The sequence below is a fragment of the Ramlibacter lithotrophicus genome (assembly GCF_012184415.1).
Lineage (GTDB): Bacteria > Pseudomonadota > Gammaproteobacteria > Burkholderiales > Burkholderiaceae_C > Ramlibacter > Ramlibacter lithotrophicus.
The window spans coordinates 56,847-231,649 of the sequence record NZ_VTOX01000010.1 but is presented as its reverse complement, the minus strand read 5'-3'; the positions used below and the strand labels follow the sequence as shown (position 1 = coordinate 231,649).

The 174,803-nt window shown below is 70.0% G+C and carries 175 protein-coding genes, 1 tRNA gene and 4 pseudogenes (1 of these 180 only partly in view); 100 read left to right on the top strand and 80 right to left on the bottom strand.

Annotation, left to right across the window (positions count from 1 at the left end):
* Both RAMLITH_RS22185 and RAMLITH_RS22180 read left to right on the top strand, forming a co-directional pair.
* Positions 1-881 (top strand): hypothetical protein (locus RAMLITH_RS22185; RefSeq protein ID WP_238344322.1); only part of this gene is annotated, 881 nt, incomplete at its 5' end.
* Between the two features lie 43 nt (positions 882-924).
* Positions 925-1,104 carry a hypothetical protein gene (locus tag RAMLITH_RS22180; protein WP_168109620.1) on the top strand — a complete coding sequence of 60 codons (180 nt, stop codon included), beginning with the start codon at positions 925-927 and terminating at the stop codon, positions 1,102-1,104.
* Between the two features lie 94 nt (positions 1,105-1,198).
* On the opposite strand, the gene RAMLITH_RS22175 is transcribed toward RAMLITH_RS22180, so the two are convergent.
* Positions 1,199-2,227 (bottom strand): hypothetical protein, encoded by a 1,029-nt coding sequence (locus RAMLITH_RS22175; RefSeq protein WP_168109619.1) that lies wholly within the window; start codon positions 2,225-2,227, stop codon positions 1,199-1,201.
* Between the two features lie 228 nt (positions 2,228-2,455).
* Between RAMLITH_RS22175 and sugE the strand changes: the two genes are divergently transcribed.
* A complete protein-coding gene (gene sugE, locus RAMLITH_RS22170) occupies positions 2,456-2,770 on the top strand; it encodes a quaternary ammonium compound efflux SMR transporter SugE (RefSeq protein ID WP_168109618.1) in 315 nt (104 codons plus the stop codon).
* Positions 2,771-2,812: 42 nt separating this feature from the next.
* Here the strand turns inward: sugE and RAMLITH_RS22165 are convergent, their stop codons facing one another.
* Genes RAMLITH_RS22165 through RAMLITH_RS22155 form a run of 3 tightly spaced genes read right to left on the bottom strand, consistent with a single transcriptional unit; the run spans position 2,813 to position 4,435 of the window.
* Complete coding sequence (locus tag RAMLITH_RS22165) at positions 2,813-3,433, bottom strand: LysE family transporter (RefSeq protein ID WP_168109617.1); 621 nt, start codon at positions 3,431-3,433, stop codon at positions 2,813-2,815.
* A gap of 10 nt (positions 3,434-3,443) precedes the next feature.
* Positions 3,444-3,785, bottom strand: a complete 342-nt coding sequence (locus tag RAMLITH_RS22160; RefSeq protein ID WP_168109643.1) for an antibiotic biosynthesis monooxygenase family protein — start codon at positions 3,783-3,785, stop codon at positions 3,444-3,446.
* Between the two features lie 23 nt (positions 3,786-3,808).
* Entirely contained in the window at positions 3,809-4,435 is a 627-nt protein-coding gene (locus RAMLITH_RS22155) for an FMN-binding negative transcriptional regulator (RefSeq protein ID WP_168109616.1), read from the bottom strand.
* On the opposite strand from RAMLITH_RS22155, the gene pdxR reads away from it, so the two are divergent.
* A complete protein-coding gene (gene pdxR, locus RAMLITH_RS22150; protein ID WP_337786194.1) occupies positions 4,383-6,008 on the top strand; it encodes a MocR-like pyridoxine biosynthesis transcription factor PdxR in 1,626 nt (541 codons plus the stop codon). The two genes, RAMLITH_RS22155 and pdxR, sit on opposite strands and share 53 nt — an antisense overlap.
* 115 nt (positions 6,009-6,123) lie before the next feature.
* On the opposite strand, the gene RAMLITH_RS22145 is transcribed toward pdxR, so the two are convergent.
* Positions 6,124-7,002 carry a Bug family tripartite tricarboxylate transporter substrate binding protein gene (locus RAMLITH_RS22145; RefSeq protein WP_238344321.1) on the bottom strand — a complete coding sequence of 293 codons (879 nt, stop codon included), beginning with the start codon at positions 7,000-7,002 and terminating at the stop codon, positions 6,124-6,126.
* 145 nt (positions 7,003-7,147) lie between these two features.
* Positions 7,148-7,903, bottom strand: coding sequence for a maleate cis-trans isomerase family protein (locus RAMLITH_RS22140; RefSeq protein WP_168109614.1), 756 nt, complete (start codon positions 7,901-7,903; stop codon positions 7,148-7,150).
* Between the two features lie 705 nt (positions 7,904-8,608).
* Here RAMLITH_RS22140 and RAMLITH_RS22135 point away from each other — a divergent pair.
* Complete coding sequence (locus RAMLITH_RS22135) at positions 8,609-10,729, top strand: carbohydrate binding domain-containing protein (protein WP_168109613.1); 2,121 nt, start codon at positions 8,609-8,611, stop codon at positions 10,727-10,729.
* Between the two features lie 35 nt (positions 10,730-10,764).
* Here the strand turns inward: RAMLITH_RS22135 and RAMLITH_RS22130 are convergent, their stop codons facing one another.
* The gene (locus tag RAMLITH_RS22130; RefSeq protein ID WP_168109612.1) at positions 10,765-11,166 is read right to left on the bottom strand and encodes a GreA/GreB family elongation factor; all 402 of its coding nucleotides are present in this window, start codon (positions 11,164-11,166) and stop codon (positions 10,765-10,767) included.
* Positions 11,167-11,521: 355 nt separating this feature from the next.
* Here RAMLITH_RS22130 and RAMLITH_RS22125 point away from each other — a divergent pair, with 355 nt between their 5' ends.
* Positions 11,522-12,250, top strand: a complete 729-nt coding sequence (locus RAMLITH_RS22125; RefSeq protein ID WP_168109611.1) for a 2OG-Fe dioxygenase family protein — start codon at positions 11,522-11,524, stop codon at positions 12,248-12,250.
* A gap of 17 nt (positions 12,251-12,267) precedes the next feature.
* Here RAMLITH_RS22125 and RAMLITH_RS22120 read toward each other — a convergent pair whose 3' ends face one another.
* From RAMLITH_RS22120 to RAMLITH_RS22105, 4 genes are all read right to left on the bottom strand, one after another.
* Complete coding sequence (locus tag RAMLITH_RS22120; RefSeq protein ID WP_168109610.1) at positions 12,268-12,714, bottom strand: periplasmic heavy metal sensor; 447 nt, start codon at positions 12,712-12,714, stop codon at positions 12,268-12,270.
* A gap of 1 nt (position 12,715) precedes the next feature.
* Complete coding sequence (locus RAMLITH_RS22115) at positions 12,716-13,183, bottom strand: anti-sigma factor (protein WP_168109609.1); 468 nt, start codon at positions 13,181-13,183, stop codon at positions 12,716-12,718.
* On the bottom strand, positions 13,176-13,775 hold the full coding sequence (locus tag RAMLITH_RS22110) for an RNA polymerase sigma factor (RefSeq protein ID WP_181956462.1): 600 nt from the start codon (positions 13,773-13,775) through the stop codon (positions 13,176-13,178). The genes RAMLITH_RS22115 and RAMLITH_RS22110 overlap by 8 nt, the downstream gene beginning before the upstream one ends.
* A gap of 142 nt (positions 13,776-13,917) precedes the next feature.
* The gene (locus RAMLITH_RS22105; protein WP_168109608.1) at positions 13,918-14,202 is read right to left on the bottom strand and encodes a hypothetical protein; all 285 of its coding nucleotides are present in this window, start codon (positions 14,200-14,202) and stop codon (positions 13,918-13,920) included.
* 137 nt (positions 14,203-14,339) lie between these two features.
* Here RAMLITH_RS22105 and RAMLITH_RS22100 point away from each other — a divergent pair, with 137 nt between their 5' ends.
* Together RAMLITH_RS22100 and RAMLITH_RS22095 are read left to right on the top strand one after the other, a co-directional pair.
* Entirely contained in the window at positions 14,340-17,081 is a 2,742-nt protein-coding gene (locus tag RAMLITH_RS22100; RefSeq protein ID WP_168109607.1) for a response regulator, read from the top strand.
* Between the two features lie 233 nt (positions 17,082-17,314).
* On the top strand, positions 17,315-18,094 hold the full coding sequence (locus tag RAMLITH_RS22095) for an HpcH/HpaI aldolase family protein (RefSeq protein ID WP_168109606.1): 780 nt from the start codon (positions 17,315-17,317) through the stop codon (positions 18,092-18,094).
* An 18-nt stretch (positions 18,095-18,112) separates the two neighbouring features.
* Here the strand turns inward: RAMLITH_RS22095 and RAMLITH_RS22090 are convergent, their stop codons facing one another.
* Together RAMLITH_RS22090 and RAMLITH_RS22085 are read right to left on the bottom strand one after the other, a co-directional pair.
* The gene (locus tag RAMLITH_RS22090) at positions 18,113-19,087 is read right to left on the bottom strand and encodes a Bug family tripartite tricarboxylate transporter substrate binding protein (RefSeq protein WP_168109605.1); all 975 of its coding nucleotides are present in this window, start codon (positions 19,085-19,087) and stop codon (positions 18,113-18,115) included.
* A 25-nt stretch (positions 19,088-19,112) separates the two neighbouring features.
* Positions 19,113-19,970 carry a putative hydro-lyase gene (locus RAMLITH_RS22085; protein ID WP_238344320.1) on the bottom strand — a complete coding sequence of 286 codons (858 nt, stop codon included), beginning with the start codon at positions 19,968-19,970 and terminating at the stop codon, positions 19,113-19,115.
* Positions 19,971-20,234: 264 nt separating this feature from the next.
* Here RAMLITH_RS22085 and RAMLITH_RS22080 point away from each other — a divergent pair, with 264 nt between their 5' ends.
* The 7 genes from RAMLITH_RS22080 to RAMLITH_RS22050 are packed head-to-tail and all read left to right on the top strand — an operon-like array spanning position 20,235 to position 29,737.
* Complete coding sequence (locus tag RAMLITH_RS22080; protein ID WP_168109604.1) at positions 20,235-21,908, top strand: hydantoinase B/oxoprolinase family protein; 1,674 nt, start codon at positions 20,235-20,237, stop codon at positions 21,906-21,908.
* Entirely contained in the window at positions 21,905-24,037 is a 2,133-nt protein-coding gene (locus RAMLITH_RS22075; RefSeq protein ID WP_168109603.1) for a hydantoinase/oxoprolinase family protein, read from the top strand. Before RAMLITH_RS22080 ends, RAMLITH_RS22075 begins: the two co-directional genes overlap by 4 nt.
* 11 nt (positions 24,038-24,048) lie before the next feature.
* Complete coding sequence (locus RAMLITH_RS22070) at positions 24,049-25,527, top strand: aldehyde dehydrogenase (protein WP_168109602.1); 1,479 nt, start codon at positions 24,049-24,051, stop codon at positions 25,525-25,527.
* Between the two features lie 7 nt (positions 25,528-25,534).
* Positions 25,535-27,166, top strand: a complete 1,632-nt coding sequence (locus RAMLITH_RS22065) for a thiamine pyrophosphate-binding protein (RefSeq protein ID WP_168109601.1) — start codon at positions 25,535-25,537, stop codon at positions 27,164-27,166.
* A 4-nt stretch (positions 27,167-27,170) separates the two neighbouring features.
* Positions 27,171-27,836, top strand: a complete 666-nt coding sequence (locus tag RAMLITH_RS22060) for an RraA family protein (protein ID WP_168109600.1) — start codon at positions 27,171-27,173, stop codon at positions 27,834-27,836.
* 11 nt (positions 27,837-27,847) lie between these two features.
* A complete protein-coding gene (locus RAMLITH_RS22055) occupies positions 27,848-28,819 on the top strand; it encodes a tripartite tricarboxylate transporter substrate binding protein (RefSeq protein ID WP_168109599.1) in 972 nt (323 codons plus the stop codon).
* A gap of 6 nt (positions 28,820-28,825) precedes the next feature.
* On the top strand, positions 28,826-29,737 hold the full coding sequence (locus RAMLITH_RS22050) for a branched-chain amino acid transaminase (RefSeq protein ID WP_168109598.1): 912 nt from the start codon (positions 28,826-28,828) through the stop codon (positions 29,735-29,737).
* Positions 29,738-29,746: 9 nt separating this feature from the next.
* Here the strand turns inward: RAMLITH_RS22050 and RAMLITH_RS22045 are convergent, their stop codons facing one another.
* Together RAMLITH_RS22045 and RAMLITH_RS22040 are read right to left on the bottom strand one after the other, a co-directional pair.
* Complete coding sequence (locus RAMLITH_RS22045; RefSeq protein WP_168109597.1) at positions 29,747-30,667, bottom strand: LysR family transcriptional regulator; 921 nt, start codon at positions 30,665-30,667, stop codon at positions 29,747-29,749.
* 15 nt (positions 30,668-30,682) lie between these two features.
* Positions 30,683-31,573, bottom strand: a complete 891-nt coding sequence (locus RAMLITH_RS22040; RefSeq protein WP_168109596.1) for a LysR family transcriptional regulator — start codon at positions 31,571-31,573, stop codon at positions 30,683-30,685.
* A gap of 135 nt (positions 31,574-31,708) precedes the next feature.
* On the opposite strand from RAMLITH_RS22040, the gene RAMLITH_RS22035 reads away from it, so the two are divergent.
* The 6 genes from RAMLITH_RS22035 to RAMLITH_RS22010 all read left to right on the top strand — a co-directional run bounded on the left by RAMLITH_RS22035 (position 31,709) and on the right by RAMLITH_RS22010 (position 39,998).
* Positions 31,709-32,701: a Bug family tripartite tricarboxylate transporter substrate binding protein gene (locus tag RAMLITH_RS22035; protein ID WP_168109595.1), complete on the top strand. Its 993-nt coding sequence runs from the start codon at positions 31,709-31,711 to the stop codon at positions 32,699-32,701.
* A gap of 159 nt (positions 32,702-32,860) precedes the next feature.
* Positions 32,861-34,018, top strand: coding sequence for an acyl-CoA dehydrogenase family protein (locus tag RAMLITH_RS22030; RefSeq protein WP_168109594.1), 1,158 nt, complete (start codon positions 32,861-32,863; stop codon positions 34,016-34,018).
* Positions 34,018-36,120: an acetate--CoA ligase family protein gene (locus tag RAMLITH_RS22025; RefSeq protein ID WP_168109593.1), complete on the top strand. Its 2,103-nt coding sequence runs from the start codon at positions 34,018-34,020 to the stop codon at positions 36,118-36,120. Before RAMLITH_RS22030 ends, RAMLITH_RS22025 begins: the two co-directional genes overlap by 1 nt.
* Positions 36,117-37,796, top strand: coding sequence for an acyl-CoA dehydrogenase family protein (locus tag RAMLITH_RS22020; protein ID WP_168109592.1), 1,680 nt, complete (start codon positions 36,117-36,119; stop codon positions 37,794-37,796). The genes RAMLITH_RS22025 and RAMLITH_RS22020 overlap by 4 nt, the downstream gene beginning before the upstream one ends.
* Positions 37,793-38,719, top strand: a complete 927-nt coding sequence (locus RAMLITH_RS22015) for an SDR family NAD(P)-dependent oxidoreductase (protein ID WP_168109591.1) — start codon at positions 37,793-37,795, stop codon at positions 38,717-38,719. Before RAMLITH_RS22020 ends, RAMLITH_RS22015 begins: the two co-directional genes overlap by 4 nt.
* 40 nt (positions 38,720-38,759) lie before the next feature.
* Complete coding sequence (locus RAMLITH_RS22010) at positions 38,760-39,998, top strand: CoA transferase (RefSeq protein WP_168109590.1); 1,239 nt, start codon at positions 38,760-38,762, stop codon at positions 39,996-39,998.
* Positions 39,999-40,022: 24 nt separating this feature from the next.
* Here the strand turns inward: RAMLITH_RS22010 and RAMLITH_RS22005 are convergent, their stop codons facing one another.
* The 3 genes from RAMLITH_RS22005 to RAMLITH_RS21995 are packed head-to-tail and all read right to left on the bottom strand — an operon-like array spanning position 40,023 to position 42,213.
* Positions 40,023-40,316 (bottom strand): cupin domain-containing protein, encoded by a 294-nt coding sequence (locus RAMLITH_RS22005; RefSeq protein WP_168109589.1) that lies wholly within the window; start codon positions 40,314-40,316, stop codon positions 40,023-40,025.
* Positions 40,313-41,353, bottom strand: coding sequence for an amidohydrolase family protein (locus RAMLITH_RS22000; protein ID WP_168109588.1), 1,041 nt, complete (start codon positions 41,351-41,353; stop codon positions 40,313-40,315). The genes RAMLITH_RS22005 and RAMLITH_RS22000 overlap by 4 nt, the downstream gene beginning before the upstream one ends.
* A 2-nt stretch (positions 41,354-41,355) precedes the next feature.
* The gene (locus tag RAMLITH_RS21995) at positions 41,356-42,213 is read right to left on the bottom strand and encodes a polysaccharide deacetylase family protein (RefSeq protein WP_168109587.1); all 858 of its coding nucleotides are present in this window, start codon (positions 42,211-42,213) and stop codon (positions 41,356-41,358) included.
* A 159-nt stretch (positions 42,214-42,372) separates the two neighbouring features.
* Between RAMLITH_RS21995 and RAMLITH_RS21990 the strand changes: the two genes are divergently transcribed.
* The 10 genes from RAMLITH_RS21990 (at position 42,373) to RAMLITH_RS21945 (ending at position 52,772) form a co-directional block, all read left to right on the top strand.
* On the top strand, positions 42,373-43,071 hold the full coding sequence (locus RAMLITH_RS21990; protein WP_168109586.1) for an FCD domain-containing protein: 699 nt from the start codon (positions 42,373-42,375) through the stop codon (positions 43,069-43,071).
* 14 nt (positions 43,072-43,085) lie between these two features.
* On the top strand, positions 43,086-43,910 hold the full coding sequence (locus tag RAMLITH_RS21985; RefSeq protein WP_168109585.1) for an ABC transporter permease: 825 nt from the start codon (positions 43,086-43,088) through the stop codon (positions 43,908-43,910).
* A gap of 150 nt (positions 43,911-44,060) precedes the next feature.
* On the top strand, positions 44,061-45,101 hold the full coding sequence (locus RAMLITH_RS21980; protein WP_168109584.1) for an ABC transporter substrate-binding protein: 1,041 nt from the start codon (positions 44,061-44,063) through the stop codon (positions 45,099-45,101).
* A 17-nt stretch (positions 45,102-45,118) separates the two neighbouring features.
* Entirely contained in the window at positions 45,119-45,934 is an 816-nt protein-coding gene (locus RAMLITH_RS21975; RefSeq protein ID WP_168109583.1) for an ABC transporter ATP-binding protein, read from the top strand.
* On the top strand, positions 45,931-46,626 hold the full coding sequence (locus tag RAMLITH_RS21970; RefSeq protein ID WP_168109582.1) for a cysteine hydrolase family protein: 696 nt from the start codon (positions 45,931-45,933) through the stop codon (positions 46,624-46,626). Before RAMLITH_RS21975 ends, RAMLITH_RS21970 begins: the two co-directional genes overlap by 4 nt.
* The gene (locus tag RAMLITH_RS21965) at positions 46,623-47,744 is read left to right on the top strand and encodes a C45 family autoproteolytic acyltransferase/hydrolase (protein ID WP_168109581.1); all 1,122 of its coding nucleotides are present in this window, start codon (positions 46,623-46,625) and stop codon (positions 47,742-47,744) included. Before RAMLITH_RS21970 ends, RAMLITH_RS21965 begins: the two co-directional genes overlap by 4 nt.
* A 4-nt stretch (positions 47,745-47,748) precedes the next feature.
* Positions 47,749-48,894: a Gfo/Idh/MocA family protein gene (locus RAMLITH_RS21960; RefSeq protein ID WP_168109580.1), complete on the top strand. Its 1,146-nt coding sequence runs from the start codon at positions 47,749-47,751 to the stop codon at positions 48,892-48,894.
* Positions 48,895-48,960: 66 nt separating this feature from the next.
* Positions 48,961-50,709 carry a CocE/NonD family hydrolase gene (locus RAMLITH_RS21955; RefSeq protein WP_168109579.1) on the top strand — a complete coding sequence of 583 codons (1,749 nt, stop codon included), beginning with the start codon at positions 48,961-48,963 and terminating at the stop codon, positions 50,707-50,709.
* A 40-nt stretch (positions 50,710-50,749) separates the two neighbouring features.
* Entirely contained in the window at positions 50,750-51,787 is a 1,038-nt protein-coding gene (locus RAMLITH_RS21950; RefSeq protein ID WP_168109578.1) for an ABC transporter substrate-binding protein, read from the top strand.
* A 64-nt stretch (positions 51,788-51,851) separates the two neighbouring features.
* The gene (locus tag RAMLITH_RS21945) at positions 51,852-52,772 is read left to right on the top strand and encodes an alpha/beta fold hydrolase (protein ID WP_168109577.1); all 921 of its coding nucleotides are present in this window, start codon (positions 51,852-51,854) and stop codon (positions 52,770-52,772) included.
* Here RAMLITH_RS21945 and RAMLITH_RS21940 read toward each other — a convergent pair.
* The gene (locus tag RAMLITH_RS21940; RefSeq protein ID WP_168109576.1) at positions 52,759-53,595 is read right to left on the bottom strand and encodes an enoyl-CoA hydratase; all 837 of its coding nucleotides are present in this window, start codon (positions 53,593-53,595) and stop codon (positions 52,759-52,761) included. The genes RAMLITH_RS21945 and RAMLITH_RS21940 overlap by 14 nt on opposite strands.
* Before the next feature lie 15 nt (positions 53,596-53,610).
* Between RAMLITH_RS21940 and RAMLITH_RS26145 the strand changes: the two genes are divergently transcribed.
* Entirely contained in the window at positions 53,611-53,940 is a 330-nt protein-coding gene (locus tag RAMLITH_RS26145) for a 4-oxalocrotonate tautomerase (protein ID WP_337786193.1), read from the top strand.
* A 19-nt stretch (positions 53,941-53,959) separates the two neighbouring features.
* Here RAMLITH_RS26145 and RAMLITH_RS21930 read toward each other — a convergent pair whose 3' ends face one another.
* Positions 53,960-54,424: a hypothetical protein gene (locus RAMLITH_RS21930; RefSeq protein ID WP_168109574.1), complete on the bottom strand. Its 465-nt coding sequence runs from the start codon at positions 54,422-54,424 to the stop codon at positions 53,960-53,962.
* A 224-nt stretch (positions 54,425-54,648) separates the two neighbouring features.
* Between RAMLITH_RS21930 and RAMLITH_RS21925 the strand changes: the two genes are divergently transcribed.
* A complete protein-coding gene (locus tag RAMLITH_RS21925; RefSeq protein WP_168109573.1) occupies positions 54,649-55,047 on the top strand; it encodes a VOC family protein in 399 nt (132 codons plus the stop codon).
* An 18-nt stretch (positions 55,048-55,065) separates the two neighbouring features.
* On the opposite strand, the gene RAMLITH_RS21920 is transcribed toward RAMLITH_RS21925, so the two are convergent.
* Complete coding sequence (locus RAMLITH_RS21920) at positions 55,066-55,236, bottom strand: hypothetical protein (RefSeq protein ID WP_168109572.1); 171 nt, start codon at positions 55,234-55,236, stop codon at positions 55,066-55,068.
* Positions 55,237-55,319: 83 nt separating this feature from the next.
* Positions 55,320-55,802, bottom strand: coding sequence for a DUF456 domain-containing protein (locus RAMLITH_RS21915; protein WP_168109571.1), 483 nt, complete (start codon positions 55,800-55,802; stop codon positions 55,320-55,322).
* A gap of 177 nt (positions 55,803-55,979) precedes the next feature.
* Between RAMLITH_RS21915 and RAMLITH_RS21910 the strand changes: the two genes are divergently transcribed.
* Genes RAMLITH_RS21910 through RAMLITH_RS21895 form a run of 4 tightly spaced genes read left to right on the top strand, consistent with a single transcriptional unit; the run spans position 55,980 to position 60,092 of the window.
* Positions 55,980-57,116: a 2-oxoacid:acceptor oxidoreductase subunit alpha gene (locus RAMLITH_RS21910; protein WP_168109570.1), complete on the top strand. Its 1,137-nt coding sequence runs from the start codon at positions 55,980-55,982 to the stop codon at positions 57,114-57,116.
* On the top strand, positions 57,113-57,949 hold the full coding sequence (locus tag RAMLITH_RS21905; protein ID WP_168109569.1) for a thiamine pyrophosphate-dependent enzyme: 837 nt from the start codon (positions 57,113-57,115) through the stop codon (positions 57,947-57,949). The genes RAMLITH_RS21910 and RAMLITH_RS21905 overlap by 4 nt, the downstream gene beginning before the upstream one ends.
* Positions 57,946-58,497 (top strand): 2-oxoacid:acceptor oxidoreductase family protein, encoded by a 552-nt coding sequence (locus tag RAMLITH_RS21900; protein WP_168109568.1) that lies wholly within the window; start codon positions 57,946-57,948, stop codon positions 58,495-58,497. Before RAMLITH_RS21905 ends, RAMLITH_RS21900 begins: the two co-directional genes overlap by 4 nt.
* The gene (locus RAMLITH_RS21895) at positions 58,494-60,092 is read left to right on the top strand and encodes an FAD-dependent oxidoreductase (RefSeq protein ID WP_168109567.1); all 1,599 of its coding nucleotides are present in this window, start codon (positions 58,494-58,496) and stop codon (positions 60,090-60,092) included. Before RAMLITH_RS21900 ends, RAMLITH_RS21895 begins: the two co-directional genes overlap by 4 nt.
* A gap of 6 nt (positions 60,093-60,098) precedes the next feature.
* Here the strand turns inward: RAMLITH_RS21895 and RAMLITH_RS21890 are convergent, their stop codons facing one another.
* The 4 genes from RAMLITH_RS21890 to RAMLITH_RS21875 form a co-directional block, all read right to left on the bottom strand.
* Complete coding sequence (locus tag RAMLITH_RS21890) at positions 60,099-61,475, bottom strand: hypothetical protein (RefSeq protein ID WP_238344319.1); 1,377 nt, start codon at positions 61,473-61,475, stop codon at positions 60,099-60,101.
* A gap of 14 nt (positions 61,476-61,489) precedes the next feature.
* The gene (locus RAMLITH_RS21885; RefSeq protein WP_168109566.1) at positions 61,490-61,846 is read right to left on the bottom strand and encodes a nuclear transport factor 2 family protein; all 357 of its coding nucleotides are present in this window, start codon (positions 61,844-61,846) and stop codon (positions 61,490-61,492) included.
* 83 nt (positions 61,847-61,929) lie between these two features.
* Entirely contained in the window at positions 61,930-62,784 is an 855-nt protein-coding gene (locus RAMLITH_RS21880; protein ID WP_168109565.1) for an N-formylglutamate amidohydrolase, read from the bottom strand.
* A gap of 6 nt (positions 62,785-62,790) precedes the next feature.
* Complete coding sequence (locus tag RAMLITH_RS21875) at positions 62,791-63,771, bottom strand: tripartite tricarboxylate transporter substrate binding protein BugE (RefSeq protein WP_168109564.1); 981 nt, start codon at positions 63,769-63,771, stop codon at positions 62,791-62,793.
* Between the two features lie 97 nt (positions 63,772-63,868).
* On the opposite strand from RAMLITH_RS21875, the gene RAMLITH_RS21870 reads away from it, so the two are divergent.
* Together RAMLITH_RS21870 and RAMLITH_RS21865 are read left to right on the top strand one after the other, a co-directional pair.
* Entirely contained in the window at positions 63,869-64,798 is a 930-nt protein-coding gene (locus RAMLITH_RS21870; RefSeq protein ID WP_168109563.1) for a LysR substrate-binding domain-containing protein, read from the top strand.
* 123 nt (positions 64,799-64,921) lie between these two features.
* On the top strand, positions 64,922-65,176 hold the full coding sequence (locus RAMLITH_RS21865; protein WP_168109562.1) for a hypothetical protein: 255 nt from the start codon (positions 64,922-64,924) through the stop codon (positions 65,174-65,176).
* A gap of 26 nt (positions 65,177-65,202) precedes the next feature.
* Here the strand turns inward: RAMLITH_RS21865 and RAMLITH_RS21860 are convergent, their stop codons facing one another.
* The 5 genes and pseudogenes from RAMLITH_RS21860 to RAMLITH_RS21850 all read right to left on the bottom strand — a co-directional run bounded on the left by RAMLITH_RS21860 (position 65,203) and on the right by RAMLITH_RS21850 (position 70,015).
* Positions 65,203-65,409 (bottom strand): dodecin, encoded by a 207-nt coding sequence (locus tag RAMLITH_RS21860; RefSeq protein ID WP_168109561.1) that lies wholly within the window; start codon positions 65,407-65,409, stop codon positions 65,203-65,205.
* 117 nt (positions 65,410-65,526) lie between these two features.
* Positions 65,527-65,886, bottom strand: a pseudogene (locus RAMLITH_RS26285) (response regulator); the annotation flags it as partial.
* A 102-nt stretch (positions 65,887-65,988) separates the two neighbouring features.
* Positions 65,989-66,288 (bottom strand): annotated as a pseudogene (locus RAMLITH_RS26280) (sensor histidine kinase); the annotation flags it as partial.
* Positions 66,289-66,447: 159 nt separating this feature from the next.
* Positions 66,448-69,585 (bottom strand): annotated as a pseudogene (locus RAMLITH_RS21855) (PAS domain-containing protein); the annotation flags it as partial.
* Positions 69,586-69,769: 184 nt separating this feature from the next.
* Positions 69,770-70,015 (bottom strand): hypothetical protein, encoded by a 246-nt coding sequence (locus RAMLITH_RS21850; RefSeq protein ID WP_168109559.1) that lies wholly within the window; start codon positions 70,013-70,015, stop codon positions 69,770-69,772.
* A gap of 139 nt (positions 70,016-70,154) precedes the next feature.
* Here RAMLITH_RS21850 and RAMLITH_RS21845 point away from each other — a divergent pair, with 139 nt between their 5' ends.
* Positions 70,155-70,433 carry a KTSC domain-containing protein gene (locus RAMLITH_RS21845; protein WP_168109558.1) on the top strand — a complete coding sequence of 93 codons (279 nt, stop codon included), beginning with the start codon at positions 70,155-70,157 and terminating at the stop codon, positions 70,431-70,433.
* 100 nt (positions 70,434-70,533) lie between these two features.
* On the top strand, positions 70,534-70,746 hold the full coding sequence (locus RAMLITH_RS21840; RefSeq protein ID WP_168109557.1) for a hypothetical protein: 213 nt from the start codon (positions 70,534-70,536) through the stop codon (positions 70,744-70,746).
* Positions 70,747-70,780: 34 nt separating this feature from the next.
* On the opposite strand, the gene RAMLITH_RS21835 is transcribed toward RAMLITH_RS21840, so the two are convergent.
* A complete protein-coding gene (locus RAMLITH_RS21835; protein WP_168109556.1) occupies positions 70,781-71,035 on the bottom strand; it encodes an ATP-binding protein in 255 nt (84 codons plus the stop codon).
* Between the two features lie 165 nt (positions 71,036-71,200).
* On the opposite strand from RAMLITH_RS21835, the gene RAMLITH_RS21830 reads away from it, so the two are divergent.
* Positions 71,201-71,593 (top strand): nuclear transport factor 2 family protein, encoded by a 393-nt coding sequence (locus RAMLITH_RS21830; protein ID WP_168109555.1) that lies wholly within the window; start codon positions 71,201-71,203, stop codon positions 71,591-71,593.
* A 9-nt stretch (positions 71,594-71,602) separates the two neighbouring features.
* On the opposite strand, the gene RAMLITH_RS21825 is transcribed toward RAMLITH_RS21830, so the two are convergent.
* Positions 71,603-71,923, bottom strand: a complete 321-nt coding sequence (locus RAMLITH_RS21825) for a hypothetical protein (RefSeq protein ID WP_337786192.1) — start codon at positions 71,921-71,923, stop codon at positions 71,603-71,605.
* Positions 71,924-72,258: 335 nt separating this feature from the next.
* On the opposite strand from RAMLITH_RS21825, the gene RAMLITH_RS21820 reads away from it, so the two are divergent.
* The 9 genes from RAMLITH_RS21820 (at position 72,259) to RAMLITH_RS21780 (ending at position 80,491) form a co-directional block, all read left to right on the top strand.
* Positions 72,259-72,978 carry a DUF3348 family protein gene (locus RAMLITH_RS21820; RefSeq protein WP_168109554.1) on the top strand — a complete coding sequence of 240 codons (720 nt, stop codon included), beginning with the start codon at positions 72,259-72,261 and terminating at the stop codon, positions 72,976-72,978.
* Entirely contained in the window at positions 72,975-74,807 is a 1,833-nt protein-coding gene (locus RAMLITH_RS21815) for a DUF802 domain-containing protein (protein ID WP_168109553.1), read from the top strand. Before RAMLITH_RS21820 ends, RAMLITH_RS21815 begins: the two co-directional genes overlap by 4 nt.
* Positions 74,804-75,454: an OmpA family protein gene (locus tag RAMLITH_RS21810; protein WP_168109552.1), complete on the top strand. Its 651-nt coding sequence runs from the start codon at positions 74,804-74,806 to the stop codon at positions 75,452-75,454. Before RAMLITH_RS21815 ends, RAMLITH_RS21810 begins: the two co-directional genes overlap by 4 nt.
* Entirely contained in the window at positions 75,451-76,137 is a 687-nt protein-coding gene (locus tag RAMLITH_RS21805) for a DUF2894 domain-containing protein (RefSeq protein WP_168109551.1), read from the top strand. Before RAMLITH_RS21810 ends, RAMLITH_RS21805 begins: the two co-directional genes overlap by 4 nt.
* Before the next feature lie 66 nt (positions 76,138-76,203).
* Entirely contained in the window at positions 76,204-76,986 is a 783-nt protein-coding gene (locus tag RAMLITH_RS21800) for an SDR family oxidoreductase (protein ID WP_168109550.1), read from the top strand.
* A 138-nt stretch (positions 76,987-77,124) separates the two neighbouring features.
* Positions 77,125-78,102: an ABC transporter substrate-binding protein gene (locus RAMLITH_RS21795; RefSeq protein ID WP_168109549.1), complete on the top strand. Its 978-nt coding sequence runs from the start codon at positions 77,125-77,127 to the stop codon at positions 78,100-78,102.
* Positions 78,099-78,956 carry an ABC transporter ATP-binding protein gene (locus RAMLITH_RS21790; protein WP_337786191.1) on the top strand — a complete coding sequence of 286 codons (858 nt, stop codon included), beginning with the start codon at positions 78,099-78,101 and terminating at the stop codon, positions 78,954-78,956. The genes RAMLITH_RS21795 and RAMLITH_RS21790 overlap by 4 nt, the downstream gene beginning before the upstream one ends.
* A gap of 5 nt (positions 78,957-78,961) precedes the next feature.
* Positions 78,962-79,714, top strand: coding sequence for an ABC transporter permease (locus RAMLITH_RS21785; RefSeq protein WP_168109548.1), 753 nt, complete (start codon positions 78,962-78,964; stop codon positions 79,712-79,714).
* On the top strand, positions 79,715-80,491 hold the full coding sequence (locus RAMLITH_RS21780; RefSeq protein ID WP_168109547.1) for an ABC transporter permease: 777 nt from the start codon (positions 79,715-79,717) through the stop codon (positions 80,489-80,491).
* A gap of 27 nt (positions 80,492-80,518) precedes the next feature.
* On the opposite strand, the gene RAMLITH_RS21775 is transcribed toward RAMLITH_RS21780, so the two are convergent.
* Positions 80,519-83,692 (bottom strand): ATP-binding protein, encoded by a 3,174-nt coding sequence (locus RAMLITH_RS21775; RefSeq protein WP_168109546.1) that lies wholly within the window; start codon positions 83,690-83,692, stop codon positions 80,519-80,521.
* Positions 83,693-83,807: 115 nt separating this feature from the next.
* Here RAMLITH_RS21775 and RAMLITH_RS21770 point away from each other — a divergent pair, with 115 nt between their 5' ends.
* Together RAMLITH_RS21770 and RAMLITH_RS21765 are read left to right on the top strand one after the other, a co-directional pair.
* Positions 83,808-84,182 carry a group I truncated hemoglobin gene (locus RAMLITH_RS21770; RefSeq protein WP_168109545.1) on the top strand — a complete coding sequence of 125 codons (375 nt, stop codon included), beginning with the start codon at positions 83,808-83,810 and terminating at the stop codon, positions 84,180-84,182.
* 45 nt (positions 84,183-84,227) lie between these two features.
* On the top strand, positions 84,228-85,046 hold the full coding sequence (locus tag RAMLITH_RS21765; protein WP_168109544.1) for a class I SAM-dependent methyltransferase: 819 nt from the start codon (positions 84,228-84,230) through the stop codon (positions 85,044-85,046).
* A gap of 15 nt (positions 85,047-85,061) precedes the next feature.
* On the opposite strand, the gene RAMLITH_RS21760 is transcribed toward RAMLITH_RS21765, so the two are convergent.
* From RAMLITH_RS21760 to RAMLITH_RS21745, 4 genes are all read right to left on the bottom strand, one after another.
* The gene (locus RAMLITH_RS21760) at positions 85,062-86,378 is read right to left on the bottom strand and encodes a M16 family metallopeptidase (protein ID WP_168109543.1); all 1,317 of its coding nucleotides are present in this window, start codon (positions 86,376-86,378) and stop codon (positions 85,062-85,064) included.
* Between the two features lie 161 nt (positions 86,379-86,539).
* Complete coding sequence (locus tag RAMLITH_RS21755) at positions 86,540-86,950, bottom strand: PIN-like domain-containing protein (RefSeq protein WP_168109542.1); 411 nt, start codon at positions 86,948-86,950, stop codon at positions 86,540-86,542.
* Between the two features lie 14 nt (positions 86,951-86,964).
* Complete coding sequence (locus RAMLITH_RS21750; RefSeq protein ID WP_168109541.1) at positions 86,965-87,660, bottom strand: DUF433 domain-containing protein; 696 nt, start codon at positions 87,658-87,660, stop codon at positions 86,965-86,967.
* 591 nt (positions 87,661-88,251) lie between these two features.
* Entirely contained in the window at positions 88,252-88,767 is a 516-nt protein-coding gene (locus RAMLITH_RS21745; protein WP_168109540.1) for a GFA family protein, read from the bottom strand.
* Positions 88,768-88,923: 156 nt separating this feature from the next.
* Here RAMLITH_RS21745 and RAMLITH_RS21740 point away from each other — a divergent pair, with 156 nt between their 5' ends.
* Both RAMLITH_RS21740 and RAMLITH_RS21735 read left to right on the top strand, forming a co-directional pair.
* On the top strand, positions 88,924-89,712 hold the full coding sequence (locus RAMLITH_RS21740; protein WP_168109539.1) for an alpha/beta hydrolase: 789 nt from the start codon (positions 88,924-88,926) through the stop codon (positions 89,710-89,712).
* A 159-nt stretch (positions 89,713-89,871) separates the two neighbouring features.
* On the top strand, positions 89,872-90,363 hold the full coding sequence (locus RAMLITH_RS21735; RefSeq protein WP_168109538.1) for a glycine zipper domain-containing protein: 492 nt from the start codon (positions 89,872-89,874) through the stop codon (positions 90,361-90,363).
* Between the two features lie 55 nt (positions 90,364-90,418).
* Here the strand turns inward: RAMLITH_RS21735 and RAMLITH_RS21730 are convergent, their stop codons facing one another.
* From RAMLITH_RS21730 to senA, 8 genes are all read right to left on the bottom strand, one after another.
* Positions 90,419-90,928, bottom strand: a complete 510-nt coding sequence (locus RAMLITH_RS21730) for a hemerythrin domain-containing protein (RefSeq protein WP_168109537.1) — start codon at positions 90,926-90,928, stop codon at positions 90,419-90,421.
* A 105-nt stretch (positions 90,929-91,033) separates the two neighbouring features.
* Positions 91,034-91,504 (bottom strand): acyl-CoA thioesterase, encoded by a 471-nt coding sequence (locus RAMLITH_RS21725; RefSeq protein ID WP_168109536.1) that lies wholly within the window; start codon positions 91,502-91,504, stop codon positions 91,034-91,036.
* 60 nt (positions 91,505-91,564) lie between these two features.
* Positions 91,565-92,641 (bottom strand): flavodoxin family protein, encoded by a 1,077-nt coding sequence (locus RAMLITH_RS21720; RefSeq protein WP_168109535.1) that lies wholly within the window; start codon positions 92,639-92,641, stop codon positions 91,565-91,567.
* 77 nt (positions 92,642-92,718) lie between these two features.
* The gene (phnE, locus tag RAMLITH_RS21715; RefSeq protein WP_168109534.1) at positions 92,719-93,555 is read right to left on the bottom strand and encodes a phosphonate ABC transporter, permease protein PhnE; all 837 of its coding nucleotides are present in this window, start codon (positions 93,553-93,555) and stop codon (positions 92,719-92,721) included.
* A gap of 2 nt (positions 93,556-93,557) precedes the next feature.
* A complete protein-coding gene (locus RAMLITH_RS21710) occupies positions 93,558-94,394 on the bottom strand; it encodes a PhnE/PtxC family ABC transporter permease (protein ID WP_168109533.1) in 837 nt (278 codons plus the stop codon).
* A gap of 1 nt (position 94,395) precedes the next feature.
* Positions 94,396-95,217, bottom strand: coding sequence for a phosphonate ABC transporter ATP-binding protein (locus RAMLITH_RS21705; RefSeq protein ID WP_168109532.1), 822 nt, complete (start codon positions 95,215-95,217; stop codon positions 94,396-94,398).
* Positions 95,218-95,239: 22 nt separating this feature from the next.
* Complete coding sequence (locus tag RAMLITH_RS21700; RefSeq protein ID WP_168109531.1) at positions 95,240-96,094, bottom strand: putative selenate ABC transporter substrate-binding protein; 855 nt, start codon at positions 96,092-96,094, stop codon at positions 95,240-95,242.
* A gap of 51 nt (positions 96,095-96,145) precedes the next feature.
* Positions 96,146-97,396 (bottom strand): selenoneine synthase SenA, encoded by a 1,251-nt coding sequence (gene senA / locus RAMLITH_RS21695; protein ID WP_168109530.1) that lies wholly within the window; start codon positions 97,394-97,396, stop codon positions 96,146-96,148.
* On the opposite strand from senA, the gene senB reads away from it, so the two are divergent.
* Genes senB through RAMLITH_RS21680 form a run of 3 tightly spaced genes read left to right on the top strand, consistent with a single transcriptional unit; the run spans position 97,384 to position 100,373 of the window.
* Complete coding sequence (gene senB, locus RAMLITH_RS21690; RefSeq protein ID WP_168109529.1) at positions 97,384-98,373, top strand: selenoneine biosynthesis selenosugar synthase SenB; 990 nt, start codon at positions 97,384-97,386, stop codon at positions 98,371-98,373. The two genes, senA and senB, sit on opposite strands and share 13 nt — an antisense overlap.
* Positions 98,370-99,440, top strand: coding sequence for a selenide, water dikinase SelD (selD, locus tag RAMLITH_RS21685; RefSeq protein ID WP_168109528.1), 1,071 nt, complete (start codon positions 98,370-98,372; stop codon positions 99,438-99,440). Before senB ends, selD begins: the two co-directional genes overlap by 4 nt.
* 60 nt (positions 99,441-99,500) lie before the next feature.
* Positions 99,501-100,373, top strand: a complete 873-nt coding sequence (locus RAMLITH_RS21680; protein ID WP_168109527.1) for a DMT family transporter — start codon at positions 99,501-99,503, stop codon at positions 100,371-100,373.
* A 37-nt stretch (positions 100,374-100,410) separates the two neighbouring features.
* Here RAMLITH_RS21680 and RAMLITH_RS21675 read toward each other — a convergent pair whose 3' ends face one another.
* The 4 genes from RAMLITH_RS21675 to RAMLITH_RS21660 all read right to left on the bottom strand — a co-directional run bounded on the left by RAMLITH_RS21675 (position 100,411) and on the right by RAMLITH_RS21660 (position 104,496).
* Entirely contained in the window at positions 100,411-100,770 is a 360-nt protein-coding gene (locus RAMLITH_RS21675; RefSeq protein WP_168109526.1) for a GIY-YIG nuclease family protein, read from the bottom strand.
* Entirely contained in the window at positions 100,767-101,354 is a 588-nt protein-coding gene (locus RAMLITH_RS21670; protein WP_168109525.1) for a DUF2239 family protein, read from the bottom strand. The genes RAMLITH_RS21675 and RAMLITH_RS21670 overlap by 4 nt, the downstream gene beginning before the upstream one ends.
* A gap of 63 nt (positions 101,355-101,417) precedes the next feature.
* Entirely contained in the window at positions 101,418-102,773 is a 1,356-nt protein-coding gene (locus RAMLITH_RS21665; protein ID WP_168109524.1) for an alpha/beta hydrolase family protein, read from the bottom strand.
* A 205-nt stretch (positions 102,774-102,978) separates the two neighbouring features.
* Positions 102,979-104,496: a protein adenylyltransferase SelO gene (locus tag RAMLITH_RS21660; protein WP_168109523.1), complete on the bottom strand. Its 1,518-nt coding sequence runs from the start codon at positions 104,494-104,496 to the stop codon at positions 102,979-102,981.
* 120 nt (positions 104,497-104,616) lie between these two features.
* Between RAMLITH_RS21660 and RAMLITH_RS21655 the strand changes: the two genes are divergently transcribed.
* From RAMLITH_RS21655 to RAMLITH_RS21640, 4 genes and pseudogenes are all read left to right on the top strand, one after another.
* Complete coding sequence (locus tag RAMLITH_RS21655) at positions 104,617-105,318, top strand: lipoyl protein ligase domain-containing protein (RefSeq protein ID WP_168109522.1); 702 nt, start codon at positions 104,617-104,619, stop codon at positions 105,316-105,318.
* Positions 105,319-105,371: 53 nt separating this feature from the next.
* Entirely contained in the window at positions 105,372-106,409 is a 1,038-nt protein-coding gene (locus RAMLITH_RS21650) for a sensor histidine kinase (RefSeq protein ID WP_168109521.1), read from the top strand.
* Between the two features lie 155 nt (positions 106,410-106,564).
* Complete coding sequence (locus RAMLITH_RS21645) at positions 106,565-106,936, top strand: general secretion pathway protein GspK (RefSeq protein WP_168109520.1); 372 nt, start codon at positions 106,565-106,567, stop codon at positions 106,934-106,936.
* A gap of 34 nt (positions 106,937-106,970) precedes the next feature.
* Positions 106,971-108,062: pseudogene (locus RAMLITH_RS21640) on the top strand (M14 family metallopeptidase).
* 22 nt (positions 108,063-108,084) lie between these two features.
* Here RAMLITH_RS21640 and RAMLITH_RS21635 read toward each other — a convergent pair.
* On the bottom strand, positions 108,085-108,333 hold the full coding sequence (locus tag RAMLITH_RS21635; protein WP_168109519.1) for a hypothetical protein: 249 nt from the start codon (positions 108,331-108,333) through the stop codon (positions 108,085-108,087).
* Between the two features lie 21 nt (positions 108,334-108,354).
* Positions 108,355-108,798: a hemerythrin domain-containing protein gene (locus tag RAMLITH_RS21630; protein ID WP_168109518.1), complete on the bottom strand. Its 444-nt coding sequence runs from the start codon at positions 108,796-108,798 to the stop codon at positions 108,355-108,357.
* Between the two features lie 162 nt (positions 108,799-108,960).
* Between RAMLITH_RS21630 and RAMLITH_RS21625 the strand changes: the two genes are divergently transcribed.
* The gene (locus tag RAMLITH_RS21625; RefSeq protein ID WP_168109517.1) at positions 108,961-109,674 is read left to right on the top strand and encodes an aldolase; all 714 of its coding nucleotides are present in this window, start codon (positions 108,961-108,963) and stop codon (positions 109,672-109,674) included.
* Positions 109,675-109,735: 61 nt separating this feature from the next.
* Here RAMLITH_RS21625 and RAMLITH_RS21620 read toward each other — a convergent pair whose 3' ends face one another.
* A complete protein-coding gene (locus RAMLITH_RS21620; protein WP_168109516.1) occupies positions 109,736-109,960 on the bottom strand; it encodes a DUF3606 domain-containing protein in 225 nt (74 codons plus the stop codon).
* A gap of 214 nt (positions 109,961-110,174) precedes the next feature.
* On the opposite strand from RAMLITH_RS21620, the gene RAMLITH_RS21615 reads away from it, so the two are divergent.
* Positions 110,175-110,702 (top strand): adenine phosphoribosyltransferase, encoded by a 528-nt coding sequence (locus RAMLITH_RS21615; protein ID WP_168109515.1) that lies wholly within the window; start codon positions 110,175-110,177, stop codon positions 110,700-110,702.
* 10 nt (positions 110,703-110,712) lie between these two features.
* Positions 110,713-111,750, top strand: coding sequence for a Rossmann-fold NAD(P)-binding domain-containing protein (locus RAMLITH_RS21610; protein ID WP_168109514.1), 1,038 nt, complete (start codon positions 110,713-110,715; stop codon positions 111,748-111,750).
* Between the two features lie 62 nt (positions 111,751-111,812).
* Here RAMLITH_RS21610 and RAMLITH_RS21605 read toward each other — a convergent pair whose 3' ends face one another.
* Together RAMLITH_RS21605 and RAMLITH_RS21600 are read right to left on the bottom strand one after the other, a co-directional pair.
* Positions 111,813-112,976: a mandelate racemase/muconate lactonizing enzyme family protein gene (locus RAMLITH_RS21605; protein WP_168109513.1), complete on the bottom strand. Its 1,164-nt coding sequence runs from the start codon at positions 112,974-112,976 to the stop codon at positions 111,813-111,815.
* Between the two features lie 23 nt (positions 112,977-112,999).
* Positions 113,000-113,977, bottom strand: coding sequence for a Bug family tripartite tricarboxylate transporter substrate binding protein (locus tag RAMLITH_RS21600; protein ID WP_337786190.1), 978 nt, complete (start codon positions 113,975-113,977; stop codon positions 113,000-113,002).
* A gap of 112 nt (positions 113,978-114,089) precedes the next feature.
* On the opposite strand from RAMLITH_RS21600, the gene RAMLITH_RS21595 reads away from it, so the two are divergent.
* Positions 114,090-115,016 carry a LysR family transcriptional regulator gene (locus RAMLITH_RS21595; protein WP_168109511.1) on the top strand — a complete coding sequence of 309 codons (927 nt, stop codon included), beginning with the start codon at positions 114,090-114,092 and terminating at the stop codon, positions 115,014-115,016.
* A 7-nt stretch (positions 115,017-115,023) separates the two neighbouring features.
* Here RAMLITH_RS21595 and RAMLITH_RS21590 read toward each other — a convergent pair whose 3' ends face one another.
* Positions 115,024-115,443, bottom strand: coding sequence for an Lrp/AsnC family transcriptional regulator (locus tag RAMLITH_RS21590; RefSeq protein WP_202883316.1), 420 nt, complete (start codon positions 115,441-115,443; stop codon positions 115,024-115,026).
* A 177-nt stretch (positions 115,444-115,620) separates the two neighbouring features.
* Here RAMLITH_RS21590 and RAMLITH_RS21585 point away from each other — a divergent pair, with 177 nt between their 5' ends.
* Positions 115,621-117,075, top strand: coding sequence for an FAD-dependent oxidoreductase (locus RAMLITH_RS21585; protein WP_168109509.1), 1,455 nt, complete (start codon positions 115,621-115,623; stop codon positions 117,073-117,075).
* Positions 117,076-117,172: 97 nt separating this feature from the next.
* A complete protein-coding gene (locus tag RAMLITH_RS21580; protein WP_238344316.1) occupies positions 117,173-117,856 on the top strand; it encodes an SRPBCC family protein in 684 nt (227 codons plus the stop codon).
* A gap of 75 nt (positions 117,857-117,931) precedes the next feature.
* Here the strand turns inward: RAMLITH_RS21580 and RAMLITH_RS21575 are convergent, their stop codons facing one another.
* The 4 genes from RAMLITH_RS21575 to RAMLITH_RS21560 all read right to left on the bottom strand — a co-directional run bounded on the left by RAMLITH_RS21575 (position 117,932) and on the right by RAMLITH_RS21560 (position 124,632).
* Positions 117,932-120,022: a S8 family serine peptidase gene (locus RAMLITH_RS21575; RefSeq protein ID WP_168109508.1), complete on the bottom strand. Its 2,091-nt coding sequence runs from the start codon at positions 120,020-120,022 to the stop codon at positions 117,932-117,934.
* A 104-nt stretch (positions 120,023-120,126) separates the two neighbouring features.
* Positions 120,127-121,200: a 2-oxoacid:ferredoxin oxidoreductase subunit beta gene (locus RAMLITH_RS21570; RefSeq protein WP_168109507.1), complete on the bottom strand. Its 1,074-nt coding sequence runs from the start codon at positions 121,198-121,200 to the stop codon at positions 120,127-120,129.
* Positions 121,193-123,049, bottom strand: a complete 1,857-nt coding sequence (locus tag RAMLITH_RS21565; RefSeq protein ID WP_168109506.1) for a 2-oxoacid:acceptor oxidoreductase subunit alpha — start codon at positions 123,047-123,049, stop codon at positions 121,193-121,195. The genes RAMLITH_RS21570 and RAMLITH_RS21565 overlap by 8 nt, the downstream gene beginning before the upstream one ends.
* A 44-nt stretch (positions 123,050-123,093) precedes the next feature.
* Positions 123,094-124,632 carry a hypothetical protein gene (locus RAMLITH_RS21560; RefSeq protein ID WP_168109505.1) on the bottom strand — a complete coding sequence of 513 codons (1,539 nt, stop codon included), beginning with the start codon at positions 124,630-124,632 and terminating at the stop codon, positions 123,094-123,096.
* Positions 124,633-125,046: 414 nt separating this feature from the next.
* Between RAMLITH_RS21560 and RAMLITH_RS21555 the strand changes: the two genes are divergently transcribed.
* The 5 genes from RAMLITH_RS21555 (at position 125,047) to RAMLITH_RS21540 (ending at position 129,170) form a co-directional block, all read left to right on the top strand.
* Positions 125,047-126,450 carry an AAA family ATPase gene (locus tag RAMLITH_RS21555; protein ID WP_168109504.1) on the top strand — a complete coding sequence of 468 codons (1,404 nt, stop codon included), beginning with the start codon at positions 125,047-125,049 and terminating at the stop codon, positions 126,448-126,450.
* Positions 126,447-126,737: a hypothetical protein gene (locus RAMLITH_RS25565; RefSeq protein ID WP_202883315.1), complete on the top strand. Its 291-nt coding sequence runs from the start codon at positions 126,447-126,449 to the stop codon at positions 126,735-126,737. Before RAMLITH_RS21555 ends, RAMLITH_RS25565 begins: the two co-directional genes overlap by 4 nt.
* Positions 126,704-127,966, top strand: coding sequence for a VWA domain-containing protein (locus RAMLITH_RS21550; protein WP_202883314.1), 1,263 nt, complete (start codon positions 126,704-126,706; stop codon positions 127,964-127,966). The genes RAMLITH_RS25565 and RAMLITH_RS21550 overlap by 34 nt, the downstream gene beginning before the upstream one ends.
* Positions 127,967-127,980: 14 nt before the next feature.
* Positions 127,981-128,820, top strand: a complete 840-nt coding sequence (locus RAMLITH_RS21545; RefSeq protein WP_168109503.1) for a Rossmann-like domain-containing protein — start codon at positions 127,981-127,983, stop codon at positions 128,818-128,820.
* A 134-nt stretch (positions 128,821-128,954) separates the two neighbouring features.
* Positions 128,955-129,170: a hypothetical protein gene (locus tag RAMLITH_RS21540; RefSeq protein ID WP_168109502.1), complete on the top strand. Its 216-nt coding sequence runs from the start codon at positions 128,955-128,957 to the stop codon at positions 129,168-129,170.
* 141 nt (positions 129,171-129,311) lie between these two features.
* On the opposite strand, the gene RAMLITH_RS21535 is transcribed toward RAMLITH_RS21540, so the two are convergent.
* Positions 129,312-130,106 (bottom strand): class I SAM-dependent methyltransferase, encoded by a 795-nt coding sequence (locus RAMLITH_RS21535; protein ID WP_168109501.1) that lies wholly within the window; start codon positions 130,104-130,106, stop codon positions 129,312-129,314.
* Positions 130,107-130,299: 193 nt separating this feature from the next.
* The gene (locus RAMLITH_RS21530; protein WP_168109500.1) at positions 130,300-130,863 is read right to left on the bottom strand and encodes a GNAT family N-acetyltransferase; all 564 of its coding nucleotides are present in this window, start codon (positions 130,861-130,863) and stop codon (positions 130,300-130,302) included.
* Between the two features lie 61 nt (positions 130,864-130,924).
* Between RAMLITH_RS21530 and RAMLITH_RS21525 the strand changes: the two genes are divergently transcribed.
* The 8 genes from RAMLITH_RS21525 (at position 130,925) to RAMLITH_RS21490 (ending at position 138,627) form a co-directional block, all read left to right on the top strand.
* Positions 130,925-131,599 carry an aspartate/glutamate racemase family protein gene (locus tag RAMLITH_RS21525; protein WP_168109499.1) on the top strand — a complete coding sequence of 225 codons (675 nt, stop codon included), beginning with the start codon at positions 130,925-130,927 and terminating at the stop codon, positions 131,597-131,599.
* A 15-nt stretch (positions 131,600-131,614) separates the two neighbouring features.
* Positions 131,615-132,760, top strand: coding sequence for a mandelate racemase/muconate lactonizing enzyme family protein (locus RAMLITH_RS21520; RefSeq protein ID WP_168109498.1), 1,146 nt, complete (start codon positions 131,615-131,617; stop codon positions 132,758-132,760).
* A 519-nt stretch (positions 132,761-133,279) separates the two neighbouring features.
* A complete protein-coding gene (locus tag RAMLITH_RS21515; protein ID WP_168109497.1) occupies positions 133,280-134,014 on the top strand; it encodes an IclR family transcriptional regulator in 735 nt (244 codons plus the stop codon).
* Positions 134,015-134,052: 38 nt separating this feature from the next.
* Positions 134,053-134,796 (top strand): glutamine ABC transporter substrate-binding protein, encoded by a 744-nt coding sequence (locus tag RAMLITH_RS21510; protein ID WP_168109496.1) that lies wholly within the window; start codon positions 134,053-134,055, stop codon positions 134,794-134,796.
* 21 nt (positions 134,797-134,817) lie between these two features.
* Positions 134,818-135,486 carry an amino acid ABC transporter permease gene (locus tag RAMLITH_RS21505; protein WP_168109495.1) on the top strand — a complete coding sequence of 223 codons (669 nt, stop codon included), beginning with the start codon at positions 134,818-134,820 and terminating at the stop codon, positions 135,484-135,486.
* The gene (locus tag RAMLITH_RS21500) at positions 135,483-136,259 is read left to right on the top strand and encodes an amino acid ABC transporter ATP-binding protein (protein ID WP_168109494.1); all 777 of its coding nucleotides are present in this window, start codon (positions 135,483-135,485) and stop codon (positions 136,257-136,259) included. The genes RAMLITH_RS21505 and RAMLITH_RS21500 overlap by 4 nt, the downstream gene beginning before the upstream one ends.
* A gap of 15 nt (positions 136,260-136,274) precedes the next feature.
* Positions 136,275-137,666, top strand: coding sequence for a formimidoylglutamate deiminase (locus RAMLITH_RS21495; RefSeq protein WP_168109635.1), 1,392 nt, complete (start codon positions 136,275-136,277; stop codon positions 137,664-137,666).
* Between the two features lie 70 nt (positions 137,667-137,736).
* The gene (locus RAMLITH_RS21490) at positions 137,737-138,627 is read left to right on the top strand and encodes a patatin-like phospholipase family protein (protein ID WP_337786189.1); all 891 of its coding nucleotides are present in this window, start codon (positions 137,737-137,739) and stop codon (positions 138,625-138,627) included.
* A gap of 18 nt (positions 138,628-138,645) precedes the next feature.
* On the opposite strand, the gene RAMLITH_RS21485 is transcribed toward RAMLITH_RS21490, so the two are convergent.
* Together RAMLITH_RS21485 and ftsH are read right to left on the bottom strand one after the other, a co-directional pair.
* Entirely contained in the window at positions 138,646-138,867 is a 222-nt protein-coding gene (locus RAMLITH_RS21485; RefSeq protein WP_168109492.1) for a hypothetical protein, read from the bottom strand.
* 54 nt (positions 138,868-138,921) lie between these two features.
* Positions 138,922-140,919, bottom strand: coding sequence for an ATP-dependent zinc metalloprotease FtsH (ftsH, locus tag RAMLITH_RS21480; protein WP_168109491.1), 1,998 nt, complete (start codon positions 140,917-140,919; stop codon positions 138,922-138,924).
* A 107-nt stretch (positions 140,920-141,026) separates the two neighbouring features.
* Here ftsH and RAMLITH_RS21475 point away from each other — a divergent pair, with 107 nt between their 5' ends.
* Entirely contained in the window at positions 141,027-142,271 is a 1,245-nt protein-coding gene (locus RAMLITH_RS21475; RefSeq protein ID WP_168109490.1) for a metal-dependent hydrolase, read from the top strand.
* A gap of 6 nt (positions 142,272-142,277) precedes the next feature.
* On the opposite strand, the gene RAMLITH_RS21470 is transcribed toward RAMLITH_RS21475, so the two are convergent.
* Entirely contained in the window at positions 142,278-143,114 is an 837-nt protein-coding gene (locus tag RAMLITH_RS21470) for an alpha/beta fold hydrolase (protein ID WP_181017809.1), read from the bottom strand.
* A gap of 78 nt (positions 143,115-143,192) precedes the next feature.
* Here RAMLITH_RS21470 and RAMLITH_RS21465 point away from each other — a divergent pair, with 78 nt between their 5' ends.
* Complete coding sequence (locus tag RAMLITH_RS21465) at positions 143,193-143,543, top strand: HU family DNA-binding protein (protein ID WP_168109489.1); 351 nt, start codon at positions 143,193-143,195, stop codon at positions 143,541-143,543.
* A 46-nt stretch (positions 143,544-143,589) separates the two neighbouring features.
* Here the strand turns inward: RAMLITH_RS21465 and RAMLITH_RS21460 are convergent, their stop codons facing one another.
* Positions 143,590-143,946, bottom strand: a complete 357-nt coding sequence (locus RAMLITH_RS21460) for a YXWGXW repeat-containing protein (protein ID WP_168109488.1) — start codon at positions 143,944-143,946, stop codon at positions 143,590-143,592.
* A gap of 202 nt (positions 143,947-144,148) precedes the next feature.
* On the opposite strand from RAMLITH_RS21460, the gene RAMLITH_RS21455 reads away from it, so the two are divergent.
* Entirely contained in the window at positions 144,149-144,385 is a 237-nt protein-coding gene (locus RAMLITH_RS21455; protein ID WP_168109487.1) for a hypothetical protein, read from the top strand.
* A gap of 209 nt (positions 144,386-144,594) precedes the next feature.
* On the top strand, positions 144,595-144,945 hold the full coding sequence (locus tag RAMLITH_RS21450) for a hypothetical protein (protein ID WP_168109486.1): 351 nt from the start codon (positions 144,595-144,597) through the stop codon (positions 144,943-144,945).
* A gap of 1 nt (position 144,946) precedes the next feature.
* Here the strand turns inward: RAMLITH_RS21450 and RAMLITH_RS21445 are convergent, their stop codons facing one another.
* Positions 144,947-145,423, bottom strand: coding sequence for an Lrp/AsnC ligand binding domain-containing protein (locus RAMLITH_RS21445; RefSeq protein ID WP_337786188.1), 477 nt, complete (start codon positions 145,421-145,423; stop codon positions 144,947-144,949).
* Between the two features lie 90 nt (positions 145,424-145,513).
* Between RAMLITH_RS21445 and putA the strand changes: the two genes are divergently transcribed.
* Positions 145,514-149,269 carry a trifunctional transcriptional regulator/proline dehydrogenase/L-glutamate gamma-semialdehyde dehydrogenase gene (gene putA, locus RAMLITH_RS21440; RefSeq protein WP_168109485.1) on the top strand — a complete coding sequence of 1,252 codons (3,756 nt, stop codon included), beginning with the start codon at positions 145,514-145,516 and terminating at the stop codon, positions 149,267-149,269.
* A 9-nt stretch (positions 149,270-149,278) separates the two neighbouring features.
* On the opposite strand, the gene RAMLITH_RS21435 is transcribed toward putA, so the two are convergent.
* Positions 149,279-150,442, bottom strand: coding sequence for an acyl-CoA dehydrogenase family protein (locus RAMLITH_RS21435; RefSeq protein ID WP_168109484.1), 1,164 nt, complete (start codon positions 150,440-150,442; stop codon positions 149,279-149,281).
* Positions 150,439-151,701 (bottom strand): CaiB/BaiF CoA transferase family protein, encoded by a 1,263-nt coding sequence (locus tag RAMLITH_RS21430; protein ID WP_168109483.1) that lies wholly within the window; start codon positions 151,699-151,701, stop codon positions 150,439-150,441. Before RAMLITH_RS21430 ends, RAMLITH_RS21435 begins: the two co-directional genes overlap by 4 nt.
* A gap of 138 nt (positions 151,702-151,839) precedes the next feature.
* Between RAMLITH_RS21430 and RAMLITH_RS21425 the strand changes: the two genes are divergently transcribed.
* From RAMLITH_RS21425 to RAMLITH_RS21380, 10 genes are read left to right on the top strand one after another with little or no spacing between them, the layout of a single operon-like run.
* A complete protein-coding gene (locus RAMLITH_RS21425) occupies positions 151,840-152,313 on the top strand; it encodes a Na+/H+ antiporter subunit E (protein ID WP_168109482.1) in 474 nt (157 codons plus the stop codon).
* Entirely contained in the window at positions 152,310-152,588 is a 279-nt protein-coding gene (locus RAMLITH_RS21420) for an MrpF/PhaF family protein (protein WP_202883313.1), read from the top strand. Before RAMLITH_RS21425 ends, RAMLITH_RS21420 begins: the two co-directional genes overlap by 4 nt.
* Positions 152,585-152,908, top strand: a complete 324-nt coding sequence (gene mnhG / locus RAMLITH_RS21415) for a monovalent cation/H(+) antiporter subunit G (RefSeq protein ID WP_168109481.1) — start codon at positions 152,585-152,587, stop codon at positions 152,906-152,908. Before RAMLITH_RS21420 ends, mnhG begins: the two co-directional genes overlap by 4 nt.
* The gene (locus RAMLITH_RS21410; protein WP_168109631.1) at positions 152,893-153,447 is read left to right on the top strand and encodes a DUF4040 domain-containing protein; all 555 of its coding nucleotides are present in this window, start codon (positions 152,893-152,895) and stop codon (positions 153,445-153,447) included. Before mnhG ends, RAMLITH_RS21410 begins: the two co-directional genes overlap by 16 nt.
* Positions 153,444-153,875 carry a Na(+)/H(+) antiporter subunit B gene (locus tag RAMLITH_RS21405; RefSeq protein WP_168109480.1) on the top strand — a complete coding sequence of 144 codons (432 nt, stop codon included), beginning with the start codon at positions 153,444-153,446 and terminating at the stop codon, positions 153,873-153,875. The genes RAMLITH_RS21410 and RAMLITH_RS21405 overlap by 4 nt, the downstream gene beginning before the upstream one ends.
* Positions 153,872-154,240 carry a cation:proton antiporter subunit C gene (locus RAMLITH_RS21400; protein ID WP_202883311.1) on the top strand — a complete coding sequence of 123 codons (369 nt, stop codon included), beginning with the start codon at positions 153,872-153,874 and terminating at the stop codon, positions 154,238-154,240. The genes RAMLITH_RS21405 and RAMLITH_RS21400 overlap by 4 nt, the downstream gene beginning before the upstream one ends.
* Positions 154,237-155,724, top strand: a complete 1,488-nt coding sequence (locus RAMLITH_RS21395) for a proton-conducting transporter transmembrane domain-containing protein (protein ID WP_168109479.1) — start codon at positions 154,237-154,239, stop codon at positions 155,722-155,724. Before RAMLITH_RS21400 ends, RAMLITH_RS21395 begins: the two co-directional genes overlap by 4 nt.
* A complete protein-coding gene (locus tag RAMLITH_RS21390) occupies positions 155,721-157,181 on the top strand; it encodes a monovalent cation/H+ antiporter subunit D family protein (RefSeq protein WP_168109478.1) in 1,461 nt (486 codons plus the stop codon). The genes RAMLITH_RS21395 and RAMLITH_RS21390 overlap by 4 nt, the downstream gene beginning before the upstream one ends.
* Positions 157,182-157,185: 4 nt before the next feature.
* Positions 157,186-157,440 (top strand): hypothetical protein, encoded by a 255-nt coding sequence (locus tag RAMLITH_RS21385; protein ID WP_168109477.1) that lies wholly within the window; start codon positions 157,186-157,188, stop codon positions 157,438-157,440.
* A complete protein-coding gene (locus tag RAMLITH_RS21380; protein WP_168109476.1) occupies positions 157,427-159,124 on the top strand; it encodes a Na(+)/H(+) antiporter subunit D in 1,698 nt (565 codons plus the stop codon). The genes RAMLITH_RS21385 and RAMLITH_RS21380 overlap by 14 nt, the downstream gene beginning before the upstream one ends.
* Here the strand turns inward: RAMLITH_RS21380 and RAMLITH_RS21375 are convergent.
* Both RAMLITH_RS21375 and RAMLITH_RS21370 read right to left on the bottom strand, forming a co-directional pair.
* Complete coding sequence (locus tag RAMLITH_RS21375) at positions 159,121-161,811, bottom strand: cation-translocating P-type ATPase (protein ID WP_168109475.1); 2,691 nt, start codon at positions 161,809-161,811, stop codon at positions 159,121-159,123. The two genes, RAMLITH_RS21380 and RAMLITH_RS21375, sit on opposite strands and share 4 nt — an antisense overlap.
* 67 nt (positions 161,812-161,878) lie before the next feature.
* Positions 161,879-162,808: a dihydrodipicolinate synthase family protein gene (locus RAMLITH_RS21370; RefSeq protein ID WP_168109474.1), complete on the bottom strand. Its 930-nt coding sequence runs from the start codon at positions 162,806-162,808 to the stop codon at positions 161,879-161,881.
* 158 nt (positions 162,809-162,966) lie between these two features.
* Here RAMLITH_RS21370 and RAMLITH_RS21365 point away from each other — a divergent pair.
* Positions 162,967-163,043, top strand: a tRNA-Arg gene (locus tag RAMLITH_RS21365).
* A gap of 87 nt (positions 163,044-163,130) precedes the next feature.
* Here the strand turns inward: RAMLITH_RS21365 and RAMLITH_RS21360 are convergent.
* The 5 genes from RAMLITH_RS21360 to RAMLITH_RS21340 all read right to left on the bottom strand — a co-directional run bounded on the left by RAMLITH_RS21360 (position 163,131) and on the right by RAMLITH_RS21340 (position 167,530).
* The gene (locus RAMLITH_RS21360; RefSeq protein WP_202883310.1) at positions 163,131-163,376 is read right to left on the bottom strand and encodes a MoaD/ThiS family protein; all 246 of its coding nucleotides are present in this window, start codon (positions 163,374-163,376) and stop codon (positions 163,131-163,133) included.
* Between the two features lie 3 nt (positions 163,377-163,379).
* Positions 163,380-165,680: a xanthine dehydrogenase family protein molybdopterin-binding subunit gene (locus RAMLITH_RS21355; RefSeq protein WP_168109473.1), complete on the bottom strand. Its 2,301-nt coding sequence runs from the start codon at positions 165,678-165,680 to the stop codon at positions 163,380-163,382.
* Positions 165,677-166,156 (bottom strand): (2Fe-2S)-binding protein, encoded by a 480-nt coding sequence (locus RAMLITH_RS21350; protein WP_168109472.1) that lies wholly within the window; start codon positions 166,154-166,156, stop codon positions 165,677-165,679. The genes RAMLITH_RS21355 and RAMLITH_RS21350 overlap by 4 nt, the downstream gene beginning before the upstream one ends.
* A complete protein-coding gene (locus RAMLITH_RS21345; protein ID WP_168109471.1) occupies positions 166,153-167,019 on the bottom strand; it encodes an FAD binding domain-containing protein in 867 nt (288 codons plus the stop codon). The genes RAMLITH_RS21350 and RAMLITH_RS21345 overlap by 4 nt, the downstream gene beginning before the upstream one ends.
* Before the next feature lie 190 nt (positions 167,020-167,209).
* On the bottom strand, positions 167,210-167,530 hold the full coding sequence (locus tag RAMLITH_RS21340; RefSeq protein WP_168109470.1) for a hypothetical protein: 321 nt from the start codon (positions 167,528-167,530) through the stop codon (positions 167,210-167,212).
* A 389-nt stretch (positions 167,531-167,919) separates the two neighbouring features.
* On the opposite strand from RAMLITH_RS21340, the gene RAMLITH_RS21335 reads away from it, so the two are divergent.
* The gene (locus RAMLITH_RS21335) at positions 167,920-168,264 is read left to right on the top strand and encodes a hypothetical protein (RefSeq protein WP_168109469.1); all 345 of its coding nucleotides are present in this window, start codon (positions 167,920-167,922) and stop codon (positions 168,262-168,264) included.
* A gap of 21 nt (positions 168,265-168,285) precedes the next feature.
* Here RAMLITH_RS21335 and RAMLITH_RS21330 read toward each other — a convergent pair whose 3' ends face one another.
* Positions 168,286-168,744: a hypothetical protein gene (locus RAMLITH_RS21330; RefSeq protein WP_168109468.1), complete on the bottom strand. Its 459-nt coding sequence runs from the start codon at positions 168,742-168,744 to the stop codon at positions 168,286-168,288.
* Positions 168,745-168,912: 168 nt separating this feature from the next.
* On the bottom strand, positions 168,913-169,314 hold the full coding sequence (locus RAMLITH_RS21325; RefSeq protein ID WP_168109467.1) for a response regulator: 402 nt from the start codon (positions 169,312-169,314) through the stop codon (positions 168,913-168,915).
* A gap of 159 nt (positions 169,315-169,473) precedes the next feature.
* Between RAMLITH_RS21325 and RAMLITH_RS21320 the strand changes: the two genes are divergently transcribed.
* A complete protein-coding gene (locus RAMLITH_RS21320) occupies positions 169,474-171,933 on the top strand; it encodes a sensor domain-containing protein (RefSeq protein ID WP_168109466.1) in 2,460 nt (819 codons plus the stop codon).
* A 13-nt stretch (positions 171,934-171,946) separates the two neighbouring features.
* On the opposite strand, the gene RAMLITH_RS21315 is transcribed toward RAMLITH_RS21320, so the two are convergent.
* Positions 171,947-172,672: a hypothetical protein gene (locus tag RAMLITH_RS21315; protein WP_168109465.1), complete on the bottom strand. Its 726-nt coding sequence runs from the start codon at positions 172,670-172,672 to the stop codon at positions 171,947-171,949.
* A 221-nt stretch (positions 172,673-172,893) separates the two neighbouring features.
* On the opposite strand from RAMLITH_RS21315, the gene greB reads away from it, so the two are divergent.
* Positions 172,894-173,457 (top strand): transcription elongation factor GreB, encoded by a 564-nt coding sequence (greB, locus tag RAMLITH_RS21310; protein ID WP_168109464.1) that lies wholly within the window; start codon positions 172,894-172,896, stop codon positions 173,455-173,457.
* Here the strand turns inward: greB and RAMLITH_RS21305 are convergent.
* Positions 173,454-174,803, bottom strand: the 3' portion of a protein-coding gene (locus RAMLITH_RS21305) for a RelA/SpoT family protein (protein ID WP_168109463.1). Its footprint extends 918 nt past the window's final position; 1,350 of the gene's 2,268 nt are visible here — the last part of the coding sequence; its start codon lies beyond the right edge, outside the window; the stop codon is at positions 173,454-173,456. The two genes, greB and RAMLITH_RS21305, sit on opposite strands and share 4 nt — an antisense overlap.

Genomic DNA, 174,803 nt, shown 5'->3' with positions numbered 1-174,803 from the left:
GAAGAAAGGAGGGAAGACGACAACCCAGGATCAGGAGATATCCACAGGCGAGGCCACCATCAGGTAGCCTTGAGGGCGGGTCAAAATTGAACGATCGCGCTGGGTCAGTTCTCGACGATCTTCAACACAAGGGTGAAAAGCCGGAGGACGTTCGCGCACATGTCAATCAGAAGCGCGACGAGCTCGATGACGGTTCCGACGGGCTGGTGGACTGCAAGCAGGAGGATGCACACGAGGCCTTTTTCCCGCAGATGGTCGCGCTGCTAAAGACGGTGGAAATTCTCGGTCAGATTCTGAAAAATCAAATCGCGACTGTTAGTCGAGCAAAGCGGGTGGAGCTCCTCCAGATGCTGCTCAAAGCTCCCTTGCGCCTGGTCCGCGCCTACTTCGCGCAGTTCCTTGCGGACAAAGATGAGGCGCAGACTGAATTGGTCGAGATGCTTCGCACGATGAACAAGGAGGACAGCGACGAGAAGCGGAAAAAGCTGGCAGAGAAGCTGCTGGCCCAAATCATGCAGATTTCGTCGTTTGCGTTCATTGCCAAGGCCATCACCTCCATCAGCTCTGACGAACTGCAGGAGGACATTGATTCCGCGGCGAAGAAAGTGGGAACGCCGGCCGCCAAGCTCATCGCCGCTGGCGTTCAGCTCGACTCGCCGCGCGACCTGCCCAGGACGGACCTGAAAGGCCTGCTTGCCGACATCAAAGACGACTTCATCGCAATGCGCGTGCTGCAGATGCTCACGCTTCGTCGCCTCTACATGTTTCGGACGACCGAGCAGGACAAACAGTGGCTGGCCAGCCAAAGCGTGTTGGGGCTGAAGTTCCAGCACGCGGTGGACATGCGCTCGCGCACCCAGAAAAAACTCGGCCAGAGATAAGACCCCTCGCTACACAGGCCTTCACACTCAACACGAAACGCCGATGTCTGCCCTCCGTCGCCTGCTGTCCATCGCCGCCGTTGCCACTGGCACGCGGGAACCGTCGCTCAGGGAGGTGGCCGGCGAAGCCGCGCATGAAAACGCGCTGACCCTCACGCCGCCGGAACTCACCACGCCTGAGGCAAGCGACACGGACAACGAGAACGCGCCGGACCCGACCTGACTCCCTCGCGCCGCTACTTGTTCAGCGGTGATGAGCGCGCCGATAGCGAAGCGGCGCGCGTGAGGGAAGGGGCCCAGGAGGGCCCTTTTTTTGCTCAGCCAAAGAAGCCCCGCTTGGGCGGGTTGTCGCGCATCTCCTGCAGCTGCGCGGACAGCGCAGCGACCTGCTTCTGCAGCTCCAACACGACTTCGAGCGTGACGCGCTCCGACAGGGGCGACGCCAGGCGGCGTTCCCGCTGGATTTCTTCAGGGTCGTAGCGGCCGAAGTCCGACGCCCGCTCCAGTGCCTCTATGACCTTGGGTGGGACGTGGCTCGGCTCGTCGCGCATCATGCGATGCAGGTCCGCGACCTCCTTGCGTTCCAAGCTGTCGTGCACCAGCAGCTCCAGCACACGTTCTGGCATCGTCGCCAGCTCCTTGGCCTCGATGGTGGCCAGGCCGAGCGAAGTTGGCAGGTTGGAGACTAGGACATTTGCCAGCACAGGGCCAGCCTTGCGCACCACCTGCCAACCCTTCTTCATGCCGTCGCCGGCGTAGTAGGCCGACTCGCCGTCGGCGTAGTCGAGGCGCCCACGCTGCAGCTCGCGTTTCGCGTCGGGACGGAGGAAGTACTCGTGCGCCACTGCAGCCAGTTCGCGGTCGTCCATCTTGTCGACTGCCTCCTCAAGGAACTCCACCAGCGAGCCAAGGCTGAACATGCCCTCGTTGCGTACCGCCACGAGCCGCTCCAGCTGCGAGAAGCGCCGTAGGTACTCCTTGGAGCCAATGGACGAGAAGTCTGCGACCGCGGCCCGGACCAGGGGGTGTTCGACGGCGTGAGCTCTGGCGTGCCGCGCCACGTCTTCGTCCGAGACCACGAAGAACGACCTGACGCTTTCCGCGATGTCGGTGCGCTTGGTCCGCAGGTAGGCGTGACGCAGGGCGAAGTACTGGACCACCGGCGACTTGTCTTCGAGGGCCAGGTCGACGAGCCAGTCGGGTGTGGACGGGGAAAGGTCCGCTTGGAGCGCCGCGAGCAGCTGCAGCTTAGATTCCACCAAGAGGTCTGGCCACAGCGCCTTGCACAGCTCCTCCGATAAAGCGCTGCGTCGCACCAATTCATCAAGAACGCGTTCCGAAAGCATCGGTACCCTCCTGTTTTCGAGTCAGTGTACTGATGAGTCGTTTCAAGACGCGACGTCGCAGAGAGATGTTGCCTAGCAACCACCCACCGCAGGGCCGGGTACTCTGAGGCTCTCGGCGGGCTAAACGGCATCGACCTAATCTACACATCTCACAAGCAACGGGGACGACCCCGTCAGCTCATATCATCCACGGGACGACCCGAAGCGCACACGCGCAAGGAGTTCGTCATGCCCTGGTTTCTGCTCGTCATCGCCGGTCTATTCGAAGTCGGCTGGGCCGTTGGTCTGAAGTACACGCAGGGGTTCACGCGCCTGTGGCCCACGGTAGGCACGGTCGGTGCCATGGCAGTCAGCATCGGCCTCCTTGGATGGGCGATTCGCACTCTTCCTGTCGGAACCGCCTACGCCGTATGGACCGGCATCGGTGCAGTCGGCACGGTGCTTCTTGGGATTGTTCTCTTTGGAGAGCCTGCCACTGCGGCGAGGCTGGCTTGCGCCGCCCTCATCCTTGCCGGCATCGTTGGCTTGAAACTCACGGCCTGAATCAGTGGGCAGTTCGACCGCGGCGCCGGTTGGCGCCTAGCGCTATGCGTTGCGCCGCGCGAGCGCCAGAACCGCGCCCAACGAAATCATCGTGACACCGGAAACACGCGTCAGGAGGCGAGCACGGGTAGCCCGCGCGGTGCTGGATTTCAGCAGGCGCTGTGCCGCAAACACCGCAACCACGTCGACCAGCGTGTTCAGGGCAACGCAGACGCTACCGAGCAACACCAGCTGCGGAATCAAAGGCTCGGCGGGTGCTACGAACTGCGGAAGGAAGGCAAGGAAGAAGAGCGCAGTCTTCACGTTCAGCACTTCGACCAGGATGCCGTCCAAGAAGGCTCTACGCGCTCCACTAGGCGACACCGCAGGCGTCGTCGGGCCGTCAGGGTCCTTCCGCAGCAGCAGACGAATTCCGAGGTACACAAGGTAGGCGGCTCCAACGTACTTAAGCAAGCTGAAAGCCAGAGCAGATTCTGCGACCAGGACCGAGAGGCCGAGCGCGGCCGCGAGGACGTGAAGCATCCCGCCCAGGCCTGTTCCAAAGCAGGACGCCAGCCCTTCTCTGGGCCCGCCAGCGACCGTACGGGCGACCACATAGGCGATGCCGGGGCCCGGCGTGACAGCCAATACGACGGCGGCGAAGAGGAAAGTCAGGAACAGCACAGAGAACGAGTTAGAAGGTTGGGCGAATGGCAGGGAGCGACCGCAACGGGTGCGGGATGCCGCCGTCGCCGTAAGAGCCGACCACCTGTGCGATGACGATGTGATACCCGGCCAGCCACTCGGCCTGCCGCGCCTTGGCCTGCTGGTGGACCGGATGCTTCATGAGAGCTTCCAAGGCTTCCATGGAGTCCCAGTAGTAGACATTCGAGATGAGCCCAGTTGACGGGTTCTCCCAGGCCTCTTCCCCCAAGTACCCGGGAATAGCTTTCGCAGCCTCTGCAATGGCCGCGTCCAGCGCGTGGAACTCGTCGTCGTACTGGCGTTTCGCGAAGGTGAACGTCGACGTGTACAGGTTCGAGCCAGTCGAGCGAATCATCAGTTCTTTGCCTGGTTCATCGCTGCTGCCAGCTCGGTGGAGCCCCGTTCTTTCAGGGCGTGAATCGCGCCGTCCAGGTCACGCATCTCGCGGTTTTGTCCAAGCTTGCGCTTTCCTTCCCAGCGTGTCACTTCCACTTCAAGTCCCACAATCATCTTCAGCATCTGGTCCAGGTAGTCGGTCGGAGCATCTCCCATTTTCCAGGGGCGCGGCTCCCCTGCCTCGTGACGGCGCGTCAGCCGAGCGACCACGCCGCGTACGAACTTTTCGTCGTCGATGAAGCGCAGACGGCCATGGGCGTGCACGACCTCATAGTTCCAGGTGGGAACATGGCGGTGTGTCTCGTGCTTGCTCGGGTACCAGCTCGGGGAGATGTACCCGTGCGGGCCGCGGAAGATGACGAGGACCTCGGCCTGGTCCTGGGCTTGCTGCCAGAGAGTGTTGGCTCGCGCAATGTGTGCCTGCAGGACGCCGTGTGGGCCACGACCGACGTCGAATTCGAATGGGATGTGATTTGCATCCAGGCCGCTGGCGGTATGGGTCACCAGCGTACCCAGGGGGTGGTCCGCAAGGATGCGGTGCAGTTCTTCGGGGCGGGTCTCAGCAAAGTGCTCGGGCAGGTACATGGTTGTCTCCAAACGCGTACCCGAACTGTCGCCCGGTTGTGGCATGATGAAAATGGCCAGTTTTGAGGTATTTCACTGGACCAGTTTGCATTGGAAAGGGTTGCTGGTGACTAAGGCTGGCCCAGGGCGAGCACTCTACGAGGAGATAAAAGCACGGGTTCTTGACGGAACCTACGCTGCCGGCACGGCGCTCCCGTCCACGAGAGCTTGCGCTGCAGAGCGGGGGCTCTCACGCTCCACTGTGTCCGTGGTCTACGACCAGCTCGCATCTGAAGGGCTCATCGAGACGCAGCCTGGCGGTGCAAGTCGAGTGGCAGTCGGGGCTATGAGAGTGCTGGGCCCGCGTGCTGCAGCGCTCCCGGGTCTCGACCGCACCACACGTCTGTCGGCGTATGGGGCCCGCGCTGTAACGCTCGTGCCCGGCTACCCCCGGCCGCTAGAACCAGGGCTCATCGACTTCGTCTACGGTCCCTTGGCTGGGCGAGACTTTCCCACGCAAACTTGGATGAAGGCCCTTAGGAGGGTGGAAGGGGAAAGGCCAGCTCGGCTTGCCTACCTTGACCCTCGTGGAGACCACGCGCTGCGGCTGGCGCTCAAGGCGTACCTCGCCCGAGCCCGCGGACTTGCATGCGACGTCGACCAGCTGCTGGTCGTCAACGGGTCTCAGCAGGCGCTCGACCTGTCTGCACGCGTGCTCCTGGACCCTGGCGACACTGTCGTCGTCGAGAACCCGGGCTATCGGATGGCCCATCACGTCTTCGAAGCGACCGGCGCCAGGCTGCGGGGCGTTCCCGTAGACCACCAGGGGCTGTGCACGGACGAACTGAATCGTGTACGCAAGGCAAAGCTCGCCTATGTGACCCCGACTCATCAATTTCCGTTGGGCTCCTTCCTGACCATGGCGCGTCGCCAGGCTCTCTTGCAATGGGCGGGCGACCGAGGTGCATGGGTCATTGAGGACGACTATGACAGCGAGTATCGCTACGGGGTGAGGCCTGAGGCCGCCCTGCAGTCGCTGGATGACCGCGCCTGCGTCATTTACGTGGGCACTTTTTCCAAGACCCTGTCGCCCCAGTTGAGGCTCGGGTACATGGTCCTGCCCCCAGATTTGGTCGATGCGTTCGTCGCGGCCAAGCAGCTCACTGACCGCCATGCACCGTCAAGTCCCCAGCGGGTCCTGGCATCCCTTTTGGAGGATGGCAGTTACGACCGCCATGTGCGCCGGATTCGCCGGCTTCAGCAGGCGCGTCGCACCGCGTTGCTTGCGGCCCTGGACAAGCATCTCCCCGGCCAAACCATCGTCGAGGGTTCGGCGACCGGGCTTCACTGCGTCGCGTGGCTTCCGGCGGTCTCGGGTGAGCGGGAAGCGGAGCTCGTCGCGCTGGCCCGCAGCAAGAAGGTTGTGGTCTACCCGGTCACCCAGTTCTTTTTGCCAGCAACGGTTCCCGATAGGCATCGTCGCTCAACAGGCCTGGTCCTCGGCTACGCACTACTCGAGCCGGACGGTATCGACACAGGTGTTAGGCGCTTGGCGGAGGCGGTACGGGGCATGACGCAGCCGCACCACCTCTAATTCTCGGATTTGGCAGTCCTGCTAACAAGCGGATAATCTTGTAAGTCCTTGTCGCGTAACGACTTTTTAGACTTTTGGGCCATCTGCTGATTAACACCCGCGAGCACCGCGAAGGTCAGTCCGCCTTGGCTCCGGAGATCTTGATCGCGGTCGCGAACTTCGCCGTATCGGCGGCGATGACCTGCGCGAACTTCTCGGGTGTGGTTCCCTGTGGCGTCGCGCCGAGGCCCTCGAACCGCTTCCTCACGGCCGGATCTTTCAAGGCGGCGTTGATCGCTTCGCTCAGCGTATTCACGACCTCCGTGCTGGTTCCACTCGGCACCAGCACGCCGTACCACGGGTCCACCTGCAGGCGCGGATAGCCGGCCTCTGCCACCGTCGGCACGTCCGGCAATTCCTGGGAGCGCTGCGCGGACGTGACGGCCAGCGGGCGGACTGTCCCTGCCTTGGCCTGGTTCACGGCGGCAGGCATGTTGGCGAACAGGTAGTCGACGTTGCCACCGATCAGATCGACCACGGCTGGCCCGTCGCCCTTGTACGCGATGTGCTGGGCGTCGAGCTTGCCCTCGATCTTGAGCATTTCGCCGGCGAGGTGGCCGGAGGACCCGACCCCAGCGGAGCCGAAGTTCAAGGGCTTGCCGCCAGCGCCCCGCTCCATGAGCGCCTTGACGGTCTTTACTTCCGACTTCGCAGGCACCACCAGCAGCAGCGGCACCGAAGCGATCAGGCTCACCGGTTTGAAATCCTTCACTGCGTCGTAAGGGAGCTTGGTGTACAGCGTCGGATTGATGGCATGCGTGCCGTTCGTGGCCATGACCATCGTGTATCCATCGGCCGGCGAGCGGGCCACCGCCGCGGTTCCGACCGAGCCGCCGGCTCCCGGCTGGTTCACGACGACCACCGGCTGGCCGAATCGCTTCGAGAGGTTCTCGGCGATGGTGCGCGCCAGGATATCGGTAGACCCTCCGGGAGCGTACGGAACCACGATCTTCATCGGCGCACTGGGAAAGGTCTGTGCAAGCGCGTGGCCTGCTGGACACGCGAGGGCCACGGCGCCTGCAGCGATGGCCGCCAGAGCCTGTCTGCGAACGAACATCTTTGTCTCCTGGATGAATTGATGTGGGGACGGCGCGCTGCGCCTACTGCCTGGGACGCGAGATCTCGACGGGCGAGGAACAGCTAAACAGGTGACCCGCCGCGATACCGGTGGTAGCCACGCCCATGTGCTGCAGGACGGCCCAGAGCGATGCCTGGTTCGAACTCATCACCGGCTTGTCGAGTTCGCGTTCGAGGCGTGTGATCTGGTCGATGGCCAGCAGGTTGGTGCAACTGATGAAGACCGCGTCGCACGCCTTGATGTCGTCGCGGTGCTGCAGCACGAGATCAGCCACCTGTTCGGACGATACTTCCCGGATGGCCTCGCTCGTCTGGCATCGGAACGCATCCCACTTGCTCACAGCGATTCCGTAGTGGTCGAGGAAGGCGATCTCATGGAGGTTGATGTCGTCCGGATACGGTGTCGCCAGGAAGATCCTGCGCGCCTTGAGGGCGCCCAGGGCAGCGATCACGGCAGTGGAGGTGGTGAGGGACGGGATCTTCGTGAGATCGGCGATCCGCTGCGCCACTTCCGCTTCGCGGCCTATGCCGGCGAGGAAGCTGCCACTGGTGCAGCCATAAAGAATGACTTCCGGATACGCCTGTGCCAGATCGTGGGCGGCGCGTTCGATCGACTCTGCCATGCGCAACAGCGAGTCGGATGTGATGGACGCCCCCGGACGTGACAGGCGGTTGTGGTTGCTGACCACGCCTGCGGGCAAGAGCGGCGGCAGTTCCCGTTCGAGCGCCGTGTTTCCCGGCGGCGCGAGAACGCCGAAGCGCCGGACTTGATTGTTCATGCCTTGTCTCCTGTGGTTTATGCGACCGCCGCAGCCAAAGCCGAGCGCCAGTCGGCCACCACTATAGGAACGCAGATTCCGCGAGACAATCGAAAAATGGCGATGGATTATTAGGTTTCTTCGATTTCGTGCCGCTCTCAGCGCGGAAGACGCTTTCGGACGCAAGCCGGTGAAAAGACCTTCGATCCTCGACGGCCCGCATGGAACTATTCACGCTCATCCGGTAAGCAAGTGAACACCGGAGCACCGCCCGTAAGAGTTGCGGCTGAGCTTCACACCGCAGCGCAGCGCACCACTTCGTCTGCATGGCTTCGCACCCCGGGTTCACCCGCGGTCGCACTCATCGGCGTTTTCGCTTGCTGACTTCGATGTTTACGCAGCAAGCCTGCGGGCCGCAATGACGCATCGCGAGGTACCAATCGGCAGTCATCGGCGCCGCATTGCCCCCACGGGGATGTAAGACGGTCGGTCCTGTTGCTTACTCTTTGTCGGCGCGCGCCTGTTCGCGCGTAGGCCCTGTCTGACTAAGATCGCGCCCGTCGCAGAGATTGCATGGACGCACACGGCGCGAAGGAACGTGACCAGTGTCGTACCGAACCTCTGCAGCATGCCGGCGCTGCTGCCACAGCCGTGCCGCGCAGAACGAGAAGCTGGTGCCTGCCGTTTCCGGCCGCCACCTCCTTACAACCCGATCTTGGAAGAAACATGCGATCACGTGAAATTTCCACGCTCACCTGGCGGGTGACCGGGGGTGCGGCCCTCGCCTTGGCGCTCGTCTCCTGCGGCGGGGGCGGGGGCGGGAGCGCGACAGGCCCCGGTACTGCTGCGGGCGTGGCCGGCGGGGCCGATGGCCAGGCCGTCGCCATGAGCCAGGTCACGGCGCAGATCGAGAAATCGCTGGCGGCGGCGGGGTCCGAGGCGGCCGCGGCAGCCGTGCTGCCGGCCGCGCCGGAATTCCCCACCGCCTCCGCCAAGCCGCTGCGCTCGACGAACGGCAACCTGCTGGCCAACGGCACGTTCGAATCGGGCCTGGCCGGCTGGATGGACTGGGGCAATGCACAGGCGATCGATGGCACCGGCGCCTCGGGGTCCTGGCGCGCGTTGCGCGTGGGCACCGCCGCCGGCGGCGCCGGGCTCGACGTGATCGGCGGCATCGTGCCCGGGGCGCGTTATCGCCTCACCGGCCAGGTGAAGGTCAGCAATCCGGCCGACGCCGTCTACCTCGGCATCAACATCCTGGACCAGTGGGGCAACACGATCGCGCAGCAGGCCGTTCCGATCAGCACGACCTCCTGGTCGCTCGCCACCGTGGAAGGCGAGACGCCGGCCAACGCCGCCAAGGCCGTCGTGTTCGTGTGGAAGAACGCCGGCAGCGGCCATGGCTACGTCGACGACCTCGTGCTCACGCCGGTGAACGCCACCTCCGCACCGGTGGCCGGCGGCGGCAACCTGGTGTCGAACAACGGCTTCGAAAGCGCTCTGGCGAACTGGACCAACTGGGGCAACGCGAGCGCCGTGACCGGCCAGTCGAGTTCCGGCTCGTACTCGGTGCGCGTGGGCAGCGGCGCCGGTGGACTCGGCCACGATATCGCCACCATCGTCGGCGGCAAGACCTACAGCCTGACGGGGCGGGTCAAGGTGACCGACGCCTCGGAAGTCGGATACCTCGGCGTGAGCTTCTTCGACGCCCAGGGCAACAAGGTGCTGGAGCAGAACGTGCCGTTCAGCTCGACGAGCTATTCCGCCGCCAGGCTGGATCTCGCCGCGCCGTGGAGCGCCTCCAGGGCCATGGTCTATGTCTGGAAGAACGCCGGCGGCGGATTCGCCTATGTCGACGACGTGGGACTCGCGCCGGTCGACGGCGCGGCGGCTCCCGCACCGGCACCGGCACCCGCACCGGCTCCGGCACCCGCTGCTCCCGCGCCCGACATCGGCCTGATCCCGGTGAAGAGCTGGCCCGGCACGCTGCTGCAGGTCGGCCGCGACAACGATGCCTACTGGGTCGAGGACGGCGTGTGGGGCCCCTGGGGCCTGACTCGTGGCACCTTCACCGGCATCGGCGGAACCACGTACGAGCAGTACACCGGCGTCAGTCCGCAGATCGGCGCCAACGGTGAAGTCGCCTTCCGGCTGGCGTGGAAATGGCCGTCCTGCTGCAGCGAGATCAAGAGCTTCCCGAGCATCATCAGCGGCGCCAAGCCGGGCTACTACAACACCTGGACCAAGCCGGGCGGACACGACGTGCGCCTTCTGGACGGCAGCTATTCGCAGAAGTACCCGTCGGGCGCCACGCCGGGCACGTTCTTCCCGCTGCAGTTGCCGATCGCCTCGCTCAAGACGACGGCCAACTACCGGCACGTGAGCGCGCCCACCGGCCGCGGCCACCTCGCGTACGACATCTTCCTGCAGAACACGCCGACGCAGGTCAACGGGTTCGGCATCGGCGTCACGCACGAGATCATCATTCCGCTGGATTACTGGGGCGGCTACGGCGAGCACGGTACGCGCAATCCGGGCTGGTACGACCACGACGTCACCATCGACGGCCGCCTGTTCCACGTCTATGCGGGCAAGGACTGGGACGGCGCGCTGCGTGCCACCTGGGGCGGCGGCTGGAAGTTCATCGTCTTCGAACCCTCGAAGCCGATTCCGCCCGGCACCCAGCTCGACCTGGCGAAGTTCATCAACTACATCTCGACTCGCAGGGACGTCTACGGCACGCCCTGGGCCAACGGCAACGAGTACGCGGTGGGCGTCGAACTCGGGGTCGAGCCCCAGGAGGGCGTGGGCGACATCCAGGTGACCAACTACCGGGTCTGGAGATAAGCCTTTCCCGGCTGCAGGCTGCAGGCTGCGGGCGGCTACGTGACGTAGTCGCCCGAGGCTTCGGGCTGGAACAGGATCGCGGCCACCCTGGCCGCGCTTTCAATTCCGCCCGGGGCCTGCCAGCGTGCCACCGCTCCCACCGGCAGCCCCAGCAGCGCCAGCCCCACCGGCGACAGCACGGAGATGAAGCCTCTGGCGGGCTCGGCATCGGCGGGGTAGCAGACCACCAGCGTCCGGCGGCTGCGGGAGCCGATGTCCTCGACCTCCACCTGCGCGTACATCGTCACGATGTCCGGCGCCACCTCGCGCGAGTCGATGACCTCGGCTTCGTCCAGCAGTTCGTCCAGTTCCGGCTGCGAGCCGGAGCCGGCCATCTTTCTCAAGCGGGCGGAATCCAGCGCCGTGAGCTGGCGCAGGGCGGCAATCGTCTTTTCCATGAAAGCTCTCCATTCGAACGCGCGCCGGCCGCGTCTTTGCACGGGGCGCGCAGCTGCGCCGGTCGGGGCCCGGCGGTCGATGGATGGCGCTTGAAGGGGGAAGGGAAGCGGACCGCCGGGCTCAGGAAAGTGCGGGGGTTCGCTGGTGCCGCGAAGCCGCCGGTGCGAACGCGCGCGCACGAGTTCCCGCTGCTGCGAAGAGCAGTGGGCGCGGTGCGAGCAGGCTGCTGGCGATCGGGCTGTCCATGGCGCCGCCAGTATAGGACGCCGGCCGTTGCGGCGCATTCCGGCAAGGACAGAAGGGCCATTGGCCGCGGCCGGGTGCCGACCGGGCCGCGGCTATGCTCGGGCCATCATGCTGGTCGCTCCCGGGTACACCGAAGTTGCGCAACTCGCCGCCGTCCTGGGCGCGCGCGGCTACGCCATCGTCAGCCCCGCCGGCGTGCGGGAGCTGACCGGATGCGGGCCCGGCGAGCTCGACGCGCTGCTGCCCGCGTGGGATCACCTCGCGCTCGACACGTACCTGCGCGACGGCGGCAAGTACCGGCGGCGCCGGCACTCGTGCTTCGTCGTGCAGGACGGCGGCGTGGTCCAGGCGCCGCACCGCGCGCATTGGCAACCGGTGGAATACAACGCGCTGCATGGCGGCCTGCGCCGGTGGTTCGAGCCGATGCTCGTCACCGGCGGCGAGCGGCCCGCCTGGACGCGCATCTTCGGCGGCCTGGGCCGCCTGTTCTCGCAGCTGCGCGGCGTGCAGCCGTGGTACGTGGAGGCCCACCAGTTCCGCATCGAGACGACCGGCGGCATCGGCCGGCCCACGCCAGAAGGCGCGCATCGCGACGGCGTTGATTTCGTCGGCGTGTTTCTGCTGGCCCGCCACGACATCAAGGGCGGCGAGACCCGTGTCTTCGATGCGCACGGGCCGGCGGGCGAGCGCTTCACGCTGAGCGAGCCGTGGAGCCTGCTGTTGCTCGACGACGCGCGCGTGATCCACGAAACGACGCCCATCCAGCCGACGGGGCCGGCGGGACATCGCGACACCCTGGTGCTGACGTACCGCGCGGGCGGGTTCCAGGGGGACTGAAGCCGGCCGCAGGCGGCTCATGACCCGTGCAGTTCCCGCTCCCGCTGCGCCGGCTGGCGCTCGCGCAGCAGCAACTGCACCAGCTTCTCCCTCTGCTGCGCGGTGAGGATTTCGCGCTCCCGCAGGAATTGCGCCAGGACGCGCTTCTGCTGCAGCGCCTGCAGTTGCGCGATCTTCGCGCGTTCGGCCTCGATGCGCGCGGCGTCGGGCGAGTCACCGAACATCTCGCGGATCAGGCGTTCGCGGTGGCTGGCCACCTCGCGCCAGCCGGCGTCCAGTTCGGCGACGAACGGGCGTTCCAGTCGCTCCCAGCGGCGCTGCTGGTCGGCGTCGAGCTGGAGGTAGGCGGCCACGTCCACGGCCTGTGCGCCGCCGCTGCGCCAGTGGAAAACTGCCGCGCCCAGCACGCCGAGGTTGACGAGGACCGAAAGGGTCAGCAGGTAGATCAGGCGCGAGCGTTGCATGTCATCTTCCCCTTGCCGAACACGATGGCAGCCCGGCGCACAAGGCGCCCGCGGGTTCGGCGTCGAACACCGTCATGCCGGCCGGACGCAGCGCGGCCCCGCTGCCGGCCAGCAGCGCCAGTCCGAGATAAACCCCGGCGCCCAGGGCGGCGGCGCCGCCCAGCGCCCGCGGGCCGAGCTGCCACAGGGATGCCAACGCGGGGAGGCGGCGCGCGCGACGGCGGCGAGGCAAGGGCGCCGCGGGACGCAATTGCGGCATCACGAGCGCGGCGATGTCCACGTCCGCCCGGCGCGCGCGCAGCGGCTGCAAGTGCTCGTGCAGCTGCCGCAACTCCTGCAAGGCAGCGCCGCACAGCGCGCAGGCCTGCGCGTGGCGAGCCAGGTCGCCGGCGGCCGGCTGTGCCAGCGCGCCGTCGATGAACGCGGAAATGTCCTCGATGCGCGGACAGCCGCAGGAGCGGTCATTCATGGTGTGTCCTCCGGTAGGCCTGCGCCAGCGCGGCGCGTCCCCGCGCCAGCCTCGACTTGACGGTGCCTTCGTCGATGCCCAGCGTGGCGGCGAGCTCGTCGTAGCTGAGCCCTTCCACTTCCCGCAGCAGCACGATCTCGCGCTGGTCGGGCGGCAGCCGCGCCAGGGCGGCATCGAGCGCGGCCATGCCTTGCCTGGCCTGCAGGCGTGCCTCCGGGCCCGCTTCGTCGGCCGGCGCGTCCCAGTCTTCCGCCAGCGGCTCGTAGGAGACGATGCGGCGCCGCCGCAGCAGGTCGTAGGCCAGGTTGGAGGCGATCCGGTACAGCCAGGTATGGAGCTGCGCCTCCGGTCGCCAGCCGGGCAATGCCTCCCAGGCTTTCAAGAACACCTCCTGCGACAACTCGAGCGCCTCCTCGCGCGAACCGGTCAGGTTCAGCAGGTGGCGGAAGATCCGGTTCTGGTGCCGCCGCACCAGCTCTGCGTAGGCGCGCTGGTCGCCCTGCTGTGCCCTGGCGGCCAGCTCCGCGTCGGCGCGATCGCCGTCGGCGATGCCCGGCGCGTGCTTGCCGTCAAGAAACGAAGGAGACGCCAAAATGTTCCTCCCTGGCGGCGGCCGGAGCGGGCGGGCGCCCCAGCGGCCGTCAGGAACAGTAGGGGCTTGCACCTGTGCTGCCTTGACCTGCCTCAACGCTGGCGGCTGCGGTTCTTCACGTGGCTGGCGCAGTGCGCGCGGTTCACAGCAGTTCGTGGATGACGCGCTGCCGCGCCGCCTGCCGCGCTTCGCGCCGGACGTCGTCGCGCGCCTGTCCACCGTCCGGTGCTGCTGGCGCCCGCAGCGACGCGGTTTCGTCGGTGGGCACGAGCGTACCTGCCGCGCGGGCGCGCAGGTACCCGGACTGGACCTCGGCGCGCGTGGCGACGCCGGCGAAGGCCTCGCGGTTCGCGCGGTCGTCGGCCGCCTCGTTGGCGAAGGCGGACGCGGATGCGAGGATGGCAAGGGAGATCAGGACGGTTTTCATCGGGAGTTCCTTTGGTGAGTCGAGCGCCGCACGACGCGGCCTCGCTCATGGAACGGGCGTTGCCGCTCGTTGTGCCCAGCCCACGCGCCGTTCTTGGGAAAAATCAAGGCGCAGGGTGCAGCCCCTACACTCCGCGCATGAGCTCCGGTCGGCCGGTTCCCGGCCCGCTTGCCTTGCTGATGCTGCTGCTGCTGCTGCTGCTGCTGGCGGCTGGCGGCGCCGCGGCCGCCAGGCAGCCGGCGGCGGTGGAGGGCCGGCTGGACCTGCCGCCCGGCCTGCAGCGAGCCGTTCCGCTGCAAGGCGAATGGGCGTTCGCCTGGCAGCAGTTTCTCGATCCCCGCTGGGACCGGCTGCCCGCCGGCGCCTTCGTGGCGGTGCCGGCGAGCTGGAACGACCTCGACGCCGGCGGCAAGGCGCCGGGCCCCAACGGCTGGGGCTCGTATGCGCTGCTGGTGAACTGTCCCGCGGGACAGTCCCTCGCCGTCGAGGCCGTCGGCCAGCGGACGGCCTCGCGGCTGTTCGTCAACGGCACGCTGGTTGCCGCGCACGGCGAGCCGGGTCCCTCGCCGGCGGCGAGCTGGGCCGCGGTCCACAACCGGGTCCCGATCAGCCGCGAGTTCCCCTGTCCCTTGCGGATCACGGTGCACCTGTCCAACTTCGACCACCGCGCCGGCGGCTTCGTGCGGCCCATGATGGCGGGGCCGGCCGAGGCGCTCGAGCGGCGGCGCGAGGCGCACGTGGCCTACCACGCGGCGCTGCAGTCGGCGTACCTGCTCACCGGGCTGCTGTCCCTCATCTTCTTCGCCGTGCGCCGGCGCGAACGCGTGCCGCTCGCCTTCGGCCTGTTCTGCATCGCGATGGCGGTCTACACGGACATGATCGGCGAGCGGCTGCTGCTGCGGCCGCTGCCGCCACAGGTGGGCTGGCTCGAGTACATGCGCGTGGAGTACCTGTCGTGGATCGCGGGCATGGCGTTGTTCACCCTCACCATCCGCGGGCTGTTTCCGCTGGACATCCACCGCCGCGTCGTGCAGGTGGTCGTGGGCACCCTGGCCGTTGCCGCGGCCGCCGTCGTCGTGCTGCCGCCGGGGGTCTATTCCCACGTGGCGTTGCCGGGCCAGGCGGTCGCGGTCGTCGTCGCCGCCTACGTGGCGTTCGCGATGATGCGGGCCCAGCGCCACTCGCGCATCGACGCGCGGGTGCTGCTGGCCGGCATGCTCGCCGTGCTGGTGACGCTGTCGATCGATCTGCTGCTGATCGACGTGCCGGGGCCGGACCGCAAGTTCGGGCCGCTCGGGTTCGCGCTGTTCCTGCTGTCGCCGGCGGTGGTGATCGCGCGCCGGCTGAGCCGCGCGCTGAATGCCGAGGAGCGCGCCCGCACGCTGGAGGAGAACGCCCGGCTGCGCGAGGACGTGGAACGCATGTCGCGCCACGACCTCAAGACGCCGCTGAACAGCATTCTCGGCGTGACCCGGCTGCTGCGCGACGACACGACCCTGGGCCAGGACCAGCGCGACCTGGTGAGCGTGCTGCAGCGCGCGGGCCTGCGGATGCTCGAGATGGTGAACCTCTCGCAGGACCTGTTCAAGATGGAGAAGGGGACCTACGAGTTCCGCACCCAGGCGGTCGACCTGCAGGAGGTCGTGATGCGGGTCCTGGTGGACCTGCATTCGTACGCGCAGTCCAGCGGCGTGACGCTGCACCTGCGCGGTTCGGACCGCGGGCCGGTCCGGGTGCGCGGCGAGGAGCTGCTTTGCTACTCGATCGTCGCCAACCTGGTGAAGAACGCCGTCGAGGCTGCCGGCCCCGGCAACGAGGTGACGCTGGCGCTGCAGCGCGGCGAGACCGTCGTCCTCTCGGTGCACAACCCGGGCGAGGTGCCGCCGGAGATCGCCGCGCGCTTCTTCGAAAAATACGTCTCCGGCGGCAAGAGCGGCGGCATCGGCGTGGGCACCTATTCGGCGCGGCTGATGGCCCGCGTGCAGCAGGGCGAGCTGACGCTGCGCACCGGCGCCGGTCGGGGCACCACGCTGACGCTGACGCTGCGTCCGCTGCGGGGCGAGGCGCCGGCGCCGGCGCCTGCCCCCGCGTCGCGTCAGGACCCGGCGGAGTGGGTCGCCGGCATGCCGCCGCGCTCCGTGCTGCTGGTGGACGACGACGAATACACCAGGCTTTTCATGAGCCGCTTCCTGCCCAGTCCGCCGTTCCACGTCGAGACGGCGGAGAACGGCCAGGAAGCCGTCGAAGCGATGACCGCACGCTGGCCGGACTACCTGCTGGTGGACCTGGAGATGCCCGTGCGCAACGGCGTCGAGACCGTGCGCTGGGCGCGCAACCACGAAGCCGCGCAAGGACGTCCGCGCTGCCGCGTGGTCATGCTGTCGGCGAACGACGACGAGGCGTCCGCGGCCCGCGGGCTGGCGGCGGGCGCGGACCGCTACCTGCGCAAGCCGGTGAGCCGCGAAGCCTTGCTCGCCGCGCTGCGGGAACTCGAGGACCAGCCGATCGAGCCGGCGGCCGTGTCCGGGGCTCCCGCCGTCGACCTGCCGCTGGAACTGGAGCCGGACGGCGCCGACGCCCTGCCCGAGGACGTGCTGCGGCTGCCCGCGGCGTGGATCGAGGCGTTCCCCGGCTACCTTCAGGCGCAGCACAAGACCCTGGACGCCATCGCGCAGGCCCTCACCGAGGGCGACCGCGACACCGTGCGGCTGCACGCGCACCGGGCCTGCGGCGCGCTGTCGCTGGTGGGGCTGCACTGGGCGGCGCGCCAGTGCCGCACCCTGGAGCAGGGCGCCGCCCACGACAGCGCCCGCGAACTGGAGCAACTGCTGGCCGGGTTGCGCGACCACCTGGGGAAAGTGCGGGCCGAGCCGGCGTGAGCCGCGCCTATCATGCGCCCTCGCTGGAACAGCGCTTCGCCACGTGTCCCTGGGCCCTGTACCACATCGACGTGCAGGCCTGAGGCTCGGGCGCGGCCGGGCCGCAGCAGGCCCGTGGAACGGTCGATTTGCCATTTCCAAATTGCAGCCGCGGCCTGGCCCGCGCAGACTTCGGCCCTGGCGGCGGCCCGGCGCATTGCCGGACCGCCCGGCCCAACCAGACCAGGAACAACATGCGCGTCCCCTCCTTTCGCGAACGCCTCGCACGCGGCGAGATCCTCGTCGGCTGCAACATCCGCCACTCCCGCACCGCCGAAATCGGCGCGATCCTGGCCGATTGCGGATTTGCATGGATCATGCTCGACAGCGAACACAGTCCGGTGCCGACCGGCGCCGCGTACGACATGGCGCTGGGAGCGCTGCGCGCCGGCGTCATGCCTTTCGCGCGCGTGCGCCGCAACGAACCGGCCGAAATCGCCAGCTGCCTGACGAATGGCGCGCTCGGCGTCCTGGTCCCGCACGTGAACCGGCCCGAGGAAGCCGCATGCGCGGCGCGCGCGACACGGTTTCCGCCCCAGGGCGAGCTGTCGGTTCCGGGGAGCATTCCCCAGTTCGGCTACCGGCACAGTCTGGTAGAGGCGACGGCGCTGTTCAACGCGCACGCCGTGACGGCGGTGATGATCGAAAGCCGTGTCGCGCTGGCCAACGTGGAGGCGATCGCCGCCACACCGGGCGTCGACGTCCTCTTCATCGGTGCCAGCGACCTCATCTACGACCTGGGCCTGCCGGGCGGCTACGAATCCGCGCAGATGGCGGATGCCGTGCGCCGCACGGTCGCCGCGGCCACGGCCTGCGGCAAGCACGTCGGCATGGGCGGGATTCGCGACGACGGGCTGTGGCAGCGCTTCATCGATGACGGCGTCCGCATGGTGCTGACGGAGAACGACCTGACGATGCTGGTGCGCCGCGCCACCGAGCGCGCGGCCTTCTTCCAGGGCCTGCAGGCCCGCTGAAGTCGGCCGGCCGCGGAGTCAGTCGACCCGGATGTTGGCCTCGCGGATGATCCTGCCGTAGCGCTGCAGGTCGCTCTTCATGCGCGAAGCCAGCTCGTCGGGCGTGCTCGCGACGATGTCCAGGCCGAGTCCCTTGAAGCGCGCCACCACGTTGGGCAGCCGCAGGATGCGTCCGACCTCGGCACTGAGCTTGTGGACGACGGCGCGCGGCGTTCCCGCCGGCGCGTAGATCGCGTACCAGGTGTCTATGATCACGTCGTCAATGCCGGCCTCCTGCATCGTCGGCAGGTCCGGCGCGGCGCCGGTGCGCGTGGTGCTGGTGACCGCCAGCGCACGCAACTGCCCTTGCTGCGCGGCCGGCAGGGAGGAGGCGATGTTGTCGAACATGAAGGGCACGTGCCCGGCGATGAGATCGTTGCGCGCCGGACCGCTGCCCTTGTATGGAACGTGGACCAGCTGGAGCTTCTGCGCCCGCGCGAACATCTCCCCGGCGAGGTGGCCGCCGCCGCCGGTGCTCGCCGACGCGTAGCTCAGGCCCTGCGGCTGCTTCCTGATGTACGCGACCAGTTCCCGGGCGGTGTTCACCGGCAGCTTCGGATTGACGACCAGCAGGAGCGGCGCCGCGGCGACCATCGTCACCGGCTCGAAATCCTTCGCCGGGTCATATCCGATGTCCTTGAACAGCAGCGAGTTGGTGCCGTGCGTGCTCTGCGTGCCGAACACCAGCGTGTAGCCATCGGCCGGCGCCCGCGCCACCAGCGCGCTGCCGATGCTCCCGGAGGCGCCAGGCTTGGAGTCAATCACCACGGGCTGGCCCCAGGCTTTCGTGAGTTCCTCGCCGATGGCCCGGGCCATCACTTCCACGGTGCCCCCTGGCGGGTACGGCACGACCAGCCGGATCGGCTTGGCGGGATAGGCGGCGTCGGCCAGCGTCCACGCGGGCACCGTGGCGACGAGGCAGGCGACGAGCCAATGACGCATGGCTTTGAACATGGACTTCTCCAGCAGCGTTGGTAAATCAGCAAAGCACCTTGGCCGACCCGAGGGTCAGGTCGGTGAGGAACATGTGTCCGGTGGCGTGAGTGATCATTTCAGGGATGCCGGAAGCCATGGCCACCGACTGCGGCGTCACGCCGCAGCCCCAGAAGACCGGAATCTCGTCGTCGCGGACCGGGACCGGTGGGTTCGAGTAGGTGTGGCCCAGGTCGGCGATGCCGATGTCGGCCGGGTCGCCGACGTGCACCGGCGAGCCGTGCGCGATCGGGTGCCTGCCGGTGGTCTCGATCGTCGCGACCAGCAGGCGGCGCGGAATCGGCCGCATGCTGACCATCATGTTGCCCCGCAGCATGCCGGCGGGTGTGCAGGCGATCGAGGAATGGTAAACGGGGATCCGCCCGGTATCGGCGTCGAGGTGACGCAGGGGAATGCCGGCATCGAGCATCGCCTGGTCGAAAGACAGGCTGCATCCCATGAGGAACGCCACGTGGTCGTCCCGCCAGAGGCCCAGCAGATCCGGCACCTCTTCCACGAGTTCGCCGTTGCGGAACACGCGGTACCTGGAAAGGTCAGTGCGCAGGTCGGCATCGGCGGCGCAGGAGCGCGGCCGCGGATCGCCGGCGTCGAGCACTTCGATCAGCGGACAGGGTTTCGGATTGAGCAGGCAGAAGCGCAGGAAGTCGAAGGCATGGCGCTGCGGCAGGATCGCGAGGTTGGCCTGGATGTGTCCGCGCGCCATGCCGACGGTGGCACCGGTCCAGCGCCGGCTGCGCACCGCCTGCCGCACCTGCGCCGGCGTTGCCATCGCCAGATCGCTGCGCGCCAATGGCGCCCCCGGAAGCGGTTGCGCCGCCGCCGGCTGAAATGCACGTTCGCCCATGGTCTCCTCGCACGCACCCGTTCGGTGGGAGCCGCGGCGGCTGTCGGCTGCGCGGCATGCGCTGGCCATCTTAGGAACGCGACGGTCAAAAGGATATTTGCATCTGTCGAAGGCGCGATTTGCCGCCGGCTAAGGCGACGGCGCGCCTCGCCGGGGTGGTTGCCGTGCACTTTGCCCCCTGCGAAGCGTGGGTTTGCAAGTGCCAAATTGCCGCGCCGCGCCCGGCACCGCACACTGGCCGCTTCCGATCGACAGGGACAACACATGAGCATCAGTGCCTTGCAGCTGGGCATCGTCTGGCAGCGCTTGACAGGCCTCATGGACGAGGTGGCGCAGACCTTCGTCCGCACCTCGTTCTCCGTCGTGGTCAGGGAGAACTGGGATCTGGCCTGTTCGCTGATGGATCCGGACGGACGGGTGTTCGCGCAGTCGTCGCGCTCGATTCCGTCGTTCCTCGGCACCATGCCGCGGACGCTGGCGGCGATCCTGCAGCGCCACCCGAAGCACACGCTGGAGCCCGGCGACGTCCTGATCTCCAACGACCCGTGGCTCGGCACCGGCCACCTGAACGACATCACGATGGTGCGGCCGGTCTTCCGCGGCGACGAGCTCGTCGCCTTCGTCGGATCGACGTTCCACACCGTCGACATCGGCGGCGCGCCCTCGCCGTTCGCCAAGGACTCGTTCGAGGAGGGGCTGTGCATTCCGGCGGTGAAGATCGTGCGCCGGGGCGAGGAGAACCCCGACGTGATCGCCTTCCTCACCGAGAACCTGCGCGAGCCGCAGGAAACGCTCGGCGACATCCGCGCGCAGTTCGCCGCCTACGAGCTGGCCCAGGGCAAGCTGCTGCGGATGCTGCAGGAGGAAGGCATCGCCGACCTGCGGCTGGTGACCGACCAGATCCTGGCGCGGTCGGAGAACAGCATGCGGCGCCAGCTCGAGGCGGTGCCCGACGGCGAATTCCACAACGAGGTCACGGCCGACGGCTTCGAGCATCCGCTCACCATCCGCTGTGCGATCCGCAAGCAGGGCTCCGAAATCGTCGTCGATTACGCCGGCACCGACGCGCAGGTCGACAAGCCGGTGAATTCGGTGATGAACTTCACCTTCGCGTACAGCGCATACGCGATCAAGTGCGCGTTCGACCCCACCGCCCCCAACAACGACGGAGGGCTGCGGGCGCTCACCATCCTCGCGCCCGAGGGCTGCCTCGTGAACCCGCGGCGGCCGGCGCCGGTGTGGGGGCGACACCTTTCGGGCCACTACCTGCCGTTCGCGATCTTCGGCGCGCTGTCGCAGGTGATCCCGGAGCGCATCGCGGCCGACAGCGGCTCGCCGATCTGGAACGTCTACTTCAAGGGCACCGACCGGCAGCAGCGCAAGTTCGTCAAGATGTTCTTCATGAGCGGCGGCTACGGCGCGCGCGGCAACAGCGACGGTCCGTCGTGCCTGAGCTTCCCGACCAACGTGGCCAACAGCCCGATCGAGCAGTTCGAGAACCAGGCACCGATGCTGGTGACGGAAAAGCGGCTGCTGGTGGACAGCGGGGGCGCCGGGAAGTACCGCGGCGGGCTGGGCCAGCGCCTGTCCTTCCGCTCCCTCTCGCCCGATCCGCTCACCTTCATGATCCGCCACGAGCGGGTCAAGCACGCACCGCGCGGCTTCCTCGGCGGCCTGGACGGCGCCGCCGGTGCCGACCTGGTCGACGACGAGCGCATTCCCGCCAAGACCGTGATGACGCTGCAGGCCGGACAGGTGGTGACCTTCGAGACCCCGGGCGGCGGCGGAATGTACGACCCCGCGCAGCGTGACCGCGCGGCCCTGGCACGCGACCTGCGCGACGGCGTCGTTTCGGCGGCGGCAGCGCAGCGCGATTACGGATTGACGGCGGCCGAAGTGTCGGCGGCGCTGGCGCAGACCGGGGGCGCAGGCAAATGAAGGCAGGCAACGGCAAGGCGAACTGGCGCATCGGCGTCGACATCGGCGGCACCTTCACCGACCTGGTGATGACGGATGCGGCCACCGGACGGCTCTTCAACGAGAAGGTGCTCACGACGCCGGACGACCCCTCGCGCGGGGTGCTCGGCGGGATCGAGCTGATCCTCGGAAACAACAAGGTCGCCGCCGCCGACGTCGAGCACGTCATCCACGGCACAACGCTGGTCGCCAATGCGCTGATCGAGCGCAAGGGCGTGCGCACGGCGCTGGTCACCACCGCGGGTTTCCGCGACGTGCTCGAGATCGCCCGCGAGTGGCGCTACGACATCTACGACCTGTTCCTCACGCCGGTCGCCTCGCTGGTGCCGCGCTCGCTGCGGTTCGAGGTGAAGGAGCGCGTCGCCTACGACGGCAGCATCGTCGAGCCGCTCGACACGACGGCGCTGGAGCAGGTCGCGCAGCAGATCGCCGCGTCGGGCGTCGAGGCCGTCGCCGTGTGCTTCCTGCATTCGTTCAAACGCGCCGACCACGAGATGCAGGCCAAGCGGATCCTGGAGCAGCGCCTGCCGCAGGTCACCGTGTGTGTCTCGAGCGAGGTCATGCCGGAGATCGGCGAATACGAGCGCACGGCCACCGCGGTGTGCAATGCGTACGTGCAGCCGCTGTTTCGCAAGTACATCTCGGGGCTGATCGAAGGCCTGAAGCGCATGGGGATCCATCGCGACCTGTACCTGATGCAGTCGGACGGCGGCACCGTGCATTCGGACACCGCCATCGAATATCCGATCCGACTCGTCCAGTCCGGCCCGGCAGGCGGCGTGCAGGCGACGTCGCTGATCGGCCGGCTGGCGGGCTCGCCTGAGATCCTCTGCTTCGACATGGGCGGCACCACCGCCAAGGCCTGCCTGATCGACGGCGGCCAGCCGACGGTGACGACCGACTTCGAGGTCGCCCGGCTGCAGCGGTTCCGCAAGGGCAGCGGCATCCCGCTCAAGGTCCCGGCGGTGGACATGATCGAGATCGGCTCGGGCGGCGGCAGCATCTCGCGCATCAACCAGCTGGGATTGATCCAGGTCGGCCCGGACAGCTCCAGCGCCGTGCCGGGGCCGGCCTGCTACGGCCAGGGCGGCGCCGATCCCACCGTGACCGACGCCGACCTGCTGCTCGGCTACCTGGACGCCAATGCGTTCCTGGGCGGCGACATGAAGCTCGATCGCGCCGCCGCCGAGCGCGCGCTGCAGGACCGCATCGCCACGCCGCTGGGCATCACGCTCACGGAGGCGGCGTTCGGCATCCACGAGACGGTGAACGAAACGATGGCGCAGGCGGCCGGCATCCATGCGCTGGAGAAGGGCAAGAAGGCCTCGGACTACGTCATGGTGCCGATCGGCGGCGCCGGGCCGGTCCACGCCTGCCACGTGGCGCAGAAGCTGGGCATGAAACGGGCGATCATCCCCATTGGCGCGGGCGTCGCCTCGGCGTTCGGCTTCCTCGCCTCGCCGATGTCGTTCCAGTTCGTGCAGGCGTCGGTGTCGAGCCTGGCGCAGCTCGACCTGCCCGCGCTTCGCGAGATGATCGCCGGCCTCGAGCGCAAGGGCCGGGCGCTGCTGCTCAATTCGGGGGTGGCCGAGGCCGATTGCCAGGTGCGCGTGAGCGCGGCCATGCGCTATGTCGGCCAGGGCTACGAGGTGGAGGTGCCGGTTCCGGGTCTGGAGGACGGCGCCAGCGTGCGCGAGCAGCTCGCGCGGGAGTTCGACCGCTGCTATGAAGATCTGTACGGGCGCGTCGAGAAGGACACGCCGGCCGAGATCGTGTCGTGGCGGGTCGTGGTGCAAGGGCCCACGCCGGAACTGACGGCCAGGACCCAGGCGCCCAGCGTGAGCGACGCGACCGCGCGCGACCGCGCCGACAGCGCCCGCAAGGGCGAGCGCCAGGCATTCAGCGTCACCCGCGGCGCCTTCGCCGCCACGCCGGTCTACGACCGTTATCGGCTGGTGCCGGGTGCGCGCCTGCAGGGGCCGGCCATCATCGAGGAGCGCGAGTCCACGGTCGTCGTGCCCGACGCGGCCGTCGTGACCGTCGACGGCTATCGCAACCTGGTCGTCGACCTGCCGGTCAAGGCCGGGTGAGAGGAGACTCCATGCAGCAGTATCAGCTGTTGATCGGCGGCGAATGGACCGACCCGGAATCAGGCCAGTGGTTCGAGACCCTCAATCCCTACACCGGCCAGCCGTGGGCGCGAATTCCGCGCGGTGGCCCCGGCGACGTGGAGCGCGCGGTGCAGGCCGCCGAGCGTGCGATGCGCACCGGCGACTGGGCCAGGATGACGGCCACCCAGCGCGGCCACGCGCTGCGCCGCCTCGGCGACGTGGTCGCCCGGCACGCCGAGCGGCTCGCCACGATCGAGGTCCGCGACAACGGCAAGCTGTTCGCCGAGATGGGCAACCAGTGCCGCTACCTCACCGAGTGGTTCCACTACTACGGCGGTCTCGCCGACAAGGTGCAGGGGACGGTGCCGCCGATCGACAAGCCCGGGGTGCTGAATTTCACGCGCCAGGAGCCGATCGGGGTCACGGCGTGCATCACGCCGTGGAACTCGCCGCTGCTGCTGATGGCGTGGAAGGTCGCGCCGGCGCTGGCCGCGGGCAACGCGGTGGTGATCAAGCCCTCCGAGTTCACGTCCGCGTCGACGCTGGAGTTCGCGGCGCTCGCAGCCGAGGCCGGGCTGCCGCCCGGTGTCATCAACGTGGTCACCGGCTACGGCAGCGAAGTCGGCGAACCGCTGGTCGCGCATCCGCTCGTGCGCAAGGTGGCCTTCACTGGCGGCGAAAGCGGCGGCCGTCACGTCAACGTCGCCGCCGCCGCCGATTTCAAGCACGTGACGCTGGAGCTGGGCGGCAAGTCGGCCAACATCGTGTTCGAGGACGCGCGACTGGATGACGCGCTGTCGGGGGCGATCTCCGGCATCTTCGCCGCCAGCGGGCAGACCTGCATCGCGGGCTCGCGCCTGCTGGTGCAGGATTCGATCCACGACGAGTTCCTGGACCGGCTGGTCAAGCTCGCCGCCACGGCACGCTTGGGCGACCCGATGTCGCCCGACACCCAGATCGGGCCCATCACGACGGAGCCGCAGTACTGCAAGGTGGTCGACTACATCGAGATCGCGAAGAAGGAAGGTGCGCGCTGTGTCATGGGCGGCGGGGCGGCCGAGCCGCCGCCGGGTGCGGGCGGGCGCTTCGTCAAGCCCACGATCTTCGCCGACGTGACGCCCGACATGCGCATCGCCCGGGAAGAGGTGTTCGGCCCGGTCCTGTGCGTCATGCGCTTCAAGGACGACGAGGAAGCGATCCGCATCGCCAACGGCACCAACTACGGGCTGGCGGCCGGGGTCTGGACCGAGAGCCTGCGCCGCGCCGTGGAGATGTCCAACCGGCTGGTGGCGGGCACGGTCTGGGTGAATACCTACCGCTCCACCAGTTACACGACGCCGTTCGGCGGCTACAAGGCGTCGGGCCTGGGGCGCGAGAACGGCATCGACGCGATCCGCGAATACCTGCAGACCAAGAGCGTCTGGTTCTACACCGGCGGCCCCGTCGCCAATCCCTACATCCGGCGCTAGAGCTTCCATGACACAAGAGATCACTGTCGCCCAGGCATTTGCGCGGGCCCTGGCCGAGTCCGGCGTGCGCCGCATCTTCGGCGTGCCCGGTGGCGGTTCGTCGCTGGACGTGATGGAGGCCGCCGCCGCGGTCGGCATCGAGTTCGTGCTCACGCGGACCGAGAACGGCGCGGTGATGATGGCCGGGGCGGTCGCGGAGACCAGCGGGGTGCCGGGCGTGGCCCTGGTGACCAAGGGGCCCGGCGTCGCCAATGGCGCCAACGGCGTGGCCTGCGCGTCGCTGGACCGGGCGCCGGTGCTGGTCGTCACCGACGGCTTCACGCCGGCGCAGACGGCCTACATCACGCACCAGGTGTTCGACCAGGCGGCGATGCTGGCGCCGGTGGTGAAAGCCCACGGCCGCCTGGACGGGGCCGACCCGGTGCAGGAGATCGATCAGCTGCTGCGGCTGGCCTGCACGCCGCCGTTCGGCCCGGTCCACGTCGAGCTCACGGGGCCGGCGGCCCGCCGGCTGGTGCCGGCCGCGCGCAAGGCGGCCGCCGCGCGGGCGAAGGAGGCCGCACCGCTGGACCCGGCGGCGGTGGAGCAGGTGCGCGAGCGCGTCGCGCGCGCACGCCGGCCAGTCGTGCTGGTCGGGCTGGAAGCGCGCCGCCATCCGGCCGAGACCCGGCGGCTGGTGGCGACACTGGGCTGCCCGGTGCTGGCCACGTACAAGGGCAAGGGCGTGCTGCCGGACGACGATCCGCAGGTGGTGGGGATCTTCACCGGCGGCACCCAGGAAGCGGAATGCCTGGGCCGGTCGGACCTGCTGGTGATGGTGGGCCTGGACCCGGTCGAGATGATCCTGCAGCCATGGCCGTACGGAAAGCCGGCGGTGGAGATCGCCGCTGCGCCCCACCCCGTGCACTACATCGAACCGGACGCGCGCGCCATCGGGCCGCTGGGTCTCGTGCTGGCGGCGCTCGAGGAGGGACTGCGGCACCAGCAGTGCGGCTGGCGTGCCGAGGAGCTGGCGCAATTGCGCAGCACGATGCGCGAGCGCCTGGCCTACGGGCCCGTCGCCAGCGGCGTGGCGCCGGATCGCATCGCTTCCCTCGCGGCCGAAGTCTGTGCCCGGCGCGGCCTGTCCGCGCGGTTGTCGGTCGATGCCGGCGCCCACATGTTCTCGGCGACCACCTTCTTCCCGTGCCAGCAGCCCGGCGACATCCTGATCTCCAACGGCCTGGCGACGATGGCCTTCGCGCTGCCGGCGGCCATCGCGGCCGCGCTGGACGATCCGTCGCGGCCGGTGCTGTGCTTCACCGGCGACGGCGGCCTGCTGATGTGCCTGGGCGAGCTGTCGACGGCGGTGCGCACCGGCGCGCCGTTGATCGTCGTCGTCTTCAACGACGGCGCGCTGTCGCAGATCGACATCAAGCAGCAAAGCCGCGACCTGCCGACCCGCGGCGTGCGCTGGGAACGGCGGGAGGACTTCGCGCAGGTCATGAACGGCCTGGGCGGCACCGGCTGGCAGGCGCGCGACGAGGCGCAGTACACGGCGGCGCTCGAGGCCGCGCTCGCGGCCGGCAAGCCGTGCGTGATCGACGTCCTGGTCGACCCGGTGGGTTACCGCCAGCAACTCAAGGCGATGCGAGGCTGAAACGATGCTCACCTTCGGTCCCGACTTCCCACGCCCGCCGGCAGCGCTGCTGGCCTTGTATCGCGAACTGCCGGTGGCGACCGTGAGCGACGTGCTGGGGCCCGGCCACGTGCTGCACGCGCGCGTCAAGCCGCTGGCGCCGGGCATGCGGGTGCTCGGCCCGGCCTACACCTTGCGGCTGCCCGTGAGCGACAACCTCGGCATGCACGTGGCCGTCAAGGACGCGCAGCCCGGCGACGTCGTCGTCGCCGACCAGCAAGGCGGGCAACTGGCGGCGCCCGTCGGCGAGATCATGGCCGCCGCGGCGCACCACAAGGGGCTGGCGGGCATCGTGCTCGACGGGGTCGTGCGCGATGCCGCACGGCTGCGCGCGGCGGGATGGCCGGTGTTCGCCACCGGCGTGCACGCGCAGCAGTGCCGCAAGGACGGCCCGGCATGGCTGCGCGAGCCGATGACCTGCGCCGGCGTCGAGGTGCGGTCCGGGGACATCGTTCTCGGCGACGACGACGGCGTGGTGGTGATTCCCCTCGAGCGGGCCGAGGCCGTGGCGCGCGAGGTCGTGCAGAAGATCGAAAAAGAGTCGCAGCGGATAGCGGCCATCAGCGAAGGTGTGGTATCGCCCGCGTGGCTCGTGGAAACCATGGAGCGCGTGGGCATCGTCAACCGATAAAGGAGACAGTCATGGTCAAGTTCTGGTTCAGGTTGCTTGCGGTGCTGTTTGCATCGCTGGTCGCCGCCGCCGCCGCGCTCGCGCAGCCGGCCGAGAAGTTCCCTTCGCGCCAGGTCACCATCGTCGTTGGCTTCGCGCCCGGCGGCGGTGGCGACATGTCGGCGCGGTGGATCGCCGACTTCCTGCGCGAACGCTGGAAGGTGCCGGTGATCGTCGAGAACAAGCCGGGCGCGGGCGCCACCATCGCCGCGGCGCACACGGCGCGTTCCAAGCCGGACGGCTACACCGTGGTGCTCGCGACCAGCAGCCCGTTCACGGTGGCGCCGCACTTCCAGGCCGTCAATTACGACCCGGCCAAGGACTTCACCTACCTGTTCCAGTTCCTGGTGAGCGCGCAGCCGCTGTTCGTCAAGTCGGACTCGCAGTTCAAGACGATGCCCGAGCTCATGACCTGGGCCAAGGCCAATCCGGGCAAGCTGTTCTGGTCGACCGCCGCGACCAACGGCGCCACCCATGTCTCGACGCAGGCGGCGTTCAAGGCGGCCGGCATCCAGGCGACGTACGTCCCCTACAAGGGCGGCGCCGACGCGATGAGGGCGCTGCTGGGCGGCGACATCCAGGCGCTGGTCGCCGCGGAGTTCCCGCCGTACGCGGCCGCGGGCACCATTCGTCTGCTCGCCGAGAGCGGCCCGGACAAGATCCCGGAGTATCCTCAGGTGCCGACCTACAAGGACCTCGGTTTCCCGGTGTCGGTGCCGATCTTCTACGGCATCGCCGGTCCGGCCGGCATGCCGCCCGAGGTCGTGCGTGAATGGAACGCCGCGTCCGCCGACATGGTGCGGTCGGCCGGCTTCAAGGAACTGGTCGGCAAGCTCAAGGGCACGGCTTCCTACAAGAACCAGGAGGAGTTCCAATCCACCACCGTGAGCGTGTTCAAGGACATGGCTCGCCTGGTGCCCGAGCTCGGAATGAAGAAGGATTGACAAGGCATGTGGCAACCACGCGTGATCATGCAGAACGGCGAGCTGCTGCCTTACGCCGAAGCCCGGGTGCACCCGATGTCGCTGGCGATGACGTACGCCACGGCCGTGTTCGAGGGCTTGCGGGCCTACCGCAACCCGGAAACCGGTGCCTTCAAGATCTTCCGGCTGGCCGAGCACGTCAGGCGCCTGCAGGCGGGCATGAAGGTGATGCGGATGGACCGCCGGTTCGAGGTCGACGAAGTTGCCGCGCTGCTCACGCGCCTGATCCGCGCGAACGAGCCGGACGACGACGTCTACGTGCGCCTGCTGGTCTACGTCGAAGCACTCGGGCTGATGGCGCAGACCGGGCCGGTCGGCTTCACGGCCGCCGCCTCGCCGCGCGAGCGGCCCAAGTACGCCGAGACCGGCATGAGCCTCGGGGTGAGCTCGTGGACGCGGCTGTCGGACAACGCGAGTCCGCCGCGCATCAAGGCAACCGCCAACTACCACAGCGCCCGGCTGACGCAGCTTCAGGCGAAGGCCGACGGCTACGACGGCGCGCTGATGCTGACGCCGGCTGGCAAGGTCTCGGAAGCGCCGATCGCCTGCTTCTTCATGGTGCGCGACGGCAAGCTGATCACGCCCGGCCTTGGCAGCAACATCCTCGAGAGCGTCACCCGCGACACCATCATCACCCTGCACGAGGAACTGACCGGCCAGCCGGTGGCGCAGCGCGACGTCGACCGCAGCGAGCTGTACTTCGCCGAGGAAGCCTTCGTGTGCGGCACCGGCCAGGAGATCATCCCGGTGGTCGCCATCGACCGTCTTCCCGTGGGCGACGGCCAGCCAGGCCCGATCACGCGGCGCCTGCAGAAGACCTACTTCGACACCGTGCGCGGGCTCGTACCCGACCGCCACGAGTGGCTGACGCCGGTCTGAGGCCGTTGCTCAACGCGCGGGTGACTTGCCGCGCTGCTGCGCGGCCGCGTCGACCAGGTGCTGGATCAGCGCCTCGCTGAACGTCGGCAGCAGCCGCTGGTGCTGGCGCACCAGGCTGATCTCGCGCCGGGCCCAGCTGTCCTGCAACGGCAGGAAACGCAGGTTGTCGTGGCCGGCATAGCCTGGCGCGAACGCGCGCGGCACGACGGCGACGCCGGCCCCCGCCTCCACCATGCGGCAGACCGCGTCGTAACTGCCGACCTGGATGCGCAGGTTCACGCGTTTGCCCAGGCCGTGCGCGATGCGGTCGAGGAACACCTGAATCGAATTGAACTGGTTCAGCCCGACGAAGCGGCAGGTGTCCAGCATGTCGGCCAGGCGCAGGGAGGTGTGGCGGGTGATCGGGTCGTGCGGATGCGAGATGACGACCAGTTCGTCGGCGTAGAGCGGCAGCACGTCCAGTTCGTCCGCGGCCACGGTGCCGGCGACGATGCCCAGATCGGCGATTCCCTTGGCGACCGCGGAGATGATTTCGCGCGAGGGCTGCTCCTCGAGCTCGATGTCGATGTCGGGGTTGTCGTTGAGGAAGGCGGACAGGGCATCGGCCAGGAACGTGTTGGTTGCGGTGCTGTTGGCCTGGAGCCGGATCCGCCCCTTGATGCCTTTCGCATAAGGCCGCAGGTCCGCATGCAGCACCTCGAGCTGCCGCAGCACGACGCGCGCATGGCGCAGCAGGGTTTCGCCGGCCTGCGTGAGCTGGAGGCCTTTGGCATGGCGGATCAGCAGTGGCGCCTGCAGGCTCTCTTCCAGCTGCTTGATGCGCAGGCTCGCCGACGGCACGGACAGGAAGCTCTTTTCCGCCGCGCGCGTGAGGTTCAGGAGTTCCCCGACGTGAACGAACAGGCGCAGGTCGGTGAGGTCGTAATGCATGCGGAGTCCTCCGTTTCAGTGGCCAGCCGCCCCGAGCAGCTCCGCCGGGACCGAGGCGAGCGCATCGCGCAGCACCTCGAGTTTGCGGCTTGCCGCGTCGGCGGGCCGGGACACCAGCGATACCTGCACCGCCGGCGCGCCGCGCCCGAGGCGCAGCACGCGCACGGGATGGGCCAGCGTCATCAGCGCATCCGGCTGCTGCACGATCGACACGCCCAGGCCGGCGCTGACCATCGCGACCACGGCCTGCACCGACTGCAGTTCCATCGTCGGCCGCGCCCCGGGCGCGTGCTTGCGCACCCAGCGCGCCGCCATGCGCCCGGCGCTGGTGTCGGGGTCGAAGCGGATCCACTCGTAATTCTTGAACAGGACGGCCGGCCGCTCCTGCGTCGCCTGGGGCGGCGCCAGCAGCACCAGTTCCTTGCGCAGGACCGGATGCCAGGCGAGCCGCTGCGAGCCGCCGGTCGAGGGCTGCACCACGATCGCGGCGTCCAGCCTGCCGGCCTTCACGGCATCCAGCAGTTCGACGGTGCGGCCGCGCACCGGCCGGACCTGCAGCGCCGGATGATGCGAGCGCAGGTAGGCGACGGCGGCGGGCAGCAGCGTTGCCTGCATGGTCTCTATGACGCCCAGGCGCATCGACCCTTCCACCTGCGTGGTCGTGCGGCGCCGCAGCGCCTCCACCCGCTTCATCGGCTCGCGCATCACGTCGGCGATCTGCCGGGCCAGCGGCGTCGGACGCACGGTGAGGCCGGCACGGTCGAACAGCGGCTGCCCGAAGTGCGCCTCCATCTGCTTCATCTGCATGCTGACGGCGCTGGGCGTGACGTGCATCTCGCGCGCGGCGCCGGCCAGGCTGCCGGTGCGCAGCACTGCATCGAGCGTGTCGAAGAAGGACAGCTTCATCAGTTTTTCTTCACTTGAAGTTGAAGAAATATAGCGCCCGCCGGCGGGCGGCGCGCCAATAGAATTTTTTTCCCCGCGCGCCGCACGCGGCCCCGCCTGCGCGCGCCCGTCCCACCAGATCCAGGAGACGCAACGATGCAGCACAGCCGAAGAGCGCTGACGGTGGCCATGGCCACGCTATCCACCGGCCTCGCCGGCCTGCGGCCGGCAGCCGCGGCGGAAGACGCGGCAAGCTATCCGTCGCGCCCGGTCACGATCGTCGTCGGCTTTGCGCCCGGCGGCCCCACGGACATCATCGCGCGTCTGGTGGCCAACCACCTCGCCAAGGCGCTGGGCAAACCGGTGATCGTGGAGAACAAGCCCGGCGGCGGCTCCAACATCGCCACCGAGCAGGTGGTGCGCGCGGCGCCCGACGGCTACACGCTGCTGGTCGAGACGATCGCCAACGCCACCAACATGTCGGTGTACAAGAAGCTGAACTACGACACCCAGAAAGACCTCGCCCCGATCGTGCAGTTCATGGCGTCGCCCAGTGTCCTGGTGGTCAATCCGCAGGTTCCGGCGAAGACCCTTCAGGAACTGCTGGCCCTGGCGAAGTCCCAGCCGGGCAAGCTGAATTACGCCTCCACCGGCGTCGGCGGCTCGCCGCACCTGGCCGGCGAGATGCTCAAGTACCGCGCCGGCATCGACGCCGTGCACATCCCGTACAAGGGCGCCGGGCCGGCGCTGAACGACCTGCTGGCGGGCAACGTGACGATGGGCTTCATGACGTCGCTGGGCCTGGTGCCGCACGTGCAGGCGGGCAAGCTGCGAGCCCTCGCGGCCGCCAGCCCCAGGCGCATCCCCGAACTGCCCGACGTGCCGACGATGGCCGAGGCGGGGCTGCCCGACTTCCACGTGCTCTCGTGGAACGGCCTGGCGGCGCCGGCCGGCACGCCCAAGCCCATCATCGACAAGCTCAATCGGGAGGTGAACAGGATCCTGGGCATGCCGGAGGTCAGGAAGCAGTTGCAGTCGCTGGGCGGCGACCCGATCGGCGGGACGCCGGAGGAGTTCGCGAGGTTCGTCGACAAGGAGATCAGGCAATGGGGCGCGGTCGTCAAGAGCGCCAACTTCTCGCTGGATTGACGCGGCGGCGGGGCGCGGGCAGCCCGCCACCTGATCAGGTTTTCTTCACTTCGGTTGAACGAAATATCGCTTTTTCGTGAGGAGTCGGGGCGCTACGATGGCGTCTGGTCTCACCTTCCGCACGCGGCCGCTGCCGCGCCGCCATCCCAAGGACTGCACATGGACTTTGAACTGAGCGAAGAGCAACAGGCCTTCGCCGACTCGGTCGCGCGCTTCGCGCGCGAACAACTCGCCGCAGGCGCCCTCAAACGCGCGCATTCCACCGAATGGCCCTGGGAGGCCGCCGAACTGATCGCGAAACAGGGCCTGATGGGGATCGCGTTTCCCGAGGAGGACGGCGGCCAGGGCGGCACGCTGATGCACGCCGTGCTGGCGATCCAGCAGGTGGCCCTGGTCTGCCCGCGCAGCGCCGACATCGTGCAGGTCGGCAACTTCGGGCCGCTGCGCACCTTCGTCGAATACGCCACCCCGGAGCAGAAGGCGCGTTTCCTGCCCGACCTGCTGGGCGGCCGGAAACTGATCTCGCTGGGCATGAGCGAGCCCGAGGCCGGGTCGGCCGTCACCGAGCTCAAGACCACGGCGCGGCTCGAAGGCGACGAGTACGTGATCAACGGCAGCAAGGTGTTCTCCTCGCACAGCCTGGAGGCGGACCTTTTCCTGGTGTACGTGCGCTTCGGCCCGGGCGTGCAAGGCATCGGGTCGGTGCTGGTCGAGCGCGGGATGCCCGGCTTCCAGGTCGGCCAGCGCACCAATTTCATGAACGGTGAGGCCTGGGGCCAGCTGTATTTCGAGAACGTGCGCATCCCCAAGGCGAACCTGCTGCTGGGCGAAGGCGGCTTCAAGAAGCAGATCTCCGGCTTCAACGTGGAACGCCTGGGCAACGCGTCGCGCGCGCTGGCCTGCGGCCGCTACTGCTTCAACCTGGCCCGGGAGCACGCGCTGCAGCGCAAGCAGTTCGGCCGGGCGCTGTGCGAGTTCCAGGGCATCCAGTGGAAGTTCGCCGAGATGGCGATGAAGCTGGAGCAGGCGCAGCTGATGCTGTACCGCGCCGCGATCGAAGGCGAGCACGGCCTGCCCTCGGCGCAGAGCACGGCCATGGCCAAGCTTGCGTGCAACCTGGCGGGCTGGGAAGTGGCCAACGAGGCGATGCAGGTGATGGGCGGCATCGGCTTCACCGAGGACCTGCTGGTCGAGTACTGCCTGCGCCGCACGCGCGGCTGGATGATCGCCGGCGGCTCGATCGAGATCCTGAAGAACCGGATCGCCGAAGGCGTGTTCGACCGTACCTTCCCGCAGCGTCCGGAGAAGGCCCGCTGATGGCCGCGTCCACTGTGCTCACCGGCGCCGCGCTCGCGCAGGCCCTGCTGCGTCCGCGCAGCGTCGCGCTGGTCGGCGTCTCCGACGATCTCGCCAAGCCTGCGGCCCGGCCGCTGCAGTTCCTGCGCCGCAGCGGGTTCGCCGGCGCCGTCTACCCGATCAATCCGAAGCGCGACGCGGTGCAAGGCGAGCAGGCCTGGCCCGACCTGGCCGCGCTGCCCGAAGTGCCGGAGCACGCGTTCGTCATGACGGCGACGGAACATGTCGTCGGCACGGTGCGCGAATGCGCCCGGCTCGGCGTGAAAGTGGTGACGGTGCTGGCCGGCGGTTTTTCCGAGGCCGGACCCGAGGGCCAGGCCCGCGAGGAGGAATTGCGCCGATTGAGCCGCGAGACCGGCGTGCGCGTGCTCGGGCCGAGCAGCCTGGGCGTCGTGCATCCCTCGACCGGACTGATCCTCACGGCGAACGCCGCCTTCGCCGAACCTGACCTGCCGCGCGGCAAGGTGTTCGTGGCCTCCCACAGCGGCAGCATGATCGGCGCGCTGCTGTCGCGCGGCAAGGCGCGCGGCGTCGGCTTCGCCGGTCTCGTTTCGGTCGGGGGCGAAGCGGACCTGAGCCTGGGCGAGATCGGCCTCGCCACGCTGGACGATCCGGAGATCGACAGCTACGTCCTGTTCCTCGAAAGCCTGCGCCACGGCGCACAGCTGCAGCAGTTCGCGCGCGAGGCGGCGCGCCGCGGAAAGCCGGTGATCGCGTACAAATTGGGCCGCTCGGAAGCCGCGGCCGAAATGGCGGTGACGCACACCGGCGCGCTGGCCGGCGAGGACGACGTTGCGGACGCCTTCTTCCGCGGCCTGGGCATCGCCCGCGTCGACAACCTGGAGGCGCTGCTGGAAGCGCCGGCGCTGGCACGGCGCATTCCGCTGGACGTGTCGCACGGCCATCGTGCGCCGCGCGTGGGCGTGGTCACGACGACCGGCGGCGGCGCCGCGATGGTGGTGGACCAGCTCGGCGTGCGCGACGTGATGGTGCAGCCGCCCAGTGAAGAGACGCTGGCGCGGCTGGCCCGCGACGGCCTGCCGTGCACCCCGGGACGCGTGCTCGACGTCACGCTGGCCGGGGCCAACTACGAAACCATGAAGAAGGTGCTGGCGATCCTGTTGCAGGCGCCCGAGTTCGACCTGGTGCTGGCGGTGGTCGGTTCCTCGGCGCGCTTCCAGCCGCAGCTGGCCGTCAAGCCGATTCTCGAGAGCGCGGACAGCCGGCCCGGCGCCAGGCCGCTGGCCGCGATGCTGGTGCCCGATGCACCGCAGGCACTGGCCGAGTTGACGGCTGCCGGCGTGCCGTGCTTCCGCAGCCCGGAGCCCTGCGCGGACGCGATCGCCGCCGTGTTGCGGCGGCGCCAGCCGGGTCCGGCCGCGACGGCCCAGGCGCAGCGCGCCGGGGCTGGCGCCTTCGTCAGCGAAGCGCAGGCGTACGAGCTGCTGCAACGCCTGGAGATCGCGCATGCGCCGGCCGTGACGATGCCGCTGGCGCAGGCGCCACGCGAACTGCCGTTCGACTTCCCGGTGGTGGCCAAGGTCTGCAGCGCGCAGATCCCGCACAAGACCGAAGTCGGCGGCGTCGTGCTGGGCATCGCCGATTCGTCGCAGCTGGGCGAGGCATTCGCCACCTTGCGCCGCAACCTCGCCGAGCGTGCGCCGGGCGTCGCCTGCGACGAGGTCCTGGTGCAACCCATGCGCAAAGGCCTCATGGAGGCTCTGGTCGGCTATCGCGTCGACGCGGAAGCCGGACCGGTCGTGATGCTGGCGGCCGGCGGCATCTGGGCCGAAGTCGCCCAGGACCGCGCGCTTCGGCTCGCCCCCGTGACCATGGAGACGGCGCGCGAGATGGTGTCCGAGGTCAAGGCGTTCCGCTCGCTGGCCGGACTGCGCGGCCGGCCGCGCGGCGACCTGGAGGCGCTGGCGCAGGCGGTCTGCTCGCTCTCGCAACTGGCCGTGCGACCGCAACTGGGAATCGCCGAGGCCGAGGTCAATCCACTGATGGTGCTGCCGCAAGGGCAGGGGGTGCTGGCCGTGGACGCACTGGTGCTGCGGTCATGACGCTGTCCACCCTGGCGCCACCGGTGCTCGCTCCATTGCGCGCATTGTTCGATGCCGCCGTCGCCGCGCTGGCTGCCGATTGCGCCCGCGGCGGCAAGCTCGATGCGCAAAGGCTCGACGAGCAGCAACTCGCCAGCTACGAAATCGCCTGGGCCGGCGCCGACCTGCTGGCCGCGGAAACGCTGGCAGCCGCCGACGGCGAGATGGGCGAGCTCGACGAGCGCCTGGCGCTCCTGTTCATCGCCGAGGCGGCCGGCGCCGTTCTGCGCCGGCTCGAGCCGCTGTTCCTGGAACTGGACCTCGATCCGCAGTCGCTGCACGCGCTGGCGGCGAGCGCGGAACTCGCGCGCCTGCGGCGCGAGGCGGCAAGCGCGAAGGTCCAGGCGCAGGTGGGACACGCGGTCGCCGGCGGCCGATCCGAGATCGGCGACGTGCGCCTGGACGACCAGTTGACCATGGCGCGCGACGGCTTCCGCCGCTTCGCCGCCGACGTGGTGGCGCCGATGGCCGAGAAGATCCATCGCCACGACCTCACGGTGCCCGAGTCGCTCTTGCAGCCGATGCGCGAGATGGGCGTGTTCGGCCTGTCCATCCCGGAAGCCTACGGCGGCACGGCGCCGGCCGATGGCCACGACACGCAAATGATGGTGGTGGTCACCGAGGCGTTGTCCGAAGCGTCGCTCGCCGCGGCCGGCAGCCTCATCACGCGGCCGGAGATCCTGGCGCGCGCGCTGCTGGCGGGCGGCACGCAGGCGCAGAAGCAGCGCTGGCTGCCGGGCCTGGCCGCCGGCGACCCGCTGTGCGCGATCGCGATCACCGAGCCGGACTTCGGCTCGGACGTTGCCAGCCTGGCGCTCAAGGCCACGCGCACCGAAGGTGGCTGGCTGCTCAATGGCGCCAAGACCTGGTGCACTTTCGCCGGCAAGGCGGGCGTGCTGATGGTGGTGGCGCGCACCGACCCCGATCGATCGGCCGGCCACCGCGGGCTGAGCCTGCTGCTGGTGGAAAAGCCATCCACCGAGGACCATGAGTTCACGGTGACGCAGGAGCGCGGCGGGCGCCTGCAGGGCCGCGCGATCCCGACCATCGGCTACCGCGGCATGCATTCCTTCGACCTGGCGTTCGAGGACTACTTCGTTCCGGCGGCGAACCTGATCGGCGAGGAAAGCGGGCTGGGCAAGGGCTTCTACTTCACCATGACCGGGATGACCGGCGGGCGCATGCAGACCGCGGCGCGGGCGCTGGGGGTGATGAAGGCCGCGCTTCAGGCGGCGATCCGCTACGCGGGCGACCGCAAGGTGTTCGGCGCGCCGCTCGCCGGCTTCCAGCTGACGCAGGTGAAGATCGCGGCCATGGCGGCGCGCTTCGCGGCCTGCCGGCGCCTCGCCTACCGCGTGGCGTGCATGCTGGACGAGGGCCAGGGCCGCATGGAAGCGAGCCTGGTCAAGCTGCTGGCCTGCCGCTCGGCCGAACTGGTGACGCGCGAGGCGCTGCAGATCCACGGCGGCATGGGGTATGCCGAGGAAACGGCGGTAAGCCGCTATTTCGTCGACGCCCGGGTGCTGTCGATCTTCGAGGGCGCGGAGGAAACGCTGGCGCTCAAGGTGGTCGCGCGCAGCCTGCTGGAGGACGCGCTGGCCCGGGACAAGACCGCTTCGACAGGAGCAAGGACATGACGCACGCAAACGGCAAGGCATTGGACGGCAAGGTGGTGCTGGTGACCGGCGCGGGCGGCGGCATCGGCCGCGCGCTCGCCATCGCGATGGCGGCGAGCGGCGCCAGGGTGGTCGTCAACGACATCGGCGCCTCGCTCACCGGCGACGCGACCGGCCTGAACCCGGGACAGCAGGTGGTCGAGGAAATTCGCGCCGCTGGCGGCGAGGCGGTGCATAACGGCGACAGCGTGGCCGATGCCGCCGGCGCGCAGCGCATGGTCGACCTGGCCGTCGAAACCTTCGGGCGCATCGACTGCGTGGTGAACAACGCCGGCATCCTGCGCGACCGCATCTTCCACAAGATGAGCCTGGACGACTTCGACTCCGTGCTCAAGGTGCACCTGTACGGCGCGTTCCACACCAGCAAGGCGGCGGCGCTGCATTTCAAGGAGCAGGGCGGCGGCAGCTTCGTGCACATGACCTCCACGTCCGGCCTGATCGGCAACTTCGGCCAGGCGAACTACGCGGCCGCCAAGCTGGGCGTCATGGCGCTCTCGAAGTCCATCGCGCTGGACATGCAGAAGTTCAACGTGCGCTCCAACTGCATCGCGCCGTTCGCCTGGAGCCGCATGACCAGCTCGATCCCGACAGAAACGCCCGAGGAGCGGGCACGGGTGGAGCGGCTGAAGCAGATGACGCCCGACAAGATCGCGCCGCTGGCGATCCACCTCGCGAGCGATGCCGCCGCCGGCGTGAGCGGCCAGGTCTTCGCCGTGCGCAACAACGAGATCTTCCTCATGAGCCAGTCGCGACCGCTGCGCTCCGTGCACCGCTCCGAGGGCTGGACCGTGGAGAGCGTGGCATCGCACGCCATCCCGTCACTGCGCGCCTCGTTCTTCCCGCTTGACCGGTCCGGCGACGTGTTCTGCTGGGATCCGGTCTGATCCACTCTTCGTCCGACGCTTCCATCGCGAGGATTTCCGCGTGACCTATCCCTTCCTCGGTGGCCTGCGCGTCATCGAAAGCTCCGCCTTCGTCGCCGCGCCGCTGGCCGGCCTCACCCTGGCCCAGTACGGCGCCGACGTGATCCGCGTGGACATGATCGGCGGCGGGATCGACTACGGCCGCATGCCGCGCCTGCCCGGCGGGCGCAGCTTCTACTGGACGGCCCTCAACAAGGGAAAGCGTTCCGTCGCCGTCGACCTGCGCAAGCCCGAGGGCCGCGAGCTGGTGCAGGCGCTCGCCACGGCACCCGGCCCCGACGGCGGCGTCCTGCTGACCAACATCGGCACGCCGTGGCTGGCGCATGGCGTTCTGGCCGCAAAGCGCCCCGACGTGATCACCTGCACCATCGAAGGCAACGGCGACGGCTCCACGGCGCTCGACTACACCGTCAACTGCGCCACCGGCTATCCGGCCATCACCGGCGGCGGCTCGGTGCAGCGACCGGTGAACCATGTGCTGCCGGCCTGGGACATGGCCTGCGCCTACCAGGCCGCATTCGCCATCGTGGCCGCCGCCCAGCAGCGCCAGCGCACCGGGGCCGGCGCCGAACTGCGGCTGGCCCTGTCGGACGTGGCGTTCACCATGTTGTCCCACCTGGGCGTGCTGGCGGAGGCGGAACTGCTGCAGCAGAACCGGCCGTCGCTGGGCAACGACCTGTACGGTGCGTTCGGACGCGATTTCGGCACCGCCGACGGCGGCCGCATCATGGTGGCGGCGATCTCGGCCAACCAGTGGAAGGCCCTGGTGCAGGCCTGTGGCATCGCCGATGGCATCGCGGCGCTGGAGCAGCGCCTGGGCCTGGACTTCGGCGACGAGGCGCAGCGCTACGAGGCACGCGACGAGATCGCCGCCCTGGTCGAGCCGTGGTTCGCCGCCCGCACGCGCGCGCAGGCGGAGGCCGAACTGGCGGAACACAAGGTCTGCTGGGGCCGCTACAACACCGTGACGGAGCTGGTGGCGGCCGACGCGCGCGTCAGCCAAGCCAATCCGGTGTTCGAACGGATCGCCACGCCCGGTATCGGCACGCACCTGGCGGCGGGAGCGACCGTGCGCGCGGCGAATCTGCCGCGGCAGCCGACGCCGCCGGCGCCGCTGCTCGGCACCCACACCGACGAAGTGCTGCACGAGGTGCTGGGGCTAGCCTCCGGCGCGGTAGGGCGCCTGCACGATGCAGGCGTGGTGGCCGGCCCCGAGCGCGATCCGTCGGTGCGCGGCTGAGGCGGCCCGGGCCGGCCGCGGCCGTCACTTGATCTCGATCTCGACGAACGAGAACGCCACCGCGCCGTCGTTGATCACGTTGTGCTCGACCCCGGCGGAGCGGAAGTAGCTCTGGTGCGCCTTCAGCTCGCTGACCGAACTGGTGCCGTCGCGGACTTCGATGCTGAGCCGGCCGTCGGCCTCGGGCACCACGACGTAATCCAGCCCGTGCCGATGCCAGCCGGTCTCGGCGCCGGGCGCGAAGTTCCATTCGGTGACGGTGACCCGCCCGTTGTCGACCTGGACCTTGGGGACTGCCTGCGGACGCGGTGCATTCATCGAGGAACCTCCGGCGTGGTGGTGGCGGGTCGCGGCTCGCGGTACTGCGAGCGCAAGGCGTGCGCGTTGTCCCGGAAGATCCTGCGGCGCAGGCCCGGCGGCAGCGAGTCGAGCTGCTGCCGGGGTTCCAGGACGCCCATGGGAAACGGCCAGTCGGAGCCGAACAGGATGCGCTCCTCGCCGAACGTCGCGGCCGCGAACGCGAGGGCCGTGTTGTCGTGCGTGATGCAGTCCGCATGGAAGCGCGCCAGCAGCGCCTGCGGCGCCGCGCGGCTGGTGTCTATGCCGGCCCGCCCAGTCGAATAGCCGTGCTGCAGCCGCCCCGCCAGCATCGGCGTCGCGCCGCCGCCGTGGGCGAGGCAGAACCGCAGGTTGGGGAAGCGCTCGCACACGCCACCGAAGATCAGGTGCGCGGCCGCCACCGAGGTCTCGTACGGATTGCCGACCAGGTTGTCCAGGTAGAACGCCTTCAGCCGCCCGTCGCAGCAGGCGCCCGGATGGATGAAGAGAAAGGCGTTCGCGTCGTCCAGCACCGTCCACAGCGGCTCCAGCCGCGGGTCGGAATAGACCGGGGTGGCGCCGCCGCCGGCGGCGATGGAAAAGCCTCTTGCTCGGCGCGTGATGCGCTCCGCGGCGATCCTGGCGGCCAGTTCGGGATGCTCCACCGGCAGGTGGAACAGCGGCGCGAGGCGGTCGCCACGGCCGGCGCAGATCTCCTGCAGCCCGTCGTTGAGGTAATCGATCCACTGTCGCGCGGCCTGCGGCGCGAGCTGCTGCCGGTAGAACGGCGGCGGGATCGAGATCCAGGCGTTGGCCACCTGGTGACTGTCCATCCAGGCGACCAGTGCGTCGGGGTCGTAGAGCGCGGGCACGCCGACGGTGTGGCCGTCGACGCCGAGCACGCGCCGCTGCGCGTCCCAGGTGACGCCGTCCAGCGCCGCCAGCTGCTCGTGCCGCACCGGGACGAGATGCGCGTGGACGTCGAGGGCGATCGGCTCGGCGGCCGCACCGGCTGCCGTCTGTTGCGGGGACGCCATCGTCAGAAGGCCGCCGCGTCGTTGGTCCGCTTGACGATGTGCGGCAGGGACTCCCTGGCGGCCTCCTCCATCGTCATGAATACCGCGCCTTCGTGCACCAGCCGGTCCACCAATTGCTCGAAGTGCAGCATGCGGTAGCCGCGCCCGATCACGTAAGGGTGCATGGTGTAGGTGAGCACGCCCCAGTCGACGCTCTGCTTCATGTACAGGAACTCGTCGCGCCAGCCTTCCAGCACCGTGCGCGGCGACTGCAGGCCGGGCATCACCGAGTTGGGCAGGCGCATGAACTCGAAGTGCGGGTGGTCGTCCATCGTCCAGCTGATCGGCATCTCCACCAGCGACGTCTCCTCGCCGAAGCCAAGAGGCTTGCCCAGTTCCACGACGTCGCCGCGGCGCGCGCGGTATGGCCGGTAATCCGCGCCCATCAGGCTGCTGTCGTACTCGAACCCCTGGGCCAGCAGCAGGTCGATGGTGTTGGCGCTGAGGTCCCAGGCCGGCGACCGGTAGCCGCGCGCCTTGCTCCCGGTGAGCCGCCGGATCGCCTCGTTGGCGCGGACCATGTCCTCTTCTTCCTGCTCCCGGGTCTGCAACGCCGGCGCCGTGTGGGTCCAGCTGTGGTGGCCGATCTCGTGGCCGGCCTTGACCAGCGCTTCGCACACGGCGGGGTAGGTCTCGATGGTGAAGCCCGGCACGAACCAGGTGCTGCGGATGCCGTGAGCCTTGAGCAGGTCCAGGATGCGCGCGGCCCCGACGATGCCGAACTCGCCCCGCGACAGCGGCGTCGGGGTCGTCAGCCCGCGCGAGATGAAGCCGGATTGCGCGTCGAAATCGAACGTGAGGCAGACGATGTGGCGTGGCATGCGGTGGTCCCTTTCCATCGAAAAGCGCGAACCCGGCAGGGCGGCGCCGGGCGTGGGGCCTTCGATTCTTGCCGCGCGCCCAGGCGCTGGCGATCGGGGAAGACGGCATTGACGGAGTCAAGATATATCATATATTGTCCGGACAAACATGGAGTTCACGTGTCCTTGGAAGTGATTCGTCCGGACTACCGGACCCGGGCCCAGGTGATCCTGGAGGAGATGCGGGACCGCATTTCCACGGGCGTCCTTGCTCCCGGCACCCGGCTGCTGCTCAAGCCGATCTCCGAGGAGTTCGGCTGCAGCGAAATCCCCGTGCGCGAGGCGCTGCGGGCGCTCCAGGCCGAGGGGCTGATCACCGTGATTCCCCACACCGGCGCATTCGTCTCCGCACCCAACATCGACGAACTGGTGGAGCTGACCGAGGTCCGCAGCATCCTCGAGCCCGAGGCGACGGTGGCGGCGGCACCTTACATCGACGCCGTGATGATCGCGAAGCTGCGCGACATGCTGGCAGAAATGCGGACGCTCGGCGAGCAGAACGCGGCGCAGGAATACGGCCGGCTCAACCGGCGTTTCCACACTTTCATCCTGGACAAGACGCCCAACCAGAAGATGGCGGCGCTGGTCAAGGACCTCTGGGGCCAGGCCGATCGCGGCCGGCTGGTCTACAAGAAAGGCCCGGGGTTCCTGGGCGAATCGATGCGCCAGCACACCGAAATCGTGGATGCCATCGAGAGCAAGGACCTGGCCCGGCTGCGCGAGATCGTGGCCGCCCACAGCCAGTACGGGTTGAACGCGGTGCGCAGCCTGGCCGCCGAGGCCGCGCTCGACAGCAGCGCCACGGCAGTATCGAAATAGCAGGAGACAAGAAGATGAAGGCTCTCGAAAAGGCGCAGCCGCTGCCCCTGGCGGGCGGCGGCCAGTCGATGGGACGATTCCTCGAACGCTGGAGTTCGCTCCTGCTGATCGTGGTCCTCGTCATCGTGTGGGAAGCCGCCGTGCGCTTTTTCGACGTGCCGCGGTTCCTGCTGCCGACGCCGAGCGAGATCGTGCGGCTCGCCATCGACGAATGGGCGCTGATCCAGATGCATTCGATCGCCACCATCTGGGCGATCCTGACCGGCTACGCCGCGGCCGTGGCTTTTGCGCTGGCGATCTCGGCGGTGATGATCCGATTCCCGCTGGTCGAACGGCTGATCATGCCGATCTTCGTCGGCCTGCAGAGCGTGCCGAAGATCGCGATCGCGCCGCTGATCCTGGTGTGGGTCGGCGCGGGGATCGGCTCCAAGATCCTGGTGGTGATGTCGATCGCGTTCTTCCCGATCGTGATCAACACGATGGCCGGCTTCAAGGAGGTCGACCGCGGCCTGGCCGACGTCTTCCGTTCCGTCGACGCCACCGAACGCCAGATGCTGCTGAAGCTGCGCCTGCCCTACGCCGTGCCGTACATCTTCGCCGGCCTGCGCATCGGCACCACCCTGGCCGTGCTCGGCGCCATCGTCGCCGAATGGCTGGCGGCCTCGAACGGGCTGGGCTACCTGGTGCTGTCCGGCAGCTTCAACTTCAATACGGCGCGCTCGTTCGCCGCGATCATCGCGCTGGCGATCATCGGCACGACGTTCTTCAACGTGATGTCGTGGCTCGAACGCAGGATTTCCTGGCGCACGGGGATCAACGACTCCACGTCGCAGATATGACGGCGGCGCGGCCACGGGCCGCGCGACCACAGATGCATGAGCGGCGGCACGCACCGGACGCCGCTCTACGGAGACAAGGCGGCACGCCCCACTTCGCCCCCGAGGCAGCGTGACCGCACCAATGCACGGATTCCCAACCCAGGAGCGACCATGACCAGAACCGGCCAATCATCACTGCGGCACCTGCTGCACGCCGCCACCGCCTTGTGCCTCTCGTTCGCGGCCGTGAGCACGGCCAGTGCCGCGGACAAGGTGATCATGCGCATCAATTTCACGCCATGGGGGATGCACGCGCAGTACTTCGGCGGCAGGGCGCAGGGCTTCTATGCGCAGGAGGGAATCGAGCTGGAGATCCGCCCGCCGTCGAGCGGCCAGCAGAACGAGGTGTTCATCGGCAGCGGCCGCGAGCAGTTCGGCGTCACCAATGCCGACGCCTTCGTCAAGGCGCGCGGCTCCGGGATCCCGATCGTTGCCGTGATGGCCGACCAGCCGGACAACCCGTTCGCGGTGATCTCCCTGAAGAAGACCGGCATCACAGGGCCGGACAAGCTCAAGGGCGCCAGGATCGCATGGTTTCCCGCCAACGTGGTCGGGATGCTGGACCCGGTGCTCGCCAAGGGCGGCCTGACCCGCAAGGACGTGGAGCTGGTGAACGTCGCGCGCGGCTCCGAAGTCCAGATGCTCGCCGCGGGACAGGTCGACGGCCTCTTCGGCTATTCGTTCGGCCAGGCGCTGACGCTGGAGATGCGCGGCTTCCCGGTCAACGTGATGCCGGTGCGCGATTACGGCGTCAAGTTCTACGGCACCGTCATCTACACCAACGATGCGCTGCTCAAGTCGAACCCCGACCTGGTCAAGCGCTTCGTGCGGGCCACCATGAAGAGCCTGATCTGGGCCCACGACAACGTTGAGACGGCGATGCAGGAGATCGTGAAGGTCTCGCCCGACCGCGACCTGAAGCTCGAGTCGCGCAAGCTGCGGATGATCTACGACCTCTACAACGTGCCGGACTACAGCGAGCGCTTCGGCAGGATGACCGACGCCAAGTGGCAGTCCTCCATCGACATCCTCGCAGCGTCGGGTGACCTGCCGAAGCCGCCGAGCCCGAAGGAGATGTACACCAACGCCATCATCGACAGCCTCGACGAGGCGAAGACGCTGGCGGCCAAGATCAAGACACCGGCGAAGTAAGGGACGCGATGAGCACCATGACTGCAGAAGCGGCGCCGGCCCGCGCGGCGCCGCTGCCGGGCACCGGCATTTCCATCGGCGGGGTCGAGGTGACCTACGGCGTGGGCTCCGGCGAGCCGGTCCATGCGCTGGCGCCGGTGAGCCTGGAGATTCCGCAAGGCTCGTTCGTGTCGCTGGTGGGCCCGTCGGGGTGCGGCAAGAGCACGCTGCTGAAAGTGCTGGCCGACCTGATGCCGCCCACCCGCGGCCACGTGCGCATCGGCGACACGGGACCGGACGTGCTGCGCCGCGCCGGCCGCATCGGCCTGGTGTTCCAGCAGGCCAACCTCATGCCGTGGCTCGACATCGAGAGCAACGTGCGCCTGCTGGAGGACCTGGTCGCGGCCAAGGGCGGCGGCGCGAAGCGGCAGGACGTGGGCGCCCTGCTGGAAGTGGTGGGCCTCAAGGGCTTCGAGAGGAAGCTGCCGCACCAGCTGTCCGGCGGCATGCAGCAGCGCGCCGCGCTCGCCCGCGCGCTGGTGCTCGACCCGGCGATCCTGCTGATGGACGAGCCGTTCGCCGCGCTGGACGAGATCACGCGCGACCGCATGGCGTTCGAGCTGATGCGGATCTGGCAGCACTATCGCAAGACCGTGGTCTTCGTGACCCACTCGCTGTCCGAGGCCGTGCTCCTGTCCGACCGGGTGGTGCTGATGACGGCCCGCCCGGGACGCATCCACAAGGTCTACGACGTGGACCTGCCGCGTCCCCGCACCCATGAAACCAGGCTGTCGGACGGTTTCATCCGGCTGGTGGGGGAAATCAACCGCGATCTGTACAAGGTGATGGCATGAGCGACGCTGCGCAGGACTTCGACGCGTCGTGGCTGCCACGCAGCGCACTGCTGCTGGTCGACATGAACCGTTCGCACCTGGACCACTCGATCGGCCACATGCTGGTCGAGGAGTCCGCGGCGAAGGCGATCATCGAGCGCGCGGTCGGCGTGCGCGAGGCGTTCGCCGCCGCCGGGCTGCCGGTCATCTACGTGCGCACCCACCACCGGCAGGACCCGCGCACCGGCGAGATCGTCGACAACAAGAGCCCGTTCTGGATGGCGCAGCACCGCAAGGCGGTGCCGGGGCTGGGCAAGCAGCGCAAGTCGCTCGCGGTCGAGGGCGCGCCCGTGACCGAGGTGGTCGCGCCGCTCGCGCCGCGGCCGGGCGACTTCACCGTGTTCAAGCACCGCTACAGCCCGTTCGACAACACCGACCTGGAGCTGCTGCTGCGCAACCTGCGCGTCGACACGCTCGTCATCGGCGGCGTCAACACCAACAACTGCGTCCTGTGCAGCTGCTTCGACGCCTTCAACCGCGACCTGCGCGTGGTGCTGATGAAGGACGTCTGCGCCAGCATGAACGGCCCGGAGTACCACGAGGCGGCCCTGAAGGTGATCGAGGCGGCGCTCGGCTGGATCGTGGAATCGCGCGACGTCATCGGCGCGCTGCACGGGACGGCCGCGGCGGCGCGGGAGGTGGAGACCGCATGACGACCAGGAACCGCATGCCCAGCCTGACGGTGGGCGAAGACGCGTTCGAGCGCGGGTTGTTGCACGGCAAGGTTTATGCCGCCGACGTGCAGGCCAACCTCGAGACCTACCTGTCGCGCTTCGAGGCCTCGGGCCTGGCGCGCGGCGCCGCCCTGGACGAGGCGCGCAACTGGCTGCGCGCCATGGAGCGGCAGAACGCCGAGTACGTCGAGGAGATGCGCGGCATCGCCGCCGGCAGCGGCCAGGGCGAAGACGCGATCGCGCTGCTGAACGCGCGCTACGAGATCGCCTTCCTGCTGTACGGCAAGGACGCCCGTTCGAAGGACCAGGCCGCGGGCGAGGCCAGCGGCTGCACCACATTCGGCATCCTGTCGGAGCGCTCGGCCAACGGCCACCACTGGCTGGGACAGAACTGGGACTGGCTGGAGGGCGTGCACCGCCGCACCCTCGTGCTGCGCATCCGGCGCAAGTCCAGGCCCAGCCTGGTGTGCCTCACCGAGGCCGGGATCGTCGGCGGCAAGATGGGCGTCAACGAATGCGGCATCGGCCTCGTGGAAAACGGCCTCGCGTCAAGCCACGACAGCCGCAACCCGTACCAGAAGCCGTTCCACATGCGCTGCCGCGAAGTGCTGGACGCGGACCGCTACGACGACGCGCTGCGGCCGGTGGTGGAGACCCGCCGCACCTGCTCCGGCAACTTCGTCGTCGGGGCGGCGGGAGGCGAGATCATCGACCTGGAGACCAGCCCCGACCACGTCACGTACCTGTATCCCACGGACGGCATCGTCACGCATTCCAACCACTTCATCGGCGCCGGCCACGGCGAGTCGCAGATGGAGAAGGTCGGGCCGCACACCTTGTTCCGCGCCGCCCGCATGCGGCGCCTGCTGGAGCGCGGCGGCAACGCCATCGACATGGCGGTGATGACCGCCGCGATGAGCGACCATTTCGGCCATCCCAACGCGCTGTGCCGCCATCCGGACCCGCGCCAGGCGGCCGCGCGGCGCACCATGACCGCCGGCGCCGTGCTCATCGACCTCGAGGAGCGGCTGATGCACGTAGCCGACGGTCCGCCCTGCGAGCACGCCTTCGTCGCCTACCCGCTGAACGGGGACTGACGCCATGGCCACCGAAACGATCAACATCGTCATCGAGGGCGCCACCGGCCGGCTGGGCGGCAACCAGCACCTGCGTGCGCTGCTGGACATCCGCCGGGAAGGGGGCCTGCCGCTTCGCAACGGCACCCGGCTGGTGCCCGAGCCGCTGCTGCTGGGCCGCAATGCCGACAAGCTCTCGGCGCTGGCCACGGCCCATGGCCTGGCCTGGAGCACGGACCGCAACGCCTGCCTCGCCGACGCGGCCAACAGCATCTACTTCGACGTCAGCGCGACCGCCGGCCGTCCCGAGCGCGCCCGGGCCGCGATCGCGGCCGGCAAGCACGTCTATCTGGAAAAGCCGATCGCCGGAACGCTGGAGGACGCGCTGGCGCTGGTGCGCGCCGCCGAACGCGCCGGCGTGCGGCACGGCGTGGTGCAGGACAAGCTGTTCCTGCCGGGGCTGGTCAAGCTGGGCCGGGTGCGCGACTCCGGCTTTCTCGGCAAGATCCTGTCGGCCCGGCTCGATTTCGGCTGGTGGATCTTCGACGGCGAGCTCACGTCGGCGCAGCGTTCGAGCTGGAATTACCGCAAGGCGGACGGCGGCGGCCTGGTGCTGGACATGTTCCCGCACTGGCGCTACATCGTCGACCACCTGATCGGCCCGATTGCCTCCGTGTCCTGCCGCGTCACCACCGACGTGCCGCAGCGCCGCGACGAGCGCGGAGAGCGCTACCGGGTCGACGTCGAGGACAACGTCGCCGCCACGTTCGAGCTGGCAGGTGGCACGCTGGTGCAGGTCACGTCGTCGTGGGCCACCCGCGTGCGGCGCGACGACATGCTCACGATCCAGGTCGATGGAACGCTGGGCTCCGCCGTGTGCGGGCTGCATCGTTGCTGGGTGCAGTCGCTGGCGACCACGCCGAAGCCGCAGTGGAACATCGAGGCCGAGCGCCGGGAAGACTTCGACGACCAATGGCAGGAAGTGCCCGACGTCGATGCGTACCGCAACTCGTACCGCGCCGGCTGGGAGCTCTTCCTGCGCCACGTTGCGGAGGGCTCGCCCTTTCCATCCCCGCTGCTCGAGGGCGCCAAGGGCATCCAGCTGGTCGACGCCTGCTACCGCAGCCATGCCGAGCGGCGCTGGGTCGACTTGTCGCCGCTGGCCGTTTGATCACCCGCGCCGCCGGGGCCGCGGTCGCGTCACGTGCATTTTCCAAACCAGATTGAGAGACATCCGATGAACCAAGGTCACAAGGTCGAACTGCGGGACGGTATGAGGATCGAGTGGAATGCGCCGATCGAGATGGACGACGGTGTGGTCCTGCGCGCGGACATCATGGCGCCGGTCCAGGAAGGGAAGTACCCGGTCATCATGACCTACGGTCCCTACGGCAAGGGACTCGCCTTCCAGGAAGGCTACAAGACCGCCTGGACCCGGATGATCGAAGCCTGGCCCGAGGTGGCCGAGGGCAGCTCCAACAAGTACCAGAGCTGGGAACTGGTGGATCCCGAGAAATGGGTGCCGGACGGCTACGTCTGCCTGCGCATCGACTCGCGCGGCACCGGGCACTCGCCCGGCTACGTCGACATCTACTCGCCCCGCGAAACCAGGGACATGTACCAGTGCATCGAGTGGGCGGCCGCCCAGCCCTGGTGCAACGGCAAGGTGGGCCTGAACGGGATCTCCTACTACGCGATGAACGCCTGGCTGGCCGCCGCGCTGAACCCGCCGCACCTGGCGGCGTTCTGCGCCTGGGAAGGCGCTTCCGACGTGTATCGCGAGATGGCGCGTCACGGCGGCATCCTCAGTGAATTCGTCGACGGCTGGTACCTGCGCCAGGTGCAGAGCGTGCAGTACGGCGTGGGCGAACGCGGTGCCCGCAGCCAGGTGACGGGCGATCCCATCGCCGGTTTCGAGACGCTGCCGGAGGAGGAGCTGGCGAAGAACCGGGCCGATACGCCGAAGGAGCTGCGCGAGCGCCACCTGATCGACGACTGGTACCGGGCGCGCACGCCGGTGCTCGAGGACATCAAGGTGCCGTTCCTGTCGGCGGCGAACTGGGGCGGCGTGGGCCTGCACCCGAGGGGAAACTTCGAGGGCTACCTGCGCGGCGGCAGCCGGGACAAGTGGCTGGAGGTGCACGGCGACACGCACTTCTCGCATTTCTATTCCAACTACGGGATGGCGCTGCAGAAGCGATTCTTCGGCCATTTCCTCAAGGGCGAGGACACGGGGTGGGAGCGGCAGCCGCCGGTGCAGCTGAACGTGCGGCATCCCGGCGAGAAGTTCGTCCTGCGCGACGAGTCGGAATGGCCGCTCGCGCGCACGCAGTGGACCAGGTTCTACCTCGACCCCGCCAACGGATCGCTGGGCACCAGGGTACCGCAGCAGGAGATCGGCCTGAGCTACGACGCGATGAGCGACGGGCTGACGTTCACGTCGGCGCCGCTGAAGGAGGAGCTCGAGATCACGGGTCCGATCGCCGCCAGGCTGTTCCTGTCGTCCGAGACCAACGACGCGGACGTCTTCCTCGCGCTGCGCGTGTACGACCCGCAGGGCAAGGAGGTGTCGTTCATCGGATCGAACGATCCGCGCACGCCGGTGGCCCTGGGCTGGCTGCGGGCGTCGCACCGCAAGCTCGATCCGGCCAGGAGCCTGCCATACCGGCCCTGGCATACGCACGACGAATTGCAGCCGCTCAAGCCGAACCAGCCGGTGGAACTCGACGTGGAGATCTGGCCCACGTCGATCGTCATTCCCGCCGGTTACCGTTTCGCGCTGAACGTGCGCGGCAAGGACTACGAGTACGACGGGACGTACGTGACGCTGCCGTTCGCGCCGACGCGCAGGTTCTACGGCGTGGGCCCGTTCACCCATACCGATCCCACCGACCGGCCGCCCGCGGTCTTCGGCGGCCGCTACACCCTGCATTTTTCCGCGGAGAGCCGGCCGTACGTGCTGCTGCCGGTGGTGCCGGCGAAATGATGCCGCGCCGAAGCCTCGCACATCGACAAGGAGACAAATCATGACCACGGTTCCCACATCGGCCGCACGCCGGCGCGTCCTGGCGGCGGGGTCCCTGCTGCTGACCGGCAGCCTCTTCGGCGCGGGTCCCGCCAGCGCCGCGGACAACGTCATCATGCGCATCAACTTCACGCCATGGGGCATGCACGCCCAGTATTTCGGCGGCAAGGCGCAAGGCATCTACGCCAAGGAAGGCATCGAGCTGGAGATCCGTCCGCCCTCCGGCGGACAGCAGAACGAGGTGTTCATCGCCAGCGGCCGCGAGCACTTCGGCGTCGCCAACATCGACAGCTTCGTGAAGGCGAAGGCCTCGGGCGTGCCGATCGTGGCGATCATGATCGACCAGCCCGACACGCCGGTGGCCGTGATCACGCTGAAGAAGAGCGGCATTGCCGAACCGAAACAGCTGAAGGGCAAGAAGCTCAGCTGGTTCCAGGCCAACGTCCGGGCGCAGCTCGATCCCTTGCTGAAATCCGGGGGCCTGACCCGCAAGGACATCGAGTACGTGAACGTCGCCCGCGGCTCCGAGGTCCAGATGCTCGCCGCCGGGCAGATCGACGCGATCTACGGATTCAGCTACGGCCAGGCGCTGACGCTGGAGGACAAGGGTTTCCCGGTCAACGTCATGCCGCTGAAGAACTTCGGCTTGAACAACTACGGCACCGTGATCTATACCAGCGAGCAGCTGCTCAAGTCCAACCCGGACCTGGTCAAGCGCTTCCTGCGCGCCACGCTCAAGAGCCTGATCTGGACCAAGGACCACATGCAGGAGGCGGTCGCCGAAGTGATCAAGGTCTCGCCCGACCGCGACCTCAAGCTGGAGACCCGCAAGCTCGGGATCATCTACGACATCTACAGGTCGCCGGAATACGGCGAGCGCTTCGGCTGGATGACCGACGCCAGGTGGAAGGACACCATCGAGGTGTTCAGCGAGGAGATCCCGAAGAAGCCGGCGCCCCAGGAGATGTACACCAACAAGATCCTGGAAAGCCTCGACGAGGCAAAGCAGCTGGCGCGGATCCTGCAGCAGGGCAGGTAGGCGGCCTGGCGCGGCAACCCGCGCACAATGGACGCCGTCAGCAACGCGGAAAGGCGACAGATCCATGGCCACGCTCACGACCGACGACGGCGTCAAGCTGTACTACGAGGACACGGGCGCCGGAACGCCGATCGTCTTCGTTCACGAATTCGCCGGCGACCACCGCAGCTGGGAACCGCAGGTGAGGCATTTCTCGCGGCGCTACCGCTGCATCACCTACTGCGCCCGGGGCTACCTGCCGTCGGAAGTTCCGGAAGGCATCGAGCGCTACTCGCAGGAGCGTTGGCGCGAGGACCTGCGGTCGGTGCTGGACGCGCTGGACCTGCCGGCGGCGCACGTCGTGGGGCTGTCGATGGGCGCGTTCGCCACCTTGCACTTCGGGATGCGCTACTGCGCCAGGGGCGCCCCGCCGCGCGCGCTGTCGCTGACCGTGGCCGGATGCGGCACCGGCGCGCATCCGGCGGCCTATGCCCAGGCGCAGGCCGACAGCCGTGCGCTGGCGGCCAGCATCCGCGGCAAAGGGATGGCGCACCTCGCCGCGACCTATGGCCACGGCCCGGCGCGGGTGCAGTTCCGCAACAAGGATCCGCGCGGCTTCGCCGAGGCGATCGCGCAACTCGCGGAGCACTCCGCGGAAGGTTCGGCCAACACGCTGCTGGGATACCAGGCGCGCCGTCCGAGCCTGTACGACCTGACCGACGCGATCGCGGCGATCGACGTGCCGGTGCTGGTCGCGACGGGCGACGAGGACGAGGCCTGCCTGGAGCCCTCACTGCTGCTGAAGCGCACGATTCCAAAGGCCGCCCTGGCGGTGTTTCCCCGCAGCGGCCACGCGATCAACCTCGAGGAGCCGGTGATGTTCAACCGGTTGCTCGACGACTTCTTCCATCAGGTCGAACGCGGGCCTTGGCCGGCCCGCGATCCGGCGGCCGCCTGTCCGTCGATCTACGGGCCGGGGGGCAGGCCCCCGTTCACCGCCCCTTGAACACCGGCTCGCGCTTTTCCACGAAGGCGCGGGCCGCCTCCCGGTGGTCTTCGGTCTGGCCGCAGTGGATGTGATGCGTCGCCTCCAGGTCGAGGCAGTCGTCCACGTCGCCCGCCAGCGCGCGGTTCAGGTTTTCCTTCATGTACCGGTAGGCCACCGTCGGACCGGTCGCCAGCCGCAGCGCGATCTCGCGGGTCCGGGCGGCCAGTTCTTCGGCCGGGCAGACCCAGTTGACGAGGCCCAGGCGCAGCGCCTCGTCGGCGGCGATCCGGCCGGACAGGAAGTACAGCTCGCGCGCCTTGGCCGAGCCCACCAGCTGCGTGAGGAAGTAGGTGCCGCCGTAGTCGCCGGAGAAGCCCACGCGCGCGAAGGCCGTCGTGAGGAACGCCGTGCCGGCCATCAGGCGCAGGTCGCATGCCAGCGCCAGCGACAGCCCGGCGCCGGCGGCCGGGCCGGGCAGCGCGGCGATGGTCGGCTTGGGCATCTTGAACAGGCGGCCGGCGGTGCCGCGCTGGTTCAGGCGCTGGCGGTGGATCGCCTGGTCGATCGTCATCGCACCGACCGTGCCGTCGCCCGCCGCGGCCATGCCCTTCACGTCGCCGCCGGCGCAGAAGGCGTTGCCGGCGCCGGTCAGCACGATGCATCTCACCTCGGGATCGAGCTCGGCCTGCGCGAGCTGCTGGGCCAGCGACTCGTTCATCGCACGCGACATCGCGTTGCGTGCCTGCGGCCGGTTCAGCGTGAGGGTGAGGATGCCGTCCTGCAACGTCGCCAGCAGGTCGGCGGTGCCGGTGTCGCGGGACGCGGCTTTGGTTTCGCTCATGGTGCACTCCAGGCGGTGTATTCGGACGCGGCGAAGCTTCGCACGACCGTGCGGCGGCGGCAGTCCCCCGCGTTACTGCCGGCGCTGTCGCACAATGCGCACCTTCCCCGGAACGCATCCGGTTTCGTTCACAAGTCTCAAGGAGATCCCATGCCCACGATCCGCGTCGACCTCATGGAAGGGCGCACCGTCGACCAGAAGCGAGCGCTCGTGAAAGCGATCACCCAGGCGGTGGTCGATACGCTCGGAGCCAGGCCGGAGTCGGTCGACGTCCTGCTGTTCGACGTCAAGCGCCATGACTGGGCCACCGGCGGGGAGCTGTGGTCGGACAAGCGGCCCGGATAGCCGCGTCCCGTTGCGGCGACTAGCGCGCGTGCTCGCCGGCTTCACGCCGGTGGCGACGCGCCGGGGCCGCCTTGGCCGGACGGCGCCCGCGGGTGGCCGTTTCCCCGTCGGGCTTTTCCGCCAGCAGCGCCGACGTGCGGATCAGGCGATCGGCAGCGTCCGGCACCATGGCGAATGCGTGCAGGATCGAGTCCACGTCTTCCTGCATCCGCAGCGCGTAATCCTTGCCGGAGAGGCGATCGGCCGTGCGCGACGGCGGGGGCGCGTGGCGCGGCCGGGGTGGTGCCGCCAGGGTGGGTGCGGGTGCCGCGCGGTCTTGCCGGCGCGCCGCAGCGTCTCGCGGGACCGACGCGGCGGCGCCGAGACTGAGCTCGACGAACCTTTGCGCGCTGTCGGCCATCAGCGTCATCGCGCCCTTCATCATGGCCAGCTGCAGTTCCAGCAGCTGGCGGCCGGCTTGCAGGTGGTCCGGACGTTGGCTCATGTTTGCTCCTCGGCGAGCGGCCTGCACTACTGGCGGGACCGGGACCGGAAATCTACCGTGGACAGGCACGGCCGGATTGCCGTCCGCCAATTGCATCGGCCGGTTGCGCTTGCGTCCTACGGGTCGGTGGGCAACCGTCCTACAGGCCGTGGGTTTGCCGGCCTGGCGTGCGCCGTCCACGGCGTTTGCGCACAATGCGGCCATCGCTGCAGGCAGGATGCGCCATGACGACACGCGGGCTCGACCACATCAACCTTCGGGCCGACCGGGCCACGCTCGACGCGCTGAAGGACTTCTATTGCGACCTCGTCGGGCTGGAGGTCGGGCCGCGGCCGCCCTTTCCGCACTTCGGCTACTGGCTCTATGCCGGCGGCCGCCCGGTCGTCCACCTGTACCAGGCGGGGGCGGATGAAACCAGGCTGACCCATGGCGCCACCACGTTCGACCACGTCGCCTTCCAGTGCGAGGACAGTGCCGGCGTCGAGGCGCTGCTGCGCGGGCGCGGCATCGCGTTCAGGAAGGCGGTGGTGCCGGCCAGCGGGCAGCTGCAGTTCTTTCTGTCAGACCCCGCCGGCAACAAGGTGGAGCTGAACTTCGGCCGGGAGCGCGCGGCCGCGCCCTGACGCGGTGCGGCGGCGCGCTCAGGCCGGTCCGCTGCCCCCGCTTCGCAGCGGCGTGGACGGCATCGTCTTTTCGATCACCTGCTCGTCGGGGACGTCATGCGGTCCGTCTTCGTCGGGTACCGGCGTCACATGCTCCTCGGGCTGCTCGTCGGAGCCGTCGGCGCTTTCCGGGCGTTCCTTGGGGGCCATGGCGTTCTCCTGTGCGAAGCAAAGGCACAGCATCCCTGCTGCCGCCGGGCACCCGCGTAGGACAGTTTCCCGTTCTGGCTTGCCTAAAACAGCAGAGCCACGATGTAGATGCCGATCATCATGAAGGCCAGCACGAACTTCGCCAGCATGCCGGCCAGCAGGCCCAGCCAGGTCGCGATGCCGACCCGCACCGCGCCGCTGTGGCTGCGGCGCGCCATGAATTCGCCGGCCGCGGCGCCGACCAGCGGCATGAAGAGCACCCCGATCAGGCCCATGAAGATGCCGGCGACGGTACCGAGGGCCGCGCCGATGATGGCCTGCCGGCTGGCGCCCGCGCGTTTCGCGCCGAGCATGGCCGCGACGTAGTCCATGGCCCAGGCCAGCACCGCCAGCACGGCCACGGCCGCCAGGGCGATCCAGCCGACGCGGGTGAAGTCGTCGATCCAGGCGCCGAGCACGATGCCGGCGAGCACGAGGAAGGTGCCCGGCAGGGCCGGCAGCACGATGCCCGCCAGGCCCAGCAGGATCAGGATGGCGCTGAGCGCCCACAGGAGGGTGTCGGTCATGGCAGTCGTGGCGGAGTGGGTCGGCTGGGACTCGTTTGCGAAGAGGCAAGCGGCGTGCCGCACCTGACGTGGGTCAAATACCGGCGCGATTGTGGGCGACGGGCCGGGCGCATCCCGCGATGATCTGGACTTCGGCAGCCTGGACGGACGCAGCTGGTGGGCACACACAGGAAGTTGATGCAGGGCAACGAGGCCATCGCGGAAGGCGCACTGTACGCCGGCGCGAGGTTTTATGCCGGCTATCCGATCACCCCTTCGTCCGAGATCGCCGAACTGTGCGCGCTGCGCCTGCCCGCGCTCGGCGGCGTGTTCATCCAGATGGAGGACGAACTCGGCTCGATCGCCGCCGTGATCGGCGCCTCGCTGGCTGGCGCCAAGGCCTTCACCGCCACCAGCGGTCCGGGCTTCTCGCTCATGCAGGAGAACCTCGGGCTGGCGATCATGGGCGAGGTCCCGTGCGTGGTGGTCGACGTGCAGCGCGCCGGGCCCAGCACGGGCCTGGCCACCAAGCCGGCGCAGGCGGACATCATGCAGGTGCGCTGGGGCCGCCACGGCGACCAGTCGCTGATCGCGCTGTGCCCGGCCACGGTGCGCGAGTGCTTCACGCTGGCGGTGCAGGCCTTCAACTTCGCCGAGCGCTTCCGCGTGCCGGTGGTCCTGATGCCGGACGAAGTGGTGGCGCACACGCGCGAGAACATCGTGCTGCCGGCGGCGGGCGAGTTGCCGTTGCTCCAACGCAGCGCGCCGCAGGTGGCGCCGGCCGACTATCTGCCGTTCGCCGCCGAAATCGGCAGCGTGGCACCGCTGGCCGCCTACGGCAGCGAATACGTGACGCACGTCACCAGTTCCATGCACGGGCGCGACGGCTACAGCAACAACGATCCGGCGAACGCCACCTGGCGCGTGGCCCAGCTGCACGACAAGATCGCCCGCCATCGCGACGAGATCGTGCTGACGAGGACCTTCGACACCGACGACATGGACGTGCTGCTGGTGACGCACGGCGCCACCACGCGCGCCGGCCGCGCGGCGGCGCTGGAGGCGCGCGCGCGCGGCGTGAAGGCCGGCGTGCTGCAGCTGCAGACGATCTGGCCCTTCCCCGATCGCGAAGTCGCCGCGCTGGCGGCCCGGGCGCGCACCGTCGTCGTGCCGGAGATGAACTACAGCGGCCAGCTCGCCGGCGAGGTGCGCAAGGTGGTCGGCGACGGCGTCGACCTGCGCGGCGTCACCCGCTGGAACGGCACCATCATCGCCCCGCAGGACATCCTCGACGCGATGCTGCGCCCCGCGGGCGCCGTGGAGGCAACGGCATGACGTACCCGACCGGCAACGGTTACCTGAAACCGGGCGTGCTGCCGCACATGTGGTGCGCCGGTTGCGGCATAGGCACCATGCTCGGCGCCATGCTGCGTTCGTTCGAGGAGCTGGGCTGGAGCAAGACCGACACCGTGGTGGTCACCGGCATCGGCTGCACCGGCAAGCTCGACGACTACCTGGTGACCAACGCGCTGCACACCACGCACGGGCGGGCCCTAGCGTACGCGACCGGCATCAAGGCCTTCAATCCGCGGCTGCACGTCGTCGTGGTGATGGGCGACGGCGACGGCGTGACGATCGGCGGCAACCATTTCATCCACGCGGCGCGACGCAACATCGACCTGACGGCGCTGGTCCTCAACAACCTCAACTACGGCATGACCGGTGGCCAGGCCTCGGCGACGTCGCCGGCCACCAGCATCACCAGTACCACCGCGTATGGCAACCCGGAGCGCGAATTCGACATCTGCGCGCTGGCCGAAACGGCTGGCGCCAACTTCGTCGCGCGGGCCAACACCTGGCATGGCTGGGAGCTGCAGCAGAGCATCACGCAGGCACTGACCCGCAAGGGCTTCTCGCTGGTGGAAGTGATGAGTCCCTGTCCCACGCAGTTCGGCCGCCGCAACGACATGAGGCAGACCCAGGCGATGCTGCACTCGCTGCGCGACCGCTCCATGCCGGTGGACCGGTTCCGGGCGCTGCCGCCGTCGGAGCGCGCGGACCGCTTTCCGGTGGGCACGCTGGTCGATCGCGACGAGCCCGGCTTCGTCGAACGCTATGCGCAGGTGCAGCAGCGTGCCGCCGCCAGGCTCGAGGCGAGGCCGGCATGAGCCGCGCCCGCAGCCACCGCGAAGTGATCCTCGCCGGCTCGGGCGGCCAGGGGCTGGTGCTGTCGGCCATCCTGCTGGCCGAGGCCGCGATGCTCGACGGCATGAACGTCGTGCAGACGCAGTCGTACGGCATCGCCAGCCGCGGCGGCCTGTCCACGGCCGAAGTGATCGTCGACCGCGACGAGATCATCTTCCAGCAGGTGCGCTCACCCGACGTCGTGCTGGCGCTGACCGAGGAGTCCGCGCGCAAATTCGAGGCCTGGGCAGCCAGGGGCGTGCCGCTGCTGTACGACAGCACGCTGGCCGCCGAACGAGGCGGGGCGCAGTGCCACGGCGCCGCCTTCACGCGGCTGGCCAACGAACTGGGCCAGCCCGCCAGCGTCAACATCCTCGCGCTGGGCGCGCTGGTCGCGCTCGTGCCGGTCGTGAGCGCCGGCAGCCTGCAGGAGGCGGTGCGGCGGCACTTCGGCGCCCCGGCGGCCCAGGTCAATCTCCAGGCGCTGGCGGCCGGAGCGGCGCTGATGGCGCAGGCGGGGGTCGCAGCGTGAACGCACTCGCAGCAAAGATGGCCCCTTGCCAGGAGGCATGCCCGGCGGGCGTCGACGTGCCGCGCTACGTGCGGCACCTGCGCGACGGCCGTTTCACCGAAGCGCTGGCCGTGGTGCGCGAGCGCATCCCGTTCCCGCTGGTCTGCGGCCATGCCTGCTTCCATCCGTGCGAGGCGAAGTGCGGGCGGCGGCAGCTCGACGATGCGGTCGCGATCAGGATGCTCAAGCGGACCGCCGCCGAACAAGGCGAGTCGCTGGCGCTGGCCGAGGCTCGGCCCGCCAGCGGCAGGACGGCGGCCGTCATCGGCTCGGGGCCGGCCGGCCTGACGGCGGCCTGGTACCTGGCGCTGCAGGGCCACGCCGTCACGGTGTTCGAGGCGCTGGAACGAGCCGGCGGCATGTTGCGCTTCGGCATTCCGGCATTCCGCCTGCCCGACGAAGCGGTGGATGCCGAGATCGTCCGCATCGTCCAGGCCGGCGTGAAGCTGCGCACCGGCGTTCGCATCGCGTCCGCGCAGGCCTTGCTGCAGCAGGGATTCGATGCCGTGCTGATCGCGACCGGCGCATGGCGTTCGGCACGGATGGGCATCCAGGGCGAGGACTCACCGCACGTGCTGGACGGACTCTCGTTCCTGCGCCGCGTGAAAGCCGGCGCCGCACCGCGCCTCGGGCAGCGGGTGGTGGTCGTCGGCGGCGGCAACACGGCGCTCGACGCGGCGCGGGTCAGCCGGCGGCTGGGCGCGCAGGTGACGCAGCTCTATCGGCGCGGCGCGGCCCAGATGCCGGCCTCCGCGGAGGAGGTCGCCGCCGCGCTCGAGGAAGGCGTGGCGATCGACTACCTGTGCGCACCCGTCCGCATCGCGGCGGGCCAGGTGATCTGCGTGCGGATGGCGCTGGGGGCCGCGGACGCGAGCGGGCGCGCGCAACCCGTGCCGCTGGCCGGCAGCGAATACGCGATCGCCGCCGACACGGTCATCGTCGCGGTAGGACAGTCCGTGGAACTGCCGGTGCCCGGTGCGTCGGCGGGCGCGGCGCAAGTGGACCCGGCCACGCTGGCCACGGACATCGGCGGCGTCTTCGCGGCGGGCGACTCGGTGCTCGGCCCGGCATCGATCATCGAGGCCATCGCGCAGGGACGACGGGCGGCCGCGGCCATGGACAGCTTCCTCGGCGGTGACGGCGCGATCGACCGGCCGGCGGCCGCGGATCCCGCGGCGGCGCCCATCGCGTCGGCGCGCGGGACGCCGCGGCAGCAATGGCGGATCATCGGGTCCGAGCTGCGGCTGCGCGGCTTCGACCTGGTGGAGCAGGCCTACGACCCCGCTGCGACCGCCGCCGAAGCCACGCGTTGCCTGTCGTGCGACCTGCGCGACTACGCAGTGGAAGTGAATCCCGCCGTCTGCAAGGACTGCGGCTATTGCGCCGAGGTCTGCGAACTGGGCGTGTTCTCGCGGTCGGACCAGTTCAACGCGGCGGGCTACCAGCCCGCCGTCGCCGACCGCAGCGAGCGCTGCATCGGCTGCCTCAACTGCATCTACATCTGCCCGGACTTCGCGATCACGGTGACGCAGCGGGCGCTGCAGCCCACGGCCTGATACGCCTTACGCCGAGGGCCCCTCGACCTGCGCGGCCACGGCCGCGAGCAGGTCGGCTGGATGCAGCATCGCTTCGCGCACGGCGCGCGAGGTTTCGTCCTGGTGCAGCGCGGAGCGCAGGCGCGGCGCCGTCGTCAGGGCGTCCCACACCGGCGCCAGCACGGCGTCCGGCGGCGAGCCGCGGCGCGCCAGCTGGCCGGCGAACGCCAGGCTGGCCGGTTCCGCCAGCAGCACCGCCTTGCTCGCGGCGCCCAGCAACGGCGGCTGCACTTCAGGCGGTGCCGAACAGCAATAGATGACGTGTGCGGGCAGGGCGCGGCCCTCGGGCTGCAGCCGGCGCAGCGACCCGCCGGAGACATGCACCTCGCCGTCGGCCGAGGGGAACACGTAGCTGCGCTCGCCGCTCGCGTGCGCCAGCCGCTGCAGGCCGCGGTGCAGGCGCGAGAAGTCGGGCGTGGCGGCCGCAGGCGATGCCTTGACCTCGGCCAGCAGCAGGATGTCGGCTGCGCCGCCGCCGTCGCTGCGAACGATGGCGGCGTCCCACTCTTCCTTCGCCTTGTCCGCCGCACCCGGGAACCCGCGCGGCGTGCGAAGGCCGCGCACGACGTGCATGCCGCCCGGATCGCCCCCGCTGTGCTCCAGCAACTGCGCAATGCCGCGGAATGCCTGCACCGTCGCCTGCTCGCCCGCCTCGCCCGTGCGTGCCGACGCGCGCCCTTGCGCGGAGGCGGCATCGCTGCCGGCGGCCGGACCGTGCTGGCCGCACAAGTCGAGGTAGCGCCGCACGGCTTCGCGTTGCAGCAATTCGTCGAGCCGATGCAGCCGCGCGAGCGCGGGGCTGGCGAGCAGCACGCCAGATGCGGCCTGCAGCTGATCGCCCTCGCGGGGATCCATCGCCAGTTGCCGCAGCTCGCCGGCAAGGACCGCCCATTCGCCGGCCGCCGCGAGTTCGTGCACGCGCCCCAGCGCATCGCGCAGCGGTCCCGCTGCCATCGCGCGCAGCTTGCCCGGATGCGCGAACGCATCGGTTGCCGCCCGCACGGCGCGCCGGTCGACCGGCGCCTGCCGGGCGAGCCGCACGTATTCGCCGACATCGGCATCGCGGGTGCGCAGCGCCAGCGCCTGGAACGACGGGTCCCCGCCGTCTGCCGCGAGGGACGCGCGGATCAGCGTGGCCAGGCTGCGGGTGAAGAGATCCCGCAGGCCGGCCGGCGGCGGTGCACGATGGTGCCTGGCCTTCCGCGCGCCTTCAACGGCAAAGGCAAGGGCGGCTTCAGGGGCGGATGCCGACGCCGCTTCGATGCCATCGGGCAAGGGCGGGAGCCGATAGCGGCGCGGGGCGTCGCGCAACGCGGCCAGCAGGAGCGCGTCTGGCTGTCGCAATCCCTGCAGGCGGTCTACAGCGGCGTGCCGTCCTCGTAGGCCGGGCCGAAATAGACGTTGACGCTGGCGATGCGCTCGCCGCGGAAGGTGATGAACTCCGCGTTGCGGAAGGACTTCCCTTCCGCCGTTTCGCAGGTGTAGGTGACGCAGGCGCGATCGCCGTCGACGATGATGCTCTCGACCTGCTGCTGGTGGCGGCTGTCGCCGTTGGGCCAGCAGCGCTCGAAATAGGTCGCCTTGTCGATGCCGTGGTCGTTGGGGCTCGTGAACGTGAAATCGTCGGCCAGGAGCGCCTCGGCGAGGGCCCGGTCCTCGGCCACGTAAGCGCCGCAGTAAGCCTTGACGACGTCGGCCAGTTTTGTGTCTTGCATGGGCAACTCTAACCGACCTTCGGGTTTTCCCGCTCCGGCCGGTGCGAATCCCCCCGCGGCCGAGTGCGTGAAGACCGCGCGCCTCAACGGGCCCCGGTGCGGTCCTTCACGTAGGCCGCCAGCGTGTGCAGCACGGCCGTGAGATCGCCTTGCACCCGGGCAAACCCGTCGTTGCGTTCGCGCGTGGCTTCGTCCATGTACAGCGGACGGCGGATCTCGATCTGCAGGCTGTGGCGCCGGCGCTGGGGCTGGCCGATGCGCGCGATCAGCTGCACGCCCTTGTAAGGGTCGTTGCGCGCCACCGTGTAGCCGCGCGCGCGCAGTTCGCGCTCGACCAGGTCGACGAACTCCGGCTCGCAGGTGGTGCCGTCGCGATCGCCCAGCACGAAGTCGGCGAGCGGATGCGGACTGCGGATCTGCAGCCGCTCGTAGGCGTCGTTGGGCATGGAATGCAGGTTCAGGTGCCAGACGGCTCCGAAACGCTGTGCCGTCTGCTCGATGCTGGCCGCCAGCGCCGCGTGGTAAGGCAGGTAGTACGCGTCGATGCGGTGGCGCACTTGCGCGATCGTGAGCGGCCGGTCGTAGATCGGCGTGCCGGCGCGGATGTTGCGCCACACCAGGCCAAAGCCGAGGCGGCTCTTCTCGCTGGGCGCCAGCGGTTCGGGCCAGGCCGCGTCCAGCAAGTCCTGGTCGAGGTCGTCGACGTTGCGGTTGGCGTCGATGTAGGTGCGCGGGAAATGCGCGTGCAGCAGCGTACCGCCGACGTCCGGCACGGCCTGCCACAACGCTTCGACGTGGGTGTCCTCGCCGCGCCGCAGCAGTTCGCGCGGCACGGCGTGGCCGTAGTCGTCGGGGTAGGTCGTGCCGCTGTGGGGCGAGTCGCACACCAGCGGCACGGCCGCCGCTGCCGGCGGCAGCAGCGTGAAGGGTTGCGCCATGGACCGTCAGTCCAGGGCGATCCTGGCCATCTGCGACACGCGCTGGTAGCGCTCCATCGCCTGCTGGATCTGCTTGCCGAACTCGGCGGGCGTGCCGGGAATCAGCTTCGCGCCCGACTCGTCCATCTTCTTCGCGAACTCGGGGTTCTTCATCGCCTTGTGGAAGGCGGCATTGAGCTTGGCCACGACCTCGGGGGGCGTCCCTGCCGGCGCCACGACGCCGAACCAGCCGCCGCCGCCCATCTGCGGGAAGCCCAGTTCGCCGTAGGTCGGCACGTCGGGCAGCGCGGGCGAGCGGGTCTCGGACAGCACGGCCAGGGCGCGCAGGCGGCCGGCCTTGATGTTGGGCAGGGCCGAAGGCAGGTTGTCGGTGATCGCGTCGACCTGGCCGGCCAGCGCGTCGTTCATCGCCTGCCCCGCGCCCTTGTACGGCACGTGCAGCAGGTCGATCTTCGCCAGCGCGGCGAAGTGCGCGATGTTGGCGTGCCCGAGCGAGCCGGTGCCGGGGCTGCCGAAGCTGTACTTGCCGGGGTTGGCCTTGGCCAGCGCGACGAACTCCTTCATCGTCTTGGCCGGGTTCTTCGGGTGCACCGCGAAGACGCTGGGCGTGGTCGCCACGTTGGTGATCGGGGCGAAGTCCTTGACCGGGTCGTACTTCAGCTTGCTGCCGTACACGGCCGGGTTGGCGCCGTGGGTGCTGACGGTGGCCATGCCCAGCGTGTAGCCGTCGGCCTTGGACCTGGCGACGAATTCCATGCCCAGGGAGCCGCCGGCGCCGGCCTTGTTCTCCACGACCACCGGCTGGCCCAGCTCGCGGCTGCCGTATTCGGCGATCAGGCGGGCCGCCAGGTCGGTGGAGCCACCCGGCGCGAACGGCACGACCAGCTTGATCGGGCGGTCGGGAAAGGATGGCTGGGCGGAGGCGCCGCCGGCGGCGGCGAGGGCGGCGGCGCAAGCCACGGCCTGGAGGAAATGACGGGTGTTCATGGTTGGGCTGGTTGGTACTGGCGGCGAGGGTAAGGTTCCGGTTCGCGCCGGTCCAACGACTTTTTCGGCGCGGGTGATGACATGATGTAATCGCCCCATGCCGATCCGGAGCCCGTCGCTGGTCGAGCTGCATGCCTTTCTGGCGGTGGCCCGCACCGGCAGTTTCCGCAAGGCGGCCGACCAGCTCCATGTCACCCAGGCTGCCGTCAGCCGCGCCGTCCTGCGGCTGGAGGAGGAACTGGGCGTCGACGTGCTCGCCCGCTCCGGCGCGGGGGTGCGCCTGACCGCGGCCGGTGAAGAGCTGCGCCGTCGCGTGGAGGCGCCCGTCGCCGCGCTCGAGGAGGCCGCGCAGCAGCTGCGACGCCGCTCGGACCGCATGCGGTTGCGGCTGGCGGTGGTGACCAGCCTGGGCAACCTCTGGCTGATGCCGCGGCTGGAGGACTTCCGCGCCCGCCATCCGGAGATCGAGCTGGAGTTCCGCCAGTACCACCGCGACGACGACTTCCAGCGCGAGGACGTCGACCTGTGGATCGCGCTCAAGCAGCAGTCGCGCCAGCAGTGGCCGAGGCAGATCTCGGCCCGGTACCTGGTCGGACGCGAAGTCGTCGCGGTCTGCACGCCGCGGCTGGCGCGCAAGGCGGGCACGGTGCAGGCACTGCTCGCCCGGCCCTTGCTGTACCACTCGATCTACCCCGAGAACTGGGAACTGTGGGCCGGCGCGGTGGGCGCGGCGCTGCCGGCCGGCTGGCGCGGCACCGGCTTCGACCTCGTGATCAACCTGATCGAGGCCGCGCGAGCGGGGATGGGCGTGGCCGTGGTGCAGCAGTGCATGGTCGAGGCCGATCTCGCGTCGGGCCGGCTGGTGATCCCGGTGCCTGGCGCCGCTTCGACCGGGCGCGGCTATTACCTGTGCCGGCGGCGCGCGCTGGGCGCCCACCCGGCGGTGGAGGCGTTTTCCCACTGGCTGAAGTTACAGGCGGCGGCCAGCGAGCCCGGCGTCGGGACGGCACGCCCGACCCCTGGCTGAGCGGTTCATCCCCGCGTCCTGCAGTTCATCGCGTGCCTGTGCAGTTCGTCGCACGGTGCTGGAAGGGCACGGACCAGGCGCCTAGAGTCCACTCATCGAAGCCGATCCCGCCAGGAGAAGACCATGAACGCCAGCATTGCCATCCGCGCCAACGCACCGCAATCCCTGCTCTCCGCGCCGCTGCGGATCGGCGCCGCGGTCGCGATCGCGTTCTTGCTGGTGCTGGCGGTGGTGACCGCCCGGCACGAGAGCCAGCAGGCGGTGCAGAACGCGACCGGCGTGCTCTCGCGCGACACGGCGCGCGTCACCCTGCCATCGGTCGAGGTGGTGGGACGCCGCGAACGTGCCAGCGCCGTCCGCGGCGGCGGCGCCGGCTGAGCGGCTGCGATACGGGCGGCCGGCCGCTACTCGAGGGTGAATCCGATCTTGATCGTCACCTGCCAGTGAACCACCTTGCCGTCCTGGATGTGGCCGCGGGTCTCCACCACCTCGAACCACTGCATGTTGCGCACCGTCTCGTGCGCCTTGGCGATCGCAGTGTTCACCGCATCCTCGATGCCTGTGGTGGACGATCCGGTGAGTTCGAGGGTCTTGTAGACGTGGTTCGACATGGGGACTCCTTCAGGTTGCGGCCGTCGATCGGGCAGGTCGCTGATCGCCTCTGGCTTGGCAGGACACCCATTTGAGCCGCAGAAGAGGGGGCCTGTCCAGCGCCGGGCGGCCCGCGGTCACGCTCGTGCCGCCGCCGCGCCACTGAGTTCGGCGAGCAGCGCCTGGATCGCGGCGATGTCGGCCGGCTTGACCAGGTGATGGTCGAATCCCGCCTCGCGCCCACGCTGGCGATCGGCCTCCTGGCCCCAGCCCGTGAGCGCCACCATGCGGGCCCGGTGACCGGCGTGGCGTCCGCGCAGCGCGCGCGCGACCTCGTAGCCATCCATGCCGGGCATCCCGATGTCCAGCAGGACCAGATCGGGGTCGAACGGCATGAAAGCCTCCAGCGCCTGCGGCCCGTCACGCGCCACCCGCACCTGGGCCCCCAGCACCCGCAGCAGCATCTCCATCGTGTCGGCGGCGTCGTGGTTGTCGTCCACCACCAGGACCTTTACCGGCCCGATCGCGGCAGCCGCACCAGCTTCCGGTTCGGGGGCGGCCGCGGCCGGCTCGAGCGCCGCCTGCGCCGCCAGCGGCAGCCGCACGATGAACTCCGCGCCCCGGCCCAGGCCCTCGCTGCGCGCCTCGATGCTGCCGCCGTGCATCTGCACCAGTTTCCTGGCCAGGGCCAGGCCGATTCCAAGCCCCGTGGAACGATCCCCGCGCGTGAACATCCCGAACAGCCAGGCCCCCTCGGCGGGATCGAAGCCGATGCCGCTGTCGGCGACCGAGAGCACGGCTTCCGCGCCGTGGCGCCGGCCGCGCAAGGTGATCCTGCCGCCGCGGTCGGTGTACCGCGCCGCGTTGTTCAACAGGTTGGCCAGCACCTGCGCCAGCCGGACGGCGTCCCCCGCCAGCGGCAGCGGCTCGTCGGGCAGGTCCACGTCGAGGCGATGTCCGCACTCGCGGATCAGCGGTTCGCTGGTCTCGATCGCGTGCCGTGCGACGGCTGCGGCGTCCACCGCTTCCTGGCGCAGCTCGAAGTCGCCGCGGTTGATGCGCGACATCTCCAGCAGGTCGTCGACCAGGCGCACCAGGTGATTCGTCTGGCGTTCCATGACCGCATGCAGGCGGTCGGCGGCGGCGGGCTCGACCCGGCGCGCGCGCAGCAGGTGCAGGGCGTTGCGCAGCGGCGCCAGCGGGTTGCGCAGTTCGTGCGCCAGGATGGAGATGAACTCGTCCTTGCGCCGATCCGCCTCGCGCAGCAGGTCCTCGGCCTCGCGCTGCAGCGTGATGTCGCGGGTCAGCGACAGCTGCGCGTTGCGCCCGTCGGGCATCCGCAGCGGGACCGCATGGGTGGCCATGCGCCGGCGTTCGCCGCGCAGCCCCACGATGTCGAACTCCAGGCGGCCGCGCTCGCCGCGGCACACCCACTCGTTGAGGCGGCGGAACGCGTCCCGGTGTTCGGGCGCGATCAGGGCGTAGACGCTGTGGCCGACCACGGCCTCCGCCGACGGCGCGCCCACCATCTCCAGGCCGGACGGATTCATCTGCAGCAGCGTGCCGTCGGCGGCCACGAGCTTGATGCACTCCGGCGTGGTGTCGACGATGGCGCGCAGCCGCTCCTCGCGCAGGCGCAGTTCCTCCTCGGCCGCCCGCCGTTCCGTGACGTCGTTCAGCACCGCGACGAAACCTTGCACCGGACCGTCCGGCGCCACGTCGGGGACATACACGCCATGCATCCAGCGCGGGCCCATCCGCTGGTACGGCACCAGCACCTCGAATTCGACGCGCTCGCCGGCCAGCGCGCGCTCCACCAGCGGCTGGAAGACCTCGTAGCTGGACTGGCCGATCACCTCGCTCGGGTGGCGGCCCACCAGGGCCTCGGCCGGGATGCCGATGCGCCGGGCAAACGCGGCATTGACGAAGCGGTAGCGCTGCTGCGCGTCGATCTGGAGGATCAGCAGCGGCACCTGGTCGGTGATGAAGCGCAGCTGCTGCTCGCGCTGCCGCAGCACCGCGTCGGCCTCGCTGCGCAGCCTGGCGATCTCCAGGCGGGCCGCCACGCGGGCCAGCAGTTCGCGCGCGCCGAAGGGCTTTTCCAGGTAGTCGTCGGCGCCGGCCAGCAGGCCTTCGATGCGCGAGTCCTCGCCGGCGCGCGCGGAGAGCAGGACGAACGGGATGGCCGCGGTGGCCGGATCGGCGCGCAGCGCCTGCAGCAGCTCCAGGCCGCTGCGGCGCGGCATCATGATGTCGGAGAGCACGAGGTCCGGGCGCCGCCGCCGCACGGCGGCCAGGGCCTCCTCGCCGTCGGCGACCGCCTCCACGTCATGGGCCGGCGCCAGCAGCCGGGCGACATAGGCGCGCATGTCGGCGTTGTCGTCGGCCAGCACGACGCGGGCGCGCCGCGCCGTGCGCGCGGCCGCCTCGTCAGGGGACTGCGCCACTTCGTCGAACGCGGCAGGCGGGTCGGGCAGCCAGCGCAACGCTTCCTCGACGAAGGACGCGGCCCAGCCGCCGCCACGCGGCTCCGCCTCCTGGGTCACGGCGTCGATGGGCAGGTGCGATCGCCCCGCCGGGATGCGCACCGTGAAAGTGCTTCCCTGGTCCGGCACGCTCTCGACGGCCACGCTGCCGCCATGCAGCCGGGCGAGCTCCTTCACCAGCGCCAGTCCGATGCCCGTGCCTTCGTGGGTGCGGCTGCGCGCGCCTTCGACGCGGCGGAAGCGCTCGAAGACGTACGGCCGGTCCGCCGGCGCGATCCCGATCCCGGTGTCGCGCACCTGAAGCTCCACGTCGGCGTCCACGGCGCGCAGGCGCACCGCGATCTCGCCGTGGAAGGTGAACTTGAGGGCGTTGGACAGCAGGTTGAGCACCAGCTGCTCCCACATGTCGCGATCCACGAAGACCGGCTGCGGCAGCGGGGGGCAGTCGATGGCCAGGCGCAGGCCGGCCTTCTCGATGGCGGAGCGGAACGCGCTGGCGAGCTCGGCCGTGCATGACGCGAGGTCGGTCGGCGCATAGCGCGCGCGGGCGCGTCCGGCCTCGACGCGCGTGAAGCCCAGCAGGCTGTTCACGAGCTTCTGCAGCCGCAGCGCACTGCGGCGCGCGAGCTCGATCCGCTCGCGCTGCGCGGCCGGAAGCGCCTGCTCGCGGTCGGCCAGCGCGTCCTCCATCGGGCCCAGCATGAGCGTGAGGGGCGTGCGGAACTCGTGGCTCACGTTGCTGAAGAACGTCGTCTTGGCACGATCCAGTTCGGCCAGCATCCGTGCGCGCTGGCGCTCGTCTTCGGTGTGGCGCACGCTGGCGACCGCGGCCGCGATGTTGGCGCCGGCCAGCCGCAGGAAATCGCGGTGGTCCTCGTCGCTGCGGCGGCGCGGGCTGACCCCTGCCACCAGCCAGCCCAGCGGCGGCTGGTCCGGCAATGCGAAGGGCACCACGGCCACCTGGCAGACCGGCTCCGGCCACGGCCCGCCGTGCAAGGGGCCGAGCGCGGCGACTTCGTTGCCGTCGAGCACCTGCAGTCCCGCTGCCAGCGGCCAGGCGCCGCCGTCGAGCGGCAGCACGGCTGGTGCCGCGGCCGAGGCGGCCTCCAGGCCGTGCCGGCCCAGCAAGCTGGCCGATTTCCCGTCCGGCGCCAGCCCGTAGACCAGCGCGAACGGAATGTCCTGGCTGTTGGCGCCCAGCACCTGCGCCGCGCCGGCGTGCACCTCGGCCACGCTCTGGGCGCGCTGGGCGATGTGCCCGAGGTCGCGCAAGGTGCGCAGGCGGCGCTCGCCGACGACCCGGCCGGTCGTTTCGCTCACGATGCAGAACACGCCGCCCACGGCGCCCGACTCGTCGCGGACGGGGTCGTAGGAAACGTCGAAGTAGGTCTCTTCCAGGTAGCCGTGCCGCTCCATGAAGAAGAGGCGGTCGCGCGCCCAGAAGGCCTCTCCGGTCGTGCGGACGTCGTCGAACAACTCCTTGAGCCCGGCGCGCCACAGCTCGTCCCAGGCCTCGCGGATAGGCTTTCCGAGGGCGCCGGGATGCTTGCGGCCGAATACCGGGCGGTAGGCGTCGTTGTAGAGGGTGACGAGGTCGTCGCCCCAGAACAGCGCGATCTGTGCCTTGGAGGGCAGCAGGATGCTCAGGGCGCTGCGCAGGCTCTGGGGCCATTGCCGCGGCGCGCCCAGCGGCGTGCGGCTCCAGTCCATGGCGCGGATGCGCGCTCCCATCTCGCCGCCCCCGGCGAGGAACTGCAGTTCGGTGTTCATCAAGCGCGCCGCTCCGGTAGCCTGCGGGCCGCGGACTGCGAGAGACCGCCGCGGCCTGGACCGGCCGCCCCGAGAACGGCCATCGTATAGCAGGTCGCCCCGCCGGACGCGCGTTCCGGGCCCCTCAGATCCCGAGGATCTTCTTGGCCTCGCCCAGCGCCTTCTCGGAATCGGCGTGCTTGCCCGCCTTGTGCAGGGCCTCGCCGTCGGCGCGCAGCTTCTTCACCTTCTGAGCGTCGGCGGCGCCGAGCGCCGGCTTGGACGCGAGCTTGTCGTCGATCGCCTTCATCTGCATGGGGCAACTGCTGGCCAGGGCGACGCCGGAAGCGCCTGACAGCAGGGCCGCAAGAACGAGAAACGCAGGACGCATGTCGCTCTCCTGAAGTGGGAGCGGCAGTGTATGGAAACGCCGTCGCCTCGTGCAGCCCGACCGTGGCAAGACCATGCCGGCAGTGCTGGGTCGGGGGTGCGGCGATAGGTAGACTGGCAGCGGCGAACAGGAGGCGAAGATGCCCACCAAGACATTCACGAGCGGCCGGATCAGGCGGGCCGACTACGACCCGGCGTCCGGACAGCTGGAGCTGCACTGGGACAACCGGTCCGTGCTGGCGTACAAGCAGGTGCCGCAGGAGGTGTACCGGCGCTTGTGCAGCGCGCCGAATCCGGCCACTTACTGGGAAGACCGGATCGCCGACGAGTACCCGAAGACCGTGCCGACGAAGTCGGGCGCGGCAAGCCAGGGCGCGAAGGACCTGCGCGACCTGCTCGGCGGCGCCGAAGGCGACTGAAGCGCGCAGGGCACGCACTTCGACCAAGCGTGAAATCCGCCCTGGGCCGGACACCCGGACGGCGTGCCGTCCGACAACGCTGCTCACTACGATCGGCGGCATGGACGTTGCCCAGGCGCAGACAGACCAGTTCGAGGACATCGTGGCCGAATGCCAGAAGCACCACCTGCAACTTCAGGTGCGGGTCATGCAGTGCGACCCGATCGGCACGCACATCGTCGTGAAGAGCGCGTTGTTCGCCGCCGTCTACCAGCTGGGACGCAGCTGGCCGGCCTTGTTCGTGCACGACCTCCAGGCAGGCGCCTTCGGCTGAGCTCCTCGGGTTGTGCCGGCGCTGGCAAGCGGCTTCAGGGGCCGCCGGCCGGGACCTGCGCCGACCGCTTCACCAGCCTGATCGCTCGGAAGTTGCACACCGGGAGGCATTTGCCGCACCCTGGACACAGCTCGGGCCGTGGCAACTCGGCCGCCTTCCTGCGCTGCCCGTCCACCTCCAGCACGAGCAGGTGGTCCGGGCAGGCGGCCACGCACCAGCCGCAACCGGTGCACAGGTTGCGGGCGATGACCGGCAACACGGCCGTGCGCTTGCTGAGGTGGTCTGGCATGGGAACATTCCAGGGCCCGTTCACGCAGATACTACTTGCGTGGACAGGCCTCCGTGGCCAGCCGCGACCCATGCTTGCCGCGCGCCGGGGCCAGCCGGCGCGGGTTTCCTTGCGTGCCACGACGGCGCGCCTGGCGCAGGCTTCCCGTGATCATGGGAGACGACGATGACGATGACCGTAGAGACATTGCAGGCATTCGCGGACGCGTGGAACCGCCACGACCTGGCCGCGCTCATGACGTTCATGACCGACGACTGCGTCTTCGAGGCGTCGGCAGGACCGCACGCGTGCGGGACCGCCTTGATGGGCCGGGACGCGGTGAGCGCCGGATTCCAGGAGGTCTGGACGACGTATCCGGACGCCCTGTGGGATTCGCCGCGGCATTTCGTGGCCGGCGACCGGGGCGTGTCCGAATGGACCTTCCGCGGGACGCGCCAGGACGGCAGCCGGGTCGAAGTGAACGGATGCGACCTGTTCACGTTCCGCGGCGACAAGATCGCCGTGAAGAATTCGTACCGCAAGAACCGGCCGCCGCTGCCCCCCGGTCAGCCGGGGTAGGCGCCCGCTTCAGTCCGCCGGCGGCGCCTCCCAGGCGAGCAGTTCGGCCAGCCGCCTCACCACCCAGGCCGCTTCCGCGGGCTCGACGACGGACTCGGGACCAGTCAACGCCAGTTGCATCTGCTGCAGCACCTCGCGCTCGGTGCGGCCCGACTTGAACATCACGCTCGACGCCTGTTCGGTCAGCATCTGCGCCAGGTCCTCGCACAGCTCGTAGCGCTCGCGCACCACCGGCATCGGTTGCAGCAGGCGGTGCCCCGAAGGGGAGGCGAAGAGGGCGGTGAAGGAAGGCGGGACTTCGATCTGGTTGGGGTCTTCCATGGGGTCCATGCGTCGGCCGGGCAGGATACCCGCAACGGCGCTCGCCCCGGCCGTGCCGCCGCGAAATAAGTCCGGACCCGGTGCGCCGGCGCAACTGCCTTGCGCCTTCGCTGCGCCGGAGGGCTGGATGGACGCCGCGGAGCGCCGCGCAGCGGTGCCGGAAGCGGCGGGAGCCGCCGCCGATCGTTTCTAATACGGTTGCAGTGCCACTGCCTCCCCGCCCGCGAGGAGGCGCCGGCGACCGCCCTCGCGGATCACCCCGCAGGTGCGCCCGAGCGGCCGGCTGCGCCGCCCTTCCACGAAGAAGCTACGAATGGCGCCGCCTGGGCGCAGAGGATTGTTTTTTGCAGAGCACGTTCAGCAGTTCGAGGCTCGTTCGCCTGCTCGGCGAGTGGCGCCCCCTGGCCGCCGAGGCGCCCGGCATGGACTTCGCGGAGCGGCTGAGCCTGTGGCTGAACGCGTTCGACGCCATCGGATTGCAGGCCGCGCACCAGTCGATCAGGGCCGTGACCGCGCCGGCGCCCGCGTCGCGTGAAGCGACGGCCGCGCCGCGCGGCCAGTCGTCCTTGCTGGAGGCGGACCTGCAGCGCGCGCGGGCGGCGCTGGCCAACGCGATCGCGCAGGACCCGCTGCCGGACCCCGACGCCGGCTACGCGCCATATCGCCAGCGCCACGCGGAGTTGCAGCGGCACATGGAGCAGATGATCGGGCCCCTGCGCGAGCACGTGCGCCAGACCATCTGCCGCCGGTCGGCGCGGCTGCGGCAACTCGCGGCGCTGGATGCGGCGCTCGAGCAATGGCTCGCCCCGCGCGAGCAGGGCGTACTGCCCACCGTCGCCGCGATCGCCGAACGGCGCTTCGACCGGTTGCGCCGCGAGCACCGGCAGGCGATCGACGCGTCCGGCGCGCCGGACGATCCGGCGCGCTGGCGCGAGCCGGGCGGCTGGCTGCACGCCTTCGAGCGGGATTGGCGGCTCGCCCTCGGCGCGGAACTGGACCTGCGCCTGGAACCCGTGGCGGGCCTGGTCGAGGCCTGCAACAACGAAGCGGAACATCATCAATGAGCAAGCGTTTTTTCGCGGCGGCCTTTGCCATCGGCCTGCTGCTCGTCGGCTGGGTGGGCCTGGGCTTTGCCGGCTCGAACTGGCTGGCCTTCTTCATGACCGCCGCGATCGCAGGCGTGTACCTGCTTGGCGCGTTCGAGCTGCGGCAGTTCCGCGCTGCGAACGCCGGATTGTCGGCGGCGCTCGCCGACATTCCCGAGCCCCTGGCCGAACCGCGGCACTGGCTGGAACGCGTGCCGGCGTCGCTGCGCCAGGCGGTGCGGCTGCGCATCGAGGAAGAGCGCGGCGCGCTCCCCGGACCGGCGCTCACGCCGTACCTGGTGGGCCTGCTGGTGATGCTGGGAATGCTCGGCACCTTCGTCGGCATGATCGTGACGTTCCAGGGCGCGGTGTTCGCGCTGGAAGGCTCGGCCGACCTGCAGGCCATGCGCGCCGCGCTGGCCGAGCCGATCAAGGGGCTGGGGCTGTCGTTCGGCACGTCCGTCGCCGGAGTGGCGGCTTCGGCGATGCTGGGCCTGATGTCCGCGATCAGCCGGCGCGAGCGGCTGGAGGTGGCGCGGCAGCTGGACCAGCGCATCGCCACCGTGCTGCGGCCGCTGTCGCTGTCGCACCAGCGGCGCGAAACCTTCCGCGCACTGCAGGCGCAGGCCGGCGCGCTGCCGCGCGTGGCCGACCAGCTCGAAGCCCTGATGGAGCGCATCGAAGCGCGCGGGCGTCAGCTCGACGAACAACTGGTGGCGCGGCAAGGCGAGTTCCATCGCGAGGCGACGCTGGCCTACCAGGAACTGGCGCGCGCCGTCGGTGCGTCGTTGCAGGACAGCCTGGCCGCCGGCGCCGCCGCGGCGGGCGCGAGCATCACGCCGGTCGTCGAAGCCGCCATGGCGCGGATCGTGCAGGACTCGCAGCAACTGCATGCCAGGCTGGGCGATGCGGCGCAGGCGCAGGTCGACGCGCTGTCGGAGCGCTTCGGCGCCACCGGCCGCGAGCTGTCGGAACACTGGCGCGCCGCCCTGCAGCAGCAGGCGCGAGCCGGCGAAGCCGTCGCCGGCTCGCTGGAGCGGGCATTGGCGTCGTTCACGCAGGGCTTCGAGCAGCGCAGCGGCTCGTTGCTGGCCGCGGTCCAGGACAGCCTGGCGCTGGCGCAGGCGCAGCAGGCCGACTCGGAGCAGCGCAGGCTGCAGGCGTGGACGCAGCTGCTGGCCGGCTCCGAGGAGCTGGTGCGCTCGCGCATGGCGACCGAAGCGCGTTGGCTGGAGCAGCACGGCGAGCGGATGGAGCAGGTGGCGCAGGCGGCGGCCGGCGTGATCGACCGATTGCGCGACGAAACGAGCGGGCTGGTCGAGCGCGACAACATGGCGCTGCGCGAGCGCACGGCGCTGCTCGAACAACTGGGCTCGCTGCTGGAGGCGGTGAACCACGCGGCGGGCGAGCAGCGGGCCGCGATCGAGACGCTGGTGGCATCCGCGTCGGGTGTGCTGGACCAAGCGGCGGAGCGCTTCGACCAGGTGCTGCAGGCCCATGCGGGCCGCGCGGCCGACGCGGCGGCGCATGTCGCGGCCAGCTCGATCGAACTGGCCAGCGTCGGCGAAGCCTTCGGCCAGGGGATGCAGCTGTTCCAGGCGGCCAACGACAAGGTGATCGCCGCGCTGCAGCGCATCGAAGCATCGCTGTTGCGCTCCACCGCACGCAGCGACGAACAACTGGCCTATTACGTGGCCCAGGCGCGCGAGGTCATCGACCTGAGCATCGCGTCGCAGCAGGGCCTGGTGGAGCACCTGCGGCAGGCGCAGGCCACGCCGCTCGCGCTGGTCAACGGGGCCCGCCGATGATGGAGCTGGACGACAGCGACGCCGGCGCGCAGCAGGCGGCGCCGGTCTGGGCCGTGTTCGGCGACCTGATGTCGGGACTGGTGGGCGCATTCGTGCTGGTGCTGGTCGGCGTGCTGGTGGTGCAGATGGACCTGGTGGCGAGCCTGCAGGCCGAGGTCGCCAAGCGCCGCGTCGAGGAGCAGCGCCGCATCGCGCTGGAAAAGGCGCTGGCGATTCCGCTGGCGTCCGGTCGCGTCACGCTCAACGACGGCCGCATCGGCATCAGCGGCAGCGTGCTGTTTCCGGTGAACTCGGACCAGCTGCGGCCGGAGGGCCAGCAGTTGCTCAGGAGCCTGGTGCACCCGCTGCGGGTCTACCTGGGCGAGCGCGGCGAGATGCTGATGGTCAGCGGCTTCACCGACGACCGCCGCATCCAGGAAGGCAACCAGCGCTTCGCCGACAACCTGGAGCTGTCGGCGCAGCGTGCCCTCACCGTCACGCGGGCGCTGATCGAGGAAGGCATGCCCTCGTCCCAGGTGTTCGCCGCGGCCTTCGGCGCCGAGCAGCCGGTCGCCTCCAACGCCAGCGAACACGGACGCGCGCTGAACCGTCGGGTGGAGATGGCCCCCGTGCCGCGGTCCTCGGGCGGGGCCGGCGAGCGGCGATGAGCGACGCGCAGCCCCCGCAGGAGGCCTCCCTTGCGCTGCAGGCGGCGCTCACGGCAATGCGCCGCGAAGGCGCGTGGCGTATCGATCCCGCCCGTTTCCATTGGCTCGAAGCCTTGTCGCGGCGGCTGCCCGCGCAGCCGGAGGCGGTTCGCCGCATCCTGCAGCCTCGGCTCGAGGCCGCCGTCGCGGACTATGCGGCGCGCCTCGCCGCGGCGCCGCCAGCGGCGGTCAATGTGCGTGGCCTGCATCCGGTCGCCGCGCCGGTCCCGGTCGGCGCGGGCAGCGAAGCGCTGGCCCAGTTGAACCGCTCCATCCGCGGCGCCAGGCCGGCGGACGCCGCGGCGCTCGCGGGCGAATCGCAGCAACCCGACGAACTGGCCAGCGTGCGCCGCTTCCGGCGCGCCTGGTCGGCCAGCCGCAGCCAGCAACAGGTGGCGCAGGCCGCGCTGCGCAAGCCGGCCAACGCCGGGCCGCTCAACTCGCACGCGCTGGTGCTTGATTCGCTGGAATTGATGCGCCAGCTCTCGCCGGACTACCTGCGTCGCTTCCTGCTGCACGTGGAGTCGCTGCAATGGCTGGAGCAGGCGCGCGAGCAGGCCGCGCCGCAGCGGGCGGCGCCGGCGGGCAAGGCGAGGGCGGCGAAGCCCGCCGCGCCGGCGCGCCGCGGACGCGGCAGGAAGTGAAGCGCGATTGACCGGCCTGGCGGGCCTGACTACGATCGCGCGTCGACAGCAACAGGCGGGACCATCATGACCCAGGGAACATCGCTAGCCGCCAAGGTGGCGTGGATCACGGGCGGCGGCAGCGGCATCGGGCTGGCCGGCGCGATCGAGCTGGCACGCGCCGGCTGCCGCGTCGTCATCTCGGGCCGCGACGAGGCGAAGCTGCAGGCCGCCATCGAGTCGGCCGTCGCGCAGGGCGCGCCGCGGGGAGCCATACGCCCCGCCGTGCTCGACGTCGCCGACAAGGACGCCGTGGCCGCGACGGCGCAGGCTATCACGCGGGAATTCGGCGGCGTCGACATCCTGGTGAACAGCGCCGGCGTCAACTATCCCAAGCGGTACTGGAAAGAGACCGACGCGGCGACCTTCGAGCGGGTCGTGGCGATCAACCTCAACGGTGCCGCGTATTGCACCCTGGCGGTGGTGGCGGGCATGCGCGCGCGCGGTCAGGGCACCGTCATCAACGTGGCGTCGTTCGCCGGCTGGCACCTGAGTTTCCTGACCGGGCCGGCGTACACGGCCAGCAAGGCCGGCATGATCGCGCTGACCCACTCGTTCAACATCGAGGAAGGCGTCAACGGCCTGCGCGCGACGGCGCTGTGTCCGGGCGAGGCCGCCACGCCGATCCTCAAGCTGCGGCCGGTCGAGCCGAGCGACGCCGACAAGGCCCGCATGCTGCAGGAGCCCGACCTGGGCCGCACCATCCGCTTCATCGCCGAGATGCCGCCGCACGTGTGCATCAACGAGCTGGTGATCGCGCCGGTGTTCAACCGCATCTACGCCGGCGGCGCGGAGTTCGTCCGGCGTTGAACCTTCGTGCACGGGGGTAATCCCCGTGGTGGCCGCGCGCCACCCGTGACTACAGTTTTCCTTCGCGCCGGCGCCGGCCCGCGCCGGCCCGCGCCGGCCGAGCCATTCCGATTCACGGCACAAAAACTGGAGACAACCATGTCCGGATTCCTTCGTGCGGCGGCGTTCGCCGCTGGCGTTCTCGGTGCAGCGTCGGCGCTGGCGGTGGACCTCACCGTCACCCACTTCGGCACCGGCATGTACGGCGTGCCGTTCGCCGTCGCGCGGGAGAAGGGCTGGTTCAAGTCGGACGCGGGGCTCGACGTCACCGGCTTCATCACTTCGGCCGGCGGCGGCACCACGATCCGCAACGCGCTCGCTTCCGAGATTCCGTACGGCGAAGTGGCGCTGCCGGCAGCGATCGCGGCCATCCAGCAAGGCGTCAAGCTCACCATCGTGCACGGCGGCGTGCTGTCGGTGGCCGACCAGGTGTGGATCACCCGCAAGGACGACGAAAGCCTCAGGAAGTTCGGCGACCTGAAGGGCAAGAAGCTCGGCTATTCGAGCCCGAAGTCGGTGACCGACATCATCACGTCGGTCATGCTCCAGAACAACGGCCTCGCCAGCAGCGTGGAGCGCAAGTCGGTCGGCGGCATCGGCTCGGGCCTCACGGCGTTGCGCGAAGGCGGCGTCGACATGACCTACGTGACCGAGCCGGTGTGGAGCAAGGAGAAGGGCAACTTCCGCGTGGCCTGGTGGTCCACCGACATCGCGCCGCGCGTGACGCAGACCGTCGGCATCGTGCGCACCGACTACCTGCAGAAGAATCCGGACGTCATCAAGGGCATCATCGCGGCGCGGCGCAAGGGCGTGGAGTTCATCAAGTCCAATCCGGCCGAGGCGGCGCCCATCATGGGCCGCGAATACAAGATCCCGCCCGAGCAGGCGAAGACCGCCATCGAGAGCGTGCTGGGCGCCAAGGGCGTCTACTGGAGCCGCGGCGAGTTCGACTACGAGGGCATGGAGTTCATGCTCAAGGGCCTGCAGATGGTCAAGGCGATTCCGGAAGGCCCCTTCGACTGGAAGACCGTCATCGACGAGAGCTACCTGCCGGCCGACCTGCGCAGCAAGAAGTGAACCGCGACCTGACCGGTGCGGCGGACCTGGACGCCGCCGCCGGGGGCCAGCCCCACGCGCGGCTGCGCGGGGTGACGCGGGTCTATCCCGCCGGCCCCGGTGGGCAGGCGGTGCACGCGCTGGGCCCGCTGGACCTCGACCTGCGGCGCGGCGAATTCTTCTCCGTGGTCGGACCTTCCGGCTGCGGCAAGTCGACGCTGCTCGACGTGCTAGGGGGGCTGGCCGTACCCACCGCCGGCACCGTGGAGTTCGAAGGGCAGCCGGTGGCGGGCAAGGTGCCCGACGGCGTGGGCATCGTGTTCCAGGAGGATGCCAGCTTCCCCTGGCTCAGCGTGTACGACAACGCTGCCTTCGGCCTGCGCCGCGCCGGGCTGCCGGAGACGGAGATCCGCGAGCGCGTCGAGCATGCGCTGTCCTTCATGGGCCTGCGCGGTTTCGTCAAGGCCTATCCGGCGCAGCTCTCGGGCGGGATGCGCCAGCGCCTGTGCATCGCTCGCACCCTGGTCACGCGGCCGCGGCTGCTGCTGCTCGACGAGCCGTTCGGCGCCCTCGACCAGCAGACGCGGCTCCTCATGGGCGACGAGCTGCTCAAGTTGTGGCGCGACACCGGCGCCACCATCCTGCTGATCACGCATGCGCTCGACGAGGCCGCCATGTTGTCCGACCGGGTCGGCGTCATGTCGGCGCGGCCCGGCGTGTTCCTCGACCTGGTCGACACCGGTTGGCCACGCGAGCGCGACAGCACGATCGTCGCGCAGGAAAGCTTCGGCCGCGTGACCGGCCGCCTGTGGTCCACGTTGCGTGCGGAGTCGCTGAAGTCGCTGGCGTCGGGCCAAGCGGCTGCCGTGCCATGAGCGCGATGAGCCGCGCCGGACGCATCCGGCTCGTCGCGGTGGCGATCCTGGTCCTGGCGCTGGAGGTGGCCTGCCGCGCGGGCTGGGTCGATCCGGTGGCCGTGATCGCGCCGTCGCTGATGGTGCAAGGCGCGTGGCGGCTGCTCGCCTCGGGCAAGTACACCGGTGACATGTTGCTCACGCTGTCCAACGTGGCGATCGCGTGCTCGCTGGCGGTGGTGAGCGGCTTCGCCGGCGGCTGGCTGCTCTATGCCTTGCCGCGGCTGCGGCGTGCCGCCGATCCGCTGCTGGCGAGCTACTACGCGGTGCCCACCTTCATCTTCTATCCGCTGTTCATCGTGCTGTTCGGCCTCAACCGCTGGCCGCTGGTGGCGATCGGCTTCATCTTCGCCGTCGTCGCGATGGCGCTCAATACCTTGCAGGGCTTCGAGCGGGTGCCGCGGGTGCTGCGGCGCACGGCGCGGGCCATGCGCCTGTCCACGCGCCAGGAGATGCTGCAGGTGGTGTTCCCGTCCTGCGCGCCCTACCTGTTCACCGGCCTCAAGCTCGCGATCGTCTATTCGTTCATAGGCGTCATCGCCGGTGAGTTCGTGCTGAGCGGTGACGGCTTCGGCTTCGAGATCGCGTTCGCCTACAACAGCTTCGACAACGCCACCATGTACGGCCTGATGATCCTGCTGCTCGGCTTCGTCGGCGGGCTCAACTCGATCCTGTACTCGTGGGAGCGGCGCCTGTACCTGCGCCGCGGGGGGCGCTGAATGGCGGCGCACGCATTGCCTCGGGCACCGGCCGCGTCGACGGCGCTGCAGGACAAGCTGCTGCTGCTCGTGGCGCTGGTCGTCGGCTGGCAGTTCCTGTCGCTGGCCACCGGTCCCGAGGTGCTCACGGCGCCGCTGGCGACCGTGCAGCGGCTCGCCCGCCTGATGGCCGCGCCGGACTTCGCGGGGCACGCCGCGGAGACCGGCAGCGCCTTCGCCGTCGCCCTGGTGATCTCGCTGGTCGGCGGACTGCTGCTCGGCGCGCTGCTCGGAGCGCACCGCCTCTCGGGTGAAGTGACCGAGCCGCTGCTGGTGGGCCTCTATTCGATCCCGAAGATCACGCTGTATCCGGTCGTGCTGCTGCTGTTCGGCCTCGGCATGTCGGCCAAGATCGCCTTCGGCGCGCTGCACGGGATCATTCCGGTGATCCTCTTCACGATGAACGCCGTGCGCAACATTCCGCACGTGTACATCCGCGCCGGGCGCTCCATGCGCCTGTCGCCCGGCCAGATGTTCCTGCGCGTGCTGGTGCCGGCCAGCCTGCCGGAGATCGTCACGGGCTTCCGGCTCGGCTTCTCGCTGACCCTGCTCGGCACGCTGATCGGCGAGATGTTCGCGTCGCAGCGCGGAATCGGCTACCTGCTGATCAAGTCCATGGAGAACAACAACCCGGACGTGATCGTGGCGCTGGCGCTGCTCCTGGTCGTGCTCGCGACCGCCGCCAGCTGGCTGCTGCTGGCGCTGGAGCGGCGCGTGCACGGCCGCTTCACCGGCTGAGCCCGGCTCGCGGCGCCGACCGGCGTTTCACTCCCCCGCCGCCGCGACGCGGCAGCGGGCTTCGTCCAGGGTTTGACCGCAGCCGCGGAACCCCTGGGCCGCGGCGGTAAAGCGCTGGCTCGCGGCCGCGCGGTCGCCGCCGGCCAGCGCCAGGTGCGCCCGCGCCTCGTGCAAGGCGGCGTACCAGGCCGGCAGCTTCATCACGACGTTGGCCAGGTAGTCGGATGCCCGCTCGTGCTCGGCGGCGAGGTCCAGCTCGTGCGCCCGTGCCGCCGCGATGGTGGCCGGGATGGCGAACGTGATGCGGCATCCGGGGCAGGTCTCGAGGGGGCCGCGCACCGCCGCCGCGGCTTCCTCCACCACGCACAGCGCGGCATCGGGGTCGCGGGCGAGGGCGATGCGGGTGCCGTAGATGCGGTCCAGCAGATGAAAGCCGACGCCCGACTGGCGCGCCACGTCCAGCGCTTCGTCCAGCAATCCGCGCGCGACGTCGGGCTGGCCGCGGAACATGGCGAGTTCGGACCGGCGCTGCAGCGACAGCGCTTCGCCGGTCGCCCCGCCGATCGCGCGGTGCAGGCGGCCGCCGGCGACCAGGTCCTGCTCGGCCGCGTCGAGCTGGCCGCTGAGCAGCTTGGCCTCGCCGCGCAGCGTCACGGCAAAGGCGTGGCCGCGCGCCGCGCCCAGCCGCTGCGCCTCGACGGCGAGCGCATCGGCGAAGGCGATGACGTCCGCGTACGGCCGCGCGCCGTACAGGAAGCGCTGCGTGATGCACAGGTGGCCGTCGAACACGCGCACGGCGAGGTGCGGCAAATGGCTGGTCTCCTGCAGGTCGGCCCACACGCTGCCATGCAGGTCGCCACGGGCGTGCGCGGCCGCTGCCTGGGCCCAGGACGCGATCACCAGCGTTCCTTCGTCGCCGGTTTCCAGCGCGAGCCGGCGCACTTCGGCCGACCGGCGCGAGCCTTCGGCCGGGTCGCCGAACCCGAGCGCCGCGGCCCCGCTGTAGGCCAGCGCTTCGGCCAGCCGGCCGGCGACGGTGGTCGGGTGCACGTCCCGCAGATACTTCAGGGCGCCGGGTGGGTCGCTCATCTTCACTTGCGCGAGCGCGCGCTTGGCACGCAGTTCGTGGGCCTGAACTTCGGCGGCGACATCGGCTGCCGCGTCGTACGCCGCCAGCGTGCCGGGACGGCCCAGCGCGTCCATGGCTTCGGCGCGCAGTGCCAACGCCTCCGGGTGCGCCGGCCGATGCGCCAGCAGCGGCTCGACGTGGCGCAGCACGTCCTCGCAGGCGCCGAGCCGGAACGCCTCGCGCGCCGCGGCGAGCGACCACGGCAGCGCCTGGTCCGGATCGCCCGCGGCCAGCCAGTGCAGGCCGACGAGTCCCGGCGTCGCCCCGGTGCGCTGCAGGCGCATGGCGACATCGCGATGCAGCGCCACCAGCCGGTGCGGGGGAATGCCGTCGACGAGCGCCTGCCTCAGCAGCGCATGGCGGAAGCGATAGCGGCCGTCCGGCACCACCAGCACGCCGGCCCCGAGGGCCTGGTCCAGCCGCGCGAGCGGGTCCTGTCCTTCGTCCTCGGCCAGCGCCACCGCGGTGGCGACGTCGAACACTTCGGCCGACAGCGCGAGCCGGCGCAGCGCCTCCAGCGCAGGCGGGTCCGCGTCGCACAGGCGCCCGGCGATCGCCGCCGACACGGTGCGCGGCAGGCTCGCATGGCCCGGCCGGCTGCCGGCGAGCGGCGCTCTGGCGAGCTCGATCACCGCGAAGGGAATCCCTTCGGACAAGCGCGCGACGCCGGCCGCGGCCTCCGCCGGCAAGGCCGCGGGTGCCGCGCGCGAGGCCAGCAAGGCCGCTTCGTCCTCGGCGAGCGGCCCCAGCGCGATGGCTTCCAGCTGCCCGGCGCGCACCAGGCGCGAGCTGTGCCGCTCCAGCAGTTCCGGCAGCGCGGGCCGGCAGGCGAGCAGCACGAAGACTGGCGGGCCGCTGGCCGCCAGCTGCATCAGCATCTCGATGCTGGCATCGTCGGCCGCGTGCGCGTCGTCGACGACCAGAAGCACCGGCCTGCCGTCGGCGGTGGCCAGCAGCAGCCGCCGCACGGCGCCCACCATCTGGTGCCGCCCGAGCGGCAGCGCCAGCGGCGGCGCGCTGCCGGCGGCCGGCGTCATCGCGGCCAGCACCGCCTGTGCATGCGCACCGATCGCCTGCGCCGCGTCAGGGTGCTCGCGCAGCAGCGGCTCGACCAGGTCGCTGGTGATCCCGTACGGGCGGGTCCAGTCGCTCGCCTGCAGCGCGCGGACCTGCCAGCCGAGCCCGCGCGCTTCTTCGGCGACGCGGCGGCAGAACGCTGTCTTGCCCATGCCGGCCGGCGCGCGCAGCAGGACACCGCCCGGCTTCCCGGCCAGGCTCGCGCGCAGCCATCCCAGCACGCGCACCAGCTCCAGTGCCCGGCCGACGAAGCGCGGCGCAGCGCCTTCCATGCCGGCGATGCATTCGCGGTACAGCGCCTCGACCTGCGGGCCGGGCCGCAGTCCCATGCCCTGCAGCAGGTGGTCGCGCAGGTGGCCGTACCAGCGCAGCGCCGACGACCGCCGGCCCGCGGCGAGTTCCTCGCGCATCAGCTGCAGGTGGGCGGCTTCGTCGGTCGGCTCTTCGCGTACCAGCCGCTCCAGGTCCCCGGCGCGCCGCAGCAGTTGCAGGTACTTCTCGCGCAGGCGCCGGCGCGGCGCCTCGGTCCAGGGTTCGTAACGGGACTGCGGCAAGAGTTCGCCCCCGTAGAGCCCGGCCGCCGCCTTGCATGCGACCGCGTCGCCGGCGGCCAGCGCCTCGTCGGCCGCCTGCTCGAAGCGCGCCGCATCGCATTCGACGCTGCGGTTGGGCAGCAGGAACACGCGGCCGCCGCGCAACACCAGCGCGTCGCGCTCGCCGACGAACTGCCGCGCATGGTGTGCGGCCTTGCGCAGGTTGGCGCTGCCGGCCCCTGGATCGAGGTGGGGCCACAGCGCCTCCAGCACCTGCTCGTGCATGAGGCTGCGTTGCGGCTGCAGGCTCAGCAGCTGGAGCAGCTCGGCGGCGCGGCGGCCGAGCGGCGATGGCGGCGTGCCGCTGGCAGCGGCCGGCGCGACCGACCCGGCGCCGAGGCTGAACTGCCCGAGCAGCCTGATGGAGACGGGTGCCGATTCTCGAGCGGGTTGCACAGCCATCGCACTCCCCTTGCAGCCGGCGCGGGCCGGGAACGTTTCAGGAACACCCGGTGGAGAACATGGCATCACAGGCGCCGACGGTGCCTGCTTCCACCCTTGCAAAGGAGTATGCCCAATGAACCGTACCGAAACCGTATCCCTTTATGACCGCCTCGGCCGCTTCGACGGCATCACCCGGATCGTGCACGACGTGATGGAGAACCACCTGGCGAACCCGGCGATCCGCACCCGCTTCGCGGCGGCCAGGGACCTCGACCATGCCAAGAAGATGGCGGTGGAGTTCTTCTGCGCCGGCTGCGGTGGCCCCGAGGCCTATACCGGCCGGGACCTGGTGCTGACGCACACGGGAATGAACATCAGCGAGCAGGAGTACATGGCCGCCATGGACGACATCCTGGCGGCCCTGGAGAAGAACGACATCGACCCGGCGACGCGCGGCGAGGTGACGGCCGTCCTGTATTCGCTGAAGGGGCAGGTGATCCGCGTCTGAGGCGCCGGCCATCACAACCGTTACAGCAACCAGGAGCATCCCATCATGAACCCCAACAAGGCCCTCTGGGAAAAAGGCGACTTCACGCGCATCGCGGCCAGCATGCGCGAAAGCGGCGAGGACGTGGTGCGGCACGCCGGCATCTCGCCCGGCATGAAGGTGCTGGACCTCGGATGCGGCGACGGCACGACGGCGCTTCCGGCCGCGAAGCTCGGCGCCGACGTGCTGGGCGTCGACATCGCGAGCAACCTCGTGGCCGCAGGCAATCGCCGCGCCGCGCAGCTCGGCTTGGCGGCCACCTGCCGCTTTCTCGAGGGCGACGCCTGCGAGCTGCGCGGGATCGAGAACCGGAGCTTCGACCGCGTCATCAGCATGTTCGGCGCGATGTTCGCGCCGCGGCCGGTCGACGTCGCCCGGGAAATGGTGCGCGTGACCAGGCCCGGCGGGCGCATCCTCATGGGCAACTGGATCCCGGGCGACCCGACCCTGGTGGCGCAGCTGCTGAAGATCAGCACCAGTTACTCGCCGCCGCCGCCCGAGGGGTTCGTGAGCCCGATGGCGTGGGGCGTCCCGGGCAACGTGATCGAGCGCTTCGGCGAGGCCGGCATCGCGTGGGAAGGCATCACCTGCGAGCGCGACACCTACGTCTTCGCCTTCCAGGGCACGCCGGCGGAGTTCGTCGACACCTTCCGCCAGTACTACGGGCCGACGATGAACGCGTTCGAGGCGGCCGCCAGGGACGGACGCGAGCAGGCGCTGCGGGACGAGCTGGCAGGACTCTTCGAAACCCAGAACCGCAGCCGCGATCCGGGCACGACGCTGATTCCCGCGACCTTCCTGCGGGTGACGGTGGAAGTGGGTTGACGGGACGCAGCGAAGTCAGGGGACCGCGGCCAGCGCCGCCACGAGCTGCTTCGCGGCCTTGGTCGTGGCCCCCTTGCCGGTGATCGCCAGCGCCGGACGGTGCTGCAGCATCGCCTCGAAGACGGCCCGCACATCGTCGGCCGTGATGGCCTCGATCAGGGACAGCGTGTCCGCGACCGGCGTGACGGTGCCGCGCACGAAGAGCTCTTCAACCGCGCGTTCCATCGTGGCGTGAGTCCGCTCGGAAGAGCGCACCCGCGACACGGCCAGCTGGTTTTTGGCCCGCTCCAGGTGCACCGGCGCGATTCGTCCGGCCTGTTCGCGCAGCAGGGCGCCGGTGACGGTCATCAACTGATCCAGCTTGTCCGGCGTCGTGATCGCATGGACCACGAAGTTGAACCAGACGTCGCCGTGTTCGGCGCTGGACTGCGCCGTATAGGCCAGCCCCAGCCGTTCGCGAACGGTGTCGGTGAACGGGGCCGACATGCCGCCGCCGAACAGGATCGCGGCCGCCGAGGCGGCGAGCCGCCAGCGCGGGTCCTGCATGGTTTCGGGCCGCGCCGGCAGCAGCGGCCAGGCCAGGTTCAGGAACACCTGCGACACCTGCGAGAAGCGCCGGCCGATGGCATGGCCCGCGTAGGGAGGCGGCACGGCGGTGGCACCCGTCGCCGACGGCATGCCGGCGAAGAGCCGCTCGCCAAGCGAGAGGAAGGCGTCGACGTCGAAGTTTCCGGCCGCCGCCACCACCGTGTTGCCGGCGACGTAATGCGACTTCACGTGCGCCACCAGGTCGGCGCGGGTGAAGCGGACGATGTTCTCCACCGTGCCGATCACCGGCATGCCCATCGCATGCTCGCCCCAGATGGCGCGGTCCAGCAGGTCGCTGGAACTCTCCTGCGGATCTTCCTGGTACTCGATGGCTTCCTGCCGGATCACCTCCAGCTCCCGCCCCAGTTCGGCTTCGGGGAAGGTGCTGTTCAGGACGATGTCGGCCGTCATCTCCAGGAACCGTCCGGCATGCCGTCCCAGCCCGGTCATGTAGTAGGCCGTCGTGTCCTTGCTGGTGTAGGCATTGACGTCGGCGCCCAGCCGCTCGGCGTCCAGGTTGATGGCCTGCACCGACCGCGTGGCCGTGCCCTTGAATGCCATGTGCTCCAGGACATGGCCGATGCCGTTGGTCTCGGGTGTCTCGTCGCGCGAACCCGCCCGCAGGAACACGCCGACGCTGGCGCTGCGCACGTGCGGCAGGTGGATGGCCAGGAGCCGCACGCCGTTGGCGAGCTTGGTGACGACCGGCGAGCCGGGCGGCTGGGGGGCGGGGCGGAGGGGCAAGGGTCGCTGGTTCCAGACGCTCCGCACTGGCTCGACCGCGGAGGGAACGTCGGCGCTGCGAAGCGGAGATGCGATTCTAGGGCGGCGTCTCGGCAATCAGGTCTGTACTGGTGAGCTTGGTCGTTTCTCCAGCGAGATGGGGACCGGGCGACCTCGCACAACTAGCACGCTTCTAGTCGTGATTGATTGGTGAACCGCCAGGGCACTCGGTACACGCCACCGGACGATAGTGATGCGTGCTTGGTGAGCGTGGGCCACCACAGGACGAGCCGAGCGGCCTTACTCCAGTACGGCTGCCCTGACCACTGCGAGTCCAGAACGTAGACGGTCAGGCCCGCCCTCCGAATCGCCTCGCGCTCAGCACGATGGTCCTTCTTGAACTTGTCGATCGATAGCACGTACCAGGGACCGAACTCTTTAACCAGCTCAGGAATCCAAACCGGATCCTTCGTATCGCCTGGAAATCGATCTCGGAGGTGGATGACAGCCGCGATGTCAGGGTCTCTGTCGCACAAGGCCGCAAGCGCGTGCGCGAACGCCGGAGGCAGGTTGTTGTCGAAGAAGAACTTCAACGGAATAGGAGAGCCTATGCGCGAATGCGCTGCTCAAAGTTTACTGCGGCGCTCACCATCTTCGGCGTCAAGCCATAGGCTCGCGCCACGCGAACTTGGTCCCGGCTCTCCGCTTTCCATGCGTCGTAAATGGCATCGGTCGGGACCCCCGCATCGGCAATGATTGGTGTCCCAAATTGCACTTCCGGATCCAACAGAATCATTCGACTGCGATGGACCGGGAACCAGCGCCTAGCCCCCGAGCGGTCATATTCAATACCTGCGTACAGAGAGGGGCGGATGACCTCGCTGAAAACGAATTGACGACCCAAGACATCGATGAGCCTTTCAGCGCCGGTTGTTTCTTCCACCGCCTCCAGGAAGATTCGCCTCCCGTCAGTCAAGAATCGCCGGTTTGTCAGCGGGTAGTCACTGCGGAAGTGACTGCGCGCCGCGTCTATCGTGGCTCGGATCACTTTTAGGTGAACGCCGTACCTCGCGAATTGTGCGACCATCCTCAGCTCAAGCAGATCGCGAAATCCGATCGCGAGGCCTCCGGGCAATTCTTCATCCTCATAGCGGGTGTGCCATAGCGGCCCAGAAGAGGATCGGCCATCACGGTACTTCCATGAATAGCCCTTGAGCCAACGACGCACATTGCGCGCGGGCTCGCCTACCAAGCGCGCAGCTTGGGATAGTGGGTAAATGCCAGCGCCGAGGAGGGCCTCCATAGGCGCGAAGTGTATCGGAGTGCCTTCGTCCCGGGAATGAAATCGAAACGCAGGGGCGCGCGGCCCTTGTCGACCATGGACACGGCAAGTGGTGGCGCCCATCGAAGGGGGTAGCATGCTTCATGGCGGTCAATGGCGAGCGATGGCTCTTGCGAATGTGACTATCAACCCTGATCACCGGCTGACTCAACGACCTGCACCACGGCCGGCGCCGCCGACACGACGCCACCTTGGCTCTGAAGAGCGCCCGGTGGTCAGTCAGCGGGTTGGCCGCCAGGATGTCCGTGTAGAGCGCAGGGAGACCGTTCGGCACGTAGACGTCTAATCCTGCGGGCGCCGGGCGGATCGTCACCGGGGTCTCGCGCTCCAGAAACTGGTCTTTGCCTTCGCGGGAGCTTTGCACGAGGGGTATGGATAGCCGAAGTGCTCTTCGTACCAGAGATGCACTCGGGCCCGGTTCTTAACCTCGATGGTGGCGCCGAGATCCGGTAGGGCCGAGGCAAGGCACCGATCGGCGGGCTCCGCACCAGGTAGCAGACTGGTCGCCGTCCATTTCGTCGGGCCGGAGACTCGTGCCCCGGTGCGACCGTCTCAGCTCGCCGCGGACCCGTCGCCGGGCGCAGAACGCAGGCCCCTGGCTTCGTGCCACTGCGCGAGCGACAGGTCGGGGTACCCGTCGAAGCGCGGGTCATCCGCGCCGCCTTCCACCTTCACCCATGGCGCCTTCGAGCCGAGCATGATGTGCACGTTCTCCGGCGCGTCCGGCAGCGGCGTGTCGATCGCGCCGGCGTGCGGATGCACGAGGTCGGGCCACCTCGGGTCCCACACCCACAGCGCGCTGCCGCACCGCAGGCAGAAGTAGCGCCGCGCCTGGCTCTCCCGCGTCTTCGTCGTCCCGTCCTGCTGCAGGCGGGCGCGATAGATGCCCAGGTAGCGCTTGCCGGTCACCTTCATGCCCTGCGTCGCCGCGCCCAGGTTGATCGCGTAGCCGCCGGAGCCAGCCGTCTTGCGGCAGATCGAGCAGTAGCAGCGCATGAAGGGAACCGGCTCCGCCGCCTCCACGGTGAACCTCACCTTGCGGCAGTGGCACGAGCCTTCGAGGTGCATGGCGGTCTCCTTGGGGTATCGGGATGTGCGCAGTGCTGCCGATGATGCCGGAGTTGGTTGCCGGCCGGCGCGCAGCGGGCATCTGCGAAGATGCCCCGCATGCGCTTGGCCGCGGACGCCATCGCAGGCGGCAAGGACAGACATGGAGCTCATTGCATGAAGGACTGGTTGCTCGCCGCCGCGATCGGGTTGGCATCGTCGCTCGCCGTCGCCCAGCCGGCCCAGGTGGTGGAGCTGTCGACGCGGCCCGCCGTGAAGCTGCGGCTGCTGGTGCAGGCTCCCGCCGGTGGGCCGAGGGCGGCGACGCTCGTCCTGCTGATGGGCGGTAACGGCCAGCTGGGCATCTATCCCAATGGCAGCCTGCAGCGTGACGGCCATTTCCTGGCCCGGGTGCGCGGCGAGCTCACGGCCCGCGGCCACGTTGCCGTGCTCGTCGATGCGCCCAGCGACCGGCGCGACCTCGGCGGCGATTTCCGCGAGAGCGCGGAGCACGCCGCCGACCTGGGCGCCGTGATCGCCCACACCCGGAAGGCGTTCGGGCAGCCGGTGTGGCTGGTCGGGCACAGCCGCGGCACCCATTCCGCCGTGACGGCCGCCGCCCGGCTGGCCGGCGAGGCGGCGCCGGACGGCATCGTGCTGGCGGCGGCGATCCTGGAGAGCAGCCGCTTCGGCTCCGCGACGGCGCGGCCGTTGCAGGAGTCGGGCGTCGAAGCGTTGCGCGTCCCCGTGCTCGTCCTGCACCACGCCCAGGATGCCTGTGCCGTCTCGCCCCCTGCGAAGCTGCCGGAGCTGCAGGCCAGACTGCCGTCGCCGAGCCGGATCATCCCGTACGACGGCGGCAATGCCCGCGGCGCCTTCTGCGAGGTCCAGGCGTTCCACAGCTTCAACGGCATCGAGCAACGGGTGGTGGAAGACCTCTCGGACTACGTCACGCGACCCAGGTGAGCGCGCGGCCGCGAGCCAGGCCTGCGTCACCGCTGTGTCTGCTTGCGCCGACAACGATGCCGGTCGGATCTGACGTCGTTCTTGGCTTCGGGTCCTAGGCCGAGTTCGCCGCGAAATGCCTAGAGTGCAAGGCTCTATCAGCAACCGCAGGAGATCGAGATGAAAGACGAAACAGGCAAGAAGGCCGCGGGTACCGGCGTCGGCGCCGTGGGCGGTGCAGCCGCCGGTGGCGTGGTCGGTGGTGCCACGGCCGGCGCGCTGGCGGGCGGCATGACGGGCCCGGTCGGTGCGGCGGTTGGCGCGGCCGTGGGCGCCGTGGCCGGTGCCGTGATGGGCAAGAAGGCGGCGGATCCGGCCGTCGAGGACAAGTACTGGCGCGAGAACCACGGGACCCGCCCGTACGCCCGCAAGGACCTGGGCTACGACCACTACCAGCCCGCCTACCGCGCCGGCGTGGAGTCGTACAACCGCAACCCGGACCGCAGGTTCGAGGACGTCGAGCCCGAAATCGAGCGTGACTGGGGCCGTGCGCGCGGCAATTCGTCGCTGGAATGGGAACATGCCCGTCCGGCCGCGCGCGATGCGTGGGACCGCGTGAGCAACGCCACGGAGCGCATGATTCCCGGCGACTCGGACAAGGACGGGCGGTAAGCCCTGCAGTAACGCCTCGGTCGAGGCGCGCGCCGTCGCGACGCTGATCGAAAGGTCAGGCCGCGGCGGCGCGCCGCTCGTGCAGCTTGCGGCCGAGCGACGCCATCACCTCGCCATGACGTCCCAGGACTTTCTGGGCAATCGGCAGGAAATGCTCTTCCTCGAAGTGAGCATGGGCGAAGAAGTGCTGCACCAGGTCTTCGATCGCCGCCGCATCGAGCACGGGTACCTGGCCGCGTGTTACGGCCTCGATGGCCGGCTGCAGTGCGGACCAGCGTGCCTCCATGTCCCGGTGCTCGCGTACGAGTTGCGCCACCATCTCCCGCACTTCGTCCAGTTCGGGGCCGGGCTGCGCCGCGCCCAGGACCGCCGGAAACAGCTCGCGCTCTTCCTCGGCGTGGTGCTGGGCCAGGCCTTCGCGGAACATGGCCAGCAGGTCGTCGGCCATCCTGCGCGCCTTGGCCGCAGCCGTGACCAGTTCGGGCAGGTAGAGCGCGGAATGCAGCTGCGCCACGAAGTCGTGATGGCACTCGGAAAACCCGGCCAGCGGAGCGTCGATGTGCACGGGTGTGGATGTGTCGGTATACGGCAAGGCAGCGTCCTTCAACAAAGGGGTCTTCTGCGGGTGGATGGGGTTGCGTCGGCGCCGGCCCGGCGCTGCGCCATGGGGCTATTCGTGCAGCAGTTCGCTGGGGCGCGGGACGTCCAGCTGCCCCTGGCGAAACGCCTCCAGGCGGGCCCGGAGGTCGTCCGGAATCGGCACCGCGCGGCCGGTCTCCAGCGAGTTGACGCACACGGTGAGGTGCGCTGACGAGCGCACCTCGTCCTTGTACAGCGCGCTGACGTTCAGCTTGAGCGAGCTGTTGCCGATCCGCTCGATCTTCAGGGTCAGGGTGATGATCTCGCCGATCTTGGACGGCTTGATGAAGTCGCACACCAGGTTGACCATCGGCAGGCCCATGCGCCGGTCGGTGATGAAGTGGGCGTAGTCGATCTCGAGGGCATGGTTGAACCAGTCTTCGATCAGCCCGTTGAACATGACGAAGTAGTGCGGGTAGAAGATGATCCCCGCCGGATCGCAGTGCGAAAACCGCACCAGCATGTCGCTGTAGAAGACGTCCTTCCTCGTGACCGGTGTCATGTGCCTCGTTCCTTTCCGGATTCGCCGCCCGATGCCGGCACGCGATCATCGCATCTCCCGTCACTTGGGCCGCGGCCGCGCCAGGTTGCGGCCCGGCGCGCCGAGCCGGCCGGCGCGCAGTTCGCCCACCGCCTGCGCCAGCGCGCGCGCGGCGTTGCGCGCTTCCTCCTGCACCGCCTCGTCGCGATCCAGCGCGGCATGGCTGGTGGCGTAGGGCTCGTAGTAGCCGATGTAGCGGTCGAGCCGGCTGGTCGGCCCGGCGTCGATCAGGCCCATCCAGTCCAGCCAGTCGCACAGGGCGCGGCGGTTCCCCTCGACGCCGGCCACGTCGCCGTGGACGATCACGCCGTAGGCCCGTCCCGCCAGGTGCTGCGGATACGGCCAGCCATCCAGTTCCAGCGCCTTCGCCTTGGCCGGGTCCTTGCCGCCGGTGCTCGTCGGGTCGGGGTTGCCGCCGTCGGCGCAGACCAGCCGGTCGATCATCAGCTTGAGCGGGCTGCTGGGGCCGTACCAGTGGGTCGGCGTCACCAGCAGCACGCCGTGCGCCGACACCCAGCGCTCGTAGATCTCCGCCATCCAGTCGTTGACCTGGCTCAGCTCGTGGTTCGGATAGCAGCTGCAGGGCCAATGGCACAAGGGCATGGCCGTCGACACGCAGCCCTTGCAGGGATGGATGTGGTGGTCGTAATCGGAGGCCAGCCGGCTCAGGTCCAGCAGGTCGACCTGCATCCCGCAGGCGGTCAGGGTCTCGCGTGCGATCTGCGACAGGCGAAAGCTCTTGGACATCTCGCCGGGACAGGTGCCGTCGTTGCGCGTCGCGCCGTTGATCACCAGGACCCGCGAGGGGGTCGCCGCGTCGCCCCAGCGCTGCTGGGCCGCGATCAGCTTGTGGCGGGTGTCCAGCCACTCGACCGACAGCTCGGACTCCGGATCGGCGAACCCGGGGCCGGCCCTGCGCGTCACCGGCGACTTGCGCGCGCCGCAATAGCCTTGCCACGCGATCTCCTCGAGGCGGGCGATCGCCTCGTCCTCGCCGCGGAACGCCGGATCGAAGAAGCGCGCCCGGAAGCGCTCCCGGAACTCCTCGCGCGTGTGCGCCGGCGGCGCCTGGCCTTTGCGGACTTCGATGTCGGGCATGCGGACTCCTTCAGCAATCCGGCAGCGTAGCCCGGAACGGGGCCCGGCTGGGCCGGCTGTAACAGAGCCCGCGAGGATCAGCGCGCCATCGCGCGCCGCGCCGCGTAGCTCGCGCCATCGACCATGCCCACCAGCACGATCATGGCGGCCAGCACCGAGCCGGTCTCTGCCATCTGGAACAGCCCGAGGTGGAAAGCCAGCATCTGGCCCAGCCCGCCGGCGCCGACGACGCCCAGGATGGCCGCGGCCCGGATGTTGTTTTCCCAGCGGTAGAGCGTGTAACTCACCAGTTGCGGCAGCACCTGCGGCAAGGTCGCGTGGAGAAACACCCGCCCCTCGGGCACGCCGCGCACGCGCAATGCAAAGGCCGGTCCCTGGGGGGCGTTCTCGATCGCTTCGGCGAAGAGGCGGCCCAGCACGCCGGCGGTGTGCGCCGCCAGGGCCAGCGTGCCGGCCAATGGCCCGAGCCCCGCCGCAATCAGCAGCAGGGCGGCCCACATCAGTTCCGGCACGCTGCGCAGCGCATTGAGCACGAGCCGCGTCGGTGCCCGCCAGCGGGCCGGATCGCCCGCGTGCAACTTGCTGGCCGGCAGCGCCAGCAGCAGCGCGGCCGCCACCGCCAGCAAGGTGCCGACCACCGACATCGCCATCGTCTCCAGCACGGCCGGCAGCAGCTGGCGCAGGAAGGCCGGCTCCAGCGCGGGCGTCGCCAGTTCGGCCGCGAACCGGCCCATGCGCCGGAGCGACTCCAGCGACAGGAAGCGCGCCCACTGCAGGTCCAGCGACCAGAAGCTGGCGACCACCAGCGCGATGATCCCGGCCACCACCCAGCAGGCACGGCAGCGCGCGTCGAACAAGGGCGGCGGCAGCCGGTACACCTCGTTGGCGGCGGGACTGGGCGTGATCCTTGCCATGATCAGGCCAGCGCGCGCCGCAGCCAGGCGCTCAGACGGTCGGTGGCGGCCACCAGCAGCACGAATACCAGCAGCATGGTGCTCACTTCGGCGCCATTGAACATCTTCAGCGAGGTGTCCATCTGCTGCCCGAGTCCGCCGGCGCCGACGAAGCCGAGGACGGCCGAAGACCGGATCGCGCATTCCCAGCGGTACACGGTGTAGCTGGTGAGTTCGGCGGCGTTCTGCGGCAGCAAGCCGTAGAAGAACGCCTGGATCCGGCCGGCGCCGTTGCGCAGGAGCGTTTCGGTCGGATGGGCCTCGCCGCTCTCGAGGATCTCGGCGTAGACCTTGCCCAGCATCCCCGCATAGGTGAGGGCGATCGCCAGCACGCCGGCGGTGACGCCCAGGCCGACCACGCGCACGAACACCAGGGCCCAGATCAGCTCGGGCACGCTGCGCAGGACGACCAGCAGTGCCCGCACCGCGAAGCGCAGCGCCGCCGGCACTGGTGCCATGCGGCCGGCCAGCCCGGAGATCGACAGCGAGCGCACCGACAGCAGGGTGAGCGGCAGCGCCAGCACCAGGGCCAGCGCCAGTCCGGCGGTGGCGATGGCGACCGTGCGCCATGTCTCGCGCGCCACCAGGTGCAGGAATTCCGCATCCAGCCGGGGCGGCACGAAGCCGGCGAGGAAGCGCAGCGTCGGCTCCAGGCTGTCCGGCGCCAGCAGCACCCAGGGCTTGAATTCGGCCAGCACCAGCATCGGCCACAGCAGCACGCCGGCCGCCGCGAGCCAGAAGAGGCGGGGCGCCCACGCCGGGTCGCGCCGCGCCGGTTCACGCGCCAGGACGCCGTCCATGTCAGCGGCAGTGCATCACGACGGCGCGCGGCGGCGCCGGGACTTCGTCCAGGGGCGCCACCGCCGGCGCCGGCTCGTGCGCGTACAGCTCGCCAAGCAAGGCCGGCGTCACCTGCCCGGGTGGGAGGTCGAACACCAGCCGGCCTTCGCGCAGGCCGACGATCCGCGGGAAATGCTGCAGCGCCAGCGGCACGTCGTGCAAGGTCGCCACCAGCGTCGCCCCGCTGTCCCGCGCCCACTGCGTCAAGGTGGCCAGCGCCTGGTGCGCGCGCGCCGGGTCCAGCGCCGACAAGGGCTCGTCGACGAGCACCAGCCGCGCCTGCGAGAGCAGGGCGCGGGCCAGCCCCACGCGCTGGCGCTCGCCGCCGGACAGCCGGTCCACCCGCGCGAACAGCTTGTCGGCCAGGTCGAACCGCGCCAGTGCCGCGTCGGCCTGCGCGATGCCGGTGGGATAGAACAGGCTGCGCAAGGCGTGCCACAGGCCGATGCGGGGCAGCCGGCCGGCCAGCACCGCCGTCACGACGCGCTGGCGCGGTGGCAGTGGCGGTACCTGCGGCGCGAGGAACAGCTCGCCCCGCAGGCGCTGGCGGTCGCGGCTTGACAGGCGCCAGGGATCGCGGGCGTCGAGCGTGAGGCCGCCGCCCGAAGGTTGCAGCGCGCAGGCCAGCAGGTGCAGCAACGTGGTCTTGCCCGCGCCGGAAGGGCCGATCACCGCGATCTGTTCGCCGGCCGCCAGCCGCAGGTCCAGCCCCTGCAGCGCCGCGGGCGCGGAGCTGGCGGCGGCCGGGTGCCGTCCGGACAATGACTTCAGCTCGATGTTCATGGACGAAGCCGCGACCCGGCCGTCACTTGAGCAGGCCGGCGCTGCGGGCGGCCGCTTCGATGCCACGGTAGTTCTCGGCGCGCGTCGCGATGAAGCGCGTTGCGCGCTGCAGGGCCAGGATCTCCCGGCCTTCTGGCGTCTCGGGGCTCAGCTCGGTGAAGGCTCGAACCAGCTGGTCGCGCCGCGCGGCCGGCATGTCGGCATGCACGCTCCAGTTGTAGTCGTAGTAGGTCGGCGTGGTGTGGAAGACGCGCACCTTCGCCGCGTCGACCTTCTTGTCAGCGATCAGCTTTTCCCAGACCGAGATGTTCAGGGCGCCGGCATCGACCTTGCCGGACGCGACGGCGGCCACGGTCGCATCGTGCGCTCCGGAGTAGGCCACGCGCTTGAGGTCGCGGTCGGGGGCGATGCCGGCCGCCAGCAGGAAGCTGCGCGGCATCAGGTGGCCGGAGGTGCTGGACGGCGAGCCGAAGCTCAGCGTGCGCCACTTGAGGTCCGCCAGCGAGCGGATCGCGGCGTTGGTGGTGATGAAGACCGAGCGGAACTGCTCGTCCTCCACGCGTTGCACCAGCGGGAGCACCTTGCCGCCGGAGCGCTGGTTGGCCTGCACGAAGGTGAAGCCGCCGAGCCAGGCGAGGTCAACCTGCCTGCTGGCCAGCGCCTCGACGGCGGCCGCGTAGTCGGTGACGGGGGTGAATTCCACCTTCACGCCCAGCCTGCTTCCGAGATAGGCGGCCAGCGGCGCCGTCTTGCGCGCCAGTTCGGTCGGCGATTCGTCCGGGATCGCGGTGATGCGAAACAGCTGCTGCGCCTGGACGGACACGGCGGCGGCCAGCAGAACGAACGCCAGCAACAGGCGTGGGAGGAGGGTGATCATGGGCAGGGGCTGCCCGGAATCGAGGGCAGCCGCCGATTAGACCGCAGGGCACTATGCCCCGCCGCCAGCGCGGCTACTGCGAAAACCGGCGAAAACGTCGCTGCGGTGCGGCTCGAAGAAATTGCGGTAACGGGCGTGGGCCAGCGCCGGGGCGGTGGCGTGGCTGGCGCCCCGCAGCACCCGGCGGCTGCCGAACCATGGCGCCGAATAGTCGCGATAGGGGTGCGGCGCGAAGCCGGGATACGGCTCGAAGGAACTGGCGGTCCATTCCCAGACTTCGCCCCAGCGGAACCCGGGCAGCGTGACCGCCGCGCATTCCCATTCGGCCTCCGTCGGCAGCCGCCGCCCGGCCCAGCGGCACCACGCGTCGGCTTCGTGCGCCGTGAGGTGCACCGCCGCCTGCGGCGGGGCGATGGGCAGCCAGCGGCCGCCGCGCCGCTGCTCCCAGTCACTTCCGGCACGCCGCAGCCGCGCCGGGTGGCGTGCCGGCTGGCCGCCGAGCCATTCCCAGCCGGCATCCGACCAGCACTCGCGCCGCTCGTAGCCGCCGGCCTCGACGAACGGCAGGAACCGCGCCCAGGTCACGGGCCGGGCGTCGATGCGGAATGCCTGCAGCGTCACTTCGTGGCTCTGCAGTTCGTTGTCGAAGGCGAAGCCCGCGCCGCCCGATCCCAGGCGAAATCGCTGGGCCGGCACTTCGAGTTCCGCCGCGGCCGCCGGGACGTCGCCGGGCGCAGGGGCCCTCACGGCGATGCCGAGGTTCTCAGCCATGTAGATCGCGGCTTCCGCATGCATCTCCTCGTGCACCGCGGCCAGCCGGAAGAAGTACAAGGCATCGTCGCCGGCGTCGGCGGGCAGGGCGTCCAGCAATTCCAGCGTCTGCGCCAGCGTGCGGGCGAGATAGTCCCGCGTTTCCTGCTCGCCGGGCAGCGGCAATTGCCAGCGGGTAGGGTGCGCGACGCGGCTGGAGTCGTACCAGGCGTCGGCCTGCGGCAAGAGCGAAGGCGGCCGGTCGTGCGCCGGATCGCAGGCCACGCCCAGCCCCAGTTCGCGATTGCGGGCGATCCACCACTCCTGGAACCAGGCGACGTGACCCAGCTCCCACAGCGGCGGATTGAGCTCGGGGGCATACGGAATTGCCGGGTACTCGGCGCCCAGGCCGGCGCGCACGTCGTCGGCCAGCGACAGCGTGCGCTGGCGCGCCGCCAGCAGCGCCGCGCGCACGGCCCGGGGCGCGCCCATGCGCAGCGCCAGCGCCTCGGGTGGAGCTGGCAAGCTATAAACGCGCGATGCCTCGTTCATCGGTCGTCATCGTAAGCCCCGCACTGGCTGCCGCCAACAACGGCAACTGGCGCACCGCTCGCCGCTGGCAGCTGCTGCTGGCACGGGAGCACCGGGTGCGCGTGGTGCAGCAGTGGCCGGATGCGGACGCGGCACGCGACACGCTCATGCTGGCGCTGCATGCGCGGCGGTCCGCCGATTCGATCGCAGCCTGGTCGCAGGCTCATCCGCGGCGCGGACTGGCGGTCGTGCTGACCGGCACCGACCTGTACCAGGACATCGCCACCGATCCGGCGGCGCAACGCTCGCTGGAACTGGCACAGCGCCTGGTGGTACTGCAGGAACTGGGCGCCCAGGCGCTCCCCGAATCCTGCCGGGACAAGGCGCGCGTGATCTTCCAGTCGACGCCGCAGCGCGCGACCGTCGCCAAGTCCGCCCGGCTGCTGCGGGCGGTGATGGCCGGCCACCTGCGTGCCGTGAAGTCCCCGCAGACGCTGTTCGAGGCGGCGCGGCTGCTGCGCGAGGACGACGACATCCGCATCGACCACATCGGCGACGCCGGCGATGCGGACCTGGGCGAACAGGCGCGCGCCACGGCGGCCGACTGTCCCAACTACCGCTGGCTCGGCCCGGTGCCGCATGCCCTCGCCCGGCAGCGCATCCAGCGGGCGCACGTGCTGGTGCACACCAGCGCCATGGAAGGCGGCGCCCACGTGATCATGGAGGCGGTGCGCAGCGGCACCCCGGTGCTCGCCTCCCGCGTCCCGGGCAACGTCGGCATGCTGGGCACGGACTACGGCGGCTACTTTCCCCACGGAGATGCGCCGGCGCTGGCGCGGCTGCTCGCCGACTGCCGCGCCGGCCAGACGGCGAAAGACCCCGCCCGCGGCCTGCTGGCGCGGCTGGCCGGACAATGCGCGATCCGCGCCCCGTTGTTCGACTCATCCGCCGAACGCGCCGCGCTGCTCCAACTCCTGCACGAACTCGACCGACCATGAACGCTGCCGTCCCGCCATCCGCCGCCGAACCCCGCCTCACCTCGCTGTCGCACGGCGGCGGCTGCGGCTGCAAGATCGCCCCCGGCGTGCTGTCGGAGATCCTCAAGGACACGGCCCGCCTGCCGGTGCCGCCGGAGCTGCTGGTGGGCATCGAGACGGCCGACGACGCGGCCGTGTACCAGCTCAACGACGAGCAGGCGCTGATCGCCACCACCGATTTCTTCATGCCGATCGTGGACGATCCGTTCGATTTCGGCCGCATTGCCGCCACCAACGCGATTTCGGACGTCTACGCGATGGGCGGCAAGCCGATCATGGCGCTGGCCCTGGTCGGCATGCCGATCAACGTGCTCGGCACGGCCACCATAGCCCGCATCCTGCAGGGCGGGGAGTCGGTGTGCCGCGCCGCGGGCATTCCCATCGCCGGCGGCCACACCATCGATTCGGTGGAACCGATCTACGGACTGGTGGCGCTGGGGCTGGTCCATCCCAGGCGCGTCAAGCGCAATGCCGCGGCCCGCGCCGGCGATGTCCTGGTCCTGGGCAAGCCGCTGGGCGTGGGCGTGCTGTCGGCGGCGCTCAAGAAGGAAAAGCTGGACGCGGCGGGGTACGAGCGGATGATCGCCACCACCACGCGCCTGAACACGCCCGGCCCCGAGCTGGCGGCGCTCGAGGGCGTGCACGCGCTGACCGACGTCACCGGTTTCGGCCTGGCCGGGCATGCGCTGGAACTGGCGCGCGGCGCCAGCCTGTCGCTGGAGATCGACTGGCGGCAGGTGCCGGTGCTGGAAGGCGTGCGCGACCTGGTGCAGGCCGGGCACGTCACCGGCGCCTCGGGCCGCAACTGGGCCGGCTACGGCGCCGACGTGGCGCTGCCGGAAGGCTTCGCCGCGGAAGAACGCGCGCTGCTCACCGACCCGCAGACCAGCGGCGGACTGCTCGTCTCGTGCTCGCCGCAGGCCGTGGACGAAGTGCTGGCCGTGTTCCAGCGGCATGGTTTCGGCACGGCCGCCGTGATCGGCAGCGTGCAGCCGCGAGGCGAATCGCGGGCGCTGGTCGTGCGCTGACCCGGCGGCGGCGCACCGGCGCGGGTCCCGCGCCGCGCCGCGGGTAAGATCGCGCCTCGCATGACCCCACACGCAGCCGCCGCGCTGCATGCCGCCAATCGCCGCGGCGTGCTCGCCATCTCCGCCGGCATGGCCAGTTTCGTCGTCAACGACACGCTCGTGAAGTACGTGAGCGAGACCTTGCCGGCGTCCCAGTTGATCTTCCTGCGCGGGCTGATGGCCTCCGCGCTGCTGCTGGTCGTCGCCCACTTCATGGGCGCGACGCGTCGGCTGGCGGACCTGGCCGACCGGCGCGTCCTGGGGCGGGCAGGACTCGACACCCTGGGGACGGTCGCGTACCTGCTCTCCCTGTTCCACATTCCGCTGGCCAACGCGCTGGCCATCAACATGGCCACGCCATTGGTGATCACGCTGCTGGCGGTGCTCGTGTTCCGCGAGCAGGTGAATGCCGGCCGCTGGCTGGCGCTGGCCGTCGGCTTCACCGGCGTGCTGCTGGTGGTGCAGCCGCGCGGCAGCGAGTTCAGCGGCTACGCGCTGCTGTGCCTGGCGGGCACGCTGTTCCATGCGAGCCGCGATTTCGCGACGCGGTTCATCGACCACACGATCCCGTCGCTGCTGATCACGCTGAGCACCGCCGTCGCCGTGACGCTGTTCACCGGCGCGTGGAGCCTGTTCGACCAGTGGGCGCCGGTCACGCCCGCGCAACTGGGACTGCTGGCCGCCGCGAGCGTGTTCCTCAGCGGCGGGTATTTCTTCCTCACCGTCGCCATGCGCGCCGGGGAAATGAGCCTGATCGCACCGTTCCGCTACAGCGGCCTGCTGTTCGGGATCGTCCTCGGCTACGTCGTGTGGGGGCACATCCCCAACGCACCGGCGTGGGCCGGCATCGCCCTGCTGCTGGGTGCGGGGCTGTGGGTGATGCGGGCGCGCTGATGTTCACCTTCGAGGCGGGCGTGCAGGGCCGCCAGGCTCATCGCGCCGCTCCTGCGCACAGCTCGTCGCGGTACAGCTGCTCCAGCACGCGCAGTTCGCCCGCATGGTCGAACGCCGGATCGGTTCGTTGCTTCACGAGCTCCAGCACTTCGAACGAGAAGCGCGCGGCGTCCTGCCGCCACGCAGCCTGCAGTTCTCTGTCCGGGTGGGTGCCGAGGCGCAGTTCGAACTGGATCCGGCCCAGCCGCGCGTGGACGTCACGGGCGCAGCCCACGCGGACGAGGCCGCTGGCGCGGTCGCGTACGGCGTAGACGCCCATCGGCGGGAAGGCGTCGCGCGCCTGGCGCGAGAGCGTGCGGCGCCGGGTCGCGTCCGGCTGGTGGATGGCTGCGGTCATTGGGCAGTCCCCGCGGTCGCTTCGTGGTCCGGGTCGGCGAGCCGAAGCAGGTGCTCGCGAATGTCGGCCGGCCACCGTCCGGTGTGCCCGCGGAATGCCTCGAGGTCGGCGGCGAACAAGGCACGCGCCGCTTCCTCGAAACCGGCCCGGTCGCCGGCGATCGCGACCATCACCTTGTAGCTGCGCTCCTGTGCGCGGCGCAGGCGCTCGCGCGCCGAGCCGGCCCGGCGCGCCTCCTGCACCAGCCGGCGCAGCACGACGGAGGCTCCGCCCGGCTGAGATGCGAGCCAGTCCCACTGGTCGGGCAGCAGCGTGACCTCGCGCGCCACCACGCCCAGGCGGGGACGTCCGCGGCCGCGCGGGGCCGCCGGCTGCGGCTCGGCCCGGTAGCGGGCGCGCACTTGTGCTTCGTCGCCGCGCAGGTCCAGGTCCACCTGGCTGCCGGTCGCGTCGCTGAAGGCGAGCAGGGGCCCGGAGCGATCGCCCGCCCGCACGGCGGCCACCGCGACGTCCTCCAGCGGTCCCGAAGCAAGGCGGCGCGCGCCCGAGAACACCGTGTAGCTGTGGGCGGGGTCGTATTCCATGCCTGGAATATTACCCGGATTAAATTGTCGGCGTCAATATCACCCGGGTAAAAATAGGCCCGCTCACTCCAGCGAACACTGGTTGGCCAGGTCGCTGCCGGCGCGGGCAACGCTCTTGCTGCCGGGCGGTTGCCGCTTGCCTGTGCTCTCCACCCAGCGCTCCAGCGCCAGGAAGGCTTCGCGGTAGCACGGCGCGATCGGGCGCAGGCGGTCGGGAAACAGGTCGTAGAGCTGGTCCACGTGATTGCCGCCCTCCACGACGTAGTAGCGGTGCAGGTGGCCGCGCCCGGCCTTGCCGACCAGCGCTGCGTAGTTGTCCGAGTTGGTGGCGATCGGCAGCAGCGCATCGAGCGTGCCGTGCAGCGTCAGCATCGGCTTGCCGATGCGGCCGGTGAGGGAGATCCTCGACACCGCGTCGCGGACCGCCTGCGGGCGATCGGCGTACCGGTAGTCGGCATCGCAGTACGGCGTGCCCGGCTGGCAGAAGGCGACGCCGCCGTTCAGCGTGCCGTCGTAGGTCGGGTCCATTTCCTCGCGGTAGGTGCGCTGCGTCAGGTCCCAGTAGACCGAGTAGTGGTGCTCCCACAGGAACTCCGAGCCGCGCGCATAGCCGGCGGCGATCATCTGCTCGTACGCGTTGGCGTCGCCCGTCGCCCGCCACGCGGGATACCAGCGCAGTGCCGGCGGCAGCGAGGTGAAGATGTTGGGCCCTTCGGGGCGCCAGGAGACGCCTTCCCAGTCGACGCCGCCGTCGTAGAGGTCTGGCCGGTTTTCCAGGGCGTGGCGGGTCAGGTAGCCGCCGTTGGACAGGCCCGTCATGTACGTGTAGGTCGGTCCGGCGCCGTAGCGTTGCCGCACCACTTCCTTGGCGGCGACCGTGAGTTCGCTGACGCGCTGGTGCCACTCGGCGATCGCGTCGCCGGGCGCGACCCCGTCGTTCTGGAAGCTGGTGCCGTTGTTGCCCTTGTCGGTCGACGCATAGGCATAGCCGCGGGCGACGAACCAGTCGGACAGCAGATAGTCGTTTGCATATTGCCGGCGCACGCCGGGTGCGCCGGTGATCACCAGCTTGCCGTTCCAGTTGTCGGGAAGGCGGATGACGAACTGCGAATCGTGGAACCAGCCGAAGTAGCCGTTGCTCGTCGACGTGTCCGGGAAGTAGCCGTCGATCTGGATGCCGGGAACGGCGCCGGGCGGGTTGCGCGTGGCCTGCGAATGCAGGGCGCCCCAGTCGCTCGCGTCCGTGCGGTTCACGGCGACCAGGTACTTCGTCGTAAGGTCCGCCAGGCAGATCTTGTCCTGCTTCTCGGCGCCGGGTACCTGGAGGGCGCCGATGTTCGCGCACGTCGGCGACGGGACCTGTGCGTGCGCGGCGCCGGCGGCCAGTGCGAGGATCGTGGCTGCGATTCGCAGGTTCATGCGGTTCTCCTGTATCGCGGCCTTTATAGGAGAGCGAAGGGCATCGCCGGCACGGCGCGCCGGGAATCCGTCACGGTGGCGCGACCGGAGGCGCAGGATGCGCGCGCGGCCTACGCCGCCGATCAACGGCGGCCTACAGCGGCGGCCTACAGCGGCGGCCCGCGATGGTGCGCGGCTGCGCGGTCGGCCCGGGCGCCGGTGCCGCTCAGGTTCCGCAGAAAGTCCGGTAGCACGCCGTGACGGCGGCCGGGGCCGGCTCGGCATAGGCGGCGTCCTCGGGCCGCTCCTCGAACGGACGGCGCAGCGCGGCCAGCAGGCGTTCGAACGGGCCGAGGTCGCCACGTTCGGAGGCCGCCTCCAGCGCTTCCTCCACGCGGTGGTTGCGCGGAATGATCCAGGGGTTGGCGCGGCGCATGACGGCGGCGCGCATCGCGGGCGGCAGCGCATCCTCGGCCGTCCACCTCGCGCGCCAGCGGGCCAGCCATTCCTGCAGCGGCTCGTCCTGCGCGAACAGCGCCAGCAGGGGCGCATCGTTGCCTTCGGCCGCGTCGGCCAGCCGCCGCCACCCGAGCGTGAAGTCGACGCCTTGCGCCTGCAGCAGCGCGAGCCACTCGTTGGCCAGCGCACTGTCGGCCGCTTCCCTCGCCCCCTCGCCGTCCCCCAGGCCCAGCTTGACGCGCTGGCCGCGCAGCAGGGCGGCCTGGTAGTGGCCGGGGAAGGCCTCGAGCACCGCCGTGGCCTGGGTCACCGCCTCGGCGGTCGCGCGCGCGTCGTCGCCGCTCGCCATCAGCGGCAACAAGGCCTCGGCCAGCCGGGCCAGGTTCCACTGGGCGATCGCCGGCTGGTTGGCATAGGCGTAGCGGCCGTTCTGGTCGATCGAGCTGAACACGGCCTGCGGGTCATAGCTTTCCATGAACGCGCAGGGGCCGTAGTCGATGGTCTCGCCCGAGATCGTCATGTTGTCGGTGTTCATCACGCCGTGGATGAAACCGGCGTTCATCCACTGCGCCACCAGCATCGCCTGGCGTTGGCTGACGCGCTCCAGCAGCGCGAGGTAGCGCCCGGTCGCGCCGTCAAGGTCCGGATCGTGGCGGCGGATCGCGTAGTCGGCGAGCTGGCGCAGCTTGTCGACCTCGCCGCGCGCCGCGAAGAACTGGAAGGTGCCCACCCGCAGGTGGCTGGCCGCCACCCGTGCCAGCACGGCACCCGGCAGTTCCCTGTCGCGCCAGACCGGCTCGCCGGTGGCGGCTACGGCCAGGGCGCGCGTGGTCGGAATGCCCAGCGCGTGCATCCCTTCGCCGACCAGGACCTCGCGCAACATCGGGCCCACGGCGGCCTTGCCATCGCCGCCGCGCGAAAAAGGCGTGCGGCCGGACCCCTTGAAGGCGATGTCGCGGCGCCGGCCCTGGCGGTCCAGGACCTCGCCCAGCAGCAGGGCGCGCCCGTCGCCGAGCTGCGGCGAGAAACCGCCGAACTGGTGGCCGGCATACGCCTGGGCGAGCGGATCGGCGCCTTCGGGAACCGCGTTGCCGGCGAAGATCGCCGCACCGGCGTCGCTCAGCAGGGCGGCACGGTCCAGGCCCAGTTCGTCGGCCAGCGGCTCGTTGAGGAACAACAGCTTCGCCGCCGGCGCCGGTGCCGGTTTCCAGGGCAGGTACAGACCGGGAAGCTCGCGGGCATAGGTGTTGTCGAAGCGGAACAAGGGCTTGCCGGCGGTGTGCATGGCCGCAGTCTGCCAAAGTGCGGGCGGCGGCGCTGTCGGCCGGCGCCATGACCTCGTTCGCCGCGCGACGGTGGGCGCTGCCCAGGCCAGGCGGCGAGCGCAGCAGCGATGATCGGGGCCATGAACCGGATCGAACCGGAGTTCCTCGTGTCGGCGCAAGCCGAGCAGGAGTGGATCGCCCGCTGCCTCGCAGCCGGCCTCGAGCAGCCGCGCCTGGCCCTGGTGCATTACGAAGCGCCTGCCGTCATCTACGGGCGCAGCAGCACGCCCGCCGCCCCGGCCCTCGAGCGCGCGCGCGAGGCGGGCTGCAGCGTCCTGCAGCGGCCGAGCGGTGGCGGGGCGGTCCTCGCCGGCCCGTGGATGCTGGGCGCCGCGCTGCTGGTGCCGGCGGCCTCGCCGCTCGCCGCCGCCGGGATCGTGGGAGCCTTTCGTCAGTTCGGCGCCGCATGGGCCCGGGCGCTCGAATCCCTGGGCTTCGCCTGCAGTGAGGCCGGGCCGGCCGAGGCGGCCGTGCAGAACCGGCTGGCGGTGGAACTCGGCGTCAACTGGGTCTGTTTCTCCGGCCTCTCGCACGGCGAGCTCGTGGACGACGGCGGGCGCAAGGTGCTGGGCCTGGCTCAGTGGCGCGGGAAGTGGGGCGTGCTCCTGAGCGCGGGGCTGCTGCTGCGGCCGGTGCCCTGGGACCTGCTCGGGTGGGTTCACCTGGGGTCCGCGTCGTGGAGCCTGGGATACCCGACCTCTGGCGGGATCGACGTGGATCCCGGCGCGCTCGGACCTGAGCTGGCACGTGCGCTGTGGGCGGCCTCGGGCGCGCCCGGGTAAGAAAGTGTGACGAGGCCGGCTTGCTCCACAATGGCTGGTCCGTTCCGCATCCCATGCACACTGCCGCCTTCCGACGACTGGCCTTCGGCAGCAAACGACTGGTTCGCCTGTTTCCGGCGCTTGGCGCCGGCACCTATCTCGCGCTCGGCACGCTGTGGATCTGGCTCTCGGACCGCGTCGGGGAACGGGTGTTTGCCACCGTCGGAAGCCTCACCGCGTACCAGACGTGGAAGGGCGTGGGTTTCGTGGTCGTGTCGGCGGCCGTCGTCTACCTGCTCCTGTACCTGGCGAACCGGGCCCTGGCGCGGGATCTCGCCGCCCGGACGGCCGCACGGCGCCAGCTCGAAGCGGCGAACCAGGAGCTCGATGCACGGGTGCAGGAGCGCACGCGGGCGCTGGAATCCGCCAATCGCGCGCTGCAGATGTTCACCCATGCGGTGGCACACGACCTCTCGTCGCCGGCCGGCCGGCTGCAGGGGTTCGCCCAGGCGCTTGGCCATGCCGTGAGCGCGGGCGACTACGACAAGGTGACGCACTATGCCGCGCGGATCGACGCCAATGCGCGGCTGATGCAGCAGATCATCGACGGCCTCCTGCAGTTGTCGCGCGCCGAGCGGATGGGACTGGAGCGGGTCCCCGTCGACTGCGACGCCCTGGTGCGCGAGCTGCTCCAGGAGTTGCAGGTGGCGCCCGCCGTGCGGATCGAACTGGCGCCGCTGGGGATCGTCCAGGCCGACAGCGCCGGATTGCGCCAGGTGTGGACCAACCTGCTATCCAACGCGCTCAAGTATTCGGCGCATGCGCCCGCACCGGTCGTTCGCATTGCCGCCGCCGACCTGGCGGGCGAGCGCGTCTTCAGCGTCGCCGACAACGGCATCGGCTTCGGCCCGGAAGAGGGCCAGCGCCTGTTCGACCTGTTCACGCGCCTGCCTTCGGCCCGGGCGTTCCCCGGTTCCGGGGTCGGGCTCATGATCGTCAAGCGGACCATCGAGCGCCAGGGCGGGCGCGTCTGGGCCGAAGGCGCGCCCGGACGTGGCGCGACCTTTTGGTTCTCGCTGCCCGCCGCCCGGCCCGCCTGCCTGGATGAATGAACAGGGCCGCCGCAGCGCGCTGTTGACCTGCATCGAAAAATTGTCACGGGCCGGCGACGGGCGCCGCGGCTCCTGCTCTAATGTGCTTGCCGGCCCGCGCACAAGGCGGGCCGCGCGACCTGCGTAGCAACCATCGAAACTCAGGAGCATCTCCAATGAAGATCGAGGTCATCGGGCACGTGCAGAACAGCTCCATCCCGGCGGGCTTTCCCGTCTGCACGGAGCTCACCCCCTCCAACGTCGGCAACATGAGCGCGCGCATCCTGGCCGTGATGAGCGCCACGCCGCAAGCTTCCAGCAGCGATATCCGCAGCCTGATCGCGGCACGCTTCGAGAAGCGCTACGAAAACCTGGAAGACTTCGCCGGCAAGCTGCAGTTCCTGGTCGGTACCGGCCACCTGCAGGAAGAGGAAGGGATGTTCGCCGTCACCGAGAAAGGCGCTTCCCTGGTGACCTGGATCAACTCGGCCCGGCCGCAGATGCTCGAACGCTCGACGTCCGCCAACGCCGGCGACGTGCCGCACTGAGCGCCGCCGCGCGCGGGCGGCCCGGGGCGCCGCCGTGACGTCGCGCATCGATTGCTTTTCGCGCAGCTACGGCGAGGCGCGCTCCAGGTTCCTGGAGGCGGCGACCCGCCGCGGGCTGCAGGTGGGCTCGCACGTACTGCCGCGGCCAGGCGCCGACGGCGAGACGCTGGCGATGGATCTCGCCGTGCTGGGGCCCGCCGCCGCGCAAGCGCTGCTGATCGTGTCCAGCGGCTGCCATGGCATCGAAGGCTACGCTGGCTCGGGAGCGCAGGTCGCGCTGCTGCTCGACAATGAACTCGAAGCGGCTGCCCGCGAGCGCGGCGTCGCGGTGCTGTTCATCCACGCGCTCAATCCGCACGGATTCTCCTGGGGCAGCCGCGTGACCGAGGACAACGTCGACCTCAATCGCAACTTCATCGACTTTTCGCGGACGCGGCCGGTCAATCCGGACTACGAGCGGATCGCGCCGCTGCTCGTCCCCCGCCAGTGGCCTCCTCCCGCGATGAACACCTTGCGCCTCGCCGCTTTCGTCGCCCGCTATGGAATGCGCGCGCTGCAGGCCGCGGTGTCGGGCGGGCAGTACGTGGATCCGGACGGCCTTTTCTTCGGCGGCCACGCGCCGACATGGAGCAACCTGGCGCTGCGCCGCGCGCTGCGCGAGTTCGGCGCGGGGCGCGCGCGCATCGCCTGGATCGACGTGCACACCGGACTCGGCCGCCGCGGCGGCAGCGAGCGCATCCTCGCGGCACGGCACGACGCAGCGACCGTGGCGCGAGCCCGGGCGTGGTGGGGCAGCGCGGTCACCTCGACGCAGGACGACACTTCGTTGTCGCCCGCACTGCACGGGCAGATGTGATCCGCCGTCTACGACGAATGCCCGCAGGCGCAGTACACCGGCGTCGCGGTGGAACTCGGGACCGCGCCGCGGCTGCAGGTGTTGCAGGCGCTGCGCGCGGACCTGTGGCTCGCCCGGCACCCGGACGCGCCGTCGTCGCTGCGGCGCTCGATCAAGCAGCGGATGCGGCGCGCGTTCCACGTCGAAACCGACGGCTGGAAGCGCCATGCCGTCGGCGAAACGAGCAGTGCCGTGCGGGCGGCGCTGGACGGGCTGGCCGGCGCGCCGTGAGCAGGGACGCCCGGGCCTTCCCCTATTTCGGGCGCGAGCCCATCTTCCCCTGCAGCACCGCAACCAGGTGCTGCTTGGCCTCCTCGAGCTGCGCCTTGTCGGCGTCGTGCACCTTGCGGAAGAACGCCGCGCACTCGGGCGAGCTGGCCGCCTCGGCGTCCTTGATGTACTGGTCGTAGGCGAGCAACGCCTGCGCCTTGTTCTGCATGAGGGTGATCCAGTCGTAAGCGAGATCGCTCAGCGGGTGCGGATCGGAAGCTCTTTCCTGCATGGCGGTATTCCTTCGACTTCGTTACGCCGGCTGGCCGGCCATCAGCTCGCTCTTGCGGGCTTCGAGCTGCCGCGCCAGGCCCATGAGGTCCAGCCCCTGGGTCTTGCGCGCCTTCGGGAACATCTTTTCCCGTTCGTCGTTGACGTGGTGCAGGATCGCGTCTTCGAGTTCCAGCATCAGCTTGGCGTTGGCCGGCTCGGCGTCCAGCTTCGCGATGAGCTCGCGCGCCTCCCGGTGTTCGCGCTCGCCCTCCTGCAACAGCTTGTCGTCGCCGGTCGCCCGGCCGAACGCCGGATAGAAGATCTCTTCCTCGACCTGCATGTGCACGAGCAGTTCCTGGCTGATCTGCCGCGCCAGCAGCTTCTGCCGCGAGGCGTCGTGGGCGGCCTTGTACTGCTCGAAGAGCCGCATCACCTCGTTGTGGTCCTCGTCGAGCAAGGTGCATGCGTCGTCGTATTGCGCCATCGTGTTCTCCTGGAGTGATTGATTGCGCCAACGGTACGCCGGGCCGGCGTGCGGCAGGGCTCCGCCCGGTCGGCGCCGTGTGTAGTCGGCGGCCTACGGAAGGGCACCGTCGCGCTTGGCGGCGGTCGAGCGGGGCGGGTCCCGCCGGTATATCGTCCGCCAATGCAAGAGTTCGACTCATCCGATGTGGCCCGGCTGCGTACCGGACTGGCGGTCGCCCTGCGCGCCGCCGCGCACCATGGCCTGGCCGAGGGCGTCTGCAACCACTTCAGCATCGAGCTGCCCGACGCATCCGGGCGCTTCCTGCTCAATCCGCGCGGCTTGCTGTGGAGCGAGGTGCAGGCCGACGACGTCGTGATGGTCGACGCGCAGGGGCGGCAACTCGCGGGCCGCCATCCGGTGGAGCCGACGGCGATGTTCATCCACGCGGCCGTCCACCGCCTGTGCCGCCAGGCCTGCGTCCTGCACACGCACATGCCGTATGCCACCGCGCTGGCGCTGACCGGTCAAGGCGCGCTCGACACGACGCTGTCGCAGAACGCGATGCGGTTCCACGAACGCGTGGCGGTCGATCGCACCTACAACGGTCTCGCGCTCGACTCCGGCGAGGGCGAGCGCATAGCGAGGGCGATGCAGGGCCGGGACGTGGCGTTCCTCGGCAACCACGGCGTGATCGTGTGCGGCGCCCGCATCGACCACGCGTACGACGACCTGTACTACCTGGAGCGCGCCTGCACCCACGAAGTGCTGGCCCGATCCACCGGCCTGCCGCTGCGCCAGGCCGATCCGGCGCTCGCGCGCCGTGTCTGCGAGCAGACCATGGGCGAGCGCCTGCAGTCCGAGCTGTTCTTCGAGGCGCTGGCGCGCACCGTCTGAGCCGCGAGGCGCGGGGCGCCGGAAGCCATGCCTGGCCCGCGGCCGGCGCGGCCGCGCGCCTTCAGGAAGGCCGCTCCTGACGCGGCGCCTTTTCCACCTTCTCGTCGTTGGTCGTGGCGCGGGAGCCCTTGAGGTGCATTTCCACGTCGCTGGCGTTGTCGCCCACGGCCCCCACGGCCTCGCGCAGCTGCTCGTGGGTGATGTTCAGCTTGCGGACCCACTGCTCGCACCTGGCCTTGTCGTTCAGGTCGATCCGGTCGGGCTTGTCGCGGCTGGCTTCGTTCATGAGGCTCTCCTTGTCAAAAGCGTCCAGCGAGCATAGGGAGGCGGCGCGACCGGGGGTGTAGGCCGAGCCCTCATTCGCGCCGGGCGAGGGCAGCCCGAGTGCGCAAGTGGCTGGGGGCCGCACTCGGCTATCCGGAGGCGGCGGCGCGAGTGAGCTTATGCTGGGAGGCTGCTCGAGAAGCGCCGCCGGCGGCGGCCAGACCTTTGCCCCAGTCATGACCATCAAGTCGCGCATTCGCACCATCCCGCACTATCCCAGGCAGGGAGTGATGTTCCGGGACATCACCACGCTCCTCAAGGACCCGGTCGGGTTCCGGGTCACCATCAACGAGTTCGTGCATCGTTACACGGGCGTGAGGATCGACAGGATCGCCGCGATCGAGTCGCGCGGCTTCATCATCGGCGCGGCGCTCGCGTACCAGCTCGGTCTGGGTTTCGTGCCGATCCGCAAGAAGGGCAAGCTGCCAGGCCCCACGAAAGGCCACGACTACGAGCTCGAATACGGGACCGACCGCATCGAGATCCACCTCGACGCCATCGACAAGGGGGACCGGGTCCTGCTGGTGGACGACCTGATCGCCACGGGCGGAACCGCCGAAGCCGCAGTGGCGCTGATCGAGTCCATGGGCGGCTCCATCGTCGAATGCTGCTTCGTGATCGATCTGCCGGAGCTCGGCGGCCGGCAGCGGCTCGAGGCGCGCGGCCAGAAGGTGTTCGCCTTGTGCGATTTCGAAGGCGCCTGAGACTCGGGTGATGCGAATCCTCATACTCGGCGGCGCCGGCCTCACCGGCCCGCACCAGGTCCGGTACGCGCTGGCGCGGGGCCATTCGGTCACCCTGTTCAACCGCGGCCGCACGCCCCTGCCGCCGGACCTGGCCGGCGTCGAGCAACTGCAGGGAGACCGGGCGGCGGGCGACCTGTCGGCGCTGGAGGGACGCACCTGGGACGTCTGCATCGACAACCCGACGACGCTGCCCGCCTGGGCGCGCGACGCGACGCAGCGGCTCGCCGGCAAGGTCGGGCGCTACATCTTCGTGTCGACGATCTCGGTCTATGCCGACCTGGGCCGGCCAGTCGCCGAGGACGACCCGCTGTCGCCGTATGCCGGATCCGATCCGTACGCCGAAACCATGGACTCGCTGCGCGCCTCCGGCTTCGAGCTGTACGGCCCGCTCAAGGCCGCGTCGGAGCGCGAGGTGCAGCGGCGCTTTCCCGCCGCGGCGGCGATCGTGCGTCCCGGCCTGATCGTCGGTCCCGGCGATGCGAGCGACCGCTTCACGTACTGGCCCGTGCGCGTGCGCCGCGGCGGCGAAGTGCTGGCGCCGGGCTCGCCCCACGACCCGGTGCAGGTGATCGACGCGCGCGACCTGGGCGAGTGGATCGTCCGCCTGGCGGAGCAGGGCGCGGCCGGCGTGTTCAACGCCACCGGGCCGCACCCGGGGCTCTCGTTCGGCGCGCTACTGGAGACCTGCCGCGACGCGATCGGCGCGGACGCGACGTTCACCTGGGTGCCGGCGGAATTCCTGGCGGCCCAGCAGGTCGCCGAATGGACCGACCTGCCGGCCTGGGTGCCGGCGGACGGCGCCATGGCGGGCATGATGCGCGCCGACATCGGCCGCGCGCTGGGCGCCGGACTCACGTTCCGGCCGCTGGCTCAGACCGTGCGCGACACACTGGCCTGGTTCGACGGGCTTCCGGCGGAGCGCCGCGCCGCATTGCGCGCCGGCCTCGCCCCGCAGCGCGAGCAGGCCGTGCTGGCCGCGTGGAAGGCGGCGCAGGCGGCGCGCTAAGCCTGCGAGGGGGAATTTCTCCCTCCCCCTCTGGGGGAGGGCAGGGCGGGGGCTCTCGCCGCTTACTGGTCGACCACGAACCCGTCGAAGTGCGGCCGCATGGAGATCGGCTTGACCAGCGGCGGCCGGATCTTCTGCGCGTCGGGCAGCACGTTCATGCCCAGGCCGGGGCCCGAGGGAATGTCCACGAAGCCGTTGTCGGGCAGCGGCACCTTGTCGACCACGTTGCTGCCCAGGTGTTCGGGCCGCGACTCGAAGATGCCGGCCTCGAAGCCGGTGGCGTATTCCTGGATCGCGAAGTTGGGGATCGCGGCGGCCAGCTGCAGGCAGGCGGCCAGGCCGATCGGAGAGAGCGGGTTGTGCGGCACCACCTGGACGTGGTGCGCCTCGGCAATGGCGGCCACCTTCTTCGCGCCGGTGATGCCGCCGCACAGGCACAGGTCGACCCGCGCGAACTCGACGCCGCCGCGCGCCATCAGGGTCTGGAACTCGTAGATGTTGGCGAAGCGCTCGCCGGTGGCGATCGGAATGCCGATCTTCTCGGCCACCCGCGCCATTCCGTCCGGGCCTTCAGGGCGGATCGGGTCCTCGATGAACATCGGATGCGTGTCCTCGATGCCGCGCGCGAACGTGATCGCCTCGGCCGGCGTGAGCCGGCGGTGGATCTCGATCAGCAGGTCCACCCGGTCGCCCACCACCTCGCGCATGCGGCGGGTGTTGTCGATCGCGTCGCGCATCTTCTTGATGTGCGTCTTGAAATAGACCTTGTCGTTGCCTTCGTCCAGGAATGGGTTGAGGTGGCCAAAGGCGTTGAAGCCGGCCTCCATCTTGGCCTGGCATTCGACCAGCATCTTCTCGATGCTGTGCTCGTAGATGTGGCCGTAGATGCGCGCCCTGGTCCGCGCCGCGCCGCCGAGCAGCTCGTAGATCGGCACGTTCAGGGCCTTGCCCTTGATGTCCCACAGCGCGATGTCGATCGCCGAGATCGCGGCGTTCTCCGCCAGCCCGGTGAAGTAGCTGAAGCGGTGCATCACGTTCCAGTGATGCTCGATCGCGAAGGCTTCCTTGCCTTCGAGGTACTCGGCGAAGCGCCGGATGCAGGCCCCGGCCGCCTCGATGTGGCCCCAGGTTCCGGCCTCGCCGTAGCCGACGATGCCCTCGTCGGTGGTCACCCGGGCGTACATGAACTGCCCCACGTGCAGGGGCTCGATTTTCGTGATCTTCATCTTCTCTTTCGCGAACGGTGGTGTCAGTCCACCTTGATCTGCGCCTTCTGGATCAGGGCGCCCCAGCGCTGCGCTTCGGTCTCGAGGTGGCGCGTCGCTTCGGCCGGCGTCATGGACACCGGCTCGGCGCCCGCGGCCAGCAGCTTCTCGCGCACGTCGGGCCGCTTGATCATCTTCTGCACCTCGGCATGCAGGTAGCCGACGACCTCGGGCGACGTGCCTTTCGGCGCCGCCAGGCCGAACCAGTTGGCGATGCGGAACTCGGGGAAGCCCGCTTCGGCAGCCGTGGGCACGTTGGGCAGCGACGACAGGCGCTTCGTGTGCGCGACGGCCAGCGGACGCATGCGGCCCGAAGCCATCTGCGCCGCGACCGTCGGCGCGGCGGTGATCAGCACTTCCACCTGCCCGCCCAGCAGGTCCTGCACCGCGGGGCCGGAGCCCTTGTAGGCCACGTGGGTCATCTCGATGCCGGCCACGCTCTTGAGCAGTTCACCGGCGATGTGCGGGCCGCTGCCGGCGCCGCCGGAGGCGAAGTTCAATTTGCCGGGCTGCGCCTTGGCCAGGGCCACCAGTTCGCGCAGGTTCTTCGCCGGGACGTTGGAATTGACGACCAGCACGTACGGCGCCTCGGCAAAGACGGTGACCGGCGCCAGGTCCCTGATCGGGTCGAACGGCAGCTTGGGAAAGAGCGACGGCACGATCGTCTGCGTCATCTCGTTGGCCAGCAGCGTGTAGCCGTCCGGCGCCGCCTTGGCGACGTGGCCGGTCGCGATGGTGGTGCTGCCGCCGCCCTTGTTCTCGACGATGAAGGTCTTGCCGGTGGCGGTGCTCAGCGACTGCGCCGCCATGCGGGCGACGATGTCCGTGGTGCCGCCGGGGGCGTACCCGACCACCAGGGTGACCGGTTTGGACGGATAGGCCTGGGCGTGAGCCAGGAGCGGCAGCGCGGCCAGCGCGAGCATGAGGCCGCGGCGCGACAGGAATTTGGGCGAACGGTTCACTGGTGTCTCCTCGTGGGCAGGCTGCAGCCCGCAGCCCGTCGGAAAACTGTACGTCTCCATCCGGCTGAATAATTGCGTCCGCCCTGACATCATTCTTCAACTGGATTTCACAATGACAGCGATCGCCAACGCCTCCGCGGAGATGGCCTTCTTCCATGTCCTGATCCGCTGCGGCAGCCTGTCGGCCGCCGCCCGTGAACTGGGGCTCACGACGCCGGCGGTGAGCCGGCGCCTGGCACTCCTCGAATCGCGCCTGGGCGTGCAATTGCTCAATCGCACGACCCGGCGCATCGGGCTGACGCCGGAAGGGGAGGAGTACCTCACCGAGGCCAAGCGCATCCTGGCCGACATCGACGACCTGGAGCAGCACCTGAGCCGCTCGACGGGGCAGCCGCGTGGCCTGCTGCGGGTGAACGCGACGCTGGGCTTCGGGCGCAGCCATGTGGCGCCGGTGATCTCGAAATTCTGCAAGGCGTATCCGCAGGTGCAGGTGCAGTTCCACCTGTCGGTGACGCCGCCGCCGCTGTCCGAGGACGAGTTCGACGTCTGCGTGCGCTTCGGCGAACCGCCCGACGCGCGCATCATCGCGCGCAAGGTGGCCGCCAACCGGAGGCTGCTCTGCGCCGCGCCGGCCTACCTCGCGCGGCACGGCACCCCGCGCACCCCGGCCGACCTCGGGCGCCACAACTGCATCAGCATCCACCACGGCGACGAGGCGTACGGGTTGTGGCGGCTGACCTCGGGGCGCCGCAGCGAGGCGGTCAAGGTCACCGGCTCGCTCAGCACCAACGACGGCGACATCGCGGTGGCGTGGGCGCTGGACGGCCACGGCATCCTGATGCGCGCGGAGTGGGACATCGCCAAGTACCTGCGCAGCGGGCGGCTGCGCCCGGTGCTGGAGAACTACGCAACGCCGCCGGCGGACATCTATGCGGTCTATCCGCAGCGGCACCAGAAGTCGCGCCGCGTCACCGCGTTCGTGGACATGTTGTGCGCGGCACTGGATTCGGCGGCGCGCCGGAACGCGGCGCCATCCTGACCCCGCGTCAGTGCCGGTCGAACTTCGTCGACAGCACGATCGCGCTCTGCGTGCCCTCGACGCCGTCGATCGAGCCGATCGCGTCGAGCACGACATCGATTTCGCCGGTGGTCTCCGCCTCGATCAGCGCCATGTAGTCGAAGATGCCGCTGATGGCGAACACGGCACGCACCTGGGAGATGGCGTGCAGCGCCTGCACCACGGCTTCGCCGCGCTTCGGGTCCGCCCGGAGCAGCGCGTGGACCTTCATGCGACCGCGCAGCGCGTCTTCGCTGAGGCGCACGGTGTAGCCGGCCACGATGCCGGCCTTCTCCAGGCGCTTGAGCCGCTCCACCACCGTCATGCGGGCGACCTGGAGCGCCCGGGCGAGGGCGGCCGTGGGCGTGCGGGCGTCCTCGCGCAGCAGGGCGAGGAGCCTGCGGTCCATGTCGTCAAGCTGGAAAACGCGCTGCATGGGTTGCCTCTGACGTACGTCAAACAAACGAATCGGTCTGGGAGGAATTCGATCGAATCGACGGCTCCTTACGTCGATTCGCAAGAATTTTCCCGGCGGATCGTCATTTTGCAGCTTTACTCTGGCAGGCAAGCTTTCTAGAGTGCGGCAATGCGCGCGGCCGGAGTTCGCGGCACCGCCAGCGGCCCGCCGCGCGGAATCAGGCATGAACCAACCCATCGACTGCAGCTGCTGCCGCAGAAACGCAACAGGAGACATTTCGTGAAGGTCATCGTCATCGGCGGGGGCTGGTCCGGCTGCGCGGCGGCCGTCTCGGCCGCGCGGCAAGGCGCCCAGGTCACGCTGCTCGAACGCACCGACGCGCTGCTGGGCACCGGCCTGGTCGGCGGCATCTTCCGCAACAACGGCCGCTTCACGGCCACCGAGGAGATGATCGCCATGGGCGGCGGCGAGATGTTCCACGCCATGGACGCCTGCGCCTTGCACCGCGACATCGAGTTTCCGGGGCACAGGCACGCGTCGCTATACAACATCTCCACCATCGAGCCGCAGGTGCAGCGCGCGCTGGCCGCCGCCGGCGTCGACGTGCGCTACCAGGTCCGCATCACCGACGTGGAACTGGACGGCCGCCGCATCGTGGCCGTGAGGACGAAGAAGAACGAAGGCGACCTGCGCTTCGAGGCGGACGCGTTCGTCGAGACCACCGGCACGGCCGGCGTCCCCAACATCTGCACCAGGCACGGCAACGGCTGCGCCATGTGCATCCTGCGCTGCCACACTTTCGGCATCCGGGTTGGCGTCGCCGCGCGCTGCGGCGTCAAGGAGATCGACGGCCACAAGCTGGACCAGTTCGGCGCCATGAGCGGCTCGTGCAAGTTGCACAAGGAGTCGCTGGCGCCGGAGATCGCCGAGCAGCTCAATCGCACGGGCGTGGTCGTCGTGCCGATCCCGAGGACGGGCGACGCCGGCAGCGAGAAGCTCGAGATCAAGGCCTGCCAGCAGTACGCGCTGCCCGAGTACCAGGAGAACATCGTCCTGCTCAACACCGGCCATGCCAAGCTGATGACGCCTTACTTCCCGCAGGGCGAACTGCGCAAGGTGCCAGGCTTCGAGAACGCGCGTTTCGAGGATCCGTATGCGGGGGGCGTCGGCAATTCGATCCGCTTTCTCGGCATGGCGCCGCGCGACGATGCGCTCAAGGTGGACGGCGTCGACAACCTGTTCTGCGCCGGCGAGAAGGCCGGCCTGCTGGTGGGCCACACCGAAGCCGTGGTCACCGGCGTGCTCGCCGGCCACAACGCCGCCCGCCGGGCCGCAGGCGAGCCGCCGCTGGTCCTGCCTGGAACGCTGGCGATCGGCGACGCGATCTCGCACGTGCGCGAGCAGATGCAGACCGAGAAAGGCCTGGGCCTGAAGTTCACTTTCTCCGGCTCGGTGTACTTCGAGCGGATGAAGGAGCGCGGCTCGTACAGCATCGATGTCGCCGCCATCCGCCAACGGGTCGAAGCCGCCGGCCTCACTGGGGTGTTTGCCCGGGGGCGGCAGCCACGTCGCGCCACGCGCCGCGGGCCGCGGAAGCGGTGGCCTGACCAGCCGCAGGGCTGAGCTTCACGTTTCACTCTGTTGCCCCGCATGGGCCGGCCGCTGGTGATGATCGGTGGTCCACGGCAGTCCGCCGTTCATGTCCAGACAAGGGGAACTCATGCAAAGACAGGAAACAGGAACCATCGCCGCCGCGGCCGCGCTTGCCGCCGGCGGAACGCTGCTGCTGGCCAGGCAGTTGCACGCGCGGCAGCCGGCGCAGCCCGTGCTGCTGATGGAGCATGCGGTCGACCACGCGCGCCGGCCGGGTGCGCTCGCGACCGTTGCCGCGCTGGCGATCGGCGGCATGTTGCTGACGGCGAAGATCCGCAAGGCCAATGGCCACGCCGGGTCGACCACCCACGATTCGATCGAGGTCGAGGTGCCCGTCAGCACGGCCTACAACCAGTGGACGCAGTTCGAGGAATTCCCGCGCTTCATGGCCAGCGTGCAGGAGGTGCGGCAGGTCGACGACACGCACCTGCACTGGCGCGCCGTCGTGGCCGGCAAGGAAAAGGAATGGGACGCCGAGATCACCGAGCAGGTGCCTGACCAGCGCATCGCGTGGCGCAGCACCGGCGGCGTGCGCAACTCGGGGGCGGTCACCTTCGAGCCGATCGGCGCGAACCGCACGCGCGTGCGGCTGCAGGTGGACTACGACCCGGAAACCGCCGGGGAGAAGGTCGGCGCGGCGCTGGGCGGGGTGAAGCTCACCACCCGCGGCAACCTGCAGCGGTTCAAGGAACTGATCGAGCGCCGCGGCGTCGAGACCGGCGCCTGGCGCGGGACGGTGACGCAGCACTGACGTGCCAGCCGATGGCAGTCGCACGTGCGGCTGCCGCGTCGTCGGCGCGCCGGAGCACGTCCGGGGTCGCGCCGGTCACTGCGGCTTGGTGACGGTCACGGTCGCGGGGTTTGGGTGGTTCCTCGCCGCGTCGTAGCTCAGCGTGCCCGTGATGTTCGTGACGGTGAACGTGGCCGACGTCTTGCGTTTGGGGATGGTTCCGCTGGTCACCTCGCACTGGCTCTGGCCGGAGAAGGCCACGCAGGAGGAGTTGCCGGCGTAGCCGCCGCTCCAGGTGCCGCTGACGGTGGCCCCGGCCGTGAAGGGCAGGTCGCCGGCAGCTTGCAGCGTGTGCAGGGTCACCATGACCTTGGCATTCCACCCCGTCTTGTTGCCCGTGCTGCTGGGGGCGAGTCCGCCGACATGCACCGGCGCAGCGGTGCCGGGGCTGGTGCTGGCGCCGACCGGGCCGGTCGACAGGTCGAGCTGGAAGCTGCCGCCCTTGCCCTGGTTGCCGCTGTCGCCGGCCGGGTACACCTGGATCGTGTACGTGCCGGCCACGGTCGGCATCGCATGGACCGTTTCCTGGCGTCCCATGGCGCCGCACTCGTTGCCGGCCAGGCAGGTGCTTTCCGCGAGCACGACGCCGTTGGGGTCGACCAGCCTGGCCTCGAGGTCGGGATCCCATTGGGCCGAGAAGCAGATCCCGAACAGGAGCATGGAGCACTTGACCTGGCCGTCGATCGTGATGGTGGCGCCGATCGGGGTGGCGAGGTCCGCCGGGCCCAGGGTGAAGGCATTGCTCCACAGCCCGTAGTTGCCGACGGTGCCGACCACCCGCCGGTACGCGGGGAAGGCGGTCGGTGTGTATCCCGTGACGCCGCTGGCGGCCGCAACGAAGGCGTACGCGTCCAGCAGCCCGGCGCCCCAGTCGTTGTCCTTGCCGGCCGGGCCGCGCTCCTGGGCCGTGGACTCGATCAGCTGCTTCACCTGCGACGGCGTCATCGAGCGTGCCTGCAAGGCCAGCGCGATGGTGCCGGCCACGAACGGCGTCGCCATCGAGGTGCCGCTGTACGTCGCGTAGAGGTTGCCGGTGCCGGCCTTGGCGGCCGTGATGCTGTGGCCCGGGGCACACACGTCCGGCTTGACGGCGCCGCCGAGCGTCGGCCCGCGGCTGGAAAACGGCGTCAGGTAGATGCCCTCGGAGTGGTTCGGTGCCGTCGCGGGCGCCGAGCGGTCGGCGCAGGCGCCCACGGTGATCGCCTGCGCGGCCGCGCCCGGCGCGCCTATCGTCCCCGGCTGGTCGCCCGAGTTGCCGGCGGCGACCACCACGATCCGGCCGTAGCCGGTCACGGCGGCATCCGCAGCCAGGCTCAACGCGTCGCTGCCGTCCGAAGGCGCCGTGGTGCCGAGGCTCATGGAAATGATGTGCGCCCCTTGCTCCACGCACCACTCGATGCCGGCAATCACCTGGGACTCGGTGCCGCCGCCGGACGCGTCGAGCACCTTGGCCGCGAGGATCGTGACGCCGGGCGCCACGCCGCGGTAGCGTTCCGCGCCGGTGCTTCCCGTGCCGTCGCCGAAGGCCGTCGACGCCACGTGTGTGCCGTGGCCCTGGTCGTCGTACGCCGTGCCGCCGGCGACGCCGGTGATCGCGTCGAAGAACGGGATGGCCGCGCGGTTCAACTGGTCGTGGTTCGGGTCCACGCCGGTATCGACGATGCACCCCCTGATGCCCGCCCCGGTGAGGCCGAAGCTCGCTTGCGCGGCGTCCACCCCGAAGTCGGGTCGCGCCGCGTCCATCTGCGTGCGGACCTCCGCGTCCTCCTCGACCCGGAACACGCCGACCTGCTGCGCCAGGGCCCGGATCTGCGCCGCCGTCATGGTCCCGGCGAAGCCATGGATGAGCCTGAACTCCCGGTGCAAGGCGAACGGGCCGACCGCCTGCCGGGCCGCAGCGGCACTGCCGGGCACGCGCGCGGTGACCACGACGCGGAACAGGTCGCCGGGCCGAGCGGCGCCAATCGCCTCCTGCAGGCCGTCGGAAATCCCGTTGCCATCGCGATCGGCCAGGCGGGCCGCACCCCGGCCTGGCGGCAGCGGTGACGGGTCGGGCAGCGAGGCCGCGGAAGCGGGCGGCGCCGCCAGCACCAGCGACAGGGAGCCGATCACGGCGAGACGACGCATTTCGGCACCTCCGGCTGGCAGACGAGAGGGCGGACGGTAGCTCTTCGGCCTCGCCGCTTCAATACACCATCCGGTGTATCACGCGCCGGCGCCGGCAGTGCCGGTTACTGCTGTGGCTGGATGTTCCAGGTATCGCCGCCGTGCAGCAGCGCGGCCAGCTCGCCGCGGCCCTTGGCCCGGCGTGCGGCGGCCACCTGGTCGGCGTTGCGCTGCTGGTAGGTCGCTGCCTGGATCGAGCGGAACACGCCCAGCGCCAGCGGCGAATCCTCGCCGCCGAGGTGCGCGAGCAGGCAGGCCAGTGCGCCGTCCCCGGTCGACTCGTCGTGCACCAGCAGGCCGGCTTCGTCGGCGCCGGCTGCGCCGAGCGGCACCGTCTGGGCCTGCAGCCCCTCGAGCCGGAGGCCGCGATCGCGGGCCGTGCCGTACACCAGCGGCTGGCCGTGTTCCAGCAGCACGCGCACGTTGTCGCGCGTCGCCTTGTCGGCCAGCGACTCGTAGGCCCCGTCGTTGAAGACGACGCAGTTCTGCAGCACTTCCACGAAGGCGGATCCCTGGTGCCGGGCCGCGCGGGCCAGCACCGCCTGCAGGTGCGGCAGGTCGCTGTCGGTGGTGCGGGCGACGAAGGTGGCGCCGGCGCCCAGCGCCAGCGCGACCGGGTTGAAGGGGCGGTCGATGCTGCCCAGCGGCGTGCTCTTGGTCTTCTTGCCCTCTTCCGAGGTCGGCGAGTACTGGCCCTTGGTCAGCCCGTAGATCCGGTTGTTGAGCATGATGATCTTCAGGTCCATGTTGCGCCGCATGGCATGGATGAAGTGGTTGCCGCCGATCGCCAGCGCGTCGCCGTCGCCGGTGACGACCCACACCGACAGCTCGGGCCGGGCCAGCTTCAGGCCGCTGGCGATCGCCGGCGCCCGGCCGTGGATGCTGTGCATCCCGTAGGTCTGCATGTAATACGGAAACCGGCTGGAGCAGCCGATCCCGGAGACGAACGCGAAGTTCTCGCGCGGAATGCCCAGCGTCGGCAGCAGCTTCTGCACCTGCGCCAGCACGACGTAGTCGCCGCAGCCCGGGCACCAGCGCACGTCCTGGTCGGATTCGAAGTCCTTCTTGGTCAGCGGGCATCTCGCGGGCGCGCTTTCGGCCGCCGGTGCGGCCAGGCCGCCGTTTTCTTCCCTAAACATTCACTTCCCCCTTCGACAGTTCGACGATCCGGTCGAGAATCTCGGACACCTTGAACGGCTTGCCTTGCACCTTCGACAGCGACTTCACGTCGATCAGGTAGCGCTCGCGCAGCAGCTTCGACAGCTGGCCCAGGTTCAGCTCCGGCGCCAGCACGTTCCGGTAGCGGCGCAGCACTGCCTCCAGGTCCGCCGGCAGCGGATTGACGTGGCGCAGGTGCAGGTGCGCGACCGGGATGCCTTGCGCCCGCGCCTGCTCGCAGGCCTGCGCGATGGCGCCGTAGGTGCTGCCCCAGCCGACCAGCAGCAGGTCGCCGGTGACCGGCCCTTCCGCCTGCAGCGGCGGCAGGCCGGCGGCGATGCCCTCGACCTTGGCGGCACGCACCTCCACCATCTTCTGGTGGTTGAGCGGGTCGTGCGAGATGTCGCCGGTGAGGAAGTGCTTCTCCAGCCCGCCGATGCGGTGCTCCATGCCCGGCGTGCCGGGCACGACCCAGGGCCGGGCGAGGTGCGCGTCGCGCGCGTACGGCTGGAAGCCGGCGGCGTCGGTGCGGTACCTGACGTCGATCGGCGGCAGGTCGGCCACATCGGGGATCAGCCACGGCTCGGCGGCGTTGCCGATGCCGCCATCGGACAGCAGGATCACCGGCGTCATGTACTTCACGGCGATGCGGAATGCCTCGATCGCGCAATCGAAGCAGTCCGCCGGCGAGCGCGCCGCGATCACCGGCACCGGGCACTCGCCGTTGCGCCCGTACACCGCCTGCAGCAGGTCGGACTGCTCGATCTTGGTCGGCAGGCCGGTGGACGGCCCGCCGCGCTGCACGTTCACCACCACCAGCGGCAGTTCCAGCATCACGGCCAGGCCCAGCGCCTCGGTCTTGAGCGCCATGCCGGGTCCGGACGTGGTGGTCAGCCCCAGCGAGCCGCCGTAGGCCGCGCCGATCGCCGAACAGATGCCGGCGATCTCGTCCTCAGCCTGGAAGGTGGTGACGTCGAAGTGCTTGAGCGCCGACAGCTCGTGCAGGATGTCGGTGGCCGGTGTGATCGGGTAGGAGCCGAGGAACAGCGGCGTCGAGGCCAGTTCCGAAGCGGCGACGAAGCCGAGCGCCGCCGCCTGGTTGCCGCTGATGCTGCGGTAGGTGCCGGGGATCGCGGCGGACTCGCGCACCTGGTAGCTCACGGCGAACATCTCGGTCGATTCGGCGTAGGCGAAGCCGGCCTTGAGCGCCAGAATGTTGGCTTCGGCGAGTTCGGGCTTCTTCTCGAACTTCTCGCGGATCTCCCTGACTTCCTCTTCCATCGGCCGGCTGTACAGGCACAGCATGAGGCCCAGCGCGAAATAGTTCTTGCAGCGCCCCACGTCCTTCTTCGACAGACCGGAATTCGCCAGCGCGGCGGCGGTGAGGCCGGAGATGTCGATCCTGTACAGCCGGTACCCGTCGCAACTGCCGTTGTCGAGCGGGTTCGCTTCGTAGCCCGCCTTCTTCAGGTTTGGCCCGGTGAACGCGCCGGTGTTGGCAATGACGGTGCCGCCGCGCTTGAGGTCCGGCAGGTTCGTCCTGAGGGCCGCCGGGTTCATCGCGACCAGCACGTCCGGCGCGTCGCCCGAGGTGAACACCTGGCCCGACGCGTACTGGATCTGGTAGCCCGAGACACCGAACAGCGTGCCGGTCGGCGCGCGGATCTCCGAAGGATAGTCAGGGTGGGTGGTGAAACCGTGCCCCGCCTTGGCGACGGCCATGGAAAAACCGGTGCCGGTCAGCTGCATGCCGTCGCCGGAATCGCCGACGAAGCGGATGACGACGCTGTCGAGTTCTTCGACGGCTCGCGTCCGCGATCCGTGACTCATGAGTTTTCTCCCTGTAATTGATAAAGCTGCGCCTGCTCCTGGCTTCAGAACAGGACCACGGCAAGAAACGTCGATATCGCCAGGCCCGCCAGCACCGGAAGCGTCAACGCGCGCACGGCGTCCTGCACCGGCACGCGGGCGAATCCGGCGACGGCGATCAGCGACGACCAGGCGATCAGCGTGCCGCCGCCGGTCCACACCGCGCCCATCTGGCCGATGGCGGCCAGCGTCGCCGCGTCCACGCCGGAAGCGGGGGCCAGCGCGCCGGAGAGGGCGCCGGTGAGCGGCAGGCCGGAGAAGCCGGAGCCGTCGATGCCGGTGATCATGCCGACCAGCAGGATGCCGTAGGCGACGAAGAACTTGCTGGCCGGAATCCAGTCCTGCGCGTTCCTGACCAGCTCGAACAGGAGCGAAGGCGTCTTGTCGACGGGCAAGCCCAGGATCGCCGCGGCCGTCTCGCTGGAGCCAAGGAAGAAAAAGCCGGCGATCGGCAGCACCGAGCCCATCGCCCGGAACGCGAACACGAAGCCTTCGGTGACGTGGTCGGCGCTGGCTTCGAGCATCCGGCGCGAGCCGTGCATCGCCATGGTCGCGAAGATCATCAGCACGCCGGCCATCCCGCCGATGAGCGATGCGGCATCGCCGCCCTTGATCGTCGGCAGGCCGCTCACGAATTTCGGCAGCACCATCAGCAGCACGACGGCGATGAAGGCTACCGGCGTCAACACCGCAAACAGCTTCGACCAGCGCACCATCGACGGGTCGATGGCGGCAATCTCGCGGCGCACGTCGCCGTTGGTCAGGAGCGGCTCGTCCCGGCTCGTGCCGCGGGCCAGCTCCTCCTTGTGGGCCGTTCCCTGGTGGGGCGTGCCGGGGTCGAGCGCGGGCTGGCGCGATGCCTGCGCCTGCCAGTCGTCCAGCAGGTGCTGGCTGGCCGGCACGAAGCTGCCGCGCAGCGCTGCATAGGCCCAGGCCAGGGCGACCCCGCCGGTGATCAGGGACAGCACCAGCCCGCGGTCGGCGACGACGGAAGCCACTGCGCCGGCGGCCTTGGCGCTGATGCCGGGGGCGACGCCGATGACGTAGTCCGAGGACAAGGCCATGCCCTGGCCGGCCAGCGCGATCACGACGGCGCCGGCCAGCGGCGGCAGGCCCGAGGCGATCGCGGCCGGCAGCAGCACGGCCGCCACCAGCGGCACCGCGGGCGTCGGCCAGAAGAAGATGGACACCGCGTAGGTGACCAGCGCGATCACCAGGTACGAGACGTGCCCGTTCTTCATGACCCCGCGAAACGGCTGCACCATGCGCACGTCGGATCGCAGTTCCTTGAGCGAGTTGAGCAGCGCCGTCATCAGCGCGATCACCAGGAAGATGCTGAACAGCTCCTTGGCCGCGATGAAGCTGGCATTGAAGATGCCGCCCAGGGCCGCGACCGGACTGCCGGTCATGGCGAGAATCACCACGAAGGTCCCCGCGATCGAAGGGACGACGACATTGGCGCGCAAGACCATCGTCAGAACGATGACCCCCACCCCGGCCAGATACATCCAGTGCGCCGGGCTCAGCCCGGTACTCGTTTCCATCATCAATCTCCTGCGCCTCGCGGCAACTCGGGCGATGGCGCCGTCCCCGCGAACGGCGCCGCTGTTCGCAGCTGTCCCGCTGCTGTCATCCCTGGCTCCTGGACACCGGTTGCCGGCAGGCGCGGTATCGTGGTACCGAAATACCTGATCTGGCGACGGCAGAGTGCACCGGCCGGATTCTCCGGACCGGCACGCGCTGCGTCAGCGCCAGAAGCGCCGTGCGTTGACGTACGTCAACCTGCGCCGCGCGTGGCCCCGCGATCGACCCTGCTGACGCAAGGGACTACGGTTCCAGCATGGAACGTGTCCCGCCGGTCGCCATCGCGCTGCGCGGCGCGCGGCGCGCGGCGCGCGGCTCGTGATCTCCCCGCTGCCGGACCCGGCCCGGCCGGCAGGCGTGGCTATGATTTCGCCATGAATGCCCCACCGCCAGCGAACTTGCAGCGCGAGCTGCGCCAGCGCCTGGCGGCATTGCCCGGGCATCTGGAGGCGGGCCTGGTCGAACGGGGACGCGTCGTCCGGCTGGCATTGCTGGCGGCGCTGGCCGGCGAGCACACCTTGCTGGTCGGGCCGCCTGGCACCGCCAAGAGCGAACTGGCGCGGCGGCTCCACCTGGCGTTCGCCGGCGCCAGCTATTTCGAGCGCCTGCTGACCCGCTTCACCGTGCCCGAAGAGCTGTTCGGCCCGCTGTCGATCTCGGCTCTGGAGCAGGACCGCTACGAGCGGATCACCACGGGCTTCCTGCCGCAGGCGACGATCGCCTTCATCGACGAGGTGTTCAAGGCCAACAGCGCGATCCTCAACGCGCTGCTCACGCTGCTGAACGAACGCGAATTCGACAACGGCGCCGGGCGCGAGCGCTGCCCGCTGGTGAGCGTGATCGGCGCGACCAACGAGGTGCCGGCCGACGAAGTGGCGGAGGCGTTCTTCGACCGCTTCCTGATGCGCCTGCCGGTGGGGCCGGTGTCGGGGCCGGGCTTCCTGGGCCTGCTGGCGCTCGATCACGCGCCGCCGCCGGGCGGCGCCCGGCCGCTGGACGAGGCCGACCTCGCGGCGCTGCAGGCCGCCGCGGCCGCCGTCCGCCTGCCAGCGCAGGTGGCGGCCTTGCTGGCCGAATTGCGCGCCTTGCTCGCCGGCGAACAGGCCTATGTGTCGGACCGGCGCTGGGTCAAGGTGGCCTGGCTGCTCAAGGTGGCCGCCGCCAGCGAGGGGCGTGATTCCGTGGCCGTCTGGGACCTGTGGCTGCTGCCCTGGTGCGTGGCGCCCGGCCTGGAGCGGCAGGCGGACATCACCGCCTGGCTGACGGCGCGGCTCGGGCTCGAGCCGGGCATGGCGCCGCCGCTCCTGACGCGCGTCGTCGAAGCGTTCGAAGCGCAGGCCGCGCTGGAGCAGCAGGCGGAAGACCTCGATTACGACGAGGATGGCCGGCTGCGTTTCAGCGCCGATCTGGCAGCCAGCGTGAACGATGCCAAGGGCGCGAGCCAGGTCGCGCGCATCAGTTACCGGCGGCAGCGCCGCTACGGCGAAATCCACATCCACGCGCGGGTGCGGCAGGTCGACGAGCTGGTGGATCGCATCGCCGGATACGCTGAGGCGATCGCCGCCAGCCGAGCCGAACTCGCGGCGTACACGGCGCAGGCAATCTGGATGGATCGCGAATTCGCGGCGCCCGCCGACGCCAACCTTGCCGCGACCAGCCAGGCCATCGAAGCGCTGCGCGTGCGTGCGCTGGCGGCGCGCGAAGCCTTCCTCGCGCTGCCGCGCCGCGAGGTGGATCCCGGCACGGTGCCGGAGCCGGTGACGGTCGCGCGCGCATGACCGCCCCCGCGTCACTGTCCTATCAGCGCCTGGAGGCGCCGCTCGCACCGCTGGAGCGCCTGCCGCGCGGACTGTGGCTGTGGAGCCTGGTGCACTCGCAGGGCCGGCTGGTGCCACGCCTGGCCGGCATCGAGCGCTGGCGCGAGGCGCTCCTCGAAGGCCGCACCGCCGCGGACGCCGGCTGGCCGCCGCGACCGCTGGCGGGGGACGTGGCCGGCACGCTCGATGCGCTCGGCTTCCGCTCGCGGAGACCGTGCTGCGCTCGCTGTGCTTCCACCTGGACCTGATCGTCGACGCCATGGATGCCGGCGACAGCGCCGAGGCCGCGGCGGCTCGCGCGCTGGACAACTTCGCCGCGGACTGGCAGGAGCGCTGCGGCACGATCGACGAGCTGACGGCGGTATTCGGCGAATACGCCGACCTGGTGAAGAACACGCGCTGGGACATGATGCGCGGCGTCCTGCGCAGCAGCGGCTGGCAGGAGGTGGTGCGCGCGCGCCGCCTGATCGAGTCGCTCCCCGAGCTCGCGCGCATCGTGCGCCAGCTCGGGCGGGCGCGCGCGACCGACGAGCCCGACGCGTCGAATCGCAGCGACGTCGCGGTGATGGAGGAGCACCTGGCGCTGCGCGAGGTCGAGCGCATCGTGCAGGTGCCGGACTATCCCGGCGAGACGCTGGGCGTGCGCCGCTCGGGCCGGGTGGCGCGCATGCTGCCGGCCGAGGCGATGCTGCTGCTGCATCCGCGGCTGCGCCTGGTCTGGCATGCGCGCCATGCCGAACGCACGCTGCTCGGGTACGAGGACAGCGACCGCATGCCCGAGGTCGTCCGCGAACTGGCGCCGGCGTGGCGCCCGAGCGCGCGGCGGGCGCCCGACAAGCGGCTGGAGCTGGGCCCGATGCTGGTGTGCGTCGACACCTCCGGCTCGATGCAGGGCGGCGCCGAGGCCGTGGCCAAGGCGGTCGTGCTGGAGGCCATGCGCACGGCACACGCGCAGCAGCGCGCATGCCACCTGTTCGCGTTCTCGGGGCCGCAAGAAATCGTGGAAACCGAACTCGCGCTGGACTGCGACGGCGTGGCGCGGCTGGCCGCGTTCATGGGCCAGACCTTCCACGGGGGCACCGACATCTCGGGGCCGCTCGAGCGGGCGCTTGCCAAGCTCGACGAGCGGCGCTGGCAGCTCGCCGACCTGCTGATCGTCTCCGACGGCGAATTCGGCGCCACGCCGGCCGTCGCGGCGCAGATCCGGGGGGCGAAGGACGAAATGGGGCTGCGCGTCCAGGGCATCCTGGTGGGCGACCGGGAGACGGTGGGCTTCCTGGAGATCGCCGACGATATCCACTGGCTGCGCGACTGGCGCCGCTACGGAGGCCAGGCGCCGCTGCCCGGCCCGGGCGCCACGCGCAGCCTCACCGCGCAATATTTCGCCGGCGCGTTGCGCACGCCCGACAACCGCGACCGCACGGTCTCCGGCGCCGAGGCGGCGCGGCTGGTGGGCGGCGGCACGCCGTCGCAGTGAGGAGAGGAATCGCCATGGACATCACGCACGACCTGCTGTCCTTGCTCGAACGCTTCGCCGCGCGCGGCGCGCTGCCGAAGGTGCGCGGGCTGCTGCTGCCGCCGGCCGCGCCGCCGACCTCCATCGCCGGCGAGTTCTGCGCGATCGAACTGGACGACGGCTCGCTGGGCCTGAGCTATGTGCTGCTGGACGAATCGAGCCGGCGGCTGGTCGCCGGACGCGGCGATGCCAGCCTGGGCCTGGAAGGCGCCGACGCGCTGGCAGTGGCGCGCTGGTTCGCCGAGGCGCCGGGTGCGCGCCGCGCGATCGGTTTCGCCGCCGTCAACGCGCTGACCCGGTGCCTGTTCGACCGCGCCGGTTTCGTGCCCGGCGCGAGCGGCGACTCGATCGGCATGCTGGCGCCGCAGGCGGCGGACCGGATCGGCATGATCGGATTGTTCCCGCCGCTGGTGAAGAGCATCGTGCAGGCGGGGGCGAAGCTCACCGTGGTCGAACTGCGCAGCGACCTCGCCGGCGAGCGCGACGGCTGGCGGGTGACCACGGATCGCGGCGAACTGGCCGATTGCAACAAGGTGATCGCCACCAGCACGCTGCTGCTGAACGGCACGCTGGACGACATGCTCGCGGCGTGCCCGAATGCCGGCAGCTTCGCCCTGATCGGCCCCGGCGCCGGCTGCCTGCCCGACCCGCTGTTCACGCGCGGCGTCACGCTGGTGGGCGGCACCTGGATCACCGACCGCGATGCGTTCCGCGCGGCGCTGGCCGCCGGTTCGTCCTGGACGGCGGCGGCGCGCAAGACGGCCATCGCTGCGCGCGATTACCCCGGATTCGAGGCGCTGCTCGGCAGGTTGTAGTGCGCGCCACGCGCCGCGGACACCGTCGCCGGCGCTGAACTACCCGAGCGGGGCAGTCGGGATTCGTCCGCGCGTACCGATTTGGTCAATGAAACCGCCCCTGCGCAGGCGTATACCCTTGGCAGGAGGTTGACATGATTCGACCGTTCGATCCGCACGACACCGACCTGATGAGATTCGACAGGATCGTCGCCGATTCCGGAACCGGCTTGCTCTGGTTGCTGACCTTCTTCGTCGTCTACGGTGTGTTCCTCGCGGTGCAAGGCGCCACCGCGCTGCCCCGGTTCATCGTGCACGGCACGGCCGGGGCCGTGCACGGCTTCGCAGCGAGATTCGCCGCGCACCGGTAACTCGCAGCGCCAGCCGCCGGAAGTCCCTGGCGGCCTTCGCCCCGACGCGGGCATGCGGCTGCCCGATCAAGAACTGCCACCCGCAAACGCAAACCGCCGGTCGCTCACGCGCCGGCGGCCTGTCGCCCGGCAGTGACGGGGTCAGTGCCTGGTGGCCGTGACGATCTGGAAGTTGCCGAAGAAGAACGTCTGGCGCTCGACGGTCCAGCCGCCCATCTCCTGCAGGATGGCGACCGGGTCGTGGCTGTCCCACAGGGCCAGCCCGAGCGGCTCGAACACCTTGAAGTAGCTCCAGCTCAGGCACTTGAGGACGAACGGCGCCGGCTTGTGGAACTCGCCCAGGTACAGCTTGCCGCCGGGCGCCAGCATGCGGCCCGCCTCGCTCAGCGTCTTCACCTTCAGGTCGTGCGGCAGTTCGTGCAGCAGGAAGAAGATGATGTTGGCGTCGGCAAAGCCTTCCTCCAGGTGCATGGCCGTCGCGTCTTCCTCGACGTACTCGATCCTGCGGCCGTACTGCGCGTCCAGCTTGCCCCTGGCGTGGGTCAGCTCGTTCCTGATGATGTCGGCGATGACGACCTTCTCGGCACCCGAGCCCAGGGCGGCTTCCACCGTGCGCGGGATCACGTTGCCGAAGGCGCACGAGGTGATCAGCACCTGCTTGCGCTTCAGGTTGGTGCTGCCCAGGCCGGCCACGATCTTCGAGACCAGGCGGTGGTACTGGAACAGCAGGATGGCGGAAATGATCGGCTGGAAGTCGACCAGCTTGATCAGTCCCATCCTGGAATAGATCGGGTACACGTGCGATTCGCTGCTGCGCCGACCGCCGGCGAGGCCGCGCACGATCAGCGTGCCGCGGGTGGTCGCGAAGAAGAAGAGGCCGGTCGCCGCCAGCAGCAGCGCGAGGCCGGCCAACGCGTTGATCGTGAAGGTGCTCATCGCGCCTGCTCCTGCGCCCGGACCGGCGTCGCGCGGTGACTGGTACTGCTCATGATGTTCCTTTCGGCGGTGATCGGCCCGTTGCCGGGATGCACGTACTGTGCCCGCGAGGCAGCGCCCGGAACATCGGTGCGTCGCTGAATCGGACGGTCGGCGCCGTCCCATTTCGCGCCCCCCGCGCAGCCGAGGCGGGCTAGGAATCTTCCGAGCTGCGCCGGATGCCGGTGGCATGGGCGCTCGCCTGGATGCCGGCGATCCGGGCCGTGAACAGCGCGCGCCGCGCCGGCTCCAGGTCGCGGGCCAGCTTGGCGAGCAGCCCCATCTCGCCCGAGAACTCCATGCCGCAGATGACGTAGCCGGCCTTCAGCTTGGCGATCAGCACGGCACTGTTGTCGGCCCGCTGGTGCGAAGTCACCCGCCGGCAGCCGAGGGCCAGCGCCTGCTCCTCGATGGCGGCGAGCAGCCGGGTGTACACGCCTTGCCGCCGGTATCGCGGCAACACCGCCGAACTGGCGACGTACAACTGGCCGCCCGGCTCGCGCCAGCCGTGCGACCACCCGACCAGGTCGTCGCCGTCGAACGCGCCTATCCTCACGCGCTGCAAGGGGAGGGCGGCCGCGGCCAGCGGCTGCGGGCAGAGGCGCTGCATGACGGCAACTCGCTGCGCGTCGTCGAAGACGAGGTTCACCAGTTCGGTGAAGGCCGGTTCGGCGAAGGCGTCCACGGCCCGGACGTCGATCTGGCTGGCAAGTGTCATCGGCGGATGATGCCAGCCCGAGCGGCCCATGCCGTTACCATCACTCGCCGGAGACCTTCCAATGCATCCACCCACCGTCGCCGTCATCCACACCTCGCCCGCCACCGTCGAAGTCTTCTCGCGGCTGCTCGCCGAGCGGCTGCCTCAGGCGCGGGTCATCAACATGCTCGACGACTCCGTGCTGCCGCAGCTTCGCGACAACGGGGCCGACCTGGCGGCCGTGGCCCCGCGCTGGCGCCAGTACGCCCGCATCGCGCGGGAACAGGGCGCCGACGTGATCCTCAACGCCTGCTCCTCGATCGGGGAGCTGTGCGCGCCGGCGCAGCAGGAGCTGGGGATCCCGGTCGTGCGCGTCGACAGCGCGATGGCCGCCCAGGCGGTGGCTGGCGCCAGCCGGGTGGCGGTCGTCGCCACGCTCGCGTCGACCCTGGGCCCCACCACCCGGCTGCTCGCAGAAACGGCGCGGGCGCAGCAACGCGCCGTCGAAGTCGAGCCGATGCTGGTGGACGGCGCCTACGCCGCGCTGGTCGCCGGCGACCGCGAGCGTCATGACGACCTCGTCGCCGCCGCACTGGCGAAAGCCGCCGACCAGGCGGACCAGGTGGTGCTGGCACAGGCCTCGATGGCGCGGGTGCTGCCCCGGCTCGCGTCCCAGCAGCAGGCGCGCTGCCTGGTGAGCCCCGAGCTGGCGGTGGCGAGCGTCGCCCGGGCCCTCGGCGCCGATCGAACTGCCTGAGCAGCGGAGACCACGATGAAGATCGCGCAACTGAAAGTGCATGTCCTGAAGTCGCCGCTGGCCGAGCCGTTCGCGTTCTCGCAAGGCTGGGTCACGCAGCGCTCGGCCACGCTGGTCGAAGTCACCACCGACACCGGGCTCAGCGGCTGGGGCGAAGCCTTCGCGCAGGGACTCGAGCCGCCGGAGATCGCGGCCGCCGTGATCGAGCACGCGCTCAAGCCGCTGGTGCTGGGCGCCGATCCCCTGGATACCGAGGTGCTGTGGCACCGGATGTACCACCGCACCCGGGACTACGGCCGCAAGGGCTCGGTGGTCGCCGGCATCAGCGCGGTGGACGTCGCCCTGTGGGACATCGCGGGCAAGTTTCACGGCGTTCCGATCTACAAGCTCCTGGGCGGCGCCTTCCGCACGCGGGTGCAGCCGTATGCCACCGGCTTCTACCGCATCGAGGGCCAGGGCGAGGCGCGGCGGCTGGCCGAGGAGGCACTGCGCCACTTCGACGCCGGCTTCACGCTGATGAAGGTGAAGCTCGGTTACGGGGTGGACGACGACATTGCCTGCATGCGCGAGATCGCCGCCGCGCTCCAGGGCAAGCCGGTGCGGCTGATGGTCGACACGAACCATGCGTATGGCCGGGCGGAGGCGCTGCGGCTCGGCCGCGAACTGGCGCAGTACGACCTGCGCTGGTACGAGGAGCCGGTGGTGCCCGAGGACGTCGCCGGTTATGCGGAGTTGCGGCGGCAGTTGACTATGCCCATCGCCGGGGGCGAGAACGAACACACGCTGTACGGCTTCCGCGAGTTCCTCGGCGCCGGCGCCGTCGACGTCGCCCAGCCCGACATCGGTTCCTGCGGCGGGCTCTCGGCCGGCCGCCACATCATCGCGCTGGCGCAGTCGCATGGCGTGCAGGTCAATCCGCATGTCTGGGGCTCGGCCATCGCGCAGGCGGCTTCGCTCCAGTTCATCGCCGCCGTTCCGGTGGCGCACCACTCGCTGTTCGCGCAGGAGCCGGTGTTGGAATACGACCGCTCCAGCCATCCGTTCCGCCAGCATCTCATCACGCGACCCATCCAGCAGGTCGATGGCTGGGTGGAGATTCCGGGCGGACCCGGACTCGGCGTGGACGTGGACCGCGAAGTCATCCGGGAGTTCAGCGCCTAGGAGGCTGCGCGGACCCGTCCCTCTGCCGCGCAGGCTCCTGGCCGGCGCCCTGTTGCAAAAAGCCGCACCGTGCCGGGCGCCAGGCGCACACACTGTCGGCAAGCCGCCGTCGCGGCCGCGCGGGGGCCCAGCAGGCCGGCTCCCCCCCGCGACGATCCCCGGCCTGGAGGTCACTCCGATGGCACGAACTCCGACCAACCAGCACGATGCGGCAAACCGCAGCACCCCACGCGACCAGGGCCCGCAGGGTCGACCCTCCAGCGAGCCGCGCCGTGAGAATGCCGGGACGGCCGGCCAGGCACGGCAGCAGCAACCCACCGGCCGGAACCGGCCGTTCGCACCGGGCGAAGACGGCGAGAGCCACTGACGGCGGCGCGGTGCGCGGAACTGCCGGCGCTGGCGGGAGGTGAGCGGTGGCCGGCGGGCCCGCTGCGTGCCGGCGCGAAAAAAGAGAATCGGAGTCCCGCGCCGTGGGACTGTCATGTTTCTGGCCCCGGCGGTTCCTTTCATACTGTCGAGATGCCGCCCGAGACCCCCGCCACTGCCGACCGCGTCCTGCACGTGCTGGCCGTGCTGGCGCAGCAGGGTCGGGTGCTGACTGCCAACGAGCTGATGGCGCAGACCGGCCTGGCCCGCAGCACGCTCTACCGGCTGCTGGCGCGCCTCAAGCGCTGGGGATTCGTCGTGGAAAACGACGGCTGCTATGCGCCGGGGCCCTTGAGCCTGCAACTGGCGCTCGGCTTCGACCTCTCGTCGCACCTGGTGCGGCAGTCGCGCCAGGAAATGGTCGCGCTGGCGCGCCAGTCGCACGAGAGCGTGGGCCTGGTGGTGGCGGTCAACGACACGGTGATCTGCCTGGACATGGTCGAAAGCGAGCAGTCGCTGCGGTGCTCCTTTGAGAAGGGCCGCAGCGTGCCGCTGCGCGCCGGTGCCTCGGCCCGGTGCCTGCTGGCCCACCTTCCCGACCCCAACCGCGACGTCCTGCTGGAAGCGCTGTACCCCGAGCGGGCCGAGCGCGCGGCCGCGCTGGAGCAACTGCTTGCGATCCGCCAGGCCGGCTGCGCGACCAGCGCCGGCGAGGTCGATCCCGGAGTCTGGGGCATCAGCGCGCCACTGTTCGGCGCCGCGCGCCAGGCGGTCGGCGCCGTGACCCTGATGGCGCCCGTCACCCGCGCCCTGGGCCAGGAATCCGCGTTGACCGACATGACCATGGTCGCGGCGGCACGCATCTCGAGAGGGCTTGCACTGCCCTGATCACATCAACCACTTTCACCAACGGAGACCATCGCACCATGAACATTCGCCGCCACTTCCTGCTTGCCGCCCTGTCGGCCCTGGCCCTCGCCGCCACCTGCGCGCGGGCGCAGGACAATGTGCTGCGGGTCGGCACCGACGCCACGTTCCCGCCCATGGAGTTCGTCGAGAACGGCAAGCGCACCGGCTTCGACATCGAGCTGACCGAGGCGCTGGCCAAGGCCATGGGCAAGAAGGTCGAGTGGATCGACATCGACTTCAAGGGCCTGATCCCCGGCCTCATCTCCAAGCGCTTCGACATGGCGGTGTCGGCGATCTACATCACCGACGAGCGCAAGAAGGTGGTCGACTTCACCGATTCCTACTACGCGGGCGGCCTGGTGGCGATGGTCAAGGACAACAACGCCACGATCAGGAAGCTGGCCGACCTGGACGGCAAGAAGGTCACCGTGCAGGTGGGCACCAAGTCGGTCGGCTACCTGCAGCAGAACTTCCCGAAGGTGCAGCGGGTCGAGGTCGAGAAGAACCAGGAGATGTTCAACCTGGTCGACATCGGCCGCGCCGACGCCGCCGTCACGGGCAAGCCGGCGGCGTTCCAGTACGTGCGCACCCGCCCGGGCCTGAAGGTGCTGGACGAGCAGCTGACGACCGAGGAATACGGCATGGCGTTGCGCAAGGACACGCCGGAGCTGACCAAGGCCGTGAACGCGGCGCTGGCCAAGCTGAAGGCGGACGGCACCTACGCCGCGATCGTCAAGAAGTGGTTCAGCGGCAGCAAGTAAGCGCGTCGCCCCGGCCCGCTCATGGAACTTGATTTCTCGCCCGTCTGGTCGGGCTGGAACCTGCTGCTGCGCGGCGCGGTGGTGACCGTCGAGGTCACCGCCGTCTCGCTCCTGCTCGGGTGCCTGCTGGGACTGCTGGTCGGCATCGGCCGGCTCAACCCGAAACGCCGGGTGATCTACGCCGCCTGCACCGCCTACCTCGCCGCCATCCGCGGCACGCCGCTGCTGGTGCAGCTGTTCATCCTGTTCTTCGGGCTGCCGCAGTTCGGCATCCTGCTGCCGGCGTTCCTGTGCGGCGTGCTGGGGCTGGGCATCTACTCGGGCGCGTACGTGTCGGAGATCGTGCGCGGGGCGATCCAGTCGGTGGATCGCGGCCAGATGGAAGCGGCCCGCTCGATCGGCCTGTCCTCCGGACAGGCGATGCGCTCGGTCATCCTGCCGCAGGCGGTGGTGCGGATGATCCCGCCGCTGGGCAACGAGTTCATCGCGCTGATCAAAAACTCGGCGCTGGTGTCGCTGCTGACCATCCACGACCTGATGCACGAAGGCCAGAAGATCATCAGCGTGTCGTATCGCTCGCTGGAGGTCTACCTGGCCATCGCGGTGATGTATTTCGTGCTGACCGGCCTCACGACCCTGGTGCTGCGCCGGGTCGAGCTGAGGCTGCGCGCCGGGGGGATGGTGCAATGACGGGTCGGCAGACGGACACGGCGCCGATCATCAGCATCCGCGGCCTGCGCAAGGCGTTCGGCGAGCACGTGGTGCTGGACGGCATCGACTTCGACGTGCAGCCATCCCAGGTCGTGGTCGTCATCGGCCCCAGCGGCTCGGGCAAGAGCACGTTCCTGCGCTGCTGCAACGGCCTGGAGCAGGCCGAAGGCGGGCGCATCGACATCTGCGGCCGCACGCTGGTGCAGGACGGACGGATGCTGGCCGACGCCGACTGCAACGCGCTGCGGCAGGAAGTCGGCATGGTGTTCCAGTCGTTCAACCTGTTCCCGCACCTGTCGGTGCTGCACAACATCGCGCTGGGCCCGCGCAAGCTGCGCGGCCTCACGCGCGAGCAGGCCGACGCCGAGGCGCGGGCGCTGCTGCGCAAGGTGGGCCTGGAACAGAAGGCCGGTGCCATGCCGGCCAGCCTGTCGGGCGGCCAGAAACAGCGGGTGGCGATCGCCCGCGCCCTGGCGATGAAGCCGCGCGTGATGCTGTTCGACGAGCCGACCTCCGCGCTCGACCCGGAGTTGGTGGGCGAGGTGCTGCAGGTGATGAAGCTGCTGGCCAGCGAAGGCATGACCATGATGGTGGTCACGCACGAGATGGAGTTCGCGCGCGAGGTGGCCGATGTCGTCATCGTGATGGACGGCGGCGGCATCATCGAATCGGGTCCGCCCGCGACGATCTTCACCAATCCGACCCAGGAGCGCACCCGCAGCTTCCTGCAGGCCGTGCTGGCGCGCGCCTGAACGCCGGTGGGGGCGATCGCTGCTTCACTCTTTGCCGGCCACGCGCTGCTGCCCGGTGGCTGGGCGCGCGACGTCCTGCTGCAGTGGGACGGCGCGGGGCGGCTGCTGGCCGCCACGCCCGGCGCCGCGCCGCCGCCGGGGGTCGACCGCACGGCCGGACCGGTGCTGCCAGGCATGCCCAACCTGCACTCGCATGCGTTCCAGCGCGCATTCGGCGGCCTGACCGAATATCGCGGCCAGGCGCAGGACAGCTTCTGGAGCTGGCGCACGCTGATGTACCGCTTCGCGGCGGCGGTGACGCCCGAACAGCTGGAGGCCATCGCCACCGGGCTCTATGTCGAGATGCTCGAAGGCGGCTACACCAGCGTCTGCGAGTTCCATTACGTCCATCACGATCGCGACGGGCGACCCTACGCCGACGACGCGACGCTGTCGCAGTGCCTCTTGCGCGCCGCTGCGCGCGCCGGCATCGGACTGACGCTGCTGCCGGTGCTGTACCAGGCCAGCGGCTTCGGCGGCGCGCCGGCGAAGGCGGAGCAGCGACGTTTCATCCGCAGCACCGATTCCATGCTGCGCCTCCTGGAGCGGCTGCGGCCCCAATGCGAGGCGCAGGGCGCCCGTCTCGGGATGGCGCCGCATTCCCTGCGGGCGGTGCCGCCGGACAGCCTGCGCGAAGCATTGGCGGGGCTGGACGCGCTGGACGCCGGAGCGCCCGTGCACATCCACGTCGCGGAGCAGACCGCGGAGGTCGATGCCTGCCTGGCCTGGAGCGGCCAGCGGCCGGTGGAATGGCTGCTGGACCATGCGCCGGTGGATGAGCGCTGGTGCCTGGTGCACGCGACGCACATGTCGGCCGCCGAAAGCGCCCGCGCCGCACACAGCGGGGCGGTGGCGGGAGTGTGTCCAACGACCGAGGCGAACCTCGGTGACGGCATCTTCGACATGCCTGCCTGGCGCGCGGCGGACGGACGGTGGGGCGTCGGTTCCGACAGCCACGCCAGCGTCAGCGCCGCCGAGGAGCTGATGCTCCTGGAATACGGCCAGCGGCTGCACACCCGCCAGCGCAACGTGGTGGCGAGCGAGACGCAGCGCTTCGTGGCGACCGCCATGACGCTGGAAGCCGTGGCTGGCGGCGCGCAGGCGAGCGGTCGCGCGGTCGCCGGCCTCGCCGCCGGCCAGCGGGCGGACTTCGTGGTGCTCGATGCATCGCATCCGCTGCTCGACGGCCTGCCTTCGGCCGACGCCATGCTCTCGGCCCATGTCTTCGCCAGCCAGCGCCGCTGCGCGATCGAATCGGTCTGGTCCGGCGGCCGGCGCCAGGTCCGGGGCGGCCGTCACCTGCTGCATGCGGAGGCGGCGCGCGGACTGGTGGCGGCGCGCCGGGCGCTGGCCGTCACGCTCGACTGATCCACCGGCGCCGCCCGCCCGGGCGCCTCGCAGGTGCTATCGTGCAAGCCCATCCTTCCGGGACAGCACGGTGGCACACAGGAGTCCTCGCATCGGTCTGGCGCTGGGCAGCGGGTCGGCCCGCGGCTGGGCGCACATCGGCGTGATCCGCGCCCTGGAGCGCGCCGGCGTCGCCGCCGACATCGTCTGCGGCACGTCGGTCGGTGCGCTGGTCGGGGCGGCCCATGCCGCGGGAGCGCTCGAACGGCTCGAGCCGTGGGTGAAAGGCCTGACCTGGCAGACCGTGATGAGCCTGATCGACGTGCGGATGAGCGGCGGGCTGATCGAAGGCGGCAAGCTGGTCGACTTCTTCCGCGCGCGGTTCGCCGACGAGGGCATGGAGCGCCTGCAGCGGGCATTCGGCTGCGTCGCCACCGATCTCGCCAGCGGCCGCGAAGTATGGCTGCGCGAAGGGTCCGTGATCGACGCAGTGCGCGCGTCGATCGCGCTGCCCGGCCTGCTGACGCCGGTGCTGCAGGACGGCCGGTTGCTGGTGGACGGCGGGCTGGTCAATCCGGTGCCGGTGTCGCTGTGCCGGGCGATGGGCGCCGAGGTGGTGATCGCCGTCGACCTCAACTGGGACCTGATCGGGCGGCGCAAGCAGATTCCCGACGCGGCACCGACGTCCGTCAGCGGTCCCGGCGCCGGCCTGATCGACGCGATGCTCGCGCGCTTTCGCACCGTCGGGCCTCTCGGCTCCAGCGCCATGCCTTCGATGATCGACGTGCTGACCACCAGCCTCAACATCATGCAGGTGCGGATCACCCAGAGCCGGTTGGCCGGCGAACCGGCGGACGTGATGATCCGCCCGCGCCTGTCGGGTATCGCCGCGATGGACTACCACCGCGGCGGCGCGGCGATCGCCGAGGGCGAGCGCGCCGCGACGCAGGTGCTGCCGATGATCCAGGACCTCATCGCCTGAACCGCTCGGAGCGAGTTCCTAGGACGCGTCCCTGGGGGCGCCGGGCTCGTGCCGCGGTCCCAGTTCCAGGTACACCTCGCGGTGGAGACGGTCGGCGCGTTCGCGCAGGACGTGGGCCCGATGGCGCAGTTCGTCGCAGGCCTGGCCGCCCTCCCGGGCCGCGGCCCGCTCCGCATCGCGGGCGGCCGCGTGCGCGGCCCCCCAGAGGGAAAGTTTGTGCGTCGGGTCGATTGCTGGCATCGGTGCATTGTGCGGTGACGCCGGCCGCGCCGGTGTAGGAGCGCGCCGAAGGCTTCAGCCCCGCAGCGGTCGCGCCTCCAGCTGCGGCGCCGGCGGCAGCCCCGTGGCCTGCAGGATCTCCTCCTCGGAGACCGTCTCGGTGCGCAGCAGCGCCGCCACCAGCGAGTCGAGCGCGGCGCGGTGCGCGCGCAGGAGGCGCTTGGCCTCTTCGTGGCAGTCGTTGATGATGCGCTGCACCTCCGCGTCGATCAGCGCCGCCGTCTGCTCGCTGAAGGGCTTCTCGCCGCCGAAGCCGGCCGGCCCGCCGAGGAACTGGTTCTCGCGCGGCGCGAGCTGCACCATGCCCAGCGCGTCGCTCATGCCCCAGCGGGTGACCATGTTGCGCGCCAGCTGCGTCGCCTGCTCGATGTCGTTCTCCGCGCCGGTGGTCTTCGTGCCGTACACCACTTCCTCCGCCGCGCGCCCGCCCAGCATCCCGATGATGCGGGCCCGCAGGTAGGCCTCCGGGTAGTTATAGCGGTCGGTCTGCGGCCGCTGGTACGTGACTCCCAGCGCCTGCCCGCGCGGCACGATGCTCACGCGGTGCACCGGGTCGGCGCCGGCGACCACCAGGCCCAGGATCGCGTGGCCGCTCTCGTGGTAGGCGATGCGCTCTCGGTCGTCGGCGGAGAGCAGCAGTGGCCGCTCCGGGCCCAGCACGATCTTCTCCAGGGCGTCGAGGAAATCCTTGTGCCCGACGGCGTTCTCGCTGCGGCGCGCCGCCAGCAGCGCCGCCTCGTTGACGAGGTTCTTGAGGTCGGCCCCGGAGAAGCCCGGCGTGGCCTGGGCCAGTTCCTCGAGGCTGACGTCGGGCCCCAGCGGCACCTTGCGCACGTGCACGCCCAGGATGGCCGCGCGCCCCGTCTTGTCCGGCAGGTTGACGACGACCCGACGGTCGAAGCGGCCCGGTCGCAGCAGGGCGCGATCGAGCACGTCCGGCGCGTTGGTGGCGGCCAGCACGATGATGCCTTCGCGGCCGCTGAAGCCGTCCATCTCGGTCAGGATCTGCTGCAGCGTCTGCTCCTGCTCGCTGTGCCCGCCGATCGCGCCCATCTGCCCGCGGGCCCGTCCGATCGCATCGATCTCGTCGATGAAAATGATCGCCGGCGCGCTTTCGCGGGCTTGCTTGAACAGGTCGCGCACCCGTGCCGCGCCGACGCCGACGATCATCTCGACGAACTCGGCCGCGCTCATCGAAAAGAACGGCACGCCCGCCTCGCCGGCGACGGCCTTGGCCAGCAGGGTCTTGCCGGTGCCGGGCGAGCCGATCAGCAGCACGCCCTTGGGGGCGCTGCCGCCCAGGCGCGTGTACTTGTCGGGCGCCTTGAGGAAGTCGACGATCTCCACCAGCTCGGCCTCGGCCTCGTCGATGCCCGCCACGTCGTTGAACGTCACGCGATTCGCGGCGTCGGCGGTGTCGTAGCGCTTGGCCTTGCTGCGGCCGATGCCGAACATCCCGCCCATGCCGCCGCCCTGGCCCGCCATGCGGCGGTACATCCATACGTAGAAACCGATGATCAGCAGCGCCGGCGCGAAGAGCAGCAGCGTGTTCCAGAGGCCGCCCTGCTGGATCGGCACCGCGCTGATCTCGACCTTGTTCCGGATCAGGAAGTCCTCCAGGCCGCGGTCGAAGAAGGCCGGCAGCTCGGTGCTGAAGTACACGGACGTGCGCGGCGGCGGCAGCAGGCGCCGGTCGAGCGCGGTGCGCGGCGCCTGCTGGCCGGCCTGCTTCACTTCCTCCTGCGTGGGCCAGGTGACCGCGGCGCGGAAGCGTCCTTCGATGGTCGTGCCGCGGCTGTAGATCGCCGTGACGTTGCCCTTGCCAGCTTCCTCGCGAAAGACCGTGTACGGCACGGTCACCGGCGCGTTGGGCTGCGGGAACAAATAGCTCACCAGCAGGTAATTGACGAGCACGACCAGCAGGAACCAGGGCCAGTACTTGCGTGGCGGCAGCGTCCCGCCGCCGGGCTTGGCCGTGCCGTTGGGCTGGCGGGGAGGTGTGGACCCATTCATGGCTGGTCATCATGCCCGCTATGGGGCGCGCGTGGGGGACCGGAAGAGGCAGAGCTGGGTGCTCGTTGGAGCCCACCGAGAATGTGGCCTGCACAAGCATTCACCGCATGGATAACCTCACGCACACGCTGGCCGGCGTTCTCATCGGCGAGACGGTCTCACGAATCGCGCCCCAGGCGCCGTCCGGCCTGGCGCCGCGGCAGCGGCGCGGGCTGCTGGTCGTGCTGTCCGCGGTGTGCAGCAACCTGCCCGATGCAGACGTGGCATACACGATGGCGGCGGGAACCAGGCTGGCCTATCTGTCGCAGCACCGCGGCTACACGCATACCATCGTCGGCGTGGCGGTGGCCGCGGCGCTGGTGATCCTCGCGGTGGAACTCTTCATGCGCTGGCGGCGCCTGCAGCCGAGCCGGAGCGACCGGCAGGCGATCGTCGCGGCCGTCGTCATCTCGCTGTTGCTCCACCTGGCCCTGGACTTCACCAACAGTTACGGCGTGCACCCGTTCTGGCCGGTGCGCAATCACTGGATCTACGGGGACGCGGTGTTCATCATCGAGCCGCTGCTGTGGACCTGCGCGGCGCCGCTGCTGTTCCTGCTGCGCACGCTGCTGGCGCGGCTGCTGCTCGCCGTCGTGCTCGCCGCGGCGCTGGGGCTGTCGTTCGGCACGCAGTGGATCATCCCGGCCAGCGGCGTGGCGCTCGCCGCCCTGATGGCCGCGCTGCTGTACGCCGGGTGGAAGGCCCCGCCGCGCGTAGCGCTCGCGTGCGCCGTCGGGGCCTGGCTCGCGGTCACCGCCGCGTTCTTCTTCGGCAGCGACAGCGCCGCGCGGCGGGTCGCGCACGAGGTGGCGCAGCGCTATCCGGGCGCGAGGCTGCTCGACCACGTGCTGACGCCGATGCCATCCAATCCGCTGTGCTGGAACGTCATCGCCATCACGATGGAGGCCGATCGGTACGTCATGCGGCGGGCCGCGCTGGCGACTTCGCCGGAGTTGCTGGCGGTGCAGGACTGCCCGGATCGCACGCTGGACGCGCAGACGTCCGCGCCGATGCGCCGTCTGGCGCAGCCGCCCTCCGCGGCCGTGCGCTGGATCGACGAGTACCAGGTGAGCCGCGCCGAGTTTCCGCGCGTGCTCAAGGCATATTGCGAAGCGGCCATCCTGATGCGCTTCGCACGGGCTCCCTGGATTGCGGGCAGCAACGGCCGGTGGGCCATGGGCGACCTGCGCTACGACCGCGAGCCGGAACTCGGGTTCGCGGAAATGGAATTGACGCCGCGCCCCGCCGGCTGCACGAGCGCCGCGCCGCCATGGCTCGAACCGCGGCCCGAGGTGATCGCGCCGGTGCCCTGAACCGCGTCAGCCCAGCGCCTGCGCCACCGCCGCGTGGAAGGCGGCCGGCTCCTCGTATTGCACCCAATGGCCCGCGCCGTCGACGAAATGCAGCGAACGCAGGCGCGTCAGGGCCCGCAACTGCGCCTCGACCTCGCCCCAGCGGCCGCGGTACAACGCATCCTCGCGCCCGTAGATGACGTCCAGCGGGCACTCGAGGCGCTCCAGCGCGCGCGCCATCGCGTCGGTGCGCGACAGCCGCCGCTCGCGCATGCGGTCGCGCAGCAGGTTTTGCGCATGCAGGTCCACGGTCTGCTCCGTGACCGATTCGGGACGCGCGAGCATCAGCGCCGCCAGGTTGTGCCGGTGGATGGCGCGCCGCTGCGCCTCGTCCTGCACGTGCAGCCACGGGCGCAGCTTGAAAGGCGGCGGCACCAGTGGCTTGACCGGCGCGCCGGCGATCACCAGGCGTGCGATGCGCTGCGGATGCGCAGCGGCCGCCAGCGCGGCCACGAGGCTGCCGAACGAGAAGGCGAGCACGTCGACCGGCGCCGTGCCGAGCAGTGCCCGCAGCCCGTCGAGCACCGGTTCGACCACCGCGTCGGCATCGTTGCCCGAGGCCGGGCAGGCCGAATCCCCGAAGCCCGGCAGGTCGGGCACGAACAGGCGCCGCCCGGTCGCCGCCAGCGGCTCGATGTTGCGCAGCCAGTGGTTCCAGCTGCCGCTGCCGCCGTGCAGCAGCACCAGCGGCCGGCCGCTACCCCACAGGCGCCAGACCATGGCGCCGTCGCCGCATGGCGTGCGGCATTCGTCGGCGCGGGCGAGCAGGGCGGCGGCATCGGGCAGGTCGGCAGGCTGGGTCATCGGTGGCGGCGCGGTGGAGCGGGAAGCTGCGATTGTCCGTGAGGCGGGGGCGGCTCATGGCGTGCGCCGCTGAGCCGCATGCGCCGGAGAAGCCGCTACACTCTCGACCCCTTTGCTCAATCCCAAGAAAGCGTGAAGAAAACCGAACTCATCGAAGCCATGTCGCAAGCGACGGGCGAATCGCAAGCCGCCACCGCTCGAACCCTCGAAGCGCTGATCGACATCGTCTCCAGGGAAGTGGGCGCCGGGCGCGAAGTGGCCATCACCGGCTTCGGCAGCTTCAAGGCGAGCGCGCGCGCCGAGCGCACCGGCCGCAATCCCCGCACCGGCGAAGCGCTCACCATCGCCGCCTCCAGGTCCGTGAAGTTCGTCCCCGGGGCGGCGCTCAAGGGTTCACTCAACAACGCGGAGCAGGCGAGTTCAGAGTGACTCGCGGCGCGCGCGCTCACGGCCACCGCGCCGTGAACACGCCGCGCTACTGCTTGCCGGCGACGTTGTCCGGCTTTTCCACCCAATCGCCGCCGGTGAGGATCCACTTGCCGTCGGCCCGCTGGACCCACTTGCGCTGGCGGTATTCCATCCCTTCCTTCGCCAGCACCCATTCGCCCGGTTTCCACTGGTAGCGGTCGCCGGTCCAGTCGTAATAGCCGGCGGACCAGACATGGCCGTTTGCGGGGGCGGGGCTGGGTTCCCACGTGCCGGATGGCGGCGGCACGTCGACCGCCACTTCGGCCGGCGCTTTCCTGGCCGGCGCCGGCTTCTTCGCCTGGACGTCGACGGCCAGGGTCGCGCTCGCAGCGATCACGAGCGCCAGCAGGACTTGGTTCCTCATGCGATTGACTCCTTGTCCCGCGAGGCTCTGCGGGTGCCGTTCGGGCGGCAGTCGGACGACGGCGCAAGCGGCCGTCGGACTGGTCCCGCACGCATCCGGCGCCGCAGGCGAGTACAGATATTCGCGTGAACAGGCCCTAGATCAAATCCGAGCGATTTGCTAGCCCGTACAAAGGCTGGAAGCTCTGCCGATGGCGCCGCGCATGGCGACGCATCAAGGGCTTTCCAACCAGGAGCACGCGATGCGTTCGAGTTCGCCCAGACAAGCCCCAGCCGAGGGCGCCGGCAGCGCCGGACAGGCCCAGGACAAGTACGGACCCGCGCTGCGGGTGCCGCCCGAACTGCTCAAGGGCGAGCGCAAGAACGAAGAACAGCCTTGCCTGACGCCGATCGACTGCGTGCTGGAAAACCACTGCGCCGGTCACTGCGGCTGTCGCTGAGCGCCCTGCGGCGAAGCGCTCCTTCGTCGCGATGCGGCGCGCCGATCCGCGCACCGCGTGTCTTCCCGGCACAACAATGGCGCTCTTGAACTGATGTGCTGCGCCTGCTTTCGCTCAGAATCGGCAGCAGGTCATACAAAGCAGTCGGGAACGATGTCGGTGAGGACGGGGACGAATGCCTGGCGCGCCAGGGCGCGGCGAGGCATGGCATGAGCGGCACGCCGGGGTTCGTGCGTACTTCGCAGGCCTGGTACGGCGCCATCGCGCTTGGTCCTTGCGCGGAGCGGGTGTGCATCGCCATGTACGGCGCGCAGCAGCCGCGTCGCGGCGAGCTGGTGGTGGAATGGCGCGCGCTGGACGAGCGGCCCGAGCTGCGGGTGTCGCAGGACGGCTGGGACCTGCTGGCCAGGGACTTTTCCGGCCTGCTGCGGCATATGGTGCGGCTGGACAGCCCGGTCAACCCGGACGAGTTCTGCGCGATGCTGCTGCGGCTGGGCTTTGCCGACCGCACCATCGAACGCAAGCCGGCCAACGTCGAGGCCCTTCCCAGGTTGCGCTGAGCTACCTGATGTGCAGCTTCGTGGAGTTCTTCACTTCCTCCATCACCGCGTAAGTGCGTGTCTCGCGCACGCCGGGCAACTGCCACAGCACCGTGCCGGCGAACTGGCGGTAGGAGTCCATGTCGGCGGCCCGCGTCTTGAGCAGGTAGTCGAAGCCGCCGGCCACCATGTGGCACTCCAGGATCTCCGGGCGCACCTGCACGGCGGCCTTGAACTGCTCGAACACGTTGGGCGTCGTGCGATCCAGCAGCACCTCGACGAACACCAGCATCCCGGCGCCGAGCAGCGCCGGATTCAGCCGCGCCTCGTAGCCCAGGATGTAGCCGTCGCGGGTGAGGCGCTGCACCCGCGCCAGCACCGCGGTGGGGGACAGCGCCACCTGCTCAGCGAGTTTCAGGTTGGAGATCCGGCCGTCGTCCTGCAACGCCTGCAGGATGCGGCGGTCGATGCGGTCGAGCACGGTCAGCTGGTTGTTCACTAGTGAATTATGCGGCTCGACAGTTGAAAATCGCAGAAAAATCCGGTGCCCGGCGCATGACGATGCCGGTTATCAATCCGCACCGACCCGATGGACGCCTTCGCCACTCCCACCGCCAGCCTGTTCAGTGACTTCGCTGCCACGGGCCCGTTCGCCGCCTCGCCGCTGCGGCGCGCCATCTCCGCCGCGGCCCGGCGTCCCGAGCCCGAGCCCGTCGCCGACCTGTTGCCGCTCGCGCGCCTGCCCGACGACGTCGCGGCCCGCGCCGAGCAACTGGCGCAGCGCCTGGCCGCGGACCTGCGGCTGCGCGCGTCGGCCGCCGGCCGCGCCGGCCTGGTGCAGAGCCTGCTGCAGGAATACGCGCTGTCGTCGCAGGAAGGCGTTGCCCTGATGTGCCTGGCCGAGGCCTTGCTGCGCATCCCGGACGCCGCGACGCGCGACGCGCTGATCCGCGACAAGATCGCGCAAGGCCAGTGGCATACCCACCTGGGGCGCAGCCAGTCGCTGTTCGTCAATGCCGCCACCTGGGGCCTGCTGCTCACCGGGAAGCTGGTGGCCACGCACAGCGAGGCCGGGCTGTCGGCGGCGGTGGCGCGCCTGGTCGCGACCGGCGGCGAGCCCGTCATCCGCAAGGGCGTCGACATGGCGATGCGCATGATGGGTGAGCAGTTCGTCACCGGCGAGACGATCGCCGAGGCGCTCGCCAAGGCGCGGCCGCGGCAGGCACAGGGATTCCGTTATTCGTTCGACATGCTGGGCGAAGCGGCGATGACGGCACAGGACGCGGAACGCTACCTGCGCGATTACGAGGCGGCGATCCACGCGATCGGCAAGGCATCCGCGGGGCAGGGGATCATCGAGGGGCCGGGCCTGTCGGTGAAGCTGTCGGCGCTGCACCCGCGCTACGTGCGCGCGCAGTCGGACCGCGTGATGGGCGAGCTGTACCCGATCCTGGTGCGCCTGTGCGCACTGGCCAGGCGCTACGACATCGGCTTCAACATCGATGCCGAGGAGACCGACCGGCTGGAACTGTCGCTGGACCTGCTGGAGCGGCTGGCGTTCGAGCCGCAGCTGGCGGGATGGGACGGGCTCGGCTTCGTGATCCAGGCCTACCAGAAGCGCAGCCTGCAGGTGACGGACTTCACGATCGACCTCGCGCGGCGCAGCGGCCGGCGCCTGATGGTGCGGCTGGTCAAGGGCGCGTACTGGGATGCCGAGATCAAGCGGGCCCAGGTCGACGGCCAGGAGGGCTATCCGGTCTACACGCGCAAGGCCTACACCGACCTGTCGTACCTCGCCTGCGCGCGCAAATTGCTGGATGCGCCCGAGGCGGTCTACCCGCAGTTCGCCACCCATAACGCGCACACGCTGGCCGCGATCCACCACATGGCGGGCCCGGATCGCTACACGCCGCGGCAGTACGAGTTCCAGTGCCTGCACGGCATGGGCGAGCCGCTGTACGAGCAGGTGGTGGGCGCGCAGTCCGAAGGCAAGCTGGGCCGGCCATGTCGGATCTATGCGCCGGTGGGAACGCACGAGACCCTGCTGGCCTACCTGGTGCGGCGGCTGCTGGAGAACGGCGCCAACACCTCGTTCGTCAACCAGATGGCCGATCCCTCCATTCCCATCGCCGAACTGGTGCGCGACCCGGTGCGGCGGGTGCAGGAGCTGGCCCGCGACGAGGGCCGGCCCGGCTTGCCGCACCCGCAAATCCCGCTGCCGGCGAATTTGTACGGCGGCGTACGGACGAACTCGCGCGGGCTGGACCTCGCGAACGAGCAGCAACTCGCCCAGCTCGCACGGCAACTGCAGGACAGCGCCCGCGTGGAGTGGAGCGCAGCGCCGCTGCTGGCCGTGGACGCGGCGGCCGGCGGCGAAGCGCAGCCGGTGCTCAACCCCGCCGATCGAGCGGACGTGGTCGGCGTCGTGCGCGAGGCGACGGCCGCCGACGTGGATCTGGCGCTGCACCACGCCGTGCAGGCCGGGCCCGCGTGGGCCGCGGTGCCGCCGGCCGAACGAGCCCGCATCATGCAGGTGTCCGCCGACCGCCTCGAAGCCGAGATGCCGCGCCTGATGGGGTTGCTGGTCCGCGAAGCGGGCAAGACGGCGTCGAACGCCATCGCCGAAGTGCGCGAGGCCGTCGATTTCCTGCGCTATTACGCCGCCGAGGTGGGGGCGAAGTTCGACAACGCGACGCACCGTCTGCTGGGACCGGTGGTGTGCATCAGCCCCTGGAACTTCCCGCTGGCGATCTTCCTCGGCCAGGTTTCGGCGGCGCTGGCCGCCGGCAACACCGTCCTGGCGAAACCGGCGGAACAGACGCCGCTGGTGGCCGCCGCGGCGGTGCGCACGCTGTGGCAGGCGGGCGTGCCGCGCGCGGCGCTGCAACTGCTGCCGGGCCGCGGCGAGACCGTGGGCGCCAGGCTGGTCGGCGACGAGCGCGTGCGAGGCGTGCTGTTCACCGGATCGACCGAAGTGGCGCGCCTCCTGCAGCGCAGCCTGGCCGGGCGCGTCGATGAGCGCGGGCGGCCGGTGCCGCTGGTGGCCGAGACCGGCGGCCAGAACGCGATGATCGTCGACTCGTCGGCGCTGGCCGAACAGGTGGTCGCGGACGTGCTGGTCTCGGCGTTCGACAGCGCCGGCCAGCGCTGCTCCGCCTTGCGCGTGCTGTGCGTGCAGGAAGATGCCGCCGACCGCCTGCTGGAAATGCTGCTGGGCGCGATGGCGCAATTGCGCGTCGGCAGTCCGGACCGGCTGGCAATCGACGTCGGACCGGTGATCGACGAGGAAGCCAGGGCCAACATCGACCGCCACATCGAGGCGATGCGTGCGCGCGGCCGCAAGGTGCATCAGGTGGCCGGTCCCAACGTGCATCCGCTGCGCGGCGGCACCTACGTGCTGCCGACGCTGATCGAGTTGCCGGGCCTGGCCGAACTGCAGCGCGAGGTCTTCGGTCCCGTGCTGCATTTCGTGCGCTACCGGCGCGAGGAGCTCGACGGGCTGGTGGGGCAGATCAACGGCACCGGCTATGGCCTCACCATGGGCCTGCACACCCGTATCGACGAGACCATCGCGCGGGTGCTGGACGCGGCGCACGCCGGCAACGTCTATGTCAACCGCAACATGGTCGGTGCGGTGGTGGGCGTGCAGCCGTTCGGTGGGGAAGGTCTTTCGGGCACCGGCCCGAAAGCCGGCGGGCCGCTGTATCTGTACCGGCTGCTGTCGCAGCGGCCCCATGATGCGGCGCTGCGGGCGATGGAGGAGGGCGGCGTGCCGGCCAGCGTCGCGCGGGACATGCCGCCGCCGCTGCGCGAGTTCGCGCGCTGGGCGCAGCAGAATGCGACCACGCCCGGCCTCGCGCCCCTGTGCCGCCAGTTCGCCGACCTGTCGCCGGCCGGCCGGTCGAAGGTGCTGGCCGGCCCCACCGGCGAACGCAACGTGTACCGCCTCGTGGCGCGGCAGGCGGTGCTGTGCCTGGCACAGCGCGACGAGGACCGGTTGGTGCAACTGGGCGCGGTGCTGGCGGTCGGCAGCCGCGCAATCTGGCCGGAGCAAACCTGGCCCCTGGTGGCCAGGCTGCCCGCCGAAGTTCAGGCGTGCATCGCGATCGCGCGCGACTGGAGCGCGCCGGAGGTCGCGTTCGACGCGGTGCTGTTCCACGGCGCCGTGGACGAACTGGCCCGAATCCGCGCGCAACTGGCGCAGCGGCCGGGGCCGGTCGTGAGCGTGGAGCGGCTGGAGCCTGGCGAGACGGCGATTCCGATCGAACGCCTGCTGGTGGAGCGCTCGGTCAGCATCAACACGGCCGCGGCGGGCGGCAATGCGACCCTGATGACGATGGGATGAGGCGCGACGTCAGTACGACTTCGGCAGCCCCAGCACCTTCTCGGCGATGTAGCACAGCACCAGTTGCGGGCTGACCGGCGCCAGTCGCGGGATCCACGATTCGCGCAGGTAGCGCTCCACGTGGTACTCCTTCGCGTAGCCCATGCCGCCATGGGTGAAAATCGCGTTCTCGCACGCGCGGTAGCACGCCTCGGCGCCCAGGTACTTCGCCGCGTTGGCCTCGGCCGCGCAAGGCTTGCCGGCGTCGTACAGTGCCGCGGCCTTCCACACCATCAGGTGGGCCGCCTCCAGCTCCATCCACGAGCGGGCCAGCGGATGCTGGATGGACTGGTTCGTTCCGATCGGCCGGTCGAAGACGATCCGCTCCTTGGCATACAGCGCACCGCGCTGCAGCGCCGCACGGCCCAGCCCCACGGCCTCGGCGGCGATGAGGATGCGCTCGGGGTTCATGCCGTGCAGGATGAAGCCGAAGCCCTTGCCTTCCTCGCCGATGCGGTCCTCCACCGGAATGCGCAGCCCGTCGATGAAGACCTGGTTGGAGTCCACGCACTTGCGGCCCATCTTGTCGATCTCTCGCACTTCGACGGCGGCGCGATCGAGGTCGGTGTAGAACAGGCTCAAGCCTTCGGTGCCGCGGCTTTCCTCCACCGGCGTCGTGCGCGCCAGCAACAGGATCTTGTTGGCGACCTGCGCGGTGGAGATCCACACCTTCTGCCCCGAGACGAGATAGTGGTTGCCACGGCGCTCGGCGCGGGTCTTGAGCTTGAGCGTATTGAGGCCGGCGTCCGGCTCGGTGACGCCGAAGCAGGCGCGGTCGCGCCCGGCGATGAGCGGCGGCAGCCAGCGGCGCTTCTGCTCGCACGTGCCGAACACCACCACCGGGTGCAGGCCGAAGATGTTCATGTGCACGGCCGACGCGCCCGACAGCCCGGCGCCCGTGGCGGCGATCGTGTGCATCATGAGCGCCGCCTCGGTGATGCCCAGCCCGGCGCCGCCGAATTCCTCGGGCATGGCGATGCCCAGCCAGCCGGCCTCGGCCAGCGCCCGGTGGAAGTCCTCGGGGAAACCGCCTTCACGATCGCGCCGCAGCCAGTAGTCGGCGTCGAACGGCGCGCAGACGCGTTCGATCGCGTCGCGGATCTGCTGCTGCTCGGGCGTCAGGTCGAAGTTCATGGCGCGGGCTCCCGCGGCAGGGCGGCCGGCGCCGAGCAGGCGCCGCTGGCGAGCATGCTTTCGATCTCGGGCTCGCTGTAGCCGGCTTCGCGCAGGATGGCGACGGAATGCTCGCCCAGGCGCGGCGCCGGCAAGGTGTGGTCCGGGGGCGGCGTGCCGCTCCAGCGCGTCGGGCATCCCATCATGTGCAGCCGGCCTTCGGTCGGATGCTCGACCTCCCGGATGAATCCGGTGGCGCGGTGGTGCGGGTCGTCCATCAGTTCCTCGGGCGAGTTGACGGGCATGTTCGGAACGTCGGCGCGGTCCAGCAGTTCGCGCCATTCGGCGGTGGTGCGCTGCGCCATCAGCCGGGCGACTTCCTCGTACACGGCCTCGATGCTGGCGGCGCGGCCGGCGTGGGTGGCGAAGCGCTCGTCGTTTGCCATGCGCTGCGGCTCGCCGATCGCGGCGAAGAAGTTGCGCCAGTGCTTGTCGTTGTAGATCAGCACGCACAGGTGCCCGTCGCTGGTGCGGTAAGGACGCCGATGCCGCGTCAGCAGCCGCGGATAGCCGGCGGGGCCGAGCGGCGGCTCGAAGCTGCGCCCGGCCATGTGGTCGGCCAGCACGAACTGCGTCATGGCCTCGAACATCGACACCTCCACCGCCTGGCCGCAGCCGGTGCGCTCGCGCGCATACAGCGCGGCGGTGACGGCCGACACGACATGAAGGCCCGTCACGCGGTCGGCCAGCGTCACCGGCGCATAGCAGGGTTCCGGCGCGCCGTACTGCTGCATCAGCCACGGAATGCCGGTCGCGCCCTGGATCAGGTCGTCGTAGGCCGGCCGCGCCGCGTACGGACCCTGCTGGTCGAAGCCGCAGCAGGTCACGTGGATGACGCGCGGATTGCGCTCGCGCACGGCTTCGTAGTCCAGTCCCAGCCGGGCCAGCGCCTGCGGCCGGATGTTGCTCACCACGACGTCGCTGCGCTCCGCCAGGCGCAGCGCGGCTTCGCGGCCCTGCGGCTGCTTCAGGTCCAGGACGATGCTGCGCTTGCCGTGGTTGCCGTGCAGGAAGATGTGGCCCATGCCGGGATGCCGCATGGGGCCCACGTGCCGCATGTTGTCGCCGTCGGCGGACTCCACCTTGGTCACCTGCGCGCCCAGCGAAGCAAGCGTCTGGGTCGCGGACGGACCCATGATCACCGAGGTGAGATCGAGCACCTTCACGCCCGCGAGCGGCCCGCCGGGTCGCGGCTCGTTGGGGGATGGCGATTCGTTCATGCGTTGTCTCCAGCATTGCGGCGCAATCCCTGACGATACAATGCCCGAGGCTTGCATGAGCGCACGCTGCCGTGCGCTGCCACGAGTCGTTCACCAACGAGCCGGCCGCCTGCGCCGGCGTACAACCGAGGAGGATCCGTGCTGCGGGGAGTCGTCGCGTTCTGCGCCTTGTTCGCCTTCTGGCTGCTGCTCTCCGGCTACTACACCGGCTTCCTGGTCACCGCCGGCTTCGGGTCGGCGGCGGTGGTCCTGCTGGCCGCGCGGCGGATGGAGGTGGTCGACGGCGAAGGCATGCCGATGCAGCTGTGGCGCGTGCTGTTCTTCTATTGGCCGTGGCTCTCCTGGGAAATCGTCAAGTCCGCCTGGGCCGTCTCGAAGATCATCGTCGATCCGCGCCTGCCGATCAGCCCGACGCTGGTCCGGTTCCGCCCGCTGCAGCGCACGCCCGTCGGACTGGTCACGCACGCGAACTCGATCACCCTGACGCCCGGCACCATCGCCATCGATTGCAAGGACGATGAATTCCTGGTGCACGGGCTGACCCGCGGCTCGGCCGAAGGCTGCATCGACAGCGAGATGGACAGGCGCGTGCGCGCCATGGAGGGCGCATGATGTTCGCCGCCGCGGCGCTGGCCCTCCTGGTGACGCTCGCCCTCGTGATGGTGCGCGCGTTCCTCGGCCCAACGGTGTTCGACCGGGTGCAGGCGGCCAACAGCGCCGGCTCCGTCGCCATGCTGCTGCTGGCGGTGCTCGGTTTCCTGACGGGCCGGCCCGAGTTCCTTGACCTCGCCATCACCTACGGGCTGCTGAACACGGTGGGCACGATCGCCGTCCTCAAGTTCTTCCGCCAGGGGGACCTCGGCGATCCCGGGGAGACCAGGCCATGAGCGCCGTCGCCGACGCCATCAGCTGGGCCTGCATCGTCGCCGGCGGGCTGTTCTGCATCATCGGGGGCGTGGGCCTGGTGCGGATGCCGAGCTTCTTCACGCGCATGCATGCGGCCAGCCTGATCGACACGCTCGGTGCCGGCCTCATCCTGCTGGGCCTGGTGATCCAGGCCGGCTTCACGCTGGTCGCGGTCAAGCTCGCGATGATCGGCGTGCTGCTGCTGTTCGCGTCGCCCACGGCCACGCACGCGCTGGCGAAGGCCGCACTGGCCCGCGGCGTGGACCCGCTCGACACGGGAGGCGAATCATCGAAGCGCTGACGATCAACATCCTGCTGACGCTGATGGCGGTGCTGGTGGTGGCGATCGCCGCCCGCCGCAACCTGTTCTCGGTCGTGATGTTCACGAGCATCTACAGTTTTCTGATGGCCACGGTGCTGGTCGCCCTGGACGCCGTGGACGTGGCGATGACCGAAGCCTCGGTCGGCGCCGGCATCTCCACCGTGCTGCTGCTCGGCGCGCTCTATCTGACCCGCGGCGAGGAGGCCAAGCCGATCCACGCACCATGGCTGCCGCTGCTGCTGTCGATCTCGGTCGGCGCGGCGTTGGTCTATGGCTCGCTGGGGCTGCCGGCCTTCTCCGATCCGCAGGCGCCGATCCACGTTCACGTGGTGCCGCGCTACCTGCTGGACTCGCTGAAGGAGACCGGCGTGCCCAACGTCGTCACTTCCGTGCTGGCCAGTTATCGCGGCTACGACACGCTGGGCGAGACCACCGTGGTGTTCACGGCCGGCGCCGGCGTCATCGCGCTGCTGCGCCGCCGGCGGCGGCGCGCGGCCGGCAAGGAGACGCTGCCGTGAGGAGCGACCTGATCCTGCGGGTGGTCGCCAAGCTGCTGATCCCCTTCATGCTGCTCTTCGCCCTGTACGTGCAGTTCCACGGCGAGCTGGGCCCCGGCGGCGGCTTCCAGGCCGGCGTCATCATCGCCGCCGCCGTGATCTTCTACGGGCTGATCTTCGGCCTGCCCGCCACCCGCAAGATGGTGCCGGACGCGCTGGTGGAGACCATGGTGGCCGCCGGCGTCCTGATCTACGCCGGCGTCGGCGTGGCGGGATTGCTCCTGGGCGGCAACTACCTCGATTACTTCGTGCTGTCCCACGATCCGGTGCACGGCCAGGAGCGCGGCATCTTCTGGATCGAGGTCGGCGTGGCCACCACGGTTTCGGCCGTGATGCTCAAGATCTTCTACATGTTCGCCGGCCGCGGCCTCGATCCCGACGACTCGTGAAATTCGCCAGCCATTACGCCTACGCCGTCACCATTTTCCTGATGGTGGCCGGGCTGTTCATCGTGATCGCCAGGGGCAACCTGGTGAAGAAGCTGATCGGGCTGGGGATCTTCCAGACCTCGGTCTACCTGCTGTACGTGGCGCCCGGCAAGCTGATCGGGGGCACGGCGCCGATCCTGGATCCGGCCTTCAAGGTGTACTCGAATCCGTTGCCCCATGTCCTGATCCTCACGGCGATCGTCGTGGGCGTGGCCACGCTGGCGCTGGGACTCGCGCTGGTGGTGCGCATCCGGGAGAGCTACGGCACCATCGAGGAAGACGAGATCCTCGCCGCCGACCTCGCTGCGGGAGGCCGGGAGGAGTGACGCTCGCGCAACATCTGCCGGTCCTGCAGGTGGTGGTGCCGCTGCTGGCGGGCCCCGCCATCGTGCTTGTTCGCCGCCACCGCATCGCCTGGGCCATCGCGACGCTGGTCAGCTGGCTGGCCTTGGCGATTGCCGTCGCCCTGGCTTGGCGGGTGATGGAAAGCGGCCCCATCAGCTATGCCATCGGCAACTGGCCGCCGCCCTGGGGCATCGAATACCGCATCGACGAACTCAATGCGTTCGTGCTGGTCCTGGTGTCGCTGATCGGCGCGGTCGCCATGCCGTACGCCAGGGTGAGCATCGCCGCCGAGTTGCCGCTGGAGCAGGAGTACCTGTTCTACGCCATGTACTGCCTGTGCCTGACGGGGCTGCTCGGCATGGCGGCGACCGGCGACGCTTTCAACCTGTTCGTCTTCATGGAGATCGCCTCGCTGTCCATGTACGTGCTGATCGCCCTTGGCCGCCGGCGCCAGGCACTGGCGGCCTCCTACCAGTACCTGATCATGGGCACGATTGGCGCGACGTTCTATGTCATCGGCGTCGGCCTGCTGTACCTCATGACCGGCACGCTGAACATGGCCGACATGACGACGCGGCTGGCGAGCGTCACGGATGTCCGTCCGGTCGTCGCCGCGCTGGCGTTCATCGTCACCGGCGTCGGCCTGAAGCTGGCGCTGTTCCCGCTGCACCAGTGGCTGCCCAACGCCTACACGTACGCGCCGTCGGTCGTGACGGCGTTCCTCGCGGCGACGGCCACCAAGGTCTCGATCTACGTGCTGATCCGGTTCAGCCTCGGCATCTTCGGCCAGTCGCCGATCATCGGGCAGGTCCATTTCCACGAACTGCTGCTGGTGCTGGCGATCGTCGCGATCGTGTCGATGTCGCTGGTGGCTCTGTTCCAGGACGACCTCAAGCGCCTGTTCGCCTATTCCAGCGTCGCGCAGGTCGGCTACATCATGCTGGGCGTGAGCCTGGCCAGCCAGTCGGGGCTCACGGCCGGGGTCTCGCACCTGTTCAACCACGGCATCACCAAGGGTGCGCTGTTCCTGCTGGTCGGCGCGCTGTCGCTGCGGGCCGGCAGCACCAGCCTGGAGCGGCTGGCCGGCATCGGCGCGCGGATGCCGTTCACGTCGCTGGGCATCGTGATCGCCGGCCTCAGCCTCATCGGCGTGCCGGGCACGGCTGGTTTCATCACCAAGTGGTACCTGATCCAGGCCTGCCTGGAGCGGGAGGCGTGGCTGCTCGCCGCGCTGGTCGTCGCGACCTCGCTGATCGCGCTGGGCTACGTGTGGCGCTTCGTCGAGGTCGCCTACCTCACGCCCCCGCACGACGACCTGCCGCGCGCCGGCGAGGCGCCGATGTCGATGCTGGTGGCGGCGTGGGTCCTGGTGGTGGCGTGCGTCTACTTCGGCCTGGACACCTCGTTCAACGCCGGTTTCGCGGCCGACGCGGTGGAGTCCCTCTTGCGGCAGGGAGCCAAATGACCGCCGAACTCGCCATCCTGGCCGCCCTGGCGATCCCGGCCGGCGCCGCGTTGCTGATCAGGCTGTGCGCGGGCGCTCCCAACCTGCGCGAGACGGTGACGCTGGCCGCCGCGACGGCGCTGTTCCTGGCCGTGCTGTCGCTGCTGCCGGCCGTCCTGGCCGGCGAGCGCCCCGGGGTGCGCTGGCTGGAGCCGGTCCCCGGCATTGCCATCGCCTTCGAGGTGGAGCCCCTGGGGATGCTCTTCGCGCTGGTGGCGTCGCTGCTGTGGATCGTCAGCTCGGTGTATTCGATCGGCTACATGCGGGCCAACGAGGAGCACCACCAGACCCGCTTCTACATCTGCTTCGCGCTGGCGCTGGCCAGCACGATCGGGATCGCGTTCTCGGCGAACCTGCTGACGCTGTTCCTGTTCTACGAGGCGCTGACGCTCGCCACCTATCCGCTGGTGACGCACCACGGCGACGAGGAGGCGCGCCGCGGCGGACGCACCTATCTCGGGATCCTGCTGCTGACCTCCACCGTGCTGCTGTTCCCGGCCATCGTGGGCACGTGGCTGGCCGCCGGCACGCTCGACTTCAGGCCGGGCGGCATCCTCGCCGGCAAGGTCTCGCCGGGCGTCGCGACGGCGCTGCTGGTGCTGTTCATGTTCGGCGTCGGCAAGGCCGCCCTGATGCCGTTCCATCGCTGGCTGCCCGCGGCGATGGTCGCCCCGACGCCGGTCTCGGCCCTGCTGCATGCGGTCGCCGTGGTCAAGGCGGGGGTCTTCTCGGTGGTCAAGATCGCCGTCTACGTGTTCGGACTCGATGCCTCCGGCGCGAATTTCGAATGGCTGGTCTACGTGGCCGGCTTCACGATCATCGCTGCGTCCATCGTCGCCTTGCGGGCCGACAACCTCAAACGCCGGCTCGCCTATTCCACGGTCAGCCAGTTGTCGTACGTGGTGCTCGGCGTGGCCGTGCTCGCGCCGATCTCGGTCGCCGGCGCGATGCTGCACATCGCCGCCCATGCCTTCAGCAAGATCACGCTGTTCTTTGCCGCCGGCTCGATCTACACCGCCGCGCACAAGACGCAGGTGAGCCAGCTCGACGGGATCGGGCGCCGCATGCCATGGACCATGGGGGCGTTCACCATCGGGGCCCTGTCCCTGATCGGAATCCCGCCGGGCGTGGGCCTGCTGTCGAAGTGGTACATGCTGCAGGGTTCGCTGGGCGTGCAGCAGTGGACCGCGGCCGCCGTGATGCTCGGCAGCACCTTGCTGAACGCCGCCTACTTCATGCCGATCGTCTATGCCGCCTTCTTCCGCCCCGCGGCGCCCGACGCGCACGGGCACGAACACGGGGACTCGCCGCTGCCCATGGTCGCCGCGCTGACCTTCACCGCGGCCGGCACCGTGGCCCTGTTTTTTTTCCCCGAGCTGCCGATGAAGCTCGCCACCGTTGCAGCCGGACTGCCCTGACGCCATGAAAGAAGCCGAAAAGACGCGATGGCTGGACGACAGCCGCAACGTGACCAAGGTGTACTGGTCGGTCTGGATCGTGTGCGGCCTGCTGCTGCTGGTCGAACCGCTGGTGCACAAGCACGGCGAGTTCGCCTTCGAGGAATGGTTCGGCTTCCACGGCTTCTTCGGCTTCATCGCCTGCGTGCTGCTGGTGCTGGCCGCCAAGGCCCTGCGGCTGTGGCTCAAGCGCCCCGAGGACTACTATGACCGGCCTTGAGCTTTCCCCGGCCTGGACGCTGGTGCTGGGCGCGGCCCTGGTGCCGCTGCTGCGCGGCGCCTGGCGCGGGACGTGGAACGTGCTGCTGCCGCTGGCGGGCATGGTGCAACTGTGGTTGCTCGCGCCCGGTGAGTACGGCCAGTTCGCCTTCGCGGGGCAGGAACTGCTGGTCCTGCGCGTCGACCGCTGGAGCACGCTGTTCGGTTTCGTGTTCCTGATCGCGGCGCTGCTCAACTCCATCTACGCGCTGCACGTGCGCGACGCGGTGCAGCCCACGGCGGGCCTCGCCTATGCCGGTGCGGCGCTGGGCGCGGTCTTCGCGGGTGACCTGCTGACGCTGTTCGTGTTCTGGGAGCTGACCGCGATCACGTCCGTGTTCCTGATCTGGGCGCGGCCGGGCGAGCGCTCGTACCGCGCCGGGCTGCGCTACCTGATCGTGCAGCTGGCGTCGGGGATGCTGCTGCTGCTGGGCGCCCTGCAGCAGCTCAATGCCACGGGCAGCCTGCGCTTCGAACACATCGGCCTCGAGGGCCCCGGCGGCTGGCTCATCTTCCTGGGCTTCGGCATCAAGTGCGCCTTCCCGCTGCTGCACAACTGGCTGCAGGATGCCTATCCGGAGGCGACGGAGAGCGGCACCGTGATGCTCTCGGCCTTCACCACCAAGCTGGCCGTGTACGCACTGGCACGCGGCTTCGCCGGCCAGCCCGAGCTGATCTGGATCGGGGCGGCCATGACGGCGTTCCCGATCTTCTACGCCGTGATCGAGAACGACCTGCGGCGCGTGCTCGCCTACAGCCTGAACAACCAGCTCGGGTTCATGGTGGTAGGCATCGGCGTCGGCACCGAGCTCGCCTTGAACGGCACGGCGGCGCACGCATTCACCCACATCATCTACAAGGGCCTGCTGTTCATGTCGATGGGGGCCGTGCTGCTGCGCACGGGCACGATCAAGGGCAGCGAACTCGGGGGGCTGTACAAGTCCATGCCCTGGACCACGAGCTTCTGCATCGTCGGCGCCGCCTCGATTTCCGCATTCCCGCTGTTCAGCGGCTTCGTCAGCAAGTCGATGATCCTCTCGGCCGCCGCGGGCGAGGGGCATCTGGTCACCTTCCTGGTGCTGCTGTTCGCCTCCGCCGGCGTGTTCCACCATTCGGGCATCAAGATTCCCTACTTCGCGTTCTTCGGCCACGACTCGGGCAAGCGCTGCGCCGAGGCGCCGTGGAACATGCTGGTGGCCATGGCGCTTGCCGCGGCGCTGTGCATAGGCGTCGGCGTGTTCCCGCAGCCGCTGTACGCGATGCTGCCGTTCCAGGTCGACTACGCGCCGTACACGGCCAGTCACGTGCTGGCGCAGCTGCAGCTGCTGATGTTCTCGGCGCTCGCCTTCTCGGTGCTGATGCGCACCGGCATCTATCCGCCGGAACTGCGCTCCGTGAATCTCGATTTTGACTGGAGCTATCGCAGGCTGGCACCTGCCGTAATGTGCGGCGCTTCCGCAGCCATCTCGGCCGGCCAGAGCCTGCTGGCCCGCGGGTGGTCACGGCTGGTGCAGGCCGTCTTCGCGACGGTGCGCCGGCTGCACCAGCCCGGCGGACTGCTGGCGCGCACTTGGCCGTCCGGGACGTCCGCGCTGTGGATGATGGTGCTGCTGCTGGGCCTGCTGCTGAGCGGCTATCTGGCCTAGGGTTCCGGGTCCGCGCCGGCGATCCGGCGCAGCGCCCGCCGCCGCCACGCCTTCTCCATCTCCACCGCGATCCACACCACGGCCGCCGCCGTTATGCACAACGCCAGTTCTGCCGCCGTGAGCGGCGCCGTCTTGAAGACGGGGTTGAGCACCGGCACGTAGATGGTCGCCAGCTGCAGGCCGAAGGTCAGCAGCACAGCGCCGAGCAGCGGCATGTTCGAGCGCAGGCCCTGCCGCCACAGCGCCTCGGTCTCCGAGCGGATCGCGAGCACGTGCGCCATCTGTCCGAACGTGAGCACCGTGAACACCATGGTCTGCCAGTGCGCATGGCCCGTCGACAGGGCCCACGCCTGCACGGCGATGCACAGTCCCGCCAGCAGCAGTCCCACGGCGACGATGTGCTGCCACATGCCGGCGGCGAACAGGCTTTCGCCCGGCGGCCGCGGCGGGCGCTGCATGACGCCGCGTTCGGCCGGCTCGGCGGCCAGCGCCAGGCCGGGCAGGCCGTCGGTGACCAGGTTCACCCACAGGATGTGGATCGGCAGCAGGGGGATCGGCAGGCCCAGCAGCGGCGCCAGGAAGATGACCCAGATCTCGCCGGAGTTGCCGGTCATGGCGTAGCGCACGAACTTGCGGATGTTGTCGTAGATGCGCCGGCCTTCGCGCACGGCGGCGACGATGGTGGCGAAGTTGTCGTCCAGCAGCACCAGGCTGGAGGCCTCGCGGGCGACGTCGGTGCCGCCCCGGCCCATCGCCACGCCGATGTCGGCCCGCTTGAGCGCCGGCGCATCGTTGACGCCATCGCCCGTCATCGCGACGAACTCGCCGTGCGCCTGCAGGGCCTGCACGATCCGGATCTTCTGCGCCGGATCGACCCGTGCATAGACGTGCACGTGCCGCACCCGCTCCATCAGCGCCTCGTCGTCCAGCGAAGCCAGATCGGCCCCCGTGATGACCGGGGCCTGCGCGTCGGCGACCAGGCCCAGGCGCAGCGCGATCGCACGGGCGGTGGCCGGATGGTCGCCGGTGATCATGACGGGCGTGATGCCGGCCGCCATGCACTCGCGCACGGCGGCGGCGGCTTCGGCGCGCGGCGGATCGATGAGGCCCACCAAGCCGATCAACGCGAGGTTTTTCTCGAGCGCTTCCACGCCCGCGCTTACCGCGGGGAGGCGTTCGTGGACCCGCTGCGCCAGCGCCAGCACTCGCAGGCCGCGCGCCGCCATCGCCTCGGCCCGAGCCAGCCACACCTGCCGGGGCGCGCCGTCCGGCCCCGGATCGGCGCACAGCGGGATCACCGTTTCCGGCGCGCCCTTGGTATACGCCACATGACCGCCGGCTATGCGATGCACCGTGGTCATGCGCTTGCGTTCCGCATCGAACGGCAGCTCGAACACGCGTGGGCACTGTCGGTCGCAGGCCGCCTTCGAATGGCCCGCCGCTTCGGCGAGCGCGAGCAAGGCAGTCTCGGTCGGATCCCCCCGCCAGGCGCCGCCGGCCGCCGGCGCCGCGTCGTTGCACAGGGCCAGCGCGCGCAGCAGCCCCGCCTCGGATGGCGGAAGGGGCCGGGCGCCGGGTGACCACTCGCTGCCGTCGCCGAGCACCAGGGTGTCCACCTGCATCCGGTTCTCGGTGAGCGTGCCGGTCTTGTCGGAGCAGATCGTGGTGACCGAGCCCAGCGTTTCCACCGACGGCAGCCGCCGCACCAGCGCATTGACCGCGACCATGCGCCGCGCGCCCAGCGCCAGCAGCACCGTGACGACCGCCGGCAGCGCCTCCGGGATCGCGGCGACGGCCAGGCTCACCGCGGTGAGCACCATCAGCATCGGCGACTCGCCGCGCAGTACGCCGGCTACGAAGATGATGGCGCAGATCCCCAGCACGGCCAGTGCGAGGCGCCGTCCGAACGCGGCAAGCCGCTTCTGCAGCGGCGTGCCGAGATCGGGGCCCTGCTCCAGGAGTCCTGCCACCTTGCCCAGCTCCGAGCCCATCCCGGTGGCGACGACCAGCCCCCGGCCGCGGCCGTGGGTGACCGTCGTCCCCTTGAACGCCATGTTCAGGCGGTCGCCCAGCGAATGCAGCGCGCCGGTGAGCACCCCGGCGTGCTTGCCGACGGTCACCGATTCGCCGGTGAGGGCCGATTCGTCCACCTTCAGTTGCGCGATCTCGATCAGCCTGAGGTCGGCCGGCACCTGGTTGCCGGCTTCCACCAGCACGATGTCGCCGGGCACCAGTTCGCGCGCGGGCACTTGCCGCACCTGCCCGCCGCGCACCACGGTGGCCTGCGCGGCCGCGAGCCGCCGCAGCGCCGCCACGGCCCGGTCGGCACGCCAGGCCTGCACCGCGCCGACGGCGGCGTTGAGCACGACGATCACGAGAATGACGACGGTGTCCACCACGTCGCCGATGAGGCCGGAGATGACGGCGGCGGCGATCAGCACCACGATCATGAAATCGCGGAACTGGTCGAGGACCAGCGAGAGGACGCCGCGGCCGGTGGACTGCGCCAGTTCGTTGGGGCCGTGCCGGGCGGCCCGCTCGCTCACCTGGGCATCGCGCAGGCCCACGGCCGGGTCGACCCCGTGTTCGCGCGCCAGGTCGTGCGCATCACGCAGGTGCCAGTCGGGCGCCGGCGCAGCCGGGCCTACGGCAACAGCCGCCGTCGCGGTCGAGGGGCTCCCTGGCATGCCTTCATTTCAGGCGGCGGGGGGCGGCCGCGTGTTGATGCGGGTCAACGCCGCCTCCCCTGGGCGCTTACCGCCCCCAGCGCAGCACCATCGCATCGCGCTCGCGAGCCAGCTCGATCAGCCCGGCGCGGGTGGCCGGGTGCAGCGCCTGCAGCGGCTGGCGCACCGCTTCGCTCGCGATCAAGCCGCCCTCGCGCATCAGCGCCTTGGCCGCGATGAGGCCGCACTGGCGGTTCTCGTAGTTGATCAGCGGCAGCCAGCGCTCGTAGGCCGCCGCGGCGTCGGCACGGCGGCCGGCGAACCAGGCATCGGTGATCTGGCGGATGCCATCGGGATAGCCGCCGCCAGTCATCGCGCCGGTGGCGCCGGCCTCGAGGTCAGGCATCAGCGTGATCGCTTCCTCGCCATCCCAAGGACCTTCGATGGCGTTGCCGCCTTCGGCGATCAGCGCGCGCAGCTTGGCGGCGACGCCGGCGGTCTCGATCTTGAAGTAGCGGATGTTGGGGATCTCGCGGGCCATCCGCGCGAGAAAGGACGCCGACAGCGGCGTGCCGGCCACCGGCGCGTCCTGGATCATCACGGGGATCGTGAGCGCATCGGACACGGTGCGGAAGAACTCGTGGATCGCCGGCTCGCCGGCGCGGACCGTCGCGCCGTGGTACGGCGGCATGACCATCACCATCGCGGCGCCGGCGTCCTGGGCCGCGCGCGACCGCTGCGCGCACACGCGGCTGCTGAAATGGGTAGTCGTGACGATCACGGGAACGCGCCCGGCGACGTGCTCCAGGATCGCGTTCATCAGCAGCACCCGCTCGTCGTCGGACAGCGAGAACTGCTCGGAGAAGTTGGCCAGGATGCACAGGCCGTGCGAGCCGGCTTCGATCATGAAGTCGACGGCGCGCAACTGGCCCGGCAGGTCGATCGCGCCGGCATCGTCGAAGATGGTCGGGACGACGGGAAACACGCCGCGGTAGGGGCGCGGGTGGCGGTCGGTCATGGAGGCTCCTGCGGTGTTGGTGCGGGCACGGCGCCGGCACGACGCGGCAATTATCGGGGCGTGCGGCAGTGCGCCGGCCATGGTCGCGCTGGCGCAGCCGCAGAAAAATCCAACCTCGCGGCGGACGCCCCCAGACCGCTGCTATAATCGACGGCTCAGCGGCTGTAGCTCAGTTGGATAGAGTACTTGGCTACGAACCAAGGGGTCGTGGGTTCGAATCCTGCCAGCCGCGCCAATAAAATCAACGGGTTACGTGCGAAAGCATGTAGCCCGTTGTGCTTTGGGCCGCCCGGTTCATGAGCGGCGAAGATCCGCCTGCCGCTCAGCCGCCCGCGATGCGATCGATGAGGACCACTTCGCTGCCGTCGGCGATCGGCTGCAGCAAGGCGTCCTGGTAGATCACCCCGTCGATCGCGACCGCGACGCCGTGTTCCAGGTGATCTGCGAGTTCCGGATGGGTCGCGGCCAGCCGCTCCAGCAACTGCCGCACGTTGGCCGCGCAGACTTCGACCTGGGTCTCACCGCCCGTGTACGGCCTGAAGCTGCTGGAAAGCCGCACCCGTGCCACGGTTCACCTTGCCCGCCGGGTCGCCTGCACTTCGTCGAGTGCCTTCAACACCCGCGGCGGCGACATCGGCTGCTCGCACAGGCGCACCCCCACGGCGTTGCTGATCGCGTTGGCGATGGCCGCCATCGGCGCGATGATCGGCACCTCGCCGCATCCGCGCACGCCGTAAGGGTGGTTCGGATTGGGCACTTCGACGATCAAGGTGTCGATCCGGGGCAGGTCGGACGCGACCGGCACCCGGTAGTCGAGGAAACCGGGGTTCTGCAGCAGCCCGTCGGCGCCGTAGACGTACTCCTCGTTGAGGGCCCAGCCTATGCCTTGCGCGGCCCCGCCCTGCAACTGCCCTTCGACGTACGATGGGTGCACGGCCTTGCCCACGTCCTGCACGACGGTGTAGCGGACGACCCGCACCGCACCGGTCTCGCGATCGACCTCGACGTCGGCGATGTGCGTGCCGAAGCCCGGTCCGGCGCCTTGCGCATTGATTTCGGCGTGGCCGGCGATCGTGCCGCCGGTCTTTCCGGCCACCTTCGCGATCTCGGCCAACGACATCGGCTCGAACGGTGCCGACGCGTTCGCCGCCGGCACGGCGCGCCCCGCCCGCCAGTCGACGTCCTCGACCGGGACCTCGCGGATGCGCGCCACGCGCTGGCGCAGCTTTTCAATGGCATCCCGCGCCGCCACCGCGCAGGCGAGGCCGCCGGCAAACGTGCCGCGGCTGCCGGCGGTGACGAAGTTGAAGCCCAGCGCGGACGTGTCGGCCACCACGGCGCGCACCCGGTCGACCGGAATGCCGAGCTCTTCGGCGGCGATCATCGACAGCGACGCGCGGTGCCCGCCGGCCACGTCGATGGTCCCCAGCAGCAGCGCCACCGTGCCGTCCTCGTTGACGTTGAGTGCCACCGAGGTCTCGTTGCCGATGTTGAACCAGAAGCCGGTGGCCACGCCGCGGCCCTGGTTCGGTCCGAGCGGCGCGCTGTAGTGGGGGTGCGCCTTGGCCGCTTCGAGCGTCTCGACATAGCCGATCGGGCCCAGCGTGGGTCCGTAATAGGTCCGCGTGCCTTCGCGCGCCGCGTTTCGCAGCCGCAGTTCGATCGGGTCGATGTCCAGCCGCTGCGCCATCTCGTCGACGACGCTCTCCACCGCGAAGGCGGCGATCGGTGCGCCCGGCGCCCGGTACGCTGCCACCTTCGGCCGGTTGCTCGTCACGTCGTGCCCCACCACGTGCACGTTGGCCAGGTCGTATCGGGTGAAGGCGCACATCGTCGCCTGCGCGATGGGTGAGCCGCCGAAGGCCCCGGCCTGGAAATCGAGTTCGGCCTGCGCCGCCGTGATCCTGCCGTCCCTGGTGCAGCCGAGCTTGACCCTGACGTGCGCGCCCGAGGTCGGGCCGGTGGCACGGAAGACTTCCTCGCGCGTCATCACCATCTTCACGGGCCGGTGCGACTTGCGCGACAGCACGATCGCCAGCGGCTCGTTGTAGACGTTGTTCTTGCCGCCGAAGCCGCCGCCGATCTCGGTCGGGATAACGCGGATCTTCGACACGTCCATCTGCAGCACGATGGCGCACTGGCTGCGGAACGTGAACGCCCCCTGGGTGCTGGTCCACAGGTCCACCTGGCCATCCTCGGTGCAGCTGGCGATGCACGCCTGCGGTTCGATGTAGCCCTGGTGCACCGGCTTCGTCGTGAACTCGCGCTCGATCACCACGTCGGCCTGCGCGAAGCCGCCGGCCACGTCGCCGAGGGTGAACTCCATGCGCTTGGCGACGTTGGAAGGGCGCTCGGGCTTCGGCTTCACGCCCGCCGTGTACTGCTGCTCGTGCAGCAGCGGTGCGCCGGGCTGCATCGCCTCCACCACGTCGATCACGTGCGGGAGCGCTTCGTACTCGACGCGGATGAGCGCCAGCGCCTGCAGGGCGACGGCTTCGCTCACGGCCGCCACCGCCGCCACCGGATGGCCCTCGTAGAGCACCTTTTCGCGCGCCATCACCTGGCGCGTGACGTCGCGGTAATTGATCGTCAGCTCGCCGGACAGCGCGAACTGCTCCGGCAGGTCGGGGAAGTCGTCGCGCGTGACCACCGCCTTCACGCCCGGCAGCGCCAGCGCCCGAGACACGTCGATCGACACCAGCCGTGCGTGCGGATGCGGGCTGCGCAATACCTTGCCGATCAGCTGGTTGGGCAGGTTGTGGTCGGCGCCGAAGCGCGCCCGCCCGGTCACCTTGTCGTCGCCGTCGGGCCGCAGCGGCCGGGTGCCGACCACATTGAGCGGCTTCTTCGCGTACTTCGGCAGTCCGGTCATGATGCGCCCCGCAGCTCGCGGCCCGCGGCGAGGACGGCATCGACGATCTTCGTGTAGCCGGTGCAGCGGCACAGGTTGCCGGCCAGCCAGAGCCTGATCTCTTCCTCGGTCGGATCCGCGCTGCGCTCCAGCAGCGAGCGTGCCGCGACGAGGAGGCCCGGCGTGCAGATCCCGCATTGAAGCGCCGCGTGCTCGATGAACGCGCGCTGCAACGGGTGCAGCTGCGCGCCCTGCGCCATGCCTTCCACCGTCTCGATCGATTTGCCCTGCGCCTCGACGGCCAGCATCAGGCAGGAGCACACCAGCCGGCCGTCGACGACGACGCTGCACGCGCCGCAGTCGCCGGTGCCGCAGCCCTCCTTGGTGCCGGTCAGCGCCAACTCGTCACGCAGCACCTGCAGCAGGGTCTGGTCGGTGTCGCAGAGGAATTCCCTCCGGTCGCCGTTGACGGTGGCGACCACGTGATTCTTGGTCATCGGCAGGATCTCCTTGCGCGTTCCAGCGCTCGCTGCGCGGCCCGCCGCGCCAGCACGCCGGCGACGCGGATGCGGAATTCGCGGGTGCCGCGTTTGTCGTCGATCGGCCGGCAGGCGGCGCTCGCCGCCTCGGCCAGCCGTTGCAGCGCCGCGTCGTCCACCCTGGTCCCGACCAGGGCGGCGGCGGCCTCCGGCAGCAGCAGCGCGCGCTCGGCCACGGCGCCGAGGCTCACCCGCGCCTGGCGGCAGACACCGCCGTCATCGACGGTGAGGTTGACGCCGGCGCCGACCACGGCGATGTCCATTTCCGTGCGCGGCGTGAAGCGCAGGTAGGCATCGCCCGATCCGGGCGGCCGCGGCGGGAGCAGAAACGAAACCAGGACTTCGCCCGGCGCGAGGCAGGTGCGACCCGGGCCCGTGGCGATCTGCTCGACCGGCACGTCGCGGCGGCCGGCAAGGCCAGCCAGTGTGACGACGGCGCCGGCGGCGATCAGCGCCGGCACGCTGTCGGCCGCGGGGGAGGCGTTGCACAGGTTTCCGCCCAGGGTGGCGCGTCCCTTGACCTGGATCGAGCCGATCATGCGCACGCCGTCGATGATTCCCGGCCAGGCGGCCGCGAACGTTCCGTGTTCGATCAGTTCCATGCCCGTGACGGCGGCCCCGATGCGCCAGCCGCCGTCGCAGGGCTCCAGCGATCGCAGTTCGGGGATGCGCTTGATGTCGACCAGCAACGTCGGCGCGACGCGGCCGGCGCGCATGTGGACCAGCAGGTCGGTGCCGCCGGCCAGCACGCGCGCCGTGCCGCCCGCGCCGGCCAGCAGGTCCAGCGCGGCATCCAGCGTTTCAGGCGCTACGTAGCGCATCGGGATCTCCGTGTATCGGTCGGACTGCCATTGTGGTTCAGCCGGCCGACGCTGTCACGGGCGGGCCGATCAGCCCCGCACACGCCTGTGCCTTGCGGACCCGCAAAAGGCAAGGGCTCGCGTCGCGATGACGCAAGCCCTTGTGCCTGATGCCGGGGCCGGGAGAGCGGCAGCTCTCCCGGTGGCCGCTTTAGTTGCGGTCGGCGCGGGCGCTGCGAGTCGTGGTGGTGTCCGTGCTGGCCGAGGCGCCTGACGTGCGCGTGTCCACGCTCACGCCGTTGCGGGTACGGTTCACGTCCACGTTCTTCTGGTCGCCGTCCTTGCCGACGTTGGCTTCCACGCCGGGCACGCCCTTGTCGGAGGCGTTCCTGCCGACGTCGACGTTGACGCCCGGCACGCCGCGATCGCGTTCGGCCTTGGTATCGGTGCCTTGGGCCTGGGCTTGCACCGACAGGGCGGAGATGGCGACGGCCAGGGCGGGCCACAGGAGACGGGTCTTGATCTGCTTCATGGTTGATGTCCTTTACTCTGGAATCCAGAATGTGCAAGGACGAGGACGCGCGCCGGGTCGGCGGTCGCCTCATGTCCGCGTCGGAAGGCGCCTCGTGCACGCCTGGCTCGGCAGCGAGCCCCGGCACCGATCGCGCAAAAAAATGGCGCCCGCGCGGGGCGCCACATGCCATGCGGCATTCAAGGAGTTACCTGGTCCGCGCCGCGTCTCTTCGGCGGGAGGCATGTCCATTCTGGACCATCGGCCGGCTGCTGCGCGCTCATGGCGGGAAAACCCCGAGCACGGCTCTCGGTGGTTTCCCTGTATCGCTGAACCCCGCGCGCAAGGCGCGGTCCAACCTGCATTGCATTGGTGCAAATGGAAGTCTGCGGACCATCGGGGATTCGATCATGTCGTCAGTTCATCACGTTGACCACTCGCCGCTCGCCTTCGACCTGCTGGCGCGGCTCGAACTCTACGAAGCCGATCTCGAGCAGGTGGAGCAAGGCCGCGTCGACGCGGCCTGGTACCGGCTCCTGGATCGCCAGCTCGCGGGCATGGGCGCGTGCACCGGCGCGCTGCCGCAACTCGCCGCCAGCATCATGGACATCGCGCTGGTGCATACGCAGCTGATGCAGGCGCTGTTCCGCCGAGCGGGCGACGGCATCGCGCAGCTGCTGCGTCGGCAGCGCGCCGCCCTGCGGGCGCTGCGCGAGCGATGCCTCGCGCTGATCGGCCACGTCGCCCGCCGTTGAATCGACGCTCGGCGGGTGCCGTCACTCGCCCGACGACGCTCCTGCTTCGGGCCGCAGCCGCCGGCGCGGCTGCCAGGTGGCCGCCGCGGCCACCAGCGGCTCCCACGGCAATTCGGCGAGGCTGCCATGTCGCTGCTGCGCGCCGCACACCATGCGGTGCACGTCGGCGTCGGGCGCGACCACCACCTGCTGCAGTGCCGCGAGGCCGCTGCACTGCAGCCGCAGCGCATGGACATGGATCAACGGTTTACCGGGCGGCGGCAACCGCAGGGCGGCCCGGGCCCGCTCGTGGAGCAGCGTCGCCAGCGACCCGCAGCGCTCGCGCGCGGCCGGCGAGCTGCATGCCAGCACCTCGTGCTCGTCGGCGCACTGGCGGCGCGCGAGCTCGCAAGTGGCGGTGCGCGCCAGCAGTGCCTTGGAAAAAACGCAGCCTTGCTCGATGTCGCAGCAGGGGGAGACGGGCGGGTCGGGGTACTTCACGGGCGCCTATCGTCGCGATCCCGCCCGGCTTCGTCTTTCGGCGGCCACATGTCCGTGGCTGAAGGCGGGTTATCGGCCGCGCGCCGGCGCCACCGGCGCCGTGGCGGTAGGCCGCCGGATGCCCGCTCGCACGCTGGCGTTACAAATCGCCGGCGGCGGACCGGCGGCTCATGCCGCCTCGCGATGGGCTTGCGCTATCCGAAAGCACTGGTGGGCGCAGTAATCGACCAGCGCGTCGATCTCGGTCGACTTGTCGAACACGGCGTCGACGCCGATCTGGGCGCACCGCTTGCGCACGCTCGGATTGATGTAGTTGCTGAAGACGACGATCTTCTGCGACGGCCGCCGCCGGGCGATGCGCTCGGCTAGGTGGATGCCGCTGCCCTGCTTGAGGAAGAGGTCGACGATGACCAGGTCCCAGCCGTCCGGGTTGGCTTCGATCCAGCCGATCGCCTCGTCTTCGGTGGCGCTCGTGCCCGCCACCCGGACGGACGTGAGTTCTTCGAGCGTGCCGACGAGGTTCTCTCGAATGGTCGGGTTGTCCTCGATGACGTAGGCTTGAAGATGCACGGGAGCTCGTAGGGTGGGGTCGTGGCGGCGGGGAGTCTTGCCTGACTCTACGGGTGGGCCACTCCCCGCACATCCGGACGAGCCCCCGTCGTGGCGTAGGAGGCTGCCTACCGGGTGCAGCGGAGAATCGCGCGCGGCCCTACGATCGGGCCCCAGCACATGACGCTCGCACCAGACCAGACGGACAAGGCCCAGCTCGAACGGATCCGCACGCTGCTGAAGCTGCTCGAACGGGCGGCTTTCGTCGGCGTGTGGACGCTCGACCTCGCGCGCGACCGGCTGGAGTGGTCCGAGCAGCTGGCCGCGATCCACGGCGCTCCGCCGGACTACACGCCGGCGCGGGCCGATGCGTTCTCGCTCTACGCGCCCGAGTGGCGCGACAAGATCGAGGCGCTGGTCGCCACCTGCGCCGAGTCCGGCGATCCCTTCGACGAGGAGATGCAGATCCTCACCCTGCAGGGGCGCCGCCTGTGGGTGCGCACCATCGGCCACGCGGTGCGCGACGGCGACGGCAGGATCGTTCGCATCGAGGGCGCGTTGCAGGAGATCTCGCCCCAGGGCCACCGGGTCGGCACCCTGCTGCGCCACAACGTGAGCATGGGCGGCGCGATGAGCAGCGGCGAGGCGTTCGCCACCGTCGATCGTGAAGGCCGCTTCACCTACGTCAACGAGCAGGCGGAAAAGCTCCTGGGGCGGGACGCCGCCGACCTGCTGGGTCGCGCCATCTGGAGCTGCTTCCAGAAGACGGTGCGGATCCGGCTCGAGGAGGCGTTCCGGCGCAGCATGGCCAGCGGCGAGGTGCTCGAGGTCGAGGAACTGGACGCGCGGCTTTCGGCGCGCATCGAGGCGCGGGGCTATCCATTCGGCGGGGGGCTCGCCGTGCACCTGCGCGACGTCACCGCGCGCCACAAGGCGCAGGAACACCTGCGGCTGCTGGAGAGCAGCATCGCGCGGCTCAACGACATCGTGATCATCACCGAGGCCGGTCCGTTCAACGAGCCCGGCCCGCGCATCGTCTTCGTCAACGAAGCCTTCGAGCGGCGCACCGGCTACCGGCGCGAGGAGGTGCTCGGCCGCACGCCGCGCCTGCTGCAGGGCCCCGGCACCCAGCGCCGCGAGCTCGATCGCATCCGCGCCGCGATGGAACAGTGGCAACCGGCGCGCGTGGACCTCATCAACTACAAGAAGAACGGCGAGCCGTTCTGGGTCGACCTCGAGGTGTCGCCGGTGTGGGACGAAGCGCGCAGGCTCACCCACTGGGTGGCGGTCGGCCGCGACATCACCGAGCGCAAGACCGCCGAGGAGAAGATCCAGTACCTGGCGTTCTACGATCCGCTGACCCGGCTGCCGAACCGCCAGTTGCTGCTGGACCGGCTGCACCGCGCGCTGTCGGACAAGGAGCGTCCGCGCGAAGGCGCGCTGATGTTCATCGACCTGGACAACTTCAAGGTGCTCAACGACACGCTGGGCCACCAGAAGGGCGACCAGCTGCTGCAACAGGTGGCCGAGCGGCTGCGCTCCTGCGTCCATCGCGGCGACACGGTGGCGCGGCTGGGCGGCGACGAATTCGTGATCCTGCTGGAGAACAACCACTACAAGCCGCTCGATCCGAGCGCGGCCGCCCACGCGGTGAGCGAGCGCATCCTGGGCAAGCTGGGCGAGCCCTACGTGCTGTCGGGCCACCTGCACCACAGCACCTGCAGCATCGGCGTGACCCTGTTCGGGCGTTCGCCGTGGACCGTGAGCGAGCTGCTCAAGCAGGCGGACCTCGCGATGTACCAGGCCAAGAACGCGGGGCGCAACGCGGTCTGCTTCTTCGACCCGGAGATGCAGGCGGTGGCGACGGCCAACGCGACGCTGGCGACCGACCTGCGGCAGGCCTGGCGGGAGAACCAGTTCCTGATCGACTACCAGCCGCAGGTGGGGGCCGACGGCCGCATGTCCGGCGTGGAAGCGCTCCTGCGCTGGCGGCACCCGCACCGGGACCTGGTGGCGCCGGCCGACTTCATCTCCACCGCCGAGGAAACCTCGCTGATCATCCCGATCGGCCGCTGGGTGCTGGAGCAGGCCTGCGCGCAGCTCGCGGAATGGGCCAGGCGGCCGGATCGCCGGCACCTGAGCATCGCGGTGAACGTGAGCGTGCGCCAGTTCCGCCATCCCGATTTCGTCGATGAGGTGATGACCGCGATCGCCGACGCCGGCATCGCGCCGCACAAGCTGAAGCTGGAACTGACCGAGAGCCTGCTGGCCGAGGGCATCGAGGTGACCGTCGCCAAGATGGGCAGCCTCAAGGACATGGGCGTGACCCTGTCGCTCGACGACTTCGGCATGGGGTATTCGTCGCTGTCGTACCTCAAGCGGCTGCCGCTGGACCAGCTCAAGATCGACAAGGCGTTCGTCAAGGACATCCTGACCGACGCCAACGACGCGGCCATCGCCCGCACCATCATCGGGCTGGCGCAGAGCCTGGGGCTCAGCGTGATTGCCGAAGGGGTGGAAACACGCGAGCAGCGCGACTTCCTCGCGCAGCAAGGCTGCCTCGAGTACCAGGGCTACCTGTTCTGCAAGCCGCTGCCGATCGAGGAACTGGAGCAGTTCATCGACCGGCAGGCCGGGTGAGCGCGCGGCCGGCTCAGAGCGGCGCGATCTGCAGCGGGGCCATCGCGACCGCCCGCGGCATGCGCAGCTGCACCATGTCCGGGCTGCGCACGAGCTCCACCGCTTCGGCCTCCGCCAGCGCCTGCACGTCCGCCCATTCGAGCTGGCGGTAGCCGGGCTCGAACGGAAGTCCTTCCGCGTCGGGGCGCGGTGCGACGCGCACCGTGATCTGCGCCATCCCGCCGACCACCTCGGCCTTCACCCGGACTTCGCACGGGCCGGCCGCGGCGTCGGTCAGCGTGATCAAGGTGGCCGTGAGGAGGTGCCGCAACGCCACGCGCGACACCTCGAAATCGGTCTCGGCGACGTCCCTGGCGACGCTGAAGCCGCGGAAATTGAAGTTGCTGGCCAGCAGCGCCAGGCATTCGTCGACGCCCTGGGGCAGGCGGATGCCTTCGTCCTCGACCGGCTGGATCCAGGCGGCGACCTTCAGACAGTTCATCACCGCGTCGCGCGCCAGCCGGTTCAGCTTGGAGATGCTCGCCTGGAACTCCGAAGGCGCCGGCGACCCGCGCTCCAGCCGCGCGTTCAGCACCTCCGCCATCATGGCGACCGCCTGCAGGTTCACCACCATGTCGTGCTTCAGGGAGGGAGCCAGCCGGCGCAGCACGCCGTAGCGGGCGGACTCGGCGCCGAGCCGCCCCTTGCGGCCGGCGGTGCTGCCCGTTTCCGCCGCCGTTTGCTCGGCCGTTACGGACACCGCGATTCTCCCGCCGGGAACCGGCCCATTTGCACCTGCACACTCATGTTCGTCTTTCGTGGAGGCTGGCCGGCTGGCAAGCGCCGGCGCAGCGGAACGGAAGCCCGCGGGGCTCCTTGCATCCGACTGTGCCCCAACCGCAGTCCGGCGGGCGTAGGAGAGCGTCCATCCCGCTGTAGGAGAGCGCGGCGCGCCCCGACGCACGCGGCTATGCTTGCGGCATGAACAAGGCGTTCACCAGGGAGCGCGACGACGCCGACGAAGAGGAAAGCGTCACGGCCGCGCCGCCCGCCGGCGGCAAGAACTACATCACCCCGCAAGGGTATGCGCGGCTGCGCGCCGAACTGATGCAGCTGATCGACCAGGAGCGGCCGCAGGTGGTCGAAGTGGTGCACTGGGCGGCGGGCAACGGCGACCGCTCGGAGAACGGCGATTACCTGTACGGCAAGAAGCGCCTGCGCGAGATCGACCGCCGCATCCGGTTCCTGACCAGGCGGCTCGAGATCGCCGAGGTCACCGACCCCTCGGTGCACCACGGCCGCGACCAGGTGTTCTTCGGCGCCACCGTGACCTACGCCGAGCCGTCCGGGCAGGAGCGCACCGTGACCATCATGGGCATCGACGAGGCCGACAGCGCGCAGGGGCAGGTCAGCTGGATCTCGCCGATCGCGCGGGCGCTGCTCAAGGCACACGAAGGCGACGTCGTGAAGCTCGCGACGCCGGCCGGCGTGCAGGAGATCGAAGTGCTGGAGGTCAGCTACCCGGCGCCGGGCGCGCCAGGCTAGGCGTTCCCGCCGGCGCGCGCGCGCTGCACGTTCATCACCGAGGGCGTGCGGCGCAAGGTGCGCATCACCGACTCCAGGTGCGCGCGGTCGCGCACCGCGATCACGAACCGCAGGTCGGTGGCGTCCTGGGCCCGCTGGTCGCCCATGTCGACGTGGGTGATGTCCGCCTCGGCGCTGGCGACCGCGACGGCCACCCGCGCCAGCACGCCCTTGCCGTTGGTCACCGTGACCAGCACGCTGGCCTCGAACGGCCGCACCGGCTCGTCCGCCCACTCCACGCCGATGAAGCGCTCGGGATCGCGGCTCTGCAGCCGCCGCGCCACGGCGCAGTCGTCGCAATGCACCACCAGCCCTTCGCCGCGGCCCAGGTAGCCGAGGATCCGGTCGCCCGGGACCGGCCGGCAGCAGGTCGCGAACTGCACCGACGCGTTCTCGCTGCCGTCCAGGGTGACCTCGCCCTGCGAGACGTTCTCGTGCGCCGTGTAGCGCTCGCGCGTGATCAGCAACTGGTCCGGCTTTTCGCCGCGCTCGGCCAGCATGGTCACCAGCCGCTTGGCAACGATGCTGGCGATGCGCTTGCCCAGCCCGATGTCGGTGAGCAGTTCGGCCCGAGTGCGGTTGCCCGTGAAGCGCAGCAGCTTCTCCCAGATCGGGTGGTGTTCCTCGTCGTCCTGCGGCAGCTTTTCCAGGCCCTCCGCCCGCACGGCCTGCGCCAGCAGCTTTTCGCCCAGCTCCTGCGATTCGGCCTGCGCCAGCGACTTCAGGTGGTGCCGGATCTTCGAGCGGGCGCGGCCGGTGCGCACGAAGCCCAGCCAGGCCGGGTTGGGCGTCGACACCGGCGCGGTGACCACTTCGACGACGTCGCCGTTCTTCAGTTCGGTGCGCAGCGGCACCTGCACGCCGTTGATCTTGGCGGCCACGGTGCGGTCGCCGACGTCGCTGTGGATCGCATAGGCGAAGTCGACGACGGTGGCGCCGCGCGGCAGCGCCATGATCTGGCTCCTGGGCGTGAACACGTAGACGGCGTCGGGGAACAGGTCGATCTTGACGTGGTCCCAGAACTCCGCGGCGTCGCGCGTCTCGTGCTGGATGTCGAGCAGCGACTGCAGCCATTTGGTGCCCAGGCCCTCGGCGCCTTCGCCGGGATGGTCGGCCTTGTAGAGCCAGTGCGCCGCGACGCCGGATTCCGCGACGAGGTGCATCGCCTCCGTGCGCATCTGGAATTCGACGTTCACGCCGGCCGGGCCGACCAGCGTCGTATGCAGCGACTGGTAGCCGTTGACCTTGGGGATCGCGATGTGGTCCTTGAAGCGCCCCGGCACCGGCTTGTACATCTGGTGCAGCAC

Coding starts and splice junctions, on each gene's coding strand:
- RAMLITH_RS21700 (WP_168109531.1), bottom strand. CDS start 96,094: ATGATCACCCTCCTCCCACGCCTGTTGCTGGCGTTCGTTCTGCTGGCC.
- RAMLITH_RS21845 (WP_168109558.1), top strand. CDS start 70,155: ATGCCCACCAAGACATTCACGAGCGGCCGGATCAGGCGGGCCGACTAC.
- RAMLITH_RS21660 (WP_168109523.1), bottom strand. CDS start 104,496: ATGCACACCGCCGGCAAGCCCTTGTTCCGCTTCGACAACACCTATGCC.
- RAMLITH_RS21825 (WP_337786192.1), bottom strand. CDS start 71,923: ATGGACCCCATGGAAGACCCCAACCAGATCGAAGTCCCGCCTTCCTTC.
- RAMLITH_RS21555 (WP_168109504.1), top strand. CDS start 125,047: ATGAATGCCCCACCGCCAGCGAACTTGCAGCGCGAGCTGCGCCAGCGC.
- RAMLITH_RS21875 (WP_168109564.1), bottom strand. CDS start 63,771: ATGAACACCCGTCATTTCCTCCAGGCCGTGGCTTGCGCCGCCGCCCTC.
- RAMLITH_RS21905 (WP_168109569.1), top strand. CDS start 57,113: ATGACGTACCCGACCGGCAACGGTTACCTGAAACCGGGCGTGCTGCCG.
- RAMLITH_RS21630 (WP_168109518.1), bottom strand. CDS start 108,798: ATGGCGCAATACGACGACGCATGCACCTTGCTCGACGAGGACCACAAC.
- RAMLITH_RS22035 (WP_168109595.1), top strand. CDS start 31,709: ATGCAGCACAGCCGAAGAGCGCTGACGGTGGCCATGGCCACGCTATCC.
- RAMLITH_RS22120 (WP_168109610.1), bottom strand. CDS start 12,714: ATGCAACGCTCGCGCCTGATCTACCTGCTGACCCTTTCGGTCCTCGTC.
- senA (WP_168109530.1), bottom strand. CDS start 97,396: ATGAACGAGGCATCGCGCGTTTATAGCTTGCCAGCTCCACCCGAGGCG.
- RAMLITH_RS21645 (WP_168109520.1), top strand. CDS start 106,565: ATGAAGATCGAGGTCATCGGGCACGTGCAGAACAGCTCCATCCCGGCG.
- selD (WP_168109528.1), top strand. CDS start 98,370: ATGAACGCTGCCGTCCCGCCATCCGCCGCCGAACCCCGCCTCACCTCG.
- RAMLITH_RS22050 (WP_168109598.1), top strand. CDS start 28,826: ATGTGGCAACCACGCGTGATCATGCAGAACGGCGAGCTGCTGCCTTAC.
- RAMLITH_RS22180 (WP_168109620.1), top strand. CDS start 925: ATGTCTGCCCTCCGTCGCCTGCTGTCCATCGCCGCCGTTGCCACTGGC.
- RAMLITH_RS21665 (WP_168109524.1), bottom strand. CDS start 102,773: ATGAACCTGCGAATCGCAGCCACGATCCTCGCACTGGCCGCCGGCGCC.
- RAMLITH_RS21880 (WP_168109565.1), bottom strand. CDS start 62,784: ATGGCGCAACCCTTCACGCTGCTGCCGCCGGCAGCGGCGGCCGTGCCG.
- RAMLITH_RS21835 (WP_168109556.1), bottom strand. CDS start 71,035: ATGCCAGACCACCTCAGCAAGCGCACGGCCGTGTTGCCGGTCATCGCC.
- RAMLITH_RS21840 (WP_168109557.1), top strand. CDS start 70,534: ATGGACGTTGCCCAGGCGCAGACAGACCAGTTCGAGGACATCGTGGCC.
- RAMLITH_RS21960 (WP_168109580.1), top strand. CDS start 47,749: ATGGCCACCGAAACGATCAACATCGTCATCGAGGGCGCCACCGGCCGG.
- RAMLITH_RS21380 (WP_168109476.1), top strand. CDS start 157,427: ATGACCGGCCTTGAGCTTTCCCCGGCCTGGACGCTGGTGCTGGGCGCG.
- RAMLITH_RS21720 (WP_168109535.1), bottom strand. CDS start 92,641: ATGCCCGACATCGAAGTCCGCAAAGGCCAGGCGCCGCCGGCGCACACG.
- RAMLITH_RS21775 (WP_168109546.1), bottom strand. CDS start 83,692: ATGGCTGTGCAACCCGCTCGAGAATCGGCACCCGTCTCCATCAGGCTG.
- RAMLITH_RS21945 (WP_168109577.1), top strand. CDS start 51,852: ATGGCCACGCTCACGACCGACGACGGCGTCAAGCTGTACTACGAGGAC.
- RAMLITH_RS21375 (WP_168109475.1), bottom strand. CDS start 161,811: ATGCCAGGGAGCCCCTCGACCGCGACGGCGGCTGTTGCCGTAGGCCCG.
- RAMLITH_RS22025 (WP_168109593.1), top strand. CDS start 34,018: ATGGCCGCGTCCACTGTGCTCACCGGCGCCGCGCTCGCGCAGGCCCTG.
- RAMLITH_RS21965 (WP_168109581.1), top strand. CDS start 46,623: ATGACGACCAGGAACCGCATGCCCAGCCTGACGGTGGGCGAAGACGCG.
- RAMLITH_RS21590 (WP_202883316.1), bottom strand. CDS start 115,443: ATGGACCGCAGGCTCCTCGCCCTGCTGCGCGAGGACGCCCGCACGCCC.
- RAMLITH_RS22100 (WP_168109607.1), top strand. CDS start 14,340: ATGAGCTCCGGTCGGCCGGTTCCCGGCCCGCTTGCCTTGCTGATGCTG.
- RAMLITH_RS21770 (WP_168109545.1), top strand. CDS start 83,808: ATGAACCGTACCGAAACCGTATCCCTTTATGACCGCCTCGGCCGCTTC.
- RAMLITH_RS21870 (WP_168109563.1), top strand. CDS start 63,869: ATGCCGATCCGGAGCCCGTCGCTGGTCGAGCTGCATGCCTTTCTGGCG.
- RAMLITH_RS21975 (WP_168109583.1), top strand. CDS start 45,119: ATGACTGCAGAAGCGGCGCCGGCCCGCGCGGCGCCGCTGCCGGGCACC.
- RAMLITH_RS22080 (WP_168109604.1), top strand. CDS start 20,235: ATGAGCATCAGTGCCTTGCAGCTGGGCATCGTCTGGCAGCGCTTGACA.
- RAMLITH_RS21670 (WP_168109525.1), bottom strand. CDS start 101,354: ATGGAATACGACCCCGCCCACAGCTACACGGTGTTCTCGGGCGCGCGC.
- RAMLITH_RS25565 (WP_202883315.1), top strand. CDS start 126,447: ATGACCGCCCCCGCGTCACTGTCCTATCAGCGCCTGGAGGCGCCGCTC.
- RAMLITH_RS21605 (WP_168109513.1), bottom strand. CDS start 112,976: ATGAAGATCACGAAAATCGAGCCCCTGCACGTGGGGCAGTTCATGTAC.
- RAMLITH_RS21675 (WP_168109526.1), bottom strand. CDS start 100,770: ATGACCGCAGCCATCCACCAGCCGGACGCGACCCGGCGCCGCACGCTC.
- RAMLITH_RS22155 (WP_168109616.1), bottom strand. CDS start 4,435: ATGTACCTGCCCGAGCACTTTGCTGAGACCCGCCCCGAAGAACTGCAC.
- RAMLITH_RS21985 (WP_168109585.1), top strand. CDS start 43,086: ATGAAGGCTCTCGAAAAGGCGCAGCCGCTGCCCCTGGCGGGCGGCGGC.
- RAMLITH_RS22130 (WP_168109612.1), bottom strand. CDS start 11,166: ATGGAAAAGACGATTGCCGCCCTGCGCCAGCTCACGGCGCTGGATTCC.
- RAMLITH_RS21500 (WP_168109494.1), top strand. CDS start 135,483: ATGACGGGTCGGCAGACGGACACGGCGCCGATCATCAGCATCCGCGGC.
- RAMLITH_RS22015 (WP_168109591.1), top strand. CDS start 37,793: ATGACGCACGCAAACGGCAAGGCATTGGACGGCAAGGTGGTGCTGGTG.
- RAMLITH_RS21650 (WP_168109521.1), top strand. CDS start 105,372: ATGCACACTGCCGCCTTCCGACGACTGGCCTTCGGCAGCAAACGACTG.
- RAMLITH_RS22070 (WP_168109602.1), top strand. CDS start 24,049: ATGCAGCAGTATCAGCTGTTGATCGGCGGCGAATGGACCGACCCGGAA.
- RAMLITH_RS21485 (WP_168109492.1), bottom strand. CDS start 138,867: ATGCCAGCAATCGACCCGACGCACAAACTTTCCCTCTGGGGGGCCGCG.
- RAMLITH_RS22065 (WP_168109601.1), top strand. CDS start 25,535: ATGACACAAGAGATCACTGTCGCCCAGGCATTTGCGCGGGCCCTGGCC.
- RAMLITH_RS22075 (WP_168109603.1), top strand. CDS start 21,905: ATGAAGGCAGGCAACGGCAAGGCGAACTGGCGCATCGGCGTCGACATC.
- RAMLITH_RS21925 (WP_168109573.1), top strand. CDS start 54,649: ATGACGACACGCGGGCTCGACCACATCAACCTTCGGGCCGACCGGGCC.
- RAMLITH_RS22020 (WP_168109592.1), top strand. CDS start 36,117: ATGACGCTGTCCACCCTGGCGCCACCGGTGCTCGCTCCATTGCGCGCA.
- RAMLITH_RS21885 (WP_168109566.1), bottom strand. CDS start 61,846: ATGCAAGACACAAAACTGGCCGACGTCGTCAAGGCTTACTGCGGCGCT.
- ftsH (WP_168109491.1), bottom strand. CDS start 140,919: ATGAATGGGTCCACACCTCCCCGCCAGCCCAACGGCACGGCCAAGCCC.
- RAMLITH_RS22030 (WP_168109594.1), top strand. CDS start 32,861: ATGGACTTTGAACTGAGCGAAGAGCAACAGGCCTTCGCCGACTCGGTC.
- RAMLITH_RS21320 (WP_168109466.1), top strand. CDS start 169,474: ATGACGCTCGCACCAGACCAGACGGACAAGGCCCAGCTCGAACGGATC.
- RAMLITH_RS21970 (WP_168109582.1), top strand. CDS start 45,931: ATGAGCGACGCTGCGCAGGACTTCGACGCGTCGTGGCTGCCACGCAGC.
- RAMLITH_RS21780 (WP_168109547.1), top strand. CDS start 79,715: ATGGCGGCGCACGCATTGCCTCGGGCACCGGCCGCGTCGACGGCGCTG.
- RAMLITH_RS21535 (WP_168109501.1), bottom strand. CDS start 130,106: ATGAGCACCTTCACGATCAACGCGTTGGCCGGCCTCGCGCTGCTGCTG.
- RAMLITH_RS21745 (WP_168109540.1), bottom strand. CDS start 88,767: ATGCACCTCGAAGGCTCGTGCCACTGCCGCAAGGTGAGGTTCACCGTG.
- RAMLITH_RS22125 (WP_168109611.1), top strand. CDS start 11,522: ATGCTGGTCGCTCCCGGGTACACCGAAGTTGCGCAACTCGCCGCCGTC.
- RAMLITH_RS21980 (WP_168109584.1), top strand. CDS start 44,061: ATGACCAGAACCGGCCAATCATCACTGCGGCACCTGCTGCACGCCGCC.
- RAMLITH_RS21655 (WP_168109522.1), top strand. CDS start 104,617: ATGAACCGGATCGAACCGGAGTTCCTCGTGTCGGCGCAAGCCGAGCAG.
- RAMLITH_RS21915 (WP_168109571.1), bottom strand. CDS start 55,802: ATGACCGACACCCTCCTGTGGGCGCTCAGCGCCATCCTGATCCTGCTG.
- RAMLITH_RS21565 (WP_168109506.1), bottom strand. CDS start 123,049: ATGAGTCACGGATCGCGGACGCGAGCCGTCGAAGAACTCGACAGCGTC.
- RAMLITH_RS22005 (WP_168109589.1), bottom strand. CDS start 40,316: ATGAATGCACCGCGTCCGCAGGCAGTCCCCAAGGTCCAGGTCGACAAC.
- RAMLITH_RS21455 (WP_168109487.1), top strand. CDS start 144,149: ATGGCGACGCATCAAGGGCTTTCCAACCAGGAGCACGCGATGCGTTCG.
- RAMLITH_RS21575 (WP_168109508.1), bottom strand. CDS start 120,022: ATGCGTCGTCTCGCCGTGATCGGCTCCCTGTCGCTGGTGCTGGCGGCG.
- RAMLITH_RS22115 (WP_168109609.1), bottom strand. CDS start 13,183: ATGAATGACCGCTCCTGCGGCTGTCCGCGCATCGAGGACATTTCCGCG.
- RAMLITH_RS21545 (WP_168109503.1), top strand. CDS start 127,981: ATGGACATCACGCACGACCTGCTGTCCTTGCTCGAACGCTTCGCCGCG.
- RAMLITH_RS21515 (WP_168109497.1), top strand. CDS start 133,280: ATGCCGCCCGAGACCCCCGCCACTGCCGACCGCGTCCTGCACGTGCTG.
- RAMLITH_RS21830 (WP_168109555.1), top strand. CDS start 71,201: ATGACGATGACCGTAGAGACATTGCAGGCATTCGCGGACGCGTGGAAC.
- RAMLITH_RS21625 (WP_168109517.1), top strand. CDS start 108,961: ATGCAAGAGTTCGACTCATCCGATGTGGCCCGGCTGCGTACCGGACTG.
- RAMLITH_RS21805 (WP_168109551.1), top strand. CDS start 75,451: ATGAGCGACGCGCAGCCCCCGCAGGAGGCCTCCCTTGCGCTGCAGGCG.
- RAMLITH_RS21520 (WP_168109498.1), top strand. CDS start 131,615: ATGAAGATCGCGCAACTGAAAGTGCATGTCCTGAAGTCGCCGCTGGCC.
- RAMLITH_RS21390 (WP_168109478.1), top strand. CDS start 155,721: ATGACCGCCGAACTCGCCATCCTGGCCGCCCTGGCGATCCCGGCCGGC.
- RAMLITH_RS21570 (WP_168109507.1), bottom strand. CDS start 121,200: ATGTTTAGGGAAGAAAACGGCGGCCTGGCCGCACCGGCGGCCGAAAGC.
- RAMLITH_RS21810 (WP_168109552.1), top strand. CDS start 74,804: ATGATGGAGCTGGACGACAGCGACGCCGGCGCGCAGCAGGCGGCGCCG.
- RAMLITH_RS21920 (WP_168109572.1), bottom strand. CDS start 55,236: ATGGCCCCCAAGGAACGCCCGGAAAGCGCCGACGGCTCCGACGAGCAG.
- RAMLITH_RS21635 (WP_168109519.1), bottom strand. CDS start 108,333: ATGCAGGAAAGAGCTTCCGATCCGCACCCGCTGAGCGATCTCGCTTAC.
- RAMLITH_RS21795 (WP_168109549.1), top strand. CDS start 77,125: ATGTCCGGATTCCTTCGTGCGGCGGCGTTCGCCGCTGGCGTTCTCGGT.
- RAMLITH_RS21460 (WP_168109488.1), bottom strand. CDS start 143,946: ATGAGGAACCAAGTCCTGCTGGCGCTCGTGATCGCTGCGAGCGCGACC.
- RAMLITH_RS21815 (WP_168109553.1), top strand. CDS start 72,975: ATGAGCAAGCGTTTTTTCGCGGCGGCCTTTGCCATCGGCCTGCTGCTC.
- RAMLITH_RS21470 (WP_181017809.1), bottom strand. CDS start 143,114: ATGACCCAGCCTGCCGACCTGCCCGATGCCGCCGCCCTGCTCGCCCGC.
- pdxR (WP_337786194.1), top strand. CDS start 4,383: ATGCGGTGCAGTTCTTCGGGGCGGGTCTCAGCAAAGTGCTCGGGCAGG.
- RAMLITH_RS22055 (WP_168109599.1), top strand. CDS start 27,848: ATGGTCAAGTTCTGGTTCAGGTTGCTTGCGGTGCTGTTTGCATCGCTG.
- RAMLITH_RS21580 (WP_238344316.1), top strand. CDS start 117,173: ATGCAAAGACAGGAAACAGGAACCATCGCCGCCGCGGCCGCGCTTGCC.
- RAMLITH_RS21735 (WP_168109538.1), top strand. CDS start 89,872: ATGAAAGACGAAACAGGCAAGAAGGCCGCGGGTACCGGCGTCGGCGCC.
- RAMLITH_RS21465 (WP_168109489.1), top strand. CDS start 143,193: ATGCGCCGGAGAAGCCGCTACACTCTCGACCCCTTTGCTCAATCCCAA.
- RAMLITH_RS21930 (WP_168109574.1), bottom strand. CDS start 54,424: ATGAGCCAACGTCCGGACCACCTGCAAGCCGGCCGCCAGCTGCTGGAA.
- RAMLITH_RS22140 (WP_168109614.1), bottom strand. CDS start 7,903: ATGAACAATCAAGTCCGGCGCTTCGGCGTTCTCGCGCCGCCGGGAAAC.
- RAMLITH_RS21475 (WP_168109490.1), top strand. CDS start 141,027: ATGGATAACCTCACGCACACGCTGGCCGGCGTTCTCATCGGCGAGACG.
- RAMLITH_RS21335 (WP_168109469.1), top strand. CDS start 167,920: ATGTCGTCAGTTCATCACGTTGACCACTCGCCGCTCGCCTTCGACCTG.
- RAMLITH_RS21615 (WP_168109515.1), top strand. CDS start 110,175: ATGACCATCAAGTCGCGCATTCGCACCATCCCGCACTATCCCAGGCAG.
- RAMLITH_RS21595 (WP_168109511.1), top strand. CDS start 114,090: ATGACAGCGATCGCCAACGCCTCCGCGGAGATGGCCTTCTTCCATGTC.
- RAMLITH_RS21710 (WP_168109533.1), bottom strand. CDS start 94,394: ATGGACGGCGTCCTGGCGCGTGAACCGGCGCGGCGCGACCCGGCGTGG.
- RAMLITH_RS22175 (WP_168109619.1), bottom strand. CDS start 2,227: ATGCTTTCGGAACGCGTTCTTGATGAATTGGTGCGACGCAGCGCTTTA.
- RAMLITH_RS21420 (WP_202883313.1), top strand. CDS start 152,310: ATGATGTTCGCCGCCGCGGCGCTGGCCCTCCTGGTGACGCTCGCCCTC.
- RAMLITH_RS22090 (WP_168109605.1), bottom strand. CDS start 19,087: ATGTTCAAAGCCATGCGTCATTGGCTCGTCGCCTGCCTCGTCGCCACG.
- RAMLITH_RS21725 (WP_168109536.1), bottom strand. CDS start 91,504: ATGACACCGGTCACGAGGAAGGACGTCTTCTACAGCGACATGCTGGTG.
- RAMLITH_RS21620 (WP_168109516.1), bottom strand. CDS start 109,960: ATGAACGAAGCCAGCCGCGACAAGCCCGACCGGATCGACCTGAACGAC.
- RAMLITH_RS21740 (WP_168109539.1), top strand. CDS start 88,924: ATGAAGGACTGGTTGCTCGCCGCCGCGATCGGGTTGGCATCGTCGCTC.
- RAMLITH_RS22000 (WP_168109588.1), bottom strand. CDS start 41,353: ATGGCGTCCCCGCAACAGACGGCAGCCGGTGCGGCCGCCGAGCCGATC.
- RAMLITH_RS21510 (WP_168109496.1), top strand. CDS start 134,053: ATGAACATTCGCCGCCACTTCCTGCTTGCCGCCCTGTCGGCCCTGGCC.
- RAMLITH_RS21435 (WP_168109484.1), bottom strand. CDS start 150,442: ATGAACTTCGACCTGACGCCCGAGCAGCAGCAGATCCGCGACGCGATC.
- RAMLITH_RS21785 (WP_168109548.1), top strand. CDS start 78,962: ATGAGCCGCGCCGGACGCATCCGGCTCGTCGCGGTGGCGATCCTGGTC.
- RAMLITH_RS21900 (WP_168109568.1), top strand. CDS start 57,946: ATGAGCCGCGCCCGCAGCCACCGCGAAGTGATCCTCGCCGGCTCGGGC.
- RAMLITH_RS21955 (WP_168109579.1), top strand. CDS start 48,961: ATGAACCAAGGTCACAAGGTCGAACTGCGGGACGGTATGAGGATCGAG.
- phnE (WP_168109534.1), bottom strand. CDS start 93,555: ATGGCAAGGATCACGCCCAGTCCCGCCGCCAACGAGGTGTACCGGCTG.
- RAMLITH_RS21950 (WP_168109578.1), top strand. CDS start 50,750: ATGACCACGGTTCCCACATCGGCCGCACGCCGGCGCGTCCTGGCGGCG.
- RAMLITH_RS21430 (WP_168109483.1), bottom strand. CDS start 151,701: ATGAACGAATCGCCATCCCCCAACGAGCCGCGACCCGGCGGGCCGCTC.
- RAMLITH_RS21585 (WP_168109509.1), top strand. CDS start 115,621: ATGCGCGCGGCCGGAGTTCGCGGCACCGCCAGCGGCCCGCCGCGCGGA.
- RAMLITH_RS21540 (WP_168109502.1), top strand. CDS start 128,955: ATGATTCGACCGTTCGATCCGCACGACACCGACCTGATGAGATTCGAC.
- RAMLITH_RS22135 (WP_168109613.1), top strand. CDS start 8,609: ATGCGATCACGTGAAATTTCCACGCTCACCTGGCGGGTGACCGGGGGT.
- RAMLITH_RS21995 (WP_168109587.1), bottom strand. CDS start 42,213: ATGCCACGCCACATCGTCTGCCTCACGTTCGATTTCGACGCGCAATCC.
- RAMLITH_RS22095 (WP_168109606.1), top strand. CDS start 17,315: ATGCGCGTCCCCTCCTTTCGCGAACGCCTCGCACGCGGCGAGATCCTC.
- sugE (WP_168109618.1), top strand. CDS start 2,456: ATGCCCTGGTTTCTGCTCGTCATCGCCGGTCTATTCGAAGTCGGCTGG.
- RAMLITH_RS21850 (WP_168109559.1), bottom strand. CDS start 70,015: ATGCGTCCTGCGTTTCTCGTTCTTGCGGCCCTGCTGTCAGGCGCTTCC.
- RAMLITH_RS21525 (WP_168109499.1), top strand. CDS start 130,925: ATGCATCCACCCACCGTCGCCGTCATCCACACCTCGCCCGCCACCGTC.
- RAMLITH_RS22040 (WP_168109596.1), bottom strand. CDS start 31,573: ATGAAGCTGTCCTTCTTCGACACGCTCGATGCAGTGCTGCGCACCGGC.
- RAMLITH_RS21505 (WP_168109495.1), top strand. CDS start 134,818: ATGGAACTTGATTTCTCGCCCGTCTGGTCGGGCTGGAACCTGCTGCTG.
- RAMLITH_RS21385 (WP_168109477.1), top strand. CDS start 157,186: ATGAAAGAAGCCGAAAAGACGCGATGGCTGGACGACAGCCGCAACGTG.
- greB (WP_168109464.1), top strand. CDS start 172,894: ATGAACAAGGCGTTCACCAGGGAGCGCGACGACGCCGACGAAGAGGAA.
- RAMLITH_RS21355 (WP_168109473.1), bottom strand. CDS start 165,680: ATGACCGGACTGCCGAAGTACGCGAAGAAGCCGCTCAATGTGGTCGGC.
- RAMLITH_RS21860 (WP_168109561.1), bottom strand. CDS start 65,409: ATGTCGAACCACGTCTACAAGACCCTCGAACTCACCGGATCGTCCACC.
- RAMLITH_RS21750 (WP_168109541.1), bottom strand. CDS start 87,660: ATGGAGGCCCTCCTCGGCGCTGGCATTTACCCACTATCCCAAGCTGCG.
- senB (WP_168109529.1), top strand. CDS start 97,384: ATGCCTCGTTCATCGGTCGTCATCGTAAGCCCCGCACTGGCTGCCGCC.
- RAMLITH_RS21370 (WP_168109474.1), bottom strand. CDS start 162,808: ATGACCGACCGCCACCCGCGCCCCTACCGCGGCGTGTTTCCCGTCGTC.
- RAMLITH_RS21350 (WP_168109472.1), bottom strand. CDS start 166,156: ATGACCAAGAATCACGTGGTCGCCACCGTCAACGGCGACCGGAGGGAA.
- RAMLITH_RS21450 (WP_168109486.1), top strand. CDS start 144,595: ATGAGCGGCACGCCGGGGTTCGTGCGTACTTCGCAGGCCTGGTACGGC.
- RAMLITH_RS22060 (WP_168109600.1), top strand. CDS start 27,171: ATGCTCACCTTCGGTCCCGACTTCCCACGCCCGCCGGCAGCGCTGCTG.
- RAMLITH_RS21765 (WP_168109544.1), top strand. CDS start 84,228: ATGAACCCCAACAAGGCCCTCTGGGAAAAAGGCGACTTCACGCGCATC.
- RAMLITH_RS22085 (WP_238344320.1), bottom strand. CDS start 19,970: ATGGGCGAACGTGCATTTCAGCCGGCGGCGGCGCAACCGCTTCCGGGG.
- mnhG (WP_168109481.1), top strand. CDS start 152,585: ATGAGCGCCGTCGCCGACGCCATCAGCTGGGCCTGCATCGTCGCCGGC.
- RAMLITH_RS22145 (WP_238344321.1), bottom strand. CDS start 7,002: ATGAAGATCGTGGTTCCGTACGCTCCCGGAGGGTCTACCGATATCCTG.
- RAMLITH_RS21865 (WP_168109562.1), top strand. CDS start 64,922: ATGAACGCCAGCATTGCCATCCGCGCCAACGCACCGCAATCCCTGCTC.
- RAMLITH_RS21680 (WP_168109527.1), top strand. CDS start 99,501: ATGACCCCACACGCAGCCGCCGCGCTGCATGCCGCCAATCGCCGCGGC.
- RAMLITH_RS21340 (WP_168109470.1), bottom strand. CDS start 167,530: ATGAAGCAGATCAAGACCCGTCTCCTGTGGCCCGCCCTGGCCGTCGCC.
- RAMLITH_RS21610 (WP_168109514.1), top strand. CDS start 110,713: ATGCGAATCCTCATACTCGGCGGCGCCGGCCTCACCGGCCCGCACCAG.
- putA (WP_168109485.1), top strand. CDS start 145,514: ATGGACGCCTTCGCCACTCCCACCGCCAGCCTGTTCAGTGACTTCGCT.
- RAMLITH_RS21940 (WP_168109576.1), bottom strand. CDS start 53,595: ATGAGCGAAACCAAAGCCGCGTCCCGCGACACCGGCACCGCCGACCTG.
- RAMLITH_RS21560 (WP_168109505.1), bottom strand. CDS start 124,632: ATGGAAACGAGTACCGGGCTGAGCCCGGCGCACTGGATGTATCTGGCC.
- RAMLITH_RS21705 (WP_168109532.1), bottom strand. CDS start 95,217: ATGAACATCGAGCTGAAGTCATTGTCCGGACGGCACCCGGCCGCCGCC.
- RAMLITH_RS21910 (WP_168109570.1), top strand. CDS start 55,980: ATGCAGGGCAACGAGGCCATCGCGGAAGGCGCACTGTACGCCGGCGCG.
- RAMLITH_RS21800 (WP_168109550.1), top strand. CDS start 76,204: ATGACCCAGGGAACATCGCTAGCCGCCAAGGTGGCGTGGATCACGGGC.
- RAMLITH_RS21530 (WP_168109500.1), bottom strand. CDS start 130,863: ATGACACTTGCCAGCCAGATCGACGTCCGGGCCGTGGACGCCTTCGCC.
- RAMLITH_RS22045 (WP_168109597.1), bottom strand. CDS start 30,667: ATGCATTACGACCTCACCGACCTGCGCCTGTTCGTTCACGTCGGGGAA.
- RAMLITH_RS22105 (WP_168109608.1), bottom strand. CDS start 14,202: ATGAAAACCGTCCTGATCTCCCTTGCCATCCTCGCATCCGCGTCCGCC.
- RAMLITH_RS21345 (WP_168109471.1), bottom strand. CDS start 167,019: ATGCGCTACGTAGCGCCTGAAACGCTGGATGCCGCGCTGGACCTGCTG.